Source organism: Streptomyces sp. NPDC050528, assembly GCF_044457795.1.
GTDB lineage: Bacteria > Actinomycetota > Actinomycetes > Streptomycetales > Streptomycetaceae > Streptomyces.
The window spans coordinates 1,049,034-1,272,793 of the sequence record NZ_JBITHH010000001.1 but is presented as its reverse complement, the minus strand read 5'-3'; the positions used below and the strand labels follow the sequence as shown (position 1 = coordinate 1,272,793).

The 223,760-nt window shown below is 69.5% G+C and carries 219 protein-coding genes and 2 pseudogenes (1 of these 221 only partly in view); 116 read left to right on the top strand and 105 right to left on the bottom strand.

Annotation, left to right across the window (positions count from 1 at the left end; translation table 11 throughout):
• From ACIBK4_RS05895 to ACIBK4_RS05885, 3 genes are all read left to right on the top strand, one after another.
• Positions 1-475, top strand: the 3' portion of a protein-coding gene (locus ACIBK4_RS05895; RefSeq protein WP_398992463.1) for a metallophosphoesterase. 761 nt of this gene lie to the left of the window's left edge; only the last 475 of its 1,236 coding nucleotides appear in the window; the start codon falls outside the window, past its left edge; its stop codon occupies positions 473-475.
• Between the two features lie 196 nt (positions 476-671).
• The gene (locus tag ACIBK4_RS05890; RefSeq protein WP_398992461.1) at positions 672-2,228 is read left to right on the top strand and encodes an ABC transporter substrate-binding protein; all 1,557 of its coding nucleotides are present in this window, start codon (positions 672-674) and stop codon (positions 2,226-2,228) included.
• A gap of 128 nt (positions 2,229-2,356) precedes the next feature.
• Entirely contained in the window at positions 2,357-2,758 is a 402-nt protein-coding gene (locus ACIBK4_RS05885) for an ATP-binding protein (protein WP_398992459.1), read from the top strand.
• 13 nt (positions 2,759-2,771) lie between these two features.
• On the opposite strand, the gene ACIBK4_RS05880 is transcribed toward ACIBK4_RS05885, so the two are convergent.
• Positions 2,772-4,229: a sensor histidine kinase gene (locus tag ACIBK4_RS05880; protein WP_398992457.1), complete on the bottom strand. Its 1,458-nt coding sequence runs from the start codon at positions 4,227-4,229 to the stop codon at positions 2,772-2,774.
• Complete coding sequence (locus ACIBK4_RS05875) at positions 4,226-4,912, bottom strand: response regulator transcription factor (RefSeq protein WP_366431183.1); 687 nt, start codon at positions 4,910-4,912, stop codon at positions 4,226-4,228. The genes ACIBK4_RS05880 and ACIBK4_RS05875 overlap by 4 nt, the downstream gene beginning before the upstream one ends.
• 189 nt (positions 4,913-5,101) lie before the next feature.
• Here ACIBK4_RS05875 and ACIBK4_RS05870 point away from each other — a divergent pair, with 189 nt between their 5' ends.
• Positions 5,102-7,504 (top strand): MMPL family transporter, encoded by a 2,403-nt coding sequence (locus tag ACIBK4_RS05870; RefSeq protein WP_398992975.1) that lies wholly within the window; start codon positions 5,102-5,104, stop codon positions 7,502-7,504.
• Positions 7,505-7,526: 22 nt separating this feature from the next.
• Here the strand turns inward: ACIBK4_RS05870 and ACIBK4_RS05865 are convergent, their stop codons facing one another.
• The 6 genes from ACIBK4_RS05865 to ACIBK4_RS05840 all read right to left on the bottom strand — a co-directional run bounded on the left by ACIBK4_RS05865 (position 7,527) and on the right by ACIBK4_RS05840 (position 10,914).
• Positions 7,527-8,318: a TetR/AcrR family transcriptional regulator gene (locus ACIBK4_RS05865; protein WP_398992454.1), complete on the bottom strand. Its 792-nt coding sequence runs from the start codon at positions 8,316-8,318 to the stop codon at positions 7,527-7,529.
• Positions 8,319-8,329: 11 nt separating this feature from the next.
• Positions 8,330-8,866, bottom strand: coding sequence for a thiol-disulfide oxidoreductase DCC family protein (locus ACIBK4_RS05860; protein ID WP_398992452.1), 537 nt, complete (start codon positions 8,864-8,866; stop codon positions 8,330-8,332).
• Positions 8,863-9,270: a hypothetical protein gene (locus tag ACIBK4_RS05855; RefSeq protein WP_398992450.1), complete on the bottom strand. Its 408-nt coding sequence runs from the start codon at positions 9,268-9,270 to the stop codon at positions 8,863-8,865. Before ACIBK4_RS05855 ends, ACIBK4_RS05860 begins: the two co-directional genes overlap by 4 nt.
• Before the next feature lie 96 nt (positions 9,271-9,366).
• Positions 9,367-9,777 carry a VOC family protein gene (locus ACIBK4_RS05850; RefSeq protein WP_398992448.1) on the bottom strand — a complete coding sequence of 137 codons (411 nt, stop codon included), beginning with the start codon at positions 9,775-9,777 and terminating at the stop codon, positions 9,367-9,369.
• Between the two features lie 69 nt (positions 9,778-9,846).
• Entirely contained in the window at positions 9,847-10,449 is a 603-nt protein-coding gene (locus ACIBK4_RS05845; RefSeq protein ID WP_398992446.1) for a hypothetical protein, read from the bottom strand.
• A gap of 321 nt (positions 10,450-10,770) precedes the next feature.
• Positions 10,771-10,914: a hypothetical protein gene (locus ACIBK4_RS05840; protein ID WP_398992444.1), complete on the bottom strand. Its 144-nt coding sequence runs from the start codon at positions 10,912-10,914 to the stop codon at positions 10,771-10,773.
• Positions 10,915-11,324: 410 nt separating this feature from the next.
• Between ACIBK4_RS05840 and ACIBK4_RS05835 the strand changes: the two genes are divergently transcribed.
• Positions 11,325-12,053 (top strand): hypothetical protein, encoded by a 729-nt coding sequence (locus tag ACIBK4_RS05835; protein WP_398992442.1) that lies wholly within the window; start codon positions 11,325-11,327, stop codon positions 12,051-12,053.
• Here the strand turns inward: ACIBK4_RS05835 and ACIBK4_RS05830 are convergent.
• The 8 genes and pseudogenes from ACIBK4_RS05830 to ACIBK4_RS05795 all read right to left on the bottom strand — a co-directional run bounded on the left by ACIBK4_RS05830 (position 12,015) and on the right by ACIBK4_RS05795 (position 18,053).
• A complete protein-coding gene (locus ACIBK4_RS05830; RefSeq protein WP_398992440.1) occupies positions 12,015-12,728 on the bottom strand; it encodes a LiaF transmembrane domain-containing protein in 714 nt (237 codons plus the stop codon). The genes ACIBK4_RS05835 and ACIBK4_RS05830 overlap by 39 nt on opposite strands.
• 48 nt (positions 12,729-12,776) lie before the next feature.
• Positions 12,777-13,106 (bottom strand): hypothetical protein, encoded by a 330-nt coding sequence (locus ACIBK4_RS05825; RefSeq protein ID WP_398992438.1) that lies wholly within the window; start codon positions 13,104-13,106, stop codon positions 12,777-12,779.
• Complete coding sequence (locus ACIBK4_RS05820) at positions 13,103-13,702, bottom strand: hypothetical protein (protein WP_398992437.1); 600 nt, start codon at positions 13,700-13,702, stop codon at positions 13,103-13,105. Before ACIBK4_RS05820 ends, ACIBK4_RS05825 begins: the two co-directional genes overlap by 4 nt.
• Positions 13,703-13,847: 145 nt before the next feature.
• Positions 13,848-14,627 carry a succinate dehydrogenase iron-sulfur subunit gene (locus ACIBK4_RS05815; RefSeq protein WP_398992435.1) on the bottom strand — a complete coding sequence of 260 codons (780 nt, stop codon included), beginning with the start codon at positions 14,625-14,627 and terminating at the stop codon, positions 13,848-13,850.
• Positions 14,627-16,381: a succinate dehydrogenase flavoprotein subunit gene (sdhA, locus tag ACIBK4_RS05810; protein ID WP_393036195.1), complete on the bottom strand. Its 1,755-nt coding sequence runs from the start codon at positions 16,379-16,381 to the stop codon at positions 14,627-14,629. Before sdhA ends, ACIBK4_RS05815 begins: the two co-directional genes overlap by 1 nt.
• Before the next feature lie 30 nt (positions 16,382-16,411).
• Entirely contained in the window at positions 16,412-16,894 is a 483-nt protein-coding gene (locus tag ACIBK4_RS05805; protein ID WP_026150201.1) for a succinate dehydrogenase hydrophobic membrane anchor subunit, read from the bottom strand.
• 5 nt (positions 16,895-16,899) lie between these two features.
• Positions 16,900-17,331: pseudogene (gene sdhC / locus ACIBK4_RS05800) on the bottom strand (succinate dehydrogenase, cytochrome b556 subunit); the annotation flags it as partial.
• A gap of 209 nt (positions 17,332-17,540) precedes the next feature.
• Entirely contained in the window at positions 17,541-18,053 is a 513-nt protein-coding gene (locus ACIBK4_RS05795) for a 2-oxo-4-hydroxy-4-carboxy-5-ureidoimidazoline decarboxylase (protein WP_398992432.1), read from the bottom strand.
• 218 nt (positions 18,054-18,271) lie between these two features.
• On the opposite strand from ACIBK4_RS05795, the gene ACIBK4_RS05790 reads away from it, so the two are divergent.
• The 5 genes from ACIBK4_RS05790 to ACIBK4_RS05770 all read left to right on the top strand — a co-directional run bounded on the left by ACIBK4_RS05790 (position 18,272) and on the right by ACIBK4_RS05770 (position 23,700).
• Complete coding sequence (locus ACIBK4_RS05790; RefSeq protein ID WP_398992430.1) at positions 18,272-19,960, top strand: glycoside hydrolase family 20 protein; 1,689 nt, start codon at positions 18,272-18,274, stop codon at positions 19,958-19,960.
• Positions 19,961-20,068: 108 nt separating this feature from the next.
• Positions 20,069-20,758 (top strand): DUF4328 domain-containing protein, encoded by a 690-nt coding sequence (locus ACIBK4_RS05785; RefSeq protein ID WP_398992428.1) that lies wholly within the window; start codon positions 20,069-20,071, stop codon positions 20,756-20,758.
• A 156-nt stretch (positions 20,759-20,914) separates the two neighbouring features.
• The gene (locus tag ACIBK4_RS05780; RefSeq protein WP_398992426.1) at positions 20,915-21,526 is read left to right on the top strand and encodes a hypothetical protein; all 612 of its coding nucleotides are present in this window, start codon (positions 20,915-20,917) and stop codon (positions 21,524-21,526) included.
• A 173-nt stretch (positions 21,527-21,699) separates the two neighbouring features.
• Positions 21,700-22,089 carry a hypothetical protein gene (locus ACIBK4_RS05775; protein ID WP_398992424.1) on the top strand — a complete coding sequence of 130 codons (390 nt, stop codon included), beginning with the start codon at positions 21,700-21,702 and terminating at the stop codon, positions 22,087-22,089.
• 135 nt (positions 22,090-22,224) lie between these two features.
• Complete coding sequence (locus tag ACIBK4_RS05770; RefSeq protein ID WP_398992422.1) at positions 22,225-23,700, top strand: MFS transporter; 1,476 nt, start codon at positions 22,225-22,227, stop codon at positions 23,698-23,700.
• Positions 23,701-23,726: 26 nt separating this feature from the next.
• On the opposite strand, the gene ACIBK4_RS05765 is transcribed toward ACIBK4_RS05770, so the two are convergent.
• Positions 23,727-24,917, bottom strand: a complete 1,191-nt coding sequence (locus ACIBK4_RS05765) for a Gfo/Idh/MocA family protein (protein WP_398992420.1) — start codon at positions 24,915-24,917, stop codon at positions 23,727-23,729.
• Positions 24,918-25,073: 156 nt separating this feature from the next.
• Between ACIBK4_RS05765 and ACIBK4_RS05760 the strand changes: the two genes are divergently transcribed.
• Both ACIBK4_RS05760 and ACIBK4_RS05755 read left to right on the top strand, forming a co-directional pair.
• On the top strand, positions 25,074-25,676 hold the full coding sequence (locus tag ACIBK4_RS05760; RefSeq protein ID WP_398992418.1) for an RNA polymerase sigma factor: 603 nt from the start codon (positions 25,074-25,076) through the stop codon (positions 25,674-25,676).
• Positions 25,669-25,878 (top strand): hypothetical protein, encoded by a 210-nt coding sequence (locus ACIBK4_RS05755; protein WP_398992416.1) that lies wholly within the window; start codon positions 25,669-25,671, stop codon positions 25,876-25,878. Before ACIBK4_RS05760 ends, ACIBK4_RS05755 begins: the two co-directional genes overlap by 8 nt.
• An 8-nt stretch (positions 25,879-25,886) precedes the next feature.
• Here the strand turns inward: ACIBK4_RS05755 and ACIBK4_RS05750 are convergent, their stop codons facing one another.
• From ACIBK4_RS05750 to ACIBK4_RS05700, 11 genes and pseudogenes are all read right to left on the bottom strand, one after another.
• The gene (locus tag ACIBK4_RS05750) at positions 25,887-27,137 is read right to left on the bottom strand and encodes an ABC transporter permease (protein WP_398992414.1); all 1,251 of its coding nucleotides are present in this window, start codon (positions 27,135-27,137) and stop codon (positions 25,887-25,889) included.
• A complete protein-coding gene (locus ACIBK4_RS05745; RefSeq protein ID WP_398992973.1) occupies positions 27,134-27,886 on the bottom strand; it encodes an ABC transporter ATP-binding protein in 753 nt (250 codons plus the stop codon). Before ACIBK4_RS05745 ends, ACIBK4_RS05750 begins: the two co-directional genes overlap by 4 nt.
• A 35-nt stretch (positions 27,887-27,921) precedes the next feature.
• Positions 27,922-29,271, bottom strand: coding sequence for a hypothetical protein (locus ACIBK4_RS05740; protein ID WP_398992412.1), 1,350 nt, complete (start codon positions 29,269-29,271; stop codon positions 27,922-27,924).
• Positions 29,268-29,873, bottom strand: a complete 606-nt coding sequence (locus ACIBK4_RS05735) for a hypothetical protein (protein ID WP_398992410.1) — start codon at positions 29,871-29,873, stop codon at positions 29,268-29,270. The genes ACIBK4_RS05740 and ACIBK4_RS05735 overlap by 4 nt, the downstream gene beginning before the upstream one ends.
• Positions 29,874-30,012: 139 nt before the next feature.
• On the bottom strand, positions 30,013-30,597 hold the full coding sequence (locus tag ACIBK4_RS05730; RefSeq protein WP_398992408.1) for a hypothetical protein: 585 nt from the start codon (positions 30,595-30,597) through the stop codon (positions 30,013-30,015).
• Between the two features lie 403 nt (positions 30,598-31,000).
• Complete coding sequence (locus ACIBK4_RS05725; protein WP_398992971.1) at positions 31,001-31,393, bottom strand: DUF6234 family protein; 393 nt, start codon at positions 31,391-31,393, stop codon at positions 31,001-31,003.
• A gap of 252 nt (positions 31,394-31,645) precedes the next feature.
• The gene (locus ACIBK4_RS05720) at positions 31,646-35,344 is read right to left on the bottom strand and encodes an SGNH/GDSL hydrolase family protein (protein ID WP_398992406.1); all 3,699 of its coding nucleotides are present in this window, start codon (positions 35,342-35,344) and stop codon (positions 31,646-31,648) included.
• A 320-nt stretch (positions 35,345-35,664) separates the two neighbouring features.
• A pseudogene (locus ACIBK4_RS05715) lies at positions 35,665-35,898 on the bottom strand (hypothetical protein); the annotation flags it as partial.
• A gap of 150 nt (positions 35,899-36,048) precedes the next feature.
• Entirely contained in the window at positions 36,049-36,306 is a 258-nt protein-coding gene (locus ACIBK4_RS05710; protein WP_398992404.1) for a hypothetical protein, read from the bottom strand.
• 269 nt (positions 36,307-36,575) lie between these two features.
• Entirely contained in the window at positions 36,576-37,091 is a 516-nt protein-coding gene (locus tag ACIBK4_RS05705; RefSeq protein ID WP_398992402.1) for a hypothetical protein, read from the bottom strand.
• A gap of 1,027 nt (positions 37,092-38,118) precedes the next feature.
• Positions 38,119-38,322: a hypothetical protein gene (locus tag ACIBK4_RS05700; protein ID WP_398992400.1), complete on the bottom strand. Its 204-nt coding sequence runs from the start codon at positions 38,320-38,322 to the stop codon at positions 38,119-38,121.
• A gap of 514 nt (positions 38,323-38,836) precedes the next feature.
• Here ACIBK4_RS05700 and ACIBK4_RS05695 point away from each other — a divergent pair.
• Both ACIBK4_RS05695 and ACIBK4_RS05690 read left to right on the top strand, forming a co-directional pair.
• Complete coding sequence (locus tag ACIBK4_RS05695; RefSeq protein ID WP_398992398.1) at positions 38,837-39,499, top strand: RNA polymerase sigma factor; 663 nt, start codon at positions 38,837-38,839, stop codon at positions 39,497-39,499.
• The gene (locus ACIBK4_RS05690; RefSeq protein ID WP_398992396.1) at positions 39,499-40,623 is read left to right on the top strand and encodes a hypothetical protein; all 1,125 of its coding nucleotides are present in this window, start codon (positions 39,499-39,501) and stop codon (positions 40,621-40,623) included. Before ACIBK4_RS05695 ends, ACIBK4_RS05690 begins: the two co-directional genes overlap by 1 nt.
• 223 nt (positions 40,624-40,846) lie before the next feature.
• Here the strand turns inward: ACIBK4_RS05690 and ACIBK4_RS05685 are convergent, their stop codons facing one another.
• Positions 40,847-41,698: a L,D-transpeptidase family protein gene (locus ACIBK4_RS05685; RefSeq protein ID WP_398992394.1), complete on the bottom strand. Its 852-nt coding sequence runs from the start codon at positions 41,696-41,698 to the stop codon at positions 40,847-40,849.
• 96 nt (positions 41,699-41,794) lie between these two features.
• Here ACIBK4_RS05685 and leuE point away from each other — a divergent pair, with 96 nt between their 5' ends.
• Positions 41,795-42,451, top strand: coding sequence for a leucine efflux protein LeuE (gene leuE, locus ACIBK4_RS05680; protein WP_328679798.1), 657 nt, complete (start codon positions 41,795-41,797; stop codon positions 42,449-42,451).
• 4 nt (positions 42,452-42,455) lie between these two features.
• Here leuE and ACIBK4_RS05675 read toward each other — a convergent pair whose 3' ends face one another.
• Positions 42,456-43,868 (bottom strand): FAD-dependent oxidoreductase, encoded by a 1,413-nt coding sequence (locus ACIBK4_RS05675; RefSeq protein ID WP_398992392.1) that lies wholly within the window; start codon positions 43,866-43,868, stop codon positions 42,456-42,458.
• Between the two features lie 72 nt (positions 43,869-43,940).
• On the opposite strand from ACIBK4_RS05675, the gene ACIBK4_RS05670 reads away from it, so the two are divergent.
• On the top strand, positions 43,941-44,591 hold the full coding sequence (locus ACIBK4_RS05670; RefSeq protein WP_398992390.1) for a TetR/AcrR family transcriptional regulator C-terminal domain-containing protein: 651 nt from the start codon (positions 43,941-43,943) through the stop codon (positions 44,589-44,591).
• A 3-nt stretch (positions 44,592-44,594) separates the two neighbouring features.
• Here ACIBK4_RS05670 and ACIBK4_RS05665 read toward each other — a convergent pair whose 3' ends face one another.
• Entirely contained in the window at positions 44,595-45,083 is a 489-nt protein-coding gene (locus ACIBK4_RS05665; protein ID WP_398992388.1) for an RICIN domain-containing protein, read from the bottom strand.
• A 94-nt stretch (positions 45,084-45,177) separates the two neighbouring features.
• Positions 45,178-45,558: a hypothetical protein gene (locus ACIBK4_RS05660; RefSeq protein WP_398992386.1), complete on the bottom strand. Its 381-nt coding sequence runs from the start codon at positions 45,556-45,558 to the stop codon at positions 45,178-45,180.
• Positions 45,559-45,760: 202 nt separating this feature from the next.
• On the opposite strand from ACIBK4_RS05660, the gene ACIBK4_RS05655 reads away from it, so the two are divergent.
• Complete coding sequence (locus tag ACIBK4_RS05655; RefSeq protein ID WP_393761881.1) at positions 45,761-46,747, top strand: glycosyltransferase family 2 protein; 987 nt, start codon at positions 45,761-45,763, stop codon at positions 46,745-46,747.
• Positions 46,744-48,096 (top strand): polysialyltransferase family glycosyltransferase, encoded by a 1,353-nt coding sequence (locus tag ACIBK4_RS05650; protein WP_398992383.1) that lies wholly within the window; start codon positions 46,744-46,746, stop codon positions 48,094-48,096. The genes ACIBK4_RS05655 and ACIBK4_RS05650 overlap by 4 nt, the downstream gene beginning before the upstream one ends.
• A gap of 86 nt (positions 48,097-48,182) precedes the next feature.
• Here ACIBK4_RS05650 and ACIBK4_RS05645 read toward each other — a convergent pair whose 3' ends face one another.
• The 3 genes from ACIBK4_RS05645 to ACIBK4_RS05635 form a co-directional block, all read right to left on the bottom strand.
• Positions 48,183-49,358, bottom strand: a complete 1,176-nt coding sequence (locus ACIBK4_RS05645; protein ID WP_366431215.1) for an acyltransferase — start codon at positions 49,356-49,358, stop codon at positions 48,183-48,185.
• A 143-nt stretch (positions 49,359-49,501) separates the two neighbouring features.
• The gene (locus ACIBK4_RS05640) at positions 49,502-50,842 is read right to left on the bottom strand and encodes a polysialyltransferase family glycosyltransferase (RefSeq protein ID WP_398992381.1); all 1,341 of its coding nucleotides are present in this window, start codon (positions 50,840-50,842) and stop codon (positions 49,502-49,504) included.
• Positions 50,842-51,822, bottom strand: coding sequence for a glycosyltransferase family 2 protein (locus tag ACIBK4_RS05635; RefSeq protein ID WP_398992379.1), 981 nt, complete (start codon positions 51,820-51,822; stop codon positions 50,842-50,844). The genes ACIBK4_RS05640 and ACIBK4_RS05635 overlap by 1 nt, the downstream gene beginning before the upstream one ends.
• 198 nt (positions 51,823-52,020) lie before the next feature.
• Here ACIBK4_RS05635 and ACIBK4_RS05630 point away from each other — a divergent pair, with 198 nt between their 5' ends.
• From ACIBK4_RS05630 to ACIBK4_RS05610, 5 genes are all read left to right on the top strand, one after another.
• Positions 52,021-53,349, top strand: a complete 1,329-nt coding sequence (locus ACIBK4_RS05630; protein WP_398992377.1) for a DUF6716 putative glycosyltransferase — start codon at positions 52,021-52,023, stop codon at positions 53,347-53,349.
• 62 nt (positions 53,350-53,411) lie between these two features.
• Entirely contained in the window at positions 53,412-54,713 is a 1,302-nt protein-coding gene (locus tag ACIBK4_RS05625; protein WP_398992969.1) for a cytidylyltransferase domain-containing protein, read from the top strand.
• 14 nt (positions 54,714-54,727) lie between these two features.
• The gene (locus ACIBK4_RS05620; protein WP_390157717.1) at positions 54,728-55,666 is read left to right on the top strand and encodes an N-acetylneuraminate synthase family protein; all 939 of its coding nucleotides are present in this window, start codon (positions 54,728-54,730) and stop codon (positions 55,664-55,666) included.
• A gap of 60 nt (positions 55,667-55,726) precedes the next feature.
• Positions 55,727-56,815 carry a hypothetical protein gene (locus ACIBK4_RS05615; RefSeq protein WP_398992375.1) on the top strand — a complete coding sequence of 363 codons (1,089 nt, stop codon included), beginning with the start codon at positions 55,727-55,729 and terminating at the stop codon, positions 56,813-56,815.
• A gap of 30 nt (positions 56,816-56,845) precedes the next feature.
• Positions 56,846-57,040, top strand: a complete 195-nt coding sequence (locus tag ACIBK4_RS05610; protein ID WP_398992373.1) for a hypothetical protein — start codon at positions 56,846-56,848, stop codon at positions 57,038-57,040.
• Here ACIBK4_RS05610 and ACIBK4_RS05605 read toward each other — a convergent pair.
• The gene (locus ACIBK4_RS05605; RefSeq protein ID WP_398992371.1) at positions 57,016-57,693 is read right to left on the bottom strand and encodes a class I SAM-dependent DNA methyltransferase; all 678 of its coding nucleotides are present in this window, start codon (positions 57,691-57,693) and stop codon (positions 57,016-57,018) included. The genes ACIBK4_RS05610 and ACIBK4_RS05605 overlap by 25 nt on opposite strands.
• Before the next feature lie 288 nt (positions 57,694-57,981).
• Here ACIBK4_RS05605 and ACIBK4_RS05600 point away from each other — a divergent pair, with 288 nt between their 5' ends.
• From ACIBK4_RS05600 to ACIBK4_RS05565, 8 genes are all read left to right on the top strand, one after another.
• Entirely contained in the window at positions 57,982-59,211 is a 1,230-nt protein-coding gene (locus tag ACIBK4_RS05600) for an amidohydrolase (RefSeq protein WP_398992369.1), read from the top strand.
• 276 nt (positions 59,212-59,487) lie between these two features.
• Positions 59,488-60,528, top strand: coding sequence for a BMP family protein (locus ACIBK4_RS05595; RefSeq protein WP_398992967.1), 1,041 nt, complete (start codon positions 59,488-59,490; stop codon positions 60,526-60,528).
• Positions 60,529-60,954: 426 nt separating this feature from the next.
• Positions 60,955-62,013, top strand: a complete 1,059-nt coding sequence (locus ACIBK4_RS05590; protein WP_398992367.1) for a BMP family protein — start codon at positions 60,955-60,957, stop codon at positions 62,011-62,013.
• A gap of 267 nt (positions 62,014-62,280) precedes the next feature.
• On the top strand, positions 62,281-63,963 hold the full coding sequence (locus ACIBK4_RS05585) for an ABC transporter ATP-binding protein (RefSeq protein WP_398992965.1): 1,683 nt from the start codon (positions 62,281-62,283) through the stop codon (positions 63,961-63,963).
• The gene (locus ACIBK4_RS05580; protein WP_366431224.1) at positions 63,960-65,087 is read left to right on the top strand and encodes an ABC transporter permease; all 1,128 of its coding nucleotides are present in this window, start codon (positions 63,960-63,962) and stop codon (positions 65,085-65,087) included. The genes ACIBK4_RS05585 and ACIBK4_RS05580 overlap by 4 nt, the downstream gene beginning before the upstream one ends.
• Positions 65,084-66,346 (top strand): ABC transporter permease, encoded by a 1,263-nt coding sequence (locus ACIBK4_RS05575; RefSeq protein WP_398992365.1) that lies wholly within the window; start codon positions 65,084-65,086, stop codon positions 66,344-66,346. The genes ACIBK4_RS05580 and ACIBK4_RS05575 overlap by 4 nt, the downstream gene beginning before the upstream one ends.
• On the top strand, positions 66,343-66,753 hold the full coding sequence (locus ACIBK4_RS05570; RefSeq protein ID WP_398992363.1) for a cytidine deaminase: 411 nt from the start codon (positions 66,343-66,345) through the stop codon (positions 66,751-66,753). Before ACIBK4_RS05575 ends, ACIBK4_RS05570 begins: the two co-directional genes overlap by 4 nt.
• A 97-nt stretch (positions 66,754-66,850) precedes the next feature.
• Positions 66,851-68,128 (top strand): thymidine phosphorylase, encoded by a 1,278-nt coding sequence (locus ACIBK4_RS05565; protein WP_398992963.1) that lies wholly within the window; start codon positions 66,851-66,853, stop codon positions 68,126-68,128.
• A 153-nt stretch (positions 68,129-68,281) separates the two neighbouring features.
• On the opposite strand, the gene ACIBK4_RS05560 is transcribed toward ACIBK4_RS05565, so the two are convergent.
• A complete protein-coding gene (locus tag ACIBK4_RS05560; protein ID WP_398992361.1) occupies positions 68,282-69,202 on the bottom strand; it encodes an AEC family transporter in 921 nt (306 codons plus the stop codon).
• Positions 69,203-69,302: 100 nt separating this feature from the next.
• Here ACIBK4_RS05560 and ACIBK4_RS05555 point away from each other — a divergent pair, with 100 nt between their 5' ends.
• Positions 69,303-69,698 (top strand): hypothetical protein, encoded by a 396-nt coding sequence (locus ACIBK4_RS05555; protein ID WP_398992359.1) that lies wholly within the window; start codon positions 69,303-69,305, stop codon positions 69,696-69,698.
• Here ACIBK4_RS05555 and ACIBK4_RS05550 read toward each other — a convergent pair.
• Together ACIBK4_RS05550 and ACIBK4_RS05545 are read right to left on the bottom strand one after the other, a co-directional pair.
• Positions 69,582-70,598 carry a sigma-70 family RNA polymerase sigma factor gene (locus tag ACIBK4_RS05550; protein WP_398992357.1) on the bottom strand — a complete coding sequence of 339 codons (1,017 nt, stop codon included), beginning with the start codon at positions 70,596-70,598 and terminating at the stop codon, positions 69,582-69,584. The genes ACIBK4_RS05555 and ACIBK4_RS05550 overlap by 117 nt on opposite strands.
• Before the next feature lie 513 nt (positions 70,599-71,111).
• Entirely contained in the window at positions 71,112-72,389 is a 1,278-nt protein-coding gene (locus tag ACIBK4_RS05545) for an MFS transporter (RefSeq protein ID WP_398992354.1), read from the bottom strand.
• Positions 72,390-72,452: 63 nt separating this feature from the next.
• Between ACIBK4_RS05545 and ACIBK4_RS05540 the strand changes: the two genes are divergently transcribed.
• On the top strand, positions 72,453-73,406 hold the full coding sequence (locus ACIBK4_RS05540; RefSeq protein WP_398992353.1) for a LysR family transcriptional regulator: 954 nt from the start codon (positions 72,453-72,455) through the stop codon (positions 73,404-73,406).
• A gap of 74 nt (positions 73,407-73,480) precedes the next feature.
• On the opposite strand, the gene ACIBK4_RS05535 is transcribed toward ACIBK4_RS05540, so the two are convergent.
• The gene (locus ACIBK4_RS05535; protein ID WP_398992351.1) at positions 73,481-74,245 is read right to left on the bottom strand and encodes a prolyl oligopeptidase family serine peptidase; all 765 of its coding nucleotides are present in this window, start codon (positions 74,243-74,245) and stop codon (positions 73,481-73,483) included.
• 113 nt (positions 74,246-74,358) lie between these two features.
• Between ACIBK4_RS05535 and ACIBK4_RS05530 the strand changes: the two genes are divergently transcribed.
• Together ACIBK4_RS05530 and ACIBK4_RS05525 are read left to right on the top strand one after the other, a co-directional pair.
• Positions 74,359-75,516 carry an adenosine deaminase gene (locus ACIBK4_RS05530; protein WP_398992350.1) on the top strand — a complete coding sequence of 386 codons (1,158 nt, stop codon included), beginning with the start codon at positions 74,359-74,361 and terminating at the stop codon, positions 75,514-75,516.
• A gap of 140 nt (positions 75,517-75,656) precedes the next feature.
• Positions 75,657-76,025, top strand: coding sequence for an ATP-binding protein (locus tag ACIBK4_RS05525; RefSeq protein ID WP_398992348.1), 369 nt, complete (start codon positions 75,657-75,659; stop codon positions 76,023-76,025).
• Between the two features lie 80 nt (positions 76,026-76,105).
• Here the strand turns inward: ACIBK4_RS05525 and ACIBK4_RS05520 are convergent, their stop codons facing one another.
• From ACIBK4_RS05520 to afsQ1, 5 genes are all read right to left on the bottom strand, one after another.
• Positions 76,106-76,309, bottom strand: coding sequence for a PspC domain-containing protein (locus ACIBK4_RS05520; RefSeq protein ID WP_033280213.1), 204 nt, complete (start codon positions 76,307-76,309; stop codon positions 76,106-76,108).
• 94 nt (positions 76,310-76,403) lie between these two features.
• Positions 76,404-76,955, bottom strand: a complete 552-nt coding sequence (locus ACIBK4_RS05515) for a VanZ family protein (protein ID WP_398992346.1) — start codon at positions 76,953-76,955, stop codon at positions 76,404-76,406.
• A gap of 117 nt (positions 76,956-77,072) precedes the next feature.
• Positions 77,073-77,717, bottom strand: coding sequence for a hypothetical protein (locus ACIBK4_RS05510; RefSeq protein ID WP_398992344.1), 645 nt, complete (start codon positions 77,715-77,717; stop codon positions 77,073-77,075).
• Positions 77,714-79,327 (bottom strand): ATP-binding protein, encoded by a 1,614-nt coding sequence (locus ACIBK4_RS05505; protein ID WP_398992342.1) that lies wholly within the window; start codon positions 79,325-79,327, stop codon positions 77,714-77,716. Before ACIBK4_RS05505 ends, ACIBK4_RS05510 begins: the two co-directional genes overlap by 4 nt.
• Entirely contained in the window at positions 79,324-80,001 is a 678-nt protein-coding gene (gene afsQ1 / locus ACIBK4_RS05500) for a two-component system response regulator AfsQ1 (protein ID WP_033280216.1), read from the bottom strand. Before afsQ1 ends, ACIBK4_RS05505 begins: the two co-directional genes overlap by 4 nt.
• 255 nt (positions 80,002-80,256) lie before the next feature.
• On the opposite strand from afsQ1, the gene ACIBK4_RS05495 reads away from it, so the two are divergent.
• Positions 80,257-80,994, top strand: coding sequence for a SigE family RNA polymerase sigma factor (locus ACIBK4_RS05495; RefSeq protein ID WP_393761828.1), 738 nt, complete (start codon positions 80,257-80,259; stop codon positions 80,992-80,994).
• Between the two features lie 178 nt (positions 80,995-81,172).
• On the opposite strand, the gene ACIBK4_RS05490 is transcribed toward ACIBK4_RS05495, so the two are convergent.
• Positions 81,173-81,820, bottom strand: a complete 648-nt coding sequence (locus tag ACIBK4_RS05490; protein ID WP_398992339.1) for a uridine kinase — start codon at positions 81,818-81,820, stop codon at positions 81,173-81,175.
• A 127-nt stretch (positions 81,821-81,947) separates the two neighbouring features.
• Between ACIBK4_RS05490 and ACIBK4_RS05485 the strand changes: the two genes are divergently transcribed.
• The gene (locus tag ACIBK4_RS05485; protein ID WP_398992337.1) at positions 81,948-82,352 is read left to right on the top strand and encodes a hypothetical protein; all 405 of its coding nucleotides are present in this window, start codon (positions 81,948-81,950) and stop codon (positions 82,350-82,352) included.
• 103 nt (positions 82,353-82,455) lie between these two features.
• Here the strand turns inward: ACIBK4_RS05485 and ACIBK4_RS05480 are convergent, their stop codons facing one another.
• From ACIBK4_RS05480 to deoC, 3 genes are read right to left on the bottom strand one after another with little or no spacing between them, the layout of a single operon-like run.
• Complete coding sequence (locus ACIBK4_RS05480; RefSeq protein ID WP_398992335.1) at positions 82,456-83,361, bottom strand: aldehyde dehydrogenase family protein; 906 nt, start codon at positions 83,359-83,361, stop codon at positions 82,456-82,458.
• The gene (locus ACIBK4_RS05475) at positions 83,362-84,819 is read right to left on the bottom strand and encodes an aldehyde dehydrogenase family protein (protein WP_398992334.1); all 1,458 of its coding nucleotides are present in this window, start codon (positions 84,817-84,819) and stop codon (positions 83,362-83,364) included. It lies immediately after the preceding gene.
• A gap of 5 nt (positions 84,820-84,824) precedes the next feature.
• A complete protein-coding gene (gene deoC, locus ACIBK4_RS05470) occupies positions 84,825-85,784 on the bottom strand; it encodes a deoxyribose-phosphate aldolase (protein WP_398992961.1) in 960 nt (319 codons plus the stop codon).
• A gap of 168 nt (positions 85,785-85,952) precedes the next feature.
• Between deoC and ACIBK4_RS05465 the strand changes: the two genes are divergently transcribed.
• Both ACIBK4_RS05465 and ACIBK4_RS05460 read left to right on the top strand, forming a co-directional pair.
• Positions 85,953-86,618, top strand: a complete 666-nt coding sequence (locus ACIBK4_RS05465) for a PH domain-containing protein (RefSeq protein ID WP_398992332.1) — start codon at positions 85,953-85,955, stop codon at positions 86,616-86,618.
• 53 nt (positions 86,619-86,671) lie between these two features.
• A complete protein-coding gene (locus ACIBK4_RS05460; RefSeq protein ID WP_398992330.1) occupies positions 86,672-88,342 on the top strand; it encodes a hypothetical protein in 1,671 nt (556 codons plus the stop codon).
• Between the two features lie 49 nt (positions 88,343-88,391).
• On the opposite strand, the gene ACIBK4_RS05455 is transcribed toward ACIBK4_RS05460, so the two are convergent.
• The 3 genes from ACIBK4_RS05455 to ACIBK4_RS05445 form a co-directional block, all read right to left on the bottom strand.
• Positions 88,392-90,044 carry a phospho-sugar mutase gene (locus tag ACIBK4_RS05455; protein ID WP_398992328.1) on the bottom strand — a complete coding sequence of 551 codons (1,653 nt, stop codon included), beginning with the start codon at positions 90,042-90,044 and terminating at the stop codon, positions 88,392-88,394.
• A 135-nt stretch (positions 90,045-90,179) separates the two neighbouring features.
• A complete protein-coding gene (locus tag ACIBK4_RS05450; protein WP_398992326.1) occupies positions 90,180-91,004 on the bottom strand; it encodes a purine-nucleoside phosphorylase in 825 nt (274 codons plus the stop codon).
• 183 nt (positions 91,005-91,187) lie between these two features.
• Positions 91,188-91,625: a gamma-glutamylcyclotransferase gene (locus ACIBK4_RS05445; protein WP_019055782.1), complete on the bottom strand. Its 438-nt coding sequence runs from the start codon at positions 91,623-91,625 to the stop codon at positions 91,188-91,190.
• A gap of 117 nt (positions 91,626-91,742) precedes the next feature.
• On the opposite strand from ACIBK4_RS05445, the gene ACIBK4_RS05440 reads away from it, so the two are divergent.
• Complete coding sequence (locus tag ACIBK4_RS05440; protein ID WP_318018421.1) at positions 91,743-93,191, top strand: NAD(P)H-quinone dehydrogenase; 1,449 nt, start codon at positions 91,743-91,745, stop codon at positions 93,189-93,191.
• Between the two features lie 164 nt (positions 93,192-93,355).
• The gene (locus tag ACIBK4_RS05435; RefSeq protein WP_398992323.1) at positions 93,356-94,321 is read left to right on the top strand and encodes a DeoR/GlpR family DNA-binding transcription regulator; all 966 of its coding nucleotides are present in this window, start codon (positions 93,356-93,358) and stop codon (positions 94,319-94,321) included.
• A gap of 158 nt (positions 94,322-94,479) precedes the next feature.
• On the opposite strand, the gene ACIBK4_RS05430 is transcribed toward ACIBK4_RS05435, so the two are convergent.
• Positions 94,480-95,046 (bottom strand): TetR/AcrR family transcriptional regulator, encoded by a 567-nt coding sequence (locus ACIBK4_RS05430; RefSeq protein WP_398992321.1) that lies wholly within the window; start codon positions 95,044-95,046, stop codon positions 94,480-94,482.
• Between the two features lie 116 nt (positions 95,047-95,162).
• On the bottom strand, positions 95,163-96,935 hold the full coding sequence (locus ACIBK4_RS05425; RefSeq protein WP_398992319.1) for an acetyl/propionyl/methylcrotonyl-CoA carboxylase subunit alpha: 1,773 nt from the start codon (positions 96,933-96,935) through the stop codon (positions 95,163-95,165).
• Positions 96,936-97,310: 375 nt separating this feature from the next.
• Here ACIBK4_RS05425 and ACIBK4_RS05420 point away from each other — a divergent pair, with 375 nt between their 5' ends.
• Positions 97,311-97,877 carry a hypothetical protein gene (locus ACIBK4_RS05420; protein ID WP_398992317.1) on the top strand — a complete coding sequence of 189 codons (567 nt, stop codon included), beginning with the start codon at positions 97,311-97,313 and terminating at the stop codon, positions 97,875-97,877.
• 35 nt (positions 97,878-97,912) lie between these two features.
• On the opposite strand, the gene ACIBK4_RS05415 is transcribed toward ACIBK4_RS05420, so the two are convergent.
• The 3 genes from ACIBK4_RS05415 to ACIBK4_RS05405 all read right to left on the bottom strand — a co-directional run bounded on the left by ACIBK4_RS05415 (position 97,913) and on the right by ACIBK4_RS05405 (position 99,173).
• Complete coding sequence (locus ACIBK4_RS05415; RefSeq protein WP_398992315.1) at positions 97,913-98,533, bottom strand: Maf family protein; 621 nt, start codon at positions 98,531-98,533, stop codon at positions 97,913-97,915.
• 31 nt (positions 98,534-98,564) lie between these two features.
• Positions 98,565-98,693 carry a morphogenic membrane protein MmpB gene (gene mmpB, locus ACIBK4_RS05410; protein ID WP_267885198.1) on the bottom strand — a complete coding sequence of 43 codons (129 nt, stop codon included), beginning with the start codon at positions 98,691-98,693 and terminating at the stop codon, positions 98,565-98,567.
• A gap of 222 nt (positions 98,694-98,915) precedes the next feature.
• A complete protein-coding gene (locus tag ACIBK4_RS05405; protein WP_398992313.1) occupies positions 98,916-99,173 on the bottom strand; it encodes a hypothetical protein in 258 nt (85 codons plus the stop codon).
• Between ACIBK4_RS05405 and ACIBK4_RS05400 the strand changes: the two genes are divergently transcribed.
• Entirely contained in the window at positions 99,142-99,924 is a 783-nt protein-coding gene (locus tag ACIBK4_RS05400; RefSeq protein ID WP_398992311.1) for an SGNH/GDSL hydrolase family protein, read from the top strand. The two genes, ACIBK4_RS05405 and ACIBK4_RS05400, sit on opposite strands and share 32 nt — an antisense overlap.
• 80 nt (positions 99,925-100,004) lie before the next feature.
• Here the strand turns inward: ACIBK4_RS05400 and ACIBK4_RS05395 are convergent, their stop codons facing one another.
• Both ACIBK4_RS05395 and ACIBK4_RS05390 read right to left on the bottom strand, forming a co-directional pair.
• Positions 100,005-100,214, bottom strand: coding sequence for an acyl-CoA carboxylase subunit epsilon (locus ACIBK4_RS05395; RefSeq protein ID WP_398992309.1), 210 nt, complete (start codon positions 100,212-100,214; stop codon positions 100,005-100,007).
• 11 nt (positions 100,215-100,225) lie between these two features.
• On the bottom strand, positions 100,226-101,827 hold the full coding sequence (locus ACIBK4_RS05390) for an acyl-CoA carboxylase subunit beta (protein WP_398992307.1): 1,602 nt from the start codon (positions 101,825-101,827) through the stop codon (positions 100,226-100,228).
• Positions 101,828-101,963: 136 nt separating this feature from the next.
• Here ACIBK4_RS05390 and ACIBK4_RS05385 point away from each other — a divergent pair, with 136 nt between their 5' ends.
• The gene (locus tag ACIBK4_RS05385) at positions 101,964-102,839 is read left to right on the top strand and encodes a biotin--[acetyl-CoA-carboxylase] ligase (RefSeq protein WP_398992305.1); all 876 of its coding nucleotides are present in this window, start codon (positions 101,964-101,966) and stop codon (positions 102,837-102,839) included.
• A gap of 118 nt (positions 102,840-102,957) precedes the next feature.
• Positions 102,958-104,085: an adenylate/guanylate cyclase domain-containing protein gene (locus ACIBK4_RS05380; RefSeq protein WP_033280236.1), complete on the top strand. Its 1,128-nt coding sequence runs from the start codon at positions 102,958-102,960 to the stop codon at positions 104,083-104,085.
• A gap of 15 nt (positions 104,086-104,100) precedes the next feature.
• Here the strand turns inward: ACIBK4_RS05380 and ACIBK4_RS05375 are convergent, their stop codons facing one another.
• On the bottom strand, positions 104,101-104,535 hold the full coding sequence (locus tag ACIBK4_RS05375) for an ester cyclase (RefSeq protein WP_398992303.1): 435 nt from the start codon (positions 104,533-104,535) through the stop codon (positions 104,101-104,103).
• A gap of 51 nt (positions 104,536-104,586) precedes the next feature.
• The gene (locus ACIBK4_RS05370; protein ID WP_398992301.1) at positions 104,587-105,204 is read right to left on the bottom strand and encodes a hypothetical protein; all 618 of its coding nucleotides are present in this window, start codon (positions 105,202-105,204) and stop codon (positions 104,587-104,589) included.
• 146 nt (positions 105,205-105,350) lie between these two features.
• Here ACIBK4_RS05370 and ACIBK4_RS05365 point away from each other — a divergent pair, with 146 nt between their 5' ends.
• The gene (locus tag ACIBK4_RS05365) at positions 105,351-106,157 is read left to right on the top strand and encodes an enoyl-CoA hydratase/isomerase family protein (RefSeq protein WP_398992299.1); all 807 of its coding nucleotides are present in this window, start codon (positions 105,351-105,353) and stop codon (positions 106,155-106,157) included.
• 143 nt (positions 106,158-106,300) lie between these two features.
• Here ACIBK4_RS05365 and ACIBK4_RS05360 read toward each other — a convergent pair whose 3' ends face one another.
• A complete protein-coding gene (locus ACIBK4_RS05360) occupies positions 106,301-107,350 on the bottom strand; it encodes a hypothetical protein (protein ID WP_398992297.1) in 1,050 nt (349 codons plus the stop codon).
• Positions 107,280-108,782, bottom strand: coding sequence for a cytochrome P450 (locus tag ACIBK4_RS05355; protein ID WP_398992295.1), 1,503 nt, complete (start codon positions 108,780-108,782; stop codon positions 107,280-107,282). The genes ACIBK4_RS05360 and ACIBK4_RS05355 overlap by 71 nt, the downstream gene beginning before the upstream one ends.
• Positions 108,783-109,006: 224 nt before the next feature.
• Between ACIBK4_RS05355 and ACIBK4_RS05350 the strand changes: the two genes are divergently transcribed.
• The 3 genes from ACIBK4_RS05350 to hutH all read left to right on the top strand — a co-directional run bounded on the left by ACIBK4_RS05350 (position 109,007) and on the right by hutH (position 113,201).
• Positions 109,007-110,380 carry a cytochrome P450 gene (locus tag ACIBK4_RS05350; protein ID WP_398992292.1) on the top strand — a complete coding sequence of 458 codons (1,374 nt, stop codon included), beginning with the start codon at positions 109,007-109,009 and terminating at the stop codon, positions 110,378-110,380.
• Between the two features lie 37 nt (positions 110,381-110,417).
• Positions 110,418-111,563: a diguanylate cyclase domain-containing protein gene (locus ACIBK4_RS05345; protein WP_398992290.1), complete on the top strand. Its 1,146-nt coding sequence runs from the start codon at positions 110,418-110,420 to the stop codon at positions 111,561-111,563.
• Positions 111,564-111,662: 99 nt separating this feature from the next.
• Positions 111,663-113,201 carry a histidine ammonia-lyase gene (hutH, locus tag ACIBK4_RS05340; RefSeq protein WP_398992959.1) on the top strand — a complete coding sequence of 513 codons (1,539 nt, stop codon included), beginning with the start codon at positions 111,663-111,665 and terminating at the stop codon, positions 113,199-113,201.
• A gap of 42 nt (positions 113,202-113,243) precedes the next feature.
• Here the strand turns inward: hutH and ACIBK4_RS05335 are convergent, their stop codons facing one another.
• Both ACIBK4_RS05335 and ACIBK4_RS05330 read right to left on the bottom strand, forming a co-directional pair.
• The gene (locus tag ACIBK4_RS05335; RefSeq protein ID WP_398992288.1) at positions 113,244-114,050 is read right to left on the bottom strand and encodes a hypothetical protein; all 807 of its coding nucleotides are present in this window, start codon (positions 114,048-114,050) and stop codon (positions 113,244-113,246) included.
• Positions 114,051-114,091: 41 nt separating this feature from the next.
• Positions 114,092-114,385 (bottom strand): LAETG motif-containing sortase-dependent surface protein, encoded by a 294-nt coding sequence (locus tag ACIBK4_RS05330; protein WP_398992957.1) that lies wholly within the window; start codon positions 114,383-114,385, stop codon positions 114,092-114,094.
• A gap of 130 nt (positions 114,386-114,515) precedes the next feature.
• Between ACIBK4_RS05330 and ACIBK4_RS05325 the strand changes: the two genes are divergently transcribed.
• Positions 114,516-114,869: a hypothetical protein gene (locus ACIBK4_RS05325; protein WP_266771858.1), complete on the top strand. Its 354-nt coding sequence runs from the start codon at positions 114,516-114,518 to the stop codon at positions 114,867-114,869.
• Between the two features lie 219 nt (positions 114,870-115,088).
• Positions 115,089-116,339, top strand: a complete 1,251-nt coding sequence (locus ACIBK4_RS05320; RefSeq protein ID WP_398992286.1) for an Ig-like domain-containing protein — start codon at positions 115,089-115,091, stop codon at positions 116,337-116,339.
• Between the two features lie 574 nt (positions 116,340-116,913).
• Here the strand turns inward: ACIBK4_RS05320 and ACIBK4_RS05315 are convergent.
• Positions 116,914-117,204, bottom strand: coding sequence for a DUF397 domain-containing protein (locus ACIBK4_RS05315; RefSeq protein WP_398992284.1), 291 nt, complete (start codon positions 117,202-117,204; stop codon positions 116,914-116,916).
• Positions 117,176-118,039 carry a helix-turn-helix domain-containing protein gene (locus ACIBK4_RS05310; protein WP_398992282.1) on the bottom strand — a complete coding sequence of 288 codons (864 nt, stop codon included), beginning with the start codon at positions 118,037-118,039 and terminating at the stop codon, positions 117,176-117,178. Before ACIBK4_RS05310 ends, ACIBK4_RS05315 begins: the two co-directional genes overlap by 29 nt.
• 112 nt (positions 118,040-118,151) lie before the next feature.
• On the opposite strand from ACIBK4_RS05310, the gene ACIBK4_RS05305 reads away from it, so the two are divergent.
• Both ACIBK4_RS05305 and ACIBK4_RS05300 read left to right on the top strand, forming a co-directional pair.
• A complete protein-coding gene (locus ACIBK4_RS05305; protein ID WP_398992280.1) occupies positions 118,152-118,361 on the top strand; it encodes a hypothetical protein in 210 nt (69 codons plus the stop codon).
• Entirely contained in the window at positions 118,358-118,735 is a 378-nt protein-coding gene (locus tag ACIBK4_RS05300; RefSeq protein WP_398992278.1) for an ATP-binding protein, read from the top strand. Before ACIBK4_RS05305 ends, ACIBK4_RS05300 begins: the two co-directional genes overlap by 4 nt.
• A gap of 12 nt (positions 118,736-118,747) precedes the next feature.
• Here the strand turns inward: ACIBK4_RS05300 and ACIBK4_RS05295 are convergent, their stop codons facing one another.
• From ACIBK4_RS05295 to ACIBK4_RS05285, 3 genes are all read right to left on the bottom strand, one after another.
• Entirely contained in the window at positions 118,748-119,314 is a 567-nt protein-coding gene (locus ACIBK4_RS05295; RefSeq protein WP_398992276.1) for a DUF6817 domain-containing protein, read from the bottom strand.
• A gap of 74 nt (positions 119,315-119,388) precedes the next feature.
• Positions 119,389-119,742, bottom strand: a complete 354-nt coding sequence (locus ACIBK4_RS05290; protein WP_398992274.1) for an FAD-dependent oxidoreductase — start codon at positions 119,740-119,742, stop codon at positions 119,389-119,391.
• Positions 119,743-119,896: 154 nt separating this feature from the next.
• A complete protein-coding gene (locus tag ACIBK4_RS05285) occupies positions 119,897-120,217 on the bottom strand; it encodes a hypothetical protein (protein WP_398992272.1) in 321 nt (106 codons plus the stop codon).
• A 197-nt stretch (positions 120,218-120,414) separates the two neighbouring features.
• Between ACIBK4_RS05285 and ACIBK4_RS05280 the strand changes: the two genes are divergently transcribed.
• The 6 genes from ACIBK4_RS05280 (at position 120,415) to ACIBK4_RS05255 (ending at position 128,262) form a co-directional block, all read left to right on the top strand.
• On the top strand, positions 120,415-120,924 hold the full coding sequence (locus tag ACIBK4_RS05280) for a SigE family RNA polymerase sigma factor (RefSeq protein ID WP_398992270.1): 510 nt from the start codon (positions 120,415-120,417) through the stop codon (positions 120,922-120,924).
• Positions 120,925-120,932: 8 nt separating this feature from the next.
• Positions 120,933-121,247, top strand: coding sequence for a hypothetical protein (locus tag ACIBK4_RS05275; RefSeq protein ID WP_398992268.1), 315 nt, complete (start codon positions 120,933-120,935; stop codon positions 121,245-121,247).
• Positions 121,248-121,736: 489 nt separating this feature from the next.
• Positions 121,737-123,203 (top strand): ABC transporter permease, encoded by a 1,467-nt coding sequence (locus ACIBK4_RS05270; protein ID WP_398992266.1) that lies wholly within the window; start codon positions 121,737-121,739, stop codon positions 123,201-123,203.
• Between the two features lie 155 nt (positions 123,204-123,358).
• Positions 123,359-124,045 carry an ABC transporter ATP-binding protein gene (locus tag ACIBK4_RS05265; RefSeq protein WP_398992264.1) on the top strand — a complete coding sequence of 229 codons (687 nt, stop codon included), beginning with the start codon at positions 123,359-123,361 and terminating at the stop codon, positions 124,043-124,045.
• Positions 124,046-124,322: 277 nt separating this feature from the next.
• Positions 124,323-127,667 carry a S8 family peptidase gene (locus tag ACIBK4_RS05260; RefSeq protein WP_398992262.1) on the top strand — a complete coding sequence of 1,115 codons (3,345 nt, stop codon included), beginning with the start codon at positions 124,323-124,325 and terminating at the stop codon, positions 127,665-127,667.
• A gap of 82 nt (positions 127,668-127,749) precedes the next feature.
• Positions 127,750-128,262 (top strand): hypothetical protein, encoded by a 513-nt coding sequence (locus tag ACIBK4_RS05255; protein ID WP_398992260.1) that lies wholly within the window; start codon positions 127,750-127,752, stop codon positions 128,260-128,262.
• Here ACIBK4_RS05255 and ACIBK4_RS05250 read toward each other — a convergent pair.
• Entirely contained in the window at positions 128,252-129,184 is a 933-nt protein-coding gene (locus ACIBK4_RS05250) for a helix-turn-helix domain-containing protein (protein ID WP_398992258.1), read from the bottom strand. The genes ACIBK4_RS05255 and ACIBK4_RS05250 overlap by 11 nt on opposite strands.
• Before the next feature lie 170 nt (positions 129,185-129,354).
• On the opposite strand from ACIBK4_RS05250, the gene ACIBK4_RS05245 reads away from it, so the two are divergent.
• A complete protein-coding gene (locus ACIBK4_RS05245; RefSeq protein ID WP_033285261.1) occupies positions 129,355-130,395 on the top strand; it encodes an NAD(P)-dependent alcohol dehydrogenase in 1,041 nt (346 codons plus the stop codon).
• 431 nt (positions 130,396-130,826) lie between these two features.
• Here the strand turns inward: ACIBK4_RS05245 and ACIBK4_RS05240 are convergent, their stop codons facing one another.
• Genes ACIBK4_RS05240 through ACIBK4_RS05230 form a run of 3 tightly spaced genes read right to left on the bottom strand, consistent with a single transcriptional unit; the run spans position 130,827 to position 133,902 of the window.
• Positions 130,827-131,864, bottom strand: coding sequence for a FecCD family ABC transporter permease (locus ACIBK4_RS05240; protein ID WP_398992256.1), 1,038 nt, complete (start codon positions 131,862-131,864; stop codon positions 130,827-130,829).
• Positions 131,861-132,850, bottom strand: a complete 990-nt coding sequence (locus tag ACIBK4_RS05235) for a FecCD family ABC transporter permease (RefSeq protein ID WP_398992254.1) — start codon at positions 132,848-132,850, stop codon at positions 131,861-131,863. Before ACIBK4_RS05235 ends, ACIBK4_RS05240 begins: the two co-directional genes overlap by 4 nt.
• 32 nt (positions 132,851-132,882) lie before the next feature.
• The gene (locus ACIBK4_RS05230; RefSeq protein ID WP_398992955.1) at positions 132,883-133,902 is read right to left on the bottom strand and encodes an ABC transporter substrate-binding protein; all 1,020 of its coding nucleotides are present in this window, start codon (positions 133,900-133,902) and stop codon (positions 132,883-132,885) included.
• A gap of 120 nt (positions 133,903-134,022) precedes the next feature.
• Between ACIBK4_RS05230 and ACIBK4_RS05225 the strand changes: the two genes are divergently transcribed.
• Positions 134,023-134,418: a VOC family protein gene (locus ACIBK4_RS05225; protein WP_398992252.1), complete on the top strand. Its 396-nt coding sequence runs from the start codon at positions 134,023-134,025 to the stop codon at positions 134,416-134,418.
• Between the two features lie 15 nt (positions 134,419-134,433).
• Here ACIBK4_RS05225 and ACIBK4_RS05220 read toward each other — a convergent pair whose 3' ends face one another.
• A complete protein-coding gene (locus ACIBK4_RS05220) occupies positions 134,434-135,348 on the bottom strand; it encodes an AraC family transcriptional regulator N-terminal domain-containing protein (RefSeq protein ID WP_398992250.1) in 915 nt (304 codons plus the stop codon).
• A gap of 162 nt (positions 135,349-135,510) precedes the next feature.
• On the opposite strand from ACIBK4_RS05220, the gene ACIBK4_RS05215 reads away from it, so the two are divergent.
• From ACIBK4_RS05215 to msrA (ACIBK4_RS05205), 3 genes are all read left to right on the top strand, one after another.
• On the top strand, positions 135,511-136,593 hold the full coding sequence (locus ACIBK4_RS05215; protein WP_398992248.1) for an aldo/keto reductase: 1,083 nt from the start codon (positions 135,511-135,513) through the stop codon (positions 136,591-136,593).
• A gap of 93 nt (positions 136,594-136,686) precedes the next feature.
• On the top strand, positions 136,687-138,156 hold the full coding sequence (locus ACIBK4_RS05210) for an amidase (protein ID WP_398992246.1): 1,470 nt from the start codon (positions 136,687-136,689) through the stop codon (positions 138,154-138,156).
• Between the two features lie 87 nt (positions 138,157-138,243).
• The gene (msrA, locus tag ACIBK4_RS05205; RefSeq protein WP_398992244.1) at positions 138,244-138,756 is read left to right on the top strand and encodes a peptide-methionine (S)-S-oxide reductase MsrA; all 513 of its coding nucleotides are present in this window, start codon (positions 138,244-138,246) and stop codon (positions 138,754-138,756) included.
• 92 nt (positions 138,757-138,848) lie between these two features.
• On the opposite strand, the gene ACIBK4_RS05200 is transcribed toward msrA (ACIBK4_RS05205), so the two are convergent.
• Positions 138,849-139,766 carry a DUF5829 family protein gene (locus ACIBK4_RS05200; RefSeq protein ID WP_398992953.1) on the bottom strand — a complete coding sequence of 306 codons (918 nt, stop codon included), beginning with the start codon at positions 139,764-139,766 and terminating at the stop codon, positions 138,849-138,851.
• Between the two features lie 123 nt (positions 139,767-139,889).
• Positions 139,890-140,228: a hypothetical protein gene (locus ACIBK4_RS05195; protein WP_398992242.1), complete on the bottom strand. Its 339-nt coding sequence runs from the start codon at positions 140,226-140,228 to the stop codon at positions 139,890-139,892.
• A gap of 135 nt (positions 140,229-140,363) precedes the next feature.
• Here ACIBK4_RS05195 and ACIBK4_RS05190 point away from each other — a divergent pair, with 135 nt between their 5' ends.
• Both ACIBK4_RS05190 and ACIBK4_RS05185 read left to right on the top strand, forming a co-directional pair.
• Positions 140,364-142,445 carry a restriction endonuclease gene (locus tag ACIBK4_RS05190; protein ID WP_398992240.1) on the top strand — a complete coding sequence of 694 codons (2,082 nt, stop codon included), beginning with the start codon at positions 140,364-140,366 and terminating at the stop codon, positions 142,443-142,445.
• 44 nt (positions 142,446-142,489) lie between these two features.
• Positions 142,490-142,948 (top strand): hypothetical protein, encoded by a 459-nt coding sequence (locus ACIBK4_RS05185; RefSeq protein WP_398992238.1) that lies wholly within the window; start codon positions 142,490-142,492, stop codon positions 142,946-142,948.
• A gap of 73 nt (positions 142,949-143,021) precedes the next feature.
• Here the strand turns inward: ACIBK4_RS05185 and ACIBK4_RS05180 are convergent, their stop codons facing one another.
• The 3 genes from ACIBK4_RS05180 to ACIBK4_RS05170 form a co-directional block, all read right to left on the bottom strand.
• On the bottom strand, positions 143,022-143,471 hold the full coding sequence (locus ACIBK4_RS05180) for a DUF4304 domain-containing protein (protein WP_398992236.1): 450 nt from the start codon (positions 143,469-143,471) through the stop codon (positions 143,022-143,024).
• A complete protein-coding gene (msrA, locus tag ACIBK4_RS05175) occupies positions 143,464-144,132 on the bottom strand; it encodes a peptide-methionine (S)-S-oxide reductase MsrA (RefSeq protein ID WP_398992234.1) in 669 nt (222 codons plus the stop codon). The genes ACIBK4_RS05180 and msrA (ACIBK4_RS05175) overlap by 8 nt, the downstream gene beginning before the upstream one ends.
• Before the next feature lie 177 nt (positions 144,133-144,309).
• Positions 144,310-145,428 (bottom strand): hypothetical protein, encoded by a 1,119-nt coding sequence (locus ACIBK4_RS05170; protein WP_398992232.1) that lies wholly within the window; start codon positions 145,426-145,428, stop codon positions 144,310-144,312.
• Between the two features lie 463 nt (positions 145,429-145,891).
• Here ACIBK4_RS05170 and ACIBK4_RS05165 point away from each other — a divergent pair, with 463 nt between their 5' ends.
• Entirely contained in the window at positions 145,892-147,046 is a 1,155-nt protein-coding gene (locus ACIBK4_RS05165; RefSeq protein ID WP_366431296.1) for a cystathionine gamma-synthase, read from the top strand.
• Positions 147,047-147,059: 13 nt separating this feature from the next.
• On the opposite strand, the gene ACIBK4_RS05160 is transcribed toward ACIBK4_RS05165, so the two are convergent.
• From ACIBK4_RS05160 to ACIBK4_RS05150, 3 genes are all read right to left on the bottom strand, one after another.
• A complete protein-coding gene (locus tag ACIBK4_RS05160; protein WP_366431297.1) occupies positions 147,060-147,308 on the bottom strand; it encodes a hypothetical protein in 249 nt (82 codons plus the stop codon).
• A 25-nt stretch (positions 147,309-147,333) separates the two neighbouring features.
• Positions 147,334-147,837, bottom strand: a complete 504-nt coding sequence (locus ACIBK4_RS05155) for a sigma factor-like helix-turn-helix DNA-binding protein (RefSeq protein ID WP_398992229.1) — start codon at positions 147,835-147,837, stop codon at positions 147,334-147,336.
• 164 nt (positions 147,838-148,001) lie between these two features.
• The gene (locus ACIBK4_RS05150; RefSeq protein WP_366431299.1) at positions 148,002-148,499 is read right to left on the bottom strand and encodes a MarR family transcriptional regulator; all 498 of its coding nucleotides are present in this window, start codon (positions 148,497-148,499) and stop codon (positions 148,002-148,004) included.
• 163 nt (positions 148,500-148,662) lie between these two features.
• On the opposite strand from ACIBK4_RS05150, the gene ilvA reads away from it, so the two are divergent.
• The 3 genes from ilvA to ACIBK4_RS05135 all read left to right on the top strand — a co-directional run bounded on the left by ilvA (position 148,663) and on the right by ACIBK4_RS05135 (position 151,950).
• Positions 148,663-149,892 carry a threonine ammonia-lyase gene (ilvA, locus tag ACIBK4_RS05145; RefSeq protein WP_398992227.1) on the top strand — a complete coding sequence of 410 codons (1,230 nt, stop codon included), beginning with the start codon at positions 148,663-148,665 and terminating at the stop codon, positions 149,890-149,892.
• Positions 149,893-150,085: 193 nt separating this feature from the next.
• Positions 150,086-151,096: an ATP-binding cassette domain-containing protein gene (locus ACIBK4_RS05140; protein WP_398992225.1), complete on the top strand. Its 1,011-nt coding sequence runs from the start codon at positions 150,086-150,088 to the stop codon at positions 151,094-151,096.
• Positions 151,093-151,950, top strand: a complete 858-nt coding sequence (locus tag ACIBK4_RS05135; protein ID WP_398992223.1) for an ABC transporter permease — start codon at positions 151,093-151,095, stop codon at positions 151,948-151,950. The genes ACIBK4_RS05140 and ACIBK4_RS05135 overlap by 4 nt, the downstream gene beginning before the upstream one ends.
• A gap of 100 nt (positions 151,951-152,050) precedes the next feature.
• On the opposite strand, the gene greA is transcribed toward ACIBK4_RS05135, so the two are convergent.
• Both greA and ACIBK4_RS05125 read right to left on the bottom strand, forming a co-directional pair.
• Entirely contained in the window at positions 152,051-152,551 is a 501-nt protein-coding gene (gene greA, locus ACIBK4_RS05130; protein WP_366431302.1) for a transcription elongation factor GreA, read from the bottom strand.
• Positions 152,552-152,719: 168 nt separating this feature from the next.
• Positions 152,720-153,118, bottom strand: coding sequence for a DUF4307 domain-containing protein (locus ACIBK4_RS05125; RefSeq protein WP_398992221.1), 399 nt, complete (start codon positions 153,116-153,118; stop codon positions 152,720-152,722).
• Positions 153,119-153,266: 148 nt separating this feature from the next.
• On the opposite strand from ACIBK4_RS05125, the gene mca reads away from it, so the two are divergent.
• Both mca and ACIBK4_RS05115 read left to right on the top strand, forming a co-directional pair.
• Positions 153,267-154,127, top strand: a complete 861-nt coding sequence (gene mca, locus ACIBK4_RS05120; protein ID WP_398992951.1) for a mycothiol conjugate amidase Mca — start codon at positions 153,267-153,269, stop codon at positions 154,125-154,127.
• Entirely contained in the window at positions 154,120-154,392 is a 273-nt protein-coding gene (locus ACIBK4_RS05115) for a hypothetical protein (protein WP_398992219.1), read from the top strand. The genes mca and ACIBK4_RS05115 overlap by 8 nt, the downstream gene beginning before the upstream one ends.
• A 33-nt stretch (positions 154,393-154,425) precedes the next feature.
• Here the strand turns inward: ACIBK4_RS05115 and ACIBK4_RS05110 are convergent, their stop codons facing one another.
• Positions 154,426-157,629 (bottom strand): tetratricopeptide repeat protein, encoded by a 3,204-nt coding sequence (locus ACIBK4_RS05110; RefSeq protein ID WP_398992216.1) that lies wholly within the window; start codon positions 157,627-157,629, stop codon positions 154,426-154,428.
• Between the two features lie 250 nt (positions 157,630-157,879).
• Here ACIBK4_RS05110 and ACIBK4_RS05105 point away from each other — a divergent pair, with 250 nt between their 5' ends.
• Positions 157,880-158,611, top strand: coding sequence for a DUF4365 domain-containing protein (locus ACIBK4_RS05105; protein ID WP_398992214.1), 732 nt, complete (start codon positions 157,880-157,882; stop codon positions 158,609-158,611).
• Positions 158,612-158,945: 334 nt separating this feature from the next.
• Here the strand turns inward: ACIBK4_RS05105 and ACIBK4_RS05100 are convergent, their stop codons facing one another.
• Together ACIBK4_RS05100 and ACIBK4_RS05095 are read right to left on the bottom strand one after the other, a co-directional pair.
• Positions 158,946-161,411, bottom strand: a complete 2,466-nt coding sequence (locus ACIBK4_RS05100; RefSeq protein ID WP_398992212.1) for a tetratricopeptide repeat protein — start codon at positions 161,409-161,411, stop codon at positions 158,946-158,948.
• 24 nt (positions 161,412-161,435) lie between these two features.
• Complete coding sequence (locus ACIBK4_RS05095; RefSeq protein ID WP_398992210.1) at positions 161,436-162,002, bottom strand: Uma2 family endonuclease; 567 nt, start codon at positions 162,000-162,002, stop codon at positions 161,436-161,438.
• A gap of 176 nt (positions 162,003-162,178) precedes the next feature.
• Between ACIBK4_RS05095 and ACIBK4_RS05090 the strand changes: the two genes are divergently transcribed.
• From ACIBK4_RS05090 to ACIBK4_RS05070, 5 genes are all read left to right on the top strand, one after another.
• Positions 162,179-164,212 carry a thioredoxin domain-containing protein gene (locus tag ACIBK4_RS05090; RefSeq protein WP_398992208.1) on the top strand — a complete coding sequence of 678 codons (2,034 nt, stop codon included), beginning with the start codon at positions 162,179-162,181 and terminating at the stop codon, positions 164,210-164,212.
• Positions 164,213-164,405: 193 nt separating this feature from the next.
• Entirely contained in the window at positions 164,406-165,674 is a 1,269-nt protein-coding gene (locus ACIBK4_RS05085; protein WP_398992206.1) for a glycosyltransferase, read from the top strand.
• Positions 165,671-167,317, top strand: coding sequence for an ArnT family glycosyltransferase (locus ACIBK4_RS05080; protein WP_398992205.1), 1,647 nt, complete (start codon positions 165,671-165,673; stop codon positions 167,315-167,317). The genes ACIBK4_RS05085 and ACIBK4_RS05080 overlap by 4 nt, the downstream gene beginning before the upstream one ends.
• Positions 167,317-168,507, top strand: coding sequence for a glycosyltransferase (locus ACIBK4_RS05075; RefSeq protein WP_398992203.1), 1,191 nt, complete (start codon positions 167,317-167,319; stop codon positions 168,505-168,507). The genes ACIBK4_RS05080 and ACIBK4_RS05075 overlap by 1 nt, the downstream gene beginning before the upstream one ends.
• Positions 168,504-170,918: a galactose oxidase-like domain-containing protein gene (locus ACIBK4_RS05070; RefSeq protein ID WP_398992201.1), complete on the top strand. Its 2,415-nt coding sequence runs from the start codon at positions 168,504-168,506 to the stop codon at positions 170,916-170,918. Before ACIBK4_RS05075 ends, ACIBK4_RS05070 begins: the two co-directional genes overlap by 4 nt.
• Before the next feature lie 19 nt (positions 170,919-170,937).
• Here ACIBK4_RS05070 and ACIBK4_RS05065 read toward each other — a convergent pair whose 3' ends face one another.
• The 3 genes from ACIBK4_RS05065 to ACIBK4_RS05055 form a co-directional block, all read right to left on the bottom strand.
• Entirely contained in the window at positions 170,938-171,570 is a 633-nt protein-coding gene (locus tag ACIBK4_RS05065) for a TetR/AcrR family transcriptional regulator (RefSeq protein ID WP_398992199.1), read from the bottom strand.
• Positions 171,567-173,147 carry a DHA2 family efflux MFS transporter permease subunit gene (locus ACIBK4_RS05060; RefSeq protein WP_398992197.1) on the bottom strand — a complete coding sequence of 527 codons (1,581 nt, stop codon included), beginning with the start codon at positions 173,145-173,147 and terminating at the stop codon, positions 171,567-171,569. Before ACIBK4_RS05060 ends, ACIBK4_RS05065 begins: the two co-directional genes overlap by 4 nt.
• A gap of 145 nt (positions 173,148-173,292) precedes the next feature.
• The gene (locus tag ACIBK4_RS05055) at positions 173,293-174,006 is read right to left on the bottom strand and encodes a hemolysin III family protein (RefSeq protein WP_398992194.1); all 714 of its coding nucleotides are present in this window, start codon (positions 174,004-174,006) and stop codon (positions 173,293-173,295) included.
• A gap of 338 nt (positions 174,007-174,344) precedes the next feature.
• Here ACIBK4_RS05055 and ACIBK4_RS05050 point away from each other — a divergent pair, with 338 nt between their 5' ends.
• From ACIBK4_RS05050 to ACIBK4_RS05020, 7 genes are all read left to right on the top strand, one after another.
• Positions 174,345-176,168, top strand: a complete 1,824-nt coding sequence (locus tag ACIBK4_RS05050) for a phosphoenolpyruvate carboxykinase (GTP) (RefSeq protein WP_398992192.1) — start codon at positions 174,345-174,347, stop codon at positions 176,166-176,168.
• 251 nt (positions 176,169-176,419) lie between these two features.
• Positions 176,420-177,403: a serine/threonine-protein kinase gene (locus tag ACIBK4_RS05045; protein ID WP_398992190.1), complete on the top strand. Its 984-nt coding sequence runs from the start codon at positions 176,420-176,422 to the stop codon at positions 177,401-177,403.
• Complete coding sequence (locus ACIBK4_RS05040; protein ID WP_398992188.1) at positions 177,390-177,851, top strand: hypothetical protein; 462 nt, start codon at positions 177,390-177,392, stop codon at positions 177,849-177,851. Before ACIBK4_RS05045 ends, ACIBK4_RS05040 begins: the two co-directional genes overlap by 14 nt.
• A gap of 80 nt (positions 177,852-177,931) precedes the next feature.
• Positions 177,932-178,843: a hypothetical protein gene (locus ACIBK4_RS05035; protein ID WP_398992186.1), complete on the top strand. Its 912-nt coding sequence runs from the start codon at positions 177,932-177,934 to the stop codon at positions 178,841-178,843.
• 47 nt (positions 178,844-178,890) lie between these two features.
• Positions 178,891-179,652, top strand: a complete 762-nt coding sequence (locus ACIBK4_RS05030) for a VWA domain-containing protein (RefSeq protein ID WP_398992184.1) — start codon at positions 178,891-178,893, stop codon at positions 179,650-179,652.
• A gap of 3 nt (positions 179,653-179,655) precedes the next feature.
• On the top strand, positions 179,656-180,447 hold the full coding sequence (locus ACIBK4_RS05025) for a PP2C family serine/threonine-protein phosphatase (RefSeq protein WP_398992182.1): 792 nt from the start codon (positions 179,656-179,658) through the stop codon (positions 180,445-180,447).
• On the top strand, positions 180,444-181,610 hold the full coding sequence (locus ACIBK4_RS05020) for a hypothetical protein (protein WP_398992180.1): 1,167 nt from the start codon (positions 180,444-180,446) through the stop codon (positions 181,608-181,610). Before ACIBK4_RS05025 ends, ACIBK4_RS05020 begins: the two co-directional genes overlap by 4 nt.
• On the opposite strand, the gene ACIBK4_RS05015 is transcribed toward ACIBK4_RS05020, so the two are convergent.
• From ACIBK4_RS05015 to ACIBK4_RS04990, 6 genes are all read right to left on the bottom strand, one after another.
• The gene (locus ACIBK4_RS05015; protein ID WP_398992178.1) at positions 181,595-182,209 is read right to left on the bottom strand and encodes a hypothetical protein; all 615 of its coding nucleotides are present in this window, start codon (positions 182,207-182,209) and stop codon (positions 181,595-181,597) included. The two genes, ACIBK4_RS05020 and ACIBK4_RS05015, sit on opposite strands and share 16 nt — an antisense overlap.
• Positions 182,196-183,737, bottom strand: coding sequence for a substrate-binding domain-containing protein (locus ACIBK4_RS05010; protein ID WP_398992176.1), 1,542 nt, complete (start codon positions 183,735-183,737; stop codon positions 182,196-182,198). Before ACIBK4_RS05010 ends, ACIBK4_RS05015 begins: the two co-directional genes overlap by 14 nt.
• A complete protein-coding gene (locus tag ACIBK4_RS05005) occupies positions 183,734-184,951 on the bottom strand; it encodes a toxic anion resistance protein (RefSeq protein WP_398992174.1) in 1,218 nt (405 codons plus the stop codon). Before ACIBK4_RS05005 ends, ACIBK4_RS05010 begins: the two co-directional genes overlap by 4 nt.
• A gap of 14 nt (positions 184,952-184,965) precedes the next feature.
• The gene (locus tag ACIBK4_RS05000) at positions 184,966-186,045 is read right to left on the bottom strand and encodes a substrate-binding domain-containing protein (protein ID WP_398992172.1); all 1,080 of its coding nucleotides are present in this window, start codon (positions 186,043-186,045) and stop codon (positions 184,966-184,968) included.
• 341 nt (positions 186,046-186,386) lie between these two features.
• Positions 186,387-186,794, bottom strand: a complete 408-nt coding sequence (locus tag ACIBK4_RS04995) for a hypothetical protein (RefSeq protein ID WP_398992170.1) — start codon at positions 186,792-186,794, stop codon at positions 186,387-186,389.
• A 102-nt stretch (positions 186,795-186,896) separates the two neighbouring features.
• The gene (locus tag ACIBK4_RS04990) at positions 186,897-188,108 is read right to left on the bottom strand and encodes a pyridoxal phosphate-dependent aminotransferase (RefSeq protein WP_398992168.1); all 1,212 of its coding nucleotides are present in this window, start codon (positions 188,106-188,108) and stop codon (positions 186,897-186,899) included.
• 180 nt (positions 188,109-188,288) lie between these two features.
• Between ACIBK4_RS04990 and ACIBK4_RS04985 the strand changes: the two genes are divergently transcribed.
• The gene (locus ACIBK4_RS04985) at positions 188,289-189,125 is read left to right on the top strand and encodes a trypsin-like serine peptidase (protein ID WP_398992166.1); all 837 of its coding nucleotides are present in this window, start codon (positions 188,289-188,291) and stop codon (positions 189,123-189,125) included.
• A 56-nt stretch (positions 189,126-189,181) separates the two neighbouring features.
• Here the strand turns inward: ACIBK4_RS04985 and ACIBK4_RS04980 are convergent, their stop codons facing one another.
• Together ACIBK4_RS04980 and ACIBK4_RS04975 are read right to left on the bottom strand one after the other, a co-directional pair.
• On the bottom strand, positions 189,182-190,777 hold the full coding sequence (locus ACIBK4_RS04980; RefSeq protein WP_398992164.1) for an amidohydrolase family protein: 1,596 nt from the start codon (positions 190,775-190,777) through the stop codon (positions 189,182-189,184).
• 42 nt (positions 190,778-190,819) lie between these two features.
• Positions 190,820-192,103, bottom strand: a complete 1,284-nt coding sequence (locus ACIBK4_RS04975; RefSeq protein WP_398992162.1) for an amino acid deaminase — start codon at positions 192,101-192,103, stop codon at positions 190,820-190,822.
• A gap of 137 nt (positions 192,104-192,240) precedes the next feature.
• Here ACIBK4_RS04975 and ACIBK4_RS04970 point away from each other — a divergent pair, with 137 nt between their 5' ends.
• The 5 genes from ACIBK4_RS04970 (at position 192,241) to ACIBK4_RS04950 (ending at position 196,771) form a co-directional block, all read left to right on the top strand.
• Positions 192,241-193,287: a sugar kinase gene (locus ACIBK4_RS04970; protein WP_398992160.1), complete on the top strand. Its 1,047-nt coding sequence runs from the start codon at positions 192,241-192,243 to the stop codon at positions 193,285-193,287.
• Positions 193,284-194,045 carry an IclR family transcriptional regulator gene (locus tag ACIBK4_RS04965; RefSeq protein WP_398992158.1) on the top strand — a complete coding sequence of 254 codons (762 nt, stop codon included), beginning with the start codon at positions 193,284-193,286 and terminating at the stop codon, positions 194,043-194,045. The genes ACIBK4_RS04970 and ACIBK4_RS04965 overlap by 4 nt, the downstream gene beginning before the upstream one ends.
• The gene (locus tag ACIBK4_RS04960) at positions 194,042-194,446 is read left to right on the top strand and encodes a RidA family protein (protein ID WP_390157553.1); all 405 of its coding nucleotides are present in this window, start codon (positions 194,042-194,044) and stop codon (positions 194,444-194,446) included. Before ACIBK4_RS04965 ends, ACIBK4_RS04960 begins: the two co-directional genes overlap by 4 nt.
• 132 nt (positions 194,447-194,578) lie before the next feature.
• On the top strand, positions 194,579-196,054 hold the full coding sequence (locus tag ACIBK4_RS04955; protein ID WP_398992156.1) for a GntP family permease: 1,476 nt from the start codon (positions 194,579-194,581) through the stop codon (positions 196,052-196,054).
• A gap of 75 nt (positions 196,055-196,129) precedes the next feature.
• Entirely contained in the window at positions 196,130-196,771 is a 642-nt protein-coding gene (locus ACIBK4_RS04950; protein ID WP_398992154.1) for a hypothetical protein, read from the top strand.
• A 44-nt stretch (positions 196,772-196,815) separates the two neighbouring features.
• Here ACIBK4_RS04950 and ACIBK4_RS04945 read toward each other — a convergent pair whose 3' ends face one another.
• From ACIBK4_RS04945 to ACIBK4_RS04935, 3 genes are all read right to left on the bottom strand, one after another.
• Positions 196,816-198,189, bottom strand: a complete 1,374-nt coding sequence (locus ACIBK4_RS04945; protein WP_398992152.1) for a M14 family metallopeptidase — start codon at positions 198,187-198,189, stop codon at positions 196,816-196,818.
• 182 nt (positions 198,190-198,371) lie between these two features.
• On the bottom strand, positions 198,372-199,613 hold the full coding sequence (locus ACIBK4_RS04940; RefSeq protein WP_398992150.1) for a hypothetical protein: 1,242 nt from the start codon (positions 199,611-199,613) through the stop codon (positions 198,372-198,374).
• Between the two features lie 108 nt (positions 199,614-199,721).
• Positions 199,722-200,231, bottom strand: coding sequence for a SigE family RNA polymerase sigma factor (locus ACIBK4_RS04935; RefSeq protein ID WP_398992148.1), 510 nt, complete (start codon positions 200,229-200,231; stop codon positions 199,722-199,724).
• A gap of 123 nt (positions 200,232-200,354) precedes the next feature.
• Between ACIBK4_RS04935 and ACIBK4_RS04930 the strand changes: the two genes are divergently transcribed.
• Positions 200,355-200,864, top strand: coding sequence for an SMI1/KNR4 family protein (locus ACIBK4_RS04930; RefSeq protein ID WP_398992145.1), 510 nt, complete (start codon positions 200,355-200,357; stop codon positions 200,862-200,864).
• A gap of 143 nt (positions 200,865-201,007) precedes the next feature.
• Positions 201,008-201,247 carry an antitoxin gene (locus ACIBK4_RS04925; RefSeq protein WP_398992143.1) on the top strand — a complete coding sequence of 80 codons (240 nt, stop codon included), beginning with the start codon at positions 201,008-201,010 and terminating at the stop codon, positions 201,245-201,247.
• Between the two features lie 53 nt (positions 201,248-201,300).
• Here the strand turns inward: ACIBK4_RS04925 and ACIBK4_RS04920 are convergent, their stop codons facing one another.
• Positions 201,301-201,813, bottom strand: coding sequence for a hypothetical protein (locus ACIBK4_RS04920; RefSeq protein WP_398992141.1), 513 nt, complete (start codon positions 201,811-201,813; stop codon positions 201,301-201,303).
• An 88-nt stretch (positions 201,814-201,901) separates the two neighbouring features.
• A complete protein-coding gene (locus tag ACIBK4_RS04915) occupies positions 201,902-203,590 on the bottom strand; it encodes a chitinase (protein WP_398992949.1) in 1,689 nt (562 codons plus the stop codon).
• Positions 203,591-203,976: 386 nt separating this feature from the next.
• On the opposite strand from ACIBK4_RS04915, the gene ACIBK4_RS04910 reads away from it, so the two are divergent.
• From ACIBK4_RS04910 to ACIBK4_RS04815, 20 genes are all read left to right on the top strand, one after another.
• Positions 203,977-204,786 carry a hypothetical protein gene (locus ACIBK4_RS04910; RefSeq protein ID WP_398992947.1) on the top strand — a complete coding sequence of 270 codons (810 nt, stop codon included), beginning with the start codon at positions 203,977-203,979 and terminating at the stop codon, positions 204,784-204,786.
• A 112-nt stretch (positions 204,787-204,898) separates the two neighbouring features.
• Positions 204,899-205,612, top strand: coding sequence for a Flp pilus assembly protein CpaB (gene cpaB, locus ACIBK4_RS04905; RefSeq protein ID WP_398992139.1), 714 nt, complete (start codon positions 204,899-204,901; stop codon positions 205,610-205,612).
• Between the two features lie 9 nt (positions 205,613-205,621).
• A complete protein-coding gene (locus ACIBK4_RS04900; protein WP_398992137.1) occupies positions 205,622-206,872 on the top strand; it encodes a CpaE family protein in 1,251 nt (416 codons plus the stop codon).
• A gap of 20 nt (positions 206,873-206,892) precedes the next feature.
• On the top strand, positions 206,893-207,309 hold the full coding sequence (locus tag ACIBK4_RS04895) for a TadE/TadG family type IV pilus assembly protein (RefSeq protein WP_398992945.1): 417 nt from the start codon (positions 206,893-206,895) through the stop codon (positions 207,307-207,309).
• 1 nt (position 207,310) lies between these two features.
• On the top strand, positions 207,311-207,664 hold the full coding sequence (locus tag ACIBK4_RS04890; RefSeq protein ID WP_390157537.1) for a TadE/TadG family type IV pilus assembly protein: 354 nt from the start codon (positions 207,311-207,313) through the stop codon (positions 207,662-207,664).
• A 79-nt stretch (positions 207,665-207,743) separates the two neighbouring features.
• The gene (locus ACIBK4_RS04885) at positions 207,744-209,084 is read left to right on the top strand and encodes a CpaF family protein (protein ID WP_033285200.1); all 1,341 of its coding nucleotides are present in this window, start codon (positions 207,744-207,746) and stop codon (positions 209,082-209,084) included.
• A gap of 11 nt (positions 209,085-209,095) precedes the next feature.
• Positions 209,096-210,037: a type II secretion system F family protein gene (locus tag ACIBK4_RS04880; protein WP_398992135.1), complete on the top strand. Its 942-nt coding sequence runs from the start codon at positions 209,096-209,098 to the stop codon at positions 210,035-210,037.
• A gap of 16 nt (positions 210,038-210,053) precedes the next feature.
• Positions 210,054-210,944, top strand: coding sequence for a DUF5936 domain-containing protein (locus ACIBK4_RS04875; protein ID WP_398992133.1), 891 nt, complete (start codon positions 210,054-210,056; stop codon positions 210,942-210,944).
• A gap of 24 nt (positions 210,945-210,968) precedes the next feature.
• Positions 210,969-212,531, top strand: coding sequence for a sensor histidine kinase (locus ACIBK4_RS04870; RefSeq protein ID WP_398992131.1), 1,563 nt, complete (start codon positions 210,969-210,971; stop codon positions 212,529-212,531).
• Positions 212,532-212,616: 85 nt separating this feature from the next.
• Positions 212,617-213,492, top strand: a complete 876-nt coding sequence (locus ACIBK4_RS04865) for a response regulator (protein ID WP_398992129.1) — start codon at positions 212,617-212,619, stop codon at positions 213,490-213,492.
• Positions 213,493-213,706: 214 nt separating this feature from the next.
• Positions 213,707-213,943 (top strand): hypothetical protein, encoded by a 237-nt coding sequence (locus tag ACIBK4_RS04860; protein WP_366431346.1) that lies wholly within the window; start codon positions 213,707-213,709, stop codon positions 213,941-213,943.
• Complete coding sequence (locus ACIBK4_RS04855) at positions 213,943-214,554, top strand: pilus assembly protein TadG-related protein (RefSeq protein WP_398992127.1); 612 nt, start codon at positions 213,943-213,945, stop codon at positions 214,552-214,554. Before ACIBK4_RS04860 ends, ACIBK4_RS04855 begins: the two co-directional genes overlap by 1 nt.
• A 34-nt stretch (positions 214,555-214,588) precedes the next feature.
• Complete coding sequence (locus ACIBK4_RS04850; protein WP_366431348.1) at positions 214,589-215,170, top strand: hypothetical protein; 582 nt, start codon at positions 214,589-214,591, stop codon at positions 215,168-215,170.
• A 7-nt stretch (positions 215,171-215,177) separates the two neighbouring features.
• Positions 215,178-215,813 (top strand): OmpA family protein, encoded by a 636-nt coding sequence (locus tag ACIBK4_RS04845; protein WP_398992124.1) that lies wholly within the window; start codon positions 215,178-215,180, stop codon positions 215,811-215,813.
• A gap of 13 nt (positions 215,814-215,826) precedes the next feature.
• Positions 215,827-215,985 (top strand): hypothetical protein, encoded by a 159-nt coding sequence (locus ACIBK4_RS04840; RefSeq protein WP_398992122.1) that lies wholly within the window; start codon positions 215,827-215,829, stop codon positions 215,983-215,985.
• A gap of 10 nt (positions 215,986-215,995) precedes the next feature.
• Positions 215,996-216,361 (top strand): hypothetical protein, encoded by a 366-nt coding sequence (locus ACIBK4_RS04835; RefSeq protein WP_398992120.1) that lies wholly within the window; start codon positions 215,996-215,998, stop codon positions 216,359-216,361.
• 217 nt (positions 216,362-216,578) lie between these two features.
• Positions 216,579-218,816 carry a Tox-REase-5 domain-containing protein gene (locus ACIBK4_RS04830; RefSeq protein ID WP_398992119.1) on the top strand — a complete coding sequence of 746 codons (2,238 nt, stop codon included), beginning with the start codon at positions 216,579-216,581 and terminating at the stop codon, positions 218,814-218,816.
• Positions 218,817-218,909: 93 nt separating this feature from the next.
• Complete coding sequence (locus ACIBK4_RS04825; RefSeq protein ID WP_398992117.1) at positions 218,910-219,623, top strand: hypothetical protein; 714 nt, start codon at positions 218,910-218,912, stop codon at positions 219,621-219,623.
• The gene (locus ACIBK4_RS04820; protein ID WP_398992115.1) at positions 219,620-220,135 is read left to right on the top strand and encodes a hypothetical protein; all 516 of its coding nucleotides are present in this window, start codon (positions 219,620-219,622) and stop codon (positions 220,133-220,135) included. The genes ACIBK4_RS04825 and ACIBK4_RS04820 overlap by 4 nt, the downstream gene beginning before the upstream one ends.
• A 135-nt stretch (positions 220,136-220,270) precedes the next feature.
• Positions 220,271-220,810, top strand: a complete 540-nt coding sequence (locus ACIBK4_RS04815; RefSeq protein WP_398992113.1) for a hypothetical protein — start codon at positions 220,271-220,273, stop codon at positions 220,808-220,810.
• Here ACIBK4_RS04815 and ACIBK4_RS04810 read toward each other — a convergent pair.
• Entirely contained in the window at positions 220,755-221,120 is a 366-nt protein-coding gene (locus ACIBK4_RS04810) for a DUF192 domain-containing protein (protein ID WP_398992111.1), read from the bottom strand. The two genes, ACIBK4_RS04815 and ACIBK4_RS04810, sit on opposite strands and share 56 nt — an antisense overlap.
• A gap of 132 nt (positions 221,121-221,252) precedes the next feature.
• Between ACIBK4_RS04810 and ACIBK4_RS04805 the strand changes: the two genes are divergently transcribed.
• The 3 genes from ACIBK4_RS04805 to ACIBK4_RS04795 are packed head-to-tail and all read left to right on the top strand — an operon-like array spanning position 221,253 to position 223,606.
• Positions 221,253-222,050 (top strand): prepilin peptidase, encoded by a 798-nt coding sequence (locus tag ACIBK4_RS04805; protein WP_398992109.1) that lies wholly within the window; start codon positions 221,253-221,255, stop codon positions 222,048-222,050.
• A 55-nt stretch (positions 222,051-222,105) separates the two neighbouring features.
• Complete coding sequence (locus ACIBK4_RS04800; protein WP_398992107.1) at positions 222,106-222,693, top strand: dihydrofolate reductase family protein; 588 nt, start codon at positions 222,106-222,108, stop codon at positions 222,691-222,693.
• Between the two features lie 40 nt (positions 222,694-222,733).
• Positions 222,734-223,606 (top strand): LLM class flavin-dependent oxidoreductase, encoded by an 873-nt coding sequence (locus ACIBK4_RS04795; protein WP_398992105.1) that lies wholly within the window; start codon positions 222,734-222,736, stop codon positions 223,604-223,606.
• Positions 223,607-223,760 lie beyond the last annotated feature (154 nt).

Sequence of the window (223,760 nt, the reverse complement as noted above, 5' to 3'; positions counted from 1 at the left end):
CTTCTTTGTCACCGGTAATCATGAGTACTTCTCCGGCGCCCAACAGTGGCTGGAAGAGGTCCGCACGCTCGGGATCCACACCCTGGAGAACGCCCGTACCGAACTGGCCGGATTCGACCTCGCCGGGGTCAACGACCTCCAGGGCGAGAGCGAGGGGCAAGGACCTGACTTCGGGAAGGCGCTCGGCGATCGGGACACCACGCGCGCGTGCGTGCTGCTCGCGCACCAGCCCGTGCAGATCCACGAGGCCGTGAAGCACGGCGTCGACCTCCAGCTCTCCGGGCACACCCACGGCGGCCAGTTGTGGCCCGGCAACTTCATCGCGGCGGCGGCCAATCCGACGGTCGCGGGCCTGGAGCGGTACGGCGACACCGAGTTGTACGTCAGCAGGGGCGCGGGCGCCTGGGGACCGCCCACGCGCGTGGGGGCGCCGTCGGACATCACGGTCGTCGAACTGGCCTCGAAACAGGCCTAGTTGCCCATGCCGGAGGATGCCCGCGCACTGGCTGAGAACCGCCTGTGAAACGGGCAATTAACACTGGTCGGTAAGTTCTTTCTCATCTCGGCAGAACCCTCTTCCCCCGGATGAAACTCCTGTGGTTAGGTGATCCGCGCCACTAGGGGAGTGGCATATGGGAGGGGCCCGGGAGGGCTCTCGGGAGGGCACACCGATGCGGTCGGTTCGCATACGGATTCTCGCGACGCTGCTGGTTCTGGCGGCCGTGGGAGTCGGGGGCTGGCAGTTGCTGCCCTCGGACGGAAGCAACGACAAGACGATCACGGTCGGAACGACGGACGCTGTCACGTCCCTCGACCCGGCCGCCGCGTACGACGCCGGTTCCTGGGCGTTGTACAGCAACGTCTTCCAGTCACTGATGACGTTCGACTCGGGCGGTACGACACCTGTTCCGGACGCGGCCAAGAGCTGCGGGTTCGAGGGCGGCGGGCTGACGACGTACCGCTGTGTGGTGCGCGAGGGGCTCACCTTCCCGAGCGGGCGCTCGATGACCGCCGAGGACGTGAAGTTCTCCTTCGACCGGGTCAAGAAGATCAACTCCGATGTGGGTCCGTCGTCGCTGCTCTCCACGCTCGGCTCGGTCGACGCCTCCGGGATGACGGTCACCTTCCATCTGTCGTCCCCGGACGCCACGTTCCCGTTCAAGGTGGCCACCGGCGCCGGTGCGATCGTCGACAGCACCAAGTACCCGAAGGACGCCCCGCGCAACGGTTACCAGGTCGACGGCACCGGCCCGTACACCCTGTCCACGTATACGAAGGACAAGAAGGCGCTCCTTTCGCCGAACAGCCACTACAAGGGTGCCGTCAAGAACACCGGCAGCCCGATCGAGCTGCGGTACTACGCCGACTCGGACGCGCTGCAGAAGGCGTACCAGGCGAAGCAGGTCCAGGTGGCCACCCGTCAGTTGCCCCCGAAGATGCTCTCCGGGCTCTCCGCGAGCGACCCCAACCAGCGCGTGTCGGAGGCGGACAGCTCCGAGACCCGCAACCTGTACCTCAACACCCGTAAGGGCACGCCCCTGCACGACGTCCTCGTCCGGCGGGCGATGGCCTGGCTGATCAACCGCGAACAGCTCGCCGCCACGGTGTACGACGGCACGGTCGACCCGCTGTACTCGCTGATCCCCACCGGGATCGTCGGCCACACGACGTCCTTCTTCGACGACTACCCCTCCCAGAACGTCGACAAGGCGAAGGCACTCCTTGAAGAGGCCGACGTTTCCGTCCCGGTCCACTTCACGTACGGCTACGGCATCGGGCACGGCGCCGGCAAGGAGGAGGCCGCCGAGCTGAAGAAGCAGCTGGAGGCGAGCGGGCTCTTCAAGGTGGACGTCAAGGGCTACGAGTGGACCGACTTCCAGAAGCGCTGGGCGACCGGCAAGCTGGACGCGTACGCCGTCGGCTGGGTCGCCGACTACCCCGACCCGGACACCTTCGGCTCCCCGCTCGTCGGCACCGGCTCGACCATGAACACCGGTTACAGCAACAAGCTCGTCGACCAACTCATCCTCAGCAGCCAGAAGTTCGCCGACCGCAGCCGCGTCGACGACGACTTCCGCGACCTCCAGGCGGACGTGGCCGACGACGTGCCGCTGATCCCGCTGTGGCAGCGCAAGGAGTACGTCGTGAGCAGTGAGGACGTCGGCGGCATCTCCTACCTCACGGACGGCACGGGCGTGTTCCGGCTGTGGGCGCTGGACTGGATCTGACCTGATCCGGCGGCACCGGACATGAGCCCGGGTCGTTGACCTTCGTTCGATCTTTTGTCCGAGTGACGCCGGTCGGCCCTCGCACGCAGCACCATGTGACGGAGGTGAGTGCGGGGTGAGGAGCCGACGTGGTCAGACGCAACTCCTTCCGGCTGCCCCGGCACCCGGCTTCCGTGGGTCTCGCCCGGCGCCGGGTCCGGGACCATCTGGCCGACTGGGGGCACGGGAGCGACGATCCGGCGCTCCAGGACGCGGTGCTGCTCGTGTCCGAGCTGGCGACCAACGTCGTACGCCACGGGCCGCTCCTGGAGCGGGAGTTCGAGGTGGCGGTGACGGCCCTCGCGGACGGCTCCTGCCTGATAGAGGTCTCGGACGAGGGCCGCGTGGAACCCCGCCTGCGGGTCGTGACGGCCCTGGAGGAGGCTGGCCGGGGCCTCCACCTGGTGGAGGGCATCGCGGCCGCCTGGGGCGTCTGGAGCCGCGGCGCACACGGCAAAACGGTGTGGGCCCTGGTCCAGGCCGACACCTGATTCCTGCGGGCTCCTACGACGGCACGGGCGTCCGCGTCGGCAGCGTCACCGTCACCGCGAGCCCCTCGCCCGGCGCCGTCCGCACGGCCACATCGCCGCCGTGCGCCTGGACGACGCCCTGCACGATCGCCAGCCCCAGACCGCTGCCCGCGCCGCCGCCCGCCCGGAAGAAGCGGTCGAAGATGCGCGCCGCGTCGTCCGGGCAGAGCCCCGGACCCTGGTCCGCGACACAGAGCCGTACGACCCCGTCCTCGCGCTCCAGACCGAGCCGTACGGGCACGTCGGCGGGGGTGTGGGTGCGGACGTTGGTCACCAGGTTGCCGAGTACCTGGCGCAGGCCCGACTCGTCGGCGCGCACCAGGAGGGAGCCGTCGGCGCCGACCGTGACGGGCCGCTCCGGCTGCTGCACCCGCAGGTCGTCGGCGGCGTCGCGCACCAGGCGGCTCAGATCGACGCTGCGGAAGCGCAGCTCGGGTCGCTGGTCCAGGCGGGCCAGCATGAGGAGTTCGTCGACGAGACGGCCCATACGGTCCGCCTCCGCGTTCATCCGGTCCCAGGCCCGCTTGCGCTCGTCGGGCTCGGTCAGCATGCCCTTGTCGTACAGCTGGAGGTAGCCGCGTATCGCCGACAGCGGGGTGCGCAGCTCGTGCGAGGCGTCGGCGACGAAACGGCGGAGCTGCGCGGCCGTACGCTCGCGCGTGCGGTACGCCGACTCCACCTGGTGGAGCATGGAGTTGAGGGCGACCCGCAGCTGCTCGACCTCCTGGGTGGGGTGGTGGCTGGAGGGCACGCGGCGGGTCAGGTCGCCCTCGGCGATGGCTGTGGACGTCTCGACCATGTCCTCCAGGGGCAGCATTCGGCGCCGCACGCTCATCATGGTCAGCGCGGCGAGCAGCACGAGCAGCAGGCTGCCGAAGGCGAGGTCCAGCTTGAGCGCCTTGGCCATGCCGTGGTGGAGGCCGCCGGTGGAGGCGGCGATCAGGATGTACGTGCCGTCGGCGAGCCGGGTCCCGGTGGCGCGGTAGGGATCGCCGCGCAGCGAGATGTCGCGCGGTGTGGCGTCCGCGGCCAGTGTGGCCGGGTCGTGGAAGGCGGCGGCGAGCGCCCGCTGTGCGGCGGTCGGCTCGAAGCCGGCGACCGTGAGCACCTTGCCCTGTTTGCCGACCGCCGCGAACACGGTGTCCGGGTTCGGTGAGTTGCCCATCTCCTTCGGGATCAGGTGGTCGCCTATGCCGGCCAGTGTGCTCAGCGTGTTGAGCTGCTCCATGGTGAGGTGCGAACCGCTCAGCGAGTCACGGGACTTGGCCAGTCCGGCGTCGACCTGGGCGAGCAGGTAGTGCCGCATGCCCATGAGGCTGACGGCGGTGGCCATGACGATGCCGAGCGCCAGCAGCGCGAGGTTCGCCAGGGTCAGCTTGGCGCGCAGGGAGTGGGCGCCGCGCTCGCAGTTCGGGAGGGTGAACTTCCTCATGCGAGCCCGTATCCGACGCCCCGCCGTGTGGTGATCACGGGCGGTCCCAGGGTCTCCAGCTTGCGCCGCAGATAGCTGATGTAGGTCTCGACGACGGTCGACTCCGGCGGGGTGTGCTCGTACTGCCAGACGTGGCGCAGGAGTTGTTCCTTGGGCACGACCCGCCCGCCGTTGCGCACCAGGAAGCGCAGCAGGGCGTACTCCGTGGGGGTCAGCTCGACCGAGTTGCCCGCGCGGTGCACCGAGTACGTCGTCTCGTCCAGCTCCAGGTCGCCGTAGCGCAGGGGCGGGCGCTGGGGGAGGACGTCGGCGGGGCGGGTGCGGCGCAGGACGGCGGTGATGCGGGCGACGACCACGTCGATGTCGAAGGGCTTGGTGATGTAGTCGTCGCCGAAGCCGAGGGCGCCGACGATCTCGGCCGGCGCGTCCCGCGCGGTGAGGAAGACGACCGCCAGGTCGGGCCGGCGGGCGCGCAGTTCGTGCCCCAGGGCGCGGCCGTCGCCGTCCGGGAGCATCACGTCGAGCAGTGCGCAGTCCGGGCGGGTGCGGTCGGCGAGGGCGAGCGCCTCGCGCACGGTGCCCGCGACCATCACCTCGAAGCGGTGGTAGCGCAGCGCGATGGCGAGGACGTCGGCGATGCTCGGTTCGTCCTCGACCACCAGCACGGTTCCTGGAGCCGTCATGCCCCCAGTATCGGCCGGGGCACTGACAGTCGGGCCGGTTCGGTCTTTGGAGTTCCTTGAGAGTCATGGCCGGAGCATGTCCACGCGTGCGTGCCGCCACCAATTCTGTAGCCCTGGACCTGGGGGACCGTCCGACCGATCGACCGAGTCAACTCGGTTGCGAATAAGGAGCGTTGAAGCGTGGCGGCATTGGCACGGTGGTGCTATCGGCACCGGCTGGTGGTCCTGTTGGTGTGGGTGGGGGCACTGTTCGGCCTGGGCCTGTCGGCCTCGACGGCCGGTACGAACTACGCGAACGTGTTCTCCCTCCCGGACACGGACTCCAAGCGCGCGTACGACCTGATGGAGAAGGCGTTCCCGAACAGCTCGGGCGACACCGACACGGTGGTCTGGAAGGTCGACTCGGGTTCGGTCAAGGACCCGTCCGTACAGACCCGGATCCAGCCCGTGCTCGACAAAATCGCCCGCATGAAGGGCGTCGGCGGAGTCACCGGCCCCTATTCGGGCGCCCGGGGCGCGACGCAGATCAGCTCCGACGGGACGATCGCGTACGCGCAGATCACCTTCGCCGAGCAGGCGAACGCCGTCCCCAAGGACCTCGTCCAGAACGTCGTGGACACCGCGCAGAACGCCGAACGCAAGGGCCTGAAGGTCGAACTGGGCGGCCAGGCCGTCCAGCGCGTGGAGGAGCCGCCGGGCGGCATAGCCGAGGGCGTCGGCATCCTCGCGGCGGCGATCGTCCTGTTCCTGGCCTTCGGCTCGTTCTACGCGATGCTGCTGCCGATCGGCGTCGCGATCTTCGGCGTCGGCACCGGCCTGTTCTCCACCCAGCTCCTCAGCCACACCACTGACATCCCCGACCTGGCGCCCCTGCTGGCCACCCTGATCGGCCTCGGCGTCGGCATCGACTACGCCCTGTTCATCGTCACCCGGCACCGACGCGGCGTCCAACGCGGCCTGGATCCCGAGGAGTCGGCGGTCATCGCCCTCAACACCTCGGGCCGCGCGGTGCTGTTCGCGGGCGGCACGGTGTGCATCGCGCTCGCCGGCATGCTGGTGACGAACCTGCGCTTCCTGGACGGCGTGGTCATCGGCACCTCGCTCACGGTCGTCCTGAGCGTGCTCGCCGCCACGACGCTGCTGCCCGCCCTGCTCGGCTTCCTGGGCGTGCGGGTGCTCAGCCGCAAGCAGCGCCGCAAGCTGGCCGCGACCGGGTCCGAGCCGGAGCGCACCGACAACCTCGCGGCCCGCTGGTCGGCCGCCGTGCAGAAGCGCCCGCGCCGGATCGCCGCGTTCGCCCTCGTAGTGATGGCCGTCCTCGCCTTCCCCATCCTGTCGCTGCGCCTCGGCGCCACCGACCAGGGCAACGACGACACCTCGACGACCACCAGGCAGGCGTACGACCTGCTCGCCGACGGCTTCGGGCCGGGCTTCAACGGCCCCCTCCAGGTGGTCACTTCGGGCGGCGACACCGCGACACTGGTCAAGAACATCCAGGCGACGAAGGACGTGGCCCAGGTCGCCGCCCTGCCGCCCGCGAACGGCGTGACGGTGATCCAGGTCGTCCCGAAGACCTCACCGCAGTCCGTGCAGACGGACGACCTGATCGACACCCTGCGCGACAAGGTCATCCCCGAGGCGGGCGTGACCGGCCACGTAGGAGGTGTGACCGCGATCTCCAAGGACTTCGCGACCGTCACGGGCGACCGCCTCCCGCTCTTCGTCGCGACGATCATCGGCCTGAGCTTCCTGCTCCTCCTGCTGGCCTTCCGTTCCCTGGTGGTGCCGTTGACGGCCGCCCTGATGAACCTCATCGCGGCGGCGGCCTCCTTCGGTGTCCTGGTGGCGATCTTCCAGTGGGGCTGGGGCCTGGACCTGCTGGGCCTCGGCAAGGAGGGCCCGATCAACGCCTTCCTGCCGGTCATCATGCTGTCCCTGCTGTTCGGCCTCTCCATGGACTACCAGGTGTTCCTGGTCAGCCGTATGCACGAGGAGTGGGTGCACACCAAGGACAACGCCCGCGCGGTCCGCGTCGGCCTGGCGGAGACCAGCCGTGTCATCAACAGCGCGGCCCTGATCATGGTCTGCGTCTTCCTGGCCTTCGTCCTCAGCGGCAACTCCGGCGCGGCGACGGCGGGCGTCGGCCTGGCCGCCGCGGTCGCCCTCGACGCCTTCATCCTGCGTACGGCCCTGGTGCCGGCCGCGATGCACCTCCTGGGCAAGTCCAACTGGTGGCTGCCCGGCTGGCTTGACAAGGCGCTGCCGCACCTCGCCGTGGAACCCGCCGAGGAGCCCGTAGAGGCCGCTCCGGAGGGCCCGGCATCGGCCGTCCACGGTTTCGTCCGTACGGCCGAGGGCGAGCCTCTGGAGGGCGCCGCGGTGACCCTCCTGACGGCGGGCGGACGCCAGCTGGACCGCGTCGAGACCCTGGCGGACGGCTCGTACATCGTCTCGGTACCGGGCCCGGGGACCTATCTCCTGGCGACGACGGCGACGTCGTACGGATCGATCGCCCGCCACGTGGAGGTGACGGACGGTCCGCTGATCCACGACGTCGAGCTCGTGGAGGGCGAGGTGGACGCCGTCAACTGACGCCGTCCACCGGCCCTGGTGCTCAGGGGCGTTCGTCGTCGGCGGGTCCGGCGGCGGGCGCCCCGCGCTTCTTCTTGGCCTTCGCCGGGTCGGGCAGCGCGTGGGTCATGCCCGGCAGGAAGTCCGTGAACAGCTCGTGCACCTCCAGGACGAGCGGCCGCAGCACCCGGAAGCGCGCGAGGGACACCCCGCGCGCGGTGAGCCGTGCTCCGCGCTCGGCGAGCCGGTAGCTCCGCTCGCGTCCCTCGGTCCGGTCGAACACCCAATAGAGCACGAGCCCCATCTGGGAGAGCCACATCAACTCCGGGAGCACGTCCCGCAGTTCCGGCGCCACCTTGGTCTTCGCGCCGAACAGCACCTCCTTGTGGACGCCGATGGCCTGCACACGCGCGTGCTCGCTCTCCGCGGAGAACGGGCTCAGGGGGCTGTCCGGGTCGGCGGCGTTCTTGAAGAACTGCACCGCGAACTCGTGGTACGGCCGCGCGACGTCCAGCCACACGCGCAGCACGCCCGCGAGCCGCGCCTCCAGATCGGTCTCCCGGTCCAGCACCTCGCGGACCGCGAGCCGGTGCTCCTCGGCGAGCCGGTCGTAGAAGCCCTGGATCAGGTGCTCCTTGCCGGCGAAGTAGTAGTACGCGTTGCCGACCGAGACGCCCGCCTCCTTGGCGATCGCCCGCATCGTCGTCTTGTCGTAGCCGTGCTCCTGGAACAGCCGCATGGCCGTCTCCAGGATGAGGGCACGGGTCTGCTCGGACTTCGCGGACCTGGCGGGCGTACCGCCGTCCTCTTCGGGGCTGTCGTTCTTCGCGGGCACGGGGACAGAGCCTATCCAGTGGGGCAGGAGCCGTCGGCGCAGCCCGGTCCGGTGTAGGTCCACCCCTGATGCGGGTCGTACGACCAGCCGTCGCCCCGCCGGTACGTGCGCCCGCCCCACTGCCGGGCGTTGGCCTGCCCGGCGCCCCACTGCGCCCCGCGCCACTTGGCGGCGCCGAGCACGGCGCCCTTGGCGAGCCGGGCCCCGGTCGGGGTGCTCAACCGGTGTGCCAGGGGCCGCTGTTCGCGCAGGGCCCACAGGGTGACGATCCAGGCGGCGGCACCCTGGTAGACCTGCCCGGAGTCGCCTATGACGGTGATCTCGTCGAGGGTGGCGCGGTGGTCGAGCCCGGGAAAGCGTTGCCGGGCCTCTTCGGAGGATGCCGGTACCAGCTCCAGGGGCACCAACTGCGGCTGCCGTACGAGCCAGTCGCGGACGAAGGTGCACAGGGAGCAGTCGGCGTCGTAGAGGACGGTGAGCCCGTGGACCGGGACGCGCGAGGCGTCCCGGTCCTGGGTCCCGCCGAGGGCCGGGGCCACCCCCGTCACGCCCCGGCCGTCGGCGGAACCCACCCCTGCGGCGCGATGGGCGGCACCTGCTCCCGCTCCATGACCCCCCGCCGCCGGATCTTGTTCAGCACGAACACGTTCCCCAGGTGCATCACCCCGAGCACCAGCAGCACCACGCCCACCTTCGTCGACAGGGCCTCGAAGATGCCCCGGGTGTCGTCGATGGTGCCGTCGCCGCTGAGGTACAGGGCGACGAACCCGAGGTTGACGAGGTAGAAACCGACCACCAGGAGGTGGTTCACGGCCTCCGCGAGTTTTTCGTTCCCCCGTAGGACGTCGGCGAGGAAGATCCGCCCGTTGCGGCTGAGGGTGCGGGCCACCCAGACGGTGAGTCCGATGCTGACGACCAGGTAGATGACGTAGGCGACGACCGTGCGGTCCATGCGCCTCCCCCTTCTTGAACACGTTCAAAAGTGCTGACAGGAAGAACTGTAGGAGCATTTTTGAACGTGTTCAACTTGCCTGCGCTGGGACCTGCGTCACACCCGCCGCGCCAGCTCCGGACGCTTCGAGTAGTCCGTGAATCCGATGACGTTGCCCCAGGGGTCGGCGATCTCGACGGTCCATCCGGTGGCTACGGAGAAGGGTGGGTCGAGGGGGCTGATTCCGGCGGCGGTGAGGCGCTGGGCGGCCTTCCGTGCGTCGGGGACCTCCAGCCAGGCGCGGGGTGAGGGCCAGGGGGGTGGCCGGTGTCCGAGCCCGTCTTCCTGCCGCAGGAGCACTCCAGGGGTCTCGCCGCCGACCTTCAGGATCGCGATCCCTGCCTCGTCTAGCCGGTACCCGACGGTGAATCCGGCACGCTCGTAGAAGGGGACGGCCTCGGTGAGGTTCCCTACGGGGAGGAGGAGGTTGTCGAAGCCGAGCAGTTCGTACGACTGGTCATCTGACATACCGTCAGAGTAGGTGGATGATCCTCGGGAAGCGGTGATTGCCGCCGGTGGTGGCCTGTGCGAGTGGGCTCACTGGCCGAAGTGGCGGGGTGTCCGTCCGCGTCCGGGAGGCACGGCGAATGACGCGTCCCAGCCGCTGGGCAGCGGAGCGATTCTGCTGAAGTCGTAGCGGGCTGCTTCGATCAGTCCGTCGAGGCTGTCGACGCGGCTGCGCAGTGTGAACACGTGATCGCCGACGATCGATCCGCTCGGCAGGGAGCCCGAGACCGTGTACTCGTCCAGGATCTCGTCGATCCGCAGAACCTGCCCGAGCGCTCCCTCGTATGCGGCCTGGACGTGCTCGAACGCCGAGGGCAGGGAGCGCATCCGCTCGCCGTACATGCTGTCGAGACGCGAGGAGAGAGCCACCCGCAGTGGAGGCAGTGGCTCGCCGACGCGGGCCCGGTCCAAGTAGTAGTCCAGGGTGCGCAGTTCGGGCACGATGGTGGTCTTGAACGAGGTCGCCGCGTTCGTGGCCGCGCGCAACTCCCTCAGATTCGCCTGGCGTTGGTCGTAGTCCCGGCCGTCGCGGGCGGTGCTGCGGGTCTGTGCGTACGCCACGGCGCCCACGAAAGAGGCGGCGACGGCGCCGACGTAGGCAGCAACTGCCTCAGGCGACCACAGAGTTGTCACCCGGCGCCCCCTCCAGACCTGCCTTCTTCGATCGATTCTAGAAGCAGTGACGATCGTGGAACCAGGTACCGGGGGCGCGCCTGTGGGGCGCAGGCGGCCGGCTCCTGATCAAGCCGGCCGCTTGCCGGAAGTGGACTCGCAGCTGAAGGCGGATATCAGTGCGCCGAGTTGGCGGGAGCTGGTGGTGAGGATGGTTGCCGTCGGGTCGTCGCTTTCGCTGAGGAAGATTGTTGCGGTGGGGGTGGTGGCGAGGAAGACGCGGGGGAGCCTTCCTCGCTGTAGGTCGACTTCTGCCAGGTCGGTCCAGGCACGGGGCGTCTCTCAGGTGTCTTGGGTGATGCGGTGGATGGGGTCGAGGGATGCTTCTGGTTGCAGGGCGACTGCCTCCATCCGGTCCAGGATGAGTCGGTACTTCTCCAACTGCCCTGAGGCATGGATGAGTTCGCTGCCGAGTGACTCGGGCACCCACTCCTCGTGGCGTTCCCCGGCGCCGAACTCCTCTCCCTCTTGCTCCCGGTGACGCCTTCCGAATTCCTGGGACCGGGCACTGCCAGGGTCCCTGGGGCGGCGGACAACGCAGGGCCTCGCCCTGGCTGTTGATGAGCCGCTCGGGCCGCCAGCAGTGCCGCTCCCCTTGCCGGAGGGGAAGGGTCCATACTGATCAGCGTTCACGAGCGCATGGGGGAGGCGGGTGCGTGCGAAGGGTGCTGGCGGTGCACTTCGTGCCGTGTGCGCTCTTTGTCGGTTGCCTGTATGGACTGGTTCGAGCGGGGAGCTTCTCGGGGCGTAGTGACTGGAACGCCGTCCTGCCGTCGAATCCGGCTGCCGCCGCCGGGGATCTTCTTCTGGTCGGGGCCTGCGCTGCCGTACTCGGCATGCTCCTCCAGCCCTTCCAAGTGCGGGCGGTACGGGTGTTGGAGGGGTACTGGGACCGGTGGCCGATAACGGCTGGATTCGCCGGGGTGTTGATGGAGTTGCAGCGTCGCCGTGGACAGGCGCTCGCCGATCGGGCCGATGCCGAGGCCGACGCCAGTCCTGACGCCCAGCGGGTCGCGGCCGATGCCGCCAGGCGTCTGAACACCCTGCCGGACGCCGCTCTTCTGCCCACCGCGCTCGGCAACGCTCTCAGGTCGGGTGAGTTCAGCGCGGGAGAGCGCTACGGACTCACCACCCTTTCATCGTGGCCGCGTATCTATCCGCAGGTGTCCGCCCCGCTTGCCCGGGCTCTGAGTTCGGCCCGGGACACCCTGGACACAGCGGTCAACCTCTGCCATGCCTTCCTCGCCTGCACCGCTCTCCTCCTGGTGGCCCTCTATGACGAACCAGGTGGATGGTGGCTGATCGCGCTCGCGCTGGGTTCCGCCGCAGTGGCGTACAAGGGAGCGGTGATCGGGGCCCAGGCGTATGCGGGGCTCATGCATGTGGTGTACGACCTGCACCGTTTCGACCTTGTCGACGCCCTGCACCACCCACTGCCGGACCGCGACGGGGAGTGGGCGCTCTTCCAGCGCCTCTCCGATCGGCTCGCGGGGCGCCGCGTGAACCTGCCCTACGCGCACGGGAGTTCACGTCCGGACGAGACTGAAGGCCCCGGCCAGCCCTAGCAGGTGCAGACCGACTTCGCGAACCGTATCGGCATCGGCGCCCGCTCGCGGACCCGTGTCGCTGACGCGGGTGAGGACGGTGCCGGCGGTACGGACCGTGACGGGCCAGTCCCTGGGCACGGTCAGATGGACATGCCCGGCCACCGCCGTGACCTGGACCGTCAGATTGCCGTCGAGAAACGAGTCGGTCAGATCGGCACGCAACTCACCTGCTATCGCACGGAGTACCACCTGCGACGTGTCTGTATGGCTGCCGAGCCCGTCCGCGGTACGGACCCGGCCGGTCGCCAGTACACGTGTCCACCGGTGGGACTCCATCTCGTGAGAGGACAGCACCAGCGCCAGACCAATGACGATCAGAGCGGCCGGTGCGACGAAGTCGGTCAGGCTGCGGGCACTGATGCCGTGCGCCGCCGCCAGCCCGCCCAGCGCCAAGGCGGCGAGCAGGCCGGGTGCGATGAGCGAGCCGGGCGTGATGGCCGAACGCAGCAGATTCAGCAGGGCGAGGGCGAGCAGCAGCCAGGGCCACCAGGACGAGAGCCAGTCCGCGGCGGCCCGGATCCGGTGCGTGCTGTCGCCGAGGGCGAAACTGCCGACGATCAGGACGGCCAGGCCGAGCCACAGGCGGGAGCGTTGACCACTCCGGCCCCCGGTCCGACCCCCTGCGCCCGCCACGGGGGCCATCGTAGTGGGGTGATTGCAGGGGCTTCTGGGGTGGGGCGGCTACCGATTGAATTCGAAGCGCGCCCTGTTCGCCCATTCGAGCTCGGCTTCCAAGGCTTCGTAGTCCCCTGCGCACGCCACGTGGACGGACGGGGGCAGGTCGCGGAATCGGCAGTTACCTGTGTGGGCGGCTTGGAATGTGGCGTTGTACTGGGCGAGATAGCTGTCCATCGCCAGGGCGCCACCTTTCAGCGTGGCATGCCAGGCGGACATGGTGTCGTCTCGGTGGGCTGGACCGATCAGAGTCTCGCATTGATACCCCCGGCAGCCGGCGGTGTGCGGTGGTTCGATCCCGCCGAGGCCCGGCAAGGTCATGGCATGGGATGTCATGCGTTCTCCCTCGGTTTGGCGATCGCGCTCAACGTGGACCCGCGCCTTCGGCGCAGCTGCGTGTTCTTGCGGAAGGTGGCAAGCGTCCATGCCGCCTCAGCGACGGTGCACAGCAGCACCAGCCCCGCGGCCGCCCATCGGCATGGGGCTTGTTGGCCGCCGTCTGGTGGGAGCAGGACGGTGACGATGCCGAGGCCCAACAGGACAGTTCCCGCGTTGAAAAAACGGACGGCCCAGTTGTTGTTGCGCGCCCACCGCTTGTAGTCGTCGCCCTGCCATGCGTACAGCCGGGTCAGCTGTGCCTCGTCTTCGGGGCTGTTGTCGAGGTCGTACCAGTCGTGGATGTCCTGGCGTGAGTAGAAGAACTGGCGTGAGTAGTAGTGCAGTTGGATGCTGGCCAGCAGAGCCATCGAGGTGGCCACGAGCATCAGCAGGCTCACGCCAGGCCAGTAGAAGATCTTCTTGTCCTTGTCCGCTGCTGCGACGACTCCGGCCAGGGCCAGCGCGGCCCCGGTGAGGAGTGGGGCGGCAATGGAGTGGGCTTCTTTCGATGCGTGCCCGTATCCCAGCGGCACGGGTGCTCGTAGCAGCGCCATGTTCCCCCTCCCGGGCCGACTGGCCTCAGGTGAGGAGTGTGACGGCGGAACGTGTTCGTCGGCAGGAGTGCAAACCGGCCAAAAACACCAGAGGGCCCTGTTCCCGAAGTGACGGAAACAGGGCCCTGATGCAGGCTAGGGAAAGTCAGAACCGCCGAGTGATCAGCGCCCGCTTAACTTCCTGGATCGCCTTGGTGACCTCGATGCCTCGCGGGCACGCGTCCGTGCAGTTGAAGGTCGTGCGGCAACGCCACACACCGTCACGGTCGTTGAGGATCTCCAGGCGCTGTTCGCCCGCCTCGTCGCGGCTGTCGAAGATGAAGCGGTGGGCGTTGACGATGGCGGCCGGGCCGAAGTACTGGCCGTCGTTCCAGAAGACCGGGCACGAGGACGTGCACGCGGCGCACAGGATGCACTTCGTGGTGTCGTCGAAGCGCTCGCGGTCCTCCGCCGACTGGAGGCGTTCCCGGGTCGGCTCGTTCGTGTCCTTCGTGATCAGGAACGGCATCACGTCGCGGTACGCCTGGAAGAACGGGTCCATGTCGACGACCAGGTCCTTCAGGACCGTCAGACCCTTGATCGGCTCGACCGTGATCGGCTTCTCGGGGTTGAGGTCCTTGATCAGGGTCTTGCAGGCGAGACGGTTCTTGCCGTTGATCCGCATCGCGTCCGAACCGCAGATGCCGTGGGCGCAGGAACGGCGGAAGGTGAGCGTGCCGTCCAGGTCCCACTTGATCTTGTGGAGGCCGTCGAGGACGCGCTCCTTCGGGTCGATCTCCAGCTGGAAGTCTTCCCAGACCGCTTCCGCCGAGACCTCGGAGTTGAAGCGGCGGATGCGGAAGGTGACCGTGATGTACGGGGAGTCGGCGAAGCCGGGCTCGGGCTGGCCGGCCGCTTCTTCCTTGTCCAGAACAGGGGTTGCCATCAGTACTTACGCTCCATCGGCTGGTAGCGGGTCTGCACGACCGGCTTGTAGTCGAGACGGATGGACTCGGTGCCGTCGTCGCCGACCTCGCGGTACGCCATGGTGTGGCGCATGAAGTTGACGTCGTCGCGGTTCGGGTAGTCCTCGCGGTAGTGACCGCCGCGGGACTCCTTGCGGGCGAGGGCGGAGACCGCCATGACCTCGGCGAGGTCCAGGAGGTTGCCGAGCTCGATCGCTTCCAGCAGGTCCGTGTTGAACCTGCGGCCCTTGTCCTGGATCGAGACGTTGCGGTAGCGCTCGCGCAGCTCCGCGATCTTCTCGACCGCCGTCTTGATCGTCTGCTCGGTGCGGAACACCATGACGTTCGCGTCCATGGTCTCCTGCAGCTCGCGGCGGATGACCGCCACCCGCTCGGTGCCCGTGGAGTTGCGCAGGTGCTCGACCTGGTCGATGACCTGCTGCGCCGGGTCCTCCGGCAGCTCGACGTACGACGCCTTCTGGCTGTACTCCGCCGCCGCGATGCCCGCCCTGCGGCCGAACACGTTGATGTCCAGGAGGGAGTTCGTGCCGAGACGGTTCGCGCCGTGCACCGACACGCACGCGACCTCGCCGGCCGCGTACAGGCCCGGGACCACCGTGGTGTTGTCCGTGAGGACCTCACCCTCGACGTTCGTCGGGATGCCGCCCATCGCGTAGTGCGCGGTGGGCTGGATCGGGATCGGGTCCGTGTACGGCTCGATGCCGAGGTAGGTGCGCGCGAACTCCGTGATGTCCGGGAGCTTCGCGTCCAGCTGCTCCGGCGGGAGGTGCGTCAGGTCCAGGTACACGTGGTCGCCCTCGGGGCCACAGCCGCGGCCCTCTCGGATCTCCGTGTAGATCGAGCGGGATACGACGTCCCGGCTCGCCAGGTCCTTCATCACCGGCGCGTACTTCTCCATGAAGCGCTCGCCGTCCTTGTTGCGGAGGATGCCGCCCTCACCGCGGGCGCCCTCCGTCAGCAGGATGCCCATGCGCCAGATGCCGGTCGGGTGGAACTGGAAGAACTCCATGTCCTCCAGCGGCAGACCCCGGCGGTATACGGCGGCCTGGCCGTCGCCCGTCAGGGTGTGCGCGTTCGACGTCACCTTGAAGAACTTGCCGCAGCCGCCCGACGCGTAGATCACGGCCTTCGCCTGGAAGACGTGGATCTCGCCGGTCGCCAGCTCGTACGCGACGACGCCCACCGACGTCTTCACGCCGTCGACATCGGCGATCAGCTGGTCGAGGACGTAGAACTCGTTGAAGAACTCCACGCCCTCCTTCACGCAGTTCTGGTACAGCGTCTGGAGGATCATGTGGCCGGTGCGGTCGGCCGCGTAGCAGGACCGGCGGACCGGGGCCTCGCCGTGGTTACGGGAGTGGCCACCAAAACGCCGCTGGTCGATCGTGCCGTTCGGCGTGCGGTTGAACGGCAGGCCCATCTTCTCCAGGTCGAGGACCGAGTCGATGGCCTCCTTCGCCAGGATCTCGGCGGCGTCCTGGTCGACCAGGTAGTCGCCGCCCTTGATCGTGTCGAAGGTGTGCCACTCCCAGTTGTCCTCCTCCACGTTGGCGAGCGCGGCGGCCATACCGCCCTGCGCGGCGCCCGTGTGGGAGCGGGTGGGGTAGAGCTTCGTCAGTACCGCGGTGCGGCTGCGCTTCGTCGACTCGATCGCGGCGCGCATACCGGCGCCGCCGGCGCCGACGATGACGGTGTCGTATTTGTGGATCTTCATCAGAATTCCTCAGTCCCTCAGCCCGGTGGCCTAGCGGATGTTCGGGTCGAAGGTGAAGATCACCAGCGTGCCCAGCAGGATGGTGAACACCGTGGCGGTGTAGAGCAGGCCCTTGAGCCACAGCCGGGTGTTCGCGCGCTCCGCGTAGTCGTTGATGACCGTGCGCAGGCCGTTGGCGCCGTGCAGCATCGCCAGCCAGAGCATCAGCAGGTCCCAGACCTGCCAGAACGGCGAGGCCCAGCGGCCCGCCACGAAGGCGAAGCCGATCTTGGAGACACCGCCGTCCAGCACGAGCTGGATCAGCAGGTGGCCGAGGACCAGGACGACCAGCACGACACCGGACAGGCGCATGAAGAGCCAGCCGTACATCTCGAAGTTGCCCCGGGTCGACTTCGGGGTCTTCTTGGTGCGCTTGCGGGGAGCCTCGATGAGGGGCGCGGGGTTGTCCACGGTGTAGACGGACGCGCTCTCCACGGGGCCGATGCCCGACGCTGCGGTTTCAGTCGTAGACATCTGGGTCAGCTCCCGAACAGAACACGAGCGGCGTGGCCGAGCACGGGGTAGATCGCCCCGAGCATGAGCACGAGCCACAGGCCTACGACGGACCAGAGCATCTGCTTCTGGTAGCGCGGGCCCTTCGACCAGAAGTCGACGGCGATGACGCGCAGGCCGTTGAGGGCGTGGAAGAGGATCGCGGCGACGAGGCCGTACTCCAGCAGTGCCACGATCGGCGTCTTGTAGGTGGCTACGACCTTGTCGTAGTCCTCGGGGGAGACACGCACAAGAGCGGTGTCCAGCACGTGTACGAACAGGAAGAAGAAGATGAGGACGCCGGTGACTCGATGAGCCACCCAGGACCACATTCCTTCCCGGCCGCGGTACAGCGTTCCAGCCGGCACGGAAGCCCTCCGGGAGCGGGGATGTAGGGCCGCGCCGGCTTCTCTGTCGGTCGGGCCCGGCCGGGTACGGTCCTCCGGCCCTCAGCATCGTATCCAGGCGTTGACGCCGGTCTTACGGCGGGCCTGCCTGTGTGATCAAACTGGCACCCAAAGGGGTACGTACGGGCTAGTTTCGGGCGGCTAGTGGGGTGGGGGTTCTTGTTGTTTGCCGGGTGCTGCGCCGTTGTGGCTGGGTGCGCCCCGCGGCGGAGCCGCAAATGTCACAGCCCCGCGCCCCTAAAAACCTGCAGCAACCGCCCTCTTGCCAGGCGCCGGAGTTCCTCTGCCACCACCACCCGTTCCTCCTCCGGGTCGTTCGTCAGGCGTGAACGGATGCCGGCCAAGACGTGGTCGAGTACCTCGTCCGGGGCCACCCCATCCACGCAGATGACGAACACATGCCCGAACCTCGCCTCGTATGCCGCGTGGGCCGCGTCCAAGGCCATATGTGCGGCCTCGTACGTGTCGTCCGGGAGGACCGGGAGCGACTCGCCCGACAGTGCTTCCGCCAGGTCCCCGGGTGTCAGGTCGTACGACGCCTCGTCGGATGCGGCGAGTAGGGCGTCGAGGTCGGGGTAGGGGCGGTGGTCTGTGAGGCGGCGGGTCCAGCGGTGGCTGTGGAGGCAGTTCAGCAGAGCGGGCCGGATGTCGTCGGCGGGCGCGGAGTTGAAGCCCTCCAGCGATTTCGGGGACCGCGACGTGCGGGACTGCTCGGGCAGCGCCGGTATGGCCACTCGGCCGGGGAGGTCGGGGAGCTGGGGAAGGCGGTGCGCTGGCAGGGTGGGTCCTCGCGTCGCGGACGGTGCGGCAGGGGAGGTAGTGAGAGGTGCGTCACCAGATTATCGGGAGTGGTCATGAGGTGTCCGACAGATGCCCGAATTTCACCCGGACGGGAGAGTTTCGGAACGTGTGGTGGACACCCGCGATCCACCCGGGGCCGTAGGTTGGCGCCGTGAGCCAGCACAGGCGCCGCTCGTCGGCGAAGCAGGTGAAGCAGGGGAAGCAGACCAAGCCGAAGCGCGGGTTGATCGCGGTCGCCGTCGCCACTGCCGTGGTCGCGGGCGGGGTGGGGCTCGGGCTGTGGGCCGCCTCCGGCGACGAGGGGGGTTCCGGGGATACGGCGGTCGGGTCCGGGGACGAGACCTCCGCCGCCTCGCGCGGCGCGGCCTCCCGGTCCGCTTCCCCTTCCCCCACGCCGAGTCCGACCCGGTCGTATCCGCTGTCGCAGACGCCCCGCACCATCCCCGCCGTGCGCTCCCACACTCCCGCGCGCGGTCCCGGGTGGCGGCCCGTCAAGGGGTACCGGGTCGTCGTCGACGACGCCGACCTCGTCGACGAGGGGCGGCTGATCGCCGGGGAGCTGGGGCTGACCTACGGCGGCGAGGCGAGTGACGTGCGCGCCGGGGACGTACGGCTGGCGCTGAACGACGACGAGGGCGCGAACCCGGAGTCGTATGCCATGACCGTGCGCGGTGGGCGGGTGAATATCAGTGGGCCTTCGGACGCCGGGGTGTTCTACGGGACCCGCACCCTCAAGCAGGAAGTGCACGGGGGCGGTACGGCGCCGGAGGGTGTCGTGCACGACCAACCCGCCAAGCCGCGGCGGGGGTTCATGCTGGACATCGCACGCAAACCGTTCACCGCGGGCTGGATCGAGGACCGGGTACGGGAGTTGGGCGACCTCAAGTTCAACGAACTGGGGCTGCACTTCTCCGACGACCAGGGGTTTCGGATCCAGTCCACGACCCATCCCGAGGTCGTGTCGAAGGATCACCTCACCAAGGCGCAGGTGAAGAAGATCGTCGATCTCGCGGCCAGTCGGCACATCACCGTCGTGCCCGAGATCGACTCGCCGGGGCACTTGGGTGCGGTGATCGCCGCTCATCCCGATCTGCAACTGCGGAACGTCTCGGGTGTCGCCACGCGCGGTGCGATCGACATCTCCAAGGACGCGTCCGCCGCGATCGTGGATGAACTCCTCGATGAATACGCCGGGTTGTTCCCGGGTGACCAGTGGCACCTCGGCGGCGACGAATATCAGGCGCTGACCGTCGCCAACCCCCAGGCGTCCTTCCCGCAGCTGACGGCCGAGGCCACGAAGGCCTACGGCTCCGGCGGGACCGTCGCCGACCTCACCACCGGCTGGCTCAACGACCGCGCCGACACGATCCGCAACCACGACCGCACGATGCGGGTGTGGAACGACGGCTTCCTCAAGGGGACTTCGGTGACGGCGGCCAAGGATCTCCAGGTCGCGTACTGGACGGGCAAGGAGATCGGCGCCCGGCAGCCCGTCGCGTATCTGAGCGCGGGGCGCAAGGTCCTCAACTACAACGACGAGTACCTCTATTACGTCCTCGGTGAGCCGCAGACCTTCGTCTACCCGACCGGGCGGCGGATCTACGAGCAGTGGACCCCGCGCGTGCTGCGCGGTACGACGGCCGTCCCCGCGAAGTACGACGGCCAGATCCTCGGCGGGTCGTTCGCGGTGTGGTGCGACCTCGCCAACTCGCAGACCCAGAACCAGGTCGCGGCGGGTATTCGTATGCCGCTGCGGGCCACCGTCCAGAAGTTGTGGGACCCGGGGACGCCCGCGCTGACCTGGACGCAGTTCAAGTCCCTTGCGGACAAGGTGGGTTGAGCGGGGCGGTCGGCGCGGTTGGACGGGCGAGGGTCGGGGAACGTATGTTCCCCTCTCTTTCTCTCTTGCCGTTTCGCACTCGGGGGTCGCTTCACCATGTCCGTTCCCATGCCCACGCCCAGACCTGTGCCCCTGCCCGGCACCTACCTGCGCTCGCCGATCGGGCTCGGCCGCGCCACCGTCTCGCTGCTCGGGCTCGTCATCGCCGCCGATCTGTTCGCCGTCTACGCCGACTTGGTGCTGTACGACGTGACGGACGACCTCATGGACGGCGCGACCGGCGGGGCGGTCACCGGGAGGCTGGACGACGCGGAAACGCTCAACTCGGTGGCCGGCGGCGTCCAGTCGGTCGCGCTGCTCCTGTGCGTCATCGTGTACCTGTGCTGGTTCTGGCGGGTGCGGGCCAACGCCGGGGTGTTCGCTCCCCAGGCGCAGAGCATGAAGCCCGGGTGGGCGATCGGCGGGTGGTTCGTCCCGATCGTGAGCCTCTGGTACCCGCGCCGGATCACCCGTGACATCTGGGACGCCAGCAGCCCCGTGGGGGCCCGCCGGTCGTATGCGCTGGTCAACGCGTGGTGGACGCTGTGGCTCCTGTCGCTCCTCGGTGACCGGCTGGGCACCGTGGACTACGGGAAGGCCGACGCGGCGGACCAGATGCACTCCGGCGCCTACCAGTCGATGATCGCCGACGGGCTCGACATCGCGGCCGGCGTGCTCGCGATCCTTCTCGTGCTGCGCCTGACCCGCATGCAGAACGAGAAGGCACTGGCGGGGCCGGGGGCTCCGGTCGGCGTCTGAGCGCGCTCGGTCGGGTGACCGAACGGTGGCCGAAAATCCCTTCTTCCGTTTTCCCTGCCTGCCCGGGGGTGTCCCGTGTGACACTCCCGGGGTGGAGCACGCAGTCAGGGGAAACGCGGGTTCCATAGGGGAGGGGCCCCGCCGAGGGAGGTCTGGATGAGTCTGGTGGAACTGATCGCGCAGGCCGACGATCGCGCACTGGCCGCCGGCGGACTGGCTTGTTTGGATCGGTGCGTGCCGCTGCTGGGCGGCGACGACGAGGTGCTGCGGCCCCTGTGGACCAGCCTCGCGGAGGGCGCGGTGGGGGAGACATGGGGCCAGTGCCTGGAGCAGGCCCGCGCCAAGCTCCCCGCTCCTTTCGAGGAACCCGGTGAGGAACCCGGAGCCGGAGAGGGACCAGCAGCGGAATCCGGCGAGGACCGTGCCGTGCGGCTCGCCCGCGCGATGCTCGCGACCGCACCGGCGGTTCCGGCCGGCGCTCCGGTGCGGGAGTGGGCCGACGCCTGCTCGCTCGCCTCGCTGCGGATCCACCGGCTCCTGGAGGTCATGGCCCCCGCCGACGGCGCCGACGACATCGACTCCCGCCGTGAAGGTCGTACGGACGGCATGTCGCCCCTCGTCGCCGCCGAGTTGCGGCGCCAGGTCACCGTCTTCGAACTCCTCGCCGGAACCGGGGCGGGCGGGCTCCGCCAGGTCCTCGCGGTGTCTACGGAGGGGCGGCGGATCTTGCGCGCGGTGGTCTCGCGGCGGGCGCGCGGGCGGAGTTGAGCGGGGGAGTTGGGCGCGGGGTCTGTGACCGTCGTGCGGTGGCGGTGGGTCGGTCCTGCGCCGGTCCGGGGAAAAGCCCGGATCGGGGTGACGCAACGGCGTCCCACCATGCTTTTCCTTGTGTGATGACAGAGCAGATGACGGAACTGACGGCAGAACGAACGACAGGTGTGATGACGGTTCAGGAGACACGGCCCTCCGCCGCCGCGCTGCCCGTGCGGTGGGCCGCGGACGCGGTGGCGACCATGCGGGAGGGGGCCCGGGTGCGGCTCGACTACTCGGCGCAGAGCCTGTGGCGGGTCGACCGGTTGATCGAGGAGATACGGCGGGAGGGGCCGCCGTTCGCCGCCATGGAGAACGAGTTGCGCGGGTTCGGGGCGTATGCCGGTGAGGTGATCGCGCGGCAGACCGGCGGGGAGTGGTGGGCGACCGGCGGTGACCACTGGCTGCGTACGCCGGAGGGGCGGCTGTGGGACCCCATCGACGAGGCCCGGCGGTGTTTCGGCGGGCACGGGTCGCTGCGGCTGCTGTGCCGGGACGCGGTGAACTCCGTTCGCCGGTAAGGGAGTTCGCCCCCACGGCACGCCGTACCCGGCGGGGCCCGATCGGCAAAATCGGCGTAATAAGAGACGCTGGCGTTCCCAAAGGGTCGGGTGCGGGAGGACGATGAAGGCGTTCGCCGGACCCGGGGAGGATTCATGGCCGACAACCGTCGTTGGTGGGCGCTGGTCGTCATCGCGCTCGCGCAGTTGATGGTCGTCCTCGACATGACCATCGTCAACATCGCACTGCCGTCCGCCCAGACCGACCTCGGCATGTCGGACGGGAACCGGCAGTGGGTCATCACCGCCTACACCCTCGCGTTCGGCGGGCTGTTGCTGCTCGGCGGCCGGATCGCGGACCTCGCGGGGCGCAAGAACACCTTCATGATCGGGCTGATCGGCTTCGCCGCCGCGTCCGCGCTCGGCGGTGCCGCCGCCAACCAGGGCATGCTGTTCGGCGCCCGGGCGCTGCAAGGAGTCTTCGCCGCGCTGCTGGCCCCCTCCGCGCTGTCGCTGCTCACGACGACGTTCACCGACCCGAAGGACCGCAGCAAGGCCTTCGGCGTGTTCGGCGCGATTGTGGGCGCCGGAGCGGCAGTTGGGCTGCTCGCCGGCGGGTTCCTCACCCAGTACCTGGACTGGCGCTGGTGTCTGTACGTCAACGTGCCCATCGCGCTGATCGCGTTCGCCGGCGCCTGGATCCTGCTCAGCGACAGCTCCCGGCACCCGGACGCCCACCTCGACATCCCCGGCGCGCTCCTCGGTTCCCTCGGCATGCTGACGCTGGTCTACGGCTTCTCCGAGGCGGAGTCGCGGAGTTGGGGCGACGGGCTGGTCCTGACCCTGCTCGCCGCCGGGGTCGTGCTGCTCGGGGCGTTCGGGTTCTGGCAGACCCGGGCGAAGGTTCCGCTGCTGCCGATGTCGGTGGTGAAGGACCGTCAGCGGGTCGGCGCGTTCCTGACCATCCTGTTCGTCACCATCGGCATGTTCGGCGTGTTCCTCTTCCTCACCTACTACATGCAGCGCGTCCTCGGTTATTCGCCGGTCAAGACGGGCGTCGCCTATCTCCCCATCACCGTCGGCATGATCACCGGCTCGACCCAGATCGCGGCCCGGTTCGTCAACCGGGTGCCGCCGCGCACCCTGATGGTCCCGGGACTGCTGGTCGCGGCGGGCGCGCTCGCGCTGATCGCCCAGGTCGGGGTGGAGCCCGCGTACGCCACGTACATCCTGCCCGGGATGCTGATGCTCGGCCTCGGCATGGGTACGGCGATGATGACCTCGGTCTCCCTGGCCACCGCGGGCGTCGCACCCCGCGACTCCGGCGCGGCTTCCGCGACCTTCAACACCGCCCAGCAGGTGGGCGGTTCGATCGGCACGGCCCTCCTCAACACGATCGCCGCCACGGTCACCACCCGCTACGCCACCGCCCACGCGGGCCCCGGCGTGAACGGCAAACTCCTGGAGGCGAAGGCCGCCGTGCACGGCTTCAACGTCGCCACCTGGTGGGCGATGGCCTCGATCCTGCTGGCCGCCCTCATCGCTGGCGTCCTGGTCAACACGGACCGGGTGCCCACAGCGGGCGCGGTGGCGAAGGAGACCCCGCAGCAGCCGGTGGAGACCTCCATCTAAAACCAGGCCTTTGGCCCCAACTGGGTCTACGGCGCCTGCACTTGACCCCGCTCGAAGTACGCGACGAGTTCCGGGTCGAGCGGCGGCACCTCACGCGGGGTGCCGCCGTCGCGCAGTGACTCGGTGGCCCCGGACCCCGCCGCCACCGCCATCCGTGCGGCCACCGGTGAGGTGTCCGTGCGCCCGCCGTGCCGTACGAAGCGCAGGAACTCGTCGATCAACAGCGGGTCGGCGCCGCCGTGTTCGCCGTCCTGGTCGGTGTCGGGGACCCGGTACTCGGCGTCGGCGTGCTCCCGGTATTCCGAGCGGCGGCTGTTCCAGAGCTTCACCGCCGCGCCGGGGCCGTCGCCGAAGTTCTCCAGTCGGCCCGTGTCGCCGATGACGGTGTAGTTGCGCCAGTAGTCGGGGGTGAAGTGGCACTGCTGGTAGGCGGCCAACACACCGTTGTCCAGGCGCATGTTGACCAGCGACACGTCCTCGACGTCGATGACCGGGTTGAGCGCGCGCTGGGTGTGCGGGGGCCAGTGGCCGTCCTCGGTGTACCAGTCGGGGGTCTTCGGTTCGCCGGGTGCGCGCCGGTGCGGGAGATCGCCGTAGACCAACAGGTCGCCGAGCGCCTGCACTTGGCGAGTGTAGCCGCCGGCCAGCCAGTGGATTACGTCGAGGTCGTGTGCGGCCTTCTGGAGCAACAGGCCTGTGCTGTACCGGCGTTCGGCGTGCCAGTCCTTGAAGTACCAGTCGCCGCCGTAGCCGACGAAGTGCCGTACCCACACCGTCTTCACCGCGCCGATCGCGCCGCCCTCGACGAGGTCGCGCATCAGGCGGATGACCGGCATGTGGCGCATGTTGTGGCCGACGTAGAGGCGGGTGCCGGTCTCGTGGGCCGTGCGCAGGACGTGGTCGCAGCGGGCGACGGTGATGTCGAGGGGCTTCTCGACGAGGACGGGCTTGCCCGCGCGCAGGGCCTCGCAGGCGAGGTCGGCGTGGGTGTGGTCGGGGGTGAGGACGAGGACCGCGTCGACGGCGGGGGACTCGACAACTTCCGTGTGGGAGGCGGTTGTCGAGGCGCCGGGGAAGTCCTTCGCCGCCTCCGCGCGGGCCGCCGGGTCGGGGTCCGCCACGGCGGTGACGCGGGCGCCCGCGCCGGGGCGGTGGGCGACGCGGGCGAGGCTGCCGCGCAGGCCGTAGCCGAGGACACCGATACGGAGGTCGGACATGGGTCTCCTTCGTTCGCGGGGACGCCACGGGCGGACGTACACCGGGGCCAGAGGGACCGTGCCCCGTCGACGGGCCGGAGATGTGTCGGGCGGCCTGCGGGCTGTGACGTTTCTGTGAGGTGCGGCGCTGATGGCGATGGGGGGGGTGCACAGTCCTTGGGCCAGACAGGCGAGCCCCGGCGCGGGCACGCGTACGACGGGGAACTGGGCGCTGCCGTCGCGCGGGCCCAGGAGGGCGACGACGGCGCTTTCGCCGTCGCGTACCGGATCGTGCAGCCCGGGCTGCTCGGGTATCTGCGCGGGCTGGTCGGCGACGAGGCCGAGGACGTGGCGTCCGACGCCTGGCTGGAGATCGCCCGCGACCTGGGCCGGTTCCGCGGCGACGGGGCGGGCTTCCGCGGCTGGACGGCGACCATCGCCCGGCACCGGGCGCTCGACCATCTGCGCAGACAGCGGGTGCGGCCGCGACCGGCGGCGCTCGAACAGGACGTACTCGAACTGCCCGGTCCGCACAGCACCCACGACCAGGCGCTGGAGTCCCTGTCCACCGAGTACGCCCTCGGTCTGGTGCGGGGGTTGCCGCAGGACCAGGCCGAGGCTGTGCTGCTGCGGGTGGTCGTGGGGCTCGACGGGCCCGCCGCCGCGCGGGTGTTGGGCAAGCGGCCGGGTGCGGTGCGGACGGCCGCCTACCGGGGGTTGAAGCGGCTGGCCCGCGAACTGGGCGTGCCGGAAAGGGATGGTGACGGACACCATGGCTGAACACGACACGGGCCGTACGGGCCGTCCCGAACTCCCCGGTCTGCCCGCTCTGTTGGGCGCGGCGTTGCGCGACGGTGAGGTGGACGGCGAGGCCGAACGGCGGGCGGTGGAGGCGTTCTTGGAGGCGTTCAGGGATGCGGGGAGGCGGACGGCGCCGACGCGCAGGCAGGACGACTGGCGGCCGCGGGGTACCGCCTCGTAAGGGGTGGGTCAGGTGGTGGCCAGGGCTTCCGTGGGGGTGAGGCGGGAGGCCCGGACGGAGGGGTAGACGCCGGCGGCCATGCCGATGAGGAGGGCGCCCGCGAAGCCGCCCGCCACCGCGGGGAGCGGGATGACCGGGGGCCAGTTCTGGTAGGTGGCGTAGGCGACGGTCGCGAGGATCCCGAGGACCGTGCCGGCCAGGCCGCCGAGGCAGGACAGGGCCACGGACTCGGTGAGGAACTGCCCGCGGATCTGGCCCTTGTTGGCGCCCAGGGCCCGGCGTAGGCCGATCTCGCGGCGGCGTTCGAGGACGGAGATGACCATGGTGTTGGCCACGCCGATCCCGCCCACCAGCAGGGCCACTCCGGCGAGGCCCAGGAACAGGGCGGAGAACGTGGTCTCGGTGGCGCGTTTGGCGGCCAACGCGTCGGAGGGGCGGCTGACTTGGACCATGCCGGGGAGTTCGGGGTAGATCGTCTGGGCGAGGACATCGCGTACGGCGTCGATGCCGTCCTCGCGGGCCTTGACGTAGATCACCGTGGGGTGGCCGGCGAAGTTCAGCTGGGCGCGGGCCGCGTCCCAGCCGACCAGCACCGAGCGGTCGATGTCGGGGGAGAGCGGGGTCCGCGCGAGGATGCCGATGACGGTGAACCAGCGCTGGTTGATGTAGATCTGCGGGGCCGGTCGGCCGGGGACTATCTGCGCGATGCCCATGCGGGTGGCGGCGACCGAGCCGAGGACGACCGTGGGGAACCTCTGGGTGCTCGCGCTGAGGAAACTCCCGGACTGGACCTTGGCGTTGATGGCATGGAGCAGGTTGGTCTTGCTCGCCAGGACCGTGAGGCCCGCGTAGTCGTCGGCGTCGATGTGGTCGTTGCGGAACACCTCGGCATGGGTGTTGGCGACGGCGCTGGCCACCGTGACCGGGCCGATACGGCGGACCATGTCCACGGACTGGGGCGGCAGCAGGACGGGTTCGCTCTGGTTGGGGACCGGGACGGCCTGGAGCATGTTGGTGCCCAGCGCGGAGAGCTGGTTCATCAGCGCCTTCTGGCTGGAGGCGGGGATGCCGGTGACCACGATCATTGTGGCGATGCCGATCGAGATGCCCAGCGCGGACAGGGCGGCGCGCATCTTGCGGGTGTGGATGCCGAGCAGGCCCAGGCGCAGGATGTCCAGCGGGGCCAGGCGGACCGGTTTGGTGTCGGTGTCGGCGAAGGTGCGGGCGGCGGCGGGCCGGTGGGGTGCGGTGGTGGTCATGGCCGGCCTTCGCTGTGGGTGTCGGTGAAGGTGTCCGTGCGGATCGCGAGGGTGTCGTCGGCGGTGAGATCGGCGGTGCTGATGGCGAGGGTGTCCTGGTCGAAGCCGCCGGTGCGGACGTCGGCGACCAGGCGGCCGTCGAGGATCTCGACTCTGCGGGGCAGCCGTTGGGCGATGTCTCGGTCGTGGGTGATGATCGCGATGGTGGTGCCCTCGCTGTTCAGGGTGGTCAACAGCTCCAGTACGGCACGGCCGTTGGCGGTGTCGAGAGCGCCGGTTGGCTCGTCCGCGAGGACCAGGGCGGGGCGGTTGACCAGCGCGCGGGCGATCGCGACGCGCTGGCGTTCACCGCCGGAGAGCTGGTTCGGGAGGTGTCCGGCGCGCTGGGCCAGGCCGACCCGGGCGAGCGCCTCGCGGGCCAGCGGCCGGCGTTGGCGGCGCGGGACACCGGCGTAGAGGAGGCCGGTGGCGACGTTCTCGGCGGCGCTCAGGCCGTCGGTGAGGTGGAACTGCTGGAAGACGAAACCGAGGAGACGGCCGCGCAGGGCGGAGAGCCGGCGGTCGGAGAGGGTGGCGACGTCGTGGCCGCCGATCTCCACGGTGCCGCTGGTCGGCCGGTCCAGGGTGCCCATGATGTTCAGCAGCGTCGACTTGCCGGACCCCGACGGGCCGACGATGGCGAGGAGTTCGCCCTCCTCGATCGCGAGGGAGACGCCGTCGAGGGCGGTGACTCCGCCGGGGTAGGCCATGCCCGCGTTGATCACGGCGAGGACCGGTCGGCTCTTCACGACGTGGTCACCACCTTCAGCCCGGCGTCGAGACCGGCGCCGGTGACCTCCACCAGGCCCTTCGCGAACATGCCGGTCTTCACCGCGATCAGCCGCCCGCCGGGCAGTTGGACGGCGTACCCGCCCTCGCTCAACGCCAGCAACGCGCCGACCGGTACGGCGAGAACGCCCTTGCGGGTCTCGGAGGTGAAGGCCACCTGGACGGGGGCGGCGGTCAGTTTCGCGACCGCGCCGGTGTCGGGAACCCGGACGGTGACGGTGAGTTGGGCGGGGCCGCCTCCGCCGCCGGTGTCACCGTCCGTGGTGTCGGCGGCGGTGGCGCCGACCGCCTCGATCGTGCCGGAGACGGTGGAGTTGTCGGGGAGGGTCACGGTGACGTGGTTGCCCCGGGCCATGGTGCCGACGGCGGTCGCGTCCACGGGTACGGACACCTTCTTGGTGGTCGAACTGACCGTCATCAGGCTGCTGTTGGCGTCGTCGCCGGTCTGCGCCTGCACCGCGCCGACCCGTACCTCGCCCGACTGCACGATGACGTCGCCGATGCCGAGGACGCCGGTGGCGGGCATGCCGACGTGGGTCTGCCAGCGCTTGACGGCGGCCATCAGGTCGGCGGTGAGGATGCCGTCGCCCGCCTTCACCTTGACGGTGGTTGTGGTGGGGGTCGGAGCGGGGGCCGGGGTCGCGGAGGGGGCGGCTGTGCCGGTGCCTGTCTTGGCGGATGTGTCGTCGCCGGTCGCGCCTTTGGCGTCGGACTCATCTGCCGCGCCGGTATTGGCAGTTGTGCCGGTCGCGTCGGCAGTAGTGGGGGCCGGGTGCTGAGTGACCCATGTACCCGCCGTTGGTTGCGGCCCGATGTCGTAGCCGAGCCGCTTGAGGTTGTCCGCGACGACGCGTACGTCGGGGCCGGTCGTGCCGCGTGCGTTCAGCGTGCGGTACAGGGGGGTGGCGCCGTAGAACACCGGGACCGGCACGTTGTCCACCTTGTACAGCGGGTGGCCCCGGGACACCCGCGCGCCCGGTGCCGGGAGCCAGGTCACCAGTCCGGCCTTCGCGCCCTTGACGGGAGCGGCCTTGCTGTAGCCCAAAGTCCCGCTCAGCGTCTGGGCGTTGGACAGATCGGTCCGGGCCACGGTCGCGGTGCCGACGTGAGCCGAAGCGGCAGCCGCTGTGCCCGGCTTCGCGTTCCCGTCCTGCCATACGGTGATGCCGAGCGCGGCGGCCGTGACACCGGCCAGGGCCACCGCCCCGATCTTCAACCGCCGCTTCCCGCGCCGCGAACGGGTGTTGTCGGCATCGTCGTCGGCACCGGAGATCTCCGGCGCGCGGTTCTTCACGGCGCGCGTCACCGGTACGCCTCCAGTTTGCACTTCCGCTGCAACGCGTCTTCCTGGGCCTGGGTGAGGTGGGAGTCGCCGTCGTAGTTCCAACCGGAGCCGTCGGAGAGGCCCTTGACCTTGAGGCCGCCGGCGTTCAGGCACTTGATGTCTTTGCGGAAGTCGTCCAGGTAGTGCGGGTTCTTCGCCGGGTCCTCCTCGGGCGGCTGGACCGGCTTCTTCGAGAGACACGCCTTCAGGGCGGCCGGGTACTTGGAGGTGTCGGCGGCCGGGAACCACCCGGTGGCGCCCGGCTTGTGCGCGGTGGGGACGCCGTGGTCGTGCAGGCAGGTGAACCAGATTCCGAACAGGCGGTCATGCTCCGCGTCGGTGGTGTCGATGCGGAGTTGGGGGCGGCCCGCTTCCGCCGCGGCGCTCGCCGAGGCTGCCGCGCCGCTCGCGCTCGGGCTGTTGATCGAGGCGACGCCGGCGTTCTTGTCCTTGCCCTTGTCCTTGGCTGCGGTGCCGCCGCCTTCGCCGCCGGAGCCGCCGCACGCCGAGAGGAGAAAGAGCGCCGCTGTGACGCCGGCGGCGGCCAACGCGGGGGAGCGCCTTCGCTGAGTGAGGTTCGACATGGCGGCACCGTGTCCCGAGGATATGAAGATCCTGTCAGACCGCAGTCAGACTTCTGTCTGGTGTTCTCGCGCTTCTGTCTGATGTTCTCGCGCCGGCTTCGGGGCGCGGCGCGTGGACGGACGCCCCCGCGCGAACCCGCTACTTGAACGCCTTGACCTGGCACTCGACCCGGTATGTGTCGAAGTCGGACCGCTCCATGTCGCCGTTGTTCACCAGCGCCCAATTGCCGTTCTTGACAAGGCTCTTGATCCCGTGGCCGTTCATGCACTTCACCATCGCGCGCACACCGTCGCCGTAGCGCGGATTGGTGGCCGGGTCCAACTCCCGTGGCTGCAAAGGGGTCTTCGACTCGCACGCTTTGAGTGCGGGGCTGCCGGCGACGGGCTTGTGGTCCTTCGGTACGCCGTGCTGCTCAAGGCAGTGCGTCCAGCCGGCCCATTTCCTGTTGATCTCCGCGGCGGTGTCGTCCAGCCGGATCCGGACCTCACCGGCGTCCGCGGCGGCGGACTGCCCGGCGCTCACGGAGGGGCTCTCGGCGGAGGGGCTCTTGATGGAGGCGACGCCTTCGTCGCGGGTGGCCTTGCTTCCGCCTCCGTCTCCGCTCCCGCTCCCGCCGCCGCAGGCGGTGAGCAGGGCGAGGGCCGCGGCGGCCGCGGCGGTGGCCAGGACGGGGTGGAAGACGCGGAAGACAGGGCGACGGGTGATGTGCGTTGAGGAGAACATGGCGTCAACGTGCCGTGCGGCTGTGAAGAACCTGTCAACAGCCGGTCAGCGTCGGGTCAGTCCGTGAGGGACACCGCGGAGACGGCCGGGGCTGCCACTCCTGGTTTCTGTCTGTTCCTGACCGCTACTGGTCACGCGCTGGGCTTGCGGTAAGGGTGCCTGGCATCTGTGGGCTGTCGCGCCCGGCGCGGGCAGGTTGCCTGCGGAACGGTCCTGCCGTGTAAATGCCAGGGGTTCGACTCCCCTGGGCATCCACACCATGCACCCCTCTAACCTGCGAAAATGCGGACAGGGTGGTTCTTTTGTCGCGATTTTCCGTGCTGACCTGTCAGCACGGTGGCAGTCCTTCCTCGGACTGCCTCAGCGTCGTCGGCCTCGTGGTCCTCGGCCCAGGAACAGCTCATCACGGGGGTGAAGGTGCGTCACAGGCCAGACCTGAGAGACAGGCATCCCGGTAGGAGGACTCGTAAATGCGTTCACCGGCGACCTTCGCGCCGGTCAGGGCCGCGCACATGGCGAGGACCATGACAAGTTGGGTGACGGCAACCACAGGTACCCGGCGGATTCCGGCTACAACAGCTGCAACCAGGGCGGCTGCCGCCACGAACACGGCCTTCTGCAGGTAGGGGCCCGGCGGCGCACCGTAGTCCTGCGCGTCAAAGGCCGACCAGTAGGACGAAATCCAGGACAACCAGATCAGGCCCAGAGCCAACAGCTCGACAACAGCCAGGCCCACGGACACGGCCACGGCCCGACCAGTACGTTCAGGATCTGTACTCACCCGGCCAGAATCCATCCGGCAGGCACGCGAAGTCATGAGTATCCCTACTTAAATGGGTGCGGGGGTGTGAGTCGACACTCCGCACGCGCCGTGGTCCTTGAGATCGGGTTTGCCGTCGGAGATCAGCGCGGTGAGTTTCCGTGCCTCCCCCTCGAACGCGGCTGCGACTCAGGGGTGGGGATGGCCGGGGCCTGAGTACGCGTACCCAGGCCCCGGCCCGGGGGAAGGGCCTGGAACTCGGCCTCTTCCCCGGACTTCCTCGCTTCCCTACGGCAGATACTGCTGCAGCACGTCGGCGTAGAGGCGGGCTCCCGCGATCTTCGGATGGAACGACGCCATGGCGGGCTTGGGTGATTCGGCGTCCGCCTGGGAGCGTCCGTTTTCCACGATGCCGTTCACATCCTCAGGATTACCGCACACCGTCTTGCCGTAGAACGTGTTGCGGGGATCAGCGAACACCGCGTTGATCCCGTCCTGGGACTTGGCGTCCGACGCGGCGCCGCCCATCTCCGTGTCCAGCATGTCTGCGACCGAGTTCAGCCAGGGAGCCTCCTCCTCCATGCCGATTCCCGCCACGCAGTCCTTGGCCCCCGACAGCAGCTCCGGGTAGCCCATGAGGATGATCTTCGCGTTCGGCGCCACATCGTGAATCCGCGTCAGCACCGCCCTGATGCGTGGCCGGACCTGGTCGTGCAGCCATGTGGGAGCCCAGTCCTTGAGCGGTCCGGTGTCTCCGGCGACGTCCTCGCCTGTGATCGGGTCCTTGTTCCCTATCGCCGTGTTCTGGCACTGCTCCGTTCCGGCGCCGTATGCGCATTGCGTGAACACATCCGAGAACCTGGCGTCGTTGCCGCCGACCGACAGGGTGACCAGGGTGGTGTTCTGGTCGAGGTAGCCGGCGTCGATCTGGGGCACTTCGTGGGACTGTCCGCTGGTGAGAATGTTGTAGGTGCGGGCACCTGAGCAGGCGATGAAGTGGTAGTCCGTCTGTGTGTCGAGGCTGTCGGCCAGGGCTCCGATGGAGGTGCCGGAGCCGGGTAGCGTCGCCTGCCGGGACCAGGCGAGCTTGGAGCGGTGGCACTTGTCGATCAGCGCGCTGTTCACATTGTCCATGTGGTCGGTCTCCGGGAAGAAGTCCGTGCCGCCGGCCCCGCTGGCGCCCTCGCCCGAAGAGTGGGAGTCGCCCATTGCCACAATGGAGTTCGCCGGCTTTCCGGTGAGGGGCTGGAAGGCCACCGCGTCCCACGCGATGTCCTCGTCCCCTGTGCCGTCCGCCGTCGAGTTCGACAAGGACACTGTCGGCGTCCCGGTGAAGTGGAACGCCCCGATGCTGACCCAGCCGCCGGCGCGCTGCAATACGACCCTGTTCGGGCTGGTGCTGTCCGAGCCCCCGACGGTATAGGTGGCCTGCCGGGTCTGGGCGCCGGTGTCGGGCAGATACACCAGGACGCGGGCCCAGCTGAGGTTCTGGTTGAGCGTCCAGGTGCCCTTCATGGTCATCGGCCCGTCGGCGCCACCGAGATGGGGCGTATCGCGGGTGTGCGTGTACCAGTAGTGCCCCTGATAGCCACCGCCGACCTGATGCAGATCGGCCTTGGCCTCGAACGGGCCGAGGCCGGGACCGGTTGCTGCCGGGTCCGCGTTGAAGGCGAACTTGAAGGTTCCGCTCGAATAGGACTTCCCGCAGCTGCTCCAGGTCTCGGTGGCGTCGGGTACGGAATCGACCAACCAGGAGCCGTTGGGCCGGCCGTCGTTGGCCGCGCCGGAGCAGAGCGGGGTTCCGTACTGCAGGCGGTTGCCGCGGCCGGGCTCACTGATCAGGGTCACGTACTTGATGTTCTCGAAGCCGCAGGTGGTGGCGCAGTCGGACTTCCAGGTGGCGTTGGACTCGTGCCACCAGTACTGCTTGTAGCAGTCCGCGTTGGGGCAGTCGGGTGGACTGGTCGCGCTGCAGTTGTTCTTGGTGTTGCAGAAAGTATCGAGCGTCGGGTTGGCGTGTGCCCGGTTGTACTTCGCACTGTTGATGTCCACGACGGTCCGGTCGGTGCCGTTCCAGTACGCGGGGCGGAAGCCGGCGGAGGAGAATCCGGACTCGCCCGGCCAGTCCTGACGGCCGGAAGTGGCATAGGAGTGGCCACTGTCCATGGACCAGGAGGCCCATCCCAGCACTTTCTCCTCGTACGGCCAGTCCTGCGGATGCGCGGCGTCCTTGATGGCCAACGCGTCGAGGTCGGTGTTCATGAAAGCTTTACGGGTGGGCGGGTAGTCGGGGTTGGCGGGGTTGTTGAACCAGCCCAGGCCCCAGTTGGTATCCGCTCCGGGTTTGTTGAAGCCGAGGTTGTAGTTCCATACGGCGGTGAACCAGTTCTCCGGCTTCGAGGGGTCGTCGTTGTTGGCGGTGACCATCTGGCCGCTGGTGTGGACCTCGTTCCATTTGTCGGCGAGGATCTTCAGCGAGGCGGCGATGTTGGTGGCGTAGTCGAGCGCCACGGCCTTTTGCAGGGTTGGCGACAGGGCTGTCTCCTTGTGCCCGTTGTCGTCGGTCTTCTCGTAACCGGCCAGGCGCATGCCGTCGGTGACCTGGCCGACTCCGTAGCCGCAGTCGGACTTCGTCCAGTTGATCTTCCAGTGGGCGGCCGGCGTGGTCGCTTTGCCGTCATGGCCGTAGAAGCCGTCGACCGCGGCGAGTGGGTTGCCCATCTGCCCCGGGATGGAGCCTTGTTCCGCCTGCCACAGGTTGGACTCCTGGGCCAGGATGCCGAGTTCGACCTGGGCGGGGATACGGCTGCTGCCGTTGCCGCCGTTCAGGGTCGGGATGGGGAACAGGCCCTGCGGGTCGATCGTGCCGATACCGGTCTGTGAGCGCCAGCCGCCCTGGGTGAGGTAGTTGGAGCGCAGGTTTCCGCGGACTGCCATGTCCACGGCCCATTCCACCTGGTTGGGGGTTGGCTGCAGGGCCAGCTGACCGACGTCGTTGCGGGGGACCGAGCACCAGCGGTCGGTGTCCACCGGGTCGTTCTCGATACTGGCCGCCGCTGCCGACGCCTTGGCGCTGGGAGTGCCGGCCAGGGCCGGGGACAGCCTGGCGCCCCCCACCGCCGCGCCGGGCTCGGCGGCGAGCTGCGTGGTGGGCTTCCCGGTGGCCGTCGCGACGCCGGTGACCGTGAGGGCGTGGCCGGGCTCGGCGGGAACGGGCTCACCACCCTTGGTGAAGCCCTTGCCCGCGTTCTTGACGTTGTCCAGGCCGCTCTGGACGGCGTCGGAGAGGACAGGGTTGACGGCCAGTCGGCCCAGGCTCGACACGTCGGCTTCTGCCGGCGCGTCCAGCAGGCTCACCCCGCTGCCCGACAGCCGCGTCGTGCCGGAAGGCTTGCCGGTGAGGAACACCCGGCTGGTGCCGGCCTGCTTCAGAGCGAGCTGCTCCAGCTTGCCGGTGGCGACAGTGGCGACCTTGCCCGCTGTGTATGTCTTGGCGTGTGTCGTGGTGTTGCCCGTGCGGTCGAGGAAAGCGATCTTCCCGCCCGGAAGCGCGTGGATGTCGTACGGGGCCCGGCTGGTCCTGACGAGGGTTTTCGTGCTGCCTTTGCGGTCGATGTGCACGAGCTGGTTGCCGAGCGCCGCGATCACACCGTCGCTCACGGGGACCGGGGAGGTGACCTGCCCCTGTGCGACGGTGTCGGCCATGGTGCGGCCGTACGTGTCCACCGTCATCAGTCGTGACTCGCCGTCCCGCTGCGAGGTGAACGCCGCCGTGTGCGTTGCCGGGTTGCAGGTGGGGTCGAAGTAGGCGAGAGACGCGGTGAACGCAAGCTTGTTCACCACTCCCTTGTCGAGATCGACGATCGCCGTGAAGGCTCCCCCGAGCATCATGTCGGGGTGGTTGGTGAAGGTGCGCGGGGCGTAGACGACTGCCGCATGGGCGTGGTCGATGACGCACGCGTTGCCGATCCAGGTGTCACCGGGCATGCCCGGTTCGTTCAGGACTGCCGCGGTCTTCCACGTGTACGCGGATGAGCTGTCGGCGACCAGCAGGTGGAGACCGTCGCTGTCCGCGGCTGCGGTGACGGCCCGGTCTGTGGACGTCTTCCAGTCCGAACCGAACGTTCCGGCCGGTTTCGCGATTCTGGTGGGGGGTCTGGCGGTGGAATCGTGTGCCGGGTGTGTGCTTGTCGGAGGCGCGTCTGTGGACCGTTGCTCAAGGCCCGACGCGGTGGACTGGAGGAGTCCGACCAGGACCCCTCCGGCTGCTATTGCAGCTAAAGATATCCGTGCTTTTTTGCTGTATCTCACAGAATTGAACCATTTCTGTCAGGAGCGTGACTGGCTGAGTGCGGGGCCTCTATGCCCTTCGTCAAGGCGCCCGGGACGCTGATGCGTTGACGGGCCAGGCGGAGGAGGGCCTGGGGGTGGGTTTTTCCGCGGCCTCGTCGGCGGTCGTAGGTGGTGCGAGAGGCGGGGGTGGCGTTCATGCAGGCGAATGCGGAGAGAAGCAGGGCGCATTTGAGCTGCCTGTTTCCGCCCGCCCGTGACCAGCGAAGGCTGTGAGGGCCGGGCGGTGGTATTTCCGCGGGTGTCGCCGGTGGTGTCGAGGGCCGCGCGGACGATGGCCTCAGGAGCCTCCGACCGGGCACGAGTGGGGCCGCCCACCCCGGGGTGAGAGTGACAGCAGGTCAGTTGGTGCCGGCGAACGGGTCGTTCTGGACGACCTTCAAGCTGATCCTCGTGTCGTTCGTCCCGGTCGTGGCGCCGGAGGCCGTGATGTCCGCCTGGGTCGGCCACGTGGTGTCCGGCCAGACGTCGCCGGCCTTCTCGACGACCGTGAACGGCGACTTCCGCCCGCCGCCCACGACCGTCACGGTGACGGTGTAGGCCACGCGTTCGTCACCGCTGTTGTGGAAGGTCAGCGGGACCAGGACCCGTCCCGACACCAGGCGGGGCGTGTACGCGACGACCTCACCGTGCGCCGCCGTGGCCGCGGCCTTCCCGAATCCGTAGTCCTCGGGATCGGGAACAGCGGTGTTCGTCGGCCGGACGGGATCCCCGCTGGGGGCGGCCGCCGCACGCCGGGGAACGCGGTACGGAGGACGTGTCGGCCCGGTCGCTTCCCTGGCTGCCGCAGGCGGTCAGAGCGAGCGGTCCTGCGGCCATGGCCACCAACAGGAAGCGCGCGCAGGCCTGGGTTGTGCCGGGTCGGTTCTCAGTCACAGGTGAACATGTACTCGGAGGTGTAGGTGAAGTACAGGTTGCTGGAGCTCGGCCCCATCTTCGCGGTGACGGGTGCGCAGACGGCGCTGGCGACGTAGACCGGGCCCGCGTATTCACTGAAGTTCCCCGAGTCCGTGGCGCAGCCGGTGCCGTCCACCTTGCACACGTGCAGGTACATGTACCGCGCCGTCCCGACGTTGTTGTCGAGGATGGCGCAGCCCTTGCCGCCGTTCTGGTAGGAGAACAACGTGGCATACCGCAGGTTGGGGTCCGTCCCCTCCGGAAGCGGGACGGCGTGGAACAGGGTGTACCCGGTCCCGCACACGGTGGCCGCTGCCGCCGCGGCCTGCGGGTCGGCCTCGGCGATGGCCCGGGTGGTCGCGTCGGCCGCCTTCGCGAGCGGAACGGCGGGCCGGTCGACGGCCACCGCCTGCGGTCCGGCCACCACTCCCAAGGCCAGCATCCCGGCGACGGTGACGGCACGCAGACTCGTCCTGAGCTGGAACATGGTTACTGACTCCCCCTCGAAGCACGACGAATACGGATCGATGACGCTGGTCAAGCGCCTCTTGGAGGGCGGTCCCCCCGAGCCCCACTCAATCCGCACAAACGTTTGAAACGCGGTGCCAACTTAGGTGCGAGGTTGAACTTTCGACAGGGGGTGGCGCGTACATGACTGAAAGGTGCCGATTAAAGGAATCATCAAGGGCATGCCAAAAGACGGCTGGGAGCTGATGATCATCCACCTCTGATCGGCGAAGCGGAACGGAGCCTCCTGGAACGGAACGACTGAAACAGGAGTCCCATGACCACCAAGGCTGACGCGGTCTCACGCTTCGCGACCAGGTAGTTGTAAGGCTCGACGGGAGCTCCGCGATCTTCCCTGTCGCGAAGGCAGGTGCACGCCGATGATGTCGGCCTCGCGCATCACGCGCTCGACGTACTTGTGGTTGACCCGCCGAGCCGCAACTCGGCGGTGACGCGCGGAGGAGCCGTAAGTGCCGTTTCATTCGGTGTGGATCTCGCGGGTCTTCCCGGTTGGTTCGGCATCGGAGAGGGCCCGCTCGGGCGGGCGCCGTGTCCGTTCTCGTTCCGGTCGCTCACTGAGTCGTGTGCACTGCCCGGCGTAGGTGGAGCAGTCGCGCCGGATCCACCGTCAGCAGGAATTTGCCTGGGTTCCGGGCGGGTGAGTGGTGGCAATAGCGCCGTCGTTCACACCGCCGTCATGGGAGATCAACGATGCGCTGGCAGGCCCGCAGAGGTTCGTACGGACCGGCGCAGTCGCGGCGGAGCACTTCGCGCAGGCCGGTCGGTAGGGCACCAGGGGTGGACAGCCAGGGGGCGCGGACCCGGGGTGAGGAGTGCCCGGCTGGCACCGGGAGCGGGCGTCGAGTGCATCCTGGCGCTGTTGAGCGTCGTACGTCCTGGGCCTGGTGAAGATCGTCGTGCCGATCGACATACGGAGTCATCGGCTGGTCCTGGATGTCGGGGCGCGCGCTCGGTTCTCGGCCTCTGCCGGGAAAAATCCGGCGCGCTCAGATCCCGCCGTGCTGAATGCGCAGGCCGTGGCGTCCCCCCAAGTCCCCTGGCGGGTCGCCGTTCTTCGCCACGATGACCTGAGTTGGAACGTCGCTGAGCAGACCTTGGTGGACGTGTTCGACGACGTCGTGCGTGAGACGGCCGTCGGCGGCGCGGACGTCAGGGGTGAGGAGTCGTCCCTGGGATCTGATGGACCCCATCGCCCTCCGTGCCATCACTCGCCGCTCAGGCCGGCGCGATGGGCGGGAAGTGCTTGGCGCGGAAATCTGCGAGTGTCTGTTCCACACCGGCGATGACCAGCCGCAAGAACTCCCGGCCGTCGATCGTCCGGGCTGAGCCGCAGTCTGAACATCTGGACGGGCTCTGATTGCACGTGTGAGCCACCAGCTGCTGCCGAGACGGCGACCGGCGGTCCCTACTGGTCACGCGCTGGTCATGTTGGTCGCGAATGTCATGCATCGCCGCAGGCCAGAGCAGCAAACCGCGGAGACGGCCGGGGCCGCCACCCCCCACAGGAGAGGCCCCGGCCGTCGCGCTGTACGGGCCGCGCGGCGGCCCGTACTTTTTACAGCGCCATGAGTGCGTTTTCTGTCACACCGCACCCCCGAACCAAGTAGTTGCAGCTTGTACGGACATGGACGAGGAACAGTTTCAGGTCGTAACGTGCCTTTCGCGCCGGAGTGCGGACGCGACCAACACCATTCGAGGGACCACGTGCTGGGGGACGACGCGGAGCTGACCGCCGCGGTGCTTGCGGCACAGGACGGGGACGAGACCGCGTTCCGGACTGTGTACCGCACGGTGCACCCACGGTTGCTCGGATACGTACGGACGCTGGTCGGCGATCCGGACGCGGAGGACGTCGCGTCCGAGGCCTGGCTGCAGATCGCCCGTGACCTGGACCGGTTCAGCGGGGACGCGGACCGGTTCCGGGGATGGGCGGCCCGGATCGCCCGCAACCGCGCCCTGGACCACATACGGATGCGCGGCCGCCGGCCCGCGATAGGCGGCGACGAGACCGAGCTCACCGGCCGCGCCGCCGAGTCCGACACCGCCGGCGAGGCCATCGAGGCCCTGGCCACCGACAGCACCCTCTCCCTCATCGCCCAACTGCCGCAGGACCAGGCCGAGGCCGTCGTCCTGCGGGTGGTCATGGGCCTCGACGCCAAGACCGCCGCGGAGACCCTCGGCAAGCGGCCCGGCGCCGTCCGCACGGCCGCGCACCGCGGTCTGAAACGGCTCGCGGAACTGCTCGGCGGCGACCCGGATTCGGCCGCGGCCCTCGACGCCCTGCCGCCCCAGCGAGACCCGCGCGACCGCGCGGTGACGTCCGCCACTGTGACGCATACGCGCGCGCGGACGCAGAAGGACATGTGATGGCCGACGAGCACTACAGATGGCTGGACCGCGAGACCGCCGAGCGTCTGCTGCGCGGCGAGTCCCCGGAAGCCGTCGATCCGGCCGCCCGCGAACAGGCCGAGCGGCTCGCCAGGACCCTCGGCGCGCTGTCCGTGGAACCCTCGCCCGCCAAGGTCGAACTCCCGGGCGAGGAAGCCGCGTTGGCCGCTTTCCGGGCGGCGCGCACCGGCAACGATGTCGCGGTTCTCGGGCGGCGCGGCCGGGCGCACTCCTCCGACGCCGGGCTCGTCCGGCTCGGCCGGCCGGTCTCGACCGTCCCGGGTTCCCGCTGGGGAAGGCCCGTGCGCTACGGCCTGACCGCCGTGCTCGCCGTCGGGATGCTCGGCGGGGTCGCGGTCGCGGCCGCCACGGGAGTCCTCCCCACGCCGTTCCACGACGACCCGGCGCCCGCCGCCTCGATCTCCGCCGCCGAGACACCGCCGGACCGCACCCTCGTCTCGCCCTCGCCGAGCGGCACCGGCGGCGCGGGTACGCCCACCACGGGCGGCGGTTCCGACGACTCCTCCGGCGAGGCCGCCGGCAGCGGCACGAACCCCACGCCCTCCACCGGCGCCGGTGACGACAAGTCCGTCGGCTCCGGCACATGGTGGCGGGGTGTCACCTCGTCCTGCCGTGCCGTGCGCGACGGCAAGCCCCTGGCCCCCGGCCGCAAGCACACCCTGGAGGGTGCGGCGGGCGGTACCTCCCACGTGTGGACGTACTGCAAGGGCCTCCTCCAGGACACCGGCACCGACACGGACGACAAGACCGGCGGCAAGGGTGGCGGCAAGGGCGACACCGGCAACGGCAAGACCGGTGGCGGTCAGGGCGGCGACCAGAACGACTCCGACGAGCAGGCCGGCGGCCAGAGCGGCGGCGACGACGGGCACATGGCCCCGATCGCACCGGGCGGCGGCAACGGCAGCGGCGGCGGCAACAACGGTGGCAGCGGCGGCGGTCACGACGACAACGGAGCCTCCACCACGAGCCCCTCGACCTTCACCCCGCTCGCCCGGCACCAGGCGCCGCCCACCCCGGCCCCGGCACACACCACCGACACCCGGCGGACCCCGTCGCCGAGCCCGACGTACAGCGCCCTCTGAGCCGATCGCACGGCGCTGACCTGCGGTTACGCAATTCGTGGAAATTCTTTCGCGGCAGGTGTGACGTTTCCGGCCGCCCTGGCGCAGTACTGAGTGAGCCGACTGGTCATCGGCCATCGCACAGAGCCGGGGTTCCCCCCGTACCTACGGCTCGTGCACCCGGCGCGGGTGGGACACGTTCCCCCGGTCCCGCCCGCGCCTCATATCACTTGTGGACGACGACTCACTTGTAGACGACGACCTTGTCGCCCGTCCGTACCTGTGCGAAGAGGCTCGCGATCGCCGCCTCGTCCCGTACGTTGACGCAGCCGTGCGAGCCGCCCGCGTACCCCCGCATCGAGAAGTCGTACGAGAAGTGCACCGCCTGGCCGCCGCTGAAGAACATCGCGTACGGCATGGGGGAGTGGTAGAGCGTGGACTCCCAGGTGCGGGCCTTCCAGTAGACCTGGAACACGCCGTCGCGGGTCGGGGTGGGCTCCGCGCCGAACCGCACCGACATCGTCGACACCGTGCGGCCGTCGATCATCCAGCGCAGGGTGCGGCTCGTCTTGTCGATGCACAGCACCCGGCCGGTGAGGCAGCGCGGGTCGGGGGCGCCCGCCGGCTGGCCGCCCATCAGATACAGGTCCCACTTGCCCGGCTCGTGCGTCATCTTCAGCAGCCGCTGCCAGGTGACGCTGTCGGTCTGTCCCGTCTTCGGCAGCCCGCGCTTGCCCTGGAAACCCGCGACGGCCTGCTCGGTGAGGTCGTCGTACGTCCCGGTCGGCCCGTCGAAGAGCCAGTCCACCTGCCGTAGCCGCGCCTGCAGTTCGCGCACGTCGGTACCGCTGTCGCCGCGCGCCCACAGGACGTTCGCGGCGCGGGCGGGGGTCGGGGATGCGGAGGCTTTGCCGTCACTGCTGCCGGTGGTGCTGCTGCCGGGAAGCTTGATGCGTACGGGCAGATGGTGCCCGCCGTCCGCGTCCGTTCCCTGCACCGTGCAGCCGCACACCGTCACCAGCGCCGACAGGGCCGCCGCGGCGGCGAACGCCCGTGCGCTGCCCGCAGTAGGCCTCCCCATACCCGTAGTACGCATCGCGGACCCCTGTCGTCTCACCGGCCTCGTACCCCGGACACGTACCCCCGGACGGCAGGCCGCGAACGGCGTTCCGCGCATGCGACACTCGTGCTCATGTTCGGTGTCATAGACCTCCCCACCTACCTCGCGGGCCTCGTCCTGATCGTCCTGCTGCCCGGCCCCAACTCGCTGTACGTCCTCTCGGTCGCCGCCCGGCGCGGCACCCGTGCCGGGTACACGGCCGCCGCCGGTGTCTGGTGCGGGGACACCGTGCTGATGACGCTCTCCGCGGCCGGGGTCGCCTCGCTGTTGCAGGCCAACGCCGTGCTGTTCGGGATCGTGAAGTACGCGGGGGCCGGGTATCTGACCTGGCTCGCGTTCGGGATGCTGCGGGCCGCGTGGGCGATGTGGCGCAGCCGCAAGGAGCGGGCGGCCATGGAACCGGCCCCCGTCGCGGAGGCGGCCGAGGAGCGGCCCTACCGCCGTGCCTTCGTCGTGAGCCTCTTCAACCCGAAGGCGATCCTGTTCTTCGTCGCCTTCTTCGTGCAGTTCGTCGACCCGGGGTACGCCTACCCCGCGCTGTCCTTCGTCGTGCTCGGCGCCTTCGCGCAGCTGGCGAGCTTCCTCTACCTCAGTGCCCTGATCTTCAGCGGAACCCGGCTGGCGACGGCCTTCCGCCGCCGCAGGAGGCTCGCGGCGGGCGCGACCTCGGCGGCGGGTGCGCTGTTCCTGGGCTTCGCGCTGAAGCTCTCACTGGCCAGCTCCGTCTGACCGACTAGGCGTCCAGGCCGAAGCGTTCCGCATACTCCGCCAGGCCGTCGTCCGTGTCGCCCGCCCAGCCGACGTAGCCGTCGGGGCGCACCAGGAAGAGGCCCGTTCCGTACGTCTCGGTCGGCGGCCCTGCTACGACGCGTACGGCGTCGCTGTCCCCGAGCGCCGGTGCCTTCGTGCCCAGTGCGAGCAGGGTCCAGTGCGGGCCCCGGAAGGCGTCGAGGAGACGTACGCCGGCGACGGTCCGGTTCGGGGCGCGGTCGCCGGCCCGCAGCCCGTCCGAGGCCGCCCGGGTCTCCGTCGTGAGGCTCGACTCCCGGTAGCCGATGCCCAGTTGGCGGGTGGCCTCGCCCCGGCGGGTCTCGCCGCGGTGGACCTTCGTCGACAGACCGAGCATCTCGGCGGCGTTCGGGCGCCGCTCCTCCTCGTAGGTGTCGAGCAGGCTCGCGGGGGCCTCGCCGCGCAGGACCGCGCCCAGTTTCCAGCCCAGGTTGTAGGCGTCCTGGACGCTGGTGTTGAGGCCCTGGCCGCCGGCCGGCGAGTGCACGTGCGCCGCGTCCCCGGCGAGGAAGACCCGGCCCTGCCGGAAGCGGTCGGCGAGGGCGGCGCGGGGGCGGAAGTCCGAGGACCAGCGGAGCTCGGTGACGTCCTCGGGGGCGAGGTGGCTGCGGCCGGCCACGGTCTTGCGGATGCCGTCGAGCGAGAGGTCGACGTCGGTGCCCTCCGGGAACTGCGCGACGACCTGGAAGTCCTCGGTGCCGGCCAGCGGGAAGACCGCGAGGAAGCCGTCGTCGCCGTGCGGCGGGAAGACGTGCACGTTGTCGCGGTCCAGGCCGGTGATCCGGACGTCCGCCACCAGCATCGGGTTCGGGTCGACCGTCTCGCCGGTCATGCCGATCCCCAGGGTTCGGCGGACGACCGAGCGACCGCCGTCGGCGGCCACGAGGTACCGGGCGCGGACCGCCGTACCGGAGGTGAACTCGACGCTCACCCCCGTCTCGTCCTGGGCGAAGCCGGTGACCTCCCGTCCGAAGGCCACCGTGCCGCCCAGCTCGGTCAGCCGGGCGAACAGGATTTCCTGGGTGCGCCACTGCGGCACCATCCACGGGTTGCCGTACGGGGTGTCGGGGTCGGTCTCGGACGGTTCGAACATCTCGTGCTCGCCGACCTTCCGGCCGTCCTTCCAGACCGCCCCGGTCGGATAGGGGCCGCCCTTCGTGAGGATCGCGCCGATCACGCCGAGGTCGTCGAAGACCTCCATCGTGCGGGGCTGGATTCCCTTGCCGCGCGAGCCGGGGAACAGTGCGTCCGCCTTCTCCACGACCAGCGCGTCCACTCCGCGCCGGGCCAGGTCGATCCCGAGGGTGAGGCCGGTCGGGCCGGCGCCGACGATCAGTACATCCACGTGTTCCGTCATGATCCCATCTCCTTAACACCGTTAAGTCGCTACGGGCATCAGCGTGCCCTTAACGCTGTTAAGCTGTCAAGCGTGAGTACGGAACGACGCACCCCCCTCGACCGCAAGCGCGTGGCGGACACCGCCCTGAAGCTGCTGAACGAGGTCGGCCTCGACGGGCTGTCCCTGCGCGCGATCGCCAAGGAGCTGGACGTCAAGGCGCCCGCTCTGTACTGGCACTTCAAGGACAAGCAGGCGCTGCTCGACGAGATGGCGACGGAGATGTACCGCCGGATGGTGGCCGACGCCCGGCCCGCCCCCGGGGACACCTGGCGGGACCGGCTGCTGAAGTCCAACCGCGGACTGCGGGACGCGCTGCTCGGCTACCGCGACGGCGCCAAGGTCTTCAGCGGCTCCCGCTTCACCGGCACGCCGCACGCCGTGGAGATGGAGAACACCCTGCGCCTGTTCACCGAGGCCGGCTTCACCCTCGCCCAGGCGGTCCGCGCGACCTCGACGTTGTACCTCTTCACGATCGGTTTCGTCAGCGAGGAACAGGGCGTCAAGCCGCTGCCGGACGAGCGCCGCGAAGGGTACGACGTGGACGAACGCGCCCGCCTGATGGCCGACTTCCCTCTGTCGGCCGCGGCGGGCGCGGAGATCTTCGAGGACTACGACCGGCACTTCGAGGAAGGGCTGGCCGTGATCGTGGCGGGTGTGGAGGTGTGGTCCGGGGTCGGCTGAGGGTCAGTCGTGGGTGCCGTACCAGCCGAAGCTGTCCTCGGGGATCCCCGTCTGGGGGTGGTCGGTGGCGTAGACCGCGTTCTGGACGGTGCTTGTCCTCAGGTGCCCCTCGTACGTATCCCCGATGTCGTCGACGATGTACCCGGTGGAGCTGTCGTACTTCCACAACTGGCCGAAGTCGCCGGTGCAGGAGCTCATCCAGACGGCGTTGGTGTCTGTCTCGTTGTCGCTCGTCAGGCAGGTGCCGGTCTCGCGGTTCACGAGTCTCTTGTAGGTGCCGGCGCCGACGAAGTCCCACTGCTGGCGGTAGCTCCCCACGCACGACGTGGCGAACGCCGTCCCGGTGTCACCGGCCGTCAGACACGTGAGGTAGTTGGCGTTCTGGAACTGCCAGTACGTGGTCGCCGCCTGCGCGGAACCCGGGAACATCAGCCCGGCGCTCGCGGCGAGCGCGCCCACGGCGCTGACTGCGGCACGACGGAGTTTCTTCACTGCGACCTCTTTCGGAGCGTTGGAAGCGGAGTGGTCGTCCTGATCAACAGCGTGCAGGGAAGGGGCAGTTGGGGCGTTGGCGCACAGAGCCCACTCATGTGGCAATGCGTCCACCGCGATCCGCAGGCGGAGGGGGGCGGGAGCTGTCGTAGAAGGTGAGGTCCCGGCCGTGCGGGAGGGCCTCGTGGCCTGTCTGGGAGGCCGTGAGGGTGCCCCGTAGGGGGAAGAGCACCGCGCACACGGCGGGGTCGGAGCGGTGGATCAGGCGGGGCGTGCGGCGGATCACGGACGGGGAGCAGGTCAGCTCCAGGATGTGGACCGGGCCGAGGTCGCGGGCGCGGGCCGTGGCCCGGAAACGGTCCGGTGCCGTGCTCGTGACGCGCATCGGGGGGTCGCAGGTGTGCAGGAATTCGGTGAAGGCGGCCAGGCGTTCGGCCGCTGGCAGGTGCTCGCTCCGGAATACCGTTCTGGTCACGCGACCCCCGGGTCGATCGGACGTTCATTCGAACGTTGGATCCCCGAAGGAGGGTTCGGGATGCGTCCTGGAGCGGGTATTTGTAAATGGAGGGCGGCCCGTAACTTCGCGTTCACCTGTTGGCCCCGGCAGGGTTGATATCCGGGCTCGAACATCTCCTACGGTCACAAGAATCCGCCCCGGAGAGAGCCCAGGTGTACGCGTGACCAACCGCCCCCCAACACTGTCCGTGATCGTCCCTTGCTACAACATCGAGGCCTATGTCCCGGAAACGGTGACCAGCCTGATCAACAATGCGCGGGACGAGTTCGAGTTCCTGTTCGTCGAGGACCGCTCGACCAAGGACAAGACCTATGAGGCTCTCCTGGAGCTGACGAAGCGGCTGCCGAACAGCAGGGTCGTCCGGCACGAGAAGAACGGCGGTCTGGCCACCGCCCGCAACACCGGGATCGACGAGGCCGAGGGCCGCTACCTCACGTTCCTCGACGGCGACGACTGGCTCGCGCCCGGCTATCTCGCCGACCTCGTCGACGTCATCGAGCGCTTCGACGTCGACTTCGTGCGCACCGACCACGTCACGGTCACCGGCGTCGAGCGCGCCATCCAGCGCTCCCCGGAGGGCCGCCGGCACACCCCGCTCGACCCGCGCAGCTCGATCCTCCCCGTCGACGACACGACGATGGTCGACTACCCGTACGCCTGGGCCGGCATCTACCACCGCCGCCTCCTCGACCGCGGCCTGCTGCGCTTCCACGACGGCCTGCGCACCGCCGAGGACCGCCCCTGGATCTGGGAACTGCACCGCAAGGCGGAGTCCTACGTCGCCGCCAGCCTGCGCGGGGTCTTCTACCGCCGGGGCCTGGCCGGTTCGCTGACCCAGATCGGCGACGTCCGCCAGCTGGACTTCTTCCGCTCCTTCGACCTGGTCCTCGCCGAACTCGCCGACGACCCGGAAGCCGCGAAACTGAGGAAGAAGGCGCTGCGCAACTACTGCGTCGTCATCGCCCACCAGCTCCTGGACCGGGGCCGCTTCGAGCGCAGCGTGCACGCCAAGCTGCGGCAGATGGCCGCCGAGGCGCTCGGCCGGATGACGGAGACCGAACTCAACGAAGCGCTCGTCGGCATGGGCGAGGAACGCGTGCACACGCTGCGGCGCATCCGCGGTGGCATGAAGGGAGTCGCGGCATGAGCGGCGGCACGACACAGATCTTCTTCTCGGCCACGCAGTACGCCGCCGCGACCGTCACCGCCGCGATCCGCGCCGGCTTCTTCGGCCCGCGCGCGGCCCACCGCCGCATCCTGGTGGTCAGCAACACGGCCGCCGTGCCCGAGGTCGGCACTCCGCTGGACCGGATGCCCGGCTTCGAGAAGCTGCGCCCCGAGTTCGACGAGGTCCGCTCGTGGAACGAGTTCATCTCCCCGTTCCACCCGGCCGGTTGGTCCCCGCGCGCCCAGGACGCGGCCCTGTGGGAGAAGGCCGTACGCCTGGCCTGGAACCTCGGTGACGAGGACGTGGAGATCGCCTGCGAGTCCATCCAGGCCAACCCCTCCCGCGCGGTCGCCGACATCTTCGCCGACAGCCCGGTGCACGTGTACGCGGACGGCCTGATGAGCTACGGCCCCACCCGCAACCGCATCCCGCACAACCTGAACAGCCGCATCGCCCGCGTGCTGCACCTCGACCTGATACCCGGGCTGCGCCCGATGCTGCTGTCCGAGTACGGCGTCGAGCCGCAGCCCGTCCCGAACGAGGCGATCGTCGACGTCCTCGCCCAGATCGGCGAGGAGGGCGCCTCGATCCTCGCCGACAGGCTGCCCCAGGAGAACCGGCCCACGGCCGTGATGCTGGGCCAGTACCTCTCCGCCATCGACCTGATCACCCAGGACGAGGAGGAGCAGTTGCACGTCCGCATGCTGCGCGCCGCGGCGAAGGCGGGCCACCAGGACGTCCTGTTCAAGCCCCACCCCAGCGCACCCGCCGTCTACAGCACGTCACTTGAGCAGACCGCCGACCAACTCGGCGTCCGCCTCACGGTGTTGCGCGAGCCGGTCCTCGCCGAGACCGTCTTCGCCTACCTCCGCCCGCAGTTGGTCATCGGCTGCTTCTCCACGGCGCTGATGACGGCCGCCGCGCTCTACGACATCCCCGTCGCCCGCGTCGGTACCGGACTGCTCCTCGAACGCATCACGCCGTACGAGAACAGCAACCGCATCCCGCTCACCGTCATCGACGCGATCCTGCCGGACGCCGAGAAGGACAAGGTCGGTCAGCCGCTCGAACTGGGCGCCCTGGCCGAGGAGTTGGCGCCGCTGGTGCGGGCCGTCGGCTACTGCATGCAGGCCCTGAAGCACCATGCGATGCGCGACGAGGTGGCGGCCTGGCTCGCCGTCCACCTCGACGAGTACCCGCAGTACTTCAAGAAGCGCCGCCTGACCAGCCTCCGCCTGCCCGGCGGCAGCGCGGTCCGCGCGGAGTCGCTGCGCAGGAACCCGACCGTACGGCGCGTGGTGCGCCGTATCCGGGCCGCGCAGGCCTGAGACACGCAGGGCACACGAGGGCACACGGGAAGGGCCCCTCGACCGGCACATCGGTCGAGGGGCCCTTCTGTTGCTCGGTGCGGCGGCTACTTGCCGAGCTTCGCCGCCAGTTGCTTCGACTGGAGCGACATCGTGCGCTTCAGGCGTGGCCCGAACGGTTTCTCGACGAAGCGGTGCATCAGATACGCCAGGCACAGCAGCCCCGGCACGGTCAGCGCCAGCGTCTCGTACGGGCCGAGTCCGAAGCCCCGGTGCAGGACGCGGATCGCGAACCAGCCCAGGTGCTCGTGGATCAGATAGAACGGGTACGTCAGCGCGCCGGCCAGCGTCAGCCAGCTCCAGTTCGCCCAGCTCGTCCAGCCCAGCGCCACCGCCGCCACCGCCGCGAAGGCGACGAACACGATCGCCTGGATCACATGCGGGTTGCGGTGGAAGTCGCCGGTCATGCCCGGGTGCCACAGGGCCGTCACCGAGTAGCGCTGACCCAGCAGGAAGGACATCCCCACGATGCCCCACAGCAGCAGGTCGCTGCCGTAGCGGTAGATCAGGTAGAAGGCGAGGCCGCCGATGAAGTACGGCGCGTGGTCGCGCATCGTCAGCTCGGTCGTCAGCGGGTTGTCGGCGACCCGGGCGAAGCAGCCGGCGAACGTCCACAGGATGCAGAAGGTCACCACACGGCGGTAGGTGACGCCCTTCCAGATCACGAACAGGGCGAAGAACAGGTAGAACCGCATCTCCACCCAGAGCGTCCAGTCCACGCCGATGACGCGGGGCACGCCCAACGGCTGCTGGAGCATGGTGAAGTTGACGAGGAACTCGTCCGAGCGCAGCGGTTTGACGACCACCGGCATCAGCACCGACGCGGTGCCCACCAGGATCAGGGCCACCCAGTACGCCGGGTACAGGCGGGCGATGCGGGAGCGGAAGAACTCGCCCATCGACTTGCCCCAGCTGCTCATGCAGATCACGAAGCCGCTGATGAGGAAGAAGAACTGCACGCCGAGCGAGCCGTAGGTCCCCGCCTCGGACAGGGTCGGGAACATCTTCCCGGGGGACTGGTGCCAGGAGGACGCGACCTCGCCGTTCTTGCCGGTGAAGTGGTACAGGCACACCATCAGCGCGGCCAGCAGCCGCAGTCCGTCCAGGGCGCGCAGCCGGTTCTCCCGGGGCGGGCGGGGCGGGGCGACGGGTGGCTGCTCCGGGTCCTGCCCAGGGTCCTGGCCCCGCAGGGTGGGTGCCAGGGCCTGGTCAACCGCGTTCATCCTGGGCCTTTCTAGCCGACGTCGAATGGCTGTTCCGCGGGGGAACGATGTGACGCTACGAACGTTCGACGGATGAGAGGCAATTCACCGGCGACACACAGGGGTCTCCTACATGTCGCCCGGATGAACAATTTGAATGGACGCTAACGTCCGGACAAAGCACGGGCGCGACGCGCGATGCGCCGGACCGTCTGATTCCGCGGAATGAACGACAGTTGTGCCGGTACGGCCCCGGGCAGCGCCAGCGCGGTCAGGCGCCGGCGTTTGAAATAGCGCCAGGTGTGCGGATTGAGGTGGGCCGAGAGGTACCGCTCGGCGTCCGCGCGCAGCCGGGGGTAGATCTTGGGCTGCATCGCGAAGCCAACTGCCTTGAGAAGTCCGGCCAGTTCCTCGACCCGCTCCGCCGACGGCATCCGCCAGTCCGTCACCGCCTTCTTGTCGGCGAGGTCGGGCAGCACGTCGTCCACGATGGTCAGCGGCACCCGGTTGCTGTTCTGGTACGGCGCGAGCCGGGCCAGCAGCGTGTCCGTGCCGACCCGCGCGACCGGGATGTCGTAGAGACCGGCGGCGGTGAACAGCGCGGTGGAGAAGCAGCCGACGACCAGGGCGGGACGCATCCGCTGGAAGGCGACCTCGGCGAGCACCGGCCGGTCCAGCAGGGTGAGTTGGGCCCCCAGCTTCTTCGCCTCGTCCTCCAGGAGACGCGACCAGCGGGAGGGCGCCACGGGGTGCGGCTTGAACACCAGCTCACGATGACCGAGGGCCACGGCGCCGCGCACCATGCGCAGATGCAGCTCCTCCTCCTGCTGGTCGGTGAGGATGCCGAGCGCGGCGAGGTACTGGCCGAGCAGCAGCGCCGGTTGACCCTGCACGGCGGGCAACTCGCTCTCGGACTCGGCGAGTTCGCCAAGTACCTTGAGGAAGGCCTCTGTTGGGACCAGCTCCGGCGGGACGCCGAACTCGGTGAGCAGCAGCGGGGTGAGGCCCGGGACGAGATCGAGGTGCAGCAGCCGCTCGATGCGGGTGCCGACCAGCGGGTCGATCTTGTCGCGCGTGGGGCCGTAACTTATGAGGCCGTCCGCGTAGACGTCGACCGGGGCGCCGGTGAACAGCTGGCACAGCGCTAGCGACGGATTGACCTGGACGGACTCCACCGCGAGCCGGATCTCGTCGTCGCCGAGCCGCCACAGCAGCCGTACGTACCGCTCCCACATCGGGACGTCGTCGCCCCGCGGGCTCCAACCGCTCGGGTGGAAGGGGGAGATGGTCGCGTTCCACGACAGCACGTCGTCGAAGCGGTCCCGGAGCCGGTCGAAGCCCGGCATGGTGTCCACCGACGGGGTGGTCTCCGGGTTCGCCGCGTTGTTGGTGATGAGCAGCAGCCTGCGGTCGGCCTCGCCGAGGAGCCCGGCGTCCAGCGCGGCGGCCAGGGTCGCGGCGCCGTACAGGGTCGACGCGCACAGGATCTGGGTGGTGCGGGGCATCAGGCGGCCACCGTCCGGGCCGAGGTGGGACGGCGGCGCAGACGCCGCAGCCGGCTCGCGCGCTGGGGGTCCATCGAGTCCATTACCTCCGCCAGAACATCCTGGGGCATGCGCTTGAGCGCGGCGGAACTCAGTGAACGCAGTTTTCGAGCCACGGCGGGTTCGAACCTCTCGATCGATCCGAGATGATGAGCCATGATCGCGCAATAGGTGCGCACCGCTTTGGGCAGCAGTTTATCGGCGTCGCGGTCAGCCGCCGTTTCCTCGATTACCTGGTCGAACGCACGAATGAAATCGAGCTGCCTGACATCCCCGATCTGGGTCAGCGACGAGGCGACCCCGCGCCGGTAGAACACCCCCAGCAGCCCCACCGTGGCGAAGGACTCCGCCTCCCGGTGCAGCTTCCAGATCCATGGCCGGTCCTCGGCCGTGCGCAGCCCGTCGGTGAAGTGCAGCAGGCCCCGGTCGACCAGTCTGCGGTGATAGATGCCCGCCCAGGCGTAGGCGTAGTCCACGGAGGTGGAGCGGTCGGCGGGCAGGATCGCGTCCCGCGGGTTCATCACCACACCCCGCCGGCCCTGCGGAACCCGGGCGATCGAGCGGGCCTTGGCCGTGCACACCACGTGGTCGGTGCGCACGAAGTCGCAGCCGAGTTCCTCGATGGCGGCCAGCAGCCGCGGGAAGTAGTCCGGGGCGAGCCAGTCGTCGCCGTCCAGGAACGTCAGATACTCGCCACGTGCCTTGTCGATGCCGGTGTTGCGGGCGGTCGCCAGCCCTCCGTTCTTCTTGTGTCTGACATGCACGACGCCTGGCAGCTCACGCTCCGCGCGCGCGAGAATGTCAGGGGTCTCGTCGGTCGAACAGTCGTCGACGAAGATGAATTCGAAGTCCTCCCGTGTGTTCGCACGCAGGCTCTTCAGGGTGTCGGGCGCGTATTGCTGCACGTTGTAGAACGGCACGATGACGGAGAGCTTGACCACCCGCATGACGTTAGAGGGCGCTCCGTCATCGGTCTTTACCATTGGTTTGATGTCGGGTGAACGCCACGTGGCGAACCTGTGAACCAGGAATTTTTACCGCCCTACCACGCCCTGATTCGCCATTCGGCGGTGTGCTGTTAACCGTTTGTTGCCTTCTGGTTGGGCCGAACAACGGAATGGCTTCCTAGCGTCTTCGGTGTGCCAGCAAGTGCAACGCAGACCCTGCGAGTCGCCGTCCTCGCGGATTCCGACACCCGGTGGAAATGGGGTTCGCTCACCGCGAACCGCATTGCTCCGCCTAATTCGGACATCTCTTTGGACGGGTACCTCCTGCGGGGTCGTGCCACCCCAACAGCCCGCCAGCTGAAGGAAGTCGGCGTCACCGCCGACTCCCTCCGCGAGGTGACCGCCGTCGAATTCCTGCGCGCCATGGAGAAGGAGCCGTACGACATCCTCGTGCTCTCCCTCGTCGGCGGCGGGGTCCAGGCGATGCTGCACGGTCTGGCCCGCGCCTGGGACGGACGCACCAAGCGCCCCGTGGTCGTCACCGGCTATGTCGGCGTCGTCTACGAGAAGCTCACCGACGGTCTGCTGCTGCGGCACGGCGCGGACCTCGTCCTCGCCAACTCCCGCCAGGACGCGGACCGTTTCAAGGCGGTCTACGACGGGGTCGGCGCCGACTCCTCCTCCGTGACCGAGGTCGCCCTGCCGTTCCTCGGCGGGGACACCTACACCGGCGAGCGCGACCCGTACACGGTCGTCTTCGCGGTGCAGCCCTCGGTGCCCGACAACCGCCGGGACCGCGACTACCTGCTCAACAGGGCCATCCAGCACGCCCGTTTCCACCCGAACCGCGAGGTGCTGCTCAAGCTCCGCTCCAAGCCGGGCGAACACACCACGCACATCGAGGAGTTGCCCTACCAGAAGCTGGTCCAGGGCAAGGACCTCCCCGCCAACTTCAGCCTGGTGTACGGGCACATGGGCGACGTGCTCGACCGCACCGACCTCCTGGTGACCATCAGCTCCACGGCCGCCCTGGAGTCCCTGCACCGCCGTATCCCCACCGTCGTGCTGACCGACCTCGGCATCCGCGAGGGGCTCGGCAACCACCACTTCGTGGGCTCCGGGTGCCTCGCCTCCTGGGACCAGCTCGACGCCGGGTACAAGCCGGTGCCGGACGCGGAGTGGGTGGCCCGGCAGGGCGTCATGGCTGGGGGTCCCCCCTCTGGGGGAGGGTCGTACGAGACGGCCTTCGACGCGGCCCGGGAGCGGATCGTCAAGCTGCTGGCCGGCGACGAGATGGCGCCGCTGACCCCGTACTACACGCCCGAGACCGCCCCCGGCTATCTGCCCGGCATCCTCGCCCGCCACCACCTCGGCCCCGACGGCACCCCGCTGCCCGGCGCCCCCGCCGCGGACAAGGCGCCGGGCCCCGTCCGGCAGATCGTCCGCCGGGCCGCGCGCGGCGCCTACCGCCACGGCGTGCAGCGCGTGGCGCCCGTCATCCGCCGGATGGGGGAGCTGTGACCGCCAGAGCCGCGCACACCAAGACTTCCGCTCAAGGAGCACATTCCATGGGAGTAGAGCCCATGTCCAACTCGCAAGCAGGGCAAGGCGCTTCGATGCGCCGGGTGCTCGCGGTGATCCCCGCGCGCGGCGGCTCCAAGGGCGTCCCCGCCAAGAACCTCGCCCCCGTCGGAGGCGTACCGCTGGTGGCCCGTGCCGTGCGCGAGTGCCGCGCCTCGCGGCTGGTGACGGACGTGGTCGTCTCCACCGACGACCAGGCCATCGCCGCCGCCGCCCGCCAGGCCGGCGCCGAGGTCGTGCTGCGGCCCGCCGCCATCGCCGGTGACACCGCGACCTCCGAGGCCGCCGTCCTGCACGCCATGGACGCCCACGAGGCGCTGCACGGCTCCGCGGTCGACGTCGTCCTCCTCGTCCAGTGCACCAGCCCCTTCATCGTCCGTGAGGACGTCGACGGCATCGTCAACGCGATCGTCGCGAACGGCGCCGACACCGCGCACACCGTCGCCCCCTTCCACGGCTTCGTGTGGCGCGACGCGGACGACGAGGCGACGACGGTCGTCGAGCCGACGCGGGCGGGCGAAGTGGGTGGCGCCACGAAGGTCGCCAACCCCCCTGTCACCAGCGGCGGTTACGGCGTCAACCACGACAAGTCGTTCCGCCCGCGCCGCCAGGACCGCCCCCAGGACTTCCTGGAGACCGGCGCCGTCTACGGCATGGACGCGGCCGGCTTCCGGAAGGTCGGCCACCGCTTCTTCGGCCGCACGGAACTCGTACGGACCGACCCCGCCCGCGTGTTGGAGATCGACGATCCCCACGAGCTGGCCAGGGCAAGGGCGTTGGCCCCGCTCTTCGATGCGGACCGCCCCGGTTCGCTCCCGACCGCCGACGACATCGACGCGGTCGTACTCGACTTCGACGGCACCCAGACCGACGACAGGGTGCTGATCGATTCCGACGGACGGGAGTTCGTCTCCGTGCACCGCGGAGACGGACTCGGCATCGCCGCGCTGCGCAAGAGCGGCCTGAAGATGCTGATCCTGTCCTCGGAGCAGAACCCGGTCGTCGCCGCCCGGGCCCGGAAGCTCCAACTCCCGGTCCTGCACGGCATCGACCGGAAGGACCTCGCACTCAAGCAGTGGTGCGAGGAGCAGGGCATCGCGCCGGAGCGCGTGCTCTACGTCGGCAACGACGTCAACGACCTCCCGTGCTTCGCCCTCGTGGGCTGGCCCGTGGCGGTCGGGAGCGCCCACGACGTCGTACGCGGCGCCGCACGCGCGGTCACCACCGTGGCCGGTGGCGACGGCGCTGTCCGAGAGATCGCCAGCTGGATCCTCGGCCCCTCTCTCGATTCCCTCACCAAGTAAGGAAACCCGCTGTCATGAGCATCAACTCCCGTCTGCGCCAGTTCGGTTCGAAGACCGCAGGACCCGGCCAGCCCGTGTACGTCGTCGGCGAGATCGGCATCAACCACAACGGTGAGCTGGAGAACGCCTTCAAGCTGATCGACGCCGCCGCCGAGGCCGGCTGCGACGCCGTCAAATTCCAGAAGCGCACCCCGGAGATCTGCACCCCGCGCGACCAGTGGGACATCGAGCGCGACACCCCCTGGGGCCGCATGACCTACATCGACTACCGCCACCGCGTGGAGTTCGGTGAGGACGAGTACCGCCAGATCGACGAGTACGCCAAGTCGAAGAACATCGACTGGTTCGCCTCCCCGTGGGACACCGAGGCCGTCGCGTTCCTGGAGAAGTTCGACGTCCCGGCCCACAAGGTCGCCTCCGCCTCCCTCACGGACGACGAGCTCCTGCGCTCCCTCCGTGCCACGGGCCGTACGGTCATCCTCTCGACCGGCATGTCGACGCCGAAGCAGATCCGCCACGCGGTAGAGGTCCTCGGTTCGGACAACATCCTGATGTGCCACGCCACGTCGACCTACCCGGCGGTGGCCGAGGAGCTCAACCTCCGCGTCATCAACACCCTCCAGGCCGAGTACCCGAACGTCCCGATCGGCTACTCCGGTCACGAGACGGGCCTCCAGACCACCCTCGCCGCGGTCGCGCTCGGCGCCACCTTCGTCGAGCGTCACATCACCCTCGACCGCGCCATGTGGGGCTCGGACCAGGCCGCGTCGGTCGAGCCGCAGGGCCTGACCCGCCTCGTCCGCGACATCCGCACCATCGAGGCCTCCCTCGGCGACGGCGTCAAGAAGGTCTACGAGTCGGAGCTGGGCCCGATGAAGAAGCTGCGCCGCGTCAACGGCGTGGTCGCCGAGGCGGAGATCGCCGCGGCGGCGGGCGAGCCGGTCTCGGTCTGAGTCTGAGCCATTAAGAGCCAGCGCCAGCGTCACTTACGGTCACGGGACGGTCGTACGACAATGAGCCCCCACGCCGGCACTGCCGGCCTCACCCCCCACACTCTCGCGTTCGTGGAGAGTCCGGTACAGCTTCTGAACGTGCTGGAGTGGGCGCACCTCCGTGCGCCCAGGGCCGAGGCGGCAGCCGGCGGGGGGCTCACCCTCGTGGTCCTGTCGCCGACCGACCCGATGACCCGCGGCCAGCTGCGCCGCATGGCCGACCTCGCCCGCGACGAAGGCCACACCGTCCGCTGGGAGGAGGCGCGGGGCGGACCCGCGGCCCCCTTCCAGACGATCGGCGGCCTCACCCGGCTCCTCCGCAAGGCGGACCGGATCGTGATGGGCGACCCGTTCTCCCGCTATGTACAGCTCCTGCTGACGATCACCAAGGCGCGCGAGCTGGTGGTGGTCGACGACGGCACCGCGACGATGGAGTTCGTCGCCCAACTCGCCAGCGGCGAACGCCTGGTCCGCTGGCACCGCAAGGGCGGCCGCCCCGGCCCCCGCGACCTGATCTTCGCCCCGGTCTCCTCGGCGGCCCGCCGCCGCCTGACCCCGAGCGCCCGCCGCACGGTGGAGATCTTCTCGTCGATGCCGATCGAGACGACCCCCGAGGGCGTCACGATCACGCCCAACGCCTTCGCCTGGACCCGCGCCACCTTCGGCCCGCCCCGGATCACCAAGGGCGCGGACATGGTCGGAACGTCCTTGGTGGAAACGGGAGTTGTCGACAACGACCGCTACCTGGAAGCGGTCTCCGCCCTGGCCAAGACCCACGGCGCGACCCGCTACTTCGCCCACCGCCGCGAAAGCACGGAGAAACTCCACCGGTTGGCGGTCGAAACGGGCCTGGAGATCGTCCGCCCCGACCTGCCCCTGGAGCTGATCGCCCGCAGGGGCCCCATCGGCCGCACGATCCTCAGCTTCCCGTCGACGGTCGTGCATACGTTGCCGCTGGCGCTGGTGGGCACGGAGGTCCGCGTCGCGGTGTGCGACATCGACCCGGCGTGGCTGACCGAGAACGCCTCGCCTCGGGCGCAGGGGTTTTTGTCGGGGGTTACGGGGACGGCTCGGGATGTGCATCGGTTGTCGGCGGTTACGGCGGCGTAGGGCGTCGACTGGTTCGGTGAGCGCGATCCGGTGGCCAGGAGCCCGGTGGGCGTCCGGATCGGCAGTGGCCGGGATCCGCTGATCCCGGCCGTCGCGCGTCAACTCGCCCAGGACCTGCGGGACTTGGAGCAGGACGTGTTCACGTGCGGGGGTGACGGTGTCACCGTGCACGGCATGGCGTTGCCGCTCACCGTCACATCTCAGTCGGCCGCCGGGGGCTTGTAGGCCAGGATGAAGGCCCGCGGCCGCTTCTCCTCCTCCTGGGGTTTGCGGAGGACCTCGGCGTACAGATGCAGGCCCGCCTGTGTGAGGAACGAGGCGACCGTGGCCGGAGTGCGGAAGTAGTAGTCCAGCGAGATGTCCTGGCCGTAGCGCTCCGACAGGTGCAGGTGTTCGTCGTCGGCGGCCTGGAAGCCGAGCAGGACGTGGCCGCCCGGCCGCAGGGCCCGGTGGAACTCCGCGAAGACGCCGGGCAGGCGGTCGTCCGGGATGTGGATCGTGGAGTAGAGCGCCACGACGCCGCCCAGCGTTCCGTCCGGTACGTCCAGGGACGTCATCGAGCCCACCTCGAACCGGAGTTGGGGATGCGCCTCGCGGGCCAGCGCCACCATGCGAGGTGAGATGTCGATGCCGAAGGCCGGCAGGCCGAGGGCGTTCAGGCGCGCCGTCACGTATCCGGGGCCGCTGCCCACGTCGGCCACCGGCGCCTCGCCCGCCGTACGGACCAGGTCGGCGAAGGCGGTCAGCAGTGAGCGGTCGAGGGGGCTCTCGACGAGGCTGTCGGGATGCTCGGCGCCGTACGCGGGCGCGATCGCGTCGTAGGAGGAGCGGGTGGCCTCTATGAAGTCCGCGGCGGAATCCGCGTTCGGGTCGGTCACGTCGGCGGACCCTACCAAGGGACCCACCCAGGGGACACGCGACCGGGAATCTCACGCTGCGTAGCGGTGTTTGTGCTGGTGTGCGGCAGTGCGGATTCCGGGATGCGGACGGGGCGAGCTGGGCTGTCGTGAGGCGTGGTATCCCAGAAGAGGCGGGGAGTTTACCCATCTCCACAGACAGCTATGCGGCCGGCGGTCAGATTTTCTTCGACTAACGGGTTGAACTTTTGTTGATCGAGGGTCAGTTGACCACCCGGGCGCCCTACCCTTCAGAGGGTGAAGCAATTGATGTCACCAGAGTCCGAGGCAGAGTCCGAGGTCGAGTCCGTCGGGAATGTGCTTCCGGGCACCCTGTCGGAGACCTTGCGTGCCGAACTCGTCGCGTTCCGGCGGGACTTGCACATGCACCCCGAGCTGGGCAACCAGGAGTTCCGGACCACCGCGGCGATCAAGGCGCGGCTGGAGCTGGCCGGTCTCGAACCCCGAGTCCTCGCCATGGGCACCGGGCTCGTCTGTGACATCGGACCCCGCGACACCGCCGTACCGATGCTCGCGCTCCGCGCCGACATCGACGCCCTGCCCATCCCGGACACGAAGAGTGAGTGCGCGTACCGCTCCACCGTGCCCGACCGCGCCCACGCCTGCGGCCACGACATCCACACCACCGTCGTCCTCGGCGCCGGCCTCGTGCTGGCCCGGCTGCACGAGCAGGGCCTGCTGCCGCGTGCCGTACGGCTGCTCTTCCAGCCCGCCGAGGAGGTCCTGCCCGGCGGTGCCACCGACGCCATCGAGTGCGGGGTGCTGGACGGGGTCGGCCGGATCATCGCCGTGCACTGCGACCCCAAGGTCGACAGCGGGCGGATCGGACTGCGCATCGGCCCCATCACCTCCGCCTGCGACCGGCTGGAGGTCTCCCTGGACGGCCCCGGCGGCCACACCGCCCGGCCGCACCTCACCACCGACCTCGTGACCGCCGCCGCCCGCGTCGCCACCGACGTGCCCGCGATCGTCGCCCGAAGGATGGACGCCCGGAGCGGGGTGTCCGTGACCTGGGGGCGCATCGAGTCCGGCCACGCCCCCAACGTCATCCCGCAGCACGCCGAGCTCTCCGGCACCGTACGGTGTCTCGATCTCGACGCCTGGCGGCAGGCGCCCGACGTCGTGCACGCCGTCATCGACGAGGTCGCCGGGCTGCACCGGGCCAAGTCCGCGATCACCTACGTCCGCGGGGTGCCGCCCGTCGTCAACGACGCGCTCGTCACCGAGCTGCTCCGCGACGCGATGACCGCACGGCGCGGGCCCCTCTCCGTCGAGGACACCGAGCAGAGCCTGGGCGGCGAGGACTTCTCCTGGTACCTGGAGCACGTGCCCGGCGCCATGGCCCGGCTCGGCGTCCGCACCCCGGGGGAGCGGACCGTACGGGACCTCCACCAGGGCGACTTCGATGCCGACGAGTCCGCGATCACGGTCGGCGTGGAGCTGTTCACCGCGGCGGCATTGATCGACGGCGCGATCTGAGCACGGCGGGGGCGTGAGGGTGCCCGTTCGGTACCCCTACGTCCCCTTGTGTCACCCGGGTGTAACCACCGGCGCGTGAACGTAACGCGGCGGCGGCACGATCCGGTAACGGCAAGGAGAAACCCCGTTCCCCTCCTCGTCTACGCGCGTTACTGTGCGCGGAAATCGCCACAGAGGCGGCGGCTTGGGGAAGCGGTCCGGTGACGGTGCCGTGGGGACGAAGGAGTGCTTGCTGTGCGTCAGACATCTCGGAGGACGAAGTTCTCCCAAGCTGCGGTGGCCGTCACGGTCATCGCCCTCGCGGCGACCGCCTGCGGTAGCTCCAGCAAGGACGCCGACAAGGCGAGTGACAGTTCCTCGTCCTCGTCCGGCAAGTACACGGGCAAGGGCATCGGCCTCGCCTACGACGTCGGCGGCAAGGGCGACCAGTCCTTCAACGACGCCGCGTACGCGGGTCTGCAGAAGGCCGAGAAGGACTTCAAGCTCACCGGCCGCGACATCGAGCCGCAGGACAACGAGTCCGACGCGGACAAGGTCCAGCGCCTGGAGAGCCTGGCCACGGCCGGCTACAACCCGGTGATCGGCGTCGGCTTCGCCTACGCGCCGGCCGTCAAGGAGGCCGCGGCGAAGTTCCCGAACATCACCTTCGGCATCATCGACGACGAGACCATCAAGGCCGCCAACGTGGCCGACCTGGTCTTCCACGAGGAGCAGTCCTCGTACCTCGCGGGCGTCGCCGCGGCCAAGGCCACCAAGAAGAACCACATCGGGTTCATCGGCGGCGTGGACGTCCCCCTCATCCACAAGTTTGAGGCCGGCTTCGACCAGGGCGCCAAGTCCGTCAACCCGAGCATCAAGATCGAGTCGCAGTACCTGACGCAGACCGCGGCCCAGGGCGGCTTCTCCAGCCCCGACAAGGGCAAGGACGCGGCGAGCGGCCAGATCGACGCGGGCGCGGACGTCCTGTACGCCGCCGCCGGTCTCTCCGGCCAGGGCGTCATCTCCGAGGCCTCCGCCAAGGGCGTGTGGGCCATCGGCGTGGACTCCGACCAGTACGAGCAGAAGGCGCTCGCCAAGTACAAGGACGCGATCCTCGGCTCGGCCCTGAAGAACGTCGGCGGCGCGGTCTACGACTTGGTGAAGTCCGTCTACGAGGGCAAGCCCAAGACCGGCGTGGTCCGCTACGGCCTCGACAACGACGGCGTCGGCTTCTCCGACACCAACCCGAAGTACAAGGCCATGACCGCCGCCGTCGCCGCGGTGGACAAGGCCAAGGCGGACATCGTCTCCGGCAAGATCACCGTCAACACGAAGTAGGACGACGGTTTGTCACGGCGCGCTGGAACGCCGTAAGAGAGCGGAAAAACTAGCCCCTACGGGCATCGTTGCAGCCTGGCGCACCTAGGTCCGGGGCGTCGATCTCCCGTCTGCCGCGCGACGCCTGGCACGCACGCTCGCCGCGTTGCCGAAACGCCCACGTGGCTCCGCCACGAGGACGCCCCGGCGCCTTGCGATCGCACGCACCAGACGCCGCGCGGCCCGCCCTCCGGGCGGACGACGGGAGATCGACGCCCCGGACCTGCCTCCCGCAAGGGGCGCCAGGCTGTCCGTACGCTGGCCACCATCTGTGGCCACAGCTCTATAACGGACCGGACAGATGGGGTTTTCCGTCTGGTCTACGCGCGTTACGCTGCGGCGGAACCAGCGCCTGGTTTGGGCGCTTGCACGAAGGAGTCTCGTTCCATGCGCCGGGTGTCCCGAATCGCGGTTGCAGGCGTTGCAACCGCAGCTCTTGCAGTAACCGTCTCCGCCTGCGGCAGCTCGTCCAGCGAGTCCAGCTCCAGCAGCAGCAGTTCCGGCACGTCCAAGGGTATTGGTCTTGCCTACGACGTCGGCGGCAAGGGTGACCAGTCCTTCAACGACGCCGCCTACGCGGGTCTCGTGAAGGCCGAGAAGGACTTCGGCGTCAGCGGTCGCGACGTCGAGCCGCAGGACAACGAGTCCGACGCGGACAAGGTGCAGCGCCTGGAGACCCTCGCCAGGTCCGGCTACAACCCGGTGATCGGTGTCGGCTTCGCCTACGCCCCCGCCGTCAAGGAAGCCGCCGCGAAGTTCCCGAAGATCACCTTCGGCATCATCGACGACAACACCATCACGGCCTCGAACGTGGCCGACATGGTCTTCCACGAGGAGCAGTCCTCGTACCTGGCCGGCGTCACCGCCGCGCTCACCACGAAGTCGAACACCGTCGGCTTCATCGGCGGCGTGGACGTCCCGCTGATCCACAAGTTCGCGGCGGGCTTCGAGCAGGGCGTCAAGGACACCAAGAAGGGCGTCACGGTCAAGTCGCAGTACCTGACCCAGACCGCCGCCCAGGGTGGCTTCTCCAGCCCCGACAAGGGCGAGGCCGCCGCCGACGGTCAGATCGAGGCCGGCGCGGACGTCGTCTACGCGGCCGCCGGTCTCTCCGGCCAGGGCGTCATCAAGTCCGCCGCCGCGCACAAGGTGTGGGCGATCGGTGTCGACTCGGACCAGTACAACCAGGCCGCGCTGGCCAAGTACAAGCCGTACATCCTCACCTCGGCGCTGAAGAACGTCGCGGGCGCGGTCTACGACCTCTCCAAGTCCGTCATCAAGGACAAGAAGCCCCTGAGCGGCGAGATCCGCGGCTCCCTGAGCAACGGCGCGGTCGGCCTGGCCGACTCGAACCCGACCTTCAAGAACAACGCCACGCTCCAGGCCGCCCTCGCGAAGGCCGAGGCGGGCATCAAGGACGGCTCGATCAAGGTCAAGACCTCCTGAACCGTTGGTTCTAGGCCAGTCACGACCATGGCCAAAAGAGCGCTGTAATGACAGCGTTACGGCCACGGAACGGGGTGTGGGGAGGATGTCTCCTCACGCCCCGTTCGCGCGGCAGAATGCTCGGAACGGATCGGATGCCAGACAAAAAACGATCAGGTCCGGGCACTATTTAAAGCAGGGGCGCTACGCGCGTAGAGAGGCCCCTTTCCACGAGGAGAGTTCGCCATCGACGCGTCCAGCAACCCTCCACTCGGCGATCAGTCGACGATCGCGGTCGAGCTGGTGGGGATCACCAAGCGGTTCCCGGGTGTCGTCGCCAACAGCGACATCCGCTTCAGTGTCCGAAAAGGCACCGTGCACGCCCTCGTCGGCGAGAACGGCGCCGGCAAGTCGACCCTGATGAAGATCCTCTACGGCATGCAGAAGCCGGACGAGGGCACGATCGCCGTCGACGGCGAGCTCGTCACCTTCTCGTCCCCCGCCGACGCCATCGCCCGCGGCATCGGCATGGTCCACCAGCACTTCATGCTCGCCGACAACCTCACCGTCCTGGAGAACGTCGTCCTGGGCAGCGAGAAGCTGCACGGCATCGGCGGCGGCGCCCGCAAGAAGATCAAGGAGATCTCCGACCGCTACGGCCTGAACGTCCGCCCGGACGTCCTCGTCGAGAACCTCGGCGTCGCCGAGCGCCAGCGCGTCGAGATCCTCAAGGTCCTCTACCGCGGCGCCCGCACCCTGATCCTGGACGAGCCCACCGCCGTCCTGGTCCCGCAGGAGGTCGACGCCCTCTTCAGCAACCTGCGCGAGCTGAAGTCCGAGGGCCTCGCGGTCATCTTCATCTCGCACAAACTCGGCGAGGTCCTCTCCGTCGCCGACGAGATCACGGTCATCCGGCGCGGTACGACCGTGGGCACGGCCGTCCCCTCCGCGACCACCCCCCGTCAGCTCGCCGAGATGATGGTCGGCAGCGAACTCCCCACCCCCGAGACGGCGGAGTCCACGGTCACCGACCAGCCCGTCATCGAGGTCGAGGGCCTCACCGTCTATGCCGACGGCGGCGCCTCCCTCGGCGCCGAGTCGGAGCCGGTGGGCGGCGGACTCCTCGGCGAGCTCGCCCCCGGCGGCACCGCCAAGCGCGTCCTGGACGACGTCACCTTCACCATCCACGCCGGTGAGGTCATGGGCATCGCCGGCGTCGAGGGCAACGGCCAGACCGAACTGATCGACGCGCTGATCGGCCTGAAGAACGCCGACTCCGGCACCATCTCCTTCCTCGGCGAGGACATCACGCCCTGGGCCACCCGCAGGCGTCGCGAGCACGGCATCGGCTACATCCCCGAGGACCGCCACCGCCACGGCCTCCTCCTGGAAGCCCCGCTCTGGGAGAACCGCATCCTCGGCCACGTCACCGAGACGCCCAACTCCAAGGGCGTCTGGCTGGACATCAAGGGCGCCCAGGCCGACACCCGCCGGATCGTCGAGGAGTACGACGTCCGCACCCCCGGCATCGACGTCACCGCCGCCTCCCTCTCCGGCGGCAACCAGCAGAAGCTGATCGTCGGCCGAGAGATGAGCCACACGCCGAAGTTCCTGATCGCCGCCCACCCCACCCGCGGTGTGGACGTCGGCGCGCAGGCCGCGATCTGGGACCACGTCCGCGCGGCCCGCCGCGAGGGCCTGGCCGTGCTGCTGATCTCCGCCGACCTCGACGAGCTGATCGGCCTGTCGGACACCCTGCGCGTGATCTACGACGGCAGGCTGGTCGCCGACGCCGACCCGGCCACCGTCACCCCCGAGGAACTCGGCTCGGCCATGACCGGCGCCGCGTCCGGTCACCTCGAACACGTCGAGGAAGCAGCGGACGGCGCGGAGAGCACCGTAGAAAACGGCGCGGACAGCACCGTAGAGAACGCGGACGACACCGCCGCCCCGGAGGACGAGGCCCGATGAAGAAGTTCGACAAGGAGCGCGTGCTCCTCGCCGTGGCCGGACCGGTCATGGCGCTGGTCGCCGCGATCCTGCTGACCTCGGTCGTGCTGCTCGCCTCGGGCAAGAACCCGATCGAGCCGTACAACCTGATGCTCCAGCAGATCGGGTACTCCGACGTCCAGGTCCTGATCATCAACCAGGCGTCGATGTACTACATCGCCGCCCTGGCGGTCGCCCTCGGCTTCCGGATGAACCTGTTCAACATCGGCGTCGACGGTCAGTACCGCCTCGGCGCCGTGATGACCGCGGTCGTCGGCGCGCACGTGGGCCTGCCGGCCGTCCTCCAGGTGCCGCTGCTGCTCCTGGTCGCCATCCTCACCGGCGCCTTCTGGGCCGGGATCGCGGGTGTCCTCAAGGTCACCCGCGGGGTCAGCGAGGTCGTCGCGACGATCATGCTCAACGCGATCGCCACCAGCCTGATCCTCTACCTCACGCAGACCAACACGTGGGGTGTGCAGGTCGGCAACAACATGACGACCGGCATCATGAAGAAGTCCGGCTGGATCCCGGGCATCGACATGGGCTCGGACGTCGGCGAGATCTACGGCCTGGTCTTCCTCGCGGTGATCATGGGCGTCCTGTACTGGCTCGTCCTCAACCGCACCCGCTTCGGCTTCGACCTGCGTGCCACCGGCGAGTCCGAGTCGGCCGCCGCGGCCTCCGGCGTCGACGCCAAGCGCATGACGCTCACCGCGATGCTGATCTCCGGCGGTGTCGCCGGCCTCGCCGGTCTGCCGCTGCTGCTCGGCGACAGCCACACCTACAGCCTCACCTTCCCCGAGGGCCTGGGCTTCACCGCGATCGGCATCGCCCTCCTCGGCCGCAACAACCCGGGCGGCATCGCCCTCGCCGCCCTCCTCTGGGCCTTCCTCGACAAGGCGTCTCCCGCCCTGGACTACGCGACCCCGGTCGCCTACCAGAAGGAGATCGCCACGATCATGCAGGGCCTGATCGTCTTCGCGGTCGTCATCTCGTACGAGGTCGTCCGCACCTGGGGCCTGCGCCGCCAGCAGAAGCGCGTCGGCGAGGAACTCGCCGCGGCCGCCCGCAACAACTCCGAGAAGAAGGAGGTGGCGGCCCGATGAGTACCGCGACCATCGCCAAGCCGCAGGTGCGGCAGCCCGGCAAGGGCGGCCGCCGTTTCTCGCTCCCCGTGCTCCTGCTGATCATCGCGGGCGCCCTCATCCTCACGTCGATCGTCCGCCTCATCACGGGCGCGGACGGCATCACGTCAACCGGCCAAATGTCTACGGCCCTGCGCGCGGCCGTGCCGATCGGCCTCGCCGGTCTCGGCGGCCTCTGGGCCGAGCGTGCGGGCGTCGTCAACATCGGCCTCGAAGGCATGATGATCCTCGGCACCTGGTTCGGCGCCTGGGCCGGCTACCAGTGGGGCCCGTGGGTCGGCATCGTCTTCGGCATCATCGGCGGCTGCCTCGGCGCGCTGCTGCACGCGATCGCCACGGTGACGTTCAACGTCAACCACATCGTCTCCGGTGTCGCCATCAACATCCTGGCGCTGGGCACCACCCGCTACCTCTCGAAGTTCACCTTCGCCAACACCGAGCAGGGCTCCGCCAAGCAGTCCCCGCCGATCGACTCGCTCGGGACCTTCGACATCCCGGGACTGTCGAGCTGGCTGGACACCCTCAACGAGAAGCACTGGTTCCTGATCTCGGACATCGCGGGCCTGATCGGCGGTCTGATCACCGACCTCTCCCCGCTCACGGTCATCGCGGTGGCGCTGGTCCCCGCCACCTGGTGGGTCCTGTGGCGCACGGCCTTCGGCCTGCGCCTGCGCTCTTGCGGTGAGAACCCGGTGGCCGCCGAGTCGTTGGGCGTCAACGTCTACAAGTACAAGTACATCGCCGTGATCATCTCCGGCGGCTTCGCCGGTCTCGGCGGCGCCTTCCTGTCGATCGTCGCGTCCAACGTCTACCTCGACGGCCAGACCGGCGGCCGCGGCTACATCGGCCTCGCCTCGATGATCTTCGGCAACTGGATGCCGGGCGGACTCGCCCTCGGCGCGGGCCTGTTCGGCTACACCGACAGCCTCAACCTGCGCGGCGGCGCCACCAACGTCCACGCGCTGATCCTGCTGATCGGCTTCCTGCTCGTCGCGGGCTGCGCGTACATGGTCTGGAAGAAGCGCTACGTCCCCGCCGTCGCCACGGCCGTCATCGCGGCCCTGATGTTCGTCTGGTACGCCACCACGGACCAGGTTCCGACCCAACTGGTCGGCGCCAGCCCCTACATCGTCACCCTGCTGGTGCTCTCGCTGTCCGCGCAGCACCTGCGGATGCCGAAGGCGGACGGCCTGCCGTACCGGAAGGGACAGGGCAAGTGACCTCGCCCGCCGCCGAGTTGGCCGTCGACTGGGAGGAGCTGCGCGCGGAGGCGCGGGAGGCGATGTCCCACGCGTACGCGCCGTACTCGGGCTATCCCGTGGGGGTCGCCGCCCGGGTCGACGACGGCCGCACGGTCTCCGGCTGCAATGTGGAGAACGCGTCGTACGGCCTGGGCCTGTGCGCCGAGTGCGGACTCGTCTCCAACCTCCAGCGCACCGGCGGCGGCCGGCTGACCCACTTCACGTGCGTCGACGGCAAGGGCGACATCCTCGTCCCGTGCGGCCGCTGCCGCCAACTGCTGTACGAGTTCGGCGGTCCCGGCCTGCTGGTGGAGACACCGGCGGGCATCCTGCCGCTCTCGGAGATGCTCCCGCAGGCCTTCGGGCCGGACCATCTCACCAGGTAACTCCCGTACGGCCCCGCCGAGTTGGTCCATCCCCCTCGGCGGGGCCGCACATTTTCTGAACGTTCGGAAGGAAAGCCAAGCCATGGCGCAAGTCTCGATGGACGCCATCTCCGTCATCCGCACCAAGCGGGACCGCGGTGAACTGAGCGACGAGCAGATCGACTGGGTCATCGACGCGTACACCCGCGGGGAGGTGGCCGACTACCAGATGGCCGCCCTCAACATGGCGATCCTCCTCAACGGCATGAACCGCCGCGAGATCGCCACCTGGACCGCCGCGATGATCGCCTCCGGCGAGCGCATGGACTTCTCGTCCCTGTCCCGCCCGACGGCCGACAAGCACTCGACGGGCGGCGTGGGCGACAAGATCACCCTCCCGCTGGCCCCGTTGGTAGCGGCCTGCGGCGCGGCCGTCCCCCAGCTCTCGGGCCGAGGCCTCGGCCACACCGGCGGCACCCTCGACAAGCTGGAGTCGATCCCCGGCTGGCGCGCGCTGCTCTCGAACGAGGAGATGCTGCACGTACTGGACACGACCGGCGCGGTGATCTGCGCGGCGGGCGACGGCCTGGCCCCGGCGGACAAGAAGCTGTACGCACTCCGGGACGTCACGGGCACGGTGGAGGCAATCCCGCTGATCGCCTCCTCGATCATGTCGAAGAAGATCGCCGAGGGCACCGGCTCCCTGGTCCTGGACGTGAAGGTCGGCACGGGCGCGTTCATGAAGACGATCGAGGACGCGCGGGAGTTGGCGTCCACGATGGTGGGCCTGGGCACGGACCACGGCGTCCGGACGGTAGCGCTGCTGACGGACATGTCGACCCCGCTCGGCCTGACGGCAGGCAACGCGCTGGAGGTCCGCGAATCGGTGGAGGTCCTGGCAGGCGGCGGCCCGTCCGACGTGGTCGAGCTGACGATCGCGTTGGCCCGGGAGATGCTCGACGCGGCCGGCGTGAAGGACGCCGACCCGGCGAAGGCCCTGGCCGACGGTTCCGCGATGGACGTCTGGCGCCGGATGATCGCGGCGCAGGGCGGCGACCCGGACGCGGAGCTGCCGGTGGCGCGCGAGCAGCACGTGGTGACGGCGTCGACGTCCGGCGTCCTGACCCGCCTCGACGCCTACGACATCGGCATCGCGGCCTGGCGCTTGGGCGCGGGGCGTGCGCGCAAGGAGGACCCGGTGCAGGCGGGCGCGGGAGTGGAGATGCACGCGAAGCCGGGAGACACGGTGACCGCGGGCCAGCCCCTGCTGACCCTGCACACGGACACCCCGGAGCGCTTCGAGTACGCCCTGGAGGCGGTGGAGGGTTCGTACGGCATCGGCGTGGAGGGAACCAAGTTCACTGCTTCGCCGGTGGTGTTGGAGCGCATCGCCTGATCGGTGGTTGGTAGTGGAGGCGGGGCCGGGGCGGGGGACTTTCCGTCCCCGGCCCCGCTTGCCTACCTAGGGGCGCGGGGCTGTGTCAATTTGCGGCTCCGCCGCGTGGGCGCGACCAGCCACAACGCACCCGCAGACAAAAAACGACCGCACCTACCCAAGCAGCGCAGCGATCCCCACCAACACCGGCACCGACAACACCGTAGACAGCAGAATCGAGTCCCGAGCCAACCCCTCACCCACCCGATAACGACTCGCGTACGTGTACAAATTCTGCGCAGCCGGCAGCGCCGAGGTCACGACCACGTCGAGCAACGCCGCCCCATGAACACCGAACACCCCCACCGCCAACGCCCACGCAACCACCGGCTGCCCCACCGACTTCAGCGCAACGGACAACAACACCGGCCCCCGCTCAACGCCCCGCGCAGGAACCGCACTGCCCCGCAGGGAAATCCCGAACCCGATCAACACCGCCGGCACAGCCATGTTCCCGATCAACGTGAGCGGATCCATCACAGGGCCGGGAACACGAACCCCGGCCCCCGCCACCGCGACCCCCGCAAGCGACCCCACCGCGACCGGATTCCGCAGCGGAGTCAGCAGCCGTAGCCACAACGGCCCTTTCTCCCCCGCCCCCGACAGATCGAGGATCGTGAGCGCGAGCGGGCTCACCACCACGAGCTGGAACAACATCACCGGCGCCACGAGCGACGCATTGCCCAGGACGTAGACCGAGATCGGGATCCCGAGGTTGCCGGAGTTGACGTAACTCGAACAGAGCGCCCCGATCGTCGTACGGCCGACACCCCACCCGCGTACGACCCCCACCGCCACGAACACGCTCGCCACCGCCGCCGTACTGAGCACCGTCACGAGCAGCCCGCTGGAGAAGATCACCGACAGGTCGGCCCGCGCGAGGGTCGTGAACAGCAGCGCCGGGGACGCGACATTGAAGGCGAGCTTGGTCAGGACGTCCCGCCCGTGTTCGCCGAGGGACCCGCGCAGGCCGATCAGATAGCCGACCGCGATGACCACACCGATCACCGCGAACCCGGTCAGTACGCCCTGCACGGCACCCCCTCGGCAGCGAGGCCGGTGTGCGCGAGGGCGTCGGGTATCCAGGGCGGGGCTGATCCGTGGGGCATACAGCAAACCTAGGCGGTCGCCCCCGATGAGTTACGACCGCCCACCCGGTCTACCGATCGTGGACGCCAAGACACCCGCTGTACTCGTGCCGGCCCGCCCCGTCACCCCCGACGAGGTGGCGGGACTGTGCGCCGAGGTACGGGCGCTGCTGGAGGCGACGCCCGGTGCGGGAGCGGTCGTGGTGGTCGAGGTCGTGGGGCCCGGGCCGCCGGGGCTCGGCACCGTCGATCTCCTGGCCCGGCTGCACCTCACCGCCCGCCGGACCAGGGGCGGCCGGATCAGGCTCCGCGACCCCGCCCCCGCGCTACGCGCCCTCCTCGACCTCGTCGGACTCCGCTTCGAGATGGAGGGGCAGGTCGAACAGCGGGAACCAGCGCTTCGTGTCCAGGAAGAAGTGGAACCCGGTGAGCCTGCCGTCTGAGATCTCCAGCACCTGAACCGACCACGGGCTGAAGCCGCCCGCCTCCGGGTCCGGCTTGTACTGGGCGAAGCCCGGCAGACCGTTCACCTGCACCGGGATCAGGCGTGAGCCCTCGCAGGCGGCGCCGAGGGTCGTCATGAAGCCCGTGATGTCGTCGTGGCCGGTGAGCCACAGGTCGAACGGCGGCATCGTCATGATGGCGTCCTCGTGCAGCAGCGCGGTGAGCGCGGCCATGTCGTAGCCCTCGAAGGCGGCGACGTACCGCTCAAGAAGCTTCTGCTGCTCCTCGTCGAGCGGGTCGGAGACGGCCGCGTCCGCCGCCTTCTCGTCCCGCTCGGCGAGGGTGGCGCGGGCGCGCTGCAACGCGCTGTTGACCGACGCGACGGAGGTGTCGAGCAGCTCGGCCACCTCGTTGGCCCGCCAGGCCAGGACCTCTCTCAGGATCAGCACCGCCCGCTGTTTGGGCGGGAGTTGCTGTAGGGCGGCCATGAACGCGAGCCGTACGGATTCCTTCGCCACGGCCGCCTCCGCCGGGTCGGTGACCGTCGGCAGCACGCGCGCGTCCGGCATCGGCTCCAGCCAGGTGTTGTCCGGGCGGGGTGACAGCGCGGCTTGCGCGAGGGGGGTGGAGTCGCTGAGATCGACGGGGCGGGCCCGCTTGTTGCCGGCGGACAGCATGTCCAGGCAGACGTTCGTGGCGATCCGGTACAGCCACGACCGCAGACTCGACCGGCCCTCGAACTTCTCGTAGTTGCGCCAGGCGCGGACCATCGTGTCCTGCACGGCGTCCTCGGCCTCGAAGGAGGAGCCGAGCATGCGGTAGCAGTACCCGGTCAGCTCGACGCGGTGCTTCTCCAGCCTGACGTCGAGGTCCGTCGTCGTAACAACGCTGTCACTCATGGTCTCGCCCACCCACCCCTGTGGCCGTTCTTCCCTTACCCCGAAACGTAGCGCAGCCCACTGACAATGGCCCCCGGAGTGGATGAACGTGCAGGTCAGGATGATTGCGGGGCGCCCGGTATGGAGGTGACCGCCACCGGGGGCTCCGCCCCCGGACCCCCGATCGGCCCCGAAAGGGCCTCGTCCTCAAACGCCGGACGGGCTGAATAATCGCGGCCTGTACTGAAGAGCTGGCCTGCGCTGGAAAGCCGTCCTGCGCTGGGTGTTGGAGGCCTGTACTGGACAACCGCCCGGCACTGGTATTCGCAGCCTGTACTGGACTGCCGACCGGCGTTGGATGTTGACGGCCTGCACCGGACAGCCACCCGGCGCCGGACTCAAGCCGCCAGGCCACCTGGCGCCGGACTCGGGCCGCCAGCCAGGCCACCCGACGCCGAACTCAGGCCGCCCAGCGTCGGATTCAGGCCCTCAGACCGCCCCGCGCAGGGCTCGTCGCCAGGCCGCTCAACCCGCTCAGGCCGTCACCACACCCCGCCGCTCGACCCGCGCCGCCCGCGACCCCAACACAGTGATCGTCACGACACCGACCACCGCCAGCACCCCGACCCCCACCGTCCCGCCCCAGCCCCCCGCATGGAACGCCATCGCGCCGACCGTACTGCCGGTGCTGGACCCGATGTAGTAGGCGGACTGATACAGAGCGGAGGCCTGCGCACGCCCGGTCGTGGCCGTCTTGCTGACCGCGGAGGACGCGACCGCGTGCCCCGCGAAGAAGCCGGCGGTGATGAGGACGAGACCCAGCAGGACCAGGGGAAGCGAGTCGGCGAGGGAGACGAGCAGGCCCGCAGCCGTCGTACCGCCCGCCAGATAAAGGGCACCCCGGCGCCCCAGCCGACCTACCAACCGCCCCGCCGTGGACGCCGACACGGTCCCCACCAGATACACGAGGAAGATCGAGCCGATGAGGCCCTGGGGGAGGGAGAAGGGGGCCTCGGTGAGGCGGTAGCCGATGACCGTGTAGACGCCGCCGAAGACCGTCATGAACAACGCGCCGATCGCGTACAGCCGGCACAGCAGCGGGTTCGCGAGGTGGTCGCGGACCGTGCGGGCCAGGACGCGCGGGCGCAACGACCCCGGCGTGAAGTGCCGAGGGGCGGGGAGCAGCAGCCGGAACGCGACCGCGCAGCCGACCGCGATGACGCCGATCACCGCCACGGCGACCCGCCACCCCCACTCCTGCGCGACCCACCCGGTGATGACCCGGCCACTCATCCCGCCGACACTGTTGCCGGCCACGAACAGGCCGATCGCCGTGACCAGCGCCTTCGGCCGGACCTCTTCCGCCAGATACGCCGTCGCCGAGGCAGGCAACCCGGCCAGCGCGGCCCCCTGAAGAAAGCGCAACGCCACCAACGCCCCCAGCGACGGTGCGAACGGGACCAGAACCCCGATGCTCACCGCGACGACCAACGACGCCGTCATGACCGTACGACGTCCAAACCGCTCCGACAGCGCGCTCATCGGCAGCACGAACAACGCGAGCCCACCCGTCGCCGCCGCCACCGTCCAGCTCGCCGCACTCGCCGACACCGCGAAACCGGAGGAGATCAACGGCAGCAGCGCCTGCGTGGAGTAGAGGAGCGCGAAGGTCGCCACGCCCGCGAGGAACAGCGCGAAGCTCATCCGGCGATAACCGGGACCACCGGGCGTCAGCCGCGTGTCGGAGTCGGAGGCGGGGACGGGGGACGTGGCGGCCACGATCGTGGACGCCCCGGTATCGGCGGAAGGCATGCTTCGAAGCTACGTACGCTCCCGCTCATCCGTCCAATGCACGGAAACGCCATAATCGTTCCCATGGTGCATCAGTACAGCTCACAGGCTCACCTGTCACCGTCCGGTGACACAGAAGACATCGTCGCGCTGCTCGCGCCCCGCCTCGCGTACTTCGCCGGCGTAGCCCGCACCGAACACGTCACCCGGGCCGCACAGGAGATGCAGGTCCCGCAGTCCACCCTGTCGAGGGCGATGGTCCGCCTTGAACAGGACCTGGGCGTGGACCTGTTCGCCCGCAGAGGCCGCACGGTCTCCCTGACCCCCGCCGGCCGCACCTTCCTCACCTCGGTGGACCGCGCCCTCGCCGAGATCGAGAAGGCCGCCGACGAGGTCCGCGCCGACGCCGACCCCGCCACCGGCAAGGTCGCCTTCGGCTTCCTCCACACCCTCGGCTCCGAAACAGTCCCGGGCCTCATCCGAGCCTTCCGAGCCGACCACCCCCGAGTCCGCTTCAGCCTCGTCCAGAACTACGGCGAGGCCATGCTGGAGCGCCTGCGGGCGGGCGAACTGGACCTCTGCCTGACCTCTCCGGTGCCGGATGCCCCGGACCTGGTGGCCCGCCGCCTGGACGAACAGAAGCTGCGGCTGGTGGTTCCCGCCGACCATCGTCTGGCGACACGAAAGAGGGTCCGCCTGGCGGAAGCAGCCGACGAGACGTTCGTGACATTGGAGCCGGGCTACGGCTTGCGCCGCATCACAGATGACGTCTGCAAGGAAGCCGGCTTCCGCCCACGAATCGCCTTCGAGGGAGAGGAGGCGGAGACCCTACGGGGCCTGGTGGCAGCAGGCTTGGGGGTCGCCCTCCTACCCCCACCAGCCGTACCCCGCCCGGGAGTTGCAGAACTAACGGTCACAGCTCCGAGAGCGGTGAGAGAGATCGGCGTAGCGTGGCTGGACGGCCACCCAGACACTCCGCCGGTGGCGGCTTTCAAGCAGTTCCTACTGTCGAGACGGGGCAACTTGCTACCAACGTAGGCCTGCCCAACCTTTTTAGGGGCGCGGGGAACTGCGCGCTCAGCCACAACGAACCCGCACCCCGCAACGACCCCTCAACCCTTACGAAGCGACCGCCCAAACCCCGCAGCCAACGGCATCCTCAACCCCAACGGCGGCGGAGCCATCAACGCATCCTCAACAGGCCGAGAAAACGCCCGCCCGAACAACGCCCCCATCACGAAGTCCTCAGCCAGCGCATGCACTTCCTGCCGATGCTGATGCAACCCGTGCCCGTCAGAGTGGACTTCGAACCGACAGATGTCCCGGTTCGCCTTCTTCGCCCGAGCAGCCAACCGGAACGACAACTCGGGATCGGTCCGTTCGTCGTTCGTGCCGTGCACGATCAACACCCGCCGCCCCGCAAGCTGCTTCACCGGTTCGGGTGGCGCCGCCACATCCTGTTCCGGCAACCAAGGGGCAAGCGCGACAACGGAGTTCACCGCCTCGTGCCCCGCGGAGCGCAACGCCGCGCGGGCGCCCATGTCGATCCCGGTGAGACAGACCGGCACATCCCCGTACCGCCGTACGACCTCCTCCACCGCCCACGCCGCGTCGTGCGCGAGAGACGCCTCGCTGCCGTTCCAGCCGCGGCAGCGGTAGTGGACGACATGCGCGGCGAGCCCGTCGGACGCGCCCGAGCGGGCCAGTCGGCGGCCCAACGTCCGTACGGAGGCCGTCGCCAACATGGGGGAGGGCTTACGGCTGGACACCTCCTCGCCGCCGGGGAGCAGCAGCACCACGCCGCTCACCGAGGTCGGTTCGGGACCGAGCGCTCTCCCCAGCCGGGCCGTCCTGACCGGCGTCGCTTGCTGTGCCATGACAGAACAGTGTCAGAAGTGAGCGTGTACGCCATCCTTCCGCGCGGTCACCGTTACGTATCGACGGATTCGTACAGCGGGCGATCTACGCGCGTAGGAGTTAGAGTGCGGAAATGACGAGCCAGAACACCCCGAACACCCCGACGCCGGACCAGATCCGCCGGGCGCCGAAGGTTCTGCTGCACGACCACCTCGACGGCGGTCTCCGCCCGGGGACGATCGTCGAACTCGCCCGGGACGCCGGGTACACCGGACTCCCCGAGACCGACCCGGACAAGCTCGGCGTGTGGTTCGCCGAGGCCGCCGACTCCGGTTCGCTGGAACGGTACTTGGAGACGTTCTCGCACACCGTCGCGGTGATGCAGACCCGGGACGCGCTGATCCGGGTGGCCCGCGAGTGCGCCGAGGATCTCGCCGAGGACGGGGTCGTCTACGCGGAGGTGCGGTACGCGCCCGAGCAGCACCTCGACGGCGGGCTCAGCCTCGAAGAGGTCGTCGAGGCCGTCAACGAGGGCTTTCGGCAAGGGGAGTTGCTCGCGCGGGAGAACGGGCGGCGGATTCGGGTCGGGGCGCTGCTCACCGCCATGCGGCATGCGGCCCGTTCCCTGGAGATCGCCGAACTCGCCAACCGTTACCGCGACTTGGGCGTCGTCGGCTTCGACATCGCGGGTGCGGAGGCGGGGTTCCCGCCCACCCGGCACCTGGACGCCTTCGAGTATCTGAAGCGCGAGAACAACCACTTCACCATCCACGCCGGCGAGGCCTTCGGGCTGCCGTCGATCTGGCAGGCGTTGCAGTGGTGCGGCGCCGACCGGCTCGGGCACGGGGTGCGCATCATCGACGACATCCAGGTGAAGGAGGACGGGTCGGTCGAGCTGGGGCGGCTCGCGTCGTACGTGCGTGACAAGCGCATCCCGCTGGAGCTGTGCCCCAGTTCCAACCTCCAGACCGGGGCCGCCGACTCCTACGCCGAGCACCCCATCGGGCTGCTGCGGCGGCTGCATTTTCGCGCCACCGTCAATACGGACAACCGGCTGATGTCCCACACCAGCATGAGTCAGGAATTCGAGCACCTTGTCGAGGCGTTCGGTTATTCGCTCGACGACATGCAGTGGTTCTCCGTCAATGCTATGAAGTCAGCATTCATTCCTTTCGATGAACGACTCGCCATGATCAATGACGTGATCAAGCCCGGATATGCCGAGCTGAAATCCGAATGGCTGTTCCGGCAGACGGCTTCCACCAGCGGTTCTGTGGCAGAAGAGGGCTGAATCGGGCTTAGGGGTGGGACCGGAATGCGGGCGGGTGTTCACAATCCGTCCGCATTTCGATGTTTGCGGCGGGTGCCTTCGCGTGTTTACGGTCTTGGACCGCTCACATCCCCCGTCATCCATTCAAGGACGCATTCACCATGAAGCAGTCTGCTGCCAAGACCCTCGGTGTCGCCGCCCTCGGTGCTGCCTTCGCCGCCGTAGCCGCGGGGTCGGCTTCAGCCGCCGTGGCCGCTCCGGCTGTTCCGGACGCCACCCAGGTGCTGGGCACCGTGACCCACACGCTGCCCGCGGAGAACGTCGCCAAGGCGCTGCCGGGTGCCGGTCAGGCGCTGAGCCAGGCGCAGCCCGCGCTCGCCGGTGGTCTGTCCGCCGTGCAGCCGGCCGCCGAGAAGGTGCTGTCCGACGGTCCCACCGCGCCCGTCGCCGGGCTGCTGGGCGGTCTGCCGCTGTCGCAGACGGGCCTGCCCACCCACGGCCTGCCGGTGAACGGCATCCCGCTGGGCTGAGCCCACCCCCGAACACGCCGATGGGGCGCACCCTGGACGAGGGTGCGCCTCATCGGCGTACGTGCGCCGGGGTCCGGGTGTCACCAGGCCTCGGTGCGGACCTTGTCCTCGGCCGGGAACAGGATCCACAGCGCGATGTAGAGCAGGAACTGCGGGCCGGGCAGCAGGCAGGAGACCAGGAAGATCACCCGCATCGTGGTCGCGGAGGTACCGAAGCGCCGCGCCAGCGCTGCGCACACTCCGCCGATCATGCGGCCTTGGGTGGGGCGGGCAATGGCGGTCATCATGTGCTCCTTCGCGAGCGGCTGTCCGAGGCCCCCCGTGTGGTTGCCTCATCTGTCTTCAACCGTACGGAGCCGCCGTCCGCCCGGCGTCGCTCTACGGTGCGATGCCGACCCTGGGAATCGTCGGGGTTCGTCCCTGAGCCGGTTCCTCCTGGAGGACGGTCAGGGGGAGCCCGTTCTCGGTCCTGCGGCGTAGCCGGGCGCGGGCCGCCGGGACGATCGCGGCGTGGGCCATGGCGACGCCCACCGTGTTCATGAGCAACGAGTCGATGTCGACCACCTGGCCCGGGACCCCGGTCTGGAGCAGCTCGATGCCCAGGGAGATCAGGGCGCCCGCCGCGACCGTACGGATGAAGGACGCGAGCGGGGAGACGTGGAGCCGGCCGCTGACCATCGGGAGCAGGACGCCCAGCGGGGCCAGCAGGGCGAGGCCCTCACCGATCCGCTTCGTCGCCTCCGGCCAGCCCAGGGCCAGGTCGGCTCTGATGCTGGCCAGCGGGTGCAGGTTCGGGGGCATCACCCAGGGGACGTCCCGGGGGCGCAGCGTGACCCAGGCGACGAGCACGAGATGTGCGACGAGGAGGACACCTCCTGCCACACGGATGCGAATCGCGGCGCTGCCGCCGATGGAGCCTTGACGCTGCACGCCCCACAAGACGCCCTCTCCGGCACGATCGGTTCCGGGTAGGCACCAAGCACCAGGGTGAGGCCTGCGCCACACGCCCCTTTTCGCGCCTCGTTCACCCCCCGGGCGCCCGCGGCTTCAGCCGCCCGTCACCTCGCTGGACGGCGGCGCCTTGGTGCCCGGGTCGGTGCGGACGTCGTCGGTGCACTCGTAACGGCGCAGCGGTGTGCCGTCCGGGCCGCCGAGGATCACGGAGCCGTCGCCCTCGGCCGCGGCCGAGTCGGAGAACGTACAGACGATCTGGGCGAGCGCGTACGACGTGAGGTCGGCCGGTGAATTGCTCAGCCGCAGCGCGTCCTTGGGATCCTTGGCCCGGGGTCCGCTCACCGTCATGCCGCCGCGCACGTCGGTCGTGTACCCGGCGTCCCGCTCGCCCGAGGACGGTGACTCGGCGAGCTGGTCCAGCAGCCCCTGGGCGACGATGACGCGCCGCTGCACGTCCGCCGTGCCGTCCGGCACCTGTACGGCCCGGTCGACGGTCACCAGCGACGACCCGCACAGCAGGAACACCTGCACGGGCACCCCGCGCGAGGCCTGCGCCGACACGTCCGGCTCGGTGAGCGTGCACGGCACCCGGGACGGCGCCGCCCCGAAGTCGGTCGGCACCTCCGTGGCCCGGATCCCGCACCCGGCGAGCAGCAGGCCGAGCAGGGGGAGCGCCATCAACCGGCGTACGGCGACGGCCCGTTCACCGTGCGGTGTCAGCAACTGTCGTACGGTCATGATGAGTTCCTCTTGGAGCAGCCCGAACCGCCCGAGCCGCCCGAGCCGTCGGGGGTCTCGCCCTCGCCCTTGTCGGACTCCGGGTCCTCCGTGAGCGTGGAGGCGTCCCGGGGCAGCCGCAGGGTGAACACCGCGCCGCCGTCGGGGGAGTTGGCGGCGGTGATCTCGCCGCCGTGGATGTGGGCGTTCTCCAGGGCGATGGAGAGGCCGAGGCCGCTGCCCTCGGAGCGCGGCCGGGAGGCGCTCGCCTTGTAGAAGCGGTCGAAGACGTGCGGCAGGACGTCCTCGGGGATGCCGGGGCCGTGGTCGCGGACCGCGATGACGAGGTCGTCGTCCTCCAACCGGACCGAGACCCGGACCGGGGAGCCGCCGTGCTTGAGGGCGTTGCCGATGAGGTTGGCGAGGATGACGTCGAGGCGGCGCGGGTCGAGCCGGGAGTGGATGCCGCGCTCGGCGTCCAGGTCGACGGCGTCCAGCCAGGCGCGGGCGTCGATGCAGGCGGTGATCTGGTCGGCGAGGTCGACGTCGTCCAGGACGAGCCGGGCGGTGCCCGCGTCGAAGCGGGTGACCTCCATCAGGTTCTCGACGAGGTCGCCGAGCCGCTTGGTCTCGCTGACCACGAGCCGTACGGCGGGCTCGATCATCGGGTCCACGCTGCCGGTCTCGGCGTCGAGTTCCTCCTCGAGGACCTCAACCACCGCCGTGATCGCGGTCAATGGCGTACGCAGCTCGTGCGACATGTCGGCGACGAACCGGCGCGAGGCGTCGTCCCGGGCGGCCATGTCGGCGACCCGCTTCTCCAGCGCCTCGGCCGTTTGATTGAACGTCCTTGACAGCTCGGCGAGTTCATCCGTCCCGGAGACCCGCAGCCGGGTGTCGAGCTTGCCCTCGCCGAGCCGGCGCGCGGCGATGCCGAGCCGGTGCACGGGCTTGAGGACGGTCGTCGCGGCGGCCTGCGCGAGCAGCGCGGAACCGATCAGCGCGAGCCCGGTGGCGATACCCAGCGACCAGGCAAGGGAGTTGAGGTCCTTCGCCTCCGGCTCAAGGGACTTGAGCATGTAGCCGGTCGGCCCGCCGCCGATCATCCGCGTCCCGGCGACCAGGTACGGCGTGCCGTGCTCGGTGACCCGCTGCCAGTACAGGTGGTACGGCTCCTTGTTGCCGTCGGACACCGACTGCTGCTTGTTCACCGCCGTCTGGAGCGACTTGGGCACGTCCTCCAGCGAAAAGCCGTTCAGGCCGCCGGAGTTGCCGTAGACCGTCTTGTCGTTGGCGTCCTCGCCGACGAGGAGGACGCTGAAGCGCTGGCTGCTGTTGGCCATCTGGCCCGCCGTGCGCATCAGTTCGTCCTGCGTGGGGTGGACGGGCAGGGCGCCGGCGCGGTTCTGCATCTCCTGGCGGAAGTCGCGCAGGACGGCGTCCTGGGCGCGGGTGAGGACCGCCTCGCGGTTGAGCCAGTACGCGATGCCGGACGCGGACACGGCGGCGGTCAGCGCGACGAGACCGAAGACCACGACCAGCCTGAGGCGCAGGCTGGTGAACCGCAGCCGCCACAGAACTCCCTTACGACCCGGGCGCCAGCCGCGGATCCCCCCTGGTGCGTCGGTCACTGAGGCGAGTCCAGGCGGTAGCCGACGCCGCGCACGGTACGGATGAGCGTCGGGGACGACGGGATGTCCTCGACCTTGGCGCGCAGCCGCTGGACGCAGGCGTCCACGAGGCGCGAGTCACCGAGGTAGTCGTGCTCCCACACCAGCCGCAGCAACTGCTGCCGGGACAGGGCCTGTCCGGGCCGCCGGCTCAGCTCCAGGAGCAACCGCAGCTCGGTGGGCGTGAGTTGGAGGTCCTCGCCGTTCTTCGTGACGGTCATCGCGGCGCGGTCGATCACCAGCGAACCGAACGTGGCCGCGTCGTTGGCCTCGCGCTCCCCGCGCCGCAGCACGGCCCGGATCCGGGCGTCGAGGACCCGCCCCTGCACGGGTTTGACCACGTAGTCGTCGGCACCGGACTCCAGTCCGACGACGATGTCGATGTCGTCGCTGCGCGCGGTGAGCAGAATGATCGGCAGCTGGTCCGTGCGCCGGATACGACGGCACACCTCGAAACCGTCGATGCCGGGCAGCATCACATCCAGCACGATCAGGTCCGGCCGCTGCTCACGCAACAGCTTCAGACCGTCCTCGCCGCTGGCAGCGGTGGCTACCCGGTGGCCCTGGCGCGTCAGCGAGAGCTCCAGGGCCGTCCGGATGGCGTCGTCGTCCTCGATCAGCAACAGGGAAGGCACGGGGCTCATTCTGGCCCATGTGGGGGTGGGGTTTCGACACCTGTACGGGTACGTCCCCGTAGCGCTGCTTTCTGTGACCGGACTGTCCGTTTTCTGAGGGCAGCCGCAGAGACCGGGCCCTGTGACAGGTCTGTGACAGTCGGGGGACACGTCCATGAAGTGCCCCCGGCAGGATTTTCGGCACAGGCAAGGAACCACGAGGGAACCGAGCCGGAACATCCGAACACCGGGCAAGTCCACTACGGGGGGCGCGAGATGAACACGCTGCACAGCACCAGCAACAACGCAGTCATCACGCGTCTGCACGACGTCACCCGGGGTTCCGAGAAGTCCGGTGCCGTGAGCGGGCGGGGGTGCGTTCGCGGTGCCGGGCGTCAGCACACCGGTTACATGACGGTGGTTGACGCACACACGGGGGAAGCGCACGGGGGAAGCGCGTACAGGGAGGACACGGGGGAGCGTCGCTCGCTGTCGGAGGCGGAGTTCACCGCCTACGTCCAGGAGCGCCGCGCCTCCCTGTACGCCACCGCGTACCACCTGACCGGCGACCGCTTCGAGGCCGAGGACCTGCTGCAGAGCGCGCTGTTCTCGACGTACAAGGCGTGGGACCGGATCAGCGACAAGGCCGCGGTCGGGGGCTATCTCCGCCGCACCATGACGAACCTGCACATCAGCGCGTGGCGCCGCCGCAAGCTGAACGAGTACCCGACCGAGGAACTGCCGGAGACGCCCGGCGACACGGACGCGATGCGCGGCACGGAGCTGCGCGCGGTCCTGTGGCAGGCGCTGTCCCGGCTGCCGGAACTCCAGCGCACCATGCTGGTCCTCCGCTACTACGAGGGCCGCACGGACCCGGAGATCGCGGAGATCCTCGACATCAGTGTCGGCACGGTGAAGTCCAGCATCTGGCGGTCACTCCGCCGCATGCGCGAGGACGAGGTCCTCAGCTTCGGCCGTGACGAGGAGGACGCCTTCGGGGAGCTTGTCGCCTGAGGGTTGGGGGGGAATAGGTAACGGGGGACGGTCCGGGGGGACCACGGGGGATCGGTACCGGGGGGTGCCGACGGGGTCACGGGGACCATGGGGGGGACCACGGGGGAAGTACCACGGGGGAAAAGGGAGAGCGGGACTGGAGGGCCGGGGGGTCCGTCCAGTCCCGCTTTTTCATGTCCTACGAGGGAGACGTCGCCGGAGTCGTCCGTGCGGGGCGCCGGCCCACCGCCGCCGCTGCGAGCCTGCCCAGTGCCTCGTCCTTGTCGCAGGCGTACGCGCCGAGCCCCGTCTGCCGGGCCACGATCGAGCGCTCCAGCCGCATCAGCCGCCAGCCGCGTCGCAACAGGAACGGCACGGACTTACGGCCCTCCTTGAGATCCCGCAGGAAACGGCGCCGGAAAGTGCGCACCGGGCCCCGGCTCAGGCACAGCGCGTCCGCGAGTACGCCCAGCTCCTGGCACCGGGTGATGACCTCGGCCGCGAAGATGCCCTCCGCTATGAACAACGGCGTCCGGCCCACGTCGACCGCCTCCGTGCCCGTGCGGGCGCTGAGCGAGATGTCGTAGACCGGCACGTCCGTACGGCCCGTGCGGCACAGTTCGACGATCGCGGCGACCGCGACGTCCGCGTCCCAGGAGTCGGGGTGGTCCCAGTCGATGTCCGAACTCCCCGCCACCTGCGGCAGCGTCGGGTCGTCGCCCTCTTTGTAGAAGTCGTCGAGCCGCAGCACGGGCAGACCGGAGCGGGCCGAAACGAGGGACTTGCCGGAACCCGAGGGGCCGCACAGCAGCACGACACGGGCCGGTGACGGGGAAAGGATGCTCACGGGACACCAGTTTGACGCATTCGGTACGTCCTGCCGACCCCGCGGGTCGCCAGTGGAACGCGCATCACACGTCAACTACCCTTCGTGCTGACCTGATTACCCTGCGCATCAGAAGGTGGCACCAGCAATGGCACGACACACGTCCCCTCAGCATCCGACCGCCCAGCGCGCCCTGGTCGCCCTCGCGACCGCGGGGGTCGCGCTCGGGGCGGGGGCGGCGTCGGCCGCGGCGGACACCTCGCCGGTGGCTGACGTGGTGCGGACTCGGCCCACGTCTTTGGGCAAGATCGACCCCGCGGCGGGGCTTGGTGCGGTTGCCGGAACGGTGGGCTATGTCACCGGCCCTGTGGCCGGACTCAAGCCGAATCCGCTCGCGGGTACGGGAGTTGACCCCCTCGACAACGGGGTTGCGACTCAGCTTGCGGACTTTCAGCCGCTTGCCTCGCGGGCGTTGACGGGGCCGGTTGCCGAGGCTCAGTCGATCGGGAGTATGCCGGTGGTGGGGCAGGTTACGGGGCTGCTCGGGGGTTGAGTTGCGGAGGCGGTCGGGGAACTGCGGACTTGTTGCCGGGTGCGCGTCCGTTGTGGCTGGTCGCGCAGTTCCCCGCGCCCCTAGGCATCGGCCTTCGGCCTGCCTAGTACGAGGAGCCGCCTGCTCCCAGTGAACCCGTGGGGTGCCAGACCGTCTTCGTCTCCAGGAAGGCCGTCAGGCGTTCTGTGCCCGGGGTCTCCGCGTAGTCCACAGGCTGTGGACGGAGGACTCGCTTGAGGTTGTCCGCCGCTGCGATCTCCAACTCCTTTGCCAGTGTCTCGTCCGCGCCGGCCAAGTCGATCGCGTTGACGTCCTGGTGGGCGGCCAAGGAGGGTGCGATCTCCGCCGTCTTTCCGGAGAGGATGTTGACGACTCCGCCGGGGAGGTCGGACGTGGCCAGGACCTCGCCCAACGACAGGGCGGGGAGCGGGGAGTTCTCGCTGGCGATGACGATGGCCGTGTTGCCGGTCGCGATCACCGGGGCGATCACCGAGATCAGGCCGAGGAACGATGATTCCTGGGGGGCCAGGACCGTGACCACGCCCGTCGGCTCGGGGGACGACAGGTTGAAGTACGGGCCCGCTACCGGGTTCGCGCCCCCAACCACCTGGGCGATCTTGTCCGTCCAGCCCGCGTACCAGACCCAGCGGTCGATCGCCGCGTCGACCACGGCAGCCGCCTTCGACTTCGACAGGCCCTCCGCGTCCGCGACTTCGCGCGTGAACTGGTCCTTGCGGCCCTCCAGCATCTCGGCGATGCGGTAGAGGATCTGGCCGCGGTTGTACGCCGTCGCACCGGACCAGCCGCCGAACGCCTTGCGGGCCGCTACGACCGCGTCGCGTGCGTCCTTGCGGGAGGACTGCGGCGCGTTCGCGAGCCACTTGCCCTTGGAGTCGGTCACCTCGTACACCCGGCCGCTCTCGCTACGAGGGAACTTGCCCCCGACGTACAGCTTGTAGGTCTTGAAGACGCTCAGACGTTGCTGTTCGGACTTCTCAACTGTGCTCATTTATCGCTCGCCCTCCGGGCTCGACGGGGCGAGGTACGCCTCCAGGCCGTGGCGACCGCCCTCGCGGCCGTAGCCCGACTCCTTGTAGCCGCCGAACGGCGAGGTCGGGTCGAACTTGTTGAACGTGTTGGACCAGACGACGCCCGCGCGCAGCTTGTTGGCGACGGCCAGGATGCGGGAGCCCTTCTCGGTCCAGATGCCCGCCGAGAGGCCGTACTGCGTGTTGTTGGCCTTCGCGACTGCCTCGTCCGGGGTGCGGAAGGTGAGGACCGACAGCACCGGGCCGAAGATCTCGTCGCGGGCGATCGTGTGCGCCTGGGTGACGTTCGTGAAGAGCGTTGGGGCGAACCAGTAGCCGGAGGACGGGAGTTCGCAGGACGGGGACCAGCGCTCGGCGCCCTCCGCCTCGCCCTGTTCCACGAGTGAGGTGATCCGCGCGAGCTGCTCGGCGGAGTTGATCGCGCCGATGTCGGTGTTCTTGTCGAGCGGGTCGCCGAGGCGGAGGGTGGAGAGGCGTCGCTTCAGGGAGTCCAACAGCTCGTCCTGGATGGACTCTTGGACGAGGAGGCGGCTGCCCGCGCAGCAGACCTGGCCCTGGTTGAAGAAGATGCCGGTGACGATCCCCTCCACCGCCTGGTCGATCGGGGCGTCGTCGAAGACGATGTTCGCGCCCTTGCCGCCGAGTTCGAGGGTGACCTTCTTGGTCGTACCGGCCACCTGGCGCGCGATCGCCTTGCCGACCGCCGTGGAGCCGGTGAAGGCGACCTTGTTCACGTCCGGGTGCGCGACGAGCGCGGCGCCCGAATCGCCGTACCCGGTAAGGATGTTGACGACGCCCTTGGGGAGGCCGGCCTGGCGGCAGATGTCCGCGAAGAACAACGCCGAGAGGGGCGTTGTCTCCGCGGGCTTCAGGACCACCGTGTTGCCCGTTGCCAGTGCCGGGGCGATCTTCCACGCCAGCATCAGCAGGGGGAAGTTCCAGGGGATGACCTGGCCCGCGACGCCCAGGGGTTGGGGGTTCGCGCCGAAGCCGGCGTGGTCCAGCTTGTCGGCCCAGCCCGCGTAGTAGAAGAAGTGCGCGGCGACCAGGGGGAGGTCGGCGTCGCGGGTCTCCTTGATGGGCTTGCCGTTGTCCAGGGTTTCCAGGACGGCCAGTTCGCGGCTGCGCTCCTGGATGATCCGGGCGATGCGGAACAGGTACTTCGCGCGCTCGGAGCCGGGCAGCGCCGACCACTTCTCGAAGGCCTTGCGGGCGGCCTTCACCGCGCGGTCGACGTCCGCCTCGCCCGCCTGGGCGATCTCGGAGAGGACTTCCTCGGTGGAGGGCGACACGGTCTTGAAGACCTTGCCGTCCGCCGCTTCCGTGAACTCGCCGTCGATGAACAGGCCGTAGGAAGGCGCGATGTCGACGACGGAGCGGGACTCGGGCGCCGGTGCGTACTCAAATGCGGATGCCATGTGGATCAGTCCACCGTCACGTAGTCGGGGCCGGAGTAGCGGCCGGTGGCCAGCTTCTGACGCTGCATCAGCAGGTCGTTCAGGAGCGAGGACGCGCCGAAGCGGAACCAGTGGTTGTCCAGCCAGTCCTCGCCCGCCGTCTCGTTGACGATGACCAGGAACTTGACGGCGTCCTTGGAGGTGCGGATACCGCCCGCGGGCTTCACGCCGACCTGGATGCCGGTCTGGGCGCGGAAGTCACGGACCGCCTCCAGCATCAACAGGGTGTTCGCGGGGGTGGCGTTGACGGCGACCTTGCCCGTCGAGGTCTTGATGAAGTCCGCGCCGGCCAGCATGCCGAGCCAGCTCGCGCGGCGGATGTTGTCGTACGTCGACAGCTCGCCGGTCTCGAAGATGACCTTCAGTCGGGCGGCGCCCGAGGCCTCCTTCACGGCGACGATCTCGTCGTGGACCTTCATGTAGTTGCCCGCGAGGAACGCCCCGCGGTCGATGACCATGTCGATCTCGTCGGCGCCCGCGGCGACCGCGTCCCGTACGTCGGCCAGCTTCACGTCGAGCGCGGCACGGCCGGCCGGGAAGGCGGTGGCGACGGAGGCGACCTTCACCGAGGAACCGGCGACGGCCTCCTTCGCGGTGGCCACCATGTCGGGGTAGACACAGACGGCCGCGGTCGAGGGGCTCGTGCGGTCGGTCGGGTCGGGGCGGACCGCCTTGGCGCCGAGCGCCCGGACCTTGCCCGGGGTGTCCGCGCCTTCCAGCGTCGTCAGGTCGACCATCGAGATGGCGAGGTCGATGGCGTACGCCTTCGCGGTGGTCTTGATGGAACGGGTCCCGAGCGAGGCGGCACGCGCCTCCAGGCCGACCGCGTCGACGCCGGGCAGCCCGTGGAGGAAACGGCGCAGCGTACTGTCCGACGCCGTCACCTCGCCGAGTGAGTGTGCAGCAGCAGGTGCAGTGGTGGGCATGGTCACCAGACGAGCATATCTACGCGCGTAGCAGCTGTACACCCCGGGTGAGATGTCGCGCCCTGAAGGGGCGCGGGGAACTGCGCGAGCAACCACGACGCACCCGCAGTCGCGAACGTGCACAACCCCAACGGCGATCAGGCGCACCTCTGAGGCAGAATTCGCACCATGACGACCCCGCACCCCGAGCCCCAAGACCAGACCCACCGCTCGTCCGGGGGCATCGTCGGGGGCGTCCTGCTGCTGGCCATCGTCGGCTGGCTCGGCATCGACGCCCTGGCGACCGGCCACGGCCGCACCCCATGGCTCGCCCTCGCCGGCCTGATCCTCGTCGTGCCGCTGATCGTCGCGTTCACGCTCCGCCCGGCCGTGTACGCCAACGAGAACCGCCTCCGGATCCGCAACCCGTTCCGGATCATCGTGCTGCCGTGGGGCACGGTCGCCGCCCTGCGATCCGGTTTCTCGAACGAGGTCGTCACGAAGACGGGCACCAAGTTCCAGCTCTGGTCGATCCCGGTCTCGCTGCGCGCACGCAAGAAGGCGGCCCGGCGCGAGGCGAGGGCCGCCGCGGAGGCACCGGGCGCGCAGAGCGGCGGCGGCCGGCTCGGAGCCTTCGGCGGCGGCACCGGCGGCGGTTCGCGGAGCGGCATCGCACCGGCCGGGTCCACCCGCGCGGAGTCCGACCAGATCATGGCCGACCTGCGCGAACTGCTGGAGTCCCGGGAACAGGCGGAACCGGCGCAGGGCGAGGTCACCGTGCGCTGGGCGTACGAGGTGATCGCACCGGCGCTCGCGGGCGCCGTACTCATGGCGATCCTGCTCGCGACGGGCTGACCGGACGAGCACCCTCCCCGTTCACACACCCCTTCCCCACCCTCTGGGATGTCATGACCACGAACGTCCAAGAGCCCGCGCTGCTGCCCGCCTCCGCGATACCCGACGGGTGCGTGGACCTGGACGGGGAGCACGCGCGCGTGTGGGCCGGTGCGGTGGTGCCGTGGTGGGTGCCGGTACGGCCGCGCCGCTGGTCCCTCGAACTGACCGTCTGGTGCGCCGTGTTGGCCGCCTTCGGCCTGCTGGCGACGACGGATCTGCCCCCTGAGCTGATCGCGCTGCTGCCGCTCCAGGTCGTCTGCTGGCTGTGGCGCCCCGAGGCCGTACGGTTCTCCGCCCCCGTGCTGATCGTGTCGGCGGCGGTACATGCCGCCGGGCTGCCGTGGCCGGTCCTGGTGTGCGCCGCCCTGCTGGTGCTGGCCTCCGCGACGGCCACCGAACTACGAGCACGCGCGCGTGCCCGTCAGCGGCGAGCCGCCCTGGCCGCGACCGGCGGGGTCACGGCCGTGGTGCCGGACACGGACGGGCCGGTGCGGCGGGGCGGGCTGTTCCTCAAGTTCGGGGCGGGTCTGGCCGTAGCCGGTGTCGTCCTGCTCGCCACCTCCGGCCTGTGGCACGCGGCGGACACCCGCCAACTGACGCTCGCGGAGGGCCTGTTCGTACTGGGTCTGGCCCTCACCATGCTCCTCTCCGGCACCCTCGGCCGGCGCCGGGCGATCGCCCTGCGCACCGCACCCGCACCCGTCCTGCGCGTCCTCGTCGGCAAGGACGACCACGAGGACGCCGTGATCTACGCGACGGACGACACGGAGGCGCTACGGCCGCTCTTCACGGTCGCGATGAGGGCGGTACGCGAGGACGAGGGGGAGGACGAGAAGGGCGACGAGAAGGGCGACGAGGACGACGAGGTGGCTCGGGAGGAGCTGGAGGCTCTCCTCGACGCGGCCGCCGCCGTCGGTCCCGGCCCCCTACGGGAAGCCGTCCTCTACGGCGCCCCCTACGACGGCGCCGAGATCCTGCTGGTCAGCGCCGCGGAGGAGCCCGATGAGCCGCCGGTGGCGGAGTGGTCGACCGGGCCCGTACGGCCGTTGCCGGAGGGTGCCGTGCGGCGGCGGCTCGCCCGGGAGGAGCGGGCGGTGGTCCGGAAGGCCCTGGACGAGGAGTTCGCCGCGACCGTGCGGGCCGGGATGGCCGTGGTGCCGGTGCGGCGCTGGCGGGCGGGGCCGGTGGACTGGCTGGGAACCTTCCTGGTGCTGCTGTGGGGCGCCGTGGTCCTCTCGGTCGTGGCCGACCCGGGACTCTGGGACGCGACCGTGGTGCTCCTCGGCGGTCTCGCGGGCGCCAGCCTCCTCCCCCGGAAACTGCGCTGGCGCATCACAGCCGACCGCACCGGCATCTGGCTGAACGGTCTGCGCCGGCCGCGTCACGTCCCCTGGGCCGACCTCCGCTCGGCCCGCCGCCAGGCGTTCGAGTTGCAGCTGAGGGTGCGCGACGGCGACCACTGGGACGTCTCGGCACCCCGCTGGCCCTGGCTGCAACGCAAACGCCAACTCACCCACCCCTACGACGAGTTGGCCGCCGAACTCGCCGCCATGATCGCCGACCCCGCCCTCCGCCCCACCGGCGAGAGCGGTGAGCGGGAGCGCGGACGTCCGCTGTGGCCGTTCGCCGTGGTCCTCGGTCTGGGGTGGACCGCGTTGCTCGTCGCGCGATGGCTGTCCTGATCCCCGCGCGGGACGGTCAGGGCGGGCACCCCACCGCATACGACGACGTTCAGATACCCGCCGCCGCCGACAGGTCCCGCTTGATCGTCGCGAGGATCTCGGCGGCCCGGGCCCGGGCGGCCGGGAGATCGGCGTGCGCCGCGACCGGCACCACGACCTCCAGGTAGCACTTCAGTTTGGGCTCGGTACCGCTGGGCCGGACGATGACCCGGGCACCGTCGAGCGTGTAGCGCAGCCCGTCCGTGGGCGGCAGCTTGTCGGTCCCCTCGTTCAGGTCCTCGGCCTTGGTGACGGCCAACCCGGCGAGTGCGGTGGGGGGGTGCTCGCGCAGCCGCCGCATGGCGTCCGCGATGACGGTCAAGTCCTCGACGCGGACGGAGAGTTGATCGGTGGCGTGCAGACCGTGTTCCACGGCGAGATCGTCGAGGAGGTCGAGCAGATCACGCCCCTCGGCCTTGAGCTCGGACGCCAACTCGGTGATGAGGAGTGCGGCGGTGATGCCGTCCTTGTCGCGCACGCCATCCGGGTCCACGCAGTAACCGAGGGCTTCCTCATAGCCGTAGCGAAGGCCCTCCACGCGGGCGATCCACTTGAAGCCGGTGAGGGTCTCCTCGTAGGGGAGGCCCGCCTTCTCGGCGATACGGCCGAGGAGGGACGAGGAGACGATCGACTCGGCGAAGGTGCCGTGGGCGCCGCGGCGGACGAGGTGGGCGGCGAGGAGCGCGCCGACCTCGTCGCCGCGCAGCATGCGCCAATCGCCGCCCTGGGTACGGTCTTTCACGGCCGCGGCGCAACGGTCCGCGTCGGGGTCGTTGGCGATGATCAGGTCCGGGTCCGTGGCGCGGGCCTGCGCGAAGGCGAGGTCCATCGCGCCGGGCTCCTCCGGGTTGGGGAACGCGACGGTCGGGAAGTCCGGGTCGGGCTCGGCCTGTTCGGCGACGAGCACGGGCTCGGGGAAACCGGCCCGCGCGAACGCGGCCAGCAGCACGTCCTTGCCGACGCCGTGCATCGCCGTGTAGACGGTGCGGGCGGTGCGGGGGGAGTTCGGGGCGAGGACGGCGTCGGTGCGGGCGAGGTAGGCGTCGAGGACGGCGTCGTCGAGGATCTCCCAGCCGTCCGCCGGGCGGGGCACGTCGTGCAGGGAGTCGACGGCCTCGATCTCCGCGGCGATCTCCGCGTCGGCCGGGGGCACGATCTGGGAGCCGTCGCCGAGGTAGACCTTGTAGCCGTTGTCCCGGGGCGGGTTGTGGCTGGCGGTGACCTCGACGCCCGCGATCGCGCCCAAGTGCCGTATGGCGAAGGCGAGTACGGGGGTGGGGAGGGGGCGGGGCAGTACGGCCGCCTTCAGCCCCGCGCCGACCATCACGGCTGCGGTGTCGCGGGCGAAGTCGGCCGACTTGTGGCGGGCGTCGTAGCCGATGACGACGGTTCCGGTGCCGGTTCCGTCGGTGTGGCCGTTCTTCTTGAGGTACGCGGCGAGTCCGGCGGCGGCCCGGATGACGACCGCGCGGTTCATGCGCATGGGCCCGGCGCCGAGTTCGCCCCGCAGGCCGGCGGTGCCGAACTGGAGCGTCCCGCTGAAACGGTCGGTGAGCTCGGCCAGGTCCCCGGCGTCGATGAGCTTGGCGAGCTCGTCGCGTGTGTCCGAGTCGGGGTCCTCGGCCAGCCATGTGTTGGCCTGCGCGATGAGATTGGCGTGCACGGTCGGTCAACCTCTCGTTGTCTCTTGGTGCGGGTACCTGGGGGCTGCGCCCCCAGACCCCCTTCGGCCCTGAAGGGGCCTCGTCCTCAAACGCCGGACGGGCTGGATGGTGCCGGCCGGAGCCGATGAGTGCGCTTACAGCCTGCCGAGCACCTGGGCCAGCAGTGATCCCATCTGCGTGGCGGAATCCCGGCCCGCCTGGAGAACTTCCTCGTGGTTCAGAGGCTCGCCCGTCATACCCGCGGCGAGGTTCGTCACCAGGGAGATACCCAGAACTTCCGCACCCGCCTCGCGCGCGGCGATCGCTTCCAGCACCGTGGACATGCCCACCAGGTCCGCGCCGATCACCCGGGCCATGCGGATCTCCGCCGGAGTCTCGTAGTGCGGCCCGGGGAACTGGGCGTAGACACCCTCCTCCAGCGCCGGGTCGATCTCCTTGCACAGGGCGCGCAGCCGAGGGGAGTACAAGTCCGTGAGGTCGACGAAGTTGGCGCCGACGATCGGGGACGTGGCGGTGAGGTTGATGTGGTCGCTGATCAGCACGGGCTGGCCGGGACGCATGCCCTCGCGGAGCCCCCCGCAGCCGTTGGTCAGCACGATGGTCTTGCAGCCGGCGGCGACGGCGGTACGGACCCCGTGCGCGACGGCGGCGACCCCGCGGCCCTCGTAGTAGTGGGTACGCCCGAGAAAGACCAGCGCGCGCTTGTCACCGATCCTGTACGAGCGGATCCGCCCGCCATGGCCCTCGACGGCCGGCGGCGGGAAGCCGGGCAGCTCGGTGACGGGGAAGTCGGCCTCGGGTACGCCGAGCGCGTCGACGGCCGGTCCCCAGCCGGAGCCCATCACAAGGGCGACGTCGTGGGTCTCGGCGCCCGTCAGTTCGCGCAGGCGCGTGGCGGCGGCGTCAGCGGCGGCATGGGGGTCGCCCTGGATGTCGTCCGGAAGAAGAGATGCGTTCACGCGGATGAGCGTAGCTGGTCTGGGCCTACGCGCGTAGATGACAGAGCGCACGGGATGGCGATCGTTGTCTTGTCGTTTCCAACGAGACCTGTGACGGGCGTTATGTGTGGGAAGCCCTCAGCGGAATAGCGGGGAATCCGCAGCGGAGCCGTGCGGACCCCTCAGCAGAGCCGCGCGGACCCGTCAGCACGGACGCTTCCGCAGCTCCATCACATAGTCGTGCGGGGCGCCGGCCGACTCGGCTGCATCCGCGAGTTCACCGAGATAACGGGCGGACGGGAGCCCACCCTCGTACCCGTTCAGCACGTACACCCAAGCGGGTTCCTCGCCCTCCAGCGTGTGCACCCGCACCCGCATCCGGCGGTAGACGTCGAGGCCGACGCCCTCCCACCGGTCCATGGAGTCCTCGTCGGGCGGCGCGATCTCGTACAGCGCGACGAAGACCTGGGAGCGCGGGGCCTCCACGATCGTCGCGAGCGCGCCCTCCCAGCCCATGTGCTCGCCGCCGAAGGTCAGCCGCCACCCGTTCAGCCAGCCCGTGGCGCGCAACGGCGAGTGCGGGGCGCGGCGGGTCATCAGCCGCGCGTCGAGATTGCCGGCGTACGCGGCGTAGAGCGACATGCTTCGAGAGTACGGCAGCGAAACCACCAGCCACTCCCGTAACCGTGGGTACTCCAGCCCGCCGACAACGGACCCCGCGTCGCCCCCGGGCGGAAGCACCTTGAAGCGTGCGGGACAATGGGGTACGTGACTCGGATCGTGATCATCGGTGGCGGACCCGGCGGCTATGAAGCGGCGCTGGTGGCAGCGCAGCTCGGCGCGGAGGTGACCGTCGTCGACTGCGACGGTCTGGGCGGGGCGTCGGTGCTGACCGACTGCGTCCCGTCGAAGACCCTTATCGCGACGGCCGAGGTGATGACCACCTTCGACTCGTCGTACGAGGAACTCGGCATCATCGTCGCCGACGACACCCCACCGCTGGAACAGGCGGCAAGGGTCGTCGGCGTGGACCTCGGCAAGGTCAACCGGCGTGTGAAGCGCCTCGCGCTCGCCCAGTCGCACGACATCACCGCGTCCGTGACCCGGGCCGGCGCCCGTGTCATGCGCGGCCGGGGCCGGCTCGACGGCATGCAGGCGATCGACGGTTCCCGCAAGGTGATCGTGAAGGCGGCCGACGGCACCGAGGAGACGCTCGTCGCCGACGCCGTCCTCATCGCCACCGGCGGCCACCCCCGCGAGCTGGACGACGCCCGCCCGGACGGCGAGCGCATCCTCAACTGGACCCAGGTCTACGACCTCACCGAACTCCCCGAAGAGCTGATCGTGGTCGGCTCCGGCGTCACGGGCGCCGAGTTCGCCGGCGCCTACCAGGCCCTCGGCTCCAAGGTCACCCTCGTCTCCTCCCGTGACCGCGTCCTGCCCGGCGAGGACCCGGACGCGGCCGCCGTACTCGAAGACGTCTTCCGCCGCCGCGGCATGAACGTCATGGCCCGCTCCCGTGCCCAGTCCGCCAAGCGCGTCGGCGACAAGGTTGAGGTCACCCTCGCCGACGGCCGGGTCATCACCGGCTCGCACTGCCTCATGGCCGTCGGCGCCATCCCGAACTCCGAGGGCATGGGCCTGGAGGAGGCGGGCGTCCGGCTCCGCGACTCGGGCCACATCTGGACCGACAAGGTCTCCCGTACGACGGCTCCGGGCGTGTACGCCGCCGGTGACGTGACCGGGATCTTCGCGCTCGCCTCGGTGGCCGCGATGCAGGGCCGTATCGCGATGTACCACTTCCTGGGCGACGCGGTGGCCCCGCTGAACCTGAAGACGGTGTCGTCGAACGTCTTCACCGACCCGGAGATCGCCACGGTCGGCTACTCCCAGGCCGACGTGGACGGCGGCAAGATCGACGCCCGCGTGGTCAAGCTCCCTCTCCTCCGTAACCCGCGCGCCAAGATGCAGGGCATCCGCGACGGCTTCGTCAAGATCTTCTGCCGCCCCGGCACCGGCATCATCGTCGGCGGTGTGGTCGTGGCGCCCCGCGCCTCGGAACTGATCCACCCCATCTCGATCGCCGTCGACAACAACCTGACGGTCGAACAGATCGCGAACGCCTTCACCGTCTACCCGTCTCTTTCGGGCTCGATCGCCGAGGTGGCCCGCCAGCTCCACACGCGGAAGGCGACGGGCGAAGTCTGAGCCGAAACGGACTCCCCGCTGGTCACGGGGAGTTGTCGACCATTCGGGCGGCATAGGCGGCGAGACTAGGCCCTATACCACTTCCGGTCCCGCTGTACGAACAACTTCCGTTATTCGGCGCAAACACCTGAAAGCAGACGGTCGTTGGGGTTACTGTCAGTTTCGTGTTCGCTGCAGAACGTCGCCAATTGATCCTCGAAATGGTGCGAGCGAATGGGGCCGTATCGCTCCGTGAGCTCGCCCGCGTCGTCCAGACCTCCGAAGTGACCGTACGGCGGGACGTGCGCGCACTGGAGGCAGAAGGACTCCTCGACCGCCGGCACGGCGGTGCGGTATTGCCGGGCGGGTTCACGCGAGAATCCGGCTTTCCGCAGAAATCGCATCTCGCGACCGCCGAGAAGACGGCCATCGCCGATCTCGCCGCGAGCTTCGTCGAAGAGGGCGAAGCGATCGTGGTGGGGGCGGGTACCACGACCCAGGAGCTGGCCCGCCGGCTCGCCCGGGTCCCCGGACTGACCGTGGTCACCAACTCCCTTTTGGTGGCCCAGGCGTTGGCCCATGCCAACCGTGTGGAGGTCGTGATGACCGGGGGCACCCTGCGCGGTTCCAACTACGCGCTGGTGGGCAGCGGGGCGGAGCAGTCCCTCCAGGGCCTCCGCGTCTCCCGGGCCTTCCTCTCCGGAAGCGGCCTGACCGCCGAGCGCGGCCTCTCCACGTCCAACATGCTCTCGGCGTCCGTCGACCGGGCCCTCGTCCAGGCTGCCGCCGAGGTCGTCGTCCTGGCCGATCACACCAAGCTCGGTACGGACACCATGTTCCAGACCGTGCCGACGGACGTCATCACCCGCCTCGTCACCGACGAGCCCCCGGGCCACGACGACCGCGCGGCAACGGAGTTGCAGGCGCTGGCCGACCAGGGGGTGCAGATCGCCGTGGCCGGCGCGTCGGGAACCCAGGGGGGTGATCAGACCCCGACGCGGGACCAACGCCGCCGGGACGTACCCCTCCCGGCACCGCGACGGGGTCAAGTACCGGGTGGGGGACCGGGGTTGAGGTCGGCGGGTGTGCTGGGCGGGGAGTCGCCCGAGCGGGAACGTGCGGCAAGGGTGGCGGATCTGCGCAGGCGTTGATCGAGGGTCCGGTTTTCGGCCGCGGGTGCGTCGTGGCTGGTCGCGCAGTTCCCCGCGCCCCTAAAAGACGGCCCCGTTTTAGCCGACCTGCTTTTAAGGGGCGCGGGGAACTGCGCGACCAGCCCCCACCGGGCCCGCACCCGAAAACCGAACCAGCGCTACGGCTTCAACCCGCGCAACGTCAACGTCAGCAACCTGTCCGCCAGTTCAGGGTCCCCAGGATTCCCCTCGGCCGCCAACGCGATCGCATGGGTCAGCTGGAGAAGGTCGCCGATCTCGACATCCCCACGCACATCACCGGCCTCCTGCGCCCGGAACAGCAGCGCACCCCCCGCTTCCCGGATAGGGGCACTGCACCGGGCCAACGCGGACGAGTCGTCGTAGGCGACAGCCATCAGCGTCCACGACAACCCCCGGTACTCACTCGCGTGCGTCACCATCTCCCGCAACCACGTCACCAGAGCCACACACGGCTGCGGAGCCAACAGCAACTCCCGGGAACGCGCGAGGAGTTCACTCGCCGCGTCCTCGAAGACCGCGCTCATCAGGGCCTGGCGGTTCGGGAAGTGGCGATACAGCGTGCCGATACCGACACCCGCACGCCGAGCCACATCCTCCAGGGACGCGTCCGTACCGTGCGCGGCAAAGCACACCCGGGCCTCGGCGAGCAGCCGCTCGTAGTTGCGACGGGCATCCGCGCGCAGCCCGGCCGGCGGCTTGGCCATGCTTTCCACCTGCCCTCCTCAACCAGTTCCCTCAGCATGCCAGGCGTTCATTACAGAAGTGCCCGGCGAAGACAGGCTGTTCCTGTCCGCCGGGCACCTCGGGACGTACGGTGGGATCAGTCCTTGATCTCGCAGATCGCCGCGCCGGAGGTGATGGACGCCCCGACCTCCGCGCCAAGTCCCTTGATCGTGCCGGACTTGTGCGCGTTCAGCGGCTGTTCCATCTTCATGGCTTCGAGTACGACGATGAGGTCGCCCTCCTTGACCTCTTGGCCCTCCTCGACCGCGACCTTGACGATCGTGCCCTGCATCGGCGAGGCGAGGGTGTCGCCGGAGGCGACGGGGCCGGACTTCTTGGCCGCGCGGCGCTTGGGCTTGGCGCCCGCCGCGAGGCCGGTGCGGGCCAGGGACATGCCGAGCGAGACCGGGAGGGAGACCTCCAGGCGCTTGCCGCCGACCTCGACGACGATCGTCTCGCGGTCCGCGTCCTCGTCCGCCTCGGCGTCCGTGGGAGCCGCGAAGGGCTTGATCTCGTTGACGAACTCGGTCTCGATCCAGCGGGTGTGGACCGTGAACGGGTCGGCGGAGCCGGTGAGTTCGGGAGCGAACGCCGGGTCCCTGACGACCACGCGGTGGAACGGGATGGCCGTGGCCATGCCCTCGACGGTGAACTCGTCCAGCGCACGCGCCGCCCGCTGCAACGCCTGCTCGCGGGTCGCGCCGGTGACGATCAGCTTGGCCAGCAGCGAGTCCCACGCCGGGCCGATGACCGAGCCGGACTCGACACCGGCGTCCAGGCGGACGCCCGGACCGGTGGGCGCCGCGAACGTGGTGACGGTGCCGGGCGCGGGCAGGAAGCCGCGGCCCGGGTCCTCGCCGTTGATGCGGAACTCGAAGGAGTGGCCGCGCAGTTCGGGGTCGCCGTAGCCGAGTTCCTCGCCGTCGGCGATGCGGAACATCTCGCGGACGAGGTCGATGCCGGCGACCTCCTCGGTGACCGGGTGCTCCACCTGGAGGCGGGTGTTGACCTCCAGGAAGGAGATCGTGCCGTCCTGGCCGACGAGGAACTCGACGGTCCCGGCGCCGACGTAGCCGGCCTCCTTGAGGATCGCCTTGGACGACGCGTACAGCTCGGCGACCTGGGCCTCGGAGAGGAACGGCGCGGGCGCCTCCTCGACCAGCTTCTGGTGCCGACGCTGGAGGGAGCAGTCACGGGTCGATACGACGACCACGTTGCCGTGGGTGTCGGCCAGGCACTGGGTCTCCACGTGCCGCGGCTTGTCCAGGTAGCGCTCGACGAAGCACTCGCCGCGGCCGAAGGCGGCGACCGCCTCGCGCACCGCGGAGTCGTAGAGCTCGGGAACCTCTTCGAGCGTGCGGGCGACCTTCAGACCGCGACCGCCGCCACCGAAGGCGGCCTTGATCGCGATGGGCAGCCCGTGCTGCTCGGCGAACGCGACGACCTCGGCCGACCCGGAGACCGGGTCCGGCGTGCCGGCCACCAGCGGGGCACCGGCGCGCTGGGCGATGTGCCGGGCGGCGACCTTGTCGCCGAGGTCCCGGATCGCCTGCGGCGGCGGGCCGATCCAGATCAGGTCCGCGTCGAGGACGGCCTGGGCGAACTCGGCGTTCTCCGACAGGAATCCGTAGCCGGGGTGGATGGCGTCGGCACCGGACTCGCGGGCCGCGTTCAGGACCTTGTCCATGTCCAGATAACTGCTCGCCGGTGTGTCACCGCCCAGGGCGAACGCCTCATCCGCGGCGCGGACATGCAGAGCGTCCCGGTCCGGGTCGGCGTATACGGCCACGCTCGCGATCCCGGCGTCCCGGCAGGCCCGGGCTACGCGGACAGCGATTTCGCCACGATTGGCGATGAGCACCTTGCGCACGATTGAGGCTCCCTCCTTGAAACAAGCCGAGTTTAGGGACTGCCGACACGGCGCATCGACCCGTCCCCTGTGGTGAGCTTGCCCACACGGAGCGTGATACGAGGCCCGCTCGACCCGTGAAATCCCTTGTCGCACCTCGGTACGCAGGACTCCTCGGAGAAACCCTAGCCCTCCTGTGTGGTCAAGGTCTCTGTGAGAGCGTGCCGCGCGCCACGCCGTTTCTTTGTGGAGTCCCTACGAATGGCCCAATGATTCTTTGCCCCTGCCACAACCCTTGTCCCGCGGTTTACCCGTTAGTAGCGTTCACCGTGCCTCGAACGTACTTGGGGTAACGACAACTTTGGTCGAGCGGTGGTCGAGAGTGGGTGGGGGCCGGTGGTACGCAGGCCGGTGGCTTGGATCGTGGCGGTCGTTCTCTTCGTGGAGGCCTTCGGCATAGCCGCGCTGAACTGGTTCCTCGGGATCGTCGTCGACCGCCAGGACATGTCCCTGGCGGGCCTCGACCCGGACGCGATGTCGATCTCGTCGAAGGCCGGCGGAGTCGTCTTCGGCCTCTACTTCGCCCTGTGCGGCCTGGTCGCCCTGCTCGTCGCCCTGCGCGACCGCGCCCCGGCCGGCCTCGGCCGCATCCTGCTGATCAGCGTGGCCGTGGTGCACGGACTGCTGGGCGCGTTCGCGTGGGGCCTGGTGGGCACGGGCGCGTTCGTGTTCATGGTGGTGGTGCTCGGCCTCGTCGTCCTGCTCCTCATGACCTACGACCGCCAGGAGGGCCCCTCGGGCGCGACCCCGGCGGAGAGCGGCCCCAAGGACCCGGAGAGCCCCAAGGACCCGGAGAGCCCCGAGGGCCCGGAGAGTCCCGAGGGGCCGGAGAACCCCGAGAAGCCGGACAGGGCCCCGGTGCCGGTCACCCCGACCCCGCCGGCGGCCCCCAGCCCCTCCTGACCGCTGCTTCTCCTGCTTCCCCTGCTTCTACTTCCCTACTTCTCCGACGGGGTCCACAACTCCGTGATCCCGACGCCCAGTTGGGCCAGCAGTCGCCGAACCAGCGGCAGGCTGATGCCGATCACGTTGCCGTGGTCGCCGTCGATGCCCTCGATGAACGGCGCCGAACGCCCGTCGAGCGTGAACGCCCCGGCGACGTAAAGGGGTTCGCCCGACGCGACGTACGCGGCGACCTCGGCGTCGGTCGGTTCGCCGAAGCGGACGACGGTGGACGCGGTCGCCGAGACGTACCGGCCGCTCGTCGTGTCGTAGACACAGTGCCCGGTCTGAAGCGTCCCGGCGCGTCCGCGCATCGACTTCCAGCGGGCGGTGGCCTCCTCGGCGTCGGCGGGCTTGCCGAGGGCCTCGCCGTCCAGGTCGAGCACGGAGTCGCAGCCGATGACGAGCGAACCCTTGACCTCGGGCTTCGCGGCGACGACGGAGGCCTTGGCCTCGGCGAGCGCGAGGGCGAGTTCGGCCGGGGTGGGTGCGCTGACGGCGTCCTCGTCGACCCCGCTGACGATCACCTCGGGGTCGAGGCCGGCCTGGCGCAACAGGCCCAGCCGGGCGGGGGACTGGGAGGCGAGCACGAGTCGGCGGCGCGGCTGATCTGTCATGCGCCCAGGGTATCGGCGTGGCTTCAGCGGCTCACGTCAGCCCGAGCACGATCATCGCCAGCACCATCGCCAGCGCCATGAGGATTCCGAGCCGCCGCAACATGACCTCCGTCTCCCGCAGGTCTTTGGGAGGCTCGTCATCGGGGTCGGACCACAACATGCTTCCGAGCTTGCGGCGATGTGGGCCGGGGCGCCTGAGTACGGGTACTCAACTTCCTCGGCTTCCTTTCGGCACTCCCAAAAGGGTCCATGGTTCCGTTAGGGTAATGGGACTGTGGTTTCTTTTGGAGAGGTGTGTCATGTTCACTGCTGCCTGGACCGCGTCACCCCAGCTCCCGAGCGAGGGCTTCACCCCGAACTGGTCCCGCGAGGGCTTCTGGCGTCAGTCCGTGCGGCAGGTGGTGCGGCTGACGGCGGGTGGGGAGAGGGTGCGGGTGCGGTTCTCGAACGCGTACGGGAACTCGCCGGTGCGGATTGCCTCCGGCTCTGTGGGGTGTGCTGGGGCTGTGGTGCGGCTGGCCTTCGGGGGTGCGGCGGAGGGGGAGATACCTGCGCGGGGGGAGTTGGTGAGTGACGCGGTCCAACTCGCCGTAGAAGCAGGGGAGTCGGTGGTCATCACGTTGTACTTCGACTTGGCCACCGGGCCTGCCACCTTCCATGCGCAGGCGTTCGCGACCAGTTATCGGGGTGCGGGGTGTCTGCTGGGTGGGGAGGGGTTCACCGAGTCCAGTGAGTCCTGGTACTTCCTGTCCGCCGTTGAGACCGACTCCGGCAGGACGGACGGGATTGCTCTTTTCGGTGACTCCATCACCGACGGGTTCGGGTCCACGCCGGGGGCCGATCGGCGGTGGTCGGACGCGTTGGCCTCGCGGACGGGGCGGGCCGTGTTGAACGCGGGGATCGGGGGGAATCTGCTGCTCAACGACTCCGCGTGGTACGGGGAGCGGGGGGTGCGACGGTTTGGGCGCGATGTGCTTCAACTGGCCGGGGTGGACACGGTCGTTGTGTTGCTGGGGCTCAACGACATCGGGTTCAGCGAGACGGATGTGCAGCCTACGTACAAGCCGGCGCCGGTGGTCTCAGCTGGTGAAGTCATCGCTGGATACCGGGAGTTGATACGGCAGGGTCGTGAACTCCGTGTGATCGGGGCGACCTTGTTGCCGTTCGGGGGGTCTGATCACTGGGGGGAGCGGGCGGCGAAGGTCAGTCATGAGGTCAACGAGTGGGTGCGTTGTTCGGGGGAGTTCGATCGGGTTGTTGATCTGAATCGGGTGATGGCCGATCCGGGGGAGTCGGATCGGCTGCACCCTGCTTATGACTTTGGGGATCGTCTGCACCCCAATGACGAGGGGTACGGGGTGATGGCTGAGGCTGTGTCGCGTTGTTTGTAGGGTGCGGGTCCGTTGTGGCTGGTCGCGCCCACGCGGCGGAGCCGCAAATTGACACAGCCCCGCGCCTCTAAAAGCTCTCCCTAGCCGGGCCAATACGTGCGGGTCCATGCGCTTGGCCCCGGGTGAGGAAGCCTCGCCCCCGCAATACGCGACGGGTCGGACCACGCGTCCCGCTGCCTCGGGGTGCCCGGCGGTGTTGATGTCGCCGCGGCTGCGCGCGCCCTCACCACCGCCAGGGCCGCTGCCAGTTCCTCCGGGGTCGGGTTGCCCCGTACGACTTTGATGTTCATGCGGCGCTCCTCTACAGGGGGATGTTGCCGTGCTTCTTCGGGGGCAAGGACTCGCGCTTGGTGCGGAGTTGGCGTAGGCCTCGGACGACGTGGCGGCGGGTGTCCGAGGGGAGGATCACCGCGTCGATGTAGCCGCGTTCGGCTGCGATGTAGGGGTTGAGGAGGGCGTCCTCGTACTCCTGGATCAGGCGGGCCCGGGTGGCCTCGACGTCGCCTGTAGCTTCCGCCTCGGCGATCGTGCGGCGGTGGAGGATGTTGACCGCGCCCTGGGCGCCCATGACGGCGATCTGGGCGGTGGGCCAGGCGAGGTTGAGGTCGGCGCCGAGGTGCTTGGAGCCCATGACGTCGTAGGCACCGCCGAAGGCCTTGCGGGTGATCACCGTGATCAGGGGGACTGTTGCCTCCGCGTACGCGTAGATCAGTTTTGCGCCCCTGCGGATGATTCCGTAGTGCTCCTGGTCCACCCCGGGGAGGAAGCCGGGGACGTCCACGAAGGTGATGACCGGGACGTTGAACGCGTCGCAGGTGCGGACGAAGCGGGCCGCCTTCTCGCTCGCGTCGATGTCCAGGCAGCCCGCGAACTGCATGGGTTGATTGGCCACGATGCCTACCGGGCGGCCCTCCACCCGGCCGAAGCCCGTGAGGATGTTGGGCGCGAACAGCGGCTGCGTCTCGAAGAACTCCGCGTCGTCCAGGACGTGTTCGATCACCGTGTGCATGTCGTACGGCTGGTTCGCGCTGTCCGGGACCAGGGTGTCCAGCTCGCGGTCCTCGTCCGTGACGGTGAGGTCCGCCTCCTCGGGGAACGCCGGGGGTTCGCTGAGGTTGTTGGACGGGAGGTAGGACAGGAGCTGCTTGACGTACTCGATCGCGTCCTTCTCGTCGCCCGCCATGTGGTGGGCCACGCCCGACACCGAGTTGTGGGTGCGCGCGCCGCCCAACTCCTCGAAGCCGACGTCCTCGCCCGTCACCGTCTTGATGACGTCCGGGCCGGTGATGAACATGTGCGAGGTCTGGTCGACCATCACCGTGAAGTCGGTGATCGCGGGGGAGTAGACCGCGCCCCCCGCGCACGGGCCCACGACCAGGCTGATCTGCGGGATCACGCCGCTCGCGTGCGTGTTGCGGCGGAAGATCTCGCCGTACGCGCCGAGCGAGGCCACGCCCTCCTGGATGCGGGCGCCGCCGGAGTCGTTGATGCCGATGACCGGGCAGCCCGTCTTCAGCGCGAAGTCCATCACCTTGACGATTTTCTGGCCGTAGACCTCGCCCAGGGCGCCGCCGAAGACCGTGAAGTCCTGGGAGAACACGGCGATCGGGCGGCCGTCGACCGTGCCGTAGCCGGAGACGACTCCGTCGCCGTAGGGGCGGTTCTTCTCCAGGCCGAAGTCCGTGGAGCGGTGCCGGGTCAACTCGTCGAACTCGACGAAGGACCCCTCGTCGAGGAGCAGGTCGATCCGCTCACGGGCCGTCAACTTGCCCTTGGCGTGCTGCTTTTCGACCGCACGTGCCGAGCCGGCGTGCGTCGCTTCCTGGATACGGCGCTGAAGATCCGCGATCTTCCCGGCGGTGGTGTGGATGTCGATCTCTTGAGGCGCTTCCGGCTCGGACATCGGGATTGCGGCTCCCTGCCTGCTCAAAAGGGGGACGGGTTACTCATCCGTAGAGTAGTGGCGGGCCTACCGATCGGCAGTGCGGCGTACAACACACCTTGGGTGGCTTGCACGACACCCACCTAGGGTGGCTTGCATGACGCCGCGAGATGCCTCAGACGAGAACAACAGTCGTTGGTCCGACCTGGACCGTCCGCCGCTCAACGGTGCGGCGCTGCGCAAGGGCCTGGTGCGGGACGGCGGCCACGGGGGCCTTTACTGCGACATCGAGGTCGTGCAGCGCACCGGATCCACCAATGCCGACCTCATGGCCCTGGCGCTCGCGGGGAACGCAGAGGAAGGTGCGGTGCTCGTCGCCGAGGAGCAGACCGCCGGGCGCGGGCGGCTCGACCGGCAGTGGTCGGCACCGGCCCGCTCGGGGCTGTTCTTCTCCGTGCTCCTGGAGCCGAGCGACGTTCCCGTGGCCCGCTGGGGCTGGCTGCCTTTGCTCACCGGGGTCGCCGTCGCGACCGGCCTGTCCCGGTCGGCCGGCGTGGACACGGCACTCAAGTGGCCCAACGACCTCCTGGTGACTGTCGGCGGCGAGGAACGCAAGGCCGGCGGCATCCTCGCCGAGCGCGCGGGCGACGACGCGGTGATCGTCGGCGTCGGCATCAACGTCACCCTGCGCGAGGACGAGCTGCCCGTCCCCCAGGCGGCCTCCCTGGCCCTCGCCGGGGCGGTCACGACCGACCGGGATCCCCTCCTGCGGGCGGTTCTACGGTCCCTGGAGCACTGGTACGACAAGTGGCGCGCGGCGGGTGGCGACCCGCTGGAGAGCGGCCTCCAGGAGACCTACGCGGCCGGCTGCTCGACGCTCGGCCGGGTCGTCCGCGCCGAACTGCCCGGGGACCGGTCCATCACCGGCGAGGCCGTCGCGATCGACGGCGACGGGCGGCTCGTGCTCGCCACGGAGGACGGCGTGCAGGAGCCCGTGGGGGCGGGCGACATCGTCCACCTGCGCCCCGCGTGACCCCGACCGCTCTTGTGGCCCCTCTTCCCGTGTGACTCACGGAGTGAGCTGGCCCACACCTGCCGTAGCATTGGGCCCGGTCGATACCTGACCGTGGCAGATCGGAAGGGCAGCAGGCGTGACCGTCGACGACACGGGCTCCGGCGCGGACGCGGACGGCCGGGTGGCCCCCGATGCCGCCGAACCCGGCGAGGATCCGCTCGCGCTGCGCCTCGAAGGGCTCATCCTGGGCGCCGAGCGCCGTTACACCCCCTTCCAGGCGGCCCGTACCGCCGGCGTCTCCATGGAGCTGGCGACGCGCTTCTGGCGGGCCATGGGCTTCGCCGACGTCGGCCAGGCCAAGGCGTTCACCGAGGCGGACGTCCTCGCGCTGCGCCGCCTCGCCGGTCTCGTCGAGGCGGGGCTGCTGAGCGAGGCGATGGCGGTGCAGGTGGCCCGTTCGACCGGGCAGACCACGGCACGCCTTGCCGGCTGGCAGATGGACTCGTTCCTGGAGGGCCTGACCGAGCCACCGGAACCGGGCATGTCCCGCACCGAGGTCACGTACCCGATCATCGAACTGCTCCTGCCCGAGCTGGAGGAGTTCCTCGTCTACGTCTGGCGGCGCCAGCTCGCGGCCTCGGCCGGCCGGGTCGTCCAGGCGGGCGACGACGAGGAGATGGTCGACCGGCGGCTCGCGGTGGGTTTCGCCGACCTGGTCGGCTTCACGCGGCTGACCCGGCGCATGGAGGAGGAGGAACTCGGCGAACTCGTCGAGGCCTTCGAGACCACCGCCGCCGACCTGGTGGCGGCTCGCGGCGGCCGCCTCATCAAGACCCTGGGCGACGAGGTCCTGTTCTCCGCCGACGACGCCGGGGTCGCCGCCGAGATCGCCCTCCGCCTCATCGAGACCATGGCCAACGACGAGACGATGCCCGAACTCCGCGTCGGCATCGCCTTCGGCACGGTGACGACCCGTATGGGCGACGTCTTCGGCACGACGGTGAACCTCGCCTCGCGCCTCACGTCGATAGCTCCTCGCGACGCCGTCCTCGTCGACAGCGCCTTCGCCGAGGAGCTGATCCGCAGCGGCGAGGCTCCGGCCTCCGAGGCGGAGGCGGCGGAGGCCGCGGCGACCGCCGAGAAGGAGGGCGAGGAGCCCCCGACCTACCGCTTCGCCCTCCAGCCGATGTGGCAACGACCCGTGCGCGGCCTGGGAGTTGTCGAACCCTGGCTCCTCACCCGCCGGGACTCGTCACCGGCGTAGGCCGCGGCACGTCTGCTACGGGGCGATCCCCAGCTGGCGCAGGATGCCGAGTTCGTCGGGCCGGTTCCACCGCTCGACGATGTGGCCGTCCCGGATCCGGAAGATGTTGGTTCCGTGCAGGGCCAAGGGGCGGCCTTCGGCCGGGGCCGGCACTCCGAGCAGCTCACCGCGTTGCGTCCCACTGGCGGTGAAGTGCTCGACGACCAGGTCGCCCTCGGCGATCATCAGGTCCGGCTCGCTGTGCCAGTCGGGACATGCCTCCCGGAACAGCGCGCCGGCGGAGCGGAAGCCTTCCCGGTCACCAGGTCCGTTGAAGGGAGGGTCGTGGTCGACGAAGTCCTCGGCGAGGTACTCGTCGACCGCGCCGAGGTCGCCCTTGGTGAACAGCGCGTCGATGAACGCGTGCACAAGGTCCTTGTTCTTGGCGAGGGTGGTGTCTGAAGTGTTCATGTCTTCAGTCTCACGCCGTCCATAAACCGGCACAAACCGGGAGCTGTCCACTCAATCACGGTGGACCAGCGGGTCCACGCAGAGCCCGATGATCGGTACGCACAGACTCGGCCGACTCGGTGCCGGGGCAGGGGAGTCGGCGGTTCGGCTCGGGGTCGGAGTGGGTGTCGGCCGTGGGGCCGCGCTCGTCGCGGGTGCCTGGGGCTCCGCCGTGGTGTCGGGCGCCTCGGGGACGGTCGTGGCGGTCGGTGCCGGAGCCGCGGCCGGGTGGGTCACCGACGGTGGCACGGACGTGAAAGGCGTCGGTACGACGCTGGAGCCGGTGGTGGTCGGGGTCGCGCTCGCGCCGCCCATCACCGAGGTCGCCGAGGGGATCGCGGTCGGGTCGGCGCTGATGGTGGCGGCGGCGTTGGCGGGACGGTCGGTGCCGTCGGCGGTGCCGGTGCCGGTGCCGGGGTCCGGGCGGGGTTCCGCCTCTGCTGTGCCCAGGCCGCCGACTCCCGACTCGGGTGCCAGTCGTACGAGGCTCAACACCCCGGCGGCCACGGCGAGTCCGCTGACGGCGAGGAGAACCTTGCGGGGGCGGGGACGGCGGTGCCGACCGCGCGGGAGTGGCGGTTCCGTCTCCGCGGTGTCCGCTGTCCGCTCCGCCTTCGTGGTCGTCGGCACGATCCCTCCCCTGTGGTGTGGCGGACGCACGTTATGCGCTTCTACGGGCGGTGCGGCGGGAGTTGGGTGGGATGTCACCCGAACGGGGAAGGGCCGTGCGATGATCGGGGCGAGGTCTGTTAACCCACGTTAACCAGGAGGCGGTCATGAGCGAGGAGCGGTCCGAGTCGCGGTTCGGGGAGTTCGTGCTGGTGCGGCGGCACGGGTATGTCGCGGAGCTCGTGCTGGACCGGCCCAAGGCCATGAACGCCGTCTCCACGGCGATGGCGGGGTCCATCGCCGAGGCCTGTGCGGTGCTGGGGGCGGACCGGGACGTGCGGGTGACCGTGGTGACGTCGTCGAACGAGCGGGCGTTCTGTGTCGGGGCGGATCTGAAGGAGCGGAATTCCCTCACGGACGCGGAACTCGTACGGCAGCGTCCGCTGGCGCGTGCGGCGTACACGGGGGTTCTGGAGTTGCCGATGCCTACGGTCGCCGCGGTGCACGGGTTCGCGCTGGGCGGTGGTTTCGAACTCGCCCTGTCCTGTGACCTGATCGTGGCGGACGGTACGGCTGTGGTGGGGTTGCCGGAGGTGTCGGTGGGGGTGATTCCGGGGGGTGGGGGTACGCAGTTGCTGCCTCGGCGGGTGGGGGCGGCGAGGGCGGCTGAACTGATCTTCACCGCAAGGCGGTTGGAGGCACCCGAGGCGTCGGAACTGGGACTGGTGGACGTTCTGGTGGAGCCGGGCCAGGACCGCGAGGAGGCCTTGGCTCTGGGCGCGCGCATCGCCGCGAACTCGCCCGTCGGGCTGCGGGCGGCCAAGCGGGCGTTGCGGTTGGGGCAGGGGCTGGATCTGCGGGCCGGGCTTGAGGTTGAGGACGCGGCTTGGCGGTCTGTGGCGTTTTCGGGGGATCGGGCGGAGGGGGTTGCGGCGTTCAATGAGAAGCGGGCGCCGGTGTGGCCTGGGGAGTAGCGGGGCAGGGGTGGGGGGCTTGGGTGCGTTGCCGGGTGCGGGTGCGTTGGGGCTGGTCGCGCAGTTCCCCGCGCCCCTAGGGTGTCCGTGCCGCCCGGTGTTGGGCAGTTGCCCCCGTTCACCCCTTGAACCGCCCCCCCCGCTCACCCCTCGAACCGGCCCGGTCCCCCACCCTGCCCCGGCGTCCCCACGTGATATCTCCCGCACGTCATCGACCAGTCCACGTTGCCCCGTATCCACGCGCCCATCCCCCGCACGTACCGGGACAGCCTCGCGTCGCCCTCTGTCAGCAGGGGCCGGGACAGGCGGTCGTAGAGGGAGATCTGGGTCTCGCACATGTGGACCGCTCTGTTCAGGGCCTTCTGCAAGGAGCAGTGGAAGTGGCGGGACAGGGCGGTGATGAGGTTGGTGTGGTTCGGCCAGTGGAGTTCGCGGAGGCCCGAGACGATGTCGTTGGTGTAGGCGACGGCTCGGGCGGCGGCCTGTTCGCAGGTGCGGACGTCGGGGCGGGACCAGAGGGGGCCCGGGAGGTAGCAGTCGTCGGCGAGTTCGATGGCGACGAAGCACATGCCCCGCATGAGGATCGTGGACTCGCGCAGGCGTAGGTACTGGTCCAGGTCCGGTGCGATGCCCTTGGTGCGGTAGATCGCCTCTGCCGCCGCCGCGCCCAGGTAGCGGTTGAAGCCGTCGGTGACGCGCTCCACCTGTTCGTGGTGGGCCGACATCCGGGTCAGCCTGGTGCGCAGGTCCAGCAGGGCTTCCAGGTAGGGCTCCGGTACCGGGGCCCGGTCGCCCTGCCACACGCGTTGCGACCACAGGATGTGTTCCGCGAGGTCCTCGATCCTGCCCTGCGCCGGGGCCCGTTCGGCGAAGCGGTCGTCCTGGAGGAAGAGCCACACCATCAGCTGGGCCGCCAGGACGGCGCCCTCCAGGGTGCCGTGCGGATGGGTCAGGGCCCCGAGTTCGCCGAACTGCGCGGCGCGCGCGGCGACTTCGTCGGCCGGGGTGGTGATGTAGCCGTAGCGGCGCATCCAGGCGATCGTCCGCTCGGTGATCTCCGTCTGCTCGGGGTGCCGGGCCGGGGGTACGGGACACCACAACTCCGGTACGGCGAGCGGGAGTTCAGTCGGCCGCGGGGTCGGCCGGGTGGGCGGGGCAGCGGGGCGTTCCCGCGGATTCGCCGGCTTCGTCAACGGGCTTCCCCTCTTGCGGGCTGGTCGTCACCCTCAACTCCTGCCGGTCTTCCGCCTGTTCGGTCGCCGTCGCCCCCGTACCGCGCGGCTCGACCGTCAGGTTCAGGGGGACCGGGGACAGCGTCATCCGCAGCATCGGCCTCGGAGCAGGGGTGCCGGGGACTTGGGCCAGGCGGACCCTGGAGAGGATGTGGGCGGCGGCCAGGGTCGCCTCGGCCATGCCGTACGCGTCGCCGATGCACTTGCGGGTGCCCGCGCCGAACGGGATGAACGCCTCGCGCTGCTCCCGGCCGATCCGGCCGGGCAGCCAGCGGTCGGGGTCGAAGTGGTCCGGGTCGGGGAAGAGTTCCGCGTCCCGGTGCAGGCAGTACGGGCTGAACATGACCTCGTCGCCGGGGCCCAGCCGGGTGCCGTCGAGGTCGACGTCCTGGGTGACCCTGCGGCTGAGGACCGAGACCGACGGGTACAGGCGCAGGGTCTCGGTCAGGGTCCGGCCGAGGAGGGGCAGGGCCGCGATGTCGTCGTGGGTGGGCGTACGGCGGCCCGGCAGCGCGGTGTCGATCTCGTCGTGCAGGGCCCGCTCCAGCGTTCCGTCCCGGGACAGGGCCGCGAACATCCAGGACAGCAGGTCGGCGGTGGCGGGGATGCCGCCGATCATGAGGGTGGCGATCTGGTCGCAGACCTCGTCGTCGGTGAAGGACCGGCCCCGGTCGTCCTGGGCGGCCATGATCAGGGAGAGGCCGTCGCCCAGGTCCGCGCTGCGGGCGCGGTAGGCGGTGACCATCCGCGCGATCAGGGAGCGGGCGGTGACCCGGGCCCGCTCGAAGCGGCGGTTGGCCGGTACGGGAACCCGGTGGACCAGTCCGAAGGGGATCACCATCTGCCACCACATGCCGGGCATCAGGACGGTGTACGCCTCCTCGATCTCGGCGGTGAGGCCCTGCTGGGCCGGGTCCGAGAACAGGGTGCGGGTCAGGGCCCGGCAGGCGAGGCGGCGCATCTCCCGGCACACGTCCACGATCTGGCCCGGCTGCCACGCGGCGACCGTCTCCCGGGCGCAGTCGACCATCGCCGCGGTGTAACCGGCGACGCACGCGGGCCTGAACGCCTGGTTCATCAGGGGCCGTTGGTGACGGTGGTCGGCCGCGGAGCACGTGCCCAGGCCGTCGCCGATCAGGGTGCGGGCCGCGTCCACGAACGGGCCGCCCTTGTCGAACCGCTGGGGTTCGGTGACCAGTGCCCTGCGCACCAGCGCGGGATCGGTGAGGAGGTGGACGGGCTTGGGGCCGAGCCGCAGGCGCACCACGGAGGCGCGCGTGTGCTGGCGCAGCAGGAACGGCATCGGGTCGCGCCACATCGGCAGCGCGTGCCCCAGGATCGGCAGTGCCTCGGTGGCGGACGGCGGAGGGGTGACGGGGGCCGGTGCGGACATGCGGCGCTCCTTGCCTCGGAGGTCCGGTCGGATCCGACATCCCCATCGTCGGACGCCGCACGGGCGGACCGTAAGGGCGTGTTCGGGGGTGCAACAGGGGCGCTGGGCTGGGCAGTTGGCGCCCTGCCGGGTCGGCGGGACGACGAGGACACTGCTGTCGGTACGGGGTCGCGCACCCGGACCACGGGGTGCGCCGTCCGTGACCGACCGAAGGGGGCCGCCCTGTGCCGACCGTCGACGACGTACCCACCGCGCCGGGCGCCCTGCCCGGCATCGGGCATCTCCACCACCTCCTCGGCGACCGGCTGGGGTTCCTCGAATCGCTGCGGCGGGAGGGGCCGTTGGTCCGCGTCCGGCTGGGTACGGCGCCGGTCTACGTCGTCACCGACCCCGCGCTGGTGCACCAGGTGCAGTCGGCCAAGGCGCGCAGCTTCGGGCGGGGCAAGCAGTTCCAGCGGCTGGCGGCCCTGCTGGGGAACGGCCTGATCACCTCGGACGGCGAGCTGTACCACCGGCAGCGCCGCACCGTGCAGAAGGCGTTCACGGTGGCGCACATCGAGCGGTATCTGACGGCGATCCATCGGCAGGCGGAGCGGACGTGCGCCGGCTGGGAGGAGGGGCGCCCGGTGGACGTGCTGCACGAGATGAAGGCCCTCTCCGTGGCGGTGATGGCCGAGACGGTCTTCTCCGGGCGCATGACCGACCGGGTCCTCGACCAGGTGACCGAGGTCCTGCCGGTGATCGAGAAGGCGGCCGTCGAGCGTCCGATGATGCCCGAGGTGGTGGACCGGCTGCCGCTGCCCTTCGTACGGCGCGGGGACGAGGCCATGGCCCGGATGCGGGCCGTGGTGAGCGAGGCGCTGGGGGAGTGCCAGGACCGGGAGCCGGTGGACGGGGCCTCGGGCGATGTGGTGGCGTGCCTGCTCGCGGCGCGTGATCCGGACACCGGCCGGCCGCTCGACCACGACCTGGTCTGCGACGAGATCATCGCCCTGCTGGTCGGGGGCGCGGCCAATGTGCCGACCATGCTGGCCTGGACATGGTTCCGGCTGGCGCTGCGGCCCGGCGCGGAGGAGCGGGTGCTCGCCGAGATCGCCGCCCTGGACCGGGCCTCGACCTTGGCGGACCTGGACGCCGGGCTGCCGTACACCCGGGCCGTGATGTTCGAGGCGATGCGGCTGCACTCGGTGCAACTGGTGACCCAACGCACCGTGGCGGCCGTGGAGTTGGGCGGAGTGATGCTGCCGAGCGGCACCGACACGGCGTACAGCATGCACTCCCTGCACACCGATCCGCGGCTCTTCCCGCATCCGAAGGTGTTCTCCCCGGAGCGGTGGCTGGCGGACAGCGGGTGGGAGCCGGTGCGGCACTCGTTCGTGCCGTTCGGCGGCGGCCGGTTCAAGTGCGTCGGCGACAACTTCGCCTGCGCCGCCATCATGGCCACGCTGGCGGCGGTGGGCACCCGCTGGCGGCTCGGCCTTCCGCCCGGCCTGAGGGTCGGGGTCTCGGTCAGGGAACCGATCCCCGGCCCGAAGGGTCTACGGCTGGTGCCGCGCCCGGTGGGGTCCGGCGCGGGACGTACCCGTTCGCCGCACTGATATCCCCTTATTTCCCTATTGTCCCTAGCCTGGAGTGATGGGTGAGGACAGGCGGTTGGCGGCCGTGGTGGAGCTGGCGCAGGGGATGGCGGCGGCGCACACCCCCCGTGAGTCCTGGCGGGCGGCGGCGGCCGGGGCCTGCCGGGCGCTGGACGGCAGTTTCGCCGCGCTGTCGGTGTGGGAGCGGGAGCTCGGGCGGCTCAGGGTCCTCGTGAACGTGGGGGAGCGCGCCGAGGGCGAGGAGGAGTTCCCGGACGGCGAGACCTACCCCGTGCACCAGTTCCCCGAGATCACCGAGTTCCTGCACGAACGGTGGGCGGGTGGCGGCGAGCCCAACGCCTGGGTCGAGACCGCCGAGGGCCCGGCCGCGGGCAGCCCCGGCTACTGCCACCAACGCGTGGCGGCCCTACGGCGTCGTAGGCGCGGATGTTGTGTGGTCGCCCCGATCGTGCTGCACGGGCGGGCGTGGGGCGAGCTGTATGTGGCGCGGCCCGTCGGTGCGCCCGTCTTCGACCGGGGCGACGCCGACTTCGCCACCGTCCTCGCCTCCGTCGTCGCGGCCGGGATCGCGCAGACCGAGCGGCTGGAGGAGGCGCGACGGCTCGCCTTCACGGACGCGCTCACCGGGCTCGCCAACCGCCGTGCCGTCGACGTACGGCTCGACGAGGCGATCGAGCGGCACCGGCGGGACGGGGTCGTGGTGAGCCTGGTGGTGTGCGACCTCAATGGGCTCAAGCGGGTCAACGACACCCGGGGGCATGCCGTGGGGGACCGGTTGCTTGAGCGCTTCGGGTCGGTGTTGTCGTTGTGCGGGGCGATGATCCCGGGCGCGCTCGCCGCGCGGCTCGGCGGGGACGAGTTCTGTCTGCTCGCGGTCGGGCCGCCCGCCGACGAAGTGGTCGACGCGGCGATCGAACTGTGCCGCAGGGCCGCCGAGTTGGAGCTGGGGGAGGGGGTCGCGTGCGGGGTCGCGTCGACGGAGGATCCGATCGGGGCGGTGCGTTCCGGGCGCCGGCTGTTCCGGCTGGCGGATGCCGCCCAGTACCGTGCGAAGGCGCTCCGCGCGGACAAGCCGGTCGTCGCCGGGCGGGACGGGCCGGACGACCCCGTGGTGCGGCTCGCGGACTCCCCGACCCCGGAGATGCCGGCCGAGCGGCGGCGCTTCCGGGGGCGCCGGACGTGACCCGCCCGCACTCGTCGCGTGTGACCTACCTGTAAGGGTCTAAGCGGTCACCCGGTAGTGACATCGTCACATTCAATGCGTACGCTCCTGAATATGGATATGCACACTGTGGTGGTGGGGACGTCCGGGGTCACCGCGTCCGACGTTCTGGCCGTGGCGCGTGGGGGCGCCCGGATCGAGCTTTCGGGCGAGGCCGTCGCGGCGCTCGCCGCCGCGCGGGAGATCGTGGACGCGCTGGCCGCCAAGCCGGAGCCCGTGTACGGCGTGAGCACCGGCTTCGGGGCGCTGGCGTCCCGGCACATCAGCCCGGAACTGCGGGCGCAGTTGCAGCGGAATATCGTCCGTTCGCACGCCGCCGGGATGGGGCCGCGGGTCGAGCGGGAGGTCGTGCGCGCGCTCATGTTCCTGCGGCTCAAGACCGTCTGCTCCGGGCACACCGGTGTGCGGCCCGAGGTCGCGCAGACCATGGCCGACGTCCTGAACGCCGGGATCACGCCCGTCGTCCACGAGTACGGCTCCCTCGGCTGCTCCGGCGACCTCGCGCCGCTCTCCCACTGCGCGTTGACGCTCATGGGCGAGGGCGACGCCGAGGGCCCGGACGGAGTTGTGCGGCCCGCCGGTGAGCTGCTCGCCGAACACGGCATCGTGCCGGTCGAGTTGAGGGAGAAGGAGGGCCTCGCCCTGCTCAACGGCACCGACGGCATGCTCGGCATGCTGGTCATGGCACTCGCCGACCTCGACATGCTCTACAAGTCCGCCGACGTCACCGCCGCCCTCTCGCTGGAGGCGCTGCTCGGCACCGACAAGGTGCTCGCGCCCGAGCTGCACGCCATCCGCCCGCACCCCGGGCAGGGCGCCAGTGCCGCCAACATGCTTGCCGTGCTTGACGGTTCGGAGCTGACCGGGCACCACCAGGACGACGCGCCGCGCGTCCAGGACGCCTACTCGGTGCGGTGCGCGCCGCAGGTCGCCGGTGCCGGACGCGACACGATCGCGCACGCACGGCTCGTCGCCGAGCGGGAGTTGGCGTCCGCCGTCGACAACCCCGTTGTGCTGCCCGACGGTCGGGTCGAGTCGAACGGCAACTTCCATGGCGCGCCCGTGGCCTACGTCCTCGACTTCCTCGCCATCGCCGCCGCCGACCTCGGTTCGATCGCCGAGCGCCGTACCGACCGGCTGCTCGACAAGAACCGCTCGCACGGGCTGCCGCCGTTCCTCGCGGACGACGCCGGTGTCGACTCCGGGCTGATGATCGCCCAGTACACGCAGGCCGCGCTGGTCAGCGAGATGAAGCGGCTGGCCGTACCGGCGTCCGCCGACTCGATCCCGTCCTCCGCGATGCAGGAGGACCACGTCTCCATGGGCTGGTCGGCCGCGCGCAAGCTGCGCACCGCCGTCGACAACCTCACCCGGATCATCGCCGTCGAGCTGTACGCCGCGACCCGTGCCGTCGAGCTGCGCGAGGGGCTGGCCCCGGCGCCGGCGTCCCGGGCGGTCATCGATGCCGTACGGGCGGCGGGAGTCGAGGGTCCGGGACCGGACCGGTTCCTGTCTCCCGACCTCGCGGCGGCGGACGCGTTCGTGCGGGGCGGGCACGTGGTCGAGGCCGTGGAGAAGGTCACCGGGCCGCTGCGGTAGGGGAGTTGGGGCCCAGTCATGGCAATGGCCGGGCCCCGTACGTCACTTCAGCTTGGCGGACTGCGCGGTGATGACCGCGGCCGGGACCGTGTAGGCCTTGTCGGCGACCATCGCGCCGACGTTCATCGTGTAGTACGTCGCGACGACGTTCCCGTGACGGACGACCTCGGCGTGCGAGACGGGGGTCGTGCCGTCCTCCGCGTCCGGCTCGCCGTACGCCGCGTACGCCAGCGACTCGTCGCCGGTGCCCGAGCCCTTCTCGGCGCTGACCTTGGTGAACTTCTGCGGTTCGCCGCCGGCCGTCCCCGTGAAGCCGCCGGTGCAGCCCGCGACCGCGTCGGACACGGCCTTGAAGGCCTTCTCGGCGCCGTCACCGTCGTACGACGAGAGCCCGACCATCGTCATGTCGACGCTCATGGAGTCGGTGAGGGCCTTCTCGATCTCGGCGTCGCTCATGTCCTCCACGTCGGCGGAGGCGGTGGCCGAGGGCTTCTTGGCCGCGGTGGCCATGCGGTTGGTCTCCGCGGGCGCGTCGGCCGGGGCGGCGCCGCTCAGGACGTAGAGAAGGGGCTTGCACTTCTCGTCGCCCTTGATGCCGCTCCTGCCGCCGGGGAGCGCGTCGGCGGCGGCGACCTTGTAGCCGTCCACGTCACCCTGGGCGAGGATCAGCTTCTTCAACTCGGCGGCGGTGAGCGCCTTGTCGGTGTTCTTCTCCGAACCCTGCGCGGCGTTCTCGGTGTTGCTCTCGGCCTTGTCCGAACCGCCGTCGGAGCAACCGGTGATGAGGGCCAGCGACAGTGCGCCCACCGCGACGGTGACGCACAGCCGTATGCCCGATGATCTCTTCATGAGCGGACTATGAAGCTTGAGTCAAGTAACCGTCAAGCAAGTTAAAAGCCCAGGCGTTCCCGTCGTACCGAATACGCCACGAAACCGGCGCCGAGACCGAGGAACACCGTGCCGCCGACGATGTACGGCGTGGTGTCCGGGCTGCCGGTGTCGGCGAGTTGGGTGTCGTCGGAGGTGGCGGTGACGGCCGTCGAGGTGGCCCGGGCCTGCTGGGTGACCTGCGGGGCAGGTGTCGCCGAAGTCTCCACTCTGGCCTGGTCGGTCACCGTCGCGTGCGCGGAGGGGACGAACCAGAGAGCACCCAGCAGGGTGCCCGCGGCGGTGGCGGTCAGCATCGTTCGGCGAGCGGTTGACACGGAATATCGATCCCCTTGTGGCGCTGGCGAATTGGCCGTGTGGAGCGATGCTAATGAACGGTGCGGGTCGCGGGAAAGTCACGGGAGCTGTGGGCCGTACGCTCCCGGCATGAGCACTCCAGAGACATCACGTTTTGTACGCCTTCGCGTCGAACTCGTTCTTGAAGTGGAGAACGAGGACGCCGTGACCAAGGCCGCGCTGGCCAAGATCGCCGAGGATCCCGAGCTGCCCGGCGACGAGCGCGGCCATGCCGAGACCGCTGTGACGGAAGACACCGCCGAGGCGCTCGCGTATCTCGTGGACCCGTTCGACCTGGTCAGCGAGATGCCCGGGGTCGAGCTCGCCCAGGCCTCGTGGAGCAGTGAGGAGATCGACTACGACCCGGATTCGCCGGATTGGGACATCGACGAGGATGATGTCGACGGCGACGAGGAATCGGACGGGACGGCAGTGGCCGGCTGAGCCGTGCGCGGGAGCAGGTGACCCCGGGCGGCAACCGCCGTCCGGGGTTTCGTCGTCCCAGATGTCTCAGGGATGTCAGGGGCCACGGTGGACGTGGTGTGCCCCACACCTGGTGGGGAAGCGGAACGTGACGGGGCAGTCGTAGCGTTGGTTTCTTAAGAAACTGTTTACGGGGCGCTCGGGGTTTTTGGGGATTCGGCAACGATGGAGAAGCGTGTGATGACGGACAGTAAGCGGCGCAAGGGTCTTGTGGCCGCGTCCGCACTGCTCGGCGGTGTGCTCGTGCTCACGGCCTGTTCCGGCAGCGACGACAAGTCGTCCGGCAGCGAGTCGAGCCAGAGTTCACAGTCCAAGGCCGACGAGGCGGCCGCGAAGAAGTCCTCCGAGGCGCAGATCAAGATCACGCCGGCGGACGGTTCGGACAACGCCTCCATCAACAACTCGGCCACGGTGAAGGTCACCAAGGGCACGCTGACGGCCGTGACGATGACGACCGCGGACGGCAAGGCCGTCGCGGGCACCATCTCCGCCGACAAGCTCAGCTGGAAGCCCAGCGCCCAGCTGGAGCGCTCGACCACGTACAAGGTCGCGGCCACCGCGAAGGACTCCGCGGGTCTCGCGGCCCACGAGAACGCCTCCTTCACCACGGTCTCCCCGGCCAACAGCTTCATAGGGAACTTCACTCCCGAGGACGGCTCGACGGTCGGCGTCGGCATGCCGGTGTCGATCAACTTCAACAAGGCGATCACGAACAAGGCCGCCGTCCAGAAGGGCATCACCGTCACGTCCAGCAGCGGCCAGGAGGTCGTCTGCCACTGGTTCAACACCCAGCGCATGGACTGCCGCCCCGAGGACTACTGGAAGGAGAACTCCACCGTCACGCTGAAGCTCGCGCTCGACGGCGTCGAGGGCGCCTCCGGGGTCTACGGCGTGCAGCAGAAGACGGTCACCTTCCACATCGGCCGCAACCAGGTCTCGTACGTCGACGCGAAGTCGAAGCAGATGAAGGTGGAGCAGGACGGCAAGGTCATCAAGACCATCCCGATCTCCGCCGGCTCCCCCGAACACACCACGTACAACGGCCAGATGGTGATGTCCGAGAAGTTCGTCCAGACCCGGATGAACGGGGCGACGGTCGGTTTCACGGACGACGACGGCAAGGGCGAGTACGACATCAAGGACGTCCCCCACGCCATCCGCCTCACCAGCTCCGGCACGTTCATCCACGGCAACTACTGGGGCTCGCCCTCGGTGTTCGGCTCCGTCAACACCAGCCACGGCTGCGTGGGCCTGCAGGACGTGAAGGGCGCGGGCGACAAGAACATGCCGGCGGCCTGGTTCTACAACAACTCGATCGTCGGCGACGTGGTCGTCATCTCCAACACCGGCGACAAGACGGTGGCCCCGGACAACGGCCTCAACGGCTGGAACATGGACTGGGCGCAGTGGAAGGCGGGGTCGGCGGTCTGATCTGACCCGACCTGACCTGACCTGTCGACTCCGGTCAACTTCGGTTTGCTTGAAGGCGGTTGCCCCTGGCGGGGCGGCCGCCTTTTCGCTGTCCGCCTCAAGTGGTCCACGGCATATGCGAGTTGCCGGTAATATCCGTCATATGACGCGCCCTCGGGTGCGCCTCCCTTGTTCCGGGCCCCTCTCCTCGGGGCCCGGCCCGAAGCGGGGCGGTTCCGGGTAAAGAAAAAAGGCCGCCTCCCTATGGAAAGGGAGGCGCACCCTATGGGACGTCATGCCAGGCCAAGGCTGACTCTTGTGTGTCGACTCACCCGGTTGCTGCCGGAATCGTGGGCCAAGCACGTGAGGAGGTGGTGGCTCTGGTGGAGCGCCAGGTAGCCGGAGGCCCCCAGAAGTACTAGGGGCCTCCGAAGGCTCCTGAGCGAGCCTGAGCCCCTGTCACGGATTCCGGCCGTGGCGGGGGCTCGTTGTTGAGCTGGAACCCCTGTCGCGGTTTTGTATCTCTACCCGGCCGTGACGAGAGCTCATCGTTCTACGACGACGATACCCGTTGCGATGCCCGTCGCAAGCGTGACTAGCGGCTGCCGTCGTCCTTGAGCGCGGTGATGAACGGGGTCCAGGCGGGGGCGGTGAGGATGAGGGCGGGGCGGTGGGGGGCCTTTGAGTCGCGGACGGGGATGAGGCCGGGGAGGTTGGCGGCGACTTCGACGCAGTTGCCGCCGTCCCCGTTGCTGTAGCTCGACTTGCGCCAGAGGGCGGCGCCGGGGAAGTCACTGGCGATCTCTACGCAGTCCCCGCCGTCCCCGTTGCTGTAGCTGCTCTTGAGCCAGAGCGCGTCACTCAAGTCGGTCCCGTTGCTTGCCATTTCGGTGTTCCTCTGCCGCTGCCTTGATCATCGCCAGGGACGTCTTCGGTGACAACGCGACGGCCCTGAGCCGATCGTATGCCTTGCGGTACTGCTTCACGAGGGCTGGATCGTCGATGGTGTCGCCGCTGTAGGACGCCTCGGTGTAGATCAACGGCGGGGCGTCCGGGAAGGCCATGACCTTGATGGAGGCGGCCATCAGAGGATGCGCGCCGCACGTCCGCGGAACGATCTGCGGAGTAACCCGACGCCGCTCGGCCAACTCCACGATCCGGTCGAGCTGTTCGGCCATCTCCCGTGGCGGGAGGACCGGGTCGGCAAGCAGCGTCTCGTGCAGGATCACCCAGTACTCGGGGATTGAGTGATCGTCCTCGAAGAGGCGGGCGCGAGCGAGGCGGCCGGTCACCTTCTCCTCGACCCACTCGTCGGAGGCCGCCGGGTGAGCCGACCGGACCATCGTCCGCGCGTACGCGGCGGTTTGGAGCAGCCCCGGGATGTTGATCGGGCACCACTCCTCGATGGACTCCGCGTGCTTCTCGGCCTCCAGGACTTTCTCGAAGTACGCGGCGTGCGGCCCCCTCCGCGCCTTCCGCACCGACTCGCAGTTCCGCTCGAAGAACCCGTCCGTCCCCAGCTTTTGATCCGCGTGCTGGGCCAGATCGAGCGGCATCCTGCGCTCACCGTGCTCGATGTCGCTCAGGTACGTCTTGCTGTAGAAGCTGCCCTTGAGGAACACCTCCATCGACAGGCCCGCCTCCTCCCGCTTCCACCGCAACTCCTTGCCGTAGAAGGTCGGAACGCTCATCGACCCGTCGATGTCCTTGCCCCGTGCCACCACTTGCCCTCCTCCGCAGCCCCGGTCGCGAACGCGAAACCTCTTTTACGGTAGCCAGCGGAACGCCAGTCTGTGAGGAGTTCGTCACAGAGCGCACAGGAGGCACCCGTTCATGTCCGACCCCTACGACACGACCCTCTGCGTCGAGGAACTCCGCGAGGCCCTCGACCTGCACGGCATCAAACTCCCCTCCCTCGGCATGGACTTGGTGACCCAGGCCGGCGCCTACATCCCGCGCACCGGACTCGTCACCCTCGGAAACTGCAACGTCCCCACCGCCCGCGAACTCGCCGCCGCCCTTCGCAAGGCGGCAGAACGGTGACCCTCGAACTCCGCCTGCTCGCCACGCCAAAGGCGGTACCTGAACTGCGTCATCACCTCCGGAGCTACGACTACGACGTCCGCCTCTGCGCAACCGAGCTGGTGACGAACGTGATCGAGCACGTGGGGGAGGGGACTCCGGTGACTGTCCGGATCCGCGACACGGGTGACGGCCATACCCGGGTCGAGGTCACCGACCCGGACCCGCGGGCGTTGCCGTTGCTGCTCCGGGCGACCGCGACGGACGAACACGGCAGGGGGATGGCGCTACTTGACGCGCTGGCGCGGAGGTGGGGAGTGGAACAGGGGGCGGACCGCAAGACGGTGTGGTGCGAGTTGGCCGGCCTCAACAGCCTTGCCGGAAGGGGATGTTGAGGTGAGCTGAACTCAGCCCAGTTGACGGGTCACGGCCTCGCGGGCGCCGGAAGAGAGTAGCGTGCCCGCGCGGGTGAGGAGGGCGTGCAGGGCTGGACCGTAGCGCTCGGCCAGCTCTGGGTTGTGGGCCAGGACGTCGAGTTCGTTGGCGGCGGTGATTTCGAGGAACGCGCGCAACTGGTCGGCGGGTGGGGTGAGCTCGCGGCCGGTGAAGCGGTCCCGGAACGTGAACTCCGTGGTGCCGTCGACGCGAGGGTAGACAGCGGTGCGGTCGCAGCCGGCGTAGAGGTACACCAGTGCCTCTGTTTGTTCGCCGATCAGCGCGACGAGCTTGGCCCGGTCGGAGAGGGGCAGCAGCGCCGTTGCGAAGCCGTCCGTGCCGTACGTCGCGTGGCACAGCCCGGCCGTCTGGACGACGGCATCCGCTCCCCACTCCGCCAACAGGCCCTGAACCCGGCCGAGATGGGCCAGCAAGGTCCCACCGGGGTGGGGCATCCCATCGGCTCCCCGGTCGCGTAGAAACTCCTCGATCGCCGCGCGTCCCTCGCCCGTCAGGTGCTGCTGCTCGGCTGGTGCCATGACTGGAGGTCCTCTCACCGGGGTGCCGTCGCCTCCGACCGGGGCGCCTGACAACTCTGGCAGGAGACGCCCGGTCAGCCGACGGACATGCTGCCAAGGCTGTTCTCGCGGTCGGGCCAGACGTCCCCGTGGTCGTCGTGGGTGGGCAGACGCTTGAGGACGGACAGATCCGTTGTGAGGATCGTGGTGAAGGGTTCGGTGAACTGCGAGGTCGCCTCGAACAATGCGGTCAGGTGGCTGGGGAGTACTTCGCGGGCGGCGTTGATGGCGTCGGTGTAGAGGTGGAGGCGGTAGCCCTGGGGGCGGTCCCACGGGCTCGCGTCACGTTCGAAGACGGCGACGTCGATTCCGCTGCCCCGCAGGGCCTGCGCCCGCGTCAGGCCGCCGAGACCGGAGCCGATGATGAGCACTCCGCTGAGTGTGGACATGCGTGGTCCTTTGTTGAGCGGTTCGACAAAGGACGCACTGCGGTGGTGGTTCAGTGAGCCTTGTCCACGGTGGGTCGTGCGGAGCAGCACGCCTCCCGCGCCGGGCAGAAGCCCGAGGCTCTCGGGGAGGCGTGCGTACTCCTCGGGGTGGGGCTCAGCCCACCGCGTTCGCCCGCTCGGCCGCGCTCAGCGACGAGAGGGGTTCGGCGACAGACTTGGCGTGGACCGGGTCCGCGTGAGTGGCCGCAACCGGGTCCGCGTGGGTGGCCGGAACAGGGTCCGCCTTAGTGGCGGCAACGGGGTCCGCGTGGGTGGCGGCAACCGGGTCCGCCTGAGTGGCCGGGACCGGGTTCGCATGGGTGGCCGGGGTCGCGGCGCTGGCGACGCTGACCATCCCCGCGGCGGCCAGAACGGTTCCGGCGGCGACGCTGAACATAGCGCGGCGGTTGTGCGAGAACTTGCGGTGCTTCGACAACGGTGTGCCTCTTCCTCGGATCGCCGGACTCCCACCTGTGCGTGGAAGCCCTTTCGGGAGAGACGTACGGAGTCGGGCGGTGGTCGGGTTGCACGGTGCGGCGGGAAGATTCTCCTGCCCGCACCGTGCAACCCCAGAGGGCCACTCCCCGTATGTATGACAGATGGAGTGGTGCGCGAGGGAGAGGCCGGCGAAGAGTGAGGAACACGGCCCGGGAACGAGAGTTCCGGGAATTCGCCGAGGCGCGGCAGGCGCAGCTCCGTCGCAGCGCCTACCTGCTCTGCGGTGACTGGCACCAGGCACAGGACCTGACCCAGACGACTTTGATGAAGTTGTACGCGGCCTGGGGACGGGTCAGCCGGGACGGCAACACGGACGCCTACGCTCGCACCATCCTCACCCGTACCTTCATCGACCAGTGGCGCAAGCGAGGCTGGCGTGAGGAGCCGGTGAGCGAGCCACCCGATCTTCCCTCGGACGTGTCCGGCGCACCGGAGTTGCGATTGATGATGCAAGAAGCCCTGATGGAGCTGGCGCCCCGCTACCGGGCCGTGCTGGTCCTGCGATTCTGGGAGGACTGGTCCGTCGAGCAGACCGCGCACGCACTGCGGGTGAGTCCGGGAACGGTGAAGAGCCAGAGCGCCCGCGGGCTCGCCCGGCTGCGCGAGATCGTCGAAGGCCTTGACAGTGAAGGGACCAGGAGGTGAAACCGGCCATGAACGAGCACGAGAACGACGCTCTGCACGCCGCCTTCCAGGCAGTCCTCAGCGCCGATCCGGAGCCTGCGCTGCCCAGCGTTGTCGACGCGGCCGTCGTCGGCGGCTTCCGGATCCGCCGCCGACGAGTCGCGCTCGCCACAGCCGGCGCACTGATCGTCGTGGCCTCCACGGCCGCCGTGGCCGTCAACCTGTCCTGGCCGGGCGGCGAACGGGCTCCGGTGCCCCTGGCCCCCGCCAGCACCGCCCACCCCACGCCGCACACACCCGAACCCGCTCGCACGGCAGCGGAGCCCCTTCCCTCCGGAGACTGACAGTCGCCGGGTCCGCCCCGGCATCAGGCTGTGAAGTCCAGGTGGATCCACACGGCCTCCGAGTTCCCCTTCCGCACGGCACACCCACAGCCGGTACCGCGGCGTCCAACAGGCGTGCTCCCAGCAGTCGTTGATACGGCCACTCGCGCCCGCCTTCACCCCTCGCGATCGCGAACCCCGCCAAAGCCGACTCGTTGGAAAACGCGTAGATCCACCGGATACCGCCGTATGCCCCCGCCTCGCTGCCGCTCCCCATGTCGTTTCCCCCCGATCGGACATGGGCGAAATCATCACACCAGCACATCGCGTACGGCCACGCGGATACCCGCGACGGGCCGAGGCCGGCGCCGTAAACATCGTAAAGCGGTATAGAGCGCAGCCCCATTGACAGCCCCACGCGGGCTCATTCTTTGGTCACGGACAGCCTTCTCATCGTTCTCTTATGTCGGCCTTATGGCATCATCACGCGCTGTACCTAGCTTGCGGGCCATGTTCTTCACCTACCTGAGGCGCGAGTTGCGCCGCCGCAGAAAAGCGGCCCTCGTCGTCGCCTCCGGCCTCGCACTGGGCATTGCGCTGGTCATCGTGGTCAACTCCGTGTCCTCCGGCATGGGGAAGGCCCAGGACAAGGTCCTCCAGTCCCTGTACGGACTCGGTACGGACATGACCGTCACCAAGGCGGCCACGCCGACCGCCAGCGGTTCGCAGCAGCCGCGGTTCCAGTTCGACGCCAACAACAACGGCGACAGCAAGACGCAGAGCAGTGACCGCGTCATGGTCCAGGGCTTCACGACGCTGGCCTCCACCACCGTCACCAAGGTCGCGGGACAGAAGGGTGTGTCCGACGCCGTCGGCGGGCTCAGCCTCAACGTCGTCAAGGTCGACGGGCAGTTCACCCGCGGCCAGTTCCAGCAGAACCAGGGGAGCGGCACCGGGGGCGGCGGCAACCGCGGCGGCGGTACCGGCGCGCCGCAGGGTGAAGTCACCGGTGGTGGCGCCAACTTCAACATCAACTCGTACTCGGTCTACGGCACGGACGTCACCAAGCCCGCGCTCGGCCCGCTGACCTCCTCGAAGATCACCAGCGGCCGTACCTTCACCACCGCCGAGAGCAACTCCAAGGTCGTCGTCGCCGACTCGGCGTACGCCAAGGAGAAGAAGCTCAAGGTCGGGTCCACGGTCACGATCAAGAGCGTCAAGTACAAGGTCATCGGGATCGCGACCGCCACCAGCGGTGACGCGGCGGCCAACCTGTACATCCCGCTGACGCAGGCGCAGACCCTGAGCGGTGACAAGAACAAGGTCACCACGATCTACGTCAAGGCGACCGACTCCAAGCAGATCTCGGCCGTCAAGAAGACCATCACGAGCAATGTCTCCGGTACGACGGTCACCACGTCCGCCGACCTGGCCGACACCGTCTCCGGTTCCCTGTCCACCGCCTCCTCCCTCGCCACCAGCGTCGGCAAGTGGCTGTCGATCGCGGTCCTGATCGCCGCGTTCCTGGTCGCCGGTCTGCTCACCTCCTCCGCGGTCTCGCGCCGGGTCCGTGAGTTCGGCACGCTGAAGGCGCTCGGCTGGAAGTCCGGCCGGGTGACCCGGCAGGTGGTCGGCGAGGCCATCGTCAACGGTCTGGTCGGCGGCGTCCTCGGCATCGCGCTCGGCCTGGCGGGCGCGTACGTCGTGACCGCGATCAGCCCGACCCTGTCGGCCTCCCTGGGCAACACCGGTGGCGGCGGCCGCGCGGGCGGCGGCCCCGGCGGTGGCGGCGGCTTCGGCGGCGGCCGCCAGGCGGCGGCCAAGACCCTCGACGTAGCCCTCACGGCCCCGGTCAACGCCACCACCATCGCCCTCGCGGTGGGCCTCGCGGTGGCGGGCGGCCTGATCGCGGGCGCCTTCGGCGGCTGGCGCGCGTCGCGACTCCGTCCGGCGGACGCCCTGCGTCGGGTCGAGTAGCAGACCTGGCGAAGTCAACTGCGGTTCGGTAGCGCGCTTTTGAGGGGCGCGGGGAACTGCGCGACCAGCCACGACGGCGCTGCAGACGAAATCGGCGCAACGGGGCCCGTCCCATGACGGGCCCCAACCCCCTTTACTTCTCCAGGAGTTGTTCCATGTACGAACTAAGAGGCGTCACCAAGCTCTACTCACGCGGCAAGGAAACCGTCCACGCCCTGGACGGCATCGACCTCACCATCGGCGACGGCGACCGCCTGGTCATCCAGGGCCCGACCGGCGGCGGCAAGTCCACCCTGCTCCAAATGATCGGCGCCCTGGACCGCCCCACCGCAGGCGAAATCGTCCTGGACGGCATCGACTTGGCGAAACTCTCCGAGGCCAAGCTCACCAAGGTCCGCAGCGAGAACATCGGTTTCGTCTTCCAGTCCTTCAACCTGATCCCGACGCTCACCGCACAGGAGAACGTCGAGACCGCCCTCGTACCCCTCGGCACGAAGGCGAAGGAACGCCGCGAACGAGCCGCCGAGGCACTGAAGTCGGTCGGTCTGGGCGAGCGCCTCGGCCACCTCCCCGGCGAGATGTCCGGAGGACAGCAGCAGCGCGTCGCCATCGCCCGCGCACTCGTCAAGCAGCCCAAGGTGCTGCTCGCCGACGAACCGACCGGCAACCTCGACGAGTCGATGCGCGACGAGATCATGGACGTACTGGAACGCATGTGGAAGGAGCACGGGCTGACCTTCATCATGGTCACCCACGACTCCGCCATCGCGAAGAAGGCCCCGCGTCTCGCCACCATCCGCAAGGGCAAGATCACGGTGAAGGAGAACGCCGGATCGAAGTAACTCGGTTGGAGCGCAAGGAAGTTCAGGGTTATCGGCGGAGCCCCTAGCGGAGTTCTCGGCACCTTCACCCGTCGACTGCGTAACGGAGTCCGGGCGACGGCGTAACACTTTCCGGATGCGTTTCTTACCCTCCTCTCATCTCTTGAGCGGGTGATCACCCCTCGGCATACTGCGTATTCCGGGGGGTGTCACGCACGTGCGTGCGGGCCTTCCCCCGGCCGGGTGAACGGGGAATTCGCCCGGTACCTCAGCTCCAGGGGGAGCCTTGCGCAGACACGTGAAGAGAGCGTGCGCGGCCACCGTCGCCGCGTCCGCCGCCGTAGCCCTCGCCGCCGGAATGACCACCCCGGCGTCGGCGAAGCCCGATCAGAGTGCGGCCGGTGCCGCGCAACCCGGTGCGGCGAAGACCGGTGCCGCCCAGGCCCGGCTCAAGGGCAGTCACCACATCACCCTGATCACCGGCGACCGCGTCACCGTCGACGCGAAGGGCCGGGTCGCCGGTCTCCAGCCGGCAAAGGGCCGTGAACACATACCCGTTCAGGTCCGGAAGGTCGACGGGCACACGCTCGTCATACCCGTGGACGCGGCCCAACTCGTCGCGTCCGGCAAGCTCGACCAGCGGCTCTTCGACGTCACCGAGCTGAACAAGTCGGCGGAGCGCGCCTCCCAGAAGGCCGGCCTGAAGGTCATCGTCGGCTACCAGGGCGCCGCCACCGCGACCAAGGCCGACGTCCGGGACGCGGGCAGGCTGCGCCAGTCCCTGAAGACGCTGAACGCCGACGCCGTCCAGACCCCGCAGCAGGACGCCCCCGAGCTGTGGAAGGCCGTCACCAACGGCGACAAGTCGGCCGCCGGAATCGCGCACGTCTGGCTCGACGGCGTCCGCAAGGCCAGCCTCGACAAGTCCGTGCCGCAGATCGGCGCCCCGACGGCGTGGGCGGCCGGTTACACGGGCAAGGGCGTCAAAATCGCCGTACTGGACACGGGAGTCGACGCGGACCACCCGGACCTGAAGACCCAGGTCATCGCGTCCAAGAACTTCTCCACCGCCGCCGACGCGAACGACCACTTCGGTCACGGCACGCACGTCGCCTCGATCGCGGCGGGCACCGGCGCGAAGTCGCACGGCAAGTACAAGGGTGTCGCGCCCGACGCGAAGATCCTCAACGGCAAGGTCCTCGACGACAACGGCTCCGGTGACGACTCCGGCATCCTCGCCGGCATGGAGTGGGCGGCCGGGCAGGGCGCCGACATCGTCAACTTGAGCCTCGGCGGCCAGGACACCCCGGGGATCGACCCGTTGGAGGCGGAGGTCAACAAGCTCTCCACCGAGAAGGGCATCCTGTTCGCGATCGCCGCGGGCAACGAGGGCCCGGAGTCGATCGGTTCGCCCGGCAGCGCGGACGCGGCCCTCACGGTCGGCGCGGTCGACGGCAACGACAAGCTGGCCGACTTCTCCTCCACCGGCCCGCGCGTCGGCGACGGCGCCATCAAGCCGGACGTGACCGCGCCGGGTGTCGACATCACCGCCGCCGCGGCCCCGGGCAGCGTCATCGACAAGGAGGTCGGCGAGAACCCGCCCGGCTACCTGACCATCTCGGGTACGTCGATGGCGACCCCGCACGTCGCCGGTGCCGCCGCCATCCTCAAGCAGGAGCACCCCAGTTGGGGCTACGCCGAGTTGAAGGGCGCGCTCACCGGGTCCGCGAAGGGCGGCAAGTACACGCCGTTCCAGCAGGGTTCGGGCCGGATCGCCGTCGACAAGGCCATCAAGCAGAGCGTCATCGCCGACCCGGTGTCGGAGAGCTTCGGCATCCAGCAGTGGCCGCACACCGACGACACCCCGGTCACCCAGCAGGTCACCTACCGCAACCTCGGCACCGCGGACATCACCCTCAAGCTCACGGTGGCCGCCACCAACCCCAAGGGCCAGACGGCTCCTTCGGGCTTCTTCAAGCTCGCCAAGACCTCGGTGACCGTCCCGGCGGGCCGCACGGCCTCGGTCGGCCTGACCGTGAACACCAAGCTGGGCGGCACGCTCGACGGCGCCTACTCCGCGTATGTGACGGCGACGGGCGGCGGGCAGAGCGTCCGTACCGCGGCGGCCGTGGTGCGCGAAGTCCAGTCGTACGACCTCACGTTGAAGTTCGTCAACCGTGACGGCACCCCCGCCAAGTACTACACGGCCACGGTGGCGGGCCTGTCCGGCCTCGGCGCCGGCACCTACTTCGCTCCCTACGACGCCTCGGGCACCGTCAAGGTCCGTGTCCCCAAGGGCGGTTACGTCCTCGACACCGGGATCTTCGTGGACCCGGAGGACGCCGCCAAGGGTGCCGACTGGCTCGCCCGGCCCAAGCTGGACATCTCCAAGAACACCTCGATCACGCTCGACGCCCGCACCACCAAGCCGGTCGACATCACGGTGCCGGACGCCGGCGCCAAGGCGGCCTTCGCGTCGCCGAGTTACTCGCTGATGACGGCGGACAGCGGCGCCTCCTTCGGCTGGCTCCTGGAGACATACGCCAACTTCCGCTCCGCGCACCTCGGTCCGCAGATCACCGACGGTTCGCTCTCCGAGCAGTGGGACGCGCACTTCCTCAAGGGCACCGACGAGCAGTACGACACCACGACCGGCGGCACGGTCAAGCAGCTCGCCACCGGCTTCACCAAGCACTACAAGGCGAGTGAATTCGCCACGGTGAAGGGCCGCATGGGCGCCGCGGCGAGCGGCAAGACCGGCATCCTCTACGCCTTCGGCTATCTGCCCAGCGCCTTCGGTTCCTCCGGCACCTCCAGCCCGCAGCCGCTGCCCGGCACCCGCGTCCTGCACGTCTCCACCATCAACGGGGCGCAGTGGGAGCTGGACTTCGAGCAGGACGCCGGGCTCGACGCCGACGGCTTCCCGATCGCCGAGTCCTCCTACGTCTCGAACAGCCCGGAGACCTTCAAGTCCGGCCGGACGTACACCCGGACCTTCAACACGGCGGTCTTCGGCCCGCACCTCGACGACGTCTACGGCGTGTACCGCAGCGGCAACGAGATCTCCGGCATCGTGCCGCTGTTCGCCGACTCCGCGCAGCACGCGGGCTCGTCGCTGTTCACCTCGGTCAACACGACCCTGTACCGCAACGGCACGAAGGTGGGCTCCAACCAGGACCCGCTGCTCGGGGACGGGATATTCAAGGTCCCGGCCGCCAACGCCTCGTACAAGCTGACCACTTCGGTCATCCGGAGCGTCAAGGTCGCCGCCGCCTCCACCCGCATCGACGCGAGCTGGACGTTCTCCTCGAAGAAGCCGTCCGGCGCCGACGTGGTCCAACTCCCCGTCTCCACCGCCCGTTTCAACGCGACGACCGGCCTGGACAGCCGTGTCGAGGCCGGCAAGAAGGCGACCTTCCCGGTCACCGTCGAGGGCGCGGCAGCCGGCCGCAACCTCAAGTCCCTGGGTGTGTGGGTGTCGTACGACTACGGCCAGACCTGGAAGAAGGTCACCGTCGTCAACGGCAAGATCACCGTCACCAACCCGGCCAAGGGCAAGGCCATTTCGTTCCACGCGAAGATCGCCGACAAGAAGGGCAACAAGTCGACGATCTCGATCTACAACGCGTACTACGGCAAGTGAGCCGCGAAACGCGGTGAGTTGAGTGGCGGACGGCCCGGCGGAAGTTCACCTTCCGGCGGGCCGTCCGTGTTTTCCTGGCCCCATGACCGCCGCCGTCACCGCCATGATCACCGCCGTCGTCGGCGTGCTCGGCACCCTCTTCGCACCCGTTCTCAGCCAGCGCCTCACCGCACGGCAGCGCGCCGAGGAGGCCCAACTCGCCGCGCGGGTAAGGCGGTTCGAGGAGCGGCGGGACGCCTATACGGCCATGAACAGAGCCTCGCGCCAGTTCCACACGTTGCTCAAGGACGCCCTGCACCGCATCCGCGACGGCGTCTATACCGAGCTGGAGCGCGACCAGTTGGAGGAGGCGCGGCGGGAGTACCGGGACCGTTACGCCGAGGCGCAGATGGTCGTGCCCGAGCGGATCCTGGACGCGTCCCGCTCGGTGAACCAGGTTCTCGCCGGTGTCGACGCCGTCGTAAAACGGCTCGATCGTGGCCTCGCCCGGGACGGCGAGAGTGCTGAAGAAGCCCTGCTGGATCTCAAGGAGGCCGAGCCGCGGCTGGCCGCGATGCGGCGGCTGATGCGGGCGGACCTCGGTGTCACGGAGTGAGGTCGGGGCGCTGGGCCGAGGTGCCCGCGCGGGTCGCGTCCGTGCCCCAACTCGCCAGCAGGCGCAGGGCGTCGGCCGATGGTGAGCCGGGCTCCGCGTGGTAGGTGATCAGGGCCTGGTCGGAGCCGTCGCTGAGGTGGAAGCCCTCGAAGTGGAGGGTGAGGTCGCCGACCAGGGGGTGGTGGAGGCGCTTGACGCCGTAGGTCTTCTCCTTGACGTCGTGCGTGGCCCACAGGCGCCTGAACTCCTCGCTCTTCACGGAGAGTTCGCCGACCAGCGCGGACAGCCGCGGGTCGTCCGGGCAGAAGCCCGCGTCCATCCGCAGCATGCTGACGATGTCCGTCGCCTTCTGCTCCCACTCCACGAACAGGTCCCGGTACTCGGGCCGCAGGAACACCAGCCGCGCCCAGTTCCGCTCCTGCGGCGGCAGCTCGGACCAGTCGCCGAAGACGGCCGCGGCCATCCGGTTCCACACCAGGATGTCCGTGCGGCGGCCCGTGATGTACGCCGGGACCGTGTCGATCGTGTCGAGCAGCTGCCGTAGCGGCGTCCGCACGTGCTGGGTGGGGGCCGACGTCTTCTTCTTGTGCTGCTTCGGCTTCGCGAGGTGGGTGAGGTGGGAGGACTCGGCGTCCGACAGGCGCAGGGCGCGGGCGATCGCTTCGAGGACCTCGGCCGAGACGTTCCGGCCGTTGCCCTGCTCCAGGCGGGTGTAGTACGCCACCGACACCCCGGCCAGCTGTGCCAGCTCCTCGCGGCGCAGCCCGGGGACCCTGCGGTGCCGCCCGAAGTCCGGCAGCCCCACGTCCTCGGGCTTCAGCCGGGCCCGCCGGGTGCGCAGAAACTCGCTCAGCTCGGCCCGCCGGTCCAGCGGCGGACCGGCGTCGGCGGGCGCGGGGGCGGATCCGGGGTGTTCGTCCATACGGTCCAGTATTCCCGGTCGTACGAACAGGAGCCTGACCTCGCTGGTGGTAGGCACAGCAGACGTACGCAGGACCGTGGCCTGGGTAGCCCCCGGACTTTCGGGCAGGCTTGGCATCGTGCCCGGTCAGAAGGCGGCCGGGCGCGCATCCCCCCTAGGAGTGTTCCGGCATGACCACAGTCGCTGCGTACGCCGCCCCCGCCGCCAAGGCTCCCCTGGAGCGCACCACCATCGAGCGCCGGGCCGTCCGTGAGTTCGACGTCCTGATCGACATCAAGTTCGCCGGTATCTGCCACTCGGACATCCACCAGGCCCAGGAGGGCTGGGGCAAGGCCATCTTCCCGATGGTCCCGGGCCACGAGATCGCCGGCATCGTCTCCGAGGTAGGACCCGGCGTCACCAAGTTCCAGGTCGGCGACCGCGTCGGCGTCGGCTGCATGGTCGACTCCTGCCGCGAGTGCGACAACTGCAAGGCGGGCCTGGAGCAGTACTGCACCGGCGGCAACGTCGGCACGTACAACGCCCTCGACAAGGACGGCGAGCCCACGTACGGCGGCTACTCCGAGAAGGTCGTCGTCGACGAGAACTTCGTCCTCGGCATCCCCGAGGGCATCGCCCTCGACGAGGCCGCGCCGCTGCTCTGCGCCGGCATCACCCTGTACTCGCCGCTGAAGCACTGGAACGCCGGCCCCGGCAAGAAGGTCGCCATCGTCGGCATGGGCGGCCTCGGCCACATGGGCGTCAAGATCGCGCACGCGCTCGGTGCGGAGGTCACCGTTCTCTCGCAGTCGCTGCGCAAGCAGGAGGACGGCCTGAAGCTGGGTGCCGACCACTACTACGCGACCAGCGACCCGAAGACCTTCGAGGAGCTGCGCGGCAGCCTCGACCTGATCATCTCCACGGTGTCCGCTCCGCTGGACCTCGGCGCGTACCTCTCGCTGCTGAAGACGGACGGCGCGCTCGTCAACGTCGGCGCCCCCGAGGAGCCCGTCTCCCTCAACCTCTTCTCCGTGATCGGCGGCCGCAAGACCCTCGCCGGGTCCGGTATCGGCGGCATCCGGGAGACCCAGGAGATGCTGGACTTCTGCGCGGAGCACGGCTTCGGCGCGGAGATCGAGCTCATCTCCGCGGAGCAGATCAACGAGGCGTACGAGCGGGTGCTGGCGAGTGATGTCCGGTACCGGTTCGTGATCGACACGGCGACGATCTGACGGTCGCCGTTTGATACCGGGTCCCGGAGCCGCACTGCTCCGGGGCTCGGTGCGTTGTCGAGCGCGGGCCGGTGGGGGTTGCTCGCGCAGTTCCCCGCGCCCCTGGAACTGCTTCGGGGTCCTCCGCCTGGTTCGGTGGCCGCGGCGCCGTCGTGGTTGCTCGCGCAGTTCCCCGCGCCCCTAAAAGCGCCTGGCGTCGCCCTACCCAGGGGCGCGAGGAACTGCGCGACCAGCCCCCACGCACCCGCAGCCGCCATGCTTTCAGGGGCGCGAGGAACTGCGCGACCAGCCCCCACGCACCCGCAGCCGCCATGCTTTCAGGGGCGCGAGGAACTGCGCGACCAACCCCCACGCACCCGCAGCCGCCACGCTTTTAGGGGCGCGGGGAACTGCGCGAGCAACCCCCACGCACCCGCAGTGGCCGACGAACCTCAGCCCCCCACCCTGTTCCGCCCGAGCAGCCACAGCAGATACGGCCCCCCGACCAACGAGGTGAGCGCCCCTACCGGAACTTCCAGCGGAGGCAGCACCGTGCGGGCAGCGAGGTCGGCCGCCACCAGAATCACCGCACCGGTCAACGCCGAGCACACCAACGGCAGTTGAGGCGTACGGGTGAGCCGCCGGGCCAACTGCGGCGCGGTCAGCGCGACGAACCCGATCGGCCCGGCCGCCCCCGTCGCCGTAGCAGCCAGCACCACCCCCAGCACGGTCACCGCGAGCCGAGTCCGATCCACCCGTACCCCCAGCGACGCGGCGGTGTCGGCGTCCAGCCCGAGCGGCCGCATCGCCCGGCTCGCCCACACCAACGCGGGCAGACACAGGAGCAGTACTACGGCCAGGGGCGCCGCCTGCACCCAGCCCCGCCCGTTCAGGGAACCGGTCAGCCACAGCTTGACCGTCTCGGCGGCCTGCAACTCGCTGTCCGAGAGATACAGCTGCACCACGGCCGACAGCGCGACCCCGATCCCGACTCCCGTCAGCACGAACCGACTTGGCTGCATGTCGTGCCGCCACGCCAGGACATACACGAGCGCGGCGGCCGCGAGTCCGCCCAGGACGGAGATGGCCGGCATGGCGCTGGGCGAGTTCACGAGTCCGGCGGACAGGGCGAGTACGGTCGCGGCTGCGGCGCCGTGCCCGACGCCGATCACGTCCGGACTGGCCAGCGGATTCCGGGTGACGGTCTGCACGAGCGCTCCGGAGAGGCCCAGGGCGACCCCGACCAGCGCGCCCAGCACGATCCGGGGGACTCTCAACTCGTTGACGACCAGGTCGTATTGACCGGATCCGGTGCGCAGCGTGTGCCACACCTCGCCGGGCGAGATATAGGTCTGCCCGCAGCAGGCGGCCGCGGTCATCGCAACGGCCAGCACGAGGACGAGAGTTGCGGCCACTACGGCCGAACGGCGGTGCAGGAGAAGGGAGATGGAGGGGTGGGGGCGGAGCACAGTGGCACCGGTCGCGCTCATACGGCCGTCGCCCTCCGCCGTACCAGCACCACCAGCACCGGCACCCCCACCAACGCCGTCATCACCCCGGCCGGCACCTCCGCGGGAGACCGCACGACCCGCCCCGCCACATCCGCCCCGACCAGCAACGCGGCGCCGAGCAGGGCGCACAGCGGAAGCAGGGTGCGGTGGCCGCCGGAGGTGAGGCGCCGGGCCAGGTGCGGGACGGCGAGGCCGACGAACGCGATCGGCCCGGCGGCGGCCACCGCGGACGCGACCAGCAGGGTCGCCCCGAGCGCCGCACACACCCGCACGACCCCCACCCGATGCCCGAGCGCCCGCGCCGTCTCATCCCCGAGGGCCAACGCGTCCAGCCCCCGCGCACACGCGAGCACCAGCAGCGCCCCGGCCACCAGGAACGGCAGCATCTCTACGACCGTGTCGGCATCCCGCCCGCTCAGCGAGCCGACCTGCCAGAACCGGAACTGGTCCAGCGTCGCCGAACTGGACGTCAGGACCACGGTCGTACCCCCGGCGGTCATCGCCGACAACGCCGTACCGGCGAGGGCGAGTTTGACCGGTGAGGCCCCGCCCCGGCCGCGCGCGGCGATGCCGTAGACGAGACAGGCGGCGAGGACGGCGCCGGCGAAGGCGTACCAGACGTAGCCGGTGAAACCGCTCGCGAGGCCGGTCGCGATGGCGAGGACGACGCCTGCCGCCGCGCCCTGGCTCAGGCCGAGGATGCCGGGGTCGGCGAGCGGGTTGCGGGTGACGGCCTGGAGTGCGGCGCCCGCCACGCCGAGTGCCGCGCCCGCCGTCAGCCCGATCTCGGTGCGGGGCAGCCGTAGCGACCGTACGACCAACGCGTCCGGTGAACTCCCGCCGTGGAACAGCGCGTTGAGCACCTCGGACGGAGGGATGGGACGCGTGCCGACGGCGAGGCTGAGCAGCACGGCGGCGGCCACCGCGAAGGTGGCCGCCGGCCAGGCGAGGCGTTTGACGCTCACTGTGCTGTTCCGTTACTCGTCGCTCTGTCTCTCTACTTGCTGATGTCCTCGGCGAGTTGGAGGACGACGAGGCGGGCGGCGGTCGGGCCCGCGTTGAGGTACCAGGGGTCGTCGTCGACCTTCACGGCATGGCCCGCCTTGACCGCCGACATCGACTTCCACAGGGGCCCGGCGAGCACGCTCGCGGCATCCGTCTTGGGGGCGTCGCCCTGCACGGAGTAGAAGATCCAGTCACCGTCGGCCTTGTCGATGCTCTCGGCGCCGATGTCCTCCGAAATGGCCTTGAACTGCTGGGACTTGGGCCGGTCGAGGCCCATGTCGACGGCGATGGAACCGGTGAAGGAGGAGACACCGAACATCCGGGTGCGGCCGGGTGTGAAGCGCAGCATCGACACGGACGTCTTCGACAGCGCCTCGCCCTTCTCGCCCGCGTCCTCGACGATCCCGTCGAGCAGCTTCTGCGCCTGCTCGCCCTTGCCGATCGCGTCGCCGACGAGGAGGAGGTCGCGCTTCCAGTTGATGCCGTTGCCGGCGGTGATGACGGTCGGCGCGATCTTCGACAGCTTGGGGTAGAGGTCGCCGAGCGAGTCGTTGGCGAGGATCAGGTCGGGCTTCGCGGCGGCGAGCGTCTCCAGGTTGGGCGCCTGGCGCGTGCCCGCGTCCGTCATCGCGGCGAGCTTCGACTTGTCCGCCGGGAAGGCGTCCGCGAGGTAGTCGGGGACGAGGCCGGCGTTGTCGGCGCGGGTGGTGGCCGTCGGGACGGTACCGAGGGAGAGCAGGTCGTCGAGCTGCCCGGTGCTCAGCACGGCTATCTTCGTGGGCTTCGACTTGATCGTCGTCTTGCCCTCGAAATGCGTGACGGTACGGGGGAAGGTGCCGTCGGTGTCGTTGTCCGAGCCCATGCCGGTGGCGAGGGTGCTGGGCGCGGCGGCGGGGCCTTCGGAGGCGCCGATCACCTTGTTCTGCGAGCCCTCGCTCGTCTTCTCGGCATCGTTGTCGGCGGAGGACGAGCACCCGGCCAGCAACCCCCCGACGGCGGACACGGCGACCATCGCCGTGACAGCCTTCCTCTTGAACGCACGCACTGTCACTGTCTCTCCGATCACATCAGGCCAGGTAAGGCTTACCTTAACTTGCCGTCGGAGTAGCTTGGACATGAGGAGGCCCACACGATGACCGTCCAGCTGAACCACACCATCGTCGCCGCGCACGACAAACACACGTCGGCCCGCTTCCTCGCCGACCTCCTGGGCCTCCAAGTGAGCCCGCAGTACGGCCCGTTCGTCCCGGTCGCGATTCCGAACGGGGTGACCCTCGACTACATGGACCAGCCCGGTTCGGGCTTCGCCGAGATCGCCCCGCAGCACTACGCGTTCCTGGTCTCCGAGGACGACTTCGACGCGATCTTCGCCCGCATCCAGGCGGCGGGCATCACCTACTGGGCGGACCCGGCGCACCGCCGCGAGGGCGAGATCAACACGAACGACGGCGGCCGGGGCGCGTACTTCGACGACCCGAACGGCCACAGCCTGGAGATCCTCACGCGACCGTACGGCAGCGGACGCTGACGAACCCGGCCGTGCTCAACTCCCCGTCCGGGCACCGCTGTTCGCGGCCCCGCCCCGCAGCCGTAGCGCATCCTGCCCCGGCGGTCTGCCGAACGCACGGCGATACTCGCGGCTGAACTGGGACGCGCTGTCGTAACCGACCGCGAAACCGACGTCGGAGACATCCCCCGCGCTGCTCATCAGCAGCAGGCGGGCCTCCTGGAGGCGGATGCGCTTCTGGTACTGGATCGGGGTCAGGGCGGTCACCGCGCGGAAGTGCCGGTGGAAGGGGGAGGCGCTCATACCGGCGAGGCGGGCCAGGTCGTCGATGCGCAGGGTCTCCGTGTGGTGGTCGCGGATCCAGTGAATGGCCCTGCCGATATGGGTGAGTTGACTGTCGGCGAGGCCGATCTGCCGTACGAGGGCGCCCTGTTCACCGGTGATGAGCCGCCACAGGATCTCCTTCTCGATCAACGGGCCGAGGACGCGCGCGTCGCCGGGACGGTCGCACAGCCGTAGCAAACGCACTGCCGCGTCCAGGAGTTCGGCGGGTGCGTCGCACACGGCGAGGCCGTGGGGGGTGGTCGTCCTGCGGGGGAGCGGGGTGGCTCCCGTGTCGAGGAGGAGCGAGGCGATCTTCGACGGTTCGAGGGCCAACCCGCAGGCGAGGAAAGGCACTTCGGGGCTGGCCCGGGTGTAGTGGCCGGCGACCGGGAGGTCGACCGAGACGACGAGGTACTGGCCGGCGCCGTAGTCGTGGACGCGGTCGCCCAGGGTGAGCCGTTTCGAGCCCTGCGCGACGATCGCCAGGACCGGGCGGGCGACGCTCGCGCTCGGCGCCTCCGGCTCGTCGGCCCTGGTGAGCATCAGGCCGTCGACGGCGAGGGGCGTACGGGTCGCGTGCCGGTCGATCAGGGCGCGCAGTTCCGTGAGGAGCGCGGGTGGGTGCACGTCCCGATCCAAGCACCGGGACGACCGGCCCGCAACCGTCCACCGGCTCGGCAGATCGACAGGATCGTGCAAGCGAGCGGTGGGATCGCCCTAACGAACTGCCTGGTCACGGTGGTGTCCTTGAGGAGTCGGTTTTCCACCCACTCCCCAAAGGAGCATTTCATGGCACTCGACTCGTACGTCGGTCTCGGCCGCTCCGGCCTCAAGGTCAGCCCGTTCTGCCTGGGCGCGATGAACTTCGGCGAGGACGGCGGCTTCGGCTGCGGCGTCGAGGAGTCCGAGAAGATCCTCCAGGCCTATCTCGACCGCGGCGGCAACTTCGTCGACACCGCGAACTTCTACACGAACGGCCACTCGGAGGCGATCCTCGGCGACTTCCTCGCCGCCCGCCCCGCCCTGCGCGACCGCCTGGTCCTGGCCACCAAGTTCTACGGCAACCTCCACCTCGGCGACCCCAACGGCGGCGGCGCGAGCCGCAAGGCGATCATCGGCCAGCTGGAGGACTCGCTGCGCCGCCTCCGCACCGACTACGTCGACCTGTACTGGCTGCACAACCACGACCGTTCGACCCCGGTCGAGGAGACCCTGCGGACGCTGGACGACCTGGTGACGGCCGGCAAGATCCGTTACGTCGGCTTCTCGGACACCCCGGCCTGGTTCACGGCGAAGGCGCACACCACCGCCCTGCTGCGCGACTGGACCCCGGTCACCGCACTCCAGATGGAGTACTCGCTCCTGGAACGCACCATCGAGGGCGAGTTGATCCCGCTGGCCCAGGACGCGGGGATGGGCGTACTGCCGTGGAGCCCGCTCAAGAGCGGTTTCCTGTCCGGGAAATACACCCGGGCCCAGTCAACTCCCGTCGATACCAAGCGTTCCGCTGTCCTCGGAGCTCCAACTCCCGCCCAGTTCACGGTGATCGACGCCGTCGCCGAGGTCGCGGAGGAGACGGGCGCGACCTCCGCCGCCGTAGCGCTGTCCTGGGTCCAGTCCCGTCCTGGCATCACCTCCACCCTCATCGGCCCCCGCACCCTGGCCCACCTGGAGGCCAACCTCGCGGCCCTGGACCTCGACCTCACCCCGGCCCAGACGGCGATCCTGGACGAGGTGTCGACGCCGACCCTCAACTTCCCCTACGACCTCAACCGGCAGGTCGGCGACATGCTCAAGTACGCGGGGGCGACGGTGGACGGGGTGCCGAGCGCGGTGTATCCGCCGCTGGAGGCGAGCGGGGTGCGGTACTGAGGGGTGCGGTACCGAGGGGCGGTTCGAGCTCTCAACTCCATTGCGCGAAAAGGCATTTCGTGGCTCCTCCGCCTGGTCGGTACGGTCCGGTCCATGGAGCCGAATCCGTGGAATTTCCCGACGGCCGAAGAACTCACCGCCGCCCTGCGCGCCGGTGACGTGACCTCGGCGGAACTGACCGACGAGGCGATCACCCGTATCGAACGGGACGACAAGGCGATCAACGCGATCTGCGTGCCGGACTTCGACCGCGCCCGGACCGCCGCACGCGCCGCCGACGAGGCACGCGCCCGGGGCGAGGACCGGCCGCTGCTCGGCATCCCGGTGACGGTCAAGGAGTGCTACGACATCGCCGGACTCCCCACGACGTGGGGCATGCCCGAACACCGCGACCACGTCCCCGCCGAGGACGCGGTCCAGGTGTCACGGCTCAGGGCCGCGGGCGCGGTGGTCCTCGGCAAGACCAACGTGCCGTTCGGACTGCAGGACATCCAGAGCTTCAACGAGATCTACGGCACCACCAACAACCCCTGGGACCACGGCCGTACGTCGGGCGGATCCTCCGGCGGCTCGGCGGCGGCCCTGGCCTCCGGGTTCGGCGCGCTGTCCATCGGGTCCGACCTCGCCGGTTCGTTGCGCACCCCCGCGCACTTCTGCGGTGTCTACGCCCACAAGCCGACGCTCGGGCTGGCGGCGATGCGCGGCATGGTCCCGCCGCCCGGACCGGCCCTGCCGGTCGAGCGCGACCTCGCGGTCGTCGGCCCGATGGCACGCACCGCCCGCGACCTCACGCTCCTGCTCGACGTCATGGTCGGCCCGGACCCGCTGACGCTCGGTGTCGCGTACGACGTGACGCTGCCGCCCGCGCGCCACGAGCGACTCGGCGACTTCCGGGTCCTGGTCGTCGAGGAGCATCCGTTCATCCCGACGGGGGCCGCGGTGCGGGCGGGCGTGAACCGGGTCGCCGACGCGCTCGTCGACGCCGGTGCGCGCGTCGAACGGGACAGTCCGCTGCTGCCCGATCTGGCCGAAGCCGCCCTGCTCTACACGCAGTTGCTGTTCTCGGGCTCCGTCGCACGGTTCCCCGTCGAGGAGTACGAGCACCTTCGCACCCTTGCGGCGGGACTGAGCGCGGACGATCTGAGCCTCGACGCGGCGCGGCTGCGCGGCATGGTACTCAGTCACCGGGACTGGATGGAGGTGAACAACCGGCGCGAGCTGCACCGGCACGGCTGGCGGCAGCTCTTCGGCGCGTTCGACGCCGTGGTGTGTCCCATCACGCCCACGCCCGCGTTCCCGCACGACCACAACCCCGATCCGCTGGCACGCCGGCTCGACATCGACGGCGTGCCGCACCCGTACTTCGACCAGCTGGTCTGGGCCGGGCTGGCCACCATGCCCGGGCTGCCCGCCACGGCCGTACCGGCGGGGCGGTCGCCCGAGGGGCTGCCGGTGGGCGTGCAGATCGTCGGGCCGATGTTCGAGGACCGGACCCCGCTGCGGCTGGCCGAGCTGCTGGAGGAGCGGATCGGCGCGGAACAGCGCGGAGCCCTCGTGTGTTGAGCACACTGGGTGAGGGATGCCGGTGACGTACGTGCCGAGTGACCGAACCGACCCCGTGATCGAGCTGACGGAAATTGGAGGGTCGCAATGGCTGCGCAGACGCAGAGGGCCGTGCTGGCGGGCGGATGCTTCTGGGGGATGGAGGAGCTGGTCCGCCGGCTCCCGGGCGTGACGGCGACCCGGGTCGGCTACACCGGCGGGGATGTGCCGAACGCGACGTACCGTAACCACGGCACGCACGCCGAGGCCATCGAGATCCTTTACGACCCGGAGCGGACCGACTACCGCGCGCTCCTGGAGTTCTTCTTCCAGATCCACGACCCGAGCACCAAGAACCGCCAGGGCAACGACATCGGCCTCAGCTACCGCTCGGCGATCTACTACGTGGACGACGAGCAGAAGCGCATCGCCGAGGACACCATCGCGGACGTCGATGCGTCGGGCCTGTGGCCGGGCAAGGTCGTCACCGAGGTGGAGCCGGTCGGCCCCTTCTGGGAGGCCGAGCCGGAGCACCAGGACTACCTCCAGAAGTACCCGGACGGCTACACCTGCCACTTCCCGCGCCCGGGATGGCGACTGCCGGCCCGCACGGAGGGCTGACACCGAGGCGGGACGCGACCGTAGCGGTGCCACAGGTGTGCGCCCCCTTTCTTCGGTGAAAGGGGGCGCACTCATCGGTGAAGGGGCGCCGGCTAGCTGGTGCCGTTCTTGGCGAACGTCCACACCGCACGGCTGCCGGGGCCGACCGTGAGGGTCGAGTTGCCGATCCGCTCCACGTGCCGGTCCTTCACGGGCCGGTTGAGCGACATGTCGACCTGCTGGTAACCGGCCTGTGCGCGCGTGGCGACGTCGAGCCGGATCGTCGTCCCGCCGCCCTCCGCGACGACGCCCCCGCCCGTCACGGTCCGGACGGTGAAGCCGCCCGCCCGCAGCAGCGGCACGGTGTCGGCGAGGTCGCCCGCGGTGATCGCGATGCGGACGGAGGTCACGTCCCGCATGAGGTGGGTGCGGTAGTCGTCGGGGAGGTAGCGCTCCCGGCCGACGTCACCGGGGAAGCTCGGCGGCTCGGTGTTGCTGCGCGGGTCGGCGAAGTACTCCGGCCGGTACTCCATTCCCCAGGCGTCGAAGCCGTCGTACTCCTCGGTCGTGAGGACGGCGTCGAACCACGGCACGGGCACACCGTCGCCGAAGTCCTTGGTCTGGAGGAAGTCGACGGGCGTGACTTCCTCGTCCTTCAGCCGCTCCTTGACGGTCGCCAGGTCTCCCGCGTGTTCGACGGAGAGGCCCAGTCCGGCGGCGCCGAGGGTGCCGTCCTGGCCGGGGACGTCACCGATTCCGAGCAGTTCCAGATAGGTCTCGCGGCCCATCAGATAGCGGCCGGTCCAGACCTGGCCGCCACTGCCGGTCGTGGTGCGGACCTGGAAGTTGGCGAACTCCCGCAAGTAGGCGGAGTGTTCGATGGCGTCGGCGGTCTCCCGGTCGAAGACCCCGAACGAGTGGTTGTAGAACAGCAGTTGCCGATCGTACGAAGCCCGGTTCCCCTCGGCCTGGGCCGTCCCCACCCCACCCCCGATCGCTCCGGCGAGGGCCACAGCGAGCACGATGATCATCCGTAGTGCGCGACGAATCAACATGTGCGGGATCGTAGGGCGGGCCGGGCGCGACCGCCGTTCATTCTGAACGAGGTCGAAATGCTTGACAGTTGACGATGTGGCGAGGTGTGCCGTCGTACGTCAGAGCTGCGCGAAGCGGGGCTCCGGCCAGTCGGTGATCGGTTCGTCGGCGGTCGAGTAGATCTCCAGGGACGCTAGATACCCGTCCGCCGTGAACACCAGGACCCCGGCGCCGTCCGGTACGGCGTACCAGGCGTCCGCCGCCGGATTGTCGTGGGCCGGGGCCGGCGGCGCCTGTGCCCGGTCGACGTCCAGATCGACGGTCGCGCAGCCGCACCCGCATCTGCGGGTCACCCGCGTGTAGGGGATCTGGGCGCGCAGCGCCGCGCCGACCGGATCGGTACCGGTCAGCAGGGCGCGCAGGGTGGCGGCGGCGTTGTGCGGGAGAGGCTCGGTCATCGGGCTTCACGATACCGATCGGGCAGGTCCGGCCCTTGACGCGTGGATATGCGGGACGGCAATTGCTGAGTAGAGTCGTCTGGTTACAACTGGTTGTGGGGACAGCCGGAGTGCCTCGGGGAGGGCCAGCACCTCATGAGTCGTCGTTCGACCGGCGTTGTCGGCGTCTGGGCCGAAATCCAACGGCAGCAGCAGCGCCAGATCCAAGCGGAGGCCCGAAGGCAGCGGCAGGAGGCGCAGCAGGCGCGCGCCTATCAGCGGCAGGCCGCGCAGAGCCACCGTGAGTACCGGCAGGCCGAGGCGCTGCGCCGCACGGAGGAACTGGACGCGCAGGTCGCGTCGTTGCAGGGTCTGCTCGCCTCGGGCTGTCGGGTGCCGGGTTTCAGGGCCGCCTCGCTCCTGCGCGCCGAGGACGTCCAGCCCTTCGCGCCGGGAGCGCTGGCGCAGCCCGTGCCCATGCCGGACGTCCGTCAGTACCAGACGCAGAGCGGCTGGACCGCCGGCCGTCGGGCGCAGGCGCAGGCCGAGGCGCGGGCGCGCTTCGAGCGGGACTGGCAGGCAGCCCAGGCGGCGGAGGCCCAGCGGCAGCACCATCTGGCCGCCTACCAGCGGGAGTACCAGCAGTGGGCCGACGCCCAGCTGGCCGAGGTGCGCCGGTACAACGCGGGCATCGTCGAGGTGACCGACGGGGTGCGGCGCCGCGATCCCGAATCCGTGGTCGAGTACTTCTCGGGCGCCCTCTACGCCGCCACGTCGTGGCCCGAGGACTTCCCGCGCCAGGTGGCGGCCGCCTACGACCCGGCGGCCCGACAACTCGTGCTGGACTGGGAGTTGCCCGCCTACGACGTCGTTCCCGAGGCCAAGTCCGTCCGGTATCTGTCCGGGACGGACCAGGACAAGGAGACGCTCCGCCCGGTGGGGCAGCGCCGGGCCCTGTACCGGGAGCTCCTCGCGCAGTGCATGCTGCTCGTCCTGCACCAGCTCTTCGCCGCCGACGAACCGGGCGCGCTGGAGTCGGTGACCCTGAACGGCTTCGTGGACGGACACGACCCCACGACAGGCCGACCGGGTCACATGTACCTGGCCACCGTCATGGCGTCCCGCTCGGACTTCCTCGGCCTGCACCTGGCCCAGGTCGACGCGGGCAGCTGCCTGGCCGACGCCCTGCGCGGCCAACTCTCCGCCCGCCCCGACCAGTTGACACCGGTACGGCCGAGCCGCCTGCCCGCGGAGGTCGGCAACCGCGTCGTCGCGCACGGCGGCGACGAGGAACCCGACCTGTACGACATGGATCCGATCCTCTTCGAGAACCTCGTCGCCGAGCTCTTCCGGGCGATGGGGATGCAGGCGGTCACTACGCAGCGCTCCAACGACGGAGGCGTCGACGTCGACGCCCTGGACCCGACCCCGATCCGGGGCGGCAAGATCGTCGTCCAGGTGAAGCGGTACCGCAACACGGTTCCGCCCACCGCCGTGCGCGACCTGTACGGGACCGTCCAGGACGCCGGTGCCAACAAGGGCGTTCTCGTGACGACCTCGGGTTTCGGCCCCGGTTCGCACACCTTCGCCAACGGCAAGCCGCTCGAACTGATCTCGGGCACGGAACTCGTGGACCTGCTGCATCGCCACGGCCTGCGCGGGCGCCTGGGCGACCCGGCCCGGCGGGCTCCGGCGCGGCCGCCGGTGCCGTCCACTGCGGACCCCCGGCTGCCCGACGACTACAACAACGACAACGACTACAACGTCCTGGGCATGTCGTGGACCGGGAGCGTCGTCCTGGACGTGTGCGCCCTCGTGTGCCGGGGCAACCGTGTCCTCAGCGACGAGCACTTCGTCTTCTTCAACAACCCCCGGACAGCGGACGGTTCGGTCCGCGCTCTCTCTCCCACGGCACCCGACAAGGCCGCGATCCGCGTCTCCTTCGACGGCCTGCCGGACGAGGCCGACCGCTTCGTCCTCGTGGCAGCCGTCGACCCGGAGGCGAATCCCGGGGCGGACCTCTCCGGCTTCACGGACGCCTGCATCCACCTGCGCGACCCCGGCCTGAACGAACTGGGACGACTCGACGTCTCCGACGGCCGGCCACGCGAAACCGCCCTGGTACTCGGCTCGTTCCGCCGCCGGTCGAACGGCGACTGGGACTTCGTCCTCGGCGGCAAGGGCTACACCGGCGGCCTGGAGGAACTCGTCCGGGACTTCGGCATCGACGTGGATTAGGGCCCTGTCCATGGGCCGGACCAGCGCTGTTAGGGTGCGGCGTCGTGGGCACGGACATCCAGGGCGGTATCGAGTTCCGTCATCCCGGCGCCGGTACCGACCACTACGACGGCGAGCCGTGGGTGGCCGCCATGGATCTCTGGCCGCTGTACGACGAACGCGACTACCTGGCCTTCGGCTGTCTCTTCGGGGTGCGCAACTCCGCGGGTTTCCGACCGCTCGCACCCGGGCGGGGTCTTCCCGCCGATCTGTCGAGCGGGATGCGCTCGACACTGGGTAGTTGGGTCGTACCGGGCGATCTGTCCGGCGCGAGTTGGGTGAGCTGGGCGGAGCTGGCCGAGGTCCTCTCCACTGTCGGCGAACTGGCCTGCACGTGCGAGCAGTTGACGATCGGCGCGGTCCTGGGGCCGGAGACCCACTGGACCCATGTCTTCGCCGTGATGAAGGCCCTGGCAGGTCGCTTCGGGGACGACGGGGTCCGCCTCGTGGTGGCGTTCGACTGACTGCTGACTGCTGACTGCTGACTGCTGACCGCACGGATTCCGCCCGGCCGGGGCCGGTACAGCCGACCCCCGCTCAGGAACGGCGCCGCTCCCGGATGGCCGGCAGCGCGTACTCCGTCACCGCGCTGATGACTCCGCGGGCGACAGGCTCCGGGTCGGTCGTGGCCGTGATCGTCCACCAGGTGTCGCGGTCCGCCGGGAGGAGACTCCCTATCCGGCTGTGCCAGGCAGCCGGGCCGTACACCGTGTTCGGGCTGGGACGGGCGGGCAGGTGCGGCTCACGTCTGCGGGCCTGGGCCCAGCCCAGCTTGTCGGCCACGGTCACATTCAGAGTGAACTCGACCCGCCCCGCCGTCTGGCGCGCGGCCTTCTGGAAGCCGATGAGAGCCCAGGTCTCCAGATGGGGCAGTTCGTACGTCTGCCCCGAACCCTTGAACCCGAGCGCGCGCAGAGCGGGAGCGATCCGTGCGCGCATCAGCGAGGCGAACGCCTGCTGCGCGGTGGGCGCGGTGCCGTCAGCCATCGGCCGGCGCCACGCCGATCGGGCAGGACACCCCGGTCCCGCCGATCCCGCAGTAGCCCGCCGGATTCTTGTCGAGGTACTGCTGGTGGTAACTCTCGGCCGGGTAGAACACCCGGCCCTCCGCCGGGAGTATCTCCGTGCTGATCGTGCCGAACCGCGAGCCCGTGAGGACCCGCTGGTAGGCCGCGCGGGACGCTTCCGCCGCGGCTGCCTGCTCGGGGGTGTGGGTGTGGATCGCCGAACGGTACTGCGTGCCCACGTCGTTGCCCTGGCGGAAACCCTGGGTCGGGTTGTGCGACTCCCAGAACGTCTTCAGCAGCCTCTCGTACGAGATCAGCTCCGGGTCGTACACCACACGGACCACCTCGGTGTGCCCGGTCAGGCCCGAGCAGACCTCCTCGTACGTGGGGTTCTCCGTGTAGCCGCCCTGGTAACCGACCAGCGTCGTCCACACCCCCGCCGGGAGCTGCCAGAACGTACGCTCCGCGCCCCAGAAGCAGCCCAGTGCGAAGTCGGCGATCTCCACGTGCTCGGGGTAGGGGCCGAGCAGCGGGGTGCGGAGGATCGTGTGCCGATCGGGGACCGTGAACACCGGCTGCGGCCGGCCCTGCAAAGCCTGTTCGCGAGTGGGCAGTTGGGGCGTGCGACTGTGCAGGAACATACGATCTCCAATCGGGCCTCAACGGGGGTCCGCACCTGCTGAACGGGCGGGGGCCGCCGAGAATTCCGCCCGGCTTGCGAACTTCGACCGTCTCTCGCACGGCCGCCGCGTGGACGGTCCCCGGTCCCGGGACGCTGCCCCCCGCTCCCGGGACGCTCAGTGCGGCAGGCTCGTCGCTCAGTGCGGCAGGCTCGCCGGGCTCCCGCCGTTCGCCTCGTATCCCGCCACCGCCAGCGCGCGGTACACCGCGAACTCCGCCGCCGGGTCGGGGGAGAGCGTCCAGGGGAGGGCCCCGACGTGGCCGTCGATGTGTATGAGCTGGTTCATCGCCTCGGACCAGCGTTCCGCGCGGACCAGGAAGAAGACCAGGAGATGGCGGACGTGCGCCAGCATCGGGTCGTCGGGGCGGGCCGCGTGGACGGCGAAGAGCGCGCCGTGGATCGCCTTCTCGACGACCTCGCTCTGGTAGAAGCTGCTGACCAGGTTCACCTCGGGGAGGTGCTCGAACACCGCGAAGAGCGGCATCGCGGCGAGCAGGGAACCCTGCGGGGCGCGCGCGGCGGCCGCCTCCGCGAACGAGTTCGCCAGCTGACGCGAACCGTGCCACTTCTCGCACCAGTAGTGCAGCGCCGCCAGATGCGCTCCCATGTGGGCCGGCGCGCGGTCCAGGATCTTCAGCCACAGCTTCTCGAACTCCGGCTGCGGATACGTCAGTCCGCGTGCCACCGACAGCTCGACGATGTACGGGACCGGGTCACCGGGGGAGAGCAGCGCGGCCTGCCAGCAGGCGTCCTTCGCCTCCTCCATGATGATCCGGAACTCGTCCGTCCCCCGCGTCGACGTACGCCACGCCTGCTGCACCAGGAACTCCGCGTGCACGGCCGCGCCGCCCGCGTCCTTCGGGTGCTCCAGCCGCCACACCCGCAGCCACTGTCCGCCCGGCGTCTCGCTGACCCCGCCGGGCCGCTGCTGCAGCTCCAGCGAGGCCGCACCCGCGAAGGCCTGCACGCGCTGCCAGCGCAGCTCGCCCGAGATCTCCGTGCCGGCCAGCAGCTGCATCGCCGCGCGGTAGTCCTGTGTGCGCTGCACCAGGTCGAGGACGTCCAGCAGGTCCTGGTCGGGGCCGGGCATGCGGATGTCCAGCTCCTCCTCGGGTGCGAAGCCGTACGTCGCCGGGTCCGCGGCGTCCGGATGGCCCGGCGGGACCTGCCCGATCATCCCGCGCCTGCGCCGCAGGAACGGGACCAGCACGAAGCCCAGCATGACCAGCGCCATCAGGACCCAGAGAATCTCCATGCCACAAGCGAACCAGACGCGTCCGACAATTGGCCAACCCGGTCCACCGCCCTGTGGAAAACCGCCGCCGTCCCGTCTCTCGCCCCTGTGGAAAACGTCCGCCGCCCTGCTCCTGCGGCACTGGGGAAACGTAGTCGGCGATGGCCAGGCGTACGTCGAGGCCGACCAGGTCGATCCGCCGCCCAGCCACTGCGGCGCCGCAGATGGTCTCCGCCGTCCGGCGCCCGCGGCGTCGTGGCAAATCTCCGCTGTCCTGTGCCCACAGCGTCGCGGAAAGTTTCCGCCGCCCGGCCACTGCGGCGTCGTGGCAAATCTCCGCAGTCCGGCGCCCGCGGCGCTGCGGAAAGTTTCCGCCGTCCGGTCCCCGCAGCCCCGCAGAAAGTCTCCGCCGCCAGGCGCCCGCGACCCCGCGGAAAATCTCCGGATCGTCGTCCACCCCGCAGGCGCACTACCCTCGGTCCTCATGAGCGACAGGCACATCAGTCAGCACTTCGAGACCCTCGCGATCCACGCGGGCAACACCGCCGATCCCCTGACCGGCGCGGTCGTCCCGCCGATCTACCAGGTCTCGACCTACAAGCAGGACGGCGTCGGCGGTCTGCGCGGCGGCTACGAGTACAGCCGTAGCGCCAATCCCACCAGGACCGCCCTGGAAGAGAACCTCGCCGCCCTGGAGGGCGGCCGCCGCGGCCTCGCGTTCGCGTCCGGACTGGCGGCCGAGGACTGCCTGTTGCGTACGCTGCTCAGCCCCGGCGACCACGTCGTCATCCCGAACGACGCGTACGGCGGCACCTTCCGGCTCTTCGCGAAGGTCGTCTCCCGGTGGGGCGTCGAGTGGTCGGTCGCCGACACCAGCGACCCGGCGTCGGTACGGGCGGCCCTCACCCCGAAGACCAAGGTCGTCTGGGTGGAGACCCCCTCGAACCCGCTGCTCGGCATCACCGACATCGCGGTCGTCGCCCAGATCGCCCGGGACGCCGGCGCGAAGCTCGTCGTCGACAACACCTTCGCGACGCCGTACCTCCAGCAGCCGCTGGCCCTCGGCGCGGACGTCGTCGTGCACTCCCTGACCAAGTACATGGGCGGTCACTCGGACGTCGTCGGCGGTGCGCTGATCGCGGCCGACGAGGCGCTCGGCGACGAACTCGCGTACCACCAGAACGCGATGGGCGCGGTCGCCGGGCCCTTCGACTCCTGGCTGGTGCTGCGCGGCGCGAAGACGCTGTCGGTGCGCATGGACCGGCACAGCGAGAACGCCACGAAGATCGCCGACATGCTGACCCGGCACGCACGCGTGACCCGCGTTCTCTACCCGGGTCTCCCGGACCACCCCGGTCACGAGGTCGCCGCCAAGCAGATGCGGTCCTTCGGCGGCATGATCTCCTTCCAGGTCGAGGGCGGCGAGGAGGCGGCCGTCGAGGTCTGCAACCGCGCCAAGGTGTTCACACTCGGCGAGTCCCTGGGCGGCGTCGAGTCCCTGATCGAGCACCCGGGACGCATGACGCACGCGTCCGTGGCCGGCTCGGCCCTGGAGGTCCCCGGCGACCTGGTCCGCCTCTCCGTGGGCATCGAGAACGTGCAGGACCTCCTGGAGGACCTGCAGCAGGCCCTGGGCTAGCCCCCGGCCGCTCTCACCAACCCGTCAGCGGTGGAGTCGTCTCCGACGGCGGCTCCACCCAGGGATGCACCATCAGCGCCCACACGGTGAACGCCACGACCGCCGACCACAACAGCAGCCACATCAACCGCCGGGCGGCCCTGCGGCGGCGCAGCATCCGCCCGCCGCGCCGCACGACCTCCGCGTACAGCTCCGGCGGCACCTGCGGCGGAGTCCGCTCCATGATCTGCCGTACGGCCGACTCCCGCTCGGGCCTGTTCACGCGCGCGTACCTCCGCCCCACGTCGTCATGACGGCACCACGTTGGCCCCGGCCACCTTCGGTGCCGGACCGCGCGGCGGATGCAGCAGTGTCGCCGTCGCCCGCTCGCAGATCGCCCGGACCCGTTCCACGGGCAGTCCGAGCAGCGCGGCGGCCTGTTCCTCGGCGACCCCCTCGTACAACCTGAGGACGACGATCAGCCGCTCCTGGGGCACGAGGACGCCCAGCGGACTGTCGGGGTGGGGCCGGGCCCGCCCGAGACCGCCGTACTGGTGCCAGGCCCCGCGGGCGAACCGGGTGGCCAGGTACTGGCGGGCGCGGTCGTACGGGTCCTCACCGCGCAGCCGGTCCCAGCACGCGTACGTGTGTGCCAGGGACAGCGTCAACAGACGCCGCGCGCGCGGGTTGTCGTCCGGGGCCTCCGCGGTGAGCAGCGTGGCGGCATGCAGCAGCCGCCCTGCCGCGCCCGCGACGAACGCCTCGAACTCCCGGGCACGACGGGCGTCTTGGAACGCCTGCCGTTCTCGCACCGCGCCGCCTCCCCCCTGAAGGACCCGGTTTCATATGAGGCCAGGGCCGTCGCGAGGTCAAGAGTTCGGTACGAAAGGCGGGAGTCGGGCATCACGCGCGTGTGCCCGAGCCGTTCAGGAAGCCACGTCCTTCAGGAACCCGCGTCCTTCGGAACCCGCGTCCTTCAGGAAGCCGACGGTGTATCGGTGCCCGGGACGGCCATCCGCGCGGAGAGGGCGCTGTTGAAGCGTGTGAGGAGCGCGCAGAACGCCTCGCGCTCCTCCGGCGCCCAGTCGTGTGTCAGCTCGTCCATCAACTGACGCCTGGACGACCGGACTTCCTCCAGTCGCGACTGCCCGCGCGGGGACAGCTGCAGCACCACCGCGCGGCCGTCCTCGGGGTGCGAGGTGCGCTTCACGAGCCCGGTGTCGACGAGCGGCGCCACCTGCCGGGTGACCGTCGAGGAGTCGATCCCCATGCTCGCGGCGAGCGCCTTGACGCCCATCGGACCTTCCTTGTCCAGGCGGTTGAGCAGCAGATACGCGGCGCGGTCCATGGAGTTGCGCACCTGTCCGACTCCGCCGAGCCGGGTCTGTTCGGCACGGCGCGCGAACACCGCCACCTCGTGCTGCAGCGTGTCGAGGAGACCGGGTTCACCGACGGTCGTCATGTCCATCGACATTTCAGGTGTTGTGGGCATGGCCGGGGGCTCGCTTCATGAAGGGGGTGCTGGGTTGGGGGACAGGGTACGCGGCCGGAAGGCAGGCCGTACCGGCGCTGCGCAAACCAGTCTCGGAGGTTGGTCACAGCCGTGGCGTGCGCCTGTGAACTGCGATGCTTGAGTCATGAGCTACAGCACGGCTGACTCCTTGCGACCCGTCACCCTCGACGATGTGCGCGGCGCCCAGAAGATGCTCACGGGCGTGGCGCGAGTGACCGCCATGGAAGGCAGCAGGCACCTCACCCAGCTCGTCGGCTCACCGGTGCACTTCAAGTGCGAGAACCTCCAGCGCACCGGCTCCTTCAAACTCCGCGGCGCCTACGTCCGTATCGCCGGCCTGCTCCCCGAGGAGCGCGCCGCCGGTGTCGTCGCCGCGAGCGCCGGCAACCACGCCCAGGGCGTCGCGCTGGCCTCCGCACTCCTGGGCGTGCGCTCCACGGTGTTCATGCCCAAGGGCGCACCCCTACCGAAGATCAGCGCCACCAAGGAGTACGGCGCGGAAGTGCGCCTGCACGGCCACGTGGTCGACGAGACGCTGCACGCCGCGCAGGAGTACGCCCACGAGACGGGCGCGGTGTTCATCCACCCCTTCGATCACCCGGACATCATCGCGGGCCAGGGCACGGTCGGCCTGGAGATCCTGGACCAGTGCCCGGAAGTGCGCACGATCGTCGTCGGGATCGGCGGCGGCGGACTCGCGGCCGGTGTCGCGGTCGCCGTGAAGGCGCTGCGGCCCGACGTGCGGATCGTGGGCGTCCAGGCGGCGGGCGCGGCCGCGTTCCCGCCCTCACTGGCCGCCGGGCGCCCCGTGTCGGTCCGGAACCCGGCGACGATGGCCGACGGCATCAAGGTCGGACGCCCCGGTGACGTGCCGTTCTCGATCGTCGCCGACCTGGTGGACGAGGTCCGCACGGTCACCGAGGACGAGCTGTCCGCCGCGCTGCTGCTCTGCCTGGAGCGGGCCAAGCTGGTCGTCGAACCGGCCGGTGCCAGCCCGGTCGCGGCGCTGCTGAGCGATCCGAAGGGCTTCGAGGGACCGGTCGTCGCGCTGCTGTCCGGCGGGAACGTCGACCCGCTGCTGCTCAACCGCATCCTGCGCCACGGCATGTCCGCGCAGGGCCGCTACCTGGCCGTGACGCTGCGGCTGACGGACCGGCCGGGCGCCCTCGCGACGCTTCTCGGGGTGTTGTCAGTGGTCGACGCTAACGTCCTCGATGTGAGCCACGTCCGGACCGATCCGCGGCTCGGGCTCACGGAGGCGGAGGTCGAGCTGCATCTGGAGACGAAGGGTCCGGTGCACTGCGCCGAGGTCGGCCACGCCCTGCGCGAGGCGGGCTACACGGTCATCGACTGAGGTCGGAGCCCGTTCCCCACCCGTCTCCTCACCCGTCCCATCACTCGTTCGAGAAAATCCGTTGAGAGACGCGATACATCGCGTTATGGTGTGTCTCGTGTCGCCCGCAGGCAGCAGCATGCCGCTTCCATGGGCAGAACAAAAGACACAAACCTAGGCTTTTCAAAGAATCCCCGACGACGTGGAGACTGATATGCCAGGCGCCATCTATGCCGAAGGCCTGGTGAAAACCTTCGGCGATGTGAAAGCTCTGGACGGCGTCGACCTCGATGTCCCCGAGGGCACCGTGCTGGGCCTCCTCGGGCCCAACGGCGCGGGCAAGACGACCGCCGTCCGCTGCCTGACCACGCTGCTGCGCCCCGACAGCGGCAAGCTGATCGTGGCCGGCCTGGACGTGCTGAAGCAGCCCAACGAGGTACGGCGCTCCATCGGCCTCTCCGGCCAGTTCGCCGCGGTCGACGAGTACTTGACCGGCCGGGAGAACCTTCAAATGGTCGGCCAGCTCTACCAGATGAAGGCCAAGGCCGCGAAGGCCCGGGCCGACCAACTGCTCGACCAGTTCAACCTCATGGACGCCGCCGACCGCACGGCCAAGACCTACTCCGGAGGCATGCGCCGCCGGCTCGACCTGGCGGCGGCACTCGTCGTCTCCCCGCCGGTGATGTTCATGGACGAGCCGACGACCGGCCTCGACCCGCGCAACCGCCAGATGCTGTGGGAGGTCATCAAACAGCTCGTCTCCGGCGGTACGACCCTCCTGCTGACCACCCAGTATCTGGAGGAGGCCGACCATCTCGCGCACGACATCGCGGTGGTCGACCACGGCCGCGTCATCGCCCGCGGCACCTCCGACCAGCTCAAGGCCCGCACCGGCGGCGAGCGCGTCGAGGTCGTCGTGCACGAGCGCGACCACATCGCGATCGCCTCCGAGGTCCTCCTCGGCTTCGGCAAGGGCGAGACCACCGTCGAGGAACACACCCGCAAGCTCACCGTGCCCGTCACCGGCGGCGCGAAGCTCCTCGCCGAGGTGATCCGCGAGCTGGACTCCCGCGGCATCGAGATCGACGACATCGGCCTGCGCCGCCCCACCCTCGACGACGTCTTCCTCTCCCTGACGGGCCACCTGGCCGAGGAGAAGGCCGATGAGAACGGCACGGAAGCCAACCCCAAGGACCGCAAGCACAAGAAGGAGGCCGCGAAGTGAGCGCCGTCACCGATGCCACCCCGATCGCGGCGCCGAGCAGCGCGCTGGGTCAGTCCGTGCACGACTCACTGGTCGTCGCCAAGCGCAACCTGATCCGGATGTCCCGCATCCCGGAGATGGTCATCTTCGGGGTCATCCAGCCGATCATGTTCGTGGTGCTGTTCACGTACGTCTTCGGCGGTTCCATGCAGATCGGCGGCAGCACGAGCGCCACCGACTACAAGAACTTCCTGATGGCCGGCATCTTCGCGCAGACCGTCACGTTCGCCACCGCCAGCTCCGGCGCGGGCATCGCGGACGACATGCACAAGGGCCTGATCGACCGGTTCCGTTCGCTGCCCATGGCACGCGGTGCGGTGCTGACCGGGCGGACGCTCGCGGATCTCGTACAGACCGCGCTGACCCTGCTGGTCCTCGCGATAGTCGCGTTGCTGGTCGGCTGGCGGGTCGGGTCGGACGGGGGCACCAACGCGGGCAAGGTGCTCGGTGCCTTCGGGCTGCTGCTTCTGCTCGGGTACGCGTTCACCTGGATCGGCGCCCTGATCGGGCTCAGCGTCCGTACGCCCGAGGCGGCCACCTCCGGCGGGCTGATCTGGCTGTTCCCGGTGACGTTCATCTCGAACGCGTTCGTGGACACCAGCAACATGACCCCCTGGCTGCGCCACATCGCCGAGTGGAACCCCTTCAGCGCCACCGTGCAGGCCTGCCGGGTGCTCTTCGCCAACCCGGGACAGTCGCCCTCCGACGCCTGGCCCATGGTGCACCCGGTCTGGGCCTCGCTGATCTACTCTCTGCTGATCATCCTCATATTCCGGACCCTGGCGGTGCGGAAGTACCGCTCGGCGACGGCCTGAGGCGACCCGGGAACCGCCCCTCGCGGTAGCTCCCGCGCACGACGAAGCCCCCGGCGCCGCAAGGCCGCCGGGGGCTCGCCGAAGGGCGGGTCCTGAGGGGTCAGCCGTTGTACGGCTCGGCCTTGAGGATCGTCACCGAGGCCTTCTTGCCGTTGGGCAGCTCGTACTGCGCCACCTCGCCCACCTTGTGGCCGAGCACGCCGGAGCCCAGCGGGGACTGCGGCGAGTAGGTCTCGATGTCGGCGCTCGCGTACTCGCGCGAGGCGAGCAGGAAGGTCGTCGTGTCGTCCTCGTCGCCGTCGAAGGCGATCGTCACGACCATGCCGGGCGCGACCGCGCCGTCGGACGACGCCGGAGCCTCGCCGACCTTGGCCTTCTCCAGAAGCTGGGTCAGCTGGCGGATGCGGAGCTCCTGCTTGCCCTGCTCCTCCTTGGCCGCGTGGTACCCGCCGTTCTCGCGCAGGTCGCCCTCCTCGCGAGCGGCCGCGATCTTCACGGTGATCTCGGCGCGCGCGGGACCAGACAGGTACTCCAGCTCGTCCTTGAGCTTGGTGTACGCCTCCTGCGTGAGCCAGGTGACGTCTTCGCTGGTCTGGGTCACAGGTGCTCCTCGTAGGTACTGGGAATACAAAGCATCGCCCTACCCAGAAGAATGTTCCTTCATGGAAGGGCGAAACCACGAGCCTAACAATTCAACGGCGTCAGGGGGAGGACATAAGCCGTCAGACATACGTCAATGCTGGTCAGCGCCTACGTAACGAGGGTGACGTCAGTCGGAGTGGCAGCCCAGCAGCTCGGCCGTGGTGCCCCTGGCCGTGGTGCGAAGGGTGACGACCTTGTCGATGCGGGTCGCGGAGCCGCCGAAGTGGAAGTCGGCGCGGCCCACCTCGGACTGGTCGGCGGCCTGGGAGCGCAGGGTGCAGTAGCCGGTGGTCCCGGAGTCCTTGTGGACTTCAAGATGCACCTTGACCTCGTTGCCGGAGGCCTGGAAAGTGATCACCTCGGCGCTGATCTTGGCCTCGACGACATAGTGGTAGGCGAAGTACCCGACGAGGGCGAGCAGCAGTGCCGCGAGGACGGCACCGGCGATCTTGAGTTTGTGGTCGGCGCGCTCGTCCGACGAGCGGCCGTAACGGCCCTCGGGCAGTCGCGCACTCGCCGTACTCATGATCGTCCTTTCGGCAAGGGGCCGTAGAAGCGGGCCCCCGGAATTATTCGCCCCCGGATTCGGTCACTATAGAAGCCGCCGATCGCACCCCAGGACACCGGGGCGCCGACTTACTGAGGATTGAGTCTTGACTGACCAGCTGCGACTGATGGCCGTTCACGCGCACCCCGACGACGAGTCGAGCAAGGGCGCGGCCACCATGGCGAAGTATGTGTCCGAGGGGGTGGACGTGCTGGTCGTGACCTGCACGGGCGGGGAGCGCGGCTCCATCCTCAACCCGAAGCTCCAGGGCGACACGTACATCGAGGAGCACATCCACGAGGTGCGCAAGAAGGAGATGGACGAGGCCCGCGAGATCCTCGGCATCAAGCAGGAGTGGCTCGGCTTCGTCGACTCGGGGCTGCCCGAGGGCGACCCGCTGCCGCCGCTGCCCGAGGGCTGCTTCGCGCTGGAGGACGTCGACAAGGCGGCCGGCGAGCTGGTGAAGCAGATCCGCGCGTTCCGTCCGCAGGTGATCACCACCTATGACGAGAACGGCGGTTACCCGCACCCCGACCACATCATGACCCACAAGATCTCGATGGTGGCGTTCGAGGGCGCGACAGACACCGAGAAGTACCCGGAGTCGGAGTACGGCCCGGCGTACCAGCCGCAGAAGCTATACTACAACCAGGGCTTCAACCGGCAGCGCACCGAGGCCCTGCACGGCGCGCTGCTGGCGCGCGGCCTGGAGTCGCCGTACGAGGAGTGGCTCAAGCGCTGGGACGAGTCGGGGCACGTCGAGCGCACGCTCACCACGCACATTCCCTGCGCCGAGTTCTTCGAGATCCGGGACAAGGCGCTGCTCGCGCACGCCACGCAGATCGACCCCGACGGCGGTTGGTTCCGGGTGCCGATGGAGATCCAGAAGGAGGTCTGGCCGACCGAGGAGTACGAGCTCGCGAAGTCCCTCGTCGCCACCTCCCTCCCCGAGGACGACCTCTTTGCGGGCATCCGCGACAATGCCTGACATGAGCTCAAGCGCAGCCCTGGCAATGACGCACCTGGTCCCCCTCGCCGAGGTCGACGAGAACAAGGTCACCCCCGGCGTCCTCGGCTTCATCGTGTTCGCGGTGATGGCCCTGGCCGTCTGGGGCCTGATGAAGTCCATGAGCAAGCAGATGAACAAGGTCGACTTCAAGGAGGGCGCGGACCCGACGGCCGAGCCGACCGCCGAGCCGAAGGCCGACTCCAAGGCCGCCGCCTCGGCCGAACCCAAGGCCAAGCAGGGCTGAGGCGGCCGCTCCGGCGGTCCGCACGAAGGGTGCTCAGGGGGTGCCGGACACCGTCACCCCCATCACCTCCCGCGCGTGCCGGCTCGGCACCATGCCCAGCCGCCACGCCTGCCAGCCCGCGTCCAGGTTCACGCCCCGCTCCAGCAGCAGCTGGTACGCCTCCACGTAGTCGTCGAGTTTCGCGTCGCGGTACGGGTGCCCGGTGCGGGACAGCTGGGCCAGTTCCTCCTGCGCGACCGCCGTGCCGACCTCGACCCCGCCGGGGGCCGCGTACGGCAGCAGCGTGGAGCGCAGGAAGCGGGCCCAGTCCTCGCCGCGGCGGTCGCCGTACGAGGTGAACAGTCCTACGGCCTCGTCGCACAGCGTCAGTGCCTGTTGGGTACGGGCGTTGCCCGCGTCGACGACCGCGAGTTCCAGGCAGGTCCAGGCCTCGCCGTGGGCGACGCCGATGCGCTGGAAGTCGGCGCGGGCGTCGACGAGGAGCTGGCGGGCGAACCCGGAGTTGCGCAGCGAACCGGTCTGCGCCGCGCGCTGGTCGCGGGTCGCGCGGGCCGAGTGGTGCCGGGCGCAGGCGAGGCCGTAGACGTCGCGCATGCGGGAGAACATCGTGCGGGAGCGTTCCAGCTCGCGTACCGCGAGGTCGAGGTTGCCGGTCTCCTCCAGGGCCTGGCCGAGGTAGTAGACCGTCCAGGCCTCGCCGCGCGCGTCCTCGTTGTCGCGGTGCCGGGCGGCGGCCTGGCGCAGTCCGTCGACCGCCGGGGACGGGTCGTCGGCGACGAGGCGGGCGCGGGCCAGCTGGGTCAGGGCCCAGGCTTCGCCGCGGGCGTCGCGGGTGCGGCCGTAGAGGCCGAGGGCGGTGGTGAGTTCGGACTCGGCGCGGGGGATGTCGCCCATGCGCAGGCCGAGTTGGCCGAGCTGGAAGTGGGCCCAGGCCTCGCCGTGGACGGATTCGCCGGCGCGGTGCAGGACCAGGGACTCGGTCAACAGCCGCATGGCTTCCGGGAGTCGGCCGCGATCCCGTTCCACGGCGGCCAGGGCGTGCATCGTCCAGGCGCGGTCCGTGGCCAGTTGGGGCGGGGCCTGGAGGTCGAGGGCCTCGCGGAGTTTCGCCGCCGCCTCGGTGAGGTTGCCCTGGTGGTGGAGGGTGATGCCGAGGGAGCAGAGGGCGCGTGCGGCGCCCGCGTCGTGATGGGCCTCCATGTAGAGGTCGACGACGGAGGTGAGCGTGGTGCGCGCCTTGTCGAGTTCACCGAGCTGCCGGGCCGCGATACCGGTGCGCCACTGCACCGAGCGGACCAGCAGCCCCTGGTCGACGGCCTGCGCCAACTCGCTGATCTCACCGAGCCGGTAGAGGTCGCCGCGCAGCAGGCAGTAGTCGCACAGCGCGCCCAGCAGATTGAGTACGGCGCCCTGGTCGACGCCCTCCGCGTGCCGCAGCGTCGAGGTGATGAAGCTCGACTCGTCGTCCAGCCAGCGCAGCGCCTCGTCGAGCGAGGTGAAGCCGTGCGGGCCGAAGCGGTCCGAGCGCGTCGACATGTTGCCGTCGACCAACCGCAGTACGGAGTCGGCGAGTTCGCCGTAGTTCACGATCAACCGCTCCTGCGCGGCCGTACGTTCGGAGGGCTCCTCCTCGTCGAGGAGGCGGGCCTGGGCGAAGGCGCGGACCAGGTCGTGCAGGCGGTAGCGGGTGCCGCGGACGTGGTCGATGAGGCCCGCCCGGGAGAGGGCCTCCAGGTGGCGGGTGGCCTCGGCCTCGTTCGTGCCCAGCAGGGCGGCGGCCGCCGCCGCGCCCAGCGAGGCCCGGCCGGCCAGCGCCAGCCTGCGCAGCAGCGCGCGGGCCGGGTCGGACTGGTCGGTGTAGCGCAGCCACAGGGCCCGCTCGACCGGCTCGACCGGGCCGTACGCGCCGAGATCCGTGGCCAGTCGGCGCGGTGAGCGCGGGCCGAGGGACGAGCCCGCGATCCGCAGCGCCAGCGGCAGCCCGCCGCACAACTCCCTGATCCGGTCGGCCGATTCGGCGTCGTACGGCTCCGAACCGTCCTGCGCCGCAGCGCCCAACAGCTCCTCCGAGCCCGCCGCGTCCAGCGGCTCCACCGCCAACTGGTGGACCCAGGCGGCGAGTTCGGCGGGCAGGTCGAGAGGCTTGCGGGCGGTGACCACGACCAGGCTGTCCGAGCGCTCGGGCACCAGTGTGGCCACCTGGGCGACATCGGAGGCGTCGTCCAGCACGATCGTCACCGGCAGCCCGGTCAGGTGCTGGTGGTACAACTCGCCCAGCCGCTTGACCTGTTGGTCGGGCGAGGACCGCTCACGGAAGAGCAGCTGCTCGCGGGGTGCGCCGAGCCGGTTCAGCAGATGCAGCAGGGCATCACGCGTGGGCAAGGGCGGCTCGCCCGGGCTGTCGCCGCGCAGGTCCACCACGCAGGCACCGCGGAAGTGGTCCCGCAGATCGTGCGCGGCCCGCACCGCGAGGCTGGTCCGCCCCGAACCCGGCGCACCGTGCAGCACGACCACCGTGGGCCGGGTCTCCGTACTCGCCCGGGCGGCCTGCACCAGTTGCCGAATACGGGCCAGCTCGGCCCGCCGCCCGGCGAACGCGCCCACCGCGTCGGGGAGTTGACCGAAGGACTGCTCCAGCACACTCCTTCTCCGCGCCGCCGCACTCTTGTCCGCACCGCGCAACTGCGGCCCCGGCTTCTTCGTCGGCCCGGTCGACGCGGCGAGCACCCGCTGCTGGTCCAGGAACGGCCGGATGCCCCGCACCTCCAGCGCCGTCAGCCACTGCAACCGCAACTGCTCCGGACCCCCGGGCTGGCTCACGGCACCGGCACGGTGATGCGCGGCGGGCAGATGAGTGGCGGTCACCTTCACGACGGTCGCCGCCGCGCCCACGACCCCGACGGTCACGCCGGCACCGAAGGCCGTACCGGTCCCGGTACCGAGCGCGAGGTCGGCCACCACAGCGGCGACCGCGCCAACACCGGCCACCAGCAAGGGAGTTCGGCCTCCCTCCTTGGCATAGCGCTGCCCGAAGGTGAGCTGCCCCGCCGACGCCTCGTCGAGGGCCCCCGTATAGGCCGCGTACTCCTCGGCCGCCGTCTCCGCCATGGCATCCAGCGCGGCCCGGGACCGCGCCAGCAGCACCTGCCCGTCGGTGCGCCCGCCGGAGCGCCGCACCTCCTCCTCCACGGCCCGAGCCAACAGCCGCTCGGCATCGGTCCGATGGCCGTCCCGCATGTCACGTCCCCCTCCGACGGCAACTGCTTGGTCTATGAGTGTCCTTCGGGGGAGGCTTGAGCGCGAGGGGGCGACGATCACCCGTTCATGGCGTGGAAGCGGCGGTTCGGCTTTCAGCTAGCCGGTAGTCAAACAGACCTGTCTTGATCGTCCGACGCTGTTTGTGCCTCGCTCGCTGTTCTAACCTTGCCCTCGGAATCAACGGGGGAGCGGAATGCCAAAGGTGCCTGAGAGTCGGCGCGTTGGACGTATGGCCGTGAATGAGGTGCGTGCGCTGCTGGAGCGGCACGGGCACATCGTGCAGGAAGTCGACGGCGGCAACGATCACGGCGAGGACTTGTACGTCACGTTCGTGCACGACGGTCAGCGCACAGCGGACTCCGTGGCCCTACAGGTCAAGGGCGGGGTCTCGACGCGCACCAGGAGGGGCCATCGCGTCCCGGTCGGGAATCACGGGGGCAATTGGCGCGATGGCAGGCTTCCGGTGCTCTGTGTAGTCCACGACCCTGAGCGGGGCGGCCTCTTCTGGGCCAATGCGACCCGTCAGCTCCGTCGAGCCGAAGCGTTGCGCAAGACGTTGAAGTCCGTTGTCGTCTCAAGGGATTCCGTGCTCGATGACGACACCATCGGGACTTTCGTGCAGCACATGCGGAACTTCCTGGTTTGGGAGCGTCAAGGGGTTGGCCGGTGGGCGGACATGGCGGATGTCGAGTTCGGTCCGAACGACATGGTCAAACCCTTCGAGAACGAGTACGGCGAACCCATGATCTTCTGGCAGCAGCGTGGGGAGCCGTCCGCGGTCCTGCTTCATCACGACCTCGACTGGTCTCCGGTGCGCATTCAGGAGCAGATGCTCTGCTTCGCTCCCATCCCGATGATCGGCGGTGTCATTCTCAACAGCGCGGAAGCCCACTGGCTCATGGGGTGCTTCAAGTCCACGGAATGGTGGCGACTACCGGTTGAGCCGAGTGGCCTTTCCTGACGTCCACCACTGCTTGGGCGAAGACGCGAAAAGCCAAAACCCGCTCACGGGTACTCAGGCCGCGCAGCGCTGACAAGAAGCCGACCAGGAGGACCAACGGGCAGAGGGCGCGCTGGAGGGTGAGTGCACCCGCGCAGATTGCGGTGGACAGCAGTGCCACGGTCATGGTGAGAGCCCTTTCGGAGCGACGGCGCACCGACTGGTGTGCCGTCGCTCATACAAGGCTGCGTGGTACCGGAACTTCTAGGCGGCTCGTGCGTCACGACGCTCGAAGTGCCTGGTCAGGTGGGTAGTGTCCGGAGTTCCGGTCCGGATGTGCGCTACCAGGGCCGTGTCAATGCACGAACCCTCGGGTCGGATCGCGAGGTGACACGTTCCTGAACTCCTCGAACCACCCTTCGGGGCGGAGGTCGCCAATGCGCATGTACCGGTTCAGCGGATTGTCGGGGTGCTCGCATCCTTGTAGGTTCGGGTCGTACAGGAACAGCACATCGTGGTCCTGAAAGAGTAGATCTGAACAAATGGACCAGTCGTAGTCGCCCTGCTGCTGGGGGATTCCTTGGGTGAACTCAGTGACCAGATCCGGTTCATCAATTGTCATTGCCGAAGCGCTCTGCAGGGCGAAGTGGAGCGCCATTTCCTCTGCCGCGCAGCGTGGCTCAGGAGGATGTCCGAGAGTGATGTCTTCATTGAGATCATCCAGCGCTCTTAGTACCTTTCGCCGCCAGGAACGTGACTGGCCCCATGTGGACGCTGGCAATAGTGCGAAGAAGATTCCAAAGCCGTTGGGGGAAATGGGTTCGTCGCCTAGTTCACTCAGCTCCCAATGAGCCATGTCGGCGAGTATTTCCAAGTTGCAGCTGAGGATGCGCGATGTGCGAGGCGTCATCTGCCATGGCTCTTCGTCCTCCTCGTCCCATTCGGTGTCTCGGTCCCAGGTTTCCGAACCTAGCGCATGGCCTTTTGGGGGACGATAGATTCCAGGAGAATTGAAGTACGCGATGGCTACCGCGTCTCCATCTTCTGCAGCGCGGACATACCACTCATGGGATTCGTCTTTTTGCCCGCGCCGCTGGGCGATCACACCCCGGAGCCGCATGGCAAGAGCATCCCCCTGGACCGCGGCCCGCTCGTAGCAGGCCGCTGCTTCGTCCCATCGCTTTTCGATCTCGTGCAGGGCGCCAAGAGCTCTGGCCTGCAATGGAGTTCCTGTCTCAGCCACCGTTCGGTACCACGTGGGCCATGTGTGTTCCGGGCGTCGTTCGCGCTGTACGAACCCGAGGTCGTGCATGGCGGCATGGTCTCCATCAGCCGCCAGCGGTGAGAAGCAGCGCTCAGCGAGTGCCAGGCGACCGAAGCGAAAGGCGGAACGCCCGACCGGCAGAAGTTCGCTGCCGCCATTCGCGTGCGTGACTGCTGCCTCCCACACCTTGTCAGGGATGCCCGCCACTTCGGTGGCACTGGCAATGGCGTCCACGAGGTAGTCGAACGGCCGCCAGGATTCTGCGGTTTCTGTGGCGACCAGCATTCCCGTCACACCGTATTGGATCTCGGTTGCCCAGTTCAGAGCTTGTACGGGGCTTTCGGCCCGGAGGCGGCAAGCGTCTCCGTCATTGAGATAGCACGAAGACAGAGCCAGCAGGGTCTCAGCAGGCAGAGGAGTGGAGATACCTGCTCGTGCGAGATCGATGGCTGCCTGCACCAGGGTCGCACCACGGGGGTTGCCCCCGGGCCGATGCTTGGTGGTCAGGAACTCTTCGAGCAGTTTCGGACCCGCTGCCAGGTATTCCGCGATGCCGTGAACGCCATGGTGGCGAGCTGCCTCTACCAGGCGCATATCGGGGTTCTCGTTTGCGAGGTGCTCGTGGAGCCTGTTCATTTCGGCCTCGGACCACCGCCTTTTCAGTACGACGGGCTCGATGAGTTTCAAGACCCGGGATCCGAGGCGGCGTGTAGATGCCACACCACCTTCCGTGTCCCGCAACGAACGCTCACTGTAATTTCCGTACGACTCGGAGCGCATGGTGGCCATCACCACGACGTGCTGATCGAGGAGTGCGGACAACATGCCCTGGTCGAGGCCGCCAGGGAGGAGGTAATGGTCGAGGTCGTCCAGCCAGAGGACCCACTTCCGGCGGTCGGAGCGGGGCAACGACACATGCGACAACACCGGGCTCAGTTCGCCTGCCGCAGGTGGGGCAATGATCCAGTGATCGGGCAGTTCACGTCGTACAGCCTCGAATGCGCACCGCGATTTTCCGGCCGTGGACTCACCGACCAACAGGACGAAACCGCCGCTCTCTTCGGCTTCTGCCAGTTGAGCCGCGACTGCCGTATCCGCGTCGCGCGCCTGATAGATCGGAAGTGACGGGGCGCCCTCCAGACGCCTCGTTCGGTGTACGCCCAGATCCAGGGGCTGGGCGTCAGCCACTGGGTAGATCGGAATCCGGAATGCACCTACCGTGATGTGGCGCGATTCTTCCTGCGGCGGAGGGGAACTCTTCGCTCGTGCTGCGCCCAGCAGGTGATTCCAGGCTACCCGATTGGCGAGTGCGGGAGGGAGAGCGATGTTCCGCTGTCGAGCCAAGGTGCTGGTCGCATGGAGGAACTGTTGAAAGAGCTTGTCCGACGGTACGTGCTTACCGCTTCGCCAATCGCTGATGCGCTGGACGGACAGGGAAGTTCGCCCAAGACTGTCCTTGCTCGCAGCGCAGATCGCGGCCGGCTTGGGAGAGCCGGCCGCAGTGAGAAGCGCTTCCAGGCGCTCCCGGAATTTCCGCTTTCCCTTGTGCTCGGTCACGAAGAAGGAAATCTTCCAGCGCTGTCAGATGGATCCCAGGTCCACGGCGACGGAGAAAGGCACGGCGGCTTTGATCACGCCGGTGAACATCTCGCCGTCCCTGTAGGCCTTGGTGGCGGGGTCGAGAACGTACGTGTAGACGATCGGGACACCGGTGGCGGCCTGTTCGACCCGCCAGTAGAACGGGATGCCTGCCTTGGCGTACTGGTCCACCTTCACGATCCGGTCCGTGGTCTCCGAACCGGGTGACACGACCTCGACGACCAGGAGTACGTGTTCGGGGCGGGTGGGCGTGAGATCGATGGTCTCCGCCCGGTACACGGCGACGTCCGGACGCCGGTTGGTGAGCGGAACGTCCTGCAGTCGGACATCGAAGTCCGTGTCGGCGTTCCAGTCCGGGCCCGCGGCGGCGTCCAGGGCATTGGCCAGAATTCGGGCCAGCCGGTTGTGCCGCTTGGACGCACTCGGGCTCACCACGACCATCCCGTCCACGATCTCGATGCCGGCGCACTGCTCCTCGGACCAGGAGTCGTACTGCTCCGCGCTGATCTGCAGGTGCATCCACGCGGGCGCGACCCTCTCGGCGGTCATGGCGTACCTCCTTCGAGGATGCTCGGCAGTTCCGGTGCTGCTCGGCTCAGCGTACTGTCCTGTGCTGCCAGAGTGCCCGACTGCAGATGACAGCCGTGCGGACCGGAACCCGCCGTGGGATCGGTCGCTCTTCAGGCGCGGGCCACAGGGCCGCCGGGGAGCGACGTGAGAGGGTGATGGTCGTGAACCGACTGGCCCATGAGACCTCCCCGTATCTGCTCCAGCACGCCGACAACCCCGTCGCCTGGTACCCCTGGTCGGCCGAGGCCTTCGACGAGGCGCGGAAGGCGAACAAACCGGTGCTGCTGAGCGTGGGGTACAGCAGCTGTCACTGGTGTCACGTCATGGCCCACGAGTCCTTCGAGGACCAGGCCACCGCCGACTACCTCAACGAGCACTTCGTCAGCGTCAAGGTCGACCGCGAGGAGCGCCCCGACGTCGACGCCGTCTACATGGAGGCCGTGCAGGCGGCCACCGGCCAGGGCGGCTGGCCCATGACCGTGTTCCTCACCCCGGACGCCGAGCCCTTCTACTTCGGCACGTACTTCCCGCCCGCGCCCCGCCACGGCATGCCCTCCTTCCGCCAGGTCCTGGAGGGCGTGCGCAGCGCCTGGAGCGACCGGCGGGACGAGGTCGCCGAGGTCGCCGGGAACATCGTCCGCGACCTCTCCCAGCGCGAGATCGACTACGGCAGCACCGAGGCCCCCGGCGAGGAGGAGCTGTCCCGCGCCCTCCTCGGCCTCACCCGCGAGTACGACCCGCAGCGCGGCGGATTCGGCGGCGCGCCCAAGTTCCCGCCGTCCATGGCCCTGGAGTTCCTGCTCCGCCACCACGCCCGCACCGGCGCCGAGGGCGCCCTGGAGATGGCCCGGGACACCTGCGAGCGGATGGCACGCGGGGGTATTTACGACCAACTCGCGGGCGGGTTCGCCCGTTACTCCGTCGACCGCGAGTGGACCGTCCCGCACTTCGAGAAGATGCTCTACGACAACGCCCTGCTCTGCCGGGTCTACGCTCACCTGTGGCGCAGCACCGGCTCCGACCTCGCGCGCCGCGTCGCCGTCGAGACCGCCGACTTCATCGTGCGTGAACTCCGCACCAACGAGGGCGGGTTCGCCTCCGCCCTCGACGCCGACAGCGACGACGGCACCGGCAAGCACGTCGAGGGTGCCCACTACGTCTGGACGCCCGCCCAGCTCGCCGAGGTTCTGGGGGAGGAGGACGGCGGACTCGCCGCCCAGTACTTCGGCGTGACCGAGGACGGGACCTTCGAGGAAGGGCAGTCCGTTCTCCAACTCCCGCAGGACGAAGGGGTCTTCGACGCCGAGAAGATCGAGTCGGTCAAGAGCCGTCTCCTGCACGCCCGTTCACAGCGCCCCGCCCCCGGTCGCGACGACAAGGTGGTCGCCGCCTGGAACGGGCTCGCGATCGCCGCGCTCGCCGAGACCGGTGCCTACTTCGACCGCCCCGACCTGGTCGAGGCTGCCGTCTCCGCCGCCGATCTCCTCGTACGCCTGCATCTCGACGAGCACGCCAAGCTGGCCCGCACCAGCAAGGACGGCCAAGTCGGGGCGAACGCCGGGGTGTTGGAGGACTACGCCGATGTCGCCGAGGGCTTCCTCGCGCTGGCGTCGGTCACGGGGGAGGGGGTGTGGCTGGAGTTCGCCGGGTTCCTGCTCGACCACGTGCTCGCCGGGTTCGTCGATGAGTCCGGGGCGCTCTACGACACCGCCTCCGACGCCGAGCGGCTCATTCGGCGGCCGCAGGATCCGACCGACAACGCCACCCCGTCCGGCTGGACCGCCGCTGCCGGTGCTCTGCTGAGTTATGCCGCCCAGACCGGCGCCGAGCCCCATCGCACCGCCGCGGAACGGGCGTTGGGGGTCGTGAAGGCGCTCGGGCCGCGTGTGCCGCGGTTCATCGGGTGGGGGCTGGCCGTCGCCGAGGCGTACCTCGACGGGCCGCGCGAGGTGGCCGTCGTAGGGCCGTCGCTCACCGACGAGGGCACAAAAGCCTTGCACCGTACGGCACTTCTGGGGACCGCGCCCGGGGCCGTGGTCGCGTTCGGGGTGGCGGGGAGTGACGAGCTGCCGTTGCTCGCCGACCGGCCCTTGGTCGACGGTGGACCGGCCGCGTACGTCTGTCGTAACTTCACCTGTGACGCTCCGACCACCGATCCGGAGCGGCTGAGCACCGCGCTGAGCAGGTGAAACGACAGAGTCGTAACCGGGCCAAACGCGACCTGTGCGAGAAATGCTCACGGGGGAGCCTCATTGTGATGAAACACGCTCTTCACTGAAATCACCTGTCCGCTTCACAGATCACCCATAGTCTCTGCTCCGTGACGCGACGGCTGTAACTCACCGTCGCGCCAGGGGGTATTGGGATCTGGGGGGATCTGTTTTGCTGACGTCTGTCTTCATCGCTGTCGTTTCGCTGGCCTTGTTCTGGATGGCCGCCTTCACCTTGTGGTGGCAGATGCACGCGTGGCGTACGCCCGAAGTGCTCGCCTCCACCCGATTCAGCAGCCCGGACGGGGACGAGCACGTCTCGTTCTCGTTGCTGCTGCCGGCCCGGCACGAACAGGCCGTGCTCGACCACACCATCCAGCGGCTGCTGGAGTCCACGCACACCGACTTCGAGATCATCGTGATCGTGGGGCACGACGACCCCGAGACCGCGGCGGTGGCCAACAGCGCCGCCGAGCGCGATCCGCGCGTGCGGGTCGTCGTCGACACCCACGAGAAGAAGAACAAACCGAAGGCCATGAACACGGCGCTGCCGCACTGCCGCGGCGATGTCGTCGGGGTCTTCGACGCGGAGGACCAGGTCCATCCGGAGCTGCTCGCCCACGTCGACCACGCGTTCCGGACGACCGGAGCGGACGTCGTCCAGGGGGGCGTCCAGCTCATCAACTTCCACTCCAGCTGGTACAGCCTGCGCAACTGCCTGGAGTACTTCTTCTGGTTCCGGTCCCGGCTGCATCTGCACGCGCAGAAGGGGTTCATCCCGCTGGGCGGCAACACCGTCTTCGTACGGACCGATGTCCTGCGCGAGGCCGACGGCTGGGACCCCAACTGCCTCGCCGAGGACTGCGACTTGGGCGTCCGGCTGTCCAGCGTCGGCAAGAAGGTCGTCGTCGCCTACGACTCCGACATGGTGACCCGGGAGGAGACCCCGGGCTCGCTGATGTCCTTGCTGAAGCAGCGAACTCGCTGGAACCAGGGCTTCCTTCAGGTCTACCGGAAGAAGGACTGGAAGCAACTCCCGGGATTCGGGCAGCGGTTGCTCGCCCGCTACACGCTGATGACGCCGTTCCTGCAAGCCTTCTCCGGGGTGATCATCCCGCTGAACGCCGCGGTCGCGCTCTTCCTGGACGTGCCGGTGGGCATCGCGTTCCTCACCTTCCTGCCGCTGGTCACCGCCGCCGTCACCTTCGTGTTCGAGATCGTCGGCCTGCACGACTTCGGCAAGCAGTACGGACTCCGCGTCCGCGCAGTCCACTATCTGAAGCTCGTCGTGGGCGGCCCCTTCTACCAGGTCCTGCTCGCCGGAGCCGCGATCCGCGCCGTCTGGCGTGAGCAACGCGGCCGGAACGACTGGGAGTTGACCTCCCACGTCGGCGCGCACCTCACCGAAACCGCAGAAATCCGAGAGGACGTTCCTGCGTGACTTCCACCCTTCCCGCGGTGACCACCACGGTCCCCGCGCAGCGGCAGCCTGCGCCTGAAACCGGTTCGGCCAGTCGAACAGCGCCACCGTCACGGCTCCGTTCCTCCCGGCCCGACCTCTTCCTCTGCGGCCTCCTCCTCACGGCGATCCTCGTCGTGCAGGGCTGGAACATCGCCGACTACCCGACGCTCAGCGACGACGAGGGCACCTACCTCGCCCAGGCCTGGGCCGTCCAACAGGGCACCGGCCTGGCCCACTACACCTACTGGTACGACCACCCGCCGCTCGGCTGGATCCAGATCGCCCTGCTCACCTGGATCCCCGCGCACTTCAGCCCCGACTCGATGACCGTCGGCACCATGCGCCTCGCGATGCTGGTCATCAGCGCGATCAGCGCGGTCCTCGTCTACGTCCTCGCCCGCCGGCTCTCGCTCCCGCGCTGGGCGGCCGGACTCGCGATGGTGCTCTTCGGGCTGTCCCCGCTGTCCGTGATCCTCCAGCGGGAGATCTTCCTCGACAACATCGCCGTGATGTGGATGCTGCTCGCGTTCTGCCTCGCCGCGTCCCCAAGTCGCCATCTCTGGCACCACTTCGGGGCGGGCCTGGCCGGCGCGGCCTCGGTCCTCACCAAGGAGACGATGCTCGTCATCCTGCCCGCGCTGCTGCTCACCATGTGGCGCCACGGACACCGCGACACCCGCAAGTTCGCACTCACCGGAGCCATCACCGCCTGCGCCCTGATCGGCTTCGCGTACCCCCTCTTCGCCCTGCTCAAGGGCGAGTTGATCCCGGGCAACGGACACGTCTCCCTGTGGGACGGCCTCAAGTACCAGATGACCAGACCGGGTTCGGGCTTCATCCTCGACCAGGGCACGGGCTCCTACGGCGTCCTCCACTCCTGGCTGTACTACGACCGTGTCCTGCCCCTGGGCGGCCTCGCCGGGGCGCTGCTCCTGCTGCTCACCTGGCGCTGGTCGGTCACCGCCCGCTCCCTCGCCGGACCGGCCATGACCGTCGCGATCCTCGCCCTGGTCTCCATGCGGCCCAACGGCTATCTGCCCGCGATGTACATCATCGGCGCGCTGCCCTTCCTCGCCCTCGTCCTCGCCGGGGGCACCGCCTCCGTCGCCCACGCGGTGCTGCGCAGATGGCGTGGGGAAGGAGAGAAACGATACGTCACGGGGGGTCGGTACACCCTCGCCGTAGTCCTGGCGATCGCCGCCGGCGCCTATGTCGTACCGAAGTGGTACGACGGCGACCGCACCGCCATGACCACCGACGCCAACGCCCCCTACCGGGCCGCCTCCAAGTGGCTGTCCACCGAGGTCGCCGACCCGAAGGACACCCGCGTCCTCGTCGACGACGCGCTCTGGCTCGACCTGGTGCACGCCGGGTACCGGCCCGGGCTCGGGGTCATCTGGTTCTACAAGGCCGACCTCGACCCCGCCGTCACCAAGACGATGCCGCACGGCTGGAAGGACATCGACTACGTGGTGGCCTCCCCGACGGTACGGCGCGACGCGGTCGACCTGCCCAACGTCAAGGCGGCGATCGAGCACTCCACCCCGGTCGCCACCTTCGGCACCGGCGACGACCGCATCGAGATCCGGCAGATCCAGTCCGAGACCGTGGGAGCCCAGTGATGAGCCAAGAGTCCATGGTCCCCGGCGAGTTGGGCGATCCGGCCGTACGCGGCGCGGAGATCGCGGAACCCGGCGCCGTCACCATCGTCGTACCGACCTTCAACGAGTCCGCAAATGTACGGGAGTTGCTGCACCGCATCACCGAATCGGTGCCCACCCGCCTGCCCTGCGAGGTCGTCTTCGTGGACGACTCCACCGACGACACCCCCGAGGTGATCTCCGAGGCGGCGCAGGACTGCCCGTTCCCGGTCACCGTGCTGCACCGCGAGGAGCCGGTCGGCGGGCTCGGCGGCGCGGTCGTCGAGGGGATCAAGGCGGCGACGTCCGACTGGATCGTCGTCATGGACGGCGACCTCCAGCATCCGCCGTCCCTGGTACCGGAGTTGGTCGGCACCGGCGAGCGCGCGAACGCCGGGCTCGTCGTCGCCTCCCGGTATATTAAGGGCGGCAGCCGCGAGGGCCTCGCCGGCGGATACCGCATCGCCGTTTCCCGCGGGGCGACTTGGCTGACCAAGACGCTCTTCCCGCGCAAACTCCGCGGTATCAGCGACCCGATGAGCGGCTTCTTCGCGATCCGGCGCAGCGCGGTGACGGCGGAGGCGCTCAAGCCGCTCGGCTACAAGATCCTCCTCGAACTCGCCGTACGCAGCCGTCCGCGCGAGGTCACCGAGGTGCCGTTCGTCTTCCAGGACCGGTTCGCCGGAGAGTCCAAGTCGACCGCGCAGGAAGGGTTTCGCTTCCTCCGCCACCTCCTCGGCCTGCGCACCGCCTCGCCGGTCGCGCGCATGGTGGTGTTCGGCCTGATCGGCGCCACCGGTTTCATCCCGAACCTGGTCGGCCTGTGGGCGCTCACCAAGACGGGCATGCACTACGTCCCCGCCGAGATCCTCGCCAACCAGCTCGGCGTGGCCTGGAACTTCCTGCTCATCGAGCACCTGCTGTTCCGCGACCGACGCCTGCACCGCAACTGGTGGGACCGGGCGGGCCGGTTCGCACTGCTCGCCAACGCCGACCTGGTGCTGCGGATCCCGCTGATCGCCCTGTTCATCCACAAGTTCGGCATGGGCGCCGTGCCGGCGACCGCGCTCGCCCTGGTCATGACGTTCGTCCTGCGCTTCGTCGGAACCGAGGCACTGGTCTACCTCCCGCGTCGCAAAGGGAGTCGTACAGCACCAAGGAGAGCCGTGTGAACAAGTACCGCAGAAGAACCGCCTTCGTCGGGGTGGGCGCCCTGACCGCCGGGCTGCTGCTCACCGCGCCGCAGTCCGCCGAGGCCGCGAACCTCGTCCTCAATCCGGGCTTCGAGACGGCGGGCAGCGACGGGATGCCGTACTGCTGGGAGAAGTCGGGCTGGGGCGACAACGACTTTGATTTCACTACGACTTCGGACGCGCACTCCGGTTCCAAGGCCATGAAGGTCACCGTGACGCGGCGGGTGGACGGTGACCGCAAGGCGCTGATCACCGAGTCGACGACCTGCGCGCCGGTGGTGACGGCGGGCAAGCAGTACGACCTCGGGCTCTGGTACAAGACGACGACGCCGGACGCGAACATCACGCTGTTCCGGCACGACGCGACGGCCGGGTGGCAGTACTGGACCGACCTCAAGACCTTGGACATGCAGGGGAGTTGGACCCAGGCCACGGTCCGTACGCCCGAGGTGCCTGCCGGTACCGACCGGATCACCTGGGGCGTCTCGGTCTACGGCACGGGGTCCGCGACCACCGACGACTACACGATGGACCAGGTGCCCGACACGCTCCCGCCGGCGACTTGCCAGGCGACCGCCGAGGAGTGTGCGAACGGGCGTTGGGACGTGCTGCCCACGCAGAACCCCGTCCGCTCGATGCACTCCGTCGTCCTCAACAACGGCAAGGTGCTGCTGATCGCGGGGTCCGGGAACAGCGAGGAACAGTTCGACGCGGGGACGTTCACGAGCGCGGTGTACGACCCGGTCGCCGGGACGTACAAGGTGATCCCGACGCCGAAGGACATGTTCTGCTCGGGGCACATCCAGTTGCAGGACGGCCGGGTGCTGGTGCTGAGCGGCAACAAGGCGTTCCCGGTCGCGGGCGGACACGGCTACGAGGGGTACAAGGACTCGTACATCTTCGACCCGGTGACCGAGACGTACAGCAAGACGAACGACCTCAACGACGGTCACTGGTACCCGTCGGCGACCGAGCTCGGCAACGGTGACGTCATCTCCTTCGGCGGGCTGCGCGAGGACTCGACGGGTTCGGTGACCGCCGAGTACTGGTCGGACGCCCAGCAGAAGTGGCTGCCGTTGTCGCAGGTCAACCAGACCTGGTCGTACTGGGGGCTGTACCCGTCGATGGTCCTGATGCAGGACGGCCGGCTCTTCTACACGGGCAGCCATGTCTTCGGGAACAACATCCCCGGGACGGGCAGCGCGATCTACGACTACAACGCGAACACGATCACGTCCGTCTCCGGGTTGCAGAACAAGGACGAACGCGACCAGTCCGCAAGCGTGTTGCTGCCTCCGGCGCAGGACCAGAAGGTCCTCACCATCGGCGGCGGCAACATCGACTCCAACCCGGACGCGAACCGGCTGACCGACATCATCGACCTCAAGGCCGCGAACCCGACGTACACGGTCGGTCCCCAAATCCCGCAGGGGACTGTCGACTTGGGGAACGGTCCGGTGGCGGAGACCGGCGCGCAGGGGAAGATGTACGTGTCCGCCGTGGTCCTGCCGGACGGCACGGTGCTGGAGACGGGCGGCGGGCTGCACAACCGCGCGAACCCGGTGTACGAGGCGTCGATCTTCGACCCGGCGACCACGACGTTCGACCCGGTGGCCGCCGACCCGGAGGCCCGCGGCTACCACTCCTCCTCGTTCCTGCTGCCGGACGGCCGGGTGATGTCGACCGGCGACAACCCGGGCAACGGAACCTGGAACCACAACGTGTCGATCTACACCCCGCCGTATCTCCTCAAGGGCACGCGGCCGACGATCACTTCGGTCATCGACAACGAGTGGGAGTACGGCGACACCCAGACGATCACCGTCGACCGGCCCATCGCCAAGGCCGAGTTGATCCGCCCGGCGGCGGTCACGCACTCCTCGGACCCTAACCAGCGGTTCGTGGACCTGCCGCTCTCGGTGGACGGCAACACCGTCGACCTGAACGTGACGAGCAACCCCAACCTGGCCCCGCCCGGCTGGTACATGCTCTTCGCGGTCGACGCCAACGGGGTCCCGTCGGTGGCCAAGTGGGTCCATCTGCAAGGCCCTTCGGCCCTGACCACGGACACCGCCTCGGCCCACGTCCACTCCTTCGCGGACTCCCTGACGGGCAAGGTCACCGAGCCCGGCAAGAAGCGCACCTCGCAGAAGGTCAGCACGACCATCTCGGGCTGCGACCGTCACTACGGCACGATCAACGTCTGCGTCCCCACGGTCTTCCCGTCGGAGGTCAAGTCGACCACTGCGGCCCGCTGTTCATGGCTCCAGCAGAACGACTACGGCCGCCTGAAGATCAACGGCAAGGACGACCCGCTGCGACTCGACCCGAACGGGGACGGGGTGGCTTGCGGGAAGGGTGACCTGAAGACCGTAAAGAAGAAGGGGTAGTTGGCGCTGGAGCGCGGGCTCAGTCGGTGAGCCCGTGCTCCAGTACGTCCATCGTGCGGTCCACCAGGTCCGCGAAGTCGTCCCGGTGGCCGTTCTCCGCCCAGTACAGGGACGTTTCCATGAGGCCGCCGACGAGGGACATGGCGTAGACGCGGACCTCCAGGCTCTCCGGGTCGCGGCCGGTGCGGGTGGCGATGGCCTCGCAGAGCATGTTGCCGGTGACCGACATGCTCTCCATCATGCGTGAGCGCACCGCCGGGACCTGGACCATGAGGTGAGTGCGGAGGCGGGAGGTCTCCGCGTCCTCCTTCATGCCGTACTTGATGGCCTTCTGCATCACGTAGCGGAGGGTGACCATCCATGGTTCGTCGGCCGGGCGGGCCCGGAGTTCCTCCATGATGATCGGGTCGAACTCGTCCGTGATGACGATGTCTTCCTTGGTGGGGAAGTAGCGGAAGACCGTCGACGGCGACACCTCGGCGCGCTCGGCGATCTGCTCGATCGTCGTGGCGTCGTACCCCTGTTCCTTGACCAGTGCGTACGTCGCGGTGCGGATCGCCTCGCGGGTCTTGATCTTCTTGCGCTCGCGGAGGCCCAGTTGGGGGCGGTCGGCGGGGCTGAAGGGGGAGGGTGTTGCCGTCATGGTGTTCATTGTCCGGCATCCGCCAGAGCGATGGCCCCGGCGGTGGCCGGGTCTTCCTCCGCCTCTTCCTGCTGGGTGGGCGCGGCCGGCGTGTTCGGCAGGAACGCCGCCGAGAGCAGGGCGGTGACCAGGGCCGCGACGCCGCACACGATCAGGACCAGGCCCATGCCGTGGACGTACGCGCTGTTCGCGGAGGCCAGGAGCTCGGTCGAGCCTGTCTTCTGCGCGACCATGTGCGCCGCCACCACCGACTCGCCGGCCGTGTCCGCCGCCTTCGCGGGCAGGCCCGTGACGTCGAGGCGGTCGCGGAAGGTGCTCGCGAGCAGGCTGCCGAGGAGGGCGATGCCGATCGCCGCGCCGACCTGGCGCATGGTCATCAGGAGCCCGGCACCGCTGCCGGCCCGGTCGCGGGGGAGTGCGCCCAGCGCGCCGTCCATCGCGGGGACGATCGAGAAGCCGAAGCCGAACCCGGTGATGGACAGCCACAGCGCGGTGAAGCCGTAGCCGGAGTCGACCGTCGTGCGGCTGCCGAGCAGCGCGGCGAAGGCCAGGACGACCAGGCCCGCGCAGACCACGGCGCGGGAGCCGAACTTGTTGACGAGCGGTTGTGCGGCCCGGGCGGCGACGATCAGGCCGCCCATCATGGGCAGCAGCCGGACGCCGGTGCCGAGCGCGTCGTGGCCGAGCACCGCCTGGAGGTACTGCGGCAGCACGAACAGCAGGCCGGACAGGACGAACATCACCAGGGTCGCCGCGATCGAGCTGAACAGGAAGCCGCGGTGGCCGAGCAGGGTCATGTCGAGCATGGGGCGTTCCATGCGCCGTTCGCGCAGCACGAGCGCGGCGATGAGGATCGCGGCTCCGACGAGCATGCCCACGATCAGCGGGTCGCCCCAACCGCGGCTGGGCGCCTCGATGATGGCGTAGATGAGGGCGCCGAGGCCGGCCGCCGTGAACGCGGTAGAGAGGGTGTCGACCCGGGGTGAGGCGGGGTCCTTTGTCTCGGGCAGCAGGAAGACGCAGGCCGCTATGCCGATCGCGGCCATCGGGATGTTGACCAGGAAGACCGAGCCCCACCAGAAGTGGTTGAGCAGCCAGCCGCCGATGATCGGGCCGAGCGGCAGCCCGAGCGACGAGGCCGCGGAGATGATGCCGACGGCCTTGGTGCGCTCGTCGGGGCCGAAGAGAGAAGGCAGGACGGACAGGGCGAGCGGAGTCACCAGGGCCGCGCCGACGCCCATCACCGTGCGGGCCGCGATGACCCAGTTGACGTCGCCGGCCAGGGCGCCCGCCACGGAACCGGCGAGGAAGATGCCGAGCCCCGCGATCAGCATGCGGCGCCGGCCGAAGCGGTCGCCGAGGAGTCCCGCCGGGAGCATCAGCGCGGCGAAGACGATCACGTAGGAGTCGGCCATCCACTGCTGTTGGCCGGTGGTGGCGCCGAGTTCGCCGGCCATCGTGGGCAGGGCGACGTTGAGGATCGTCGTGTCGAAGCCGAGCGTGAGCATGCTCGCGACCAGGGCCCCGAGGGCCCACCAGCGGCGCGGGTCGCGTCGCACGTCGTTGGAGTGAGTGACAGTAGCCATGAAATGAGAGTAGCTCTCAAAAGGTGGTTGATGTCAACCGGGATCCGCTGTCAGAACATGGCGATCGGGCGGCCGGCGGGCGAACAGGCATGAAAAATGGCCACGGCTCGAAAGCCGTGGCCATGAAGAGAAGCTGTCTCAGGTGCTACCCGTGCTGGTACGCCACCAGCGAGATCCCCACGTAGTGGACGAGGAACGCCGCCACCGTGAGCGAGTGGAAGACCTCGTGGAAGCCGAACCAGCGCGGTGACGGATTCGGACGCTTGATGCCGTAGATCACGCCGCCCGCACTGTAGAGCAGTCCGCCGACGACCACCAGGACCAGGACGGCGATGCCGCCCGTGCGCATGAAGTCGGGCAGGAAGAAGACGGCCGCCCAGCCCATCGCGATGTAGCAGGGGGTGTAGAGCCAGCGCGGTGCGCCGACCCAGAAGACGCGGAAGGCGATGCCGGCCGCGGCCGCGCCCCAGATGCCCCAGAGCAGCCACTCGCCCTTGGCGCCCGGCAGCAGCAGCATCGTCAGCGGTGTGTACGTGCCCGCGATGATCAGGAAGATGTTGGCGTGGTCGAGTCTGCGCAGGACACCGTCCATGCGCGGACTCCAGTTGCCCCGGTGGTACAGCGCGCTGACCCCGAAGAGCAGGCAGGCCGTCAGGGCGAAGATCCCGCAGGCGATACGGCCGCGGGGCGAGTCGGCGAGAGCGGTGAGCACCAGGCCCGCGATGAGGACGGCCGGGAACATGCCTAGGTGCAGCCAGCCGCGCAACTTCGGTTTGACGTGGTCGGGGAGGGAGAGCGCGGAGGGACCGTGGCCGTCTGTCGGCGTGTCCGTGGGCGCGTCGGGGACGGACGCAGTCATGCGCTCAATCGTACCTACGGAACCGTAAGTTACGTATCAGTGCGGCGAGATGAGGGTCCAGAAGTGGCCACTCTCTCATGTCTCCCATGCCTACCGGGCATCCGGGTACGCGTGGTGAATCGATGGTGACGCACGGAAAACATGCCGATGAGTGGCGAATGAGTGGCGATCCTCACGTCGCTCGTATGTGAGGCCCTCTGGACATATGGGCGGACGCGTCGGATGATCAAATGAGTGCGGTCGGCACCGGATGAGCGCCAAGATCGACCATCGTGAAGCATCCGGGTCGCGGCCCCCACGGGGCAACAAGGACAAAATCCCTCATCATAGGAGCAATCGTGGCGCGCGACATCGCGGCTCCCCCCGTCATCCCCACCGAACACAAGGAACTGATCTCGTGGGTCAACGAGATCGCCGAACTGACCCAGCCGGACAGCGTGGTCTGGTGTGACGGATCCGAAGCGGAGTACGAGCGGCTCAGCGAGGAGCTCGTCCAAAAGGGCACCTTCAAGAAGCTCGACCCGATCAAGCGCCCCAACTCGTACTACGCCGCCTCCGACCCGACCGATGTCGCCCGGGTCGAGGACAGGACGTTCATCTGCTCGGAGAAGGAAGCGGACGCGGGTCCCACCAACCACTGGAAGGCTCCCGCTGAAATGCGGGAGATCTTCGCGGGAGACAAGGGCATCTTCCGCGGCTCCATGAAGGGCCGGACGATGTACGTCGTCCCGTTCTGCATGGGCCCCCTCGGTTCGGACCTCTCCGCGATCGGCGTCGAGATCACCGACTCCGCCTATGTCGCCGTCTCCATGCGCACCATGACCCGCATGGGACAGCCCGTCCTCGACGAACTCGGTACCGACGGCTTCTTCGTGCGTGCTGTGCACACGCTCGGAGCGCCGCTTGCCGAGGGCGAGCAGGACGTGCCGTGGCCGTGCAACTCCACGAAGTACATCTCGCACTTCCCCGAGAGCCGCGAGATCTGGTCCTACGGATCGGGCTACGGCGGGAACGCGCTGCTGGGCAAGAAGTGCTACGCCCTGCGCATCGCCTCCGTGATGGCGCGGGACGAGGGCTGGCTCGCGGAGCACATGCTGATCCTCAAACTCACCCCGCCGCAGGGGGAGTCCAAGTACGTGGCGGCGGCCTTCCCTTCGGCCTGCGGCAAGACCAACCTCGCGATGCTGGAGCCCACCGTCTCCGGCTGGACCGTCGAGACCATCGGTGACGACATCGCCTGGATGCGGTTCGGTGAGGACGGCCGGCTCTACGCGATCAACCCCGAGGCCGGTTTCTTCGGCGTCGCGCCCGGCACCGGCGAGCACACCAACGCCAACGCGATGAAGACGCTGTGGGGCAACTCCGTCTTCACCAACGTGGCGTTGACCGACGACAACGACATCTGGTGGGAGGGCATGACGGAGGAGACTCCGGCCCACCTCACGGACTGGAAGGGCAACTCCTGGACGCCGGAGTCCGGTTCGCCCGCCGCCCACCCCAACGCCCGCTTCACCGTGCCCGCTTCGCAGTGCCCGATCATCGCGCCCGAGTGGGAGGACCCCAAGGGCGTGCCGATCTCGGCGATCCTGTTCGGCGGCCGGCGCGCCTCGGCCGTACCGCTGGTGACGGAGTCCTTCGACTGGAACCACGGCGTCTTCCTCGGCGCCAACGTGGCCTCCGAGAAGACCGCCGCCGCCGAGGGCAAGGTCGGCGAGCTGCGCCGCGACCCCTTCGCCATGCTGCCGTTCTGCGGCTACAACATGGGTGACTACATGGGCCATTGGGTCGATGTGGCCAAGGGCCGCGACCAGGCGACGCTGCCGAAGATCTACTACGTGAACTGGTTCCGCAAGAACGACGCGGGCAAGTTCGTGTGGCCCGGCTTCGGCGAGAACAGCCGGGTCCTGAAGTGGATCGTGGAACGCCTCGACGGCAAGGCCGAGGGCGTCGAGACCCCGATCGGCGTGCTGCCGGCCAAGGGTGCCCTCGACACCAAGGGCCTCGAACTCTCCGAGTCCGACCTGGACTTCCTCCTCACCGTCGACAAGGACGTCTGGCGCGAGGAGGCCGCCCTGGTCCCCGACCACCTCAACACCTTCGGCGACCACACGCCCAAGGAACTGTGGGACGAGTACCGCGCGCTGGTGCAGCGCCTGGGTTAGTCCCGCCGAAAACTCCGCGGCCGGCCGCCGATTGTGCCCTGACCAGCAATGTCGTCACAGGCCGGCCGCGGTGCCAGCACAACGGGCAGGGTCCCGCACAACGGCGTGCGGGGCCCTGCCCGTTGCCGTTACACCACCAAAGCCCTACGGCGCACCCCTGACCGCCATTTCACGCATCCCCCCTGCCCAAGACGGGATTTCGGGGGACACTCGGGACAACCTGCAACGAACCCCGAAGTGAGGTGAGCGGGGTGCGCACACCGGTCAGCGATCCCCTGAGCGTGGGGCCGTACCGGATCGCCGGGCGGCTCGGCTCCGGCGGGATGGGCTGGGTGTATCTCGGCCGTTCACCCGCCGGGCGCGAGGTGGCGGTGAAGGTCGTACGGCCCGAACTGGCCGCCGAGCGCGAGTTCCGCGAGCGCTTCGCCCGCGAGGTCGCCGCCGCCCGGCTGGTCAGCGGCGCCTACACCGCGGCCGTCGTCGACGCCGACACCGAGGCCGAACTCCCTTGGCTGGCAACGATGTACGTGCCCGGGCCGTCCCTCGCCGAGGCCGTCCGGTCGGACGGCCCGCTGCCCGAGGCGCAGGTCCGCAGGCTCGGCGCGTTCCTCGTCGAGGCGCTCCAGGCGATCCACGCGGCCAACCTGGTCCACCGCGACCTCAAGCCGGCCAACGTGCTCCTCGCCTCCGACGGCCCCCGCGTCATCGACTTCGGCATCTCCCGCGTCGAGGGCGCCCCGAGCCTCACCCAGGCCGGGATCGTGGTGGGCACCCCGCCCTTCATGTCCCCGGAACAGATGACGGCACGTCAGATCGGCCCGCCCAGCGATGTGTTCTCCCTCGGCGGAGTCCTGGTCCACGCCCTGACCGGCCGCCCGCCCTTCGGCACGGGCGAGGCGGTGAGCCTGCGGGTCGTGCACCGGGAGCCCGAACTGGACGGCGTACCACCGGGTCTACGGCCGCTGCTCGCGCGGTGTCTCGCGAAGCGCCCCGAGGACCGGCCCCAACTGGCCGTGCTGCTCGGCGAGTTGCTGGCGCAGCCGCGCCCCGCGACCTGGCCGCCACCGGCCGTGGCCCGCACGATCGAGGTCCGCCGCAACGAACTGGAAGCCCGGCGCGGGGGAGGCGCCAGTCTCCCGGTGCCGTCCTGTCTGCTGCTGCACGCGCAGGCCCTGCTGGACGCGGGGCTCACCGACGAGATGATCACGCGGGCGGTGGTCCGTGGCGACGCCTGAGGCCTCGATCCCGCCCGGCCGGGACTACGACATCGGCTCGTCCTGGCGGCAGTTGACGCACACCTGGGGCGCGCGCCGGAATTACCACGTCGAGAGCGATGTCGATTCCGTCTCCCTGCAATTCGATCTAGAAGCCTCGGGGCGCACGCTCACCGTGCGTTTCATGACCACGAAAAGACTCCTCGTCGCCTTTGTCACCGACGGTCATTCTCTGCGCAAGGATCAATTGGCGATCGCCGCCGCCGCGTCGAACGCGTGGAACACCGAACAGCTGAATCCCATGCTCTCCGTGTGGGACGTACGCGGACCCAGACCGTGCCTCGCCGGGGTCTGCGATCTCCCGCTGACCTGCCGGATCTCCCAGGCCGATTTCGATGTTCTGGCCAGTGATTGGGTGGAACGGGCGCGACAGATGTTCACCCGTTGCCATCAGGTTTTCCAGCTGTAGAAATCAATTGAGCATTCTCAGTCAACCCCTTTCGGCCACCGGCCTGTTGCCTCCACTATGGGCGCCAACGGGGGGTCGTCATGAGACATACGTTGTTCACTGCCCTGCTGTTCGGCTTGTTGATCGCGGTGATTCCGGCGGGGCCGGTGGCCGCGGCCGGCGCGGACTGCGGCAAGAACTTTCCGACCCGGCTGGGCTGTTGGCAGGACGCGCTGGACGACGGGGCCGCGGTCACGGTCACGCTGGACAAGCCCCTGGGCCTCGACGCCGGCCGGAAGGGCGGCGAGGCCGCCGTCCGCCGGGACCTCAAGAACCTCCGGGTGCAGGTACCGGCCGGCGTCCACACCGGCCAGGGCGGCACCGCGCTGCTCGTCCTGGCCGGCCACGCACTGGTCGACCGGGACGCCAAGATCGACCGGCTGGACGCCGGAACAGTGGCCGAACTCCCCGCCTGTGACGGCGACTTGTGCAAGGCGCTCAAGAATTCCTCGTTCACCGGCGGTCAACTGATCGACAAGAAGGTGGGCGTCGCCGAACTCGGGGGCGGACACAAGTCCACGGACCACACCCGAATCCTGCTGCTCGCCCTGACCGCCGTACTCCTCCTCCTGCTCCTCGCCCTCGTCCTCGCCGTCCGCCGCTCCCGCACCCCGGCTGTCGCGGGCGCCACGGAGGCCCGCTCCGAGGAGGCCGCCGCCGAGACCACCGCCCGCCTGCGCCCGGTCCCGCCCGCTCCGGCCCCGTCCTCCTACGGCCGCCAGGTCGGCCCCCGCCCCGGCCCGTCCCGAACAGCCGTGGTCCGTACGGCACTTCACCCGCAGGGATACGTCGAACTCGACCACGTCCTGTACCGCGCGGTGTGGGCCGAACCGGACCGCACCCCGCCCGTGCCCGGCGCGTACGTCGAGGTCACCGACGCCCACGAAGCCGACTCCGACGTCCTGTACGCCTTCCCGCCCGCCGCCCGGCACCACGCGCGCGGCGGTTCGTGACGCCCAACCGCTCGTCCCCGTACCGCTCGTGCCACCTGGAGACGCCCATGCACAGCGAATACCCGCCCACGATGCCGGCGGAGTACGCCGACATCGAGTTCGAGAACAACGCGCAACGGCTGCCGCTCGTGCTGTGCCTGGACACGTCGAGTTCCATGGCGGGCGCGCCGATCCAGACGCTCAACGACGCGCTCGCCGAGTGGACCAGGGAACTCCACGACGACGTCTCCCTCAGCTACAGCGTCGAGGTCGCCGTGATCACCTTCGGCGGCCGGTGCGTCGGCGCCTGGCGCGGACCCCAACTCCTCGACCCGCGCGCCCCGTTGAGCCCCTTCGTGCCCGCGCACGCCTTCCAGGCACCCCGGTTCACCGCGTCCGGGGTCACCCTGATGACCGAGGCGCTGGAACTGGCCATGCATGTCGTCGCGGCCCGCAAGGCGGAGCTGCGCGCCTCCGGACTCCAGTACTACCGCCCGCAGATCTGCCTGGTCACCGACGGCCTCCCCACCGACGCCACCGGTCATATGACCGACTCCTGGCACCGCTTGCTGCCCGTCCTCGCCGACGAGCAACAGGCCCGCCGTTTCCGGCTGTACGCGATCGGCGTCGGCGGCATCACGGACCGCGGCGAGCAGGTGCTCCAGGCCTTCGCGCCGAAGTTCAACGCGCGCATCCAGGGCTTCCCGTTCCGCGAGCTGCTCCAGATGATGTCGGCCAGCGCGAACGCCGAGCAGAAGGGCGCGGGCGACGAGGTCTTCGAGAAGATCTTCAGCCAGTTCAAGACGCAGCGCCCGGCCTGGGAGAGCTGAGCGGTGGCCGACTCGCCCTGGCGCATCCACGGCCTGAGCGTCGAGGGCTACCGGCACCGCCGTACCGGCACGCCCTGCCAGGACGCCTGCACCTACACGGCCTCGGCATCCGTGTCGGTCCTCGCCGTCGCGGACGGTGCGGGCAGCCGCCCGCACTCCGACCAAGGGGCCCTGCACGCCGTCGAGTTGGCGGCCGAGCACTTCCGGCGCCGGGCGGCCGCCGCGTCCGGCTGTCCACCGGGGCAGGAGGTCCACGACCTGCTCGCGGACGCCTTCGACGACGTGTCCAAGATCTTCCTGGACACCTACGGCAGCACGGCCCCCGACTACGCGACCACTCTCACGGTCGTCGTCCTCACCCCCGGCTGGCTCGGCCATCTCAGCGTCGGCGACGGCTTCGTCGTCGTCCGCGCCGGAACGGAGGACGGGGAACGGCAGTTCCACCTCCTCCCGCAGCCGCCCGCCGTCAGCGAGTACAGCAACGAGACCGTCTTCCTCACCTCGCCCGACGCACCCCGCCGCCTGCGCACCGACTGCGTGGCGGACCCGCGCGTGGACGGCGTACTCCTCTCCACCGACGGCCTCGCACAGGCCGCCCTGTCGCTCTCCGGCGGCGGCCCGCCCCAGCCCAACACCTCATTCGTGGAAGCGGTGTTGGGCTCCCTCGACACCCCGGGACCGGTGACCGACCAAGCGCACGAGAGCCTCGCCGCCCTCCTCAGGTCGGACCGGCTCACCAGCCTCAACGCCGACGACAAGACCCTGCTGCGGGCCGTCCGCGTGGTGACCCCATGACCGGCCGCACGGTCCACCTGGACGGCAAGCAGGTCACCCTCGCCGAACTCCCGCTCAAGGGCGGCGGCCAGGCGGCCGTCTTCCCCGTCGAGGGGGACGACACGATCGTCGTCAAGCTCTACCGCGACCGCCCGGGCCCGGACTTGGAACGCCGCCTGACCCGCATGCTCACGATGTCCCCGCTGACGGCCCGCCCCACCGACGCCAACCAGCCCCCCGAACTCGCCTGGCCCACCGCCATGGCCCGCAGCCCGGAGGGCGAGTTCCTCGGCTACGCCATGCGCCGCTTCGGCGAACCCCAACACGTCCAGCTGGTAGGCCTGTTCACCCGCGCCCAGCGCCTCCGCCTCTTCGGCGACCGCGCCGACTGGCGTTTCCTGCTCGGCGTCGCCTGGAACCTCGCCTTCATGACGGCTCGCATGCACTACGACAACCTCGTCATCGGCGACTTCTCGTCGAGCAACGTCGTCGTGGACACCAACGGCTTCGTCACGTTCCTCGACTGCGACTCCATCGCCTTCACCGACCCGGAAACCGGCGAGCCCTTCCCCTGCCTGATGCACACCACCGACTACTCCTCACCGGAGCGCCAGTCGGGCGCGGCGGCCACCCCGGAAAGCGACAACTTCGCGCTGGCGGTGCTGATTTACCAGCTCCTCACCGCAGGCAACCACCCCTTCGGCGGCGTCCCGCACGACAGCACCCCCGAGTCCACGGTCAAGGACAACATCGCCGCGAGCGTCTCCTACGTCGTCCGCCCCGAGGCGGTCGTCATTCCCCGCGGCACGGTTGACCCGTCGGTCCTCCCACCCGGTCTCCTGACCCTGGCCCACACGGCGTTCGGCGCGGGCGTCCACGCCCCCTCCGCCCGCCCCACCCCGGAGGTCTGGCTACGCGCCCTGGACCAGGAACGCTCCCGCGTCCAGGTCTGCCCCCAACGCCCCCTGCACTCCTACGGCTCCCACCTCCCGACCTGCCCGTGGTGCACGCGGGCGGCGGTGACGGGACACGACGTGTTCAACCTGCCGGTACGGCCGCCCGTGCCGGTACCGCCACCGCCGGGGGACACGCAGGACAGCAACCGCTTCGGGCCGCTCAAGGTGATGGGCGTGCTGCTCCTGTTCGTCCTGGTGCTGATCGTGCTGGGTCACCTGTTGTCCTGAGAACGCCCGCGCTCCTCCAGGAACCGGGTGTGCGTCTCCTGCCGCCGCTCCTCGGCCTCGCGCAGGGCCCTCGCCAGCCCCTGCGCCTCCTCCTGAAGGACCGTCAACTGCCGTTCCAGATGCCGCTCCGGAGGCTCGGTACCCGGCGCCAGACGCGTCCACCACCGCGTCCGTACGAACGTGTCGACCGCCTCCGGTACGTCCTGCCGGATCGCCCGCGACAGGATGTGCACGCCCTCCGGGTCCTGCGCGAGGTCGTGGGTGACCTGCGGATCGAGGAGCCCGGCGAGGAGCTGGTTCAGCTCGGTGAGCCGGCCGGCGGCGGCAGGCGGCAGTTCGACGTCCGCCAGATAGCCGCCGAGCTTCTCGAAGTCGTCGCGGAGTTCCTCCAGTTGGGCGGAGGGGTCCGGGAAGTCGGGGAGGGCCGGCCGCTCCGGCGGGGCGATCAGCGCACCCGCGCCGTACAGCCCCACCAGTACGACCGGCCAGTACGGCCCGGCCACGCCCACGAACGTCAGCACCAGCCCGACGAGCCCGCAGGCGCTGCCGGTGAGGTTCTTGCGGGACTCCAAGTAGCCCAGGAACTTACTGGTAGCCACGGATCTCCTCGAAGGCGCCGTCCAGCGAGCCCTGTTGGGCGTCGAAGAGCCGGCCGCCGGTCAGGTCGGCGATGTGCTGGAGCTCCGCCTTGTCCGAGTCGCCGAAGAGGATGGGGAAGACGGGGATGTCCCGCTGGGCGGTGGGGAGTTGACCGTAGAAGCCGTCGAAGTCCTTGGCCTTGGCGCCGGTCGTGTTCTCGCCGTCGGTCATCAGCACGACCGAGGTGAACGTGTCACCGCCGGTGCCGAGATGCTCGTAGGCCTTCTCCAACGAGGTGTAGATCGCGGTGGCGCCGTCCGCGCTGAGGGCCTTGGTGTCCTTGCGGATCGCGTTGAGCCCGGCCTGCGGATCGCCAGGGCTCACCACATGCGTCTTGACGCTCTTCACCGCCGACCCGAACGGCATCAGCGTGACCTCCTCGCGCTGCCGGAAGTCCCCGGTCAGATCGGTGAGGGCCTTCTTCAGCCGGGACAGCCGGTCGCCCTCCATCGAGCCCGAGGTGTCGAGCACGTACACGGTCCGTGAGGGCCGGCGCAGCTTGCTCTCGTACGAGTCGAGGAGGCCGTCGGCGACGGACTGGCTGCCGGGGAACGGGAGTTCACGCCGTCGGCTGGTGTCCAGGCCGGACGCGGGCGGTACGGAGGTGACGACCGGGCGGCGGTGCGTGCGGGTGGTGATCAGCTTTTGCAGGGCGTCCGTGCGCAGGTCGGTCGTCACGCGCCGGACGTTCTCGCGGGTCGGGGCGTCCGTCGAGGCGAGGGAGGTCAACGGGTAGTCGGCGGTGACGACCCCGTCGCTCGGGCGGATCACCGTCAGGCCCGGGATGCCCTTGAGGACGGACTCGTAGTTGAGCAACGCGTCGACGTTTCCCCGGCGTTGGTAGGCGGTCGCCAGCCAGCCCGACGAACCCGACGTCAGCTTCTGCCCCTTGAAGAACTCCTTCAGCCGGGGAGTCGCCTTCGTGACGTCCGCGTCGGTGAGCGCCGACTGGGCGCCGGAGAGGGCGGAGGCCACGGAGATGAGGGTCGAGAAACCGGAGTTGGAGCGCGCCGGGTCCGTCATGCCGTAGGTCAACTTGCCGTCCTGGACGGCCTGTTCGATCTGGGACCAGGTGACCTTGTCGGGCGTCCAGCCGAGGGTCTTCACGGTGGCGTTCTTGACGCCGATCGCGACCGGGCTGGACATGATCGAGGTCTCGGAGACGACCTTCTTCGCCGCGTCGGGCCGTAGCCGCAGATAGTCGTTCGACGACAGCCACAAGGCGTCGTACTGCCCGTCGACCTTGCCCTTCGCCAGCAGGTCCACCGCGTCGAGGGTGCCCATGTAGGTAGGGCGGATCGTGATGCCGGTGTCCTTGCGGACCTGGTCGAACACCGGGGTCATGTCGCTGAGTTCACTGGAGGCGAGGACGCGGAGGGTGCCGGGCTTGGGGGCGTTGTCGGTGTCGGCCTTCGTGTCATGGTTCGACGACGTGCAGGCGGTGAGCAGCGCGGCCGTGCCGAGGGCGAGCGCGAGGAGACGTCTCATCCGAGACCGCCTTCCAAGGCGCTCTGCGACCGGCTGCGCTCCAAGTACGTGCCGGCGTTCTGGAGTTCGGACGTCAGGGACTCGACGGTCGCGGCCATCACCTCGGTCGCCTGGACCTTGTAGGTGTCGATCGCGTCGAGGGTGCGGTAGATCTGCTGGAAGGCGGTGCGGAGCGTCTCGGCGCCCACCGCCGGGTCGGCCGCGATGCGCTGGATCTCGCCGCTCTGGGTGGAGAGCATCTCGGCGTTGCCCCGGATGAGGTCCTCGGTCGTACCGCGCAGGGCGTTGACCTGGTCGACGACCTTGCGCTGGTTGTCGAGCGCGGAGGCGAGCATGACGGAGATACGCAGGGCCGAGACGGTCGTGGTTGCCGCCCGATCGACACCCTTGATCAGCTCGTCGTTGTTGCGTCGTACGACGTCCATGGCCAAGTAGCCCTGCGCGCACACCGCGAGCTGGGTCAGCAGGTCCTGGTGCTTCTGCCGGACCGGGAAGAGGACGTCCGCGCGGAGGGTGTCGGCCTGGCTCGGGTCGGCGGCCTCGACGCCGGTGATGTGCTGCTCGACGGCGGTGTCGAGGGCCTGGGTGAGGACGACGTACTCCTGCAACTTGCCCATGGTTTCCCAGAGCCGGACCCGCTCGGTCTGCAACGCGGCGTTGTCACGCCGGAGTTCGTCCTGACCGCCGCGCAGCGAACCCACGATCTTGTTGAGAGTTCCTTGCGCGGAGGCGTACTTGGCGACGTGATCGCGCAGTTTGTTGCCACCGGGCAGCCGGGACAGGAACTTCCGCCCCTTGGAGGCGGGCAGGTCACGCGGGTCCAAGTCCTCGACCACACGCCGGAGTTCGACAAGCGAACCGGCGACCTGCGACTGAGCATCCCCGCCCTTGGACGGCAGACTCCGCACGGTCCGCTCCAGCATGCGGTTGGACTGAGCGGTGGCGGTACGCATCTCCCCAGCCCCCAGCGCGCTGATCTCCCCGACCTTGCCGGCGAATTCGGGCGAGCGGGCATCGAGCGAGGCAAGCCCTTCGACGTAGGCGGCGGCCTTCTGAGCCATGTCCGTACGGACGGAGTCGTCCACGGGCACAAGCCCGCCGGCCTTCTCCCTCGGCACCGGTGCGACGGCCTCGGGCGGGGTGAGGGTGAAGACGTCGTCCCCGCTCTGGGTGTGCTGACTGCTGTTCTGGCTGGTGTTGAAACTGCTGCTCATGTGGTTCCCCCCGTTCAACCGCGCGCCCGGCGCGCCATGTCGTGCAGCACCTTCGAGGTGGGCACGGGCGCCTGCCGGACACCGGTCAGCGTCTGGTTGAGATAGCTGGAGTGGGCGGCGGTGGCCGCGATGAACTCGGCGGTGTCACCCTGCGGCCGGAACCCGTGCCGTACGGCGAGCTTGCGCAACGTCGGGTCGCTGGTGAGGAGTTGACCCAGCTCACGGCCCTCCGGGCTGAGCGGCACGACGGTGTGGTCGCTGTTGGCCGTGGTGTCCGGGTAGAGCACGACGAGGTCGCCGACCGGCTGCTTGTCGAGGAGCAGCGCGGCGACCTGCGACTCGTAGACGAGGACCAGCGGATTGCCGGCGCCGCTGATGAAGTCCCTGAACGGCGCGTCGGAGCTGGACTGTTGGGCCCCCTGCACGCTGATCAGCTTGTGCATGAGCGACGCGGTGCGATCCACATCGACGCTACTGGCCGCCACCCGCCCGCCGTTGGCGACGTAGGAGGCGGCGGCGAGGTACAGGGCACCGGAGTTGGAGGTCTCGGGGTCGGTGGTGGCGATGTAGAGGGTGCCGGTCAACTCCCCATGTTTCGAGGCCCCCTTGAGCTGCTGCCAGGTCCGATCATCCTTGGCCGCGTCGAGATAGGCGCCCATCTTCAGGGTGCCGCGATCCTTGCCGCTGTCCAGCGTGGCGAGCCCGTTGTCCGCGAGGACCTGGGCGGCGCTGCGGTGGGCCACGACGACGAGGGGCGAGTAGAAGGGCCGGGGCAACGGCTGCTGGACCTTGTACTTGTCCGCGAGCGCGTCGGCCGGCGCCTGACTGGAGGGGAAGGCGAAGTCGTACCCCTTGAGGTCGAGCCCCTCCATCGCCCAGGACCCGGAGGTCTCCGTCTTCACGGTGAAGCCCTTGGCGGCGAGGGCCTTCACCACATCGGGATCGGCGAAGAAGTCCGCCTTCTCCGAACCGATCACACCACGCACGGTCTTCGTTGCCGTGCCCTTGTCCCCGTTGTCCCGGCCCGCTACGACGGCTGCCACCACGCCACCGATCAGCAACACCGCGAGGACGATTCCCGCGATACGTCTCACGAGGGGCAGCGTGCTCGCGGAACCCAACATTCCCCGAGGAATGGGATGAACGGGAGGTGTCGGCCGGGTCCCGGATCAACACGCTCGGTTTTTCAGGGGTGCGGGGCTGTGTCGATTTGCGGCTGCGCGGCGTGGACGCGACCGGCCGCAGTGGGCGCGCCCGTGGTTTTTTTTGGGGGGGCGCGGGGCTGTATCGATATGCGGCTCCGCCGCGTGGGCGCGATCAGCCGCAACGGGCGCGCACCCGGGTTTTTTTAGGGGCGCGGGGAACTGCGCGACCAGCCACAGCGGACGCGCACCCGAAAAACCACAGAACCCCTACGGCGAATAGGCATCGCAGCTCAGGCGACCGCAGTCACCGCATGCGCGTCCATCCGCTCGGCGGACAAAATCGCCACCGCAGTATCAGCCCGGGACGCGGCAACAACCAACGCCCTCCCGGCAAGCGCGTGCGCCCGCAGATGCAGGGCATCCAAACGGGACGTAGAAGAAGCGTCCGCAGCCACACCCGCACGGCTCGGCGAAGCCCCCCGCAACCGCGTCAACTGCCCGGCAAGCCGCTCCGCGGCCACGTCCAGCTCATCGGAAGGCTCCAGCGCCCGCAGTTCATCAGTCACCGCAAGCAGCGCAGCAAGATGCCCCGCGAGCTGAATATCAAGCTCCTCCTCACGCGACCGGTGAGGAAAGTCGGAGGAGGACGTACGGGCCACCGTGCTGTGGACCGACTTCGTGCGGATCGGTTCGTACATGGCATGGTCTCCTGTGCTCAGACAGGAAACCATCCTAGCTTAGATCTCGTCTAAAGTTGTGCTGGCTGAAAAATTGGCCGGAAGAAACTTGTTCCGCGAGGTTTACGGCTGGCTGTACCCGTCCAGGAAGTTCCCGATCCGCGTCACCGCGTCCCGCAGATCCCCGACCGACGGCAACGTCACGACCCGGAAGTGATCGGGCTCGGACCAGTTGAACCCGGTGCCGTGCACGACCATGATCTTCTCCTGGCGCAGCAGATCGAGGACCAGCTGTCGGTCGTCCTTGACCTTGAAGACGTGCGGATCCAGCCGAGGGAACAGATACAGCGCCCCCTTCGGCTTCACGCAGGTCACACCCGGGATCTGGGTCAGCAGCTCGTACGCGACATCCCGCTGCTCCTTCAACCGCCCACCCGGAAGCACCAGGTCGTTGATGGTCTGCCGCCCACTGAGCGCGGCGACGACCCCGTGCTGCCCGGGCATGTTCGCGCAGAGCCGCATATTGGCCAGGATCGTCAGCCCCTCGATGTACGAGTCGGCGTGCGCGCGCGGCCCCGAGATCGACATCCACCCGACGCGATATCCGGCCACCCGGTACGCCTTCGACATCCCGTTGAACGTGAGGGTCAGCAGGTCCGGGGCGACCTTCGCCGTCGGGGTGTGCGTGGCGCCGTCGTAGAGGATCTTGTCGTAGATCTCGTCGGAGCAGACGAGGAGATTGTGGCGGCGGGCGATGTCGGTGAGGCCCTTGATCATCTCCTCGTCGTACACGGCCCCGGTGGGGTTGTTCGGGTTGATGATGACGATCGCCTTGGTGCGGTCGGAGACCTTGCGCTCCACGTCGGCGAGGTCGGGCATCCAGTCGGACTGCTCGTCGCAGCGGTAGTGGACGGCGGTCCCGCCGGAGAGCGAGACGGCGGCGGTCCACAGGGGGTAGTCCGGCGACGGTACGAGGACCTCGTCGCCGTCGTCGAGGAGTCCCTGCATCGCCATGACGATCAGCTCGGAGACGCCGTTGCCGATGAAGACGTGTTCTACGTCCGTCTCGATGCCCAGGGTCTGGTTGTGCATGACGACCGCGCGCCGGGCCGCCAACAGCCCCTTCGCGTCGCCGTACCCGTGCGCCGACGACACGTTCCGGAGGATGTCCTCCAGGATCTCGGGCGGGCACTCGAACCCGAACGCGGCCGGGTTCCCGGTGTTCAGCTTCAGGATGCGGTGGCCTGCCGCCTCCAGACGCATCGCCTCTTCGAGAACCGGGCCCCGGATCTCGTAACAGACGTTGGAGAGCTTGGTCGACTGGATCACCTGCATGTCGGTGAGCTTACGGCGCGGTAACGAGACTTGGCTCGTGCTTTCCGCCACATGAGACACCCTCGCGAACGGCCGGAAACCGCTCCTTGCCCCCACCCCCCTCAACGATCACAATGCCCATGACAAAAAGACGGCGGCCGGAAGATCTCCGGTCGCCTCGTCATAAGAGGGGACCCCCACATGAACAAGCCTCTCCTTGCCGCGCTCTCCACCCTGGCCATCGCCGGGGCGGGCGTGGCGCCCGCGGTCGCGGCGCCCCAGGCCGCTCCCAAGGCGGCGGCCGTGACCGTCGACTTCGCCGGTACCGTCTCGCTCAGCAACTGCTCCGGCTCGGTCATCCGCTTCCCGAACTCGACCGACACCGCTCCGGCGCTGGTCATGACCAACGGCCACTGCCTGGAGACCGGGTTCCCGGCCGCCGGCGAGGTCATCACCGGCCAGTCCTCCAGCCGTACCTTCGGGCTGCTGAACTCGGCCGGCACCAAGGTCGCCACACTCCGCGCCAACCAGGTCCTCTACTCGACGATGACCGACACGGACGTGACGATCTACCGCACCACCACCACGTACGCGGCGATCAAGAGCGCGTACGGCATCAGCCCGCTCACCGTGAGCGCCACGCACCCCACCGCCGGTACCGCGATCAAGGTCGTCTCCGGGTACTGGAAGACGATCTACAGCTGCAGCATCGACGGGTTCGTGTACCGGCTGAAGGAGGGCGACTGGACCTGGAAGGACTCGGTCCGTTACACCTCCGCGTGCAACACGATCGGTGGTACGTCGGGGTCTCCGGTGATCGACACCAGTACCGGGCAGGTCGTCGCGGTCAACAACACGGGTAACGAGAGCGGGGAGACTTGCACGGTCGACAATCCGTGCGAGGTGGATGAGAGCGGCAAGGTGACTGTTCGCGAGGGGATCAACTACGCCGAGGAGACCTACAACATCCCGGCCTGTTTCACCTCGGCGAACGTGCTTAGCCTTAGCGCGTCGGGTTGCACCCTGCCTAAGCCGTAGTAGGTCGTTTTTTGTGTGCGGGTGCGTGGGGGCTGGTCGCGCAGTTCCCCGCGCCCCTAAAAGACCCCGCGTACTGATCTGCCCGCTAGTTCGTCCGTTCTGTGGCTGTCCTCGATCACGAAGCGGCCGTCGATCAGTACGTGGGGGATGCCGGTCGGCAGGTTGCGCGGCTCCTCGAATGTTGAACCTGCCGCCACTGTCTGCGGGTTGAAGAGGACCAGGTCCGCCTTGTAGCCCTCCTTGACCAGGCCCCGGTCCGGCAGGCGCAGGCGGGCCGCCGGGCGGGAGGTCAGGTGGGACACGCACTCCTCCAGGGACAGGAGGCCCAACTCCCGTACGTAGTGGCCGAGATAGCGCGGGAACGTGCCGTACGCCCGCGGATGCGGCTTCGCGCCCTGGAGGATGCCGTCCGAGCCGCCGGTGTGGACGCGGTGTTGCATGATCCGGCGGACGTTCTCCTCGTGGCCCACGTGCTGGAGGATCGACGGGGCGAGGCGGTCGGCGAGGAGGAGATGGCGGGCCGTGGGCCAGCTGTCGAGGCGGCGGCCCACGTACTGCGCCAGCGCGGGGTCCGTGACCCCCGCGATCTCGATCGTGTCCCACTCCATCGGCACCCCGTGGCAGCCGTCCGAGCCGATCACCTCCAGGTGGTGGCGGATACGCTCGGCCGTGTCGTCGTCCGCCAGGCGCTTCAGGATCTCCTCGGGACCGCCCTCGCTCGCCCAACTCGGCAGCATCGCCACGAGAGTTGTGCAGCCGGGGGTGTAGGGGTACGTGTCGAGGCTGATGTCGGCGCCGGTCGCCAAGGCCTCGTCCAGGAGGGACAACAGCTCTGGTGCGCGGCCCTCGTTCACGCCGAAGTTCATGGTGGCGTGGGCCAGGTGCAGGGAGCAGCCGGCCTCCCGCGCCAGCTCCACCATCTCCTTGTACGCCTCCAGCGCGCCCGCGCCGTACGAACGGTGGTGGGGGCAGTAGTAGCCGCCGTACGACGCCACCACCCGGCAGAGTTCGGTGAGTTCGGCGTCCTTGGCGTACATGCCGGGGGTGTAGGTGAGGCCGGACGACATGCCGACCGCGCCCTGTTCCATGGCCTCGGCGACCAACTGCCGCATCCGGTCCAGCTCTTGGGGTGTCGCCTCTCGGTCCTCCCAGCCGACGGCGAGCATCCGGACCGTGCCCTGCGGGATCAAGTAGGCCGCGTTGACCGCGATGCCCCGGCCTCCGAACGCTGAGTCCAGCCGGTCCAAGTACTCGCCCACCGAACGCCAGTCGAAGTCGATGTCGTCGCCGTAACCGTTCCACCCGGTGATCGCCCGGCGCACCTCGGCCAGCGTGCGGTCGTCGACCGGGGCGTACGACAGCCCGTCCTGGCCGATGACTTCGAGGGTCACCCCCTGCGCGGCCTTGGCGCTGTGGTCCGGGTCGCGGAGCAACGCCAGGTCGCTGTGGGCGTGCATGTCGATGAAGCCGGGGGAGAGGACCAGGCCCTCGGCATCCAACTCCCGGCGTGCCTTGGGGCGTTGGCAGCCCGCCGCCGCGGCCTCCCGCACGATCGAGACGATCCGTCCGCCGTCGATCACCACATCGGCGCGGTACGACGGTCCACCACCGCCGTCCACCACATCGGCGTCCCGGATGACCAGCTCTTCCATGCCCATGCCTCCAGCGGGGTCCGATACGGCCTGTAGAAGCCTCTAGAAGAACGTACGGATGTAGTCGACGACCGTCCCGTCCGCCTCCGCCAACGGAATCAGCTGCCACTTGTCGAAGGACGTGCACGGGTGGGACAGGCCCATCCCGATCCAGTCGCCCACCTCCAGGTCCGCCTCCGGGGCCGTCCGCAGCCACGCGTGCTGGTCGGACAGGCCCGTCACCTCGACGCCGGTCGCCGGGCGCTCGGTGCCGTCCCGGCGGACGACCTGGGCGACGGGGAGGTCGAGGTCGTAGGCCGCGTCCCGCTTGCCCGCGTTGGCGAAGGCCTGCTCGGGGGAGGGGCGGGAGACGATCTGCGCCCAGAGCCGGAACGCGGGCTCCAGGGCGCCCTCTTCGGGGATGCGGGTGAAGGGGGTGATCTCGCGGTAGTGCCCGTCGTCGTGCGAGACGTAGGCGCCCGACCGCAGCAACTTCAGTGCGGGGAGCGAGAGTTCGGGCAGCTCGGCGAAGACATCGGCCACCGCGTCGAACCACGCGCTGCCACCCGCGCTGACCACGATCTCGTCGAGCCCGGATCCCGAGAAGCGTCCGTCCTTGTCGAAGTCCACGGCGAGCGCGGTCAGTTGACGCAACCACGCGTGCACCCGCCCCGGATCCGCCTCCGGCACCTCCCCCTCGTACCCGGCGACCCCCACCAACCGCAGTGTCCCTACGGCGGCCACCGCGTCCGCGACCGCCGCGCACTCCGCCTCCGTGCGCACGCCGGTGCGGGCGCCCTCGCCGGCGGCCAGTTCGACGACGACGTCCAGCGGGCGGGCGGCGCCGCGCAGGGCCGCGTCCATCAACTCGACGCCGCGCACGGAGTCGACGTAGCAGATGAAGCGGAAGGTGGAGTCGGCGTCGAGTTCGGACGAGATCCACTTCAGGGCCGACGGGTCCACCAGTTCGTTCGCGAGGAAGATGCTGCCGATCCCGAACCGCCTTGCCACGCGCACCTGGTGGGGGACCGCGAGGGTGATTCCCCAGGCGCCGTGGGCGAGTTGGCGGTGGAAGAGCTGGGGGGCCATGGAGGTCTTGCCGTGCGGGGCGAAGGCCAGGCCGTGGCGGGTCGCGTACGTCTCCATGAGGCGGAGGTTGTGGTCCAGGCGCTCGGCGGAGAGGGCCAGGACCGGGGTGGTGAAACCGCCGGTGAAGAGGTTGCGGCGCTGGGCCGCCAGCTCGGTGAGCGTGCGGCCGTCCGCGTCCGGGGGGAGGCCCTTGAAACGGTGGTCGACGCGTTCCCCGGCGAGCCGGGCGAGCGCTTCGGTACCGGAGTCGCGGACCATGGGGCCTCCCTGAGCTGGAGTGTTGCAATCTCTGCAACATTCATTGCGTATATCGCTTACCGCTGTCTAACATCTCGCCCAACACCGGGTCAACGGAGCCGCCGCCCCGGCGCACCGGACGAGGAGCCATCACCATCGTGACCGCCGACGGACAGTCCACCGCCGCCCGTGACGTCGTGGACGTCGTAGCGCTGGGCGAGTCCATGGTCACGTTCCTACCCAGCCGGCCCGGCCGCCTCGCCGACGTACCGTCCTTCGATCGCGCCATCGGCGGCGCCGAGTCGAATGTCGCCTGCGTGCTGGCCGCCGCCGGGCACACCGTCCGGTGGGTCAGCCGGGTGGGGGCCGACGGGTTCGGCGATCATCTCGTCGGGACCATCGGGGGGTACGGGGTCGACGTGTCCGCCGTACGGCGTGATCCCGCACGGCCGACCGGCATCTACTTCCGCACCGCCGGGGACCGGGCCACCGACGCGCACGAGGTCGCGTACTACCGGGCCGGGTCCGCCGCCTCCGCGATGGGCGTCGCGAATGTGGACCTGGCCGCCGTACGGGGCGGGCGGGTGCTGCATCTGTCGGGGATCACCCCGATGCTGTCCGCCGACTGCCTCGGGCTGGTGCGTGAGCTGACCGCGATCCGCGCGCACCGTCCGCTGATCTCGTTCGACGTCAACCACCGCCCCGCGCTGGGGCGTTCGGCCGACGGGCCGAGCGTGCTGCTGGAGTTGGCGCGCGGCGCGGACCTCGTGTTCGTCGGGGAGGACGAGGCCGCCGAGGTCTGGGGGCTCGTCGGGGCCGATGCCGTACGGGCCGCGTTTCCCGACCCCGAGACGCTCGTCGTCAAGCAGGGCGGACGCGGGGCCACCGTCTTCCACCGGGGCGACACCACCTTCGTGCCCGCGCCGCACGTCGACGTCGTCGCCGCGGTCGGCGCCGGGGACGCCTTCGCCGCCGGGTTCCTCTCCGCGACCCTGCGGGGACTTCCCGTACGGGACCGGCTGCGGCACGGGCATCTCACGGCCGCCGCCGCCCTCACCGTCCCCGGCGACCTCGCCGCGCCCCCGGTCCGCGACCACGCCGACCGGCTGGTCGCCCTGGACGACCAGGCGTGGGGGAGACTTCGACTCGGCCCCGGCTGGACCGACGCCGCCGACTGGGCCGACGAGGAGGTATGTACGCCATGAGTCAGACCGTCGACCGCGCGCTCAGCATCCTGCCGCTGCTCGCCGAGGGCCCCGCCGACCTCGGCCAGGTCGCCGAGCGTCTCGACGTCCACAAGTCGACGGCCCTGCGCCTCCTGCGCACCCTGCACGAACACGGCCTGGTCTACCGCCAGTCCGACCAGCGCTACCGCCTCGGCGCCCGCCTCATCGCCCTCGCCCAGGAGGCGATGGAGAACCTCGACATCCGCGAGATCGCCCACCCCCATCTCGTCCGGCTGAACGAGCAGTGCGGTCATACCGTCCACCTCGCGGTGTACGAGGAGAACGAGGTCCTCTACATCGACAAGGTGGAGAGCCGCTACCCGGTGCGCATGTACTCCCGGATCGGCAAGCCCGTCGCCATCACGGTCGCGGGCGTGGCGAAGCTGCTGCTGGCCGACCTCCCGGAGATCGAGCGCCGGGCCCTCGCCGACAAGCTCGAATACCCGATGTACACCGCCCGCTCCACCCCCAACGCCCCCGCTTTCCTGCGGGAGTTGGAGAAGGTGCGGGAACAGGGCTGGGCCACCGACCTCGGCGGCCACGAAGAGTCCATCAACTGCGTCGCCGCGCCGATCCGGGGCGCCGACGGACGGGTGGCCGCCGCGATGTCGGTCTCCGCGCCCAACGTCGTCGTCACCGCCGACGAACTCCTCACCCTGCTCCCCCTCGTCCGTCGTACGGCGGACACCATCAGCGGTGAGTACTCCGGCCGAACTACCACCAGGGACACCGAATGACCGACAAGACCGCCCTCACCCCCAAGACCCACACCGCCCCGCCCGCGAAGTTCTCGCACGGCGTCCGCAAGGGCAACATCCTCCAGGTCGCCGGCCAGGTCGGCTTCCTCCCCGCCGAGGAGGGCAAGCCGCCGACCCCGGCCGGCCCGACCCTGCGCGAGCAGACCCTCCAGACCCTCGCCAACGTCGAGGCCATCCTGGAGGAGGGCGGCGCGAGCTGGGAGGACGCGATGATGATCCGCGTCTATCTGACGGACGTGGACCACTTCGCCGAGATGAACGCGATCTACAACGAGTACTTCGAGGGGCGCGTCGAGGTGCCCGCCGCGCGCACGACCGTCTACGTCGGACTGCCCGCGGGGCTGCTCATCGAGATCGACGCGCTGGCCGTCCTGGGCTGACCTGCTCTGTGAACTGACACTGCCTCAACTTCCGCACACCGTACGACGGTTCGGCGCCCTTAGGGGTGCCGAACCGCGATGCCCCCTGCCCGAAAGCCCCATGCCCTTACGACGATCACGAGGACCCCCACCATGTCCCTACCGCTCGCCGCCACCGCCCCCGCGACACCACCCCACACCGGAGGCCTGCTGCTTCTACTGGACGGCACGGCAGGCCTGTTGACGGTCGCCGCCATCGGGATCGCGCTCCTGCTCTTCCTGATCATCAAGGTCAGACTCCAGCCCTTCGTGGCCCTCCTCGCCGTCTCCATAACCGTCGGCCTGCTGTCCGGCCTCTCGGTCACCGAACTCTTCGGCACGGTCCAGCGCTCGGACGCCGTCTCCACCATCGAGTCCGGCATGGGCGGCATCCTCGGCCATGTCGCGATCATCATCGGCCTGGGCACGATGCTCGGCGCGATCCTCGAAGTCAGCGGCGGGGCCGAGGTGTTGGCGTCCCGGCTGCTGAATCTGTTCGGTGAGAAGCGGGCGCCCCTCGCCATGGGTCTCACCGGCCTGATCTTCGGTATCCCGGTCTTCTTCGACGTCGGCATCTTCGTCCTCGCGCCGATCGTGTACGCGGCCGCCAAGCGCGGCGGCAAGTCGATCCTGCTGTACTGCCTGCCGCTGCTCGCGGGCCTGTCGATGACCCACGCGTTCCTGCCGCCGCACCCCGGCCCGGTGGCCGCGGCCGGTCTGCTGCACGTCCAGCTCGGCTGGGTCATCCTCATGGGCATCGTCTGCGGCATCCCCGCCGTCCTCGCCGCGTGGGCCTACGCCGCCTGGATCGGCAAGCGGATCTTCGTCGCCGTACCGCAGGACATGGTCGAGGCGGCGGCCGAGGCGAAGCAGGCGGTCATCGACGAACAGCGGGAGTCCGGTGTCGTACCGCAGGAGAAGCCGGTGGCGCTGGGCACGGTGCTCGCGATCATCGGTACGCCGCTCGTCCTGATCCTCGCGGCCACCTTCTCGTCGATCGCCTTCGACCCGTCCACCGGCCGCTCGGTGGTGGAGTTCTTCGGCAGCCCGTTCGTGGCCCTGACGATCGCGCTCCTCCTCGCGTACTACCTCCTGGGTCTGAGGCGGGGCTGGTCCCGTAAGTCCCTGGAGACCGTCTCCACCGCGTCCCTCAAGCCGGTCGGCAACATCCTGCTGGTCGTCGGAGCGGGCGGGATCTTCGGTGCCGTCCTGAAGGCGAGCGGAGTCGCGCAGGCCCTCTCGGACACCTTCCACGACGTGGGCCTGCCGGTGCTGGTCCTGTCGTACCTGATCTCGCTGGTACTACGGGTCGCACAGGGCTCGGCGACGGTCGCGATCGTCACGACCGCCGGCATCGTGGCTCCGCTCCTCGCCGAGGGCGACCACTCGCAGGCCTTCGTCGCGCTGGTCATCATGGCCATCTCGGCGGGCTCGATCTTCGCCTCGCACGTCAACGACGGCGGCTTCTGGATGGTGGCGAAGTACTTCGGGATCAGCGAACGGGACACCCTGAAGACGTGGACCGTGCTGGAGTCGGTGCTGTCCGTCGCGGGGTTCGCGGTGGCGGCTGTGCTCAGTCTGTTCGTGTAAGCCGCTTGTAGGCGTCTGATAACAAAGTTGGGGCTGGCTGTGTGCGGCACAGGATCGTCGACCATACTTCGCGCTGTGGAGCAGCGCATAGGTTCGAGCAGCCAGCCCCTGGAGGGCGAGCCCGTGAAGGGTGCCGGATTCGACCCGGCCTTCATCCCGGGGCTCACCGCACCCGCCGTGTCCTCCGACGCACCGGAGGACGCGAAGGCCGAGGCGGCGGAGCCCGAGAAGGCGTCGGTCGAGGAGACCGAGGTCGAGACGGTGGACGTCGAGAAGGCGGACGCCGAGAAGGCCGTTGCCGAGGATGATGACGCCGACGACGCCGACGCGGATGACGACGGCGAGGAGTCGTCCGAGGACGGGCCGGTCTTCGAGGCGTCCGACCGTCGTGCGGAGATCGTCGCCGACGCGAAGGGCGTACGACTGCGCCTGGACGACCAGGCGTGCGAGTTCCGCTGGGACGAGATCGGTGCCATAGAGACCGAGTCGCCGCGCTTCGGCAGGCGGTTCACCATCACGGTGCACACTCCTGACCGCCGTTGGTACCCGATCGAGATCGAGGCGGCGGCCAGGAGCAGGTTCACCGAGTGGGAGACGGAGTTGGACGCGGTCCTCGACGCGTACTTCGACGACGGCGACGATGACGAGGCCGACGGGTCCGACGAGGTGGACGAGGCGGCGCTCGCCGCGGCCGAGGCAGAGGTCCGCGAGGACTAGTCGGCCGCGGTAGGAGGGCTGGTTGGCCGTAGTACGAGGACCGACTAGCCGCAGTACTGGGTCGCCTTGCCGATGGACCGGTACATGCAGTCCGCGTTCTCCAGCAGTTGGAACACCGCGTCCCGGTTCCGTGAGGTCTCCCGCTCGATCACCTCGTCGGGCGGGTAGAAACCGCCTCCGGAACTGGACGTCGGGTACATCTCGAAGGTGTAGTCGAAGATCTTCTGAGTGCCCCAGAGGTAGTCGTCGATCGAACCGTCCGTGATGTACAGGTCGCTGGACTGCTCGGCCGTGTAGCCGTTGCTCGCGCCCATCTTCTGCCCGACCGCCTTGAACGCGGCGGCATCGTCCGCGGTCATCCCGGTGGCCGTGTCGGAGTACGTGTACCCGAAGGGCCAGAGCACCAGCTCGCTGTACGTGTGGAAGTCGATGCCCGCGGTGATCTGCTGCTTCCCGCCGACGACCCGGCTGCGTACGAAGTCGGCGACCACCTTCACCTCGGGCGCCGACTCGGCGGACGCGCCCCGGTAGGTCTCGGACGAGGTCGAGCCCGAAGAGCCGCCGCAGCAGCCCCACTTGTAGTTCCAGTTCCGGTTGAGGTCCGTACCGACGTAACTGGAACCGGAGTTGGGCTGCCGGTTCTTGCGCCACGACCGGTAGGCGCCGGTCGCGATGTCGTACTCGCCGCCGTCCGGGTTGAGATCGGGCACGATCCAGATCTCGCGGTTGTTCACGATGTTCGTGACGCGTGAGTCGGTGCCGTAGCCCGCGCCCAGCTCGCGCAGCAGGTACAGAGCCATCTCCACCGTGAGGTGCTCGCGGGCGTGCTGGTGGAAGGTGAAGATCACCTCGGGCTCGTTCTCGTCCGTGGCCACGTTGTCGCTGACCTTGATGGCGACGATGTCCCGGCCCTGGTACGACTTGCCGATCACCCGCTTGCTCATGATGCTCGGGTAGGCCGCGAGCCGCTGGTCGATCTCCGTGTTCGTCTCGGCGTAGTTGTGGTATTTCGAGTCGGCCGAGGGGAAGTCGAGGAGCCGTGCGGCGTCCGCGGCCGAGGAACGGTCGGGGGCCGAGCCCAACAGCGTGACGGCGTAGCCCTGTTGGCGCAGCTGCTTGATCTGGGCCGCGCGGCCGGAGACGACCACGGTCTCCTCGTCGGACTCGTCCACGGTGACGCCGGCCGCCGCGATGGCCGTACGCGTGACCGGGGTGTTGTGGTCGACGTGGATCTCGTACTGGCGGATGTCGTCCGCGGCCGGAGCGGCCTGGTGGGTGCTGTCGGCGGTGGCCTTGGACGCGGTGGCCGCCGTGACGGGGGCGGCGAGGGCGAGGGCCATCAGGGCGGCGAGCGCGGCGGTGCGTCTGCCGCTACGGGCGCCGTTTCGGGCGCCTGAGCCGCGTATCCGGAGTCGCATGAAATCTCCTTGCTGGAGTTGGGGGGTGTTCCAGTGCGACGTGCGTGAGGTACGGCGTGCGGGTGGAGCGTTCGGGTGGGCATTCCTGTGTGCCGCCTATGGTGAAGTGTTGGCATGGTCAGGTCAAGGACGAACAAAGTGCGCCCTGGCGGAAAACGGCCGTCTCGCGAACCGTCGCCGGATCAGCGCCAGTTGGGGCTGAGGGCGATCTGGCGGAGCTGCTTCATGGTCAGGGCCGGGGTCATACGGGTCGAGGGGCTGTCCTGGGCGTTGGAGTTGAAGGCGCTGATCACCACCCGCTTTCCGTCGGTCCTGATGGTGTCGACGGTCCACATCACGACACCGTGACCGCCCTTCTCGCCGGGGCCCTGGTGCTCGGCGACCTTCGTGCCGTCGGACAGGACCTCGGCGTCGGAGCCGAACAGGTCGCCCTCGACATCCGACATGTCGGCCTGGACGTTGACCTGTACGAGGGTCTTGCCCTTGCCGTCGTCGACGACGAGATAGCCGAACCCGGTGTCGCCGGCGTCGCCGGCCTCGGACACGGTGAGGCCCTTCGGCAGCAGGGACCGGAGTGTGGACGTGACGGACAGGGTGGCGCCCGTGCTGCTCGGACTCGGCGGTGTGACCGGTGCGTTCGGGTCCACCGGCATCGAATCGATCGCGTCCCGCCAGGCCGTGGAGGCGACCGCCTTCCTCAACTGGACTGCGGACAGCGGGGGTTGGGGCCTGGTGATCGGGGCGTCCTTCTCGGCGGCGGCGTTCCACTCGTTGATGCTGACGTGCTGGCCCTGCGGGGTGACGAGTTCGGCGCTCCACCACTTGGTGTCCACCCGGCGGTCCGGATACTCGTACCCCTGAAGGACCATGACCACCGAACCGTCCGCCAACCGGCTCGTGCCGCACGCGTCGTAGTGCGTGAACGCCTTCCCCGGGCACGTGGTGGCCTGCCGCGCCTCGTCGCTCCCCGGCTCCACCCGGCCCAGATTGAGCTCTACGGCTGCCTTGCCCTTCCCGTCGTCGAAGACGGCATGGACGAACGGGGACGATCCCTCGGCGGTGCCGCGGGCCTCGACCTTGGAGTACGTGCCGTCGCCCACCAGGCGGGTGAACACCTGGAACAGAGCCTGGCCGGAGACGGGAGCCGGGGTGGAGGAGGTGGCGGAGGTGGCCGGGGAGGCCTGTGTGCCGGGGGAGCCGCTCGGCAGGAGCAGGGCGCCGCCCACGCCCACGAGGGCGATACCGGCCGCGCTGCCCATCACCGCGGCGTTACGGCGTCGCAGCAGGCGTCGTCGGCCCTTGAGGGCGCCGGCGGTGGCGAGTGCGGCGCGGTCGGTCTCGAAGGCGTTGCCCGCGTCGTGCAGGCCGGCGGTGAGCCGTTCCTCGAAGGGGTCGAGGCGTTCGCTGTGCTGGGCGTCGGGCATGGCGGACCACCGTTTCGCATGAGGGAGTCGAGGCGGGTTCGTACAAAGGGCTTGAGGGAGAAGGGAGTTGGCGTCGGGAGCGGAGGGCAAGGAGTCGGGAGTGGCGGGTCAGGGGCGTGCGTACTCGTCGAGGTTCTCGCCGAGCAGCTCCCGCAGTCGGCCGAGCGCGCGGACGCACCGGGTGCGGACGGCGGCCGAGCTGACGTGCATCACGTCGGCGGTCTCCTCGACGGACCGGTCCTCCCAGTACCGCAGGACGACCACGGCACGGTCCTTGGCGGGCAGCCGGGAGAGGGCCTGGAGCAGGGTCAGCCGGAGGGGCGTGTCGGTGCCGGGGTCGGGCAGGTCGGGCAGGACGTCGGTGGCGCGCTCGGTGCTGCTGCGGCGCCGCTGATGGGCGAGGTAGGTGCGGGTGAGGACGGTCTGGGCGTACCCGGCGGGGTTGTCGACCCGGGCCAGCCGTCCCCAGCCGACGTACAGCTTGCCGAGGGTCTCCTGCACCAGGTCCTCCGCGAGGTGCGTGTCCCCGGCGGTCAGCAGACACGCGGACCGATAGAGATGCCCGGCACGTGCGGCGGCGAACTCCGCGTACTCGTCGGCACGTTCATGTCGTCTCACACCTGATCCCCCTGCCCCCGGCGGTCCCGGTTCCGGCACCGCCCTCACTTGTACTGATGCGGTGGGCCCACAGGAATGTTTCAGCTTGCCCCGTTGTCAGTGGCGGCTGTTACGAATGTCGGCATGACCGAGGACGAGATCATCCAGGCGATCCGCGAACGCTACCCGGCGGGCGAACGGCCGCCGACCGCCCCGCCGGAGGCCGTGGCCGAGGTGGAGGCCGTGGTGGGACACCCGATGCCGCCGCTCCTCAAGCGGATCTATCTCGAAGTGGCCGACGGCGGGTTCGGCCGCTGGGGCGAGGCGCTGTCCCTCGCCGATCCGGAGGCCGGATTCCGCTACAGCGACGCCGATCTGCTGCTCGTGGAGTACCGGGGCTGGCGTAGGGTCCCCGGCTACCCGCCCTCCGTCGTACCGCTGTTGACGTGGGGCTGTGCGATCTGGTCCCTCGTCGACTTCAGTACCCCGGAGGGCCGGATGTGGGGGTGGGACCCCAACGCCCGGTGCCCGCACCACGGAGAGGCGCTGTTCCCCGAGGAGTTCACCTTGGCCGAGCGGCTTCAGGGGTGGCTGGGAGGGGAGGCGGTCTTTCCGGCGGCGCCCGACGCGTCGTCGTACTGCACGGAGGACTGACGCGACCCGGATACGCCCCGAACGCGCCCGTCCCGTACCCCCGCCCGCCGGGGTGTCCGCATCGGTGCCACCTTGTCCTCCGGGGTCCGTCGTGCGGACCATGTCCCTGACCGGGCAAGGCCGTTGCGGCGAGGGGGACTGTCGTGTTCGACAACCTGCGGGACCTGGACAAGCTCAAGGACAAGGCCGAGGAGATCGCCGAGGACCACGGTGACAAGATCGCCGACGGTCTGGAGAAGGCCGGTGACCTCATCGACGAGAAGACGGACGGCAAGCACAGCGAGCAGATCGACACGGCGGTCGACAAGGCACAGCGGCTGTTGGAGAGGCTGGCCGAAAATGCCGACGCGCATGCCGACGAGGGCGGCGACGACAAAAGCTGACCTCTACGGAGCTGATAGCTACGGAGCCGACCTCTACGGACCCGCCGTCGGTGTCACAGCTTGCCGAAGATCACCGACCGCCAGGTCCAGCCCGAGTTGAGGACGGTGTCCTTCAGGGGAGTGCGCAGGTCCGAGGCGGAGAAGCGGAAGGTCTCCGTCGCGCCGAGGCGTCCGTCGTCCCCGCGTCCGACGGTCCAGCGGCGCGTGACGGTCCTGTCCGGCCCGCGCGAATAGCTCGACGCGATCCGGAGGCTCGGTGGATTCCCGACCCGGGTGACCTCGCGCTGTTCCTCCAGTACGCGCACCTCGTGGTCCTTCCGGTTCAGCCGCAGCCGGATCCTGACCGCGTGAGTGAGCTGGGACTGGACGAAGAAGTTCCGCCAGGCGGGCTCGGCGATCCGCAACTCGGCCACCAGATCGGCCTGTTCCGCGGCGCCGTAGCGGATGACGTACGGAACGTCGGGCTGGTTGAGGCCGAGCAGGGCCGCCCGCACTTCCTCGGCCGGGAGCGGCGCGAGTCCGGCCGGGGGGTGCTCGGTTCCGGTCAGTTTGTCGAAGAGTCCCATGGCGGCAATCTATGCAGGGACGAGGGGAATCGGCACATGATCGGCCGGCCCCTCGTCCCTGTCGTTCGGTACCTGCTACCTCAGCCCTTTACGGCAGCGCGTGCACATGCGCCCCCACCGAGTTCGACCACGAACTGCCCGCGGCCGCATCCCAGTTGGTGGACCACGTCATCGCGCCCCGCAGGTCGGGGTACGTCTTCGACGGCTTGAAGGTGCCGCAGTTGGTGCCGGCGGTGAGGCAGTCGAGGGCGTTGTTCACGATGGTGGGGGAGACGTAGCCGCTGCCGGCCGCGCTCGTGGAGGCCGGGAGGCCCAGGCCGACCTGGGACGGGGCGAGGCCGCCCTGGAGCTGGATGCAGGCGAGGGCGGTGAGGAAGTCCACCGTGCCCTGGCCGTAGACCTTGCCGTCGCAGCCGAGCATCGTGCCGCTGTTGTAGTACTGCATGTTGACGACCGTGAGGATGTCCTTGATGTTCAGGGCCGTCTGGAAGTACGCGTTCGACGTGGACTGCATGTCGATCGTCTGGGGGGCCATCGTGATGACGAGCGACGAGCCCGCCTTCGACGACAGAGACCTCAACGCCTGTGTCATGTAGGTCGCGTTGATGCCGTTCTCCAGGTCGATGTCGACGCCGTCGAAGCCGTACGTCTGCATCAGGGAGTAGACCGAGTTGGCGAAGTTCGTCGCGGACGTCGAGTCGCTCACCGAGATCGTGCCGTTCTGGCCGCCGATCGAGATGATCACCTTCTTGCCGGCCGCGTGCTCGGCCGCGATGTCCGCCTTGAACTGGTCGACCGTGTAGCCGCCGAGGCCGGACGAGTCGAGCGTGAAGGAGACCGCGCCCGGCGTCGAGGTCGCGTCCGCGAAGGCCACCGCGATGATGTCGTACTGCGAGGAGACGGCCGAGAGCTTCTGCACGGTCGCGCCGTTGTTGAAGTTCTGCCAGTAGCCGGTCACCGCGTGCTTCGGCAGGGTGCCGCCGCCTCCGCCGCCCGTCGCCGTGGTCGTGCCCGTCACCGCCGTCGACTTCCCCGACTCACCGGCCGAGTTGGTCGCCGTGACCTGGAAGGAGTACGACGTGGAGGCCGCAAGTCCCGTGACCGTGGCGGACGTTCCCGTCACCGCCGTGATCTTCGTGCCGTTCTGGTAGACGTTGTAGCCCGTCGCTCCCGACACCGCGCTCCACGCGAGGGAGACCGAGGAAGAAGTCGTAGAGGAGACGCTCACGCCTGTCGGTGTCGCCGGGACCGTCGGGGCCGGGTCGCTGCCACCGCCGCCGTCCGGGCCGTAGACCGAGATGTCGTCCGCGTAGTACGCGGCCTGGCCGTACCAGCCGTGCGTGTACACCGAGACGGACGTGGTGGACGCGCCCGTAGTGAATGTCGTCGAGAGCTGCTTCCACGACGTGGTGTCGGGGGTCCATGTCGAGACGTCCGTCGTGCCCGTGCCTGTCACGCCCAGGTAGGAGTAGCCGCCCTGCACCCAAGCGCTCAGCGTGTACGTCGAGTTGGGCTTCACCGCCACCGACTCGCTGCACTGGGCGTTGTCCTGGCCGGCCGGGGTGGCCTTCAGGGCCGCCGCGCCGCTGTGCACCGGGGACGAGACGGTCGTGCCGCTGCCCGCCGTACAGGTCCAGTTGGTCAGACCCGACTCGAAGCCGGCGTTCTTGGCGTTGTTGATGTCGGCGGCGGACGCCTGGCCGGTGCCCGCGAAGGAGAGGGCGAGGGCGGCCAGGGCGACCCCGGCCCACAGACGTCTTTTTCCGAGTACGGGCATGCCTGGTGCGCGGTCCACTGATGCCTCCGGTGGGGGAGTTGGAGGGGGCTGTGACTGTGACTGTGCCGACGGTGGCCACCGCTGGAAGTCCAGAGTTGGTCCAGACCAATCTGATGTCAAGAGGTCCAGACCAACTTCGCCGACGTCGGTCGCGGCGTTCCCGTCGCGATCGGATGCGTGACCTGCCCCGTTTTGGCGTGTTGTGTGCGATGACAGTTGCCGCACAGCTACAGAAACGCTGTTCTCCGGTCACAGGGGCGTGGTTACAGTGCTGAGGTAGTCACGCAGTGAAGTCAACTCGGTGTGCCGGAGTAATGCCGGTGGGCCGACAGGCGTGAGACGGGGAGCTGCGCGTGCCAACTGCCATTGCCGTGACCAGCGCCGACATGGCGCTGCCAGCACAGGACGAACGGACCCTGCCCGCCGTCGTCCTGCGGGACCTCGATCAACGACCGCTGGACCAGGCGCTGTCGGAGATGCAGGCCCTGATCGACCAGCACGGGCATGTCGTCGTCGTGTCCTCGCAGGCCGTGTCCGAGGGTGTCGACCGACGGCTGCACACGATCCGGTCCATCCTGGAGAGCGACCGGATCGCCCTGTTCCGCCCGAATCTGCCCCCGCTCGGACTCGCCGTCCTGGCCCGGCAGTTGAGGCAGCTGGCGTCCTGCGACCTCAGTCCCGGCGTGCTCGCCTCGGCGGGCCGGCTGCTCACGCACTACATCCACGCCGGCGCGCTCCTCGGCTCGGTCACCAAACTGGACCGGGTCCCCGTCGGCCTCAAGCAGCACGCCAAGTCCTGGGTGCCCGGCAGCCAGTTCGCGGTGATCGCCCACCCCGAGCCGCAGTTGGTCCGGGTCGGCCCCGGAGCCGCCCTGGAGGGGCCGGAGTTCGGCACCTGGATGCTGGTCGCCAAGGGGCAGCTCCAGTCCGACTGGATCGGCACCACCCTCGCCCCGGCGTGGAACGCGATGGGGCTGCGCGAGGCGACCCTGCCCGCCGAATCGGTGAGTTGGTGGGGTACGAACAGACTGATCGAGTTCTGTACCTATCTGCCCGACCTGTCGGTGCTGTACCAACTGGTCACCTCTGTACGGCAGTCCGTGTGCCACTGGTGCGGTATCGACGTCATCGGCGACCGTTGTGTCTTCTGTTGCGCCACCCCGCCCGTTCACGAGAACCAAACATCGAGCGGATAAGTCCTCAACTCACAGGACACGCTTACAGCACACGATTCGCTCGGCCCGGTTCGCTCCCGCTCGATCCGCTCATCTCCGCTCGACCGATATCCCCAATGAGGTTGTACGGTTCATGAACTCCCGTCAGCGCCGCGGCGTGATACTCCTGCTCCTGTCGGTCATCTGCGCCCTCGGCGCGTTCGCCGGCGTCCTCTCCGTCATCCGTGACGTGAAGTCCAAGGTCGGCCCCGAGGTCACGGCGTACCAGGTCAAGGGCAACGTGGCGCCCTACACGGCCCTGACCGCCGCGCAGTTCAAGAAGATCGAGATGCCCAAGCGGTGGCTGTCGGACACCGCCGTGACCGATCTCCGGCAGATCCAGGGCAAGATCGCGGTGACCACCCTGCGCGGGGGCTCCCTGCTGCAGACCGACATGATCGTGGACCAGCCCGCCCTGCAGCCGGGGGAGCAGGAGGTCGCCATCATGATCGACGCGGCGACCGGCGTCGCCGGCAAGATCACCCCGGGCTCGACGGTCAACGTCTACGCCACCTTCGCGGGCGCGAAAGAGGGCGACCCCGACCAGTCGAAGATCATCGTGACCAACGCGAAGGTCATCGACGTCGGCCACATCACCGCGCTCGACCCCGGCAGCAACAGCGACAAGAACCAGCAGCAGTCGACCAACGGCGTGCCGATCACCTTCGCGCTCTCCACGCTCGACGCCCAACGGATCACCTACGCCGAGTCGTTCGCCGAGCGGGTGCGGCTCGCGCTGGTGGCACCCGGCACCGATACGACCGTCCCCGACAAGGACCGGACGTACGAACTCGCGAAGGACAAGTGAGAGGCCCGCATGCCCACCAGGATTCTTCCGGCGGTCGGAGACGCGGACGCCATCCGCGCCATCACGACCCTGCTCAGTCAGCTCCCGGACGCCGACCCGGTGGCCCCGGTGGCCGACTCGACGCAGCTCATCGACACCCTGGCCCGGCTCGCCGCCGAGTCCGTCGACGAGCTGCCCGAGGTCGTGGTGGTGCATGAACGCATCGGTCCCGTCCCGGCGTTGGAGCTGGTCCGCGAGGTCGCGCTGCGCTTCCCCGCGGTGGGCGTCATCCTCGTCACCACCGACGCCAGCCCCGGCCTCTTCCAGGCCGCCATGGACGCCGGCGCCCGCGGCCTCATCGCCCTCCCGCTGAGCTACGAGGAGTTGGCCAACCGCGTCCAGGCCGTCGCCGCCTGGTCGGTGGGCGTCCGGCGCCATCTGGGCCACGGCGGCGACGTGTTCACCGGGGTCGGCGGGACCGTCGTCACGGTCAGCGGCGCCAAGGGCGGGGTCGGCGCCACCCTCGCCGCGATCCAACTCGCCCTCGCCGCCCAGGCGTCGGGCCGTACCGTCGCGCTCGTCGACATGGACCTCCAGACCGGCGACATCGCCTCCTTCCTGGACGTCCAGTTCCGCCGCTCGGTCGTCGACCTCGCCGCGATCACCGACATCTCGCCGCGGGTCCTGGCCGACGCCGTCTTCCGGCACGACACGGGCATCGCGCTGCTGCTCGCCCCCGGCGAGGGCGAACGCGGCGAGGAGGTCACCGACCGGGCCGCCCGCCAGATCGTCAGCGCGCTGCGCTCCCGCTACGAGGTCGTCGTCATCGACTGCGGCGCCCAGATGAGCGGCGCGAGCGCGGCCGCCGTCGAAATGGCCGACACCGCACTGCTGTTCACCACCCCGGACGTGGTCGCCGTACGCGCCGCGAAGCGCACCGTCCGCATGTGGGACCGGCTGCAGATCCGCAAGGCCGAGGAGACGACCATCGTCGTCAACCGCTACACGCGCGGCACCGAGATCCAGCCGGCGCTCATCCAGCGCATCACCGGCACCACGGTCGCCGCCACCGCGATCCCCGCCAACTTCAAGGAACTCCAGGGCGCGGTGGACGCCGGCCGCCTGCACGAACTCGACAACAAGAGCGTGGTGAAACAGGCCCTTTGGGGTCTCGCGGGCGAACTCGGACTGGTCAAGGTCTCCGAAGTCGCCCAGAAGAGCGGGCGGTCGCGGGGCGGCGGCGATCGCGGCTCGGTGAGCTTCCGGCGTCGTAGGGAGTGAGGGGAGTGAGGGGGATGCGTATGCCATTGATCTCCGCGCGGGAGCGGGAGCGGGACAGGGGCCGGGACAGGGACCGGGACCGGGGCCAGACCACCATCGAGTTCCTCGGCATGACCCCGCTGATCATTCTGACGCTGGTGCTGATGTGGCAGTTCGTGCTGGTGGGGTACACCTTCACGCTCGCGGGGAATGCTGCGGACGAGGCGGTGCGCGCGGGGACGGCAGCCGCCCCGGGGGACCGGGAGGCCGCCTGCCGGCAGGCGGGGCTCGCCAAGCTGGACGGCGCGTGGAAGGGGGACGCCACGGTGACCTGCGGAGGCACGGGTTTCGTCACGGCCGACGTCGACCTCAAGGTGCCCATCCTCTTCCCGGGCTCGATCGCCTTCCCCTTCACGGTGCACGGTCACGCGGGCGCCGTAGAGGAGGCGAAGGACTGACATGTTCCACGGCCTCCGAGCGCGCGACCGCGGTCAAGTCGCCATCGAATACCTCGGGTTCATCCCCGTTCTGATCCTCGTCACGCTGGCGGCGGTGCAGCTCGGGCTGGTCGCGTACACCGCGGAACAGGCGGGAACGGCGGCCCGGGCGGGGGCGCGCAGTGCCTCGCTGCGGCAGGGGGCGCAGCCGGCGTGCAGCGAGGCCGTCAGCGACTGGCTCTCGGTCAGCTGCCCGGCGTCGTTCGGCGGCGACACGGTCTCGGTCACCGCCACCATCCACATCCCGTCGGTCATCCCCGGTTACGACGGCTTCGGGGACGCCAGCAAGACCGCCACGATGCCGCTCGACCACTGAACGACAGAGAACAACAACTGAGAACAACAACTGAGAACAACTGGGTTCGACTGAACAAGGAGCGAGGAGCACAGCACTCATGGGTCTGCGGGAACGCGTCAACCATCCCGAGGAGAACGGGCATCGGGGCGAGGACGGCCACATGGTCGCCTCGTACCGCGCCAAACTCCTGGAGGAGATCGACCTCGCGGAGATGAGCGCGCTGGCCGCCGCCGAGCGACGGGCCCGTCTGGAGCGGGTACTCGGGCACATCATCAGCCGTGAGGGACCGGTCCTCTCGACCGTCGAGCGCTCGCAGTTGATCCGCCGGGTCGTCGACGAGGCGCTCGGCCTCGGCATACTCGAACCGCTCCTCGAAGACGCGTCGATCACCGAGATCATGGTCAACGGCCCGGACGCGATCTTCGTCGAACGGGGCGGCCGCGTCGAGCAGTTGCCGCTCCGCTTCCCCTCGCACGACCAGCTGATGCAGACGATCGAGCGGATCGTGTCGACGGTCAACCGCCGTGTGGACGAGTCGAATCCGATGGTCGACGCGCGCCTGCCGTCCGGCGAGCGTGTCAACGTGATCATCCCGCCCCTGTCGTTGACCGGCGCCACGCTCACCATCCGCCGCTTCCCGCGCTCCTTCACGCTCCAGGAGATGGTCGGCTTCGGCTCGCTGGACGAGCACATGCTGTATCTCCTCGCGGGGTTGGTGCACGCGAAGTTCAACATCATCGTGTCGGGCGCGACGGGCACCGGGAAGACGACCCTCCTCAACGCGCTCTCCGGCCTCATCCCGGAGACCGAGCGCATCATCACCATCGAGGACTCCGCCGAACTCCAGCTCCAGCAGTCGCACGTGATCCGCCTGGAGGCCCGCCCGCCGAACGTCGAGGGCAAGGGCCAGGTCACGATCCGCGACCTGGTGCGCAACTCCCTCCGCATGCGCCCCGACCGGATCGTCGTAGGAGAGGTCCGAGGCGGCGAATCGTTGGACATGCTCCAGGCGATGTCGACGGGCCACGACGGCTCGCTCGCCACGGTCCACGCGAACAGCGCGGAGGACGCGCTGATGCGGTTGAAGACCCTGGCGTCCATGTCCGAGGTGGAGATCCCCTTCGAGGCGCTGCACGACCAGATCAACAGCGCCATCGACGTCATCATCCAGCTCACCCGCTTCGCCGACGGCGCCCGCCGCATCACCGAGATCGCCCTCCTCGACAGCCACGGCAGCGAGCCGTACCGGCTGGCGACGGTGGCCCGCTTCAGCCCGCAGCCCATCTCCGCCGACGGCCGGGTCTACGGCACCTTCGAGTACTTCCCGCTCTCCCGCCGCACCGCCGACCGGCTCTACATGGCGAGCCAGCCCCTGCCGCAGGCCTTCGGCGTCGCCCACACCGCGGAACAGCTCGCCCTCAGAGAAGCCAGTAGGTAGGGACCGACCCCATGGATCTCCAGACGATCGTCACGCTCACCACCGGCATCACCCTGCTGACCTGTGTCCTGGGCGTGGCCGGCCTGCACGCCTACGCCATGGGCAAGGCGCAGCGCGCGGCCCTGGTCGACCGGCTCTCCTCGACCGGCCAGATCCAGGTGGGCCGCACCCGCCGCTTCCGCGACCTGGACCGCAGACTGCGCCGCACCAGGCTCGGCAGGCAGCTCGAACTCCGCCTGGCGGCAACGGGGTTGGACATGACGCCGGGCGAGTTCTTCGTCTACATGCTGGCCACGGTGGCGGCGCTCTGGCTGATCGGACAGGCGTCCTTGGCCCCCTTCTTCGGGCCGATAGCAGGCCTGTTGGGCATCGGGGTGGCGATCCAGTTCCTCAACTGGCAGCGCCAGAAGCGCATCGAGAAGTTCATCAACCAACTCCCCGAACTGGCCCGCATCATGGCCAACGCCACGCACGCCGGGCTCGCGCTGCGCACCGCGATCAGCATGGCGGCGGAGGAGCTGGAGGCACCGGCCGGGGAGGAACTCGCCAAGGTGGCCAACCAGTTGGCGGTGGGCGCCTCGATGGACGACGCGCTGAGCGAGCTGGCGGACAGGCTCCCGTCCCGCGAACTAGTGGTCCTGGTAACGACATTGGTGCTCTCGAACCGAGCGGGCGGCCAGGTGGTGAGCGCCCTGCGGAACCTCACGGAGACCCTGGAGGAGCGCAAGGAGACCCGGCGCGAGGTCCGCACCCAGCTCTCCCAGGTCAACATGACGTCGTACGCCGTTCCGGTGATGGGCGTGGGCGCCCTCTTCCTGATGAACGGCGTCAAACCCGGTGCCCTGGACCGGATGACGGGCTCCCCGATCGGCCAGGCCTGCGTGATCATCGCCTTCGGGCTGTACGCGGTCGGCTTCATCCTCATCCGCCGCCTGTCCCGCATCGACGTCTGAGGGGAGGGGAACAGACATGGCGGCACTCGTTCTCGCCCTGGTCATGGGCCTCAGCGTGTGGGGCGTCTTCGCGGGCATCCGCATGTACCGCGCGGACGCGAAACTCCCCACCGACCTCGTCCTCGCCCTGGAGGTCGGCTCGACCCGCACCGGCGCGGTCGACTCCCTCATCGACCGCTTGGGCATGCGCTACGCCCCGATGGTCCTGCGCCTGATGGGCCCGAAGCTGGTGGCCAAGTACCGCCGCAAGATCGACCTCGCGGGCAACCCCGGCGGCCTCACCATCGACCGCTACGCGGCCCGCCGGGCGGTCTACGGTTTCCTCGGCGGCTTCGGCGGCCTGCTGATGCTGCTGGAGGGCCACTACATCGTCGCCGTCATCCTCTTCGCCTTCGGCGCGTTCTGGACGGAGGTCGGCATCTGGTCGGCGATCCGCATCCGCAGGGACGTCATCGAACGGACCCTGCCGGACTTCCTCGACGTGCTCGCGGTCGTGGTGAGCGCGGGCCTGGGCTTCCGCCAGGCGCTGGACCGCGTGGCGTCGAAGTACGAGGGCCCGTGGGCGGACGAACTCCGCATCACGCTACGGCAGATGGACCTGGGAATGAGCCGCCGCGCGGCCTTCACGGAACTCCGGCGGCGCAACGACAGTGAGCAAGTCGCCATGTTCGTCACGGCGTTGCAGCAGGGGGAGGAGCTGGGCGCGCCGATCGTAGACACGTTGGTGTCCCTGGCGAAGGACATGCGCCGAACGGACGCGCAGAACGCCCGCCGCAAGGCGGCCCGCGCGGTCCCCAAGGCCACGATGATGATCACCACGTTCATGGTCCCGGCCACGATGCTGCTCCTCGGCGCGGGCCTTCTCCTGGGCTCCGGCACGGACTTCAGCACGATCACGGGCAAGTAGGGACGGACGGGGGCGACGGGGGCCATGGCGACGACGGACGAACGCGGACGGACGAGGCTGCTGCGGCGGCGTCCCCAGCCGACGGAGATCACGACTCCGCCGGCCGGGACGGTGCTGCCGGATCATGTGCGGTCGGGCGCGACGGATATTCCGGTCACGTCGGTCACGCCGGCGCTGCCGGAGGGGTGGGTACCGGTGCGGGCGAGGCTGTCGGGGGTGCCTGCACCGCCGGAGCAGCCGAGTGTGGAACGGTTGGCCGCCGACGGTGGGGGCGCCCCACAGGGGCCACCCGCACCCGACGACGAAGGCCGCACGGCCGCTGCGGGTGGGAAATCGTTCGCGGCCGAAGGCCGGGAAGTCGCCCTCCCCATCCAGATCAGCGCACTCCAAGCAATGTGCAGGCAGGTCTTCGGCTTCCGCCTCGCGATGATCGCCCTCGCCGCCCCCTCCGCCCTGGTGAACGCCACACCCGGGGTAGCCACCCGCCTGGTGGGCGCAGCCGTGGTGGTCACGTTCATGGCGTCCTACGTCCTGTTCCGCGACTGGGAACGCTTCGGCCCCCTGCTCCTACGCCACCCCTCCCTCCTGGCCGTGGACACCCTGTTCGGTTCCCTCCTCCTGATCTCGGCAGGGCCAACCAGCACGCTCGCCTACGTCAGCGTCTGCACCCCCCTCCTCGCCGGCATCGTCTACGGCTGGCGAGGCGCCGGCTGCTTCGCGAGCCTCCAGGCGGTGATCCTGGTGCTGGCGCAGACCGCGGCGACGGACCACCACAGAGTCGTGGCGCAGAGCTTCCTGTTGCCCGGCCTGTGCGTGATCGCCGGCGCGGTGGGAGTGACCCTGCGCAACCTGATGCTCCGCTTCGGCGAGGCCACGACCGCCCTGACAACGGTCCAGGCCCGCCTCGCGGTAACGGAGGCCGTAGGAGCCGAACGGGCGCGCCTGGCAAGGGAGTTGCACGACTCGGTGGCCAAGACCCTGCACGGTGTGGCCCTCGCGGCGGACGGCCTGGTGGGTTCGGCGGGCGCGGACCACATGAACCCGACCCTGATCCGGCAGCAGGCGGAGTTGGTGGCCCGTTCGGCGCGCAGGGCGGCGGCGGAATCCCGTGAACTCCTGGCGGATCTACGACGGGAGTCCGACCCGGACGAGGGTACGGACGTACTCGTCGAACTGGCCGCCCGCACAAGGGACTTCAGCATCAGGACGGGCCTGCCCACGACCTACCGCCCGACCGGCGACCACGGCGTACCGCCGGTCCCGCCCGCCGTGGCCCGCCAACTCCTCACCATCGCCACGGAGGCGATGGAGAACGCCCACCGTCACGCGACCCCCACCAAGGTCGACGTGGAGGCCGGGGTCCACGACAGCCTCCTGCGCATCAGCGTCTACGACGACGGCCGCGGCCTCCCCGCCGGCACGACCCTCGAACAGCTGCGCAGGGCAGGCCACTTCGGCCTGGTCGGCATGGTCGAACGGGCCGCGTCGGTCGGCGCCCGCATCCGTATAGGCAGGGGCGGCCACGACACGGGCACGGAGGTCCGCCTGGAACTCCCCCTGGGAGCCTTGGCGTCACCGAGGACGTAGAAGACGTAAGCAAGCCCCCCCCCACACATACAGCCACACACGCAGCCGCACACAGCCACACACGACAACCCGAGAGGAGGCAGCCATGCCGGACCAGTCGACGCCCCACCCCGGCGCGCCACAGCCGCCACCGAACCCGTTCCCCAACTTCCCGCAGCCTGCCCCGACTTCGGCCCTCCGGGTCGTGGTGGCCGACGACAACCCGGTGGTGCGGGCGGGCCTCACGGCCCTGCTGTCGGGTCGCGCGGACATCACGGTCGTAGCGGAGGCGGCGGACGGCCGGGAGGCGTACGAGGCGGCGCACTTCCATCGCCCGGACGTGGTCCTGCTGGACGTTCGCATGCCGGGCGTGGACGGCATCTCGGCGCTTCCGTACCTCGTGCGGATCGCGCCGGTCGTGATGCTCACGTACAGCAGGGAGTCGGAGATCGTCCAGGAGGCGTTGCGGCGCGGGGCCGGCGGTTATCTGGTCCACGGCGAGTTCACGGCGGACGAACTGGTCGCCGCCGTAAGGGACATCAAGCAGGGCAGGGCCCATTTCACGCCATCTGCGGCGGGGGCGTTGCTGGCGCAGCTGCGACAGGAGCGGACGGGTCCCTCCCTGCCCGAGGGCCTGGGCTCCTACGACTCTCAACTAGGTGCGACTGCAAACGGAAGAATGCCTTCGACGGCCCATCCTCACCCGAATTTGCCTCACGGCCTTTCGCAACTGCAACCAACTGTGAGACAGTCGTCCTCGGACAGGTCACGGTTCCAACTGAGCGCGAGGGAGGCGGAGATCATGGACCACATCGCGTCCGGCATGACCAACCAGCAGATCGCCGCCACCTGCTTCATCTCCGAGAAGACCGTCAAGAACCACATCAACCGCATCTTCGCCAAGCTCCACAGCACCAGCCGCTCCGAGGCCGCCGCCAAGTGGCTTGGTACGGCGCCGGGTTCGGCCCGAGGACTGGGGTGAGGACCGGTGACGAGCCGACGGTGGACCCAACTGCCGGGCCTACGGCCCCGGTTCGGTGACGGGCGGGCCCAATGCGAACGCCGGGACTCCGATTGGGCCCGATTTTGGGCCCTGGGACCCTCTGGCGTACCTGTGGTTCGGGCATACCGTTCTCATGTCGAAAGCGGCACCGGCGACGAGGAAGCCGGTAACGCGTCATTCGGAGGGGAACACCATGAGCGACCTGATGCTGAAGACCGCCGTTGCGACCAAGGCGCGTGTGAACGGCTGGAAGAACACGACCGTCGCGGCCCTGCGGCGCCGAGCCGGCGACAAGGGCCAGACAGCGGTGGAGTACCTGGGCATCATCGCGGTGGTCGTGGCGATCGTGCTGGCGATCACGGGTACGTCCATCGGGCAGACGATCCTCGACGCGATCAACAACAAGATCTCCGAGGTCACCGGCGGCTGATGCCGCCCCGTAGACACAGCGACGCAGGGCAGGCCTTCCCCATCTACATCACGGTGGTGGCGGGTCTGCTCTTCCTCGCGTTCGCCTACGTCGCGGTCGGCCAGGCCGCGGTGAACCGGAGCGGCGCCCAGACGGCCGCCGACGCGGCGGCGCTCGCGGCGGCCCAGGACACCCGGGACCAACTCGCGGGTAAGTGGGTGGAGGACGTACTCGATCCGACCAAGTGGCAGGAGATCTTCGACGGCGACGTGGCGGGACTCGTCGATTCGTGCGGGCGGGCCGGCCAACTCGCGGCCCAGAACGAGGCCCACATGACCGGCGCCGGGTGCCACTGGCAACCGGGGCTCCCCCCGGGCTACGAGGTCGCCGTCGAAAGTGACAAGCCGGTCGGAGACTCGATCGTCCCCGGCACGGAGGACCAGCACTCGACAGCCCATGCCACCGCAGTGATCGAGTCGCTCTGCACGTTCCCTCCCCTCGGCGCGGACGCCGGGGACGACGTGCTGCCGAAGCTCACCTGCAAGAACGGCGACGAGTGGGACCTGGATCCGCTCCACCTCACCGATCTACCGGGACCCGAGGACCTCTTCGACGTCCATCTGGCCGACTGACAAGCGAACGACGAGTGATGAGGGAAGCAGAGTCATGAGCATTCGGTTCACTTCGACGGCCCGCAGGGGGACGGTCGCCCTGGCTGTCGCGGCCGGTCTGGCCCTCGGCGTGGCCGGCTGCGGGAGTGGCGGCGACGACACCAAGAAGCCGGACACCACGGCGTCGGCCTCCAAGACCGGCGGATCCGATCCGAGTGCTCAGGAGGGCCAGTCGGACGCGCCCTTGGCCGAGGTGAAGGGCTCGAACGGCCTTGTCCTGGACATCACTTCAGCCACCCGGGACTCCGGCGGCTTCGTCACGGTGAACGGCAATCTGAAGAACGACGCGGACAAAAGTGTCGTGATTCCGGCCGCGTTGAGCGGCAACGAGACCGAGGTCATCAGGAACGGCCCGTCGCTCGGCGGCGCCACGCTCGTGGACTCGAAGGGCAAGAAGCGCTACTACGTGCTGCGCGACACGGACGGCCGTCCGCTGACGACGACGGGCATGACGACGATCAAGTCGGGCGACGAGCTGTCCGTCTTCATGCAGTTCCCGGCACCGCCGACGACCACGACCGAGGTCTCCTTCGAGCTGCCGACGTTCGCGGTCGCCACGATCAAGATCTCCGGATGAGGCGACCGTGACCACCACTCCCCGTCTCGCCCTGGTCGTGACCGCCGCCACGATCATGGTCGCCGCGAACATCGTCGGCGCGGTGGCCGCGCACGCCGACGACACCCCGAGCCCGAGCGTGCCGCCGGGCACCGAGGCCTCGGCCTCCGCCCCCGTGCAGGTCGACCCGAACGACCCGGACCTGAAACTCCCCGAGGGCGGGACGCTCGCCGCCCCCAAGGTCCTGGACATCAAGTCGGTCGTGGAGGACCAGGGCGGTGAGGAACGCCGTGAGGACACCAACTCGGACGTGACCTTCGCCCTCCAGGCCGAGGTCCTCTTCAGCAAGGACAGCTCCAAGCTGAGCGCCGAGGCGAAGTCCCGTATCGACGCGATCGCCGAGGAGATCAAGAAGCAGAACGCCTCGACGGTCCGCGTCTTCGGCTTCACCGACAACCTCGGCTCGTCCGCCCACGGCGACATCCTCTCCAAGCAGCGCGCCGACGCCGTACAGGCGGTCCTGGACTCGGACTTGAACAACCCGAGCATCACCTTCGAGGTCCGCGGCTACGGCGAGCAGTACCCGATCGCCGACAACTCCACGGAGGCCGGCCGCAAGAAGAACCGGCGGGTCGAGGTTACGTTCCCGCGGACGGAGAGCTGAGGGACGGCCCCACGTGACCGCGGCCCTGTACGGGGTCGCGCAGGTGTTCGCCGTGCTCGTGGGCGTCTGCGCCTGCGGAACGGTCGTAGCCCTCCTGGAAGTCGGCTGCACGACTTCACTGTGCTGGGCGCGGCACTCGGCGCGGGGTTCGGTCTGCTGGAGGCGCTGCTGAGGGGGCACTGATGAGTGAATACCATGACGTCTTCCTCCGTCCCGGATCTCCCCGGGACCGGCTCGTCTCGGACATCTCATGGGCCTGCGCCGCCGAACTGCGCCCGGTGGATTCCGAGTTCATCGACTACGCGGCGAACCTCGGCCACGCGGCGGTCGAGTTGGAATTCACCCACGAGTACGAGAAGGACCACGGCATGTCCTTCGAGAACTACGACTCACTCTTCACGGTCCGGGACTTCGACTCGAACCTGGCCCGCCAGGAAGCGACCGCCCGCCGCATCTTCGACAACCTCGCGTCCCTCGCCCGCTACGAAATGATCCTCGTCCGAGACCTGCAGGAACTGATCGCGTCGTCCGGGGCTGCGACCGAATGAGCTGATATCCCGGTTCGCGACATCCCGCCGACCGGCGGTCCGTAGAACCTCAACTCCGCGCCCCTACAACCCCCGTGAGGCGTGACACCGCCCCGGACCCACCCACGACTTGGGTGTCGATTTGGGTCCACGGGCCCATCTCGGGCAACCGTCCCGTCCCTAACCTCTGAAAGCTCCAGTGGTGTTGTGAGGGACGTCGGGGGACGGGGGAGACAGCATGGCCTCGATCGGAGGAGTGCCGGGCGGGCAAGGTGAGTTGAGGGGGCGGCGGGGGATGCCCGTGCCGCTTGTCACCGCGTTGGTGCTCGTGCACGCCCTGTTCGTGGTCACCGTCGTCGGTGGGCTCGGGCTGCTGATGACCGCCGGGGCGTACGACGCCCTCGACGGACAGGTGATCGCCCTTGTCGCGTACGCCGCCGCGCCGGGCGTCCTCGGCTGGTGGCTCGCCCGGCGGAGTTGGGAGGGCGGGGACCGCGTCCGGCGTGGACTCCTCGCCGTACAGGGCTGGTTGGTCCTCGGCGGGGTCGTCAACCTCGTCTCCGGGTCCGCCCGCGGGGGACTGCAACTCCTCCTCCCGATCCTGATCCTCTTCTTCCTGACCCGCCCCGAAAGCCGTCAGTGGTACGGGCTTTCCGACCTGGACCGCGTCGAGCGGCGGCCGTTCTCCCTGTCCCGGCTGATCCGTTGGCGCCGGGACGACGGGCAGACGGCGGTCGAGTACGCCGGGTTCATCGCCATCGTCGCCGCCCTCATCACCGCCCTGCTCGTCAGCGGCCTCGGCACCCAGATCTTCACCGGCATCCAGTCGGAGGTCTGCAAGGTCACCGGCATGGCCTGCCCGGCCGTAGGCGGCGGAGGCGACACGGACACGGGCACGGATACAACCGCCGGCAACAACAACGCCGACGCGAACGGCGGGACCAACGGCGGTACCGGCAACGGCTCCACCGACACGAGCACCACCACCGGCGACCAGAAACCCGCCCCCGCCCCCGCCGACGACAAGAAGGACGACAACGACAACGGCAACAAAGACGACGGCTGCTTCTCCGGCATCGGCGCCTTCTTCGGCTGCGCCGGCGACCAGGTCAAGCAGGTCGGCCAAGGCCTCTTCGTCGACGGTGTCTGGGGTGACCTCACCGGTATCTACGACCTGGTGCGGCATCCCTGGGACACCCTGAAAGGCATCGGGGACTACGGCAAACAGCTCGGCGACGACTGGTCGAAGAACTCCAAGGACGCCGGCAAGAAGTGGTCCGACGGTGACTACGGCGGCGCCCTCTGGGACTGGGCCGGTGCTTCCGTCAAGACCGGCGGCACGGTTCTCTACGACGTGTTCATCGGTGACGACGTCGCCAAGGACTGGAACAACGGCGACAAGACCCGTGCCGTCAGCCACGTGCTCTGGAACGTCGGTTCCCTCTTCATCCCGGGCTACGACGGCGCCAAGGTCGTCGAGAAGCTCGGCGACCTCGGCAAGGTCGGCAAGCTGGGGAAGCTCGGCAAGTTCGCGGAGGAAGCCTCCAAGGCGGCCGAGGACGCCAAGAAGGCGGCCAAGGCGGGCGACGTAGAAGGTGCCGAGAAGGCGGCGAAGGAAGCCGACGATGCGGCGGACGAGGCGGAGAAGAAGGCCCGCGAGTCCGGCTGCACGATCGGCGCCCCGGCGCACCGGATCCCGTACGGCGACAGCGGTGGTCCAGGGCTGCTCGGCGGCACCGGTACCGGCACCACCGTCCTGGCCGCCGGCGCGTCCTCCCCGTACGTCCTCCTCGCCGAGGACGGCTGCGACGAGGACGCCAAGAAGGAGGCCGAGGAGGCCCGCAAGCAGGAGCGCGAGGCCTACCTGGCCAAGAAGCGGGCGGAGGAACCGGGACGCGCGGCGAAGGCCGCGGCGGCGAAGAAGGAGTACCCCGACCCCAAGCACGGCGACACCTCGGACCCGCGCAACTACAACCCGCCGGACTGGGCCGCCGACCTGAAGAACCACACGCTCGGCGACGCCGACGGCAGCGACGGCTACTGGGCGAGCCGGGACCGCAACCCCGTGCCCAACTGGCAGAACGAGTCCTGGCTCCGCTACCAGGAGCAGGTCACCGGCACGGTCCGCGGCGAGGAGTACGTGGTCCCGTACCCCAAGAAGGGCGTGCCCGACGTCGAGTTCGACGGCTGGGACGCGGGCCGGCAGACGTATCTGGAGGCCAAGAACGGCTACGAGGGCTACCTCTCCAAGTCCAGCAAGGGGGAGCTGACCCCGTCCGCGAAGGCCGAGTTCGCCACCGAGGCGCGGCGGCAGGTGGCGGCGGCGGGCGGCAAGCCCGTCGAGTGGCACTTCTCGAACCCCGACGTGGCGAAGGCGGCCAGGCGGGCGTTCCGGGACGAGGGCCTCGACATCAGGGTCGTCTACGAGAAGCAGAAGCCGGTCGGCGGAACGCGCAAGCCGGGGGCGTTCGGCTAGCTCGACTAGGGTGACGGCGGCAGCCGGACCTGCTACGACACCCGCACACGCACGCGCAACCAGGGACTGGACACGACGGGACGGAGACGGAGAATGCGACGTCTGGTGAGGGGCTTCTGGGGCCCCCGGGAGGAATCGGTCGAGGAGCTGGCCGACCGCTGGAAGGCGACACTCGACCAGGTCACCCGGCTCCTTCCGCACGCCGCTCTGCCCACGGAGTGGACGGTGGTCCGCGCACCGGGCACCGCCTCCCCGGCCGCCCCGGTGCCGTCGGACGAGGACAGCCTGCGCACCGCCCTCCAAGAGGCCCGGGCCGCGGACGACTGGTCGAAGGGAACCGGCACCGCTCTCCGCCTCACCGCCACGGGCGCCCCGGACTGGACGGTCGAGGTGAGCGGACTGGCCGGCGGCGACTCCGAGTTCCTGCTCCAGTCCCTGGTGATCGGCATCCGCTCACCGTCGGACACCGAGCTGCCCGGCCCCCAACTCCTCGCCGCTGTCGCCGAGTTCTGGCAGCCCGACTTCGGCGACGTGACCGACGACGACGTACTGGACGCGCTGGAGGACGAGGCGGAGTACCGCGTCGGTGAACCGTGCGTGGGCCGCGTCGGCTATCTCTCCCCGGCCCGCGCCGAGTTGGTACCGGCCGACCTGACCGCACCCCGAACATCCGTCCCCGGCGCGGGCGTTGTGCTCGACATCGCGACGGAGGGCGACACGGACGCCGTGGTGCGGGCCTTCGAACGCCTGCGGGAGACCGGCGCGCTACGGCCCCTGCCGCGCCCCATGGACCGGGCCACGCTGTGACCGCACCCGGCCGGGAGCTGTCGGACCTCGACGCGCTGCTCACCGGGCCCGTTCCGGCGACCGGGCCGACCGTGAGCGAGGGCGATCCGGCCACGGGGGAGTGGACCGTAACCCGGGGCGCGGGCTTCGTGATCGCCCCGCTGTGGACGGGCAAGCCGCTCACCGGCGTGTACACACCCGAGTGGAACGCGGCGGAAGAAGCGGACAAGGCTCAACTGACCTCCCTCGTCCGGCAGTTGGACGACCGATACGGACCGCACCGCCAAGTCGCCATGCGTGTACCGCTCTTCCGCAAGCTCGCGGGAGACCCGATGCCCGCACTCTTCCAAGCCCTGTGCGACGAGGACCTGTTGGGCGACCTGGCGGTCTGGGGCCCGGTACCGACCGGCCGCCCGGAAACCCTCACCCGCCAACTGGCCGTCTCCCTCAGCCGGTCCGACGGCGACGCCCCCGCGATCCTGTGCGCCGTCGTCTCCGACCACCCGATCACCGAGCTCCCGGAGGCCGGGTGAACAGCCGTACCGCACCGCGATCCGTGGCACGACCCCACCCGGCCCGGGATGGGACACTGCCACCGTGACCCCCTGGAACCGCGCCGCGGACATTCCGCGGCTGTGCCACAGACACTGCCGGAAAGCGGGTGACAGATGAAGCTCCTCCTCGCGAACCTCTTCGTCGTGACGGAGCCACGACCCGCCCAACTCCGCCACGCCCTGGCAGACTTGCTCGGCCTGCCCGACGAGCGCGTCGACGTGGCGCACGAGGACGGGGACCAGGAAGGCCGGGACTGGGAGGCCCCGGTGCTCTGCACCTACTGCCCGTTGCCGCCGGGCGACCTGGCGCTCTCCCTCGACATCAGCGTCACCGAATCCGCCGCCGGCGACCTCACGGAGGCGGACCTCGCCCTCGGTATCGCGGCCAGGGTGGGGAGTTCGGTCCTCCACCCCGCGGAGTCCTACCCGCCGAGCGCGTACTGGGCGGCGGTCCCCGACGGACGCGTGGTCAGGTGCAGCATCGAGCCGATCGAGACGGGGTACGGCGAGGACGCGGCCCTCTACCCGTATCGGGTGTACGGCGTGGCGGAACAGGTACCGGACCTGCCGCCTCCGCCACCCCCTACCTCGTCTCCGCCTACTCCGTCTCCACCGACACCCGAACCCCCGCCCTCACTCCCCACCCCGCCATAACCCCCGCCCCCGCCTCCACCACATGCCGGGACCGCAACCGAGGCAACCCCAGCCGCCCCCGCTTCATCGTGTGGACGTCGAGCACCTTCAAGTCCCGGTCCAGGTAAGCCACATCGATCGGGAACCGCATCCGGAACGTGTGCACACTGCTCGCCGGTGAGAGCAGCATCGCCCCGTCGATCGCGTCCCGACCGAGCAGCCCCTTCGTCCGTGCCCGGTACGAGGTCGCCAGCTCCAGCGGGACGGTGACCGCCCCCGCCGCCCCGTGCACGATCAGCTTCCCGCGCCCGTCACTCCAGCGTCGTCCCATGCCAGGTCACCTTCCTGCGCCACTGCTGAACCAGTGTGAACCGAGTCAACCGACCGTATCCGCACGGGAGTAGGCCCCACATGGGCCCACGGACCCATGCCCCGACCGCCGCCCGCTCGATATCGTCCCCGCGTGCGCCTGATTCTGATCGTCGTGGGTGCCCTGTGGGGCGCGTGCTCGGGCCTCCTGCTGCCCCGCGCCGCCCACCGCCTCTCCGTACAGCCCGAGGAACCCTGGAACGGGGAGTGCCCCGACGGCCACCCGATCACGGGCCGGTTCGACGGCTGGCTGGGCCGGGCCCGCTGCACCACCGACACCAACGGCGCGCGGCCCGTCACCACCGCCCGCCGTCCGTACGGCCCGGGCACCACCGCCTGCGGTCCCTACGGCCCCCGCACCCCCGCCGTATCCACCGTCACCGCCCTCGTCTGCGCGATCCTCGCCGCCGCCACCGGCCCCCGCCCCGAACTCGTCGTCTGGCTGCTCGCCGCCCCCGTCGCCGTCCTCCTCGCGCTGGTCGACCTCCGGGTCCACCGGCTCCCCGACGTCCTCACCCTCCCGCTCGCCGCGGCGACCGCCGCCCTCCTCGGCATCGCGGCCGCGCTCCCCGGCGACGCCGGTTCCTGGCCCACGGCCCTGCTCGGCGGACTCGCCCTCGGGGCCGGGTACGGGGTGCTGTACTTCATCAACCCGGCCGGCATGGGCTTCGGCGACGTGAAACTAGCCCTCGGCCTCGGCACGGCCCTCGGCTGGTACGGCTGGCCGGTGCTCGTCACGGGCGCCTTCGCGGGGATTCTCTACGGCGCGGTCTACGGCCTCGGCATGGTCGCCCTGCGTCGTGCGGGCCGTAAGACGGCGATCCCGCTGGGGCCGTTCATGCTCGGGGGAGCGTTCACCGGTGTGGTGCTGGGGGCCTTCGCGGTCGCGTGAGACGGTGGTGGACCCGGCACCGAGCGGGGCCGGCCACGAACGAGGCGGTGCACCCATGCGGAAGATCAGCCTGATGATGTCCGTGTCCCTCGACGGCTACATGGAGGGCCCCGGCCACGACATCGACTGGCACAGGGTCGACGAGGAACTCCACCAGCACATGAACGACACCCTCAAGCACATGGGTGCCTTCGTCGACGGCCGCATCACCCACGAGTTGATGGCCGACTACTGGCCCACCGCCGACGCGGACCCCGAAGCCCCCGCCGTCATCGCCGAGTTCGCGCGCATCTGGCGGGACATGCCGAAGATCGTGTACTCGCGGACCCTGCCCAGTGGCCCCGCCGACTGGAACACCACCGTCGTGCCCGAGGTCGTCCCCGAGGAGGTGCTGGCCCTCAAGGAACAGCCCGGCGGCGACCTGGGCCTCGGCGGCGCCGACCTCGCCGCGACCTTCCTCCGCCTCGGCCTCGTCGACGAGATCAAGGTGTACGTCAACCCGATCGTCCTCGGCCGCGGCACCCCGATGTTCCCCGTCTCCGACACCCGCACCCCCCTCCGCCTCACCGAGAACCGCACCTTCGGCAACGGGGTCGTCCTGCTGCGCTACGAGCGCGCCGACCTCAACTCCGGCCACGCGTAAAGCTGTTGTCCACGGCACTCTCCCCGGGTAGGAAGAAACCATGACCGACCTCGGCGCTGTATTCCGTCCCCAACTGCCTCCCGAGCGACTGCGGGCGGTGGTCCAACTGGCCGACGCCTCAGGGCTCGAAGAGCTCTGGCTCTGGGAGGACTGTTTCCGGGAGGGAGGGATCTCGGCCGCCGCCGCAGCGCTCGCGTGGAGCGAGCACGTACGCGTCGGCGTCGGCCTGTTGCCCGTGCCGTTGCGGAACGTCGCCATCACCGCGATGGAAGTCGCCACGCTGGACCGGCTGTTCCCGGGCCGCGCGATCATCGGCGTCGGACACGGCGTACAGGACTGGATGGGCCAGGTCGGCGCCCGCGCCGAGTCCCCGGTGACCCTGCTGCGCGAGCATCTCGACGCGCTGCGCGCCCTGTTGCGCGGGGAGCGCCTCACGACCGACGGGCGCTACGTCAAGCTCGACGACGTCGCCCTCGACTGGCCGCCGGCCGGTCCCGTCGAGGTCCTCGCCGGTGCCGGCGGCCCCCGTACCCTCCGCCTCTCGGGCGCGGCGGCCGACGGCACGATCCTCACCGCGAGCACCCCACCCGACGGCGTCCGCCGGGCCCGTCAACTCATCGACGAGGGACGGGAGTCGGCCGGTCGCACCGAGCCGCACAAGGTCGTCGTCTATCTCCTCACCGCCACCGGTCCCGACGCCGCCGCCCGCCTGCGCGCCGAACTCGCCGACGACGGCGTGGAGTCGGTCCCCGACCTTGGCGTCGCCGGTGACGCGGGCACCGTCGCGAAGGCCGTCCAGCGCCTCGCGGAAGCCGGCGCCGACACCGTCGTCCTCCAGCCCACCGGCGACGAACCCGACCCGGAGGGCTTCGTACGCTTCGCGGCGGAGGAGGTCAGGGCACTGGTCCCCTGAGCCCAACCCCCCGCCCCGGAAGGAGAACGGACGGGACGACCCAAGCCCACCCGGAACCCCGGAACCCCGGAACCCCGGAACCCCGGAACCCCGGAACCCCGGAACCCCGGAACCCCGGAACCCCGGAACCCCGGAACCCCGGAACCCCGGAACC

Excerpts from the sequence above, each read along its gene's own strand:
- ACIBK4_RS04940 (WP_398992150.1), bottom strand. The coding sequence starts at position 199,613 with ATGCCCGACGCCCAGCACAGCGAACGCCTCGACCCCTTCGAGGAACGG.
- ACIBK4_RS05460 (WP_398992330.1), top strand. The coding sequence starts at position 86,672 with ATGACCACGAACGTCCAAGAGCCCGCGCTGCTGCCCGCCTCCGCGATA.
- ACIBK4_RS05720 (WP_398992406.1), bottom strand. The coding sequence starts at position 35,344 with ATGCCCGGTGACACCTGGATCGGCAACGCGTGCGTCATCGACCACGCC.
- ACIBK4_RS05225 (WP_398992252.1), top strand. The coding sequence starts at position 134,023 with ATGACCGTCCAGCTGAACCACACCATCGTCGCCGCGCACGACAAACAC.
- ACIBK4_RS05890 (WP_398992461.1), top strand. The coding sequence starts at position 672 with ATGCGGTCGGTTCGCATACGGATTCTCGCGACGCTGCTGGTTCTGGCG.
- ACIBK4_RS05550 (WP_398992357.1), bottom strand. The coding sequence starts at position 70,598 with ATGAGTGACAGCGTTGTTACGACGACGGACCTCGACGTCAGGCTGGAG.
- ACIBK4_RS05590 (WP_398992367.1), top strand. The coding sequence starts at position 60,955 with ATGCGCCGGGTGTCCCGAATCGCGGTTGCAGGCGTTGCAACCGCAGCT.
- ACIBK4_RS05730 (WP_398992408.1), bottom strand. The coding sequence starts at position 30,597 with ATGTTCTCCTCAACGCACATCACCCGTCGCCCTGTCTTCCGCGTCTTC.
- ACIBK4_RS05825 (WP_398992438.1), bottom strand. The coding sequence starts at position 13,106 with ATGACATCCCATGCCATGACCTTGCCGGGCCTCGGCGGGATCGAACCA.
- ACIBK4_RS05375 (WP_398992303.1), bottom strand. The coding sequence starts at position 104,535 with ATGAACACTTCAGACACCACCCTCGCCAAGAACAAGGACCTTGTGCAC.
- ACIBK4_RS04960 (WP_390157553.1), top strand. The coding sequence starts at position 194,042 with ATGACCGACAAGACCGCCCTCACCCCCAAGACCCACACCGCCCCGCCC.
- ACIBK4_RS05545 (WP_398992354.1), bottom strand. The coding sequence starts at position 72,389 with ATGCCTTCCGCCGATACCGGGGCGTCCACGATCGTGGCCGCCACGTCC.
- ACIBK4_RS05690 (WP_398992396.1), top strand. The coding sequence starts at position 39,499 with ATGGCCGACGAGCACTACAGATGGCTGGACCGCGAGACCGCCGAGCGT.
- ACIBK4_RS05785 (WP_398992428.1), top strand. The coding sequence starts at position 20,069 with ATGCCCACGCCCAGACCTGTGCCCCTGCCCGGCACCTACCTGCGCTCG.
- ACIBK4_RS04810 (WP_398992111.1), bottom strand. The coding sequence starts at position 221,120 with ATGGGACGACGCTGGAGTGACGGGCGCGGGAAGCTGATCGTGCACGGG.
- ACIBK4_RS05365 (WP_398992299.1), top strand. The coding sequence starts at position 105,351 with ATGAGCGAGGAGCGGTCCGAGTCGCGGTTCGGGGAGTTCGTGCTGGTG.
- ACIBK4_RS05465 (WP_398992332.1), top strand. The coding sequence starts at position 85,953 with ATGACGACCCCGCACCCCGAGCCCCAAGACCAGACCCACCGCTCGTCC.
- hutH (WP_398992959.1), top strand. The coding sequence starts at position 111,663 with ATGCACACTGTGGTGGTGGGGACGTCCGGGGTCACCGCGTCCGACGTT.
- ACIBK4_RS04910 (WP_398992947.1), top strand. The coding sequence starts at position 203,977 with ATGGCGCTGCCAGCACAGGACGAACGGACCCTGCCCGCCGTCGTCCTG.
- ACIBK4_RS05055 (WP_398992194.1), bottom strand. The coding sequence starts at position 174,006 with ATGACTGCGTCCGTCCCCGACGCGCCCACGGACACGCCGACAGACGGC.
- ACIBK4_RS05855 (WP_398992450.1), bottom strand. The coding sequence starts at position 9,270 with ATGGACCGCACGGTCGTCGCCTACGTCATCTACCTGGTCGTCAGCATC.
- ACIBK4_RS04825 (WP_398992117.1), top strand. The coding sequence starts at position 218,910 with ATGCGACGTCTGGTGAGGGGCTTCTGGGGCCCCCGGGAGGAATCGGTC.
- ACIBK4_RS05065 (WP_398992199.1), bottom strand. The coding sequence starts at position 171,570 with ATGAACACCATGACGGCAACACCCTCCCCCTTCAGCCCCGCCGACCGC.
- ACIBK4_RS05170 (WP_398992232.1), bottom strand. The coding sequence starts at position 145,428 with ATGGAGATTCTCTGGGTCCTGATGGCGCTGGTCATGCTGGGCTTCGTG.
- ACIBK4_RS05495 (WP_393761828.1), top strand. The coding sequence starts at position 80,257 with ATGAACACGCTGCACAGCACCAGCAACAACGCAGTCATCACGCGTCTG.
- ACIBK4_RS04900 (WP_398992137.1), top strand. The coding sequence starts at position 205,622 with ATGCCCACCAGGATTCTTCCGGCGGTCGGAGACGCGGACGCCATCCGC.
- ACIBK4_RS04865 (WP_398992129.1), top strand. The coding sequence starts at position 212,617 with ATGCCGGACCAGTCGACGCCCCACCCCGGCGCGCCACAGCCGCCACCG.
- ACIBK4_RS04885 (WP_033285200.1), top strand. The coding sequence starts at position 207,744 with ATGGGTCTGCGGGAACGCGTCAACCATCCCGAGGAGAACGGGCATCGG.
- ACIBK4_RS05250 (WP_398992258.1), bottom strand. The coding sequence starts at position 129,184 with ATGGACGAACACCCCGGATCCGCCCCCGCGCCCGCCGACGCCGGTCCG.
- ACIBK4_RS05705 (WP_398992402.1), bottom strand. The coding sequence starts at position 37,091 with ATGTTCCAGCTCAGGACGAGTCTGCGTGCCGTCACCGTCGCCGGGATG.
- ACIBK4_RS05620 (WP_390157717.1), top strand. The coding sequence starts at position 54,728 with ATGAGCATCAACTCCCGTCTGCGCCAGTTCGGTTCGAAGACCGCAGGA.
- ACIBK4_RS05525 (WP_398992348.1), top strand. The coding sequence starts at position 75,657 with ATGAAGCAGTCTGCTGCCAAGACCCTCGGTGTCGCCGCCCTCGGTGCT.
- ACIBK4_RS05095 (WP_398992210.1), bottom strand. The coding sequence starts at position 162,002 with ATGACCGCCGAGAGGGTCGCGCCCGCGTGGATGCACCTGCAGATCAGC.
- ACIBK4_RS05255 (WP_398992260.1), top strand. The coding sequence starts at position 127,750 with ATGACCGCCGCCGTCACCGCCATGATCACCGCCGTCGTCGGCGTGCTC.
- ACIBK4_RS05210 (WP_398992246.1), top strand. The coding sequence starts at position 136,687 with ATGGAGCCGAATCCGTGGAATTTCCCGACGGCCGAAGAACTCACCGCC.
- ACIBK4_RS05750 (WP_398992414.1), bottom strand. The coding sequence starts at position 27,137 with ATGACCACCACCGCACCCCACCGGCCCGCCGCCGCCCGCACCTTCGCC.
- ACIBK4_RS04795 (WP_398992105.1), top strand. The coding sequence starts at position 222,734 with ATGACCGACCTCGGCGCTGTATTCCGTCCCCAACTGCCTCCCGAGCGA.
- ACIBK4_RS04930 (WP_398992145.1), top strand. The coding sequence starts at position 200,355 with ATGACCGAGGACGAGATCATCCAGGCGATCCGCGAACGCTACCCGGCG.
- msrA (WP_398992234.1), bottom strand. The coding sequence starts at position 144,132 with ATGTTCCTGCACAGTCGCACGCCCCAACTGCCCACTCGCGAACAGGCT.
- ACIBK4_RS04850 (WP_366431348.1), top strand. The coding sequence starts at position 214,589 with ATGAGCATTCGGTTCACTTCGACGGCCCGCAGGGGGACGGTCGCCCTG.
- ACIBK4_RS05625 (WP_398992969.1), top strand. The coding sequence starts at position 53,412 with ATGTCCAACTCGCAAGCAGGGCAAGGCGCTTCGATGCGCCGGGTGCTC.
- ACIBK4_RS04830 (WP_398992119.1), top strand. The coding sequence starts at position 216,579 with ATGGCCTCGATCGGAGGAGTGCCGGGCGGGCAAGGTGAGTTGAGGGGG.
- ACIBK4_RS05200 (WP_398992953.1), bottom strand. The coding sequence starts at position 139,766 with ATGATCATCGTGCTCGCTGTGGCCCTCGCCGGAGCGATCGGGGGTGGG.
- ACIBK4_RS05735 (WP_398992410.1), bottom strand. The coding sequence starts at position 29,873 with ATGTCGAACCTCACTCAGCGAAGGCGCTCCCCCGCGTTGGCCGCCGCC.
- ACIBK4_RS05765 (WP_398992420.1), bottom strand. The coding sequence starts at position 24,917 with ATGTCCGACCTCCGTATCGGTGTCCTCGGCTACGGCCTGCGCGGCAGC.
- ACIBK4_RS05445 (WP_019055782.1), bottom strand. The coding sequence starts at position 91,625 with ATGTCGCTCTACGCCGCGTACGCCGGCAATCTCGACGCGCGGCTGATG.
- ACIBK4_RS05565 (WP_398992963.1), top strand. The coding sequence starts at position 66,851 with ATGGACGCCATCTCCGTCATCCGCACCAAGCGGGACCGCGGTGAACTG.
- ACIBK4_RS05700 (WP_398992400.1), bottom strand. The coding sequence starts at position 38,322 with ATGGGGTCCATCAGATCCCAGGGACGACTCCTCACCCCTGACGTCCGC.
- ACIBK4_RS05530 (WP_398992350.1), top strand. The coding sequence starts at position 74,359 with ATGACGAGCCAGAACACCCCGAACACCCCGACGCCGGACCAGATCCGC.
- ACIBK4_RS05355 (WP_398992295.1), bottom strand. The coding sequence starts at position 108,782 with ATGTCCGCACCGGCCCCCGTCACCCCTCCGCCGTCCGCCACCGAGGCA.
- ilvA (WP_398992227.1), top strand. The coding sequence starts at position 148,663 with ATGAGCTACAGCACGGCTGACTCCTTGCGACCCGTCACCCTCGACGAT.
- ACIBK4_RS05245 (WP_033285261.1), top strand. The coding sequence starts at position 129,355 with ATGACCACAGTCGCTGCGTACGCCGCCCCCGCCGCCAAGGCTCCCCTG.
- ACIBK4_RS04920 (WP_398992141.1), bottom strand. The coding sequence starts at position 201,813 with ATGGGACTCTTCGACAAACTGACCGGAACCGAGCACCCCCCGGCCGGA.
- ACIBK4_RS05555 (WP_398992359.1), top strand. The coding sequence starts at position 69,303 with ATGAGTTACGACCGCCCACCCGGTCTACCGATCGTGGACGCCAAGACA.
- ACIBK4_RS05105 (WP_398992214.1), top strand. The coding sequence starts at position 157,880 with ATGGCCGTGAATGAGGTGCGTGCGCTGCTGGAGCGGCACGGGCACATC.
- ACIBK4_RS05195 (WP_398992242.1), bottom strand. The coding sequence starts at position 140,228 with ATGACCGAGCCTCTCCCGCACAACGCCGCCGCCACCCTGCGCGCCCTG.
- ACIBK4_RS05645 (WP_366431215.1), bottom strand. The coding sequence starts at position 49,358 with ATGAACGCGGTTGACCAGGCCCTGGCACCCACCCTGCGGGGCCAGGAC.
- leuE (WP_328679798.1), top strand. The coding sequence starts at position 41,795 with ATGTTCGGTGTCATAGACCTCCCCACCTACCTCGCGGGCCTCGTCCTG.
- ACIBK4_RS05480 (WP_398992335.1), bottom strand. The coding sequence starts at position 83,361 with ATGAGCACAGTTGAGAAGTCCGAACAGCAACGTCTGAGCGTCTTCAAG.
- ACIBK4_RS05075 (WP_398992203.1), top strand. The coding sequence starts at position 167,317 with ATGAGCCAAGAGTCCATGGTCCCCGGCGAGTTGGGCGATCCGGCCGTA.
- ACIBK4_RS05295 (WP_398992276.1), bottom strand. The coding sequence starts at position 119,314 with ATGGCACCAGCCGAGCAGCAGCACCTGACGGGCGAGGGACGCGCGGCG.
- ACIBK4_RS05475 (WP_398992334.1), bottom strand. The coding sequence starts at position 84,819 with ATGGCATCCGCATTTGAGTACGCACCGGCGCCCGAGTCCCGCTCCGTC.
- ACIBK4_RS05165 (WP_366431296.1), top strand. The coding sequence starts at position 145,892 with ATGAGCGACAGGCACATCAGTCAGCACTTCGAGACCCTCGCGATCCAC.
- ACIBK4_RS04965 (WP_398992158.1), top strand. The coding sequence starts at position 193,284 with ATGAGTCAGACCGTCGACCGCGCGCTCAGCATCCTGCCGCTGCTCGCC.
- ACIBK4_RS04895 (WP_398992945.1), top strand. The coding sequence starts at position 206,893 with ATGCCATTGATCTCCGCGCGGGAGCGGGAGCGGGACAGGGGCCGGGAC.
- ACIBK4_RS04995 (WP_398992170.1), bottom strand. The coding sequence starts at position 186,794 with ATGTACGAACCGATCCGCACGAAGTCGGTCCACAGCACGGTGGCCCGT.
- ACIBK4_RS05265 (WP_398992264.1), top strand. The coding sequence starts at position 123,359 with ATGTACGAACTAAGAGGCGTCACCAAGCTCTACTCACGCGGCAAGGAA.
- ACIBK4_RS05230 (WP_398992955.1), bottom strand. The coding sequence starts at position 133,902 with ATGGTCGCCGTGTCCGCCGTCGGGGGGTTGCTGGCCGGGTGCTCGTCC.
- ACIBK4_RS05345 (WP_398992290.1), top strand. The coding sequence starts at position 110,418 with ATGGGTGAGGACAGGCGGTTGGCGGCCGTGGTGGAGCTGGCGCAGGGG.
- ACIBK4_RS05875 (WP_366431183.1), bottom strand. The coding sequence starts at position 4,912 with ATGACGGCTCCAGGAACCGTGCTGGTGGTCGAGGACGAACCGAGCATC.
- ACIBK4_RS04975 (WP_398992162.1), bottom strand. The coding sequence starts at position 192,103 with ATGGTCCGCGACTCCGGTACCGAAGCGCTCGCCCGGCTCGCCGGGGAA.
- cpaB (WP_398992139.1), top strand. The coding sequence starts at position 204,899 with ATGAACTCCCGTCAGCGCCGCGGCGTGATACTCCTGCTCCTGTCGGTC.
- ACIBK4_RS05325 (WP_266771858.1), top strand. The coding sequence starts at position 114,516 with ATGAGCACTCCAGAGACATCACGTTTTGTACGCCTTCGCGTCGAACTC.
- ACIBK4_RS05060 (WP_398992197.1), bottom strand. The coding sequence starts at position 173,147 with ATGGCTACTGTCACTCACTCCAACGACGTGCGACGCGACCCGCGCCGC.
- ACIBK4_RS05215 (WP_398992248.1), top strand. The coding sequence starts at position 135,511 with ATGGCACTCGACTCGTACGTCGGTCTCGGCCGCTCCGGCCTCAAGGTC.
- ACIBK4_RS05770 (WP_398992422.1), top strand. The coding sequence starts at position 22,225 with ATGGCCGACAACCGTCGTTGGTGGGCGCTGGTCGTCATCGCGCTCGCG.
- ACIBK4_RS05650 (WP_398992383.1), top strand. The coding sequence starts at position 46,744 with ATGAGCGGCGGCACGACACAGATCTTCTTCTCGGCCACGCAGTACGCC.
- ACIBK4_RS05240 (WP_398992256.1), bottom strand. The coding sequence starts at position 131,864 with ATGAGCGCGACCGGTGCCACTGTGCTCCGCCCCCACCCCTCCATCTCC.
- ACIBK4_RS05675 (WP_398992392.1), bottom strand. The coding sequence starts at position 43,868 with ATGACGGAACACGTGGATGTACTGATCGTCGGCGCCGGCCCGACCGGC.
- ACIBK4_RS05010 (WP_398992176.1), bottom strand. The coding sequence starts at position 183,737 with ATGAGACGTCTCCTCGCGCTCGCCCTCGGCACGGCCGCGCTGCTCACC.
- ACIBK4_RS05140 (WP_398992225.1), top strand. The coding sequence starts at position 150,086 with ATGCCAGGCGCCATCTATGCCGAAGGCCTGGTGAAAACCTTCGGCGAT.
- ACIBK4_RS05115 (WP_398992219.1), top strand. The coding sequence starts at position 154,120 with ATGCCTGACATGAGCTCAAGCGCAGCCCTGGCAATGACGCACCTGGTC.
- ACIBK4_RS05835 (WP_398992442.1), top strand. The coding sequence starts at position 11,325 with ATGCTCCTCCAGCCCTTCCAAGTGCGGGCGGTACGGGTGTTGGAGGGG.
- ACIBK4_RS05335 (WP_398992288.1), bottom strand. The coding sequence starts at position 114,050 with ATGAAGAGATCATCGGGCATACGGCTGTGCGTCACCGTCGCGGTGGGC.
- ACIBK4_RS05880 (WP_398992457.1), bottom strand. The coding sequence starts at position 4,229 with ATGAGGAAGTTCACCCTCCCGAACTGCGAGCGCGGCGCCCACTCCCTG.
- ACIBK4_RS05520 (WP_033280213.1), bottom strand. The coding sequence starts at position 76,309 with ATGACCGCCATTGCCCGCCCCACCCAAGGCCGCATGATCGGCGGAGTG.
- ACIBK4_RS05110 (WP_398992216.1), bottom strand. The coding sequence starts at position 157,629 with ATGCGGGACGGCCATCGGACCGATGCCGAGCGGCTGTTGGCTCGGGCC.
- ACIBK4_RS04985 (WP_398992166.1), top strand. The coding sequence starts at position 188,289 with ATGAACAAGCCTCTCCTTGCCGCGCTCTCCACCCTGGCCATCGCCGGG.
- ACIBK4_RS05090 (WP_398992208.1), top strand. The coding sequence starts at position 162,179 with ATGGTCGTGAACCGACTGGCCCATGAGACCTCCCCGTATCTGCTCCAG.
- ACIBK4_RS05685 (WP_398992394.1), bottom strand. The coding sequence starts at position 41,698 with ATGCGTACTACGGGTATGGGGAGGCCTACTGCGGGCAGCGCACGGGCG.
- ACIBK4_RS05395 (WP_398992309.1), bottom strand. The coding sequence starts at position 100,214 with ATGAACATCAAAGTCGTACGGGGCAACCCGACCCCGGAGGAACTGGCA.
- sdhA (WP_393036195.1), bottom strand. The coding sequence starts at position 16,381 with ATGAAGATCCACAAATACGACACCGTCATCGTCGGCGCCGGCGGCGCC.
- ACIBK4_RS05330 (WP_398992957.1), bottom strand. The coding sequence starts at position 114,385 with ATGCTGACCGCCACCGCCGCGGGCACCCTGCTGGGTGCTCTCTGGTTC.
- ACIBK4_RS05575 (WP_398992365.1), top strand. The coding sequence starts at position 65,084 with ATGAGTACCGCGACCATCGCCAAGCCGCAGGTGCGGCAGCCCGGCAAG.
- ACIBK4_RS05755 (WP_398992416.1), top strand. The coding sequence starts at position 25,669 with ATGGCTGAACACGACACGGGCCGTACGGGCCGTCCCGAACTCCCCGGT.
- ACIBK4_RS05005 (WP_398992174.1), bottom strand. The coding sequence starts at position 184,951 with ATGAGCAGCAGTTTCAACACCAGCCAGAACAGCAGTCAGCACACCCAG.
- ACIBK4_RS05805 (WP_026150201.1), bottom strand. The coding sequence starts at position 16,894 with ATGTCTACGACTGAAACCGCAGCGTCGGGCATCGGCCCCGTGGAGAGC.
- ACIBK4_RS05430 (WP_398992321.1), bottom strand. The coding sequence starts at position 95,046 with ATGGCCAAGCCGCCGGCCGGGCTGCGCGCGGATGCCCGTCGCAACTAC.
- ACIBK4_RS05640 (WP_398992381.1), bottom strand. The coding sequence starts at position 50,842 with ATGCCCCGCACCACCCAGATCCTGTGCGCGTCGACCCTGTACGGCGCC.
- ACIBK4_RS04915 (WP_398992949.1), bottom strand. The coding sequence starts at position 203,590 with ATGCCCGTACTCGGAAAAAGACGTCTGTGGGCCGGGGTCGCCCTGGCC.
- ACIBK4_RS05125 (WP_398992221.1), bottom strand. The coding sequence starts at position 153,118 with ATGAGTACGGCGAGTGCGCGACTGCCCGAGGGCCGTTACGGCCGCTCG.
- ACIBK4_RS05440 (WP_318018421.1), top strand. The coding sequence starts at position 91,743 with ATGGGGTACGTGACTCGGATCGTGATCATCGGTGGCGGACCCGGCGGC.
- ACIBK4_RS04875 (WP_398992133.1), top strand. The coding sequence starts at position 210,054 with ATGGCGGCACTCGTTCTCGCCCTGGTCATGGGCCTCAGCGTGTGGGGC.
- msrA (WP_398992244.1), top strand. The coding sequence starts at position 138,244 with ATGGCTGCGCAGACGCAGAGGGCCGTGCTGGCGGGCGGATGCTTCTGG.
- ACIBK4_RS05535 (WP_398992351.1), bottom strand. The coding sequence starts at position 74,245 with ATGGCACAGCAAGCGACGCCGGTCAGGACGGCCCGGCTGGGGAGAGCG.
- ACIBK4_RS05385 (WP_398992305.1), top strand. The coding sequence starts at position 101,964 with ATGACGCCGCGAGATGCCTCAGACGAGAACAACAGTCGTTGGTCCGAC.
- ACIBK4_RS05725 (WP_398992971.1), bottom strand. The coding sequence starts at position 31,393 with ATGGATTCTGGCCGGGTGAGTACAGATCCTGAACGTACTGGTCGGGCC.
- ACIBK4_RS05415 (WP_398992315.1), bottom strand. The coding sequence starts at position 98,533 with ATGACAGATCAGCCGCGCCGCCGACTCGTGCTCGCCTCCCAGTCCCCC.
- ACIBK4_RS04870 (WP_398992131.1), top strand. The coding sequence starts at position 210,969 with ATGGCGACGACGGACGAACGCGGACGGACGAGGCTGCTGCGGCGGCGT.
- ACIBK4_RS05580 (WP_366431224.1), top strand. The coding sequence starts at position 63,960 with ATGAAGAAGTTCGACAAGGAGCGCGTGCTCCTCGCCGTGGCCGGACCG.
- ACIBK4_RS05775 (WP_398992424.1), top strand. The coding sequence starts at position 21,700 with ATGACGGTTCAGGAGACACGGCCCTCCGCCGCCGCGCTGCCCGTGCGG.
- ACIBK4_RS05815 (WP_398992435.1), bottom strand. The coding sequence starts at position 14,627 with ATGGCAACCCCTGTTCTGGACAAGGAAGAAGCGGCCGGCCAGCCCGAG.
- ACIBK4_RS04815 (WP_398992113.1), top strand. The coding sequence starts at position 220,271 with ATGAAGCTCCTCCTCGCGAACCTCTTCGTCGTGACGGAGCCACGACCC.
- ACIBK4_RS04955 (WP_398992156.1), top strand. The coding sequence starts at position 194,579 with ATGTCCCTACCGCTCGCCGCCACCGCCCCCGCGACACCACCCCACACC.
- ACIBK4_RS05320 (WP_398992286.1), top strand. The coding sequence starts at position 115,089 with ATGACGGACAGTAAGCGGCGCAAGGGTCTTGTGGCCGCGTCCGCACTG.
- ACIBK4_RS04945 (WP_398992152.1), bottom strand. The coding sequence starts at position 198,189 with ATGCGACTCCGGATACGCGGCTCAGGCGCCCGAAACGGCGCCCGTAGC.
- ACIBK4_RS05150 (WP_366431299.1), bottom strand. The coding sequence starts at position 148,499 with ATGTCGATGGACATGACGACCGTCGGTGAACCCGGTCTCCTCGACACG.
- ACIBK4_RS05540 (WP_398992353.1), top strand. The coding sequence starts at position 72,453 with ATGGTGCATCAGTACAGCTCACAGGCTCACCTGTCACCGTCCGGTGAC.
- ACIBK4_RS05850 (WP_398992448.1), bottom strand. The coding sequence starts at position 9,777 with ATGTCAGATGACCAGTCGTACGAACTGCTCGGCTTCGACAACCTCCTC.
- mmpB (WP_267885198.1), bottom strand. The coding sequence starts at position 98,693 with ATGTTGTGGTCCGACCCCGATGACGAGCCTCCCAAAGACCTGCGGGAG.
- ACIBK4_RS04990 (WP_398992168.1), bottom strand. The coding sequence starts at position 188,108 with ATGCAGGTGATCCAGTCGACCAAGCTCTCCAACGTCTGTTACGAGATC.
- ACIBK4_RS05315 (WP_398992284.1), bottom strand. The coding sequence starts at position 117,204 with ATGGCAAGCAACGGGACCGACTTGAGTGACGCGCTCTGGCTCAAGAGC.
- ACIBK4_RS05485 (WP_398992337.1), top strand. The coding sequence starts at position 81,948 with ATGGCACGACACACGTCCCCTCAGCATCCGACCGCCCAGCGCGCCCTG.
- ACIBK4_RS04880 (WP_398992135.1), top strand. The coding sequence starts at position 209,096 with ATGGATCTCCAGACGATCGTCACGCTCACCACCGGCATCACCCTGCTG.
- ACIBK4_RS05600 (WP_398992369.1), top strand. The coding sequence starts at position 57,982 with ATGTCACCAGAGTCCGAGGCAGAGTCCGAGGTCGAGTCCGTCGGGAAT.
- ACIBK4_RS05615 (WP_398992375.1), top strand. The coding sequence starts at position 55,727 with ATGAGCCCCCACGCCGGCACTGCCGGCCTCACCCCCCACACTCTCGCG.
- ACIBK4_RS05190 (WP_398992240.1), top strand. The coding sequence starts at position 140,364 with ATGAGTCGTCGTTCGACCGGCGTTGTCGGCGTCTGGGCCGAAATCCAA.
- ACIBK4_RS04860 (WP_366431346.1), top strand. The coding sequence starts at position 213,707 with ATGAGCGACCTGATGCTGAAGACCGCCGTTGCGACCAAGGCGCGTGTG.
- ACIBK4_RS05035 (WP_398992186.1), top strand. The coding sequence starts at position 177,932 with ATGAGACATACGTTGTTCACTGCCCTGCTGTTCGGCTTGTTGATCGCG.
- ACIBK4_RS05305 (WP_398992280.1), top strand. The coding sequence starts at position 118,152 with ATGTCCGACCCCTACGACACGACCCTCTGCGTCGAGGAACTCCGCGAG.
- ACIBK4_RS05030 (WP_398992184.1), top strand. The coding sequence starts at position 178,891 with ATGCACAGCGAATACCCGCCCACGATGCCGGCGGAGTACGCCGACATC.
- deoC (WP_398992961.1), bottom strand. The coding sequence starts at position 85,784 with ATGCCCACCACTGCACCTGCTGCTGCACACTCACTCGGCGAGGTGACG.
- mca (WP_398992951.1), top strand. The coding sequence starts at position 153,267 with ATGGCCGTTCACGCGCACCCCGACGACGAGTCGAGCAAGGGCGCGGCC.
- ACIBK4_RS05745 (WP_398992973.1), bottom strand. The coding sequence starts at position 27,886 with ATGGCCTACCCCGGCGGAGTCACCGCCCTCGACGGCGTCTCCCTCGCG.
- ACIBK4_RS05780 (WP_398992426.1), top strand. The coding sequence starts at position 20,915 with ATGAGTCTGGTGGAACTGATCGCGCAGGCCGACGATCGCGCACTGGCC.
- ACIBK4_RS05275 (WP_398992268.1), top strand. The coding sequence starts at position 120,933 with ATGAACGAGCACGAGAACGACGCTCTGCACGCCGCCTTCCAGGCAGTC.
- ACIBK4_RS05390 (WP_398992307.1), bottom strand. The coding sequence starts at position 101,827 with ATGTCCGAGCCGGAAGCGCCTCAAGAGATCGACATCCACACCACCGCC.
- ACIBK4_RS04980 (WP_398992164.1), bottom strand. The coding sequence starts at position 190,777 with ATGGAAGAGCTGGTCATCCGGGACGCCGATGTGGTGGACGGCGGTGGT.
- ACIBK4_RS05290 (WP_398992274.1), bottom strand. The coding sequence starts at position 119,742 with ATGTCCACACTCAGCGGAGTGCTCATCATCGGCTCCGGTCTCGGCGGC.
- ACIBK4_RS04835 (WP_398992120.1), top strand. The coding sequence starts at position 215,996 with ATGAGTGAATACCATGACGTCTTCCTCCGTCCCGGATCTCCCCGGGAC.
- ACIBK4_RS04855 (WP_398992127.1), top strand. The coding sequence starts at position 213,943 with ATGCCGCCCCGTAGACACAGCGACGCAGGGCAGGCCTTCCCCATCTAC.
- ACIBK4_RS05510 (WP_398992344.1), bottom strand. The coding sequence starts at position 77,717 with ATGACCGTACGACAGTTGCTGACACCGCACGGTGAACGGGCCGTCGCC.
- ACIBK4_RS05820 (WP_398992437.1), bottom strand. The coding sequence starts at position 13,702 with ATGGCGCTGCTACGAGCACCCGTGCCGCTGGGATACGGGCACGCATCG.
- ACIBK4_RS04800 (WP_398992107.1), top strand. The coding sequence starts at position 222,106 with ATGCGGAAGATCAGCCTGATGATGTCCGTGTCCCTCGACGGCTACATG.
- ACIBK4_RS04890 (WP_390157537.1), top strand. The coding sequence starts at position 207,311 with ATGTTCCACGGCCTCCGAGCGCGCGACCGCGGTCAAGTCGCCATCGAA.
- ACIBK4_RS05020 (WP_398992180.1), top strand. The coding sequence starts at position 180,444 with ATGACCGGCCGCACGGTCCACCTGGACGGCAAGCAGGTCACCCTCGCC.
- ACIBK4_RS05270 (WP_398992266.1), top strand. The coding sequence starts at position 121,737 with ATGTTCTTCACCTACCTGAGGCGCGAGTTGCGCCGCCGCAGAAAAGCG.
- ACIBK4_RS05180 (WP_398992236.1), bottom strand. The coding sequence starts at position 143,471 with ATGGCTGACGGCACCGCGCCCACCGCGCAGCAGGCGTTCGCCTCGCTG.